This window comes from Lysinibacillus contaminans (genome assembly GCF_001278945.1).
Taxonomy (GTDB): domain Bacteria; phylum Bacillota; class Bacilli; order Bacillales_A; family Planococcaceae; genus Lysinibacillus; species Lysinibacillus contaminans.
The window spans coordinates 1,268,774-1,499,459 of sequence record NZ_LGRV01000003.1 but is presented as its reverse complement, the minus strand read 5'-3'; the positions used below and the strand labels follow the sequence as shown (position 1 = coordinate 1,499,459).

At 36.3% G+C, this 230,686-nt stretch carries 229 protein-coding genes, 10 pseudogenes, 3 riboswitches and 1 other annotated feature (1 of these 243 only partly in view); of the genes and pseudogenes, 185 read left to right on the top strand and 54 right to left on the bottom strand.

The window, feature by feature from the left end; translation table 11 throughout:
• The first annotated feature begins 237 nt into the window (after window positions 1-237).
• Entirely contained in the window at window positions 238-675 is a 438-nt protein-coding gene (locus tag AEA09_RS09505; protein ID WP_053583601.1) for a hypothetical protein, read from the top strand.
• 26 nt (window positions 676-701) lie between these two features.
• Here the strand turns inward: AEA09_RS09505 and AEA09_RS09500 are convergent, their stop codons facing one another.
• Window positions 702-1,520, bottom strand: coding sequence for a purine-nucleoside phosphorylase (locus AEA09_RS09500; RefSeq protein ID WP_053583600.1), 819 nt, complete (start codon window positions 1,518-1,520; stop codon window positions 702-704).
• A gap of 361 nt (window positions 1,521-1,881) precedes the next feature.
• Window positions 1,882-2,580, bottom strand: a pseudogene (locus AEA09_RS09495) (polysaccharide deacetylase family protein).
• A 606-nt stretch (window positions 2,581-3,186) separates the two neighbouring features.
• Between AEA09_RS09495 and AEA09_RS09490 the strand changes: the two are divergent.
• Window positions 3,187-3,462: a hypothetical protein gene (locus AEA09_RS09490; RefSeq protein WP_156312122.1), complete on the top strand. Its 276-nt coding sequence runs from the start codon at window positions 3,187-3,189 to the stop codon at window positions 3,460-3,462.
• A gap of 203 nt (window positions 3,463-3,665) precedes the next feature.
• Here the strand turns inward: AEA09_RS09490 and AEA09_RS20625 are convergent, their stop codons facing one another.
• A complete protein-coding gene (locus tag AEA09_RS20625; RefSeq protein ID WP_156312119.1) occupies window positions 3,666-3,830 on the bottom strand; it encodes a P-loop NTPase family protein in 165 nt (54 codons plus the stop codon).
• Between the two features lie 149 nt (window positions 3,831-3,979).
• Between AEA09_RS20625 and AEA09_RS09485 the strand changes: the two genes are divergently transcribed.
• The 5 genes from AEA09_RS09485 (at window position 3,980) to AEA09_RS09465 (ending at window position 6,279) form a co-directional block, all read left to right on the top strand.
• The gene (locus tag AEA09_RS09485) at window positions 3,980-4,618 is read left to right on the top strand and encodes a DUF2975 domain-containing protein (RefSeq protein ID WP_053583598.1); all 639 of its coding nucleotides are present in this window, start codon (window positions 3,980-3,982) and stop codon (window positions 4,616-4,618) included.
• 11 nt (window positions 4,619-4,629) lie between these two features.
• Complete coding sequence (locus tag AEA09_RS09480) at window positions 4,630-4,836, top strand: helix-turn-helix domain-containing protein (RefSeq protein WP_053583597.1); 207 nt, start codon at window positions 4,630-4,632, stop codon at window positions 4,834-4,836.
• Window positions 4,837-5,060: 224 nt separating this feature from the next.
• A complete protein-coding gene (locus AEA09_RS09475) occupies window positions 5,061-5,600 on the top strand; it encodes a TetR/AcrR family transcriptional regulator (protein ID WP_053583596.1) in 540 nt (179 codons plus the stop codon).
• A complete protein-coding gene (locus AEA09_RS09470) occupies window positions 5,597-5,923 on the top strand; it encodes a DMT family transporter (RefSeq protein WP_053583595.1) in 327 nt (108 codons plus the stop codon). Before AEA09_RS09475 ends, AEA09_RS09470 begins: the two co-directional genes overlap by 4 nt.
• A gap of 14 nt (window positions 5,924-5,937) precedes the next feature.
• Window positions 5,938-6,279, top strand: coding sequence for a DMT family transporter (locus tag AEA09_RS09465; protein WP_053583594.1), 342 nt, complete (start codon window positions 5,938-5,940; stop codon window positions 6,277-6,279).
• Window positions 6,280-6,450: 171 nt separating this feature from the next.
• On the opposite strand, the gene AEA09_RS09460 is transcribed toward AEA09_RS09465, so the two are convergent.
• Window positions 6,451-6,630: a hypothetical protein gene (locus AEA09_RS09460; protein WP_053583593.1), complete on the bottom strand. Its 180-nt coding sequence runs from the start codon at window positions 6,628-6,630 to the stop codon at window positions 6,451-6,453.
• Between the two features lie 212 nt (window positions 6,631-6,842).
• On the opposite strand from AEA09_RS09460, the gene AEA09_RS09455 reads away from it, so the two are divergent.
• Together AEA09_RS09455 and AEA09_RS19595 are read left to right on the top strand one after the other, a co-directional pair.
• Complete coding sequence (locus AEA09_RS09455; protein ID WP_053583592.1) at window positions 6,843-7,274, top strand: CotY/CotZ family spore coat protein; 432 nt, start codon at window positions 6,843-6,845, stop codon at window positions 7,272-7,274.
• Window positions 7,275-7,388: 114 nt separating this feature from the next.
• Window positions 7,389-9,557, top strand: coding sequence for a YheC/YheD family protein (locus AEA09_RS19595; protein ID WP_082332617.1), 2,169 nt, complete (start codon window positions 7,389-7,391; stop codon window positions 9,555-9,557).
• 137 nt (window positions 9,558-9,694) lie between these two features.
• On the opposite strand, the gene AEA09_RS09445 is transcribed toward AEA09_RS19595, so the two are convergent.
• On the bottom strand, window positions 9,695-10,900 hold the full coding sequence (locus tag AEA09_RS09445; protein ID WP_053583591.1) for an ATP-grasp domain-containing protein: 1,206 nt from the start codon (window positions 10,898-10,900) through the stop codon (window positions 9,695-9,697).
• A gap of 151 nt (window positions 10,901-11,051) precedes the next feature.
• Here AEA09_RS09445 and AEA09_RS09440 point away from each other — a divergent pair, with 151 nt between their 5' ends.
• The 4 genes from AEA09_RS09440 (at window position 11,052) to AEA09_RS09425 (ending at window position 15,821) form a co-directional block, all read left to right on the top strand.
• Window positions 11,052-12,446: a Mur ligase family protein gene (locus AEA09_RS09440; RefSeq protein ID WP_053583590.1), complete on the top strand. Its 1,395-nt coding sequence runs from the start codon at window positions 11,052-11,054 to the stop codon at window positions 12,444-12,446.
• A gap of 124 nt (window positions 12,447-12,570) precedes the next feature.
• Window positions 12,571-13,011, top strand: a complete 441-nt coding sequence (locus AEA09_RS09435) for a hypothetical protein (protein WP_053583589.1) — start codon at window positions 12,571-12,573, stop codon at window positions 13,009-13,011.
• Between the two features lie 63 nt (window positions 13,012-13,074).
• Complete coding sequence (locus AEA09_RS09430; protein WP_053583588.1) at window positions 13,075-14,367, top strand: YheC/YheD family protein; 1,293 nt, start codon at window positions 13,075-13,077, stop codon at window positions 14,365-14,367.
• 65 nt (window positions 14,368-14,432) lie between these two features.
• A complete protein-coding gene (locus AEA09_RS09425) occupies window positions 14,433-15,821 on the top strand; it encodes a UDP-N-acetylmuramoyl-tripeptide--D-alanyl-D-alanine ligase (protein ID WP_053583587.1) in 1,389 nt (462 codons plus the stop codon).
• A gap of 58 nt (window positions 15,822-15,879) precedes the next feature.
• Here AEA09_RS09425 and AEA09_RS09420 read toward each other — a convergent pair whose 3' ends face one another.
• Window positions 15,880-17,226 (bottom strand): C40 family peptidase, encoded by a 1,347-nt coding sequence (locus AEA09_RS09420; RefSeq protein ID WP_053583586.1) that lies wholly within the window; start codon window positions 17,224-17,226, stop codon window positions 15,880-15,882.
• Window positions 17,227-17,820: 594 nt separating this feature from the next.
• On the opposite strand from AEA09_RS09420, the gene AEA09_RS09415 reads away from it, so the two are divergent.
• Both AEA09_RS09415 and AEA09_RS09410 read left to right on the top strand, forming a co-directional pair.
• Entirely contained in the window at window positions 17,821-19,512 is a 1,692-nt protein-coding gene (locus AEA09_RS09415) for a methyl-accepting chemotaxis protein (protein WP_053583585.1), read from the top strand.
• 494 nt (window positions 19,513-20,006) lie between these two features.
• On the top strand, window positions 20,007-21,701 hold the full coding sequence (locus AEA09_RS09410; protein ID WP_053583584.1) for a methyl-accepting chemotaxis protein: 1,695 nt from the start codon (window positions 20,007-20,009) through the stop codon (window positions 21,699-21,701).
• Window positions 21,702-21,790: 89 nt separating this feature from the next.
• Here AEA09_RS09410 and AEA09_RS20475 read toward each other — a convergent pair whose 3' ends face one another.
• The 4 genes from AEA09_RS20475 to AEA09_RS09395 all read right to left on the bottom strand — a co-directional run bounded on the left by AEA09_RS20475 (window position 21,791) and on the right by AEA09_RS09395 (window position 23,641).
• Window positions 21,791-21,943: a DUF5367 family protein gene (locus tag AEA09_RS20475; protein WP_281176712.1), complete on the bottom strand. Its 153-nt coding sequence runs from the start codon at window positions 21,941-21,943 to the stop codon at window positions 21,791-21,793.
• Window positions 21,934-22,068 (bottom strand): hypothetical protein, encoded by a 135-nt coding sequence (locus AEA09_RS20470; protein ID WP_281176744.1) that lies wholly within the window; start codon window positions 22,066-22,068, stop codon window positions 21,934-21,936. The genes AEA09_RS20475 and AEA09_RS20470 overlap by 10 nt, the downstream gene beginning before the upstream one ends.
• A gap of 122 nt (window positions 22,069-22,190) precedes the next feature.
• Entirely contained in the window at window positions 22,191-22,760 is a 570-nt protein-coding gene (locus tag AEA09_RS09400; RefSeq protein ID WP_053583583.1) for a TetR/AcrR family transcriptional regulator, read from the bottom strand.
• A gap of 74 nt (window positions 22,761-22,834) precedes the next feature.
• Complete coding sequence (locus AEA09_RS09395; protein ID WP_053583582.1) at window positions 22,835-23,641, bottom strand: SDR family NAD(P)-dependent oxidoreductase; 807 nt, start codon at window positions 23,639-23,641, stop codon at window positions 22,835-22,837.
• A gap of 102 nt (window positions 23,642-23,743) precedes the next feature.
• On the opposite strand from AEA09_RS09395, the gene AEA09_RS20300 reads away from it, so the two are divergent.
• From AEA09_RS20300 to AEA09_RS09375, 5 genes are all read left to right on the top strand, one after another.
• Window positions 23,744-23,872, top strand: coding sequence for a tautomerase family protein (locus AEA09_RS20300; protein WP_245622822.1), 129 nt, complete (start codon window positions 23,744-23,746; stop codon window positions 23,870-23,872).
• Between the two features lie 89 nt (window positions 23,873-23,961).
• The gene (locus AEA09_RS09385) at window positions 23,962-24,570 is read left to right on the top strand and encodes an FMN-binding negative transcriptional regulator (RefSeq protein WP_053583581.1); all 609 of its coding nucleotides are present in this window, start codon (window positions 23,962-23,964) and stop codon (window positions 24,568-24,570) included.
• Window positions 24,571-24,666: 96 nt separating this feature from the next.
• Window positions 24,667-24,845, top strand: a riboswitch (cobalamin riboswitch).
• A 187-nt stretch (window positions 24,846-25,032) separates the two neighbouring features.
• Window positions 25,033-27,327 carry a 5-methyltetrahydropteroyltriglutamate--homocysteine S-methyltransferase gene (gene metE / locus AEA09_RS09380; protein ID WP_053583580.1) on the top strand — a complete coding sequence of 765 codons (2,295 nt, stop codon included), beginning with the start codon at window positions 25,033-25,035 and terminating at the stop codon, window positions 27,325-27,327.
• A gap of 97 nt (window positions 27,328-27,424) precedes the next feature.
• A riboswitch (cobalamin riboswitch) is annotated at window positions 27,425-27,614 on the top strand.
• A gap of 30 nt (window positions 27,615-27,644) precedes the next feature.
• The gene (locus AEA09_RS20465) at window positions 27,645-27,770 is read left to right on the top strand and encodes a hypothetical protein (protein ID WP_281176711.1); all 126 of its coding nucleotides are present in this window, start codon (window positions 27,645-27,647) and stop codon (window positions 27,768-27,770) included.
• Between the two features lie 57 nt (window positions 27,771-27,827).
• Entirely contained in the window at window positions 27,828-28,010 is a 183-nt protein-coding gene (locus AEA09_RS09375) for a hypothetical protein (RefSeq protein ID WP_053583579.1), read from the top strand.
• 255 nt (window positions 28,011-28,265) lie between these two features.
• Here AEA09_RS09375 and AEA09_RS09370 read toward each other — a convergent pair whose 3' ends face one another.
• The 7 genes from AEA09_RS09370 to AEA09_RS09340 all read right to left on the bottom strand — a co-directional run bounded on the left by AEA09_RS09370 (window position 28,266) and on the right by AEA09_RS09340 (window position 35,180).
• A complete protein-coding gene (locus AEA09_RS09370; protein ID WP_053583578.1) occupies window positions 28,266-28,871 on the bottom strand; it encodes a response regulator transcription factor in 606 nt (201 codons plus the stop codon).
• Window positions 28,868-29,986, bottom strand: coding sequence for a sensor histidine kinase (locus AEA09_RS09365; RefSeq protein WP_342667624.1), 1,119 nt, complete (start codon window positions 29,984-29,986; stop codon window positions 28,868-28,870). The genes AEA09_RS09370 and AEA09_RS09365 overlap by 4 nt, the downstream gene beginning before the upstream one ends.
• A 13-nt stretch (window positions 29,987-29,999) precedes the next feature.
• The gene (locus AEA09_RS09360; RefSeq protein ID WP_211263242.1) at window positions 30,000-31,133 is read right to left on the bottom strand and encodes a DUF418 domain-containing protein; all 1,134 of its coding nucleotides are present in this window, start codon (window positions 31,131-31,133) and stop codon (window positions 30,000-30,002) included.
• Window positions 31,134-31,688: 555 nt separating this feature from the next.
• A complete protein-coding gene (locus AEA09_RS09355; RefSeq protein ID WP_053583576.1) occupies window positions 31,689-32,879 on the bottom strand; it encodes an MFS transporter in 1,191 nt (396 codons plus the stop codon).
• A 379-nt stretch (window positions 32,880-33,258) separates the two neighbouring features.
• Window positions 33,259-33,891: a LysE family translocator gene (locus tag AEA09_RS09350; RefSeq protein ID WP_053583575.1), complete on the bottom strand. Its 633-nt coding sequence runs from the start codon at window positions 33,889-33,891 to the stop codon at window positions 33,259-33,261.
• 39 nt (window positions 33,892-33,930) lie between these two features.
• A complete protein-coding gene (locus tag AEA09_RS09345; protein ID WP_053583574.1) occupies window positions 33,931-34,353 on the bottom strand; it encodes a DUF2000 domain-containing protein in 423 nt (140 codons plus the stop codon).
• On the bottom strand, window positions 34,350-35,180 hold the full coding sequence (locus AEA09_RS09340; RefSeq protein WP_053583573.1) for an AraC family ligand binding domain-containing protein: 831 nt from the start codon (window positions 35,178-35,180) through the stop codon (window positions 34,350-34,352). The genes AEA09_RS09345 and AEA09_RS09340 overlap by 4 nt, the downstream gene beginning before the upstream one ends.
• Window positions 35,181-35,488: 308 nt before the next feature.
• Here AEA09_RS09340 and AEA09_RS09335 point away from each other — a divergent pair, with 308 nt between their 5' ends.
• Window positions 35,489-37,249 carry an ABC transporter ATP-binding protein gene (locus AEA09_RS09335; protein WP_053583572.1) on the top strand — a complete coding sequence of 587 codons (1,761 nt, stop codon included), beginning with the start codon at window positions 35,489-35,491 and terminating at the stop codon, window positions 37,247-37,249.
• A 31-nt stretch (window positions 37,250-37,280) separates the two neighbouring features.
• Window positions 37,281-39,089, top strand: coding sequence for an ABC transporter ATP-binding protein (locus AEA09_RS09330; RefSeq protein WP_245622864.1), 1,809 nt, complete (start codon window positions 37,281-37,283; stop codon window positions 39,087-39,089).
• Window positions 39,090-39,427: 338 nt separating this feature from the next.
• On the opposite strand, the gene AEA09_RS09325 is transcribed toward AEA09_RS09330, so the two are convergent.
• Window positions 39,428-40,162, bottom strand: coding sequence for a glucose 1-dehydrogenase (locus tag AEA09_RS09325; RefSeq protein ID WP_053583570.1), 735 nt, complete (start codon window positions 40,160-40,162; stop codon window positions 39,428-39,430).
• 841 nt (window positions 40,163-41,003) lie between these two features.
• Between AEA09_RS09325 and AEA09_RS09315 the strand changes: the two are divergent.
• The 3 genes and pseudogenes from AEA09_RS09315 to AEA09_RS09305 form a co-directional block, all read left to right on the top strand.
• A pseudogene (locus tag AEA09_RS09315) lies at window positions 41,004-41,354 on the top strand (WapI family immunity protein); the annotation flags it as partial.
• A gap of 164 nt (window positions 41,355-41,518) precedes the next feature.
• Entirely contained in the window at window positions 41,519-42,193 is a 675-nt protein-coding gene (locus AEA09_RS09310; RefSeq protein ID WP_082332615.1) for a peptidylprolyl isomerase, read from the top strand.
• A 264-nt stretch (window positions 42,194-42,457) separates the two neighbouring features.
• Window positions 42,458-43,075 (top strand): NUDIX hydrolase, encoded by a 618-nt coding sequence (locus AEA09_RS09305; protein ID WP_053583567.1) that lies wholly within the window; start codon window positions 42,458-42,460, stop codon window positions 43,073-43,075.
• Between the two features lie 86 nt (window positions 43,076-43,161).
• Here AEA09_RS09305 and AEA09_RS09300 read toward each other — a convergent pair whose 3' ends face one another.
• Complete coding sequence (locus AEA09_RS09300; RefSeq protein WP_082332614.1) at window positions 43,162-43,878, bottom strand: class I SAM-dependent methyltransferase; 717 nt, start codon at window positions 43,876-43,878, stop codon at window positions 43,162-43,164.
• Window positions 43,879-44,126: 248 nt separating this feature from the next.
• On the opposite strand from AEA09_RS09300, the gene AEA09_RS09295 reads away from it, so the two are divergent.
• Both AEA09_RS09295 and AEA09_RS09290 read left to right on the top strand, forming a co-directional pair.
• Complete coding sequence (locus tag AEA09_RS09295) at window positions 44,127-44,369, top strand: hypothetical protein (protein ID WP_053584671.1); 243 nt, start codon at window positions 44,127-44,129, stop codon at window positions 44,367-44,369.
• 241 nt (window positions 44,370-44,610) lie between these two features.
• Window positions 44,611-45,357, top strand: a complete 747-nt coding sequence (locus AEA09_RS09290; RefSeq protein ID WP_053583566.1) for an alpha/beta hydrolase — start codon at window positions 44,611-44,613, stop codon at window positions 45,355-45,357.
• Window positions 45,358-45,455: 98 nt separating this feature from the next.
• Here AEA09_RS09290 and AEA09_RS09285 read toward each other — a convergent pair whose 3' ends face one another.
• Window positions 45,456-47,069, bottom strand: coding sequence for a glycosyl hydrolase family 18 protein (locus tag AEA09_RS09285; protein WP_053583565.1), 1,614 nt, complete (start codon window positions 47,067-47,069; stop codon window positions 45,456-45,458).
• A 255-nt stretch (window positions 47,070-47,324) separates the two neighbouring features.
• A complete protein-coding gene (locus AEA09_RS09280) occupies window positions 47,325-48,374 on the bottom strand; it encodes an NAD(P)/FAD-dependent oxidoreductase (RefSeq protein WP_053583564.1) in 1,050 nt (349 codons plus the stop codon).
• 145 nt (window positions 48,375-48,519) lie between these two features.
• Between AEA09_RS09280 and AEA09_RS09275 the strand changes: the two genes are divergently transcribed.
• From AEA09_RS09275 to AEA09_RS19925, 10 genes are all read left to right on the top strand, one after another.
• Complete coding sequence (locus AEA09_RS09275; protein ID WP_053584670.1) at window positions 48,520-49,311, top strand: ABC transporter ATP-binding protein; 792 nt, start codon at window positions 48,520-48,522, stop codon at window positions 49,309-49,311.
• 14 nt (window positions 49,312-49,325) lie between these two features.
• Complete coding sequence (locus AEA09_RS09270) at window positions 49,326-50,252, top strand: iron-hydroxamate ABC transporter substrate-binding protein (protein ID WP_053583563.1); 927 nt, start codon at window positions 49,326-49,328, stop codon at window positions 50,250-50,252.
• Between the two features lie 24 nt (window positions 50,253-50,276).
• Window positions 50,277-51,278 carry a FecCD family ABC transporter permease gene (locus AEA09_RS09265; RefSeq protein WP_053583562.1) on the top strand — a complete coding sequence of 334 codons (1,002 nt, stop codon included), beginning with the start codon at window positions 50,277-50,279 and terminating at the stop codon, window positions 51,276-51,278.
• Window positions 51,271-52,278, top strand: a complete 1,008-nt coding sequence (locus AEA09_RS09260; RefSeq protein WP_053583561.1) for a FecCD family ABC transporter permease — start codon at window positions 51,271-51,273, stop codon at window positions 52,276-52,278. Before AEA09_RS09265 ends, AEA09_RS09260 begins: the two co-directional genes overlap by 8 nt.
• 143 nt (window positions 52,279-52,421) lie before the next feature.
• Window positions 52,422-52,841 (top strand): MarR family winged helix-turn-helix transcriptional regulator, encoded by a 420-nt coding sequence (locus AEA09_RS09255; RefSeq protein ID WP_053583560.1) that lies wholly within the window; start codon window positions 52,422-52,424, stop codon window positions 52,839-52,841.
• 12 nt (window positions 52,842-52,853) lie between these two features.
• The gene (locus AEA09_RS09250) at window positions 52,854-54,050 is read left to right on the top strand and encodes an MFS transporter (RefSeq protein ID WP_053583559.1); all 1,197 of its coding nucleotides are present in this window, start codon (window positions 52,854-52,856) and stop codon (window positions 54,048-54,050) included.
• Between the two features lie 165 nt (window positions 54,051-54,215).
• A complete protein-coding gene (efeO, locus tag AEA09_RS09245) occupies window positions 54,216-55,085 on the top strand; it encodes an iron uptake system protein EfeO (RefSeq protein WP_053583558.1) in 870 nt (289 codons plus the stop codon).
• A 6-nt stretch (window positions 55,086-55,091) separates the two neighbouring features.
• Complete coding sequence (gene efeB / locus AEA09_RS09240; RefSeq protein ID WP_053583557.1) at window positions 55,092-56,351, top strand: iron uptake transporter deferrochelatase/peroxidase subunit; 1,260 nt, start codon at window positions 55,092-55,094, stop codon at window positions 56,349-56,351.
• On the top strand, window positions 56,326-58,047 hold the full coding sequence (locus AEA09_RS09235; protein ID WP_053583556.1) for an FTR1 family protein: 1,722 nt from the start codon (window positions 56,326-56,328) through the stop codon (window positions 58,045-58,047). The genes efeB and AEA09_RS09235 overlap by 26 nt, the downstream gene beginning before the upstream one ends.
• A gap of 135 nt (window positions 58,048-58,182) precedes the next feature.
• On the top strand, window positions 58,183-58,350 hold the full coding sequence (locus AEA09_RS19925; RefSeq protein WP_156312115.1) for a hypothetical protein: 168 nt from the start codon (window positions 58,183-58,185) through the stop codon (window positions 58,348-58,350).
• 29 nt (window positions 58,351-58,379) lie between these two features.
• Here the strand turns inward: AEA09_RS19925 and AEA09_RS09225 are convergent, their stop codons facing one another.
• Window positions 58,380-58,733: a hypothetical protein gene (locus AEA09_RS09225; RefSeq protein WP_053583554.1), complete on the bottom strand. Its 354-nt coding sequence runs from the start codon at window positions 58,731-58,733 to the stop codon at window positions 58,380-58,382.
• A 308-nt stretch (window positions 58,734-59,041) separates the two neighbouring features.
• Between AEA09_RS09225 and AEA09_RS19920 the strand changes: the two genes are divergently transcribed.
• Window positions 59,042-59,200: a hypothetical protein gene (locus AEA09_RS19920; RefSeq protein ID WP_156312113.1), complete on the top strand. Its 159-nt coding sequence runs from the start codon at window positions 59,042-59,044 to the stop codon at window positions 59,198-59,200.
• 515 nt (window positions 59,201-59,715) lie between these two features.
• Window positions 59,716-60,996, top strand: a complete 1,281-nt coding sequence (locus AEA09_RS09220; RefSeq protein ID WP_211263241.1) for an ADP-ribosylglycohydrolase family protein — start codon at window positions 59,716-59,718, stop codon at window positions 60,994-60,996.
• Window positions 60,997-61,012: 16 nt separating this feature from the next.
• On the opposite strand, the gene AEA09_RS09215 is transcribed toward AEA09_RS09220, so the two are convergent.
• Complete coding sequence (locus AEA09_RS09215) at window positions 61,013-61,444, bottom strand: hypothetical protein (RefSeq protein ID WP_053583553.1); 432 nt, start codon at window positions 61,442-61,444, stop codon at window positions 61,013-61,015.
• 1,079 nt (window positions 61,445-62,523) lie between these two features.
• Here AEA09_RS09215 and AEA09_RS09210 point away from each other — a divergent pair.
• The 6 genes from AEA09_RS09210 (at window position 62,524) to AEA09_RS09185 (ending at window position 67,687) form a co-directional block, all read left to right on the top strand.
• Window positions 62,524-63,381, top strand: a complete 858-nt coding sequence (locus AEA09_RS09210; RefSeq protein WP_053583552.1) for a patatin-like phospholipase family protein — start codon at window positions 62,524-62,526, stop codon at window positions 63,379-63,381.
• A 636-nt stretch (window positions 63,382-64,017) separates the two neighbouring features.
• The gene (locus AEA09_RS09205; protein ID WP_053583551.1) at window positions 64,018-64,782 is read left to right on the top strand and encodes a hypothetical protein; all 765 of its coding nucleotides are present in this window, start codon (window positions 64,018-64,020) and stop codon (window positions 64,780-64,782) included.
• The gene (locus tag AEA09_RS09200; protein ID WP_053583550.1) at window positions 64,779-65,135 is read left to right on the top strand and encodes a GntR family transcriptional regulator; all 357 of its coding nucleotides are present in this window, start codon (window positions 64,779-64,781) and stop codon (window positions 65,133-65,135) included. The genes AEA09_RS09205 and AEA09_RS09200 overlap by 4 nt, the downstream gene beginning before the upstream one ends.
• A 10-nt stretch (window positions 65,136-65,145) precedes the next feature.
• Window positions 65,146-65,847, top strand: a complete 702-nt coding sequence (locus tag AEA09_RS09195; RefSeq protein ID WP_053583549.1) for an ATP-binding cassette domain-containing protein — start codon at window positions 65,146-65,148, stop codon at window positions 65,845-65,847.
• Window positions 65,848-66,771 carry an ABC transporter ATP-binding protein gene (locus AEA09_RS09190; protein ID WP_053583548.1) on the top strand — a complete coding sequence of 308 codons (924 nt, stop codon included), beginning with the start codon at window positions 65,848-65,850 and terminating at the stop codon, window positions 66,769-66,771.
• A complete protein-coding gene (locus tag AEA09_RS09185; protein WP_053583547.1) occupies window positions 66,749-67,687 on the top strand; it encodes an ABC transporter permease in 939 nt (312 codons plus the stop codon). Before AEA09_RS09190 ends, AEA09_RS09185 begins: the two co-directional genes overlap by 23 nt.
• Before the next feature lie 171 nt (window positions 67,688-67,858).
• Here the strand turns inward: AEA09_RS09185 and AEA09_RS09180 are convergent, their stop codons facing one another.
• The gene (locus tag AEA09_RS09180; protein WP_053583546.1) at window positions 67,859-68,626 is read right to left on the bottom strand and encodes a sporulation protein; all 768 of its coding nucleotides are present in this window, start codon (window positions 68,624-68,626) and stop codon (window positions 67,859-67,861) included.
• A gap of 113 nt (window positions 68,627-68,739) precedes the next feature.
• On the opposite strand from AEA09_RS09180, the gene AEA09_RS09175 reads away from it, so the two are divergent.
• From AEA09_RS09175 to AEA09_RS09130, 10 genes are all read left to right on the top strand, one after another.
• Complete coding sequence (locus AEA09_RS09175) at window positions 68,740-69,621, top strand: LysR family transcriptional regulator (protein WP_053583545.1); 882 nt, start codon at window positions 68,740-68,742, stop codon at window positions 69,619-69,621.
• 38 nt (window positions 69,622-69,659) lie between these two features.
• Entirely contained in the window at window positions 69,660-70,268 is a 609-nt protein-coding gene (locus AEA09_RS09170) for a transglutaminase-like domain-containing protein (RefSeq protein ID WP_053583544.1), read from the top strand.
• A 185-nt stretch (window positions 70,269-70,453) separates the two neighbouring features.
• A complete protein-coding gene (locus AEA09_RS09165) occupies window positions 70,454-70,852 on the top strand; it encodes a hypothetical protein (protein WP_053583543.1) in 399 nt (132 codons plus the stop codon).
• A 451-nt stretch (window positions 70,853-71,303) separates the two neighbouring features.
• A complete protein-coding gene (locus AEA09_RS09160; protein WP_053583542.1) occupies window positions 71,304-71,735 on the top strand; it encodes a hypothetical protein in 432 nt (143 codons plus the stop codon).
• Window positions 71,736-71,956: 221 nt separating this feature from the next.
• On the top strand, window positions 71,957-72,358 hold the full coding sequence (locus AEA09_RS09155; protein ID WP_156312111.1) for a hypothetical protein: 402 nt from the start codon (window positions 71,957-71,959) through the stop codon (window positions 72,356-72,358).
• Window positions 72,359-72,572: 214 nt separating this feature from the next.
• Entirely contained in the window at window positions 72,573-73,451 is an 879-nt protein-coding gene (locus AEA09_RS09150; RefSeq protein WP_053583540.1) for a PQQ-binding-like beta-propeller repeat protein, read from the top strand.
• A 399-nt stretch (window positions 73,452-73,850) separates the two neighbouring features.
• Window positions 73,851-74,303, top strand: coding sequence for a hypothetical protein (locus AEA09_RS09145; RefSeq protein ID WP_053583539.1), 453 nt, complete (start codon window positions 73,851-73,853; stop codon window positions 74,301-74,303).
• 8 nt (window positions 74,304-74,311) lie between these two features.
• Complete coding sequence (locus tag AEA09_RS09140) at window positions 74,312-74,530, top strand: hypothetical protein (protein WP_053583538.1); 219 nt, start codon at window positions 74,312-74,314, stop codon at window positions 74,528-74,530.
• Between the two features lie 194 nt (window positions 74,531-74,724).
• The gene (locus AEA09_RS09135; protein WP_053583537.1) at window positions 74,725-74,970 is read left to right on the top strand and encodes a hypothetical protein; all 246 of its coding nucleotides are present in this window, start codon (window positions 74,725-74,727) and stop codon (window positions 74,968-74,970) included.
• A gap of 698 nt (window positions 74,971-75,668) precedes the next feature.
• A complete protein-coding gene (locus AEA09_RS09130) occupies window positions 75,669-76,163 on the top strand; it encodes a DoxX family protein (protein WP_211263240.1) in 495 nt (164 codons plus the stop codon).
• Between the two features lie 400 nt (window positions 76,164-76,563).
• Here AEA09_RS09130 and AEA09_RS09125 read toward each other — a convergent pair whose 3' ends face one another.
• On the bottom strand, window positions 76,564-77,322 hold the full coding sequence (locus AEA09_RS09125; protein WP_053583536.1) for a class I SAM-dependent methyltransferase: 759 nt from the start codon (window positions 77,320-77,322) through the stop codon (window positions 76,564-76,566).
• 196 nt (window positions 77,323-77,518) lie between these two features.
• Between AEA09_RS09125 and AEA09_RS20460 the strand changes: the two genes are divergently transcribed.
• On the top strand, window positions 77,519-77,641 hold the full coding sequence (locus AEA09_RS20460; RefSeq protein ID WP_281176710.1) for a hypothetical protein: 123 nt from the start codon (window positions 77,519-77,521) through the stop codon (window positions 77,639-77,641).
• 48 nt (window positions 77,642-77,689) lie between these two features.
• Here the strand turns inward: AEA09_RS20460 and nhaC are convergent, their stop codons facing one another.
• Together nhaC and AEA09_RS09115 are read right to left on the bottom strand one after the other, a co-directional pair.
• The gene (nhaC, locus tag AEA09_RS09120) at window positions 77,690-79,072 is read right to left on the bottom strand and encodes a Na+/H+ antiporter NhaC (RefSeq protein WP_053583535.1); all 1,383 of its coding nucleotides are present in this window, start codon (window positions 79,070-79,072) and stop codon (window positions 77,690-77,692) included.
• Window positions 79,073-79,774: 702 nt separating this feature from the next.
• A complete protein-coding gene (locus tag AEA09_RS09115) occupies window positions 79,775-80,542 on the bottom strand; it encodes a sulfite exporter TauE/SafE family protein (protein WP_053583534.1) in 768 nt (255 codons plus the stop codon).
• A gap of 381 nt (window positions 80,543-80,923) precedes the next feature.
• Between AEA09_RS09115 and AEA09_RS09110 the strand changes: the two genes are divergently transcribed.
• The 7 genes from AEA09_RS09110 (at window position 80,924) to AEA09_RS09080 (ending at window position 88,480) form a co-directional block, all read left to right on the top strand.
• A complete protein-coding gene (locus AEA09_RS09110; protein ID WP_053583533.1) occupies window positions 80,924-81,544 on the top strand; it encodes a DUF47 domain-containing protein in 621 nt (206 codons plus the stop codon).
• 15 nt (window positions 81,545-81,559) lie between these two features.
• Entirely contained in the window at window positions 81,560-82,576 is a 1,017-nt protein-coding gene (locus tag AEA09_RS09105; protein ID WP_053583532.1) for an inorganic phosphate transporter, read from the top strand.
• 241 nt (window positions 82,577-82,817) lie between these two features.
• Window positions 82,818-83,324: a sigma-70 family RNA polymerase sigma factor gene (locus tag AEA09_RS09100; protein WP_053583531.1), complete on the top strand. Its 507-nt coding sequence runs from the start codon at window positions 82,818-82,820 to the stop codon at window positions 83,322-83,324.
• Complete coding sequence (locus AEA09_RS09095) at window positions 83,317-84,504, top strand: hypothetical protein (protein ID WP_053583530.1); 1,188 nt, start codon at window positions 83,317-83,319, stop codon at window positions 84,502-84,504. Before AEA09_RS09100 ends, AEA09_RS09095 begins: the two co-directional genes overlap by 8 nt.
• 168 nt (window positions 84,505-84,672) lie before the next feature.
• Window positions 84,673-86,124 (top strand): tetratricopeptide repeat-containing diguanylate cyclase, encoded by a 1,452-nt coding sequence (locus tag AEA09_RS09090; protein ID WP_053583529.1) that lies wholly within the window; start codon window positions 84,673-84,675, stop codon window positions 86,122-86,124.
• Window positions 86,125-86,329: 205 nt separating this feature from the next.
• The gene (locus tag AEA09_RS09085; RefSeq protein WP_053583528.1) at window positions 86,330-86,887 is read left to right on the top strand and encodes a biotin transporter BioY; all 558 of its coding nucleotides are present in this window, start codon (window positions 86,330-86,332) and stop codon (window positions 86,885-86,887) included.
• Between the two features lie 15 nt (window positions 86,888-86,902).
• Window positions 86,903-88,480, top strand: coding sequence for an amidohydrolase (locus AEA09_RS09080; protein WP_053583527.1), 1,578 nt, complete (start codon window positions 86,903-86,905; stop codon window positions 88,478-88,480).
• A 4-nt stretch (window positions 88,481-88,484) separates the two neighbouring features.
• Here the strand turns inward: AEA09_RS09080 and AEA09_RS09075 are convergent, their stop codons facing one another.
• Window positions 88,485-88,709 carry a hypothetical protein gene (locus AEA09_RS09075; protein ID WP_053583526.1) on the bottom strand — a complete coding sequence of 75 codons (225 nt, stop codon included), beginning with the start codon at window positions 88,707-88,709 and terminating at the stop codon, window positions 88,485-88,487.
• A gap of 134 nt (window positions 88,710-88,843) precedes the next feature.
• On the opposite strand from AEA09_RS09075, the gene AEA09_RS09070 reads away from it, so the two are divergent.
• Together AEA09_RS09070 and AEA09_RS09065 are read left to right on the top strand one after the other, a co-directional pair.
• A complete protein-coding gene (locus tag AEA09_RS09070) occupies window positions 88,844-90,634 on the top strand; it encodes a glycerophosphodiester phosphodiesterase (RefSeq protein WP_053583525.1) in 1,791 nt (596 codons plus the stop codon).
• Window positions 90,635-90,697: 63 nt separating this feature from the next.
• Window positions 90,698-91,645, top strand: coding sequence for a stalk domain-containing protein (locus AEA09_RS09065; RefSeq protein ID WP_053583524.1), 948 nt, complete (start codon window positions 90,698-90,700; stop codon window positions 91,643-91,645).
• Between the two features lie 135 nt (window positions 91,646-91,780).
• Here AEA09_RS09065 and fumC read toward each other — a convergent pair whose 3' ends face one another.
• Window positions 91,781-93,172, bottom strand: coding sequence for a class II fumarate hydratase (gene fumC, locus AEA09_RS09060; protein WP_053583523.1), 1,392 nt, complete (start codon window positions 93,170-93,172; stop codon window positions 91,781-91,783).
• A 321-nt stretch (window positions 93,173-93,493) separates the two neighbouring features.
• Here fumC and AEA09_RS09055 point away from each other — a divergent pair.
• A pseudogene (locus AEA09_RS09055) lies at window positions 93,494-94,203 on the top strand (cytochrome c biogenesis CcdA family protein).
• Window positions 94,204-94,387: 184 nt separating this feature from the next.
• Here AEA09_RS09055 and AEA09_RS09050 read toward each other — a convergent pair.
• From AEA09_RS09050 to AEA09_RS09040, 3 genes are all read right to left on the bottom strand, one after another.
• On the bottom strand, window positions 94,388-95,311 hold the full coding sequence (locus AEA09_RS09050; protein WP_053583522.1) for a permease prefix domain 1-containing protein: 924 nt from the start codon (window positions 95,309-95,311) through the stop codon (window positions 94,388-94,390).
• Between the two features lie 12 nt (window positions 95,312-95,323).
• Window positions 95,324-95,650: a PadR family transcriptional regulator gene (locus AEA09_RS09045; protein ID WP_053583521.1), complete on the bottom strand. Its 327-nt coding sequence runs from the start codon at window positions 95,648-95,650 to the stop codon at window positions 95,324-95,326.
• A 255-nt stretch (window positions 95,651-95,905) separates the two neighbouring features.
• Entirely contained in the window at window positions 95,906-96,124 is a 219-nt protein-coding gene (locus AEA09_RS09040; RefSeq protein ID WP_053583520.1) for a hypothetical protein, read from the bottom strand.
• 623 nt (window positions 96,125-96,747) lie between these two features.
• Between AEA09_RS09040 and AEA09_RS09035 the strand changes: the two genes are divergently transcribed.
• Window positions 96,748-97,302 carry a TVP38/TMEM64 family protein gene (locus tag AEA09_RS09035; RefSeq protein WP_053583519.1) on the top strand — a complete coding sequence of 185 codons (555 nt, stop codon included), beginning with the start codon at window positions 96,748-96,750 and terminating at the stop codon, window positions 97,300-97,302.
• A gap of 35 nt (window positions 97,303-97,337) precedes the next feature.
• On the opposite strand, the gene AEA09_RS09030 is transcribed toward AEA09_RS09035, so the two are convergent.
• Window positions 97,338-98,960 (bottom strand): ABC1 kinase family protein, encoded by a 1,623-nt coding sequence (locus tag AEA09_RS09030; RefSeq protein WP_245622821.1) that lies wholly within the window; start codon window positions 98,958-98,960, stop codon window positions 97,338-97,340.
• A gap of 255 nt (window positions 98,961-99,215) precedes the next feature.
• Between AEA09_RS09030 and AEA09_RS09025 the strand changes: the two genes are divergently transcribed.
• From AEA09_RS09025 to uxaC, 23 genes and pseudogenes are all read left to right on the top strand, one after another.
• Window positions 99,216-100,130, top strand: coding sequence for a 1,4-dihydroxy-2-naphthoate polyprenyltransferase (locus AEA09_RS09025; protein WP_053583518.1), 915 nt, complete (start codon window positions 99,216-99,218; stop codon window positions 100,128-100,130).
• 267 nt (window positions 100,131-100,397) lie between these two features.
• On the top strand, window positions 100,398-101,342 hold the full coding sequence (gene trhO, locus AEA09_RS09020) for an oxygen-dependent tRNA uridine(34) hydroxylase TrhO (protein ID WP_053583517.1): 945 nt from the start codon (window positions 100,398-100,400) through the stop codon (window positions 101,340-101,342).
• Window positions 101,343-101,546: 204 nt separating this feature from the next.
• On the top strand, window positions 101,547-102,656 hold the full coding sequence (locus AEA09_RS09015) for an NADH-dependent flavin oxidoreductase (protein WP_053583516.1): 1,110 nt from the start codon (window positions 101,547-101,549) through the stop codon (window positions 102,654-102,656).
• A gap of 438 nt (window positions 102,657-103,094) precedes the next feature.
• Window positions 103,095-104,111 carry a zinc-dependent alcohol dehydrogenase gene (locus AEA09_RS09010; protein ID WP_053583515.1) on the top strand — a complete coding sequence of 339 codons (1,017 nt, stop codon included), beginning with the start codon at window positions 103,095-103,097 and terminating at the stop codon, window positions 104,109-104,111.
• Between the two features lie 671 nt (window positions 104,112-104,782).
• Window positions 104,783-105,946, top strand: a complete 1,164-nt coding sequence (locus AEA09_RS09005; RefSeq protein ID WP_053583514.1) for an iron-containing alcohol dehydrogenase — start codon at window positions 104,783-104,785, stop codon at window positions 105,944-105,946.
• 13 nt (window positions 105,947-105,959) lie between these two features.
• Window positions 105,960-107,378 carry an APC family permease gene (locus tag AEA09_RS09000; protein WP_053583513.1) on the top strand — a complete coding sequence of 473 codons (1,419 nt, stop codon included), beginning with the start codon at window positions 105,960-105,962 and terminating at the stop codon, window positions 107,376-107,378.
• 29 nt (window positions 107,379-107,407) lie between these two features.
• Window positions 107,408-107,980, top strand: coding sequence for a DUF3156 family protein (locus AEA09_RS08995; RefSeq protein WP_053583512.1), 573 nt, complete (start codon window positions 107,408-107,410; stop codon window positions 107,978-107,980).
• Window positions 107,977-109,440, top strand: coding sequence for an aldehyde dehydrogenase family protein (locus tag AEA09_RS08990; protein WP_053583511.1), 1,464 nt, complete (start codon window positions 107,977-107,979; stop codon window positions 109,438-109,440). Before AEA09_RS08995 ends, AEA09_RS08990 begins: the two co-directional genes overlap by 4 nt.
• Before the next feature lie 631 nt (window positions 109,441-110,071).
• Entirely contained in the window at window positions 110,072-110,218 is a 147-nt protein-coding gene (locus AEA09_RS19915; RefSeq protein WP_156312109.1) for a hypothetical protein, read from the top strand.
• Between the two features lie 91 nt (window positions 110,219-110,309).
• Window positions 110,310-110,402 (top strand): annotated as a pseudogene (locus AEA09_RS20620) (IS3 family transposase); the annotation flags it as partial.
• A 277-nt stretch (window positions 110,403-110,679) separates the two neighbouring features.
• A complete protein-coding gene (locus tag AEA09_RS08985; RefSeq protein WP_053584667.1) occupies window positions 110,680-111,099 on the top strand; it encodes a MarR family transcriptional regulator in 420 nt (139 codons plus the stop codon).
• Window positions 111,100-111,165: 66 nt separating this feature from the next.
• The gene (locus AEA09_RS08980; protein WP_053583510.1) at window positions 111,166-112,665 is read left to right on the top strand and encodes a DHA2 family efflux MFS transporter permease subunit; all 1,500 of its coding nucleotides are present in this window, start codon (window positions 111,166-111,168) and stop codon (window positions 112,663-112,665) included.
• Between the two features lie 303 nt (window positions 112,666-112,968).
• The gene (locus AEA09_RS08975; protein ID WP_053583509.1) at window positions 112,969-113,385 is read left to right on the top strand and encodes a MarR family winged helix-turn-helix transcriptional regulator; all 417 of its coding nucleotides are present in this window, start codon (window positions 112,969-112,971) and stop codon (window positions 113,383-113,385) included.
• A gap of 158 nt (window positions 113,386-113,543) precedes the next feature.
• Window positions 113,544-114,221, top strand: a complete 678-nt coding sequence (locus AEA09_RS08970; RefSeq protein WP_053583508.1) for an SDR family NAD(P)-dependent oxidoreductase — start codon at window positions 113,544-113,546, stop codon at window positions 114,219-114,221.
• Between the two features lie 116 nt (window positions 114,222-114,337).
• Window positions 114,338-115,408 carry an oxidoreductase gene (locus AEA09_RS08965; RefSeq protein WP_053583507.1) on the top strand — a complete coding sequence of 357 codons (1,071 nt, stop codon included), beginning with the start codon at window positions 114,338-114,340 and terminating at the stop codon, window positions 115,406-115,408.
• A gap of 297 nt (window positions 115,409-115,705) precedes the next feature.
• A complete protein-coding gene (locus AEA09_RS08960; RefSeq protein WP_053583506.1) occupies window positions 115,706-116,050 on the top strand; it encodes a hypothetical protein in 345 nt (114 codons plus the stop codon).
• Entirely contained in the window at window positions 116,034-116,669 is a 636-nt protein-coding gene (locus tag AEA09_RS08955; protein ID WP_053583505.1) for an O-methyltransferase, read from the top strand. Before AEA09_RS08960 ends, AEA09_RS08955 begins: the two co-directional genes overlap by 17 nt.
• Window positions 116,670-116,727: 58 nt before the next feature.
• Window positions 116,728-117,060 (top strand): antibiotic biosynthesis monooxygenase family protein, encoded by a 333-nt coding sequence (locus tag AEA09_RS08950; protein WP_053583504.1) that lies wholly within the window; start codon window positions 116,728-116,730, stop codon window positions 117,058-117,060.
• A gap of 512 nt (window positions 117,061-117,572) precedes the next feature.
• Window positions 117,573-118,574, top strand: a complete 1,002-nt coding sequence (locus AEA09_RS08945; protein WP_053583503.1) for a LacI family DNA-binding transcriptional regulator — start codon at window positions 117,573-117,575, stop codon at window positions 118,572-118,574.
• 31 nt (window positions 118,575-118,605) lie between these two features.
• Entirely contained in the window at window positions 118,606-119,553 is a 948-nt protein-coding gene (locus AEA09_RS08940; RefSeq protein WP_053583502.1) for a sugar kinase, read from the top strand.
• A gap of 32 nt (window positions 119,554-119,585) precedes the next feature.
• Entirely contained in the window at window positions 119,586-120,218 is a 633-nt protein-coding gene (locus AEA09_RS08935; RefSeq protein WP_053583501.1) for a bifunctional 2-keto-4-hydroxyglutarate aldolase/2-keto-3-deoxy-6-phosphogluconate aldolase, read from the top strand.
• Window positions 120,219-120,220: 2 nt separating this feature from the next.
• Window positions 120,221-121,282, top strand: coding sequence for a mannonate dehydratase (gene uxuA / locus AEA09_RS08930; RefSeq protein WP_053583500.1), 1,062 nt, complete (start codon window positions 120,221-120,223; stop codon window positions 121,280-121,282).
• Between the two features lie 151 nt (window positions 121,283-121,433).
• Complete coding sequence (gene uxaC / locus AEA09_RS08925) at window positions 121,434-122,831, top strand: glucuronate isomerase (RefSeq protein WP_053583499.1); 1,398 nt, start codon at window positions 121,434-121,436, stop codon at window positions 122,829-122,831.
• A 124-nt stretch (window positions 122,832-122,955) separates the two neighbouring features.
• Here uxaC and AEA09_RS08920 read toward each other — a convergent pair whose 3' ends face one another.
• Window positions 122,956-124,116, bottom strand: a complete 1,161-nt coding sequence (locus AEA09_RS08920) for an ROK family transcriptional regulator (RefSeq protein ID WP_053583498.1) — start codon at window positions 124,114-124,116, stop codon at window positions 122,956-122,958.
• Window positions 124,117-124,401: 285 nt separating this feature from the next.
• Between AEA09_RS08920 and AEA09_RS08915 the strand changes: the two genes are divergently transcribed.
• The 12 genes and pseudogenes from AEA09_RS08915 to AEA09_RS19585 all read left to right on the top strand — a co-directional run bounded on the left by AEA09_RS08915 (window position 124,402) and on the right by AEA09_RS19585 (window position 136,413).
• Window positions 124,402-125,322, top strand: a complete 921-nt coding sequence (locus AEA09_RS08915; protein WP_082332612.1) for a helix-turn-helix domain-containing protein — start codon at window positions 124,402-124,404, stop codon at window positions 125,320-125,322.
• Window positions 125,322-126,485: a Gfo/Idh/MocA family protein gene (locus AEA09_RS08910; protein WP_211263239.1), complete on the top strand. Its 1,164-nt coding sequence runs from the start codon at window positions 125,322-125,324 to the stop codon at window positions 126,483-126,485. Before AEA09_RS08915 ends, AEA09_RS08910 begins: the two co-directional genes overlap by 1 nt.
• Window positions 126,486-126,545: 60 nt before the next feature.
• A complete protein-coding gene (locus AEA09_RS08905; protein WP_053583495.1) occupies window positions 126,546-127,565 on the top strand; it encodes a Gfo/Idh/MocA family protein in 1,020 nt (339 codons plus the stop codon).
• Complete coding sequence (locus AEA09_RS08900) at window positions 127,552-128,412, top strand: sugar phosphate isomerase/epimerase family protein (RefSeq protein ID WP_053583494.1); 861 nt, start codon at window positions 127,552-127,554, stop codon at window positions 128,410-128,412. The genes AEA09_RS08905 and AEA09_RS08900 overlap by 14 nt, the downstream gene beginning before the upstream one ends.
• A 32-nt stretch (window positions 128,413-128,444) precedes the next feature.
• The gene (locus AEA09_RS08895; RefSeq protein WP_245622820.1) at window positions 128,445-129,518 is read left to right on the top strand and encodes a Gfo/Idh/MocA family protein; all 1,074 of its coding nucleotides are present in this window, start codon (window positions 128,445-128,447) and stop codon (window positions 129,516-129,518) included.
• Between the two features lie 224 nt (window positions 129,519-129,742).
• Entirely contained in the window at window positions 129,743-130,513 is a 771-nt protein-coding gene (locus AEA09_RS08890; RefSeq protein ID WP_053583493.1) for an SDR family oxidoreductase, read from the top strand.
• A gap of 388 nt (window positions 130,514-130,901) precedes the next feature.
• Window positions 130,902-132,422 carry an MFS transporter gene (locus AEA09_RS08885; protein ID WP_053583492.1) on the top strand — a complete coding sequence of 507 codons (1,521 nt, stop codon included), beginning with the start codon at window positions 130,902-130,904 and terminating at the stop codon, window positions 132,420-132,422.
• Window positions 132,423-132,591: 169 nt separating this feature from the next.
• Window positions 132,592-132,785, top strand: a pseudogene (locus AEA09_RS08880) (antibiotic biosynthesis monooxygenase family protein); the annotation flags it as partial.
• 540 nt (window positions 132,786-133,325) lie between these two features.
• Complete coding sequence (locus tag AEA09_RS08875; protein ID WP_053583490.1) at window positions 133,326-133,931, top strand: class I SAM-dependent methyltransferase; 606 nt, start codon at window positions 133,326-133,328, stop codon at window positions 133,929-133,931.
• On the top strand, window positions 133,906-134,592 hold the full coding sequence (locus AEA09_RS08870; protein WP_053583489.1) for a response regulator transcription factor: 687 nt from the start codon (window positions 133,906-133,908) through the stop codon (window positions 134,590-134,592). The genes AEA09_RS08875 and AEA09_RS08870 overlap by 26 nt, the downstream gene beginning before the upstream one ends.
• Window positions 134,589-135,689, top strand: coding sequence for a sensor histidine kinase (locus tag AEA09_RS08865; protein ID WP_053583488.1), 1,101 nt, complete (start codon window positions 134,589-134,591; stop codon window positions 135,687-135,689). The genes AEA09_RS08870 and AEA09_RS08865 overlap by 4 nt, the downstream gene beginning before the upstream one ends.
• A 394-nt stretch (window positions 135,690-136,083) precedes the next feature.
• Window positions 136,084-136,413, top strand: coding sequence for a VTT domain-containing protein (locus AEA09_RS19585; protein ID WP_245622819.1), 330 nt, complete (start codon window positions 136,084-136,086; stop codon window positions 136,411-136,413).
• A 307-nt stretch (window positions 136,414-136,720) separates the two neighbouring features.
• Here the strand turns inward: AEA09_RS19585 and AEA09_RS08860 are convergent, their stop codons facing one another.
• From AEA09_RS08860 to AEA09_RS08850, 3 genes are read right to left on the bottom strand one after another with little or no spacing between them, the layout of a single operon-like run.
• The gene (locus AEA09_RS08860; protein ID WP_053584665.1) at window positions 136,721-137,752 is read right to left on the bottom strand and encodes a sensor histidine kinase; all 1,032 of its coding nucleotides are present in this window, start codon (window positions 137,750-137,752) and stop codon (window positions 136,721-136,723) included.
• Complete coding sequence (locus AEA09_RS08855) at window positions 137,752-138,426, bottom strand: response regulator transcription factor (RefSeq protein WP_053583487.1); 675 nt, start codon at window positions 138,424-138,426, stop codon at window positions 137,752-137,754. The genes AEA09_RS08860 and AEA09_RS08855 overlap by 1 nt, the downstream gene beginning before the upstream one ends.
• 23 nt (window positions 138,427-138,449) lie before the next feature.
• Window positions 138,450-140,195, bottom strand: coding sequence for an ABC transporter ATP-binding protein (locus AEA09_RS08850; protein ID WP_053583486.1), 1,746 nt, complete (start codon window positions 140,193-140,195; stop codon window positions 138,450-138,452).
• Between the two features lie 694 nt (window positions 140,196-140,889).
• On the opposite strand from AEA09_RS08850, the gene AEA09_RS08840 reads away from it, so the two are divergent.
• Both AEA09_RS08840 and AEA09_RS08835 read left to right on the top strand, forming a co-directional pair.
• A complete protein-coding gene (locus AEA09_RS08840) occupies window positions 140,890-141,198 on the top strand; it encodes a hypothetical protein (protein WP_053583484.1) in 309 nt (102 codons plus the stop codon).
• A 69-nt stretch (window positions 141,199-141,267) separates the two neighbouring features.
• Window positions 141,268-141,543, top strand: a complete 276-nt coding sequence (locus AEA09_RS08835; RefSeq protein ID WP_156312105.1) for a hypothetical protein — start codon at window positions 141,268-141,270, stop codon at window positions 141,541-141,543.
• 427 nt (window positions 141,544-141,970) lie between these two features.
• On the opposite strand, the gene AEA09_RS08830 is transcribed toward AEA09_RS08835, so the two are convergent.
• Window positions 141,971-142,963 (bottom strand): C40 family peptidase, encoded by a 993-nt coding sequence (locus AEA09_RS08830; protein WP_053583482.1) that lies wholly within the window; start codon window positions 142,961-142,963, stop codon window positions 141,971-141,973.
• A gap of 710 nt (window positions 142,964-143,673) precedes the next feature.
• Here AEA09_RS08830 and AEA09_RS20455 point away from each other — a divergent pair.
• The 10 genes from AEA09_RS20455 (at window position 143,674) to AEA09_RS08785 (ending at window position 150,817) form a co-directional block, all read left to right on the top strand.
• Window positions 143,674-144,567 carry a M23 family metallopeptidase gene (locus AEA09_RS20455; protein WP_053583481.1) on the top strand — a complete coding sequence of 298 codons (894 nt, stop codon included), beginning with the start codon at window positions 143,674-143,676 and terminating at the stop codon, window positions 144,565-144,567.
• A 143-nt stretch (window positions 144,568-144,710) separates the two neighbouring features.
• Window positions 144,711-144,913, top strand: a binding site (T-box leader).
• 88 nt (window positions 144,914-145,001) lie between these two features.
• Window positions 145,002-145,916 carry a DMT family transporter gene (locus AEA09_RS08820; RefSeq protein WP_053583480.1) on the top strand — a complete coding sequence of 305 codons (915 nt, stop codon included), beginning with the start codon at window positions 145,002-145,004 and terminating at the stop codon, window positions 145,914-145,916.
• A 44-nt stretch (window positions 145,917-145,960) separates the two neighbouring features.
• Window positions 145,961-146,680, top strand: coding sequence for an AAA family ATPase (locus tag AEA09_RS08815; protein WP_053583479.1), 720 nt, complete (start codon window positions 145,961-145,963; stop codon window positions 146,678-146,680).
• An 11-nt stretch (window positions 146,681-146,691) separates the two neighbouring features.
• Complete coding sequence (locus AEA09_RS08810; protein ID WP_053583478.1) at window positions 146,692-147,915, top strand: GNAT family N-acetyltransferase; 1,224 nt, start codon at window positions 146,692-146,694, stop codon at window positions 147,913-147,915.
• A gap of 59 nt (window positions 147,916-147,974) precedes the next feature.
• Window positions 147,975-148,289 carry a TIGR04104 family putative zinc finger protein gene (locus AEA09_RS08805; RefSeq protein WP_053583477.1) on the top strand — a complete coding sequence of 105 codons (315 nt, stop codon included), beginning with the start codon at window positions 147,975-147,977 and terminating at the stop codon, window positions 148,287-148,289.
• 380 nt (window positions 148,290-148,669) lie between these two features.
• Entirely contained in the window at window positions 148,670-149,275 is a 606-nt protein-coding gene (locus AEA09_RS08800) for a CPBP family intramembrane glutamic endopeptidase (RefSeq protein WP_053583476.1), read from the top strand.
• Between the two features lie 345 nt (window positions 149,276-149,620).
• A complete protein-coding gene (locus AEA09_RS08795; RefSeq protein WP_053583475.1) occupies window positions 149,621-149,830 on the top strand; it encodes a hypothetical protein in 210 nt (69 codons plus the stop codon).
• Entirely contained in the window at window positions 149,831-150,016 is a 186-nt protein-coding gene (locus tag AEA09_RS08790) for a helix-hairpin-helix domain-containing protein (protein ID WP_053583474.1), read from the top strand.
• Window positions 150,009-150,176 (top strand): hypothetical protein, encoded by a 168-nt coding sequence (locus tag AEA09_RS20100; RefSeq protein ID WP_169778066.1) that lies wholly within the window; start codon window positions 150,009-150,011, stop codon window positions 150,174-150,176. The genes AEA09_RS08790 and AEA09_RS20100 overlap by 8 nt, the downstream gene beginning before the upstream one ends.
• A gap of 8 nt (window positions 150,177-150,184) precedes the next feature.
• Window positions 150,185-150,817 (top strand): hypothetical protein, encoded by a 633-nt coding sequence (locus tag AEA09_RS08785; protein WP_053583473.1) that lies wholly within the window; start codon window positions 150,185-150,187, stop codon window positions 150,815-150,817.
• Between the two features lie 15 nt (window positions 150,818-150,832).
• Here the strand turns inward: AEA09_RS08785 and AEA09_RS08780 are convergent, their stop codons facing one another.
• Entirely contained in the window at window positions 150,833-151,330 is a 498-nt protein-coding gene (locus tag AEA09_RS08780) for a hypothetical protein (RefSeq protein WP_053583472.1), read from the bottom strand.
• 93 nt (window positions 151,331-151,423) lie between these two features.
• On the opposite strand from AEA09_RS08780, the gene AEA09_RS08775 reads away from it, so the two are divergent.
• The 6 genes from AEA09_RS08775 (at window position 151,424) to AEA09_RS08750 (ending at window position 157,061) form a co-directional block, all read left to right on the top strand.
• Entirely contained in the window at window positions 151,424-152,164 is a 741-nt protein-coding gene (locus AEA09_RS08775) for a sulfite exporter TauE/SafE family protein (protein WP_053583471.1), read from the top strand.
• Between the two features lie 10 nt (window positions 152,165-152,174).
• Entirely contained in the window at window positions 152,175-153,119 is a 945-nt protein-coding gene (locus AEA09_RS08770) for a PD-(D/E)XK nuclease family protein (protein ID WP_082332609.1), read from the top strand.
• A gap of 361 nt (window positions 153,120-153,480) precedes the next feature.
• Window positions 153,481-153,780, top strand: coding sequence for a hypothetical protein (locus AEA09_RS08765; RefSeq protein ID WP_053583470.1), 300 nt, complete (start codon window positions 153,481-153,483; stop codon window positions 153,778-153,780).
• 292 nt (window positions 153,781-154,072) lie between these two features.
• Window positions 154,073-155,056, top strand: a complete 984-nt coding sequence (locus AEA09_RS08760) for an MBL fold metallo-hydrolase (protein WP_053583469.1) — start codon at window positions 154,073-154,075, stop codon at window positions 155,054-155,056.
• A gap of 20 nt (window positions 155,057-155,076) precedes the next feature.
• Complete coding sequence (locus AEA09_RS08755) at window positions 155,077-155,454, top strand: hotdog domain-containing protein (protein WP_053583468.1); 378 nt, start codon at window positions 155,077-155,079, stop codon at window positions 155,452-155,454.
• Window positions 155,455-156,509: 1,055 nt separating this feature from the next.
• On the top strand, window positions 156,510-157,061 hold the full coding sequence (locus AEA09_RS08750; protein ID WP_053583467.1) for a GNAT family N-acetyltransferase: 552 nt from the start codon (window positions 156,510-156,512) through the stop codon (window positions 157,059-157,061).
• Between the two features lie 198 nt (window positions 157,062-157,259).
• On the opposite strand, the gene AEA09_RS08745 is transcribed toward AEA09_RS08750, so the two are convergent.
• Window positions 157,260-157,655, bottom strand: a complete 396-nt coding sequence (locus AEA09_RS08745) for a hypothetical protein (RefSeq protein WP_053583466.1) — start codon at window positions 157,653-157,655, stop codon at window positions 157,260-157,262.
• 139 nt (window positions 157,656-157,794) lie between these two features.
• Here AEA09_RS08745 and AEA09_RS20450 point away from each other — a divergent pair, with 139 nt between their 5' ends.
• From AEA09_RS20450 to AEA09_RS08735, 3 genes are all read left to right on the top strand, one after another.
• A complete protein-coding gene (locus tag AEA09_RS20450) occupies window positions 157,795-157,929 on the top strand; it encodes a hypothetical protein (RefSeq protein WP_281176708.1) in 135 nt (44 codons plus the stop codon).
• 318 nt (window positions 157,930-158,247) lie between these two features.
• The gene (locus AEA09_RS08740) at window positions 158,248-158,445 is read left to right on the top strand and encodes a hypothetical protein (protein ID WP_053583465.1); all 198 of its coding nucleotides are present in this window, start codon (window positions 158,248-158,250) and stop codon (window positions 158,443-158,445) included.
• Window positions 158,446-158,666: 221 nt separating this feature from the next.
• Window positions 158,667-159,008 carry a GNAT family N-acetyltransferase gene (locus AEA09_RS08735; protein WP_053584663.1) on the top strand — a complete coding sequence of 114 codons (342 nt, stop codon included), beginning with the start codon at window positions 158,667-158,669 and terminating at the stop codon, window positions 159,006-159,008.
• Window positions 159,009-159,544: 536 nt separating this feature from the next.
• On the opposite strand, the pseudogene AEA09_RS20615 reads toward AEA09_RS08735, so the two are convergent.
• Window positions 159,545-159,949, bottom strand: a pseudogene (locus AEA09_RS20615) (helix-turn-helix domain-containing protein); the annotation flags it as partial.
• A gap of 432 nt (window positions 159,950-160,381) precedes the next feature.
• Between AEA09_RS20615 and AEA09_RS08720 the strand changes: the two are divergent.
• The 22 genes and pseudogenes from AEA09_RS08720 (at window position 160,382) to AEA09_RS08620 (ending at window position 179,999) form a co-directional block, all read left to right on the top strand.
• The gene (locus tag AEA09_RS08720) at window positions 160,382-160,657 is read left to right on the top strand and encodes a hypothetical protein (RefSeq protein ID WP_053583463.1); all 276 of its coding nucleotides are present in this window, start codon (window positions 160,382-160,384) and stop codon (window positions 160,655-160,657) included.
• Window positions 160,658-161,467: 810 nt separating this feature from the next.
• Window positions 161,468-162,043, top strand: coding sequence for a YdcF family protein (locus AEA09_RS08715; protein WP_053583462.1), 576 nt, complete (start codon window positions 161,468-161,470; stop codon window positions 162,041-162,043).
• A 672-nt stretch (window positions 162,044-162,715) separates the two neighbouring features.
• Window positions 162,716-164,791: a DNA topoisomerase gene (locus tag AEA09_RS08710; protein ID WP_053583461.1), complete on the top strand. Its 2,076-nt coding sequence runs from the start codon at window positions 162,716-162,718 to the stop codon at window positions 164,789-164,791.
• A gap of 5 nt (window positions 164,792-164,796) precedes the next feature.
• Window positions 164,797-165,570 (top strand): nuclease-related domain-containing protein, encoded by a 774-nt coding sequence (locus tag AEA09_RS08705; RefSeq protein ID WP_082332606.1) that lies wholly within the window; start codon window positions 164,797-164,799, stop codon window positions 165,568-165,570.
• 314 nt (window positions 165,571-165,884) lie between these two features.
• The gene (locus AEA09_RS08700) at window positions 165,885-167,243 is read left to right on the top strand and encodes an aspartate kinase (RefSeq protein WP_053583459.1); all 1,359 of its coding nucleotides are present in this window, start codon (window positions 165,885-165,887) and stop codon (window positions 167,241-167,243) included.
• Between the two features lie 97 nt (window positions 167,244-167,340).
• Window positions 167,341-167,526, top strand: a complete 186-nt coding sequence (locus AEA09_RS08695; protein ID WP_053583458.1) for a hypothetical protein — start codon at window positions 167,341-167,343, stop codon at window positions 167,524-167,526.
• Between the two features lie 462 nt (window positions 167,527-167,988).
• Entirely contained in the window at window positions 167,989-168,672 is a 684-nt protein-coding gene (locus AEA09_RS08690; protein WP_053583457.1) for an adenosylcobinamide amidohydrolase, read from the top strand.
• On the top strand, window positions 168,669-169,625 hold the full coding sequence (gene cbiB, locus AEA09_RS08685; protein ID WP_053583456.1) for an adenosylcobinamide-phosphate synthase CbiB: 957 nt from the start codon (window positions 168,669-168,671) through the stop codon (window positions 169,623-169,625). Before AEA09_RS08690 ends, cbiB begins: the two co-directional genes overlap by 4 nt.
• A complete protein-coding gene (locus AEA09_RS08680; RefSeq protein WP_053583455.1) occupies window positions 169,612-170,691 on the top strand; it encodes a pyridoxal phosphate-dependent aminotransferase in 1,080 nt (359 codons plus the stop codon). Before cbiB ends, AEA09_RS08680 begins: the two co-directional genes overlap by 14 nt.
• 14 nt (window positions 170,692-170,705) lie before the next feature.
• Window positions 170,706-171,314, top strand: coding sequence for a histidine phosphatase family protein (locus AEA09_RS08675; protein ID WP_053583454.1), 609 nt, complete (start codon window positions 170,706-170,708; stop codon window positions 171,312-171,314).
• A gap of 13 nt (window positions 171,315-171,327) precedes the next feature.
• Entirely contained in the window at window positions 171,328-171,903 is a 576-nt protein-coding gene (locus AEA09_RS08670) for a bifunctional adenosylcobinamide kinase/adenosylcobinamide-phosphate guanylyltransferase (RefSeq protein ID WP_053583453.1), read from the top strand.
• Window positions 171,894-172,241 (top strand): hypothetical protein, encoded by a 348-nt coding sequence (locus AEA09_RS08665; protein WP_053583452.1) that lies wholly within the window; start codon window positions 171,894-171,896, stop codon window positions 172,239-172,241. Before AEA09_RS08670 ends, AEA09_RS08665 begins: the two co-directional genes overlap by 10 nt.
• Window positions 172,242-172,289: 48 nt before the next feature.
• Window positions 172,290-173,066 (top strand): adenosylcobinamide-GDP ribazoletransferase, encoded by a 777-nt coding sequence (gene cobS, locus AEA09_RS08660; RefSeq protein WP_053583451.1) that lies wholly within the window; start codon window positions 172,290-172,292, stop codon window positions 173,064-173,066.
• Complete coding sequence (locus AEA09_RS08655; protein ID WP_053583450.1) at window positions 173,039-173,635, top strand: histidine phosphatase family protein; 597 nt, start codon at window positions 173,039-173,041, stop codon at window positions 173,633-173,635. The genes cobS and AEA09_RS08655 overlap by 28 nt, the downstream gene beginning before the upstream one ends.
• On the top strand, window positions 173,587-173,979 hold the full coding sequence (locus AEA09_RS08650; protein WP_053583449.1) for a bifunctional adenosylcobinamide kinase/adenosylcobinamide-phosphate guanylyltransferase: 393 nt from the start codon (window positions 173,587-173,589) through the stop codon (window positions 173,977-173,979). The genes AEA09_RS08655 and AEA09_RS08650 overlap by 49 nt, the downstream gene beginning before the upstream one ends.
• A gap of 20 nt (window positions 173,980-173,999) precedes the next feature.
• Window positions 174,000-174,494, top strand: a complete 495-nt coding sequence (locus tag AEA09_RS08645; RefSeq protein ID WP_053583448.1) for an ECF transporter S component — start codon at window positions 174,000-174,002, stop codon at window positions 174,492-174,494.
• The gene (locus tag AEA09_RS08640) at window positions 174,491-175,174 is read left to right on the top strand and encodes a hypothetical protein (protein ID WP_053583447.1); all 684 of its coding nucleotides are present in this window, start codon (window positions 174,491-174,493) and stop codon (window positions 175,172-175,174) included. The genes AEA09_RS08645 and AEA09_RS08640 overlap by 4 nt, the downstream gene beginning before the upstream one ends.
• 110 nt (window positions 175,175-175,284) lie before the next feature.
• A riboswitch (cobalamin riboswitch) is annotated at window positions 175,285-175,473 on the top strand.
• A 160-nt stretch (window positions 175,474-175,633) separates the two neighbouring features.
• Window positions 175,634-176,935: pseudogene (locus AEA09_RS08635) on the top strand (ribonucleotide reductase N-terminal alpha domain-containing protein); the annotation flags it as partial.
• 143 nt (window positions 176,936-177,078) lie between these two features.
• The gene (locus AEA09_RS20610; protein ID WP_425411978.1) at window positions 177,079-177,309 is read left to right on the top strand and encodes a GIY-YIG nuclease family protein; all 231 of its coding nucleotides are present in this window, start codon (window positions 177,079-177,081) and stop codon (window positions 177,307-177,309) included.
• A gap of 3 nt (window positions 177,310-177,312) precedes the next feature.
• A complete protein-coding gene (locus AEA09_RS08630) occupies window positions 177,313-177,807 on the top strand; it encodes a hypothetical protein (protein WP_053583446.1) in 495 nt (164 codons plus the stop codon).
• A gap of 227 nt (window positions 177,808-178,034) precedes the next feature.
• Window positions 178,035-178,946, top strand: a pseudogene (locus tag AEA09_RS08625) (ribonucleoside-diphosphate reductase subunit alpha); the annotation flags it as partial.
• A gap of 12 nt (window positions 178,947-178,958) precedes the next feature.
• Window positions 178,959-179,999 carry a ribonucleotide-diphosphate reductase subunit beta gene (locus tag AEA09_RS08620; RefSeq protein WP_053583445.1) on the top strand — a complete coding sequence of 347 codons (1,041 nt, stop codon included), beginning with the start codon at window positions 178,959-178,961 and terminating at the stop codon, window positions 179,997-179,999.
• 322 nt (window positions 180,000-180,321) lie between these two features.
• On the opposite strand, the gene AEA09_RS08615 is transcribed toward AEA09_RS08620, so the two are convergent.
• A complete protein-coding gene (locus AEA09_RS08615; protein ID WP_053583444.1) occupies window positions 180,322-180,921 on the bottom strand; it encodes a TetR/AcrR family transcriptional regulator in 600 nt (199 codons plus the stop codon).
• Window positions 180,922-181,127: 206 nt separating this feature from the next.
• Between AEA09_RS08615 and AEA09_RS08610 the strand changes: the two genes are divergently transcribed.
• The 8 genes from AEA09_RS08610 (at window position 181,128) to AEA09_RS08575 (ending at window position 190,480) form a co-directional block, all read left to right on the top strand.
• Window positions 181,128-182,240, top strand: coding sequence for an NAD(P)-dependent alcohol dehydrogenase (locus AEA09_RS08610; protein WP_053583443.1), 1,113 nt, complete (start codon window positions 181,128-181,130; stop codon window positions 182,238-182,240).
• 19 nt (window positions 182,241-182,259) lie between these two features.
• The gene (locus AEA09_RS08605) at window positions 182,260-183,714 is read left to right on the top strand and encodes an aldehyde dehydrogenase family protein (protein ID WP_053583442.1); all 1,455 of its coding nucleotides are present in this window, start codon (window positions 182,260-182,262) and stop codon (window positions 183,712-183,714) included.
• A 316-nt stretch (window positions 183,715-184,030) separates the two neighbouring features.
• On the top strand, window positions 184,031-185,764 hold the full coding sequence (locus AEA09_RS08600) for an ABC transporter ATP-binding protein (RefSeq protein WP_053583441.1): 1,734 nt from the start codon (window positions 184,031-184,033) through the stop codon (window positions 185,762-185,764).
• The gene (locus AEA09_RS08595; RefSeq protein WP_053583440.1) at window positions 185,761-187,575 is read left to right on the top strand and encodes an ABC transporter ATP-binding protein; all 1,815 of its coding nucleotides are present in this window, start codon (window positions 185,761-185,763) and stop codon (window positions 187,573-187,575) included. The genes AEA09_RS08600 and AEA09_RS08595 overlap by 4 nt, the downstream gene beginning before the upstream one ends.
• A gap of 97 nt (window positions 187,576-187,672) precedes the next feature.
• A complete protein-coding gene (locus AEA09_RS08590; protein ID WP_425411977.1) occupies window positions 187,673-188,164 on the top strand; it encodes an SMI1/KNR4 family protein in 492 nt (163 codons plus the stop codon).
• Window positions 188,165-188,270: 106 nt separating this feature from the next.
• A complete protein-coding gene (locus AEA09_RS08585; protein ID WP_053583439.1) occupies window positions 188,271-188,810 on the top strand; it encodes a sigma-70 family RNA polymerase sigma factor in 540 nt (179 codons plus the stop codon).
• Window positions 188,801-189,187: a PadR family transcriptional regulator gene (locus tag AEA09_RS08580; RefSeq protein ID WP_053583438.1), complete on the top strand. Its 387-nt coding sequence runs from the start codon at window positions 188,801-188,803 to the stop codon at window positions 189,185-189,187. The genes AEA09_RS08585 and AEA09_RS08580 overlap by 10 nt, the downstream gene beginning before the upstream one ends.
• Window positions 189,188-189,193: 6 nt before the next feature.
• Window positions 189,194-190,480 carry an FtsW/RodA/SpoVE family cell cycle protein gene (locus AEA09_RS08575; protein ID WP_053583437.1) on the top strand — a complete coding sequence of 429 codons (1,287 nt, stop codon included), beginning with the start codon at window positions 189,194-189,196 and terminating at the stop codon, window positions 190,478-190,480.
• A gap of 82 nt (window positions 190,481-190,562) precedes the next feature.
• On the opposite strand, the gene pdxR is transcribed toward AEA09_RS08575, so the two are convergent.
• The gene (pdxR, locus tag AEA09_RS08570) at window positions 190,563-191,993 is read right to left on the bottom strand and encodes a MocR-like pyridoxine biosynthesis transcription factor PdxR (protein ID WP_053583436.1); all 1,431 of its coding nucleotides are present in this window, start codon (window positions 191,991-191,993) and stop codon (window positions 190,563-190,565) included.
• A 193-nt stretch (window positions 191,994-192,186) separates the two neighbouring features.
• On the opposite strand from pdxR, the gene AEA09_RS08565 reads away from it, so the two are divergent.
• The 7 genes from AEA09_RS08565 (at window position 192,187) to AEA09_RS08535 (ending at window position 198,948) form a co-directional block, all read left to right on the top strand.
• Window positions 192,187-192,723, top strand: a complete 537-nt coding sequence (locus AEA09_RS08565; RefSeq protein ID WP_053583435.1) for a pyridoxamine 5'-phosphate oxidase family protein — start codon at window positions 192,187-192,189, stop codon at window positions 192,721-192,723.
• A gap of 67 nt (window positions 192,724-192,790) precedes the next feature.
• A complete protein-coding gene (locus AEA09_RS08560; protein WP_082332604.1) occupies window positions 192,791-193,993 on the top strand; it encodes a benzoate/H(+) symporter BenE family transporter in 1,203 nt (400 codons plus the stop codon).
• Between the two features lie 456 nt (window positions 193,994-194,449).
• Window positions 194,450-195,460 (top strand): alpha/beta fold hydrolase, encoded by a 1,011-nt coding sequence (locus AEA09_RS08555; RefSeq protein ID WP_053583434.1) that lies wholly within the window; start codon window positions 194,450-194,452, stop codon window positions 195,458-195,460.
• The gene (locus AEA09_RS08550; RefSeq protein ID WP_053583433.1) at window positions 195,447-196,118 is read left to right on the top strand and encodes a response regulator transcription factor; all 672 of its coding nucleotides are present in this window, start codon (window positions 195,447-195,449) and stop codon (window positions 196,116-196,118) included. Before AEA09_RS08555 ends, AEA09_RS08550 begins: the two co-directional genes overlap by 14 nt.
• On the top strand, window positions 196,115-197,113 hold the full coding sequence (locus AEA09_RS08545) for a sensor histidine kinase (protein WP_053583432.1): 999 nt from the start codon (window positions 196,115-196,117) through the stop codon (window positions 197,111-197,113). Before AEA09_RS08550 ends, AEA09_RS08545 begins: the two co-directional genes overlap by 4 nt.
• A gap of 399 nt (window positions 197,114-197,512) precedes the next feature.
• Window positions 197,513-198,136: a DedA family protein gene (locus AEA09_RS08540; RefSeq protein WP_053583431.1), complete on the top strand. Its 624-nt coding sequence runs from the start codon at window positions 197,513-197,515 to the stop codon at window positions 198,134-198,136.
• A 122-nt stretch (window positions 198,137-198,258) separates the two neighbouring features.
• Window positions 198,259-198,948, top strand: coding sequence for a VOC family protein (locus AEA09_RS08535; RefSeq protein WP_053583430.1), 690 nt, complete (start codon window positions 198,259-198,261; stop codon window positions 198,946-198,948).
• A 201-nt stretch (window positions 198,949-199,149) separates the two neighbouring features.
• Here the strand turns inward: AEA09_RS08535 and AEA09_RS08530 are convergent.
• Window positions 199,150-199,800: pseudogene (locus AEA09_RS08530) on the bottom strand (HAD family hydrolase).
• 337 nt (window positions 199,801-200,137) lie between these two features.
• On the opposite strand from AEA09_RS08530, the gene AEA09_RS08525 reads away from it, so the two are divergent.
• From AEA09_RS08525 to AEA09_RS08495, 7 genes are all read left to right on the top strand, one after another.
• Window positions 200,138-200,668 carry a sigma-70 family RNA polymerase sigma factor gene (locus tag AEA09_RS08525; protein ID WP_245622861.1) on the top strand — a complete coding sequence of 177 codons (531 nt, stop codon included), beginning with the start codon at window positions 200,138-200,140 and terminating at the stop codon, window positions 200,666-200,668.
• Window positions 200,652-201,554: a hypothetical protein gene (locus tag AEA09_RS08520; RefSeq protein ID WP_053583428.1), complete on the top strand. Its 903-nt coding sequence runs from the start codon at window positions 200,652-200,654 to the stop codon at window positions 201,552-201,554. The genes AEA09_RS08525 and AEA09_RS08520 overlap by 17 nt, the downstream gene beginning before the upstream one ends.
• 176 nt (window positions 201,555-201,730) lie before the next feature.
• The gene (locus tag AEA09_RS08515; RefSeq protein ID WP_053583427.1) at window positions 201,731-202,348 is read left to right on the top strand and encodes a class I SAM-dependent methyltransferase; all 618 of its coding nucleotides are present in this window, start codon (window positions 201,731-201,733) and stop codon (window positions 202,346-202,348) included.
• A 145-nt stretch (window positions 202,349-202,493) separates the two neighbouring features.
• Window positions 202,494-203,210, top strand: a complete 717-nt coding sequence (locus tag AEA09_RS08510) for a toast rack family protein (protein WP_053583426.1) — start codon at window positions 202,494-202,496, stop codon at window positions 203,208-203,210.
• Window positions 203,211-203,396: 186 nt separating this feature from the next.
• On the top strand, window positions 203,397-203,576 hold the full coding sequence (locus tag AEA09_RS08505) for a hypothetical protein (RefSeq protein WP_053583425.1): 180 nt from the start codon (window positions 203,397-203,399) through the stop codon (window positions 203,574-203,576).
• Between the two features lie 487 nt (window positions 203,577-204,063).
• The gene (locus tag AEA09_RS08500; RefSeq protein ID WP_053583424.1) at window positions 204,064-204,810 is read left to right on the top strand and encodes a FadR/GntR family transcriptional regulator; all 747 of its coding nucleotides are present in this window, start codon (window positions 204,064-204,066) and stop codon (window positions 204,808-204,810) included.
• 104 nt (window positions 204,811-204,914) lie between these two features.
• Window positions 204,915-205,439 carry a tubby C-terminal domain-like protein gene (locus AEA09_RS08495; RefSeq protein ID WP_053583423.1) on the top strand — a complete coding sequence of 175 codons (525 nt, stop codon included), beginning with the start codon at window positions 204,915-204,917 and terminating at the stop codon, window positions 205,437-205,439.
• Between the two features lie 168 nt (window positions 205,440-205,607).
• Here AEA09_RS08495 and AEA09_RS08490 read toward each other — a convergent pair whose 3' ends face one another.
• From AEA09_RS08490 to AEA09_RS08475, 4 genes are all read right to left on the bottom strand, one after another.
• Window positions 205,608-208,115 carry an ABC transporter permease gene (locus AEA09_RS08490; protein ID WP_053583422.1) on the bottom strand — a complete coding sequence of 836 codons (2,508 nt, stop codon included), beginning with the start codon at window positions 208,113-208,115 and terminating at the stop codon, window positions 205,608-205,610.
• Window positions 208,115-208,843 (bottom strand): ABC transporter ATP-binding protein, encoded by a 729-nt coding sequence (locus AEA09_RS08485; RefSeq protein ID WP_425412001.1) that lies wholly within the window; start codon window positions 208,841-208,843, stop codon window positions 208,115-208,117. The genes AEA09_RS08490 and AEA09_RS08485 overlap by 1 nt, the downstream gene beginning before the upstream one ends.
• A gap of 52 nt (window positions 208,844-208,895) precedes the next feature.
• On the bottom strand, window positions 208,896-209,480 hold the full coding sequence (locus AEA09_RS08480) for a sigma-70 family RNA polymerase sigma factor (protein WP_053583421.1): 585 nt from the start codon (window positions 209,478-209,480) through the stop codon (window positions 208,896-208,898).
• A 101-nt stretch (window positions 209,481-209,581) separates the two neighbouring features.
• Window positions 209,582-210,130 carry a hypothetical protein gene (locus AEA09_RS08475; protein ID WP_053583420.1) on the bottom strand — a complete coding sequence of 183 codons (549 nt, stop codon included), beginning with the start codon at window positions 210,128-210,130 and terminating at the stop codon, window positions 209,582-209,584.
• 257 nt (window positions 210,131-210,387) lie between these two features.
• Between AEA09_RS08475 and AEA09_RS08470 the strand changes: the two genes are divergently transcribed.
• From AEA09_RS08470 to AEA09_RS19905, 7 genes are all read left to right on the top strand, one after another.
• Window positions 210,388-211,302, top strand: a complete 915-nt coding sequence (locus AEA09_RS08470) for a DoxX-like family protein (RefSeq protein ID WP_053583419.1) — start codon at window positions 210,388-210,390, stop codon at window positions 211,300-211,302.
• A complete protein-coding gene (locus tag AEA09_RS08465) occupies window positions 211,299-211,910 on the top strand; it encodes a DUF4166 domain-containing protein (protein ID WP_082332602.1) in 612 nt (203 codons plus the stop codon). The genes AEA09_RS08470 and AEA09_RS08465 overlap by 4 nt, the downstream gene beginning before the upstream one ends.
• Entirely contained in the window at window positions 211,879-213,435 is a 1,557-nt protein-coding gene (locus tag AEA09_RS08460) for a YndJ family protein (RefSeq protein WP_053583418.1), read from the top strand. Before AEA09_RS08465 ends, AEA09_RS08460 begins: the two co-directional genes overlap by 32 nt.
• 195 nt (window positions 213,436-213,630) lie before the next feature.
• Window positions 213,631-214,068 carry a hypothetical protein gene (locus AEA09_RS08455; RefSeq protein ID WP_053583417.1) on the top strand — a complete coding sequence of 146 codons (438 nt, stop codon included), beginning with the start codon at window positions 213,631-213,633 and terminating at the stop codon, window positions 214,066-214,068.
• Between the two features lie 242 nt (window positions 214,069-214,310).
• Window positions 214,311-216,515, top strand: a complete 2,205-nt coding sequence (locus tag AEA09_RS08450) for a carbohydrate-binding domain-containing protein (protein ID WP_053583416.1) — start codon at window positions 214,311-214,313, stop codon at window positions 216,513-216,515.
• A 223-nt stretch (window positions 216,516-216,738) separates the two neighbouring features.
• A complete protein-coding gene (locus AEA09_RS08445; protein WP_053583415.1) occupies window positions 216,739-216,954 on the top strand; it encodes a hypothetical protein in 216 nt (71 codons plus the stop codon).
• 227 nt (window positions 216,955-217,181) lie between these two features.
• Window positions 217,182-217,349, top strand: coding sequence for a hypothetical protein (locus tag AEA09_RS19905; protein WP_156312104.1), 168 nt, complete (start codon window positions 217,182-217,184; stop codon window positions 217,347-217,349).
• Between the two features lie 70 nt (window positions 217,350-217,419).
• On the opposite strand, the gene AEA09_RS08440 is transcribed toward AEA09_RS19905, so the two are convergent.
• Window positions 217,420-217,845: a HEAT repeat domain-containing protein gene (locus AEA09_RS08440; RefSeq protein WP_053583414.1), complete on the bottom strand. Its 426-nt coding sequence runs from the start codon at window positions 217,843-217,845 to the stop codon at window positions 217,420-217,422.
• 272 nt (window positions 217,846-218,117) lie between these two features.
• On the opposite strand from AEA09_RS08440, the gene AEA09_RS08435 reads away from it, so the two are divergent.
• From AEA09_RS08435 to AEA09_RS08410, 6 genes are all read left to right on the top strand, one after another.
• Entirely contained in the window at window positions 218,118-218,822 is a 705-nt protein-coding gene (locus tag AEA09_RS08435) for a lantibiotic protection ABC transporter ATP-binding protein (protein WP_053583413.1), read from the top strand.
• Between the two features lie 12 nt (window positions 218,823-218,834).
• The gene (locus tag AEA09_RS08430; RefSeq protein ID WP_053583412.1) at window positions 218,835-219,593 is read left to right on the top strand and encodes a lantibiotic immunity ABC transporter MutE/EpiE family permease subunit; all 759 of its coding nucleotides are present in this window, start codon (window positions 218,835-218,837) and stop codon (window positions 219,591-219,593) included.
• A 1-nt stretch (window position 219,594) separates the two neighbouring features.
• Window positions 219,595-220,350 (top strand): lantibiotic immunity ABC transporter MutG family permease subunit, encoded by a 756-nt coding sequence (locus AEA09_RS08425; protein ID WP_053583411.1) that lies wholly within the window; start codon window positions 219,595-219,597, stop codon window positions 220,348-220,350.
• Between the two features lie 44 nt (window positions 220,351-220,394).
• Complete coding sequence (locus AEA09_RS08420; protein ID WP_053583410.1) at window positions 220,395-221,063, top strand: response regulator transcription factor; 669 nt, start codon at window positions 220,395-220,397, stop codon at window positions 221,061-221,063.
• Window positions 221,054-222,412: a sensor histidine kinase gene (locus AEA09_RS08415; protein WP_053583409.1), complete on the top strand. Its 1,359-nt coding sequence runs from the start codon at window positions 221,054-221,056 to the stop codon at window positions 222,410-222,412. The genes AEA09_RS08420 and AEA09_RS08415 overlap by 10 nt, the downstream gene beginning before the upstream one ends.
• A gap of 391 nt (window positions 222,413-222,803) precedes the next feature.
• A complete protein-coding gene (locus AEA09_RS08410) occupies window positions 222,804-224,465 on the top strand; it encodes a right-handed parallel beta-helix repeat-containing protein (protein WP_082332600.1) in 1,662 nt (553 codons plus the stop codon).
• A gap of 344 nt (window positions 224,466-224,809) precedes the next feature.
• On the opposite strand, the gene AEA09_RS08405 is transcribed toward AEA09_RS08410, so the two are convergent.
• A complete protein-coding gene (locus AEA09_RS08405) occupies window positions 224,810-225,070 on the bottom strand; it encodes a DUF1259 domain-containing protein (RefSeq protein ID WP_169778076.1) in 261 nt (86 codons plus the stop codon).
• 411 nt (window positions 225,071-225,481) lie between these two features.
• On the opposite strand from AEA09_RS08405, the gene AEA09_RS08400 reads away from it, so the two are divergent.
• Both AEA09_RS08400 and AEA09_RS08395 read left to right on the top strand, forming a co-directional pair.
• The gene (locus AEA09_RS08400) at window positions 225,482-225,670 is read left to right on the top strand and encodes a hypothetical protein (RefSeq protein ID WP_053583407.1); all 189 of its coding nucleotides are present in this window, start codon (window positions 225,482-225,484) and stop codon (window positions 225,668-225,670) included.
• Window positions 225,671-226,177: 507 nt separating this feature from the next.
• Window positions 226,178-226,705, top strand: a pseudogene (locus tag AEA09_RS08395) (class I SAM-dependent methyltransferase); the annotation flags it as partial.
• Between the two features lie 287 nt (window positions 226,706-226,992).
• On the opposite strand, the gene AEA09_RS08390 reads toward AEA09_RS08395, so the two are convergent.
• Window positions 226,993-227,460, bottom strand: a complete 468-nt coding sequence (locus AEA09_RS08390; RefSeq protein WP_053583405.1) for a DUF3231 family protein — start codon at window positions 227,458-227,460, stop codon at window positions 226,993-226,995.
• A 142-nt stretch (window positions 227,461-227,602) separates the two neighbouring features.
• On the bottom strand, window positions 227,603-227,890 hold the full coding sequence (locus AEA09_RS08385) for a hypothetical protein (protein WP_053583404.1): 288 nt from the start codon (window positions 227,888-227,890) through the stop codon (window positions 227,603-227,605).
• 568 nt (window positions 227,891-228,458) lie between these two features.
• Between AEA09_RS08385 and AEA09_RS08380 the strand changes: the two genes are divergently transcribed.
• Window positions 228,459-228,659, top strand: coding sequence for a cold-shock protein (locus AEA09_RS08380; protein ID WP_053583403.1), 201 nt, complete (start codon window positions 228,459-228,461; stop codon window positions 228,657-228,659).
• A 197-nt stretch (window positions 228,660-228,856) separates the two neighbouring features.
• On the top strand, window positions 228,857-229,009 hold the full coding sequence (locus tag AEA09_RS20160) for a hypothetical protein (protein ID WP_211263238.1): 153 nt from the start codon (window positions 228,857-228,859) through the stop codon (window positions 229,007-229,009).
• Window positions 229,010-229,336: 327 nt separating this feature from the next.
• Here AEA09_RS20160 and AEA09_RS08370 read toward each other — a convergent pair whose 3' ends face one another.
• Complete coding sequence (locus AEA09_RS08370; RefSeq protein ID WP_053583401.1) at window positions 229,337-229,600, bottom strand: Parvovirus coat protein VP1-like protein; 264 nt, start codon at window positions 229,598-229,600, stop codon at window positions 229,337-229,339.
• A 420-nt stretch (window positions 229,601-230,020) separates the two neighbouring features.
• On the bottom strand, window positions 230,021-230,293 hold the full coding sequence (locus AEA09_RS08365) for a hypothetical protein (RefSeq protein WP_053583400.1): 273 nt from the start codon (window positions 230,291-230,293) through the stop codon (window positions 230,021-230,023).
• 173 nt (window positions 230,294-230,466) lie between these two features.
• Here AEA09_RS08365 and AEA09_RS08360 point away from each other — a divergent pair, with 173 nt between their 5' ends.
• Window positions 230,467-230,686: the beginning of a hypothetical protein gene (locus AEA09_RS08360; RefSeq protein WP_053583399.1), read on the top strand. It continues 683 nt past the right edge of the window; 220 of the gene's 903 nt are visible here — the first part of the coding sequence; its start codon is at window positions 230,467-230,469; the stop codon falls past the right edge of the window.

Genomic DNA, 230,686 nt, shown 5'->3' with positions numbered 1-230,686 from the left:
GGGGCATGTCAACTATGATTTTGGGTGATCGCGAGTGCACTAACATACGCTCTTTATGGTTTGAATTTTGCTAACAAATGCTAAAAGTAAATAAGAAACAACAGTATATAATTACCCTGCACATCTAGTGTATTACTTGAAATTTTTGTAATGTTTGTAGAATGATAGTATATAATGAATGAAAAAATAATTGCATCTAATGAAGAAGAAAGATTTTCATAGAGGGGAGAATCCTATTTGAAAAAAACTATTTTAACTTTATATCCTTTAGCTTTTATTGCTATTGGAATATGGTTATTTTATTTGAAAACTATTTATATGGGAGTATATGATATTTTTAATAGTTGGTCGATATGTATAATTGCAGGTATAGTATTAGTGATAATGGACTATAAAAAAGTAGGGAAGACTCACCGAAGTATGTTAGTAATATTCCCAATAGGTATTGCTATTATGTTGGCATTAATTATTAGCGAAATTCCTACTATCACCTATAAAGAAGCGCAGAAAATTATTGAAGAAGAAACAGGTGAATCTCTTTTAATCCCTCCCAAAAATGAAATAGTAGGTCAATTTGGTCTGTATTACATTTACACAGAACAAGGTACCTATCTTGTTAGTTCTGAAAACGGAACATTTGTAAAAAGAGATATGATAAAAAGTAAAGAGAATTAAAATTCCCTTTACTTTTTTGGACCCTATTACATTTCTTCTAAAATACCCTTAATTAATCCAACGAATTGTTCTCTAACTTTAGCTGCCACTTCAATAACCTCATCATGCGTTAATGGCTGATCTAAAATACCACTTGCCATATTTGTCATGCAGGAAATGCCAAGTACTTTCATGTTTCCATGAATAGCAACAATCGCTTCTGGGACTGTTGACATACCTGCAGCATCTGCCCCCATTGTACGCATCATACGGATTTCAGCTGGCGTTTCGTAAACTGGTCCACTCGACCAAGCGTAAACACCTTCTTTTAAACTAAAGTTTTGTTCTTTAGCTACTTTAGAAGCAAGATTACGTAATTCAAGATTGTAAACCTGAGTGGAATCAGGGAAACGAGTTCCTAATTCATCATTATTTGGTCCAATTAATGGATTTGTACCAACCAAGTTAATGTGATCAGTAATTAACATTAAATCTCCAGGGCTAAAACTTGTATTAATTGCACCGGCAGCATTCGTAACGATTAGATTTTCTACACCTAACGCCTTCATTACACGTACTGGAAAAGTTACATCAGTTAATGAAAAGCCCTCATAATAATGAAAACGACCTTTCATCGCTACTACTGTCTTTCCTTTTAATTCTCCAATTACTAATTCGTTTGCATGACCAATTGCTTCAGACTTTGCAAAGTGAGGAATCTCACTATAAGGAATTTTGACAGGGTTTTCAATTTCATCAGCGAGAGGACCTAAACCTGAGCCTAAAATCAAACCAATCGTCGGACGATAATCTGTCTTACTCATAATGAAATCTTTAGTTTCTAAAATATCTTGAATTTTGTGCATTAATAATTCCTCCTCAAATGAAATATATAATCGCTAATAAAACTAATTTGTTAACAAACAAATATTAAAGTATGAATTCTTATTGTAAGAATAATGTTTCTTAATACTTCATCAATAGTAGTTTAATGGATTTTATACCTACTGTAAAATTAGCGAAAATTGCAATATTAATACTGAATTAAGCGACTTCTAAAACTCAAAATCGAGATGACCAACCTAGTGTAGCCTATTCACTTTTTCCTTATACTACGAACGGGGGGAAGTGGTTAAAATCCAACTGCAGAAATCAAAGCCACTTTTTTCTGTAAAAATGAATGAAATTCAAGTTAAGGTTCTCGTTTTAATAAATCGAACTTACAACTTATATATCCTGAAGTTCGTTAACAGTTATAAATGTATATCCCTCTTTTGAAAGTGCTTGTAAAATCCCTTCAATTGTTTGAAGTACATTATCCTTTTCGTCATACATTGGGTGCATCAAGATAATCGAACCTGGTTTAATATTCTCCGTCACATAATTCACTTTGTCAGAAACCGTGGAGTAATAACTATCTGGTTCAATATTCCAAGTTATTGTGTCTCTACTATTTTTATTGAGGTAATAGGGTAATCCAATGAGTTTTTTTCCGTTTGGTGGCCGAACATCAATTTCACCTTTATATCCAGCGTTTTGAATTAATTGATCTGTTTTTTCAATTTCCTCTTTGTAGTAAGAAAGTGTTTTGAAAATCATTCGATTGTGAGAATAGGTGTGATTACCAATTTGATGTCCTTCTTTTGCAATTTCTTTTGCTTCCTCTGGATGCTTTTCTATTTCTTCACCAATAAGAAAAAAGGTAGCTTTTGCATTGTACTATTTTAATAGTGGTAAAATCTGATTTACATTATCCGTTGGACCATCATCAAAAGTTAAAGCGACTACCTTTTGGTTTGTCTCAACTTGGTTAGTTAGACCTCCAAATACCTGGTATGTCCTAGAATTCATTAATTTATATGTGCCTAGTAATAGAAGGAATACTAGCAGAATCCCTATCCCAATCAATAGTAATTTCTTTTTCATAAAAGGCCTCCTTTCATTCAGAAGTTTTTCAGACAATTTTTTCATTATATCAGAATACATTTATTGTTCCCAATATGAAGTAACAGCTGCGTTCTTTGAAGAATAACACTCTTTTAGAAAACAGCCTTATTAAAATTTATATTAATAGTTTGTTTTTTAAGCAAACGGGGTATTTTAGTAGAACAGGTTAGTGGAGGGAGAGGTAGAAACAGCCTATTGTATAACAGACAAGTTTGGAACATGAGGGTTAATTCATTTGAAAGGAATATTCCATATATGAATTCTCATAATTTAGACTCTGCGAAGTACTTTAGCTAGAAGGATGTGATTGTTAAATAGAGTGGTCTTAAGAAAAATCTTAACCAATTAGTAGGCATACACTTTTTCTTCGTCTACTTCCACTAATTCAAAAAATCTGTTATAGCATCTATACCTAAAGTTTCCGTAATCCTTTCGATTTATCCGAGACACCTTTTCAATGTCTAGGTATAGCAGAAAAGAAATGCGAGTTAAACGTTATCTTTTATTTTGAATGAATTCACCGAATAACGTTAGGATTACATGTTGAATTGGTAATTTGAAAATAAAATGAAAGAGGTGGATTTTATGATGCTTATAGGGCCAATATTAATTGCTCTTATTCCGGTTGTTATTATTTTAGAACTTACAAGGTGGTTAAGTAAAAAAGAATTTCCATTTTGGATAATAATAACACCTGGTATTGTATCAATAATGGTTGCCATTAATTTATTTTATAGTGGGTTTGTTAATCTAAGAGGATTTGTAGGTTTATCTTATGGTATCCTTGCCCTTTTTCTAATAATGACTGGTTTCAAATCTTTATTTATCGGAAAAAATATAGGCTACGATGGCTATATTTAAACAATAATCAAAAATATAGAAGAATATTCTGGGATTGACCCTCAAAAGTTAGAAAAGATAATTTCATCAGACAGTTAGCTCAAATTGAGTTCGGTATTGTACCGGACTTATTTTGTATTTTGTCTTCATCCGTTTCGTCTTTGCTAACTCGTTTTTATAATGCTCCATATCTTCAAATTCCTTAAAGTAGAGAAAGTTGGATTTCAAAACCGAAAGAAATTTTCCATCAGGGTGTTCTTACTAACTCCATTTGGTCCAAGTAGACTGACAATCGTTCCTTGTTGCAGGGAAAATGAAATATCTTGTAAGACGATTTGCCCTTTGAAGCTTTTCGAGATGTTTTGTATTTCTAAAATTGTATTGTTCATATTGACCTCCTCATTTGTATTATCAGGATACGCCTTACTATAAAGTCTAATTTTAAGTAAAACAATAATTTTTTAATGATAAACATTAAATAATTATTGAAAAGGATAAAATGGTGTGTATAATAAATGGTAAGAGAGGGGATGTTTTTATGGAGCAATCAATTCAAAATAAGGAATTTACATTTTTAACAAAAGGATTACGTGCAATTTTTACGTTCATTATGGTTATAACGATACTTGGAGTTGTTTTCATGGGGGGATTACTTATAGGTGCGATGATTGTGCCAGAGAAGACGGTTAACAGCATACTTGTTAAAGGGACTGTGTCAGCTTCTGTTAACTTTGAAGCTATGGAAATAGAATTAGCTGATAAAGTAGCTAATAATATTCAATATGTGAAAAAAGATGTTGTGAAACTACTAATTGTGGCAACAATCTACATGGGAATACTATTATTTATTGTGGTGCAAGTAAGAAAATTATTAGGTAGTTTAAGTCGTGGCGTTATTTTTACCATAGCTAATGGTAAAAAAATTGAGTGGATTGCCTATAGTATACTGTTGCTAAGCATGACAGTAGGTGTGTTTCGCACGTACATTTCATATACAATAGGACATCTAACGCATATAGATACACTCTTATTAAGTACTGATTGGGTAGCAGGGGTAAGCTATCATTTTAGCGGTATTAATTGGACATTATTATTTACCGGCTTAATTATTTGGACGATTGCACGTGTCTTCCGATATGGTGCTTTTTTACAAGATGAATACGATGCAACAGCTTAGGAAGTGAAGAAATGACGATAATTATTCGATTAGATCGAATGCTAGCCGATCGAAAAATGCAGTTGAGTGAGCTAGCAGAGAAGGTGGATGTATCGATAGTCAATCTATCGAATTTGAAAACAGGTAAGGTAAGGGCAGTGCGTTTTTCTACCTTAAATGCCATATGCAAGGCACTGGATTGCCAGCCAGGAGACATTTTAGAATACGCTGAAGAATAATAAAAGTCCCAAATAGTGATGGCTATTTGGGACTTTTATTATTCTTTTTGAGTTGACTTTTCAAATTGTGAAACATAAAATATAAAAAGACCGTCTAGACGGTTTTAATTGTAGATGTCGATAAATTCAGGAATGTGTCCGATAACCTATATAAACCTTCAGTTAGAAGGGTTTAAATGATATTTTTTGTTAAAAATTGAGTATGAACGTGAGGAGGTTATTTTGTGTCTACAAAAGCAAGTCAAAAACGTGATCTTATCATTCAAACAGCAATTCAATATATACAGGATAACGATTTGAATTCATTAACATTGGATGGAGTTGCGGGGAAAGCTGGTATTAGTAAAGGGGGGCTACTCTATCATTTTAAAACGAAGGACGCTCTTCAAGCGGCTATTGCTGAAACGATCATGGATGAAATCATGCAATCTTATGAAAAATTTGCTCACCAAGAATATGGAGCTGGTAGATTAACGAGAGGATTTATTTTGGTTTCTCAAAAGGACTTAGCGCAAGGCGCACGTTTAAATATTGCAATACAAATTATGCAAAATGAGCATTCATCAATTTCCGAAGAGTATGAGCGCTTACTAGATGACTTGATGCACGATGGTCTTGAGGAATCTACTGTACATTTGATTCGATTAACGATTGATGGATTGTATTATTCGAAGTTATTAAACATCGCACCTGTTTCTCGAGAAGTAGAAGAAAAGGTCTTTGAACAATTACTGCAAATGGCAAGAAAGGACAGTGTTTCATGAGTGTTTTTGGTTTTCTATTGATTTCGATTGTCTCTGAGGTTTTTGCGAGCTCGATGTTGAAACTGACAAATGGATTCAAACGATTACTACCGTCAATTGGCGTTGTTGTTGGATATGGGTCGGCTTTCTATTTCTTATCCTTAACGCTGCAATCTCTAGCTATTGGCACAGTTTATGCGATATGGGCAGGGTTAGGTACGGCATTAACAGCGATCGTCGGAGTCATCTTTTATAAAGAGAATTTCAATGTTAAAAAGTTCATAGGAATTGCCATGATTATTGGTGGCGTTATACTTCTCAATCTTGCTGGCGGAGCACATTAAGGAGGATGTTAAGAATGAAAGGCTATGTATTTTTAGCAATATCAATTGTTAGCGAAGTAATGGGGACAATGATGCTTAAGCTTTCTGAAGGTTTTACAGTGATTGGACCGTCAATTGGTGTCGTCATTGGTTATGGTATTTCGTTTTATGGCCTGTCCTTATGTTTAAAAACCTTGCCACTTAGCCTTGCTTATGCCATTTGGTCTGGGGTAGGTACAGCGTTAACGGTCGTTTTAGGTATCATCATTTGGGGCGATACGTTTAATCTTTATTCAGCTATTGGCATTTTACTTATTATTGGCGGTGTCATTTTCCTTAATCAAGGCAACCAAAATGAGGCTACACCAAGTTCATAATCTTTATGAAAATTTCACGTTTTGTCTTTTGAAAAAAGTTTGATTAAAATCGTCTCAGCTCTATCATTTATAGAGCTGAGACGATTTTTTGTTGGCTATTTATGTTTATATCGCTATGAACATTGTGAAGATATGTACTAGAATTTAGGACCGCTATGTGGAAGAAGCTACTCATTGGGTGTACCCCGGAAATTGGTGATTAACCTTATTAAAAAATTTCGGAATTCTTGTAACGAAACACGTTTCCAGCAAAATATCCTCGGCATCCTGTGTACTCTTCCCCACTTTCAGCAATGTATACTGAATGGTTTTTAATTTCTCCTGTAGTTGCTTGCCGAATGCTTCATTCATATCAACCCTCCTACCTAGATAACGATTGAACTGTAAAAAGGTAAACAAAATATTCTCCTAAGTGTTTTTTTAGATTGTTCACCTTACAAAAAATGTCGACATATTCCTTAGTCCTACATATTATAACGAGAAAGGTATCTAATTAATATCTTAGCATTTGTTCAAGTATTTACAAATTGCTTAATCGGACTAGGGAGGAGTTGGAAAGGAAGTTGTGCATTGAGAAAGGAAACAAGCATTTTTTATGCGATGCGCTAAGCGATTTAAAAGCACTCCAGGATACAATCACGGATTTTAATTCTAAATATTATGGTCAATTACTCTTGAAAATAGTTGGTAGTGATACAATTCCCTTTATTTTAATAACAAACAACGGTGTTCACTTAAAATTAATAGATAAAGCAAAGCAATTTGAAACTGAGTATTTTCGCATAGAATCTATTGATAAAGAGCGCTGTCGTGGAACTGTTTCGTTGTTACGCTCCTTTGACTTTGAAGGAAATGATACGAATTCGATAGCTGATGTTGTGAGATTAGAAAGGACATCATCTGAAAAAACCATTGAATTAGGCTTTATATCAGCCATTCAGTTATTAAGTCCTGACTTATTACAAAGAAAAATTATCATTGAGCCCAAGTGGTAATGAAAATACAGTTAAAACTACTAAAATAATTTTTAAACTAGAGCATCTGTCCATATGCAAGTTGCATTTGCTGAATTTAATAGCTAGATAATACAATGAAAGGAAGATAATTTCATGACAATCATTGGAATGTTGCATCATCGTCTAGATCCTAAAACAGTTATTAAGTCATATGCATATGCAGCAGTTGCCAGGGCAGAAGGAGCTCAGTTTTTTTACTTTACACCTAAGAGCGTTAATTTTGAAGACCGTACCATAAAAGGTAAGGTGTATGAAGAAGGGCAATGGCAGGAAAAAGTTATGCCCTTTCCAGATGTGATTTATAATGCAGGCAGTCCCGAAAAACTAGCAGTATCGAAATGGATTATTGAGAAATTGAAAAAGGAAATACCTTTTACAACGTATTCTATAGGGAATAAATGGAATGTTATGGAGCGTCTAAAGGAGGCAAAGGAATTTGCTAGTTATTTAATCCCTACAGACACGGTGAGAAATGTTGGAGCATTTCATAAGTTTATCGATACGTATGAAAAAGTAGTGTTTAAACCGATTGACGGACGTAAGGGAAAGGGAATCTATTTCATTTCGAAAAATGAAAGTGCTTTTGAGGTACGGAAGGATAGCGAAAATACTAGTTATTCTAAGTCGGAGCTAAATGAATTGTTAAGTGAGCAACTATCTACAGGCACGTTTATCATGCAACCCTATATTCAATCGATGATGAAATCGGGTCAAGTCTTTGATTTTCGTCTCCATGTACAAAAAAATGGAGAGGGCAAGTGGGTTGTGACGACTATTTATCCGCGAGTGGCCCCAAAAGGCTCAATAATACCTAATATTAACAATGGTGGGTTTACCAATTATTTAGATCCATTTTTGGAACAGGAATTTAAGGAAGAAGCGTATAATATTCGGCGCATACTGGAGCATTTTTCATTATCATTAGCACGTCATTTAGACGAAATTCAGATGTTGAAATTTGGGGAGGTTATTGACGAAATTGGCATTGATGTAGGATTAGATGAGCATCAAAAAATTTGGATATATGAAGTAAACTGGCGTCCAGGTTGCCCACCAGCATTTTATTTAGAATTAGATGTGGTTCTCCATACAATTCAATATGCAATATATATAGCAAAAAACCAAGAACATATTAAAAATGAAATTGTGGAACGCAAGAACAAGCATCTAGTTGCCAAATCAGATTTACCGATTATCGCCATTACCGGAAGCGCTGGAAAAACGACCTCAAAGGCATTCCTTGCGTCTATTTTATCAAAAAAATGGAATATTTTTGAGTCGAAAGATTATTGGAATACGACAGAGCATACAAAAAAACATGCTGAAGAGATTAATGCTTCACATGAAGCTGTTGTTCTTGAGTACGGAATGGCCTATCCAGGCATTATCACAAATCACTGTCGCATCATCCAACCAAATATCAGCGTCGTAACAAATATTGGCCTAGCACATGTTGGGAACTTTGATGGAGATATTCGAAAAGTAGCATTGGCAAAATCAGAATTAATACATGGAATGGATCAAAATGGGTTACTTGTGGTTAACAAGGATGATGAGAATTCGAAGTATTTATCGATGAAGCAATTTAAAGGAGAAATACTGACAGTCGGTATCCATTCTGAAGCGGACTATAGAGCTTATGGTATTCGATATAAAAACAATGGCATGTCCTTTAAGATGAAACTAAAAGGGAGGGTAATTTCTTTGTATATTCCCATTTTAGGCGAACATCATGTGTACAATGCGCTCAATGCCATTGCGGTTGCCGATCAATTAGGGTTTACCCCAAGGGAAATTAAGGCGGGTCTAAATTTCAAAAAGCCACCAAGAAGGCTAACCGTGTATAACTGTCGCGATCAAATTACGGTCATTGATGATACTGTTCACTCACATCCTCAGGGCGTAAAGGCTGCTATTGATGTACTCTCTAATATTGGAAAGAACAGAAAAATTGCCATAATCGGGCAAATGCGAGAATTAGGGGAATTGAGAGAAGAAGAATATCGAAAAGTGGGCGAATACGTTTCTGAACAAGGCATTGATCTTTTAATTACCTATGGATTTAGGACTGAAGAGATAGGTGCAGCAGCTAAGGCAATCGGGATGAACCAGTCAAATATTTATCATTTTATAAATAAGGAAGAATTGCATGCGCTACTAGAGAAAATCGTAAGCCGTGACGACACCATTCTAGTAAAAGGTGCGAGTAAAACGAATATGTTTGACACTGTTAAATTCCTAGATCAAACATTTAAAGCATAAATTCAAAACCCCGAATAACTGCCAACTTGATTGTGGCAATTATTCGGGGTTTTGTTTGTTGAACGAATGTCTATAGAGGAGGAGATATTTTTAATAATTAGGAGGGCATGTAAATCGCTTCTTTTGAAATATCACGTTTAGATGGGATTCAACAGAAACTTGATTTCCTTTGCAGCGGTAATGGCATTATTTGTAGCTTCAGCTAATGTAACTCCTTCTGCAATAACGTATGCATAGCGGTGGCCCATGGATAATGGTGGGGTTAAAAATGTCCCTCTTTTAGGTTTCACATATACATCTACAACACCTTCTGACCTAGTCGCTCTTGTTTTTCCTATCACTCTTTCTAAAATGCCTTTCCTCTCAACAATGACGTATTTTGTAAAGATAAACTTTCTGTGCCTTGGCTCGACATTCGGTTGTTCACCTAAAAATAATTTAAGCGTTTCTTCGACTAAACTAAATCCGAATGCAGCGAGAATCATGTTATTCATGGCCCCCCCAGAGATTCTAGGATTTATCTCGATTAGTTTCCAACCATGGTCTGTCAAACGGAGCTCTAGATGTAGTGTCCCATTTTCAATGTCAAATTCTTTGACGATAGAATGGAGCACCTCCTCAATACCTGTTTGAATATCTGTTGGAACTTCAGCGAGTACACCATAACCAGTAATGATAAAACGGTTGCCCTCTGTTATTTCTTGTTCAATAATGCCGATAATTTGAGCTTGCCGTTTATAGACGAGGGCCTCAACTAAATATTGTGGCCCTTTAATAAACTCCTCAATCATGATTGTTTCATCAGGTTTTTTGCTTTGGAGGAACCGGAGATGTTTATTTAGTTGCCTTTTATTTTTTGCCAGCAATACATCTTTAGAACCGGTTGATTTTGGGGATTTCACCATCACTGGGAATTCCATATTATTGGCAAATGATTCGTTAGGTTTGATAGGAACAAACTTCGGAGAATATGGTTGGTTCTTTAGGAAATTTCTTGTTTCTTCTTTATCTTCCATCATTTCAATGGCTTTTGATGATGAATAATTTTGACAAAATTCATCACATAAAATAGAGGCAATATGAACAAAGGGATCTACAAAACTAACAATAGTTTTAATCTCTAATCCGATACTAGACAAATTCCGAATTTCCGCTTTCATTTTCTCTATATTAGTAGTATCGATGAAAATCATCTTATGGATATCTGGATAGGCTTTTCTCTGTTGTAATTGCTTTTCATTGTTTGTGAAAAGCACCGTCAAGTAACCCAATTTCTCTGCTGCTTTAATTGCTTCGCGGCTTGATCCGGATTTATTTGTACCGATAAAAATAATTGCTTTCAATTATCTCGCTCCTTTAATAATTACTTGGATTGTTATTACACATTTTATAAATATGCTAAGAAATAGCTTTCTTCTGGTTATGTATCATGTTTTCATCCAATCAACTTTTCTTGAGGTACATATAATAGAAAAGAAAGGAGAGTGAATTGATATGAAGCCACTTTCGGTGAAGAATTTAACAGCCATTATTGCAGGTAAAGCGGTGCAAGGGTCGGATGAAGTATTGATTCAGTACGGCGCATATCGACTAAAACAAGTAAAAAAGCCAAATACCGCCCTTTTTACAAATAAACGAATAGTAAACTGGAAAAGTCTTGAACCGCTTTCCCCTCTAATCCTTGTAACAGATTGGCCTTATAGTCAAAATGAGATTCCTAAACATGTGATAGTCATAATAGTAGCGGATGCGGATGAGGCCTACTGGAAGTTTGTACATTATTACCGGAGTCAATTTAATATACCTATTGTTGCTATTACTGGTACTTCTGGGAAAACAACGACAAAGGAGATGATTAAACATATTCTTTCCGCTGATAAAAAAGTGATGGCAACTACTCTAAGCAGTAATTCCCGAACGGCTTCTTTGCAATATTTACTCGGCATTGAGGATGATACCGAAGCCGCCGTCTTTGAAACAGCTGTTGGGTCACCGGGGGATGTAAGTAATGCAGGTAAGTATTTCAAACCGACAATCGGGATTATTACCAATATAGGGGCTCATCATTTAAATTACTGCAAAACATTGGAGGGCTACATCGAAGCCAAAGGAGAAATGGTGGACATTGTTCATCCCACCGGATCATTAATTCTCAATGCGGATGATGTTAATACAAAACAAGTTGATTTGTCGAAATTTCGAGGGCATATTATGAAAATTGGTAAGGATGCATCCTGTGATTTTCGAGCAAGTCATATTCGCTACGGTCAAAATGGTATGCAATTTACGATTCATCATAAAACGACCAACCATGAAATAGTTGTACCTGGATTTGGTGAGCATCAAGTATATAATGCACTTGCTGCCATTGCAGCTGTTTTTGAAATGGGTGTATCAATACCGGCAGCGGCTAAACAATTGCGAACATATCGGCAATTGAATAAGCAACTACAACTATTTGAAGGCATTAATCACTCGATTTTATTAGATGATACTTGGAGTATCACGACCACTTCCTTAGAAGCCGCATTGAAGGTATTAAATTCGCTTGGTGATGGTAAAAAAAAGGTGGCGGTTATTGGAACAATCACAGATTTAGGGTCTTGGGGATATACAATTCATGAGCAAGCGGGTGAGTTAATCCATCGCATTGGGGTTGATGTGCTAATTACTATTGGAGAGCATGCACGCATTATGGCAGATCATGCAGTTAAATTAGGCTTTAATGCACCTGTTTATTCATTTAAAAGTAATACCCTCGTTTATCAGTTATTAGATGATATAGTGGACGAAAATACAATAGTGCTCATTAAAGGGGATATGTACAGTAAACAAATTTTCGACTTAGCGGCAGAATTGAAGATAAAGCCCTCACTCCCCTCTGAATAGGATGTCATTCAAAGGGGTTTTTTAATAGTAAGGTAACAATCTATTACTACGTGATAAATACTGTGCCACACAAGTTGGCTCGATAATATAGTGTAATAATCTACTAGAAAGGAGGGGGAAACATATGGGAGTTATATGTCCTTGTGGTGTAACTGTAGATGCGTGTGCGGAAAATAAGCCTGTTAAGTTTCATAAGGTTTGGAAAAAGGTTAAAGGTAATTTAACATACAAAGCCAATATATGTGTAACTACACTACCGTCTTCTACGCTGTCCTTAAGATTTGAAGATATAGACACACCAGATCGATTCAGCTTCTTATTTACAGCAAATTGCATCACCTCAATTACATGTAATAAGGAACGGTATCACTGTACAGTAACAGTTAAAGGTACAGGAACAGTTGGAATGATGGAATATCCTTTTGAAGCAGTCTTTTTAGATCAAGTGTCGCAATCAGCGAATGATATTGTTCAAAGTTTTGTTATTAAAGGGTTCTTTAACCAAAAATGTGCTGTCCAAGTTCCACAAGGTTCCATTGTGGCTTTAGGCTGTCAGGAAATGTAATAGTAAAGGACCTTTCAGTTGGAAATGGCTGAGAGGTTTTCTATATCGAGGAGGAAGGGAGAAATGAAAGTAAGCCGTGGCAGGTTTGCGCAATATAAAATATTAGCAGCAGACAAAAGATTACGAAAGCATCTTATCGAAACTTTCCTATTTTCAAAGAAATCGTTAGCTACCATACTGGATGCAAATAACGAGCAAATTGTCATTAAAGCGGCTTTTGGTCCAGAGGAACTTAAAGTATATCGTGAAAATAATGTTTACTATATTCAATCAAGTGACGACGATTTGACAGTACCTAATTTAGAAGCATTATATGCGGCACTGCAAAAAAAACTGGAACAGCGATACTATATACTTCAAAAATCCCCTGTAGCTAAAAAAACATTTCGATATTTTTTGACGATGCACAGAAAGACATCACAATCAAAATGGAATATAGCCTCGGAAACGAAGCAATCACGAACTATTTTAGATGCACTTGTTGCTAAAATCTATTGTAAGAAAATACAACAGGTAGTTACACTCGCAGCCGAAAAACTAGGGGAAGTATATCCTAATTGCCACACAATCGTAATCGAGGTTGGGTATGATTGGAGGGGGCGAATTTGGATTTACGATACGATTCTTCACTTACCAAACAGTAAATGGAGTCAATATTATGCTCTTAGGACTGAACGTAAACTTCGAAATTATTTGCCTCACACAGATTTGCTTACCCATACAACGTTTAACTATTTCTTAGAACGCTATAAAGTCATTATTCTAAAGCCTTGCATCGGTCAACATGGCGTAGGTGTTATTCAAATTAGTAAAAGAAGTACATCTGTTTATGAGATTCACTCCGGTATGCGGAAGATGTTGAAACCAAGCTTAGATGAGGCTTTTTACTATATAAATCAGAAATATTTATCCCGAAAATATTATATTGTGCAGCAGAGGATTCCGTTAGCTACCATCAGCGATTGTCCTATGGATGTAAGGGTCGTAACACAAAAAATTAATGGTATATGGAAAGTTACCGGTAAACTCGTGAAAGTCGCTGGAAATGACTTTGTTATTACGAACGCTGCCCAAAAATTATTAACCTTAAATCAGTCCATACAGGATGCTAAGATTTTACGTATATATTTAAAACCTTTCGACGTTCGACTAGACGGGATTTGCTTGCAGGCTTCAAAACGTCTTGATGAAAATTATGCACAGCTAGATATCATAGGCTTTGACGTGGGCATGACCAAGATTGGAGCGCTCTGGATAATTGAAGGAAATACTGTCCCAGATATTGGGATGTTTGATAGCTTAGAAGATAAAGCTATGTATAAAACGATAGTGAATGCTAGAAATGCGGAAGGATAGGACGTTGACGACCCAATCGTCCAGAAATCGCATTTCATATTATACTGAAAGGGGGCGGAATTTTCGTGCAATCTATACAAGTGAGGGATATTAAGAAATTACTGCAAGGGGAACTATTGAACGGTTCTGAGCTATGGTCTGTCAATCATGCAATCTTTTATAATCGGCATGATCTGACGCAAAGTAATTCACTCATGTTTGTTAGTCGAAACGATGAAATAAATTGGCAAGAAATCGATGATAAGGGACCATCTCTTGTCATTTCAGATAAGTCTTCAACTGAGCTAGGAAATGCGCTTGCCAATACGACTGTACTTCGAGTGAAAAGTATTATGCAAGCATATTGGAAGTTTATCAAATACTACAGGGGCCTTTTTCAAATACCTGTCGTCGCATTAACCGGTACATGTGGGAAAACAACGACGAAAGAAATGATTAAACATATAGTTAGTAAGGAATGGAATGTTCAAGCATCTATTAGTAGTAAAAATGAACCGCGTCAATCCTTACCCTATCTGACAGGTATTGATAAGACAACAAAAGCTGCTGTATTCGAACTAGGTCTGGGCAATACAGGGAATATTAAACATCAATGCATGATTTACCAGCCTACAATTGGCATCATTACGAATATCGGAGTGCATCATTTAGATGGATGTGGAAATCTTGATGGTTATATAAAGGCGAAGTCGGAAATATTAGAAGGACTAACGAAGGACGGTACTTTAATCATCAATGCTGATGATGCAAATACAAAAAAATTACCTATGCATAAGTTTAAAGGGAAAATTATTACCATTGGTGTACAGGAACAAGCAGACTACAAAGCCTCTCGTATCCAATTCATGAACAGCGGGATGAGATTTGTACTTCAAGTATCGGATGAAAAGTATCATGTTTTTGTGCCTGGATACGGCGAACACCAAGTATACAATGCACTAGCAGCTATCGCTGCTGTAAAAGAAATGGGCATGTCAATTAGAAATGCCATCTCCCGTTTAAGGATATTCAAACAGATGGCAAGGCATCTAGAGTTTTCATCCGGTCTTGGTGGAAGTACCATTATAGATGATACATGGACAAATAATCCAACATCTGTTGAAGCAGCCTTGAAGGTTTTGGATACGATAGGAAAAGAGAAAAAAGTAATTCTTGTATTAGGGGATATTAAGCGGTTGGGTAATTTTGAAGAAAAGTATCATCGTGAGATTGGCACGATGGTCGCACAAAGAAATATTCATACGCTTATTACAATTGGAACAAGGGCAGAAAATATAGCCAATCAAGCGATGAAAGATGGAACAAAGGCAGAGGTTCATATTTTTAAAGATGTAACAGGCGTTTTAGATGAACTTAAACCAAAGCTGGATCGTGATACGATTGTACTTATAAAGGGCCCTATGTCTAGTAAATCCATGATTGAATTCGCTAGTATCTTAAAAGATCTAAAATAGGGCATGAAAAAAGAAGCATCCTCTTCATGAAGATTGGATGCTTCTTTTGCTCTGTTTCCTATTTGATAACTCGGCGTGCCGAAACATAGTTTTGTTTCGCCCATGTTGAATTTATGCTTTGTTTGACTACATTATTAGATGTCATACTAATATATTGATTGCCACCAATATAAATGCCTGTTTGGGTGATTTGTTTTCCCCCATTATTAGTTGAGAATAAAAGGAGATCTCCTTTTTGCAACTGTGTTTTTTGCACAGCTGTTCCGACTAATGCCTGTCTGCTCGCTAATTTATCCTTTAAATCAATTCCGTGCTGTTTATAGACATAGTAGGTAAATCCTGCACTTGTAAATGTGAGCGATTTTTCGTCATATGAATAGCCAAATTTTGCTTTGCCCATCAAACCTGTGGCAGTCGTGACAATTTTATCGGCAGCGGCTGTTGACGAGCTGACAGGAGGAGTTGAATTTACTGAAGTAACGCGTTTTGCTGTAATATAACGCTCATTATAATAGTCAACCATTAGTACTCTTGTAATAATGCCATCTGAATTTGGCACCATGATACGATGATCTCCCATATAGATACCTACAAGAGAAGGGGTTTTAGAGCCCTTTGAACTACCAAAGAACACTAAATCTCCTTTTTTCAGATTCGCACGTGAAACCGTCGTTCCAAGATTCATTTGCTCTTTTAAGTTCGTTGTACCAAGTTGTACGCCACTCTTACGATATACATACTCTACAAAGCCAGGGGCCGTAAAACGTAAATTCTGTTCACTATTAGTAGAGCTTATTGTTACTTTGTTTTTATAAGTATAGGCGTTTTGAACAATTGTATCGCCTTTCGTGGCAGGATTAGCTGAAAGTAATGTAGGTAATACTCTTCGTGCACCTACATAATTTTGTGTATAATACGGCTTGCTACTTAAATCAGAAATGACGATGTTTTGCTTGGAGTCAGCCATGTGTATAATTTTGTTGTCACCAATATACATACCTACATGATCAGGATCAGTTCCTGTTGTTTTACTCTTAAAGAAGAGCAAATCCCCTTTTTGTAGTTGGTTTTTCGCAACAGCTGTCCCTTGTTGGATCATATAATTTTCATTATAAGTCGCAAGATCTACACCGTTTTTCTCGAAAATGTACATTAAAAATGAAGCACAAGAAAATTTGTACGGATAAGTAGGCTTGTACTCTGTATTACTATATGTCGCCTTACCTATTAAGCTTTTCCCAGTTTGAATTAGTTGCTCCGCTTTTGCAGCAACGGCTTGATCGTTATTTTGTACATTTGTTGTTGCAGCCTCTACTGTTATTGGTTGAAATGTTGCCTGAGTCATTCCCAGTGTACTAAAACCAATTGTTAGAGCTAATGTAGTTTTTAAAAGTTGTTTATTCATGTTGTATAACCTCCTGTAACTTAACTACAAGAGTAATAGTAGCATGGAAAAGTGTAGATTCTTGTAGGTAAATGTTTCCTCATACCGTTTGAAAGAGGCTTGAAAGCTTGGTATAAAAGGTTTTGTCGGTGGTATTTACAGTTTGATTACAAATGTTGCAGTTTGACTATTCATTTTTGCAATATAGTTGCAGGCAGAACGTAAGCTTACAACTGTTCATATTTTAGTTTCTATTTTTAAAAAGTAACCATAAATCTATTTATCCATATAATAGATGTGATATATTACTAATATATAGACTTTAGTTAATTTCATAAATAGTTTTTCTAGGAAAAATCACGAACATTTCAGTGGAGCGGAAGGCGGCGACTCCAGCGGGAAAAGCAAGCAAACCGAGACCCTGGACTGAGCGTAGCGAGGGAAGCGACTCGGTGGTTGCCCGCGGAAAGCGTCCGCCTGTAGCGTAACGATGCGAACGAACATATTTTTTATCTTGGCAATGTTCGTATTCCTTGATGAATATACGAATTATGAAATTGATTCACTTAAATTATTTTTGAGAAATAGTATTTAATTAAAAGGGAGGAAGGAAAGTTGCAATTATTTCGTTTTAAATCTATACGTGCTAAGATTTTGAGTGCGTTTTTAATTGTAGTAGTAATGATTGCGGTGTTTAATACAAATAATACATTTTCAAATAAAAAGATTGTGACTGCTTCGAAGGAGATTACCGAAGTGGAATTGCCGCTATTAATTGCAAGTGAGGAGCTAGCTTCGTCGATACATATTCGTACATCCGCGGCGAAAAGCTATGTGATGACTGGGGATCCACAGTATAAGGATACGTTTAATGAATACATAAAAATTGCAGATGGAAATATTAAAATTATTAAGGAAATGTCTAATTCATCAGAGTTTGAATCACTTGTAAATGAGGCAATTACGTGGCGGGAATTTATCGAAACAGATGTGTTCCAAGTGTATGACAAAGGACAGGTTGAGCAAGCAGTCACAAACATGAATAAGGCAGATATTGATGCGCTAGATATACAAAACGGGTATGGGAAATTGGCAGAGGAGCGCAAGCAAAATATTAGTGAGTTTGGTGAAGGGTTAGTATCACAAAGTCGTAAGTCTCAAATCATCGGTATGCTTTTAGGTGGATTTGTAACGTTGTTTGCATTAATTCTTGCCTTTACGACGGCTCGTAATATTTCTCTACCTGTGAAAAAGGTTATTACCTATATCACAAAAATGGCGGAGGGTGATATCTCACAAGAGCCTCTTAAGGCGAAGTTACAGGATGAAATCGGCACACTTATGACATCCACGAATCATTTGAATGAGCGACTTCAAACAATTATTGGTTCCTTACAAACTGTGTCAGAGAACGTGGCAAGTAGTAGTGAAGAATTAGCGCAGTCAGCCCTTGAAGTGAAATCCGGTTCGACACAAATTGCACTTACGATGCAGGAGTTAGCAGAAGGATCGGAATCTCAAGCAAGTAATTCCAGTGATTTAGCAGTGATGATGGATTCCTTTATCGTCAATGTGAATGAGGCAACAAAAGAGGGAGTAGATCTACAGTCCCATTCGAAAAATGTTCAGCAATTAACTGCTGCAGGGCAGGGTTTAATGAACTCTTCAACAGAGCAAATGCATGCGATCGACCGTATCGTTAAAGAGTCTGTTATAAAAGTAGAAGGGCTAAGTGAACAGTCAAAAGAAATTACAAGACTTGTCTCAGTTATTGATGGCATTGCGAACCAAACAAATTTACTGGCACTAAATGCAGCGATTGAAGCGGCCCGTGCAGGGGAGCATGGGAAAGGCTTTGCGGTTGTGGCGGATGAGGTAAGGAAACTTGCAGAACAAGTATCGTTATCCGTGATAGATATTTCAACAATCGTATCAGGCATTCAAACTGAGACAGTTGGCGTAACAACTTCTCTTCAAGCTGGTTATGAGGAAGTAAAACGCGGTACGGCGCAAATTACGTACACAGGTGAGACTTTCGAGAATATTTCTGGGGCAGTGAATAACATGTTTGCCAATATCGAAACCATTTCAGGTAACTTACATGGTATCGCTGAAACCACTACAAAAATTAACCAGGCGATTGATGAGATTGCTGCAATTTCTGAACAATCAGCAGCTGGTGTACAGGAAACGTCTGCTACTATTGAAGAAACGGCAAGCACGATGGAAGAAGTGGCAAGAAGTACAGATGTGCTCGCTGAAATGGCAGAGCAGATGAATGAGCAGGTAAGACAATTTAAATTATAAAAAGTGATGCAAAGGACAAATTTAGACCTTTGCATTTTTAATTTTTATGCCTACTTTAAAAGTATTATTTGAAGAATTCAGTGACATAGTTTTTATATTATCTATAAAGTGATGGATGTTATCTAGTTGCAATAAGTTAAATTACATATTATGGGGATAAAATAAATGAATTTTTATTTTCTGCACGTATTCGTTTTCTTGAGTAAATATATTATTGGAATAGTAATATCAAATAAAGATGAAAAAGTGATGTTATTATTTGATTATGTTACTAATCATGAATATTTAAGCATGTTATTGTCGGCTTTATTTATTGAAAATTGCGAATGAAATGTACATATAGAGTTATGTTAGGAATATGGAATAGATGCTATATTTATTTTTGGGAATGCAAATGAAACTATTCAAATAATATTGTGAGGTTAATTTTATATATTTTTTAGTAATGAATTGAGTTGATTTCACGAAGAAAAAGTAAGGAAGTGGTAAGTATTATGTTACAGAAACTTAAGTTCAAAACAATTAGGGCAAAGATATTGAGTGCATTTTTTGTTGTCGTATTTTTAATAGGATTTTTTAATTCTTATAACTATGCAGCAAATAGACAAGTGATTTCTACTAGTAAAGACATTGTGGAACAAGAATTACAGTTATTATCTGCAAATGAAAAACTTGCTTCCGCGATAAGTGTCCGGACAACTGCCGCAAAAAGTTATGTGTTAACAGGCGAAGAAAAGCATAAAGATGAATTTCATAAATACACAGAGATTGCTGAAGAAAATAATGCAATACTAAGCAAATTATCAAACAATGAAAAATTAGCAATTATAGTAGAGAAAGCAAGGGAATGGCGAGAATTTGTACAAACGGATGTATTTGATGAGTACGATAAGGGAAATGTAGAGCTGGCGATTCAAAATTTAAATTCAATGGACGATCTTGCTGCAGAGGTGAGAGAAGGTTATGAAGGGTTAGCCCAGTTAAGAGAAGATAATATTAGTGAGCTTGGGAAGGATATGATAGCCCAGACTAATATTTCTATGAAAGTTAGCATATACATGGGGACTCTAATAACTATACTTGCCATTTTAATCGCCTTTGTTTCAGCTAAATTAATTGCTAATCCAATTAAAGCTGTAATACATAAAATTTCAGCAATGGCAGAAGGTGATATTAGCCAACCGCCTCTACCTGAAAAATTGCAGGACGAGATTGGGATTCTTATGAAATCTACTAATACAATGAATAGTAAGCTTCATGAAATATTAAGTTCTATTAATGATGTTTCTGAAAACGTCGCTGCAAATAGTGAAGAGTTAGCGCAATCAGCAGTTGAAGTGAAAACGGGTGCAGAACAAATTGCCGTAACAATGCTAGAAATAGCTGATGGGTCCGAATCACAGGCAAACAATGCAAGCGACTTAGCACAAATTATCGAAAACTTTAAAGTCAATGTACAACAAGCAACGAATGAGGGCACGGATTTAGAAGGACACTCCAAAGAAGTATTACAATTAACAACAGCTGGTCAACAATTAATGAATTCATCAACGCAACAAATGTTTGCGATTGATCGCATTGTCCAAGAGGCTGTTTCGAAGGTTGAGGGCTTAAATTCACAATCACAGGAAATTTCAAAACTAGTATCCGTGATTGATAATATTGCGAACCAAACAAATCTGCTGGCACTAAATGCTGCGATTGAAGCAGCAAGAGCAGGAGAACATGGTAAAGGCTTTGCCGTTGTGGCGGATGAGGTACGCAAGCTGGCTGAGCAAGTATCGTTTTCAGTAACAGATATTTCGTCTATTGTAACTCGAATCCAAACCGAGACAGTCGGCGTTACATCTTCACTTCAAATGGGCTACGAGGAAGTTAAAAAAGGAACTGAGCAAATTACTGATACTAGCGGAACTTTCGGAGATATTGCAACAGCAGTTAATAGTATGTTTAGCAATATTCAAGGCATTACCGGAAATCTTCAAGGTATCGCGGCAACAACGGAGCAAATCAATCATGCTATTGATGAAATTGCAGCCGTTTCTGAACAATCAGCTGCAGGTGTGCAAGAGACATCAGCGACAATTGAGGAAACAGTAGGTACGATGGAAGAAATAGCGAATAGTACTGAGCAATTAGCAATAATGGCGGAAAATCTAAATCATCAAGTACAAAAATTTAAGCTATAAAAGTATTTTGTGGATGTTAATCAAATCTAATCTAAAAGTCTTCGTATCAATTAAGATACGAAGACTTTTTCTAAGAATACTCAATCTATTTACAGTAGTTTCTTTCGATCTTTGGTAAAACCCATTAGGAGAATAAGAGCATACGCCAATAAGAGCCAAGATGCAAAATAACGATCTAATTCAGCAGGCAAATTTATATAGATTTTATCGAAAAATAATAGCACTACTGCATCTATGAGCATACCGGGTAGTGCAATACAGATTGCAGCTTGAAGACGTTTTGTTCCTCCTCTAATTTTTTAAATGAAAAAATAGGGGTTGTCAATATCCAGATAAGCGGAATGACTAAAATATATGAAGAAATCATTAGCATAGGCCGTTCGAGTACAAAAAAATATTGCCCAGCAAACCTAAAGAGGGCGCTTGCGGATATCCAAACAACAAAGCCCCATAGTAAAAAGAAGCGCATCGAATTTTCTCCTTCGCAAATTATTTTCCTAATTGATAAAGGGTAAGAAGAATTTTCTCCAATTCATTGTAAAAAGAATCTTCATGGAAATCGTCACACATGACAATTTGCAAGGCTATCCCATCAATAAGCGCGTTAACAAAGGTACTCCATGTTGCTATTGATACACCTTCTATCGGGGATTTCCCCCATAACTTCGTAAGTACATTAAACAACCTTTCATTTTCATTCTCTAAAATTCGTCCTATTTGTTGTTTAATTGGTGGATTGTTAAACCCGAGTACAACCAATGTGAAAAATAACTGATAAAAATCTTTATTTTCATAACGATTTTTCGCAGATTGGAGTGCTGATTGAATTAGTTGCTGATCATCTTTTAATAGCTCATCCCAAGTATTTTCACAAATCGATTGAATGATTTCTAGTAAAATTTGCTCCTTCGTTTTGAAATGGTAGTAGATGGTTCCTTGTGTTACACCTGCTTGTTCTGCAACAGCTTTCAATGTGAATTTTTCAATGCCCTTATCCACCAAACATTGCTTGGCAGCTGCTAATAAATTGCCTTTTGCCACACCAGTAGGTTTTGCCATATCATCGCCTCTTTTCTTATTAGTTAGTTGGATAACTAACTCTTGTTAAAAAAATTAACATAAATTCTTTTCTATCAGATAACTTTGGAAGCGCCATTAGGTTGTTTTTTCAATGTAACTGCTGCAATGATCAACTGTATTATCCTTCTCGGTAATAAATTTGCCGCCAATAAGAGAAACCTATATCGTTTGCCAGGGATATTTAAAGATTTTTTCTTTGCAAGGGAATTATAAGAAATCGCAGCGACCTTTTCTGGTTGAACACCGACTAGATTTACTAGTTCACCAAGTTGTGCCATGTCACCATTCGTTGCGAAATTTGTTTTTGTAGGCCCAGGACAAATAGCTGTTACAGCAAAATCACCTTTGTTCCGGAGTTCTGTGTTTAATGCCTCTGAAAAAAATAACACATAGGCTTTCGTTGCACCGTATACTGCCATGCTTGGTGTAGCAATAAAAGAAGAAATGGAGGCAATATTCATAATACGGCCATAGCCGTTATGAATCATATCCTGTAAGCACAAGTGAGTGAGCTGTGTAAGTGTTGTAATATTCAACTGAATCATGCGAAGCTGCTCTTGTTCGGGTAATTGGTGAAAATGACCTTGCAGTCCGGCACCTGCATTATTTATGAGCACATCAATTTGTAGATTTGCTGCCTTTATTTCATGATAGAGTTGCTGAGCTGCATCAATGTGAGATAAGTCTTTCTCAATAATCATCACTTCAGTTTGTTGACCAAGTTCTGTTTGCACTTCAAGTAGCTTTTGACGATTACGTGCAACCAAAATAAGTTTATTGCCTTTTGCCGCAAAGATTTTCGCTAGTTCGTAGCCAATGCCTTCGCTAGCACCTGTTAGTAGAACTGTCCGATTTTTCATATTTGTCTCCTTTTTTCGTGTGATAAATTTAATATCGGATTATTTATCTGAATATTTATAAAAGTTAAAATGTATTATAAGAAGTAAGAGAGGGGAGGATATATGCCGATTATTACGGTGGAAATGGCGAAAGGTCGAACAATTGTGCAAAAGCAACAGTTTGTGGCAAGTGTTACGAGAGAAGTTGTACAAACATTCAATGTAAAAGAGGGGGGGCACTGTCATTTTTAATGAATATGAAAGAGAAAAGTGGGCTTCAGGTGATGAACTTCATGCTGTAAAATTTGGTGACGGCTGTAAGAAAAAGGGAGTGGGATAATATGTACATACCGAAAGCATTTAAAGAAACAGACAGAGAAAAATTGATAAATTTTATAGAGCAAAATAGTTTTGGCGTATTATTTTCGCAAATAAACGATGCGCCGTTTGCAACGCATTTGCCGTTTGTAGTTGAACAGGATTGTTTGGTGAGTCATTTCGCTAAAGCAAATCCACATTGGCAACTACTCGATGGGCAACAGGTTTTAGTGGTCTTCCATGGTCCACATGCCTATATTTCGCCCACATGGTATAAGGAAGAAAATACAGTGCCTACATGGAATTACACGGCAGTCCACGTAATAGGGAAGGTCAAAATTGTAAAAGATATTGAGCGTCTGCAAGAAATACTGGAAAAGACCACTCATTTTAATGAGCAATTTGAGCCGAATCCATGGAAGGGTAATTTTGATGTTAAAGCTATTAATGGCATGATGAACGGGATTGTTGGTGTCGAAGTACTTATTGAAACAATTGAAGGGAAATGGAAAATGAATCAGCATCACCCTGTGCAACGTCAGCAAAATGCAATTGAAGGGTTAATGCAATCACCGCAAATATATGCTAAACAAGTAGCAAATTTAATGAAAAAAAATATAGAAAATTTTTGAATGAAGAGTCAATTGAATGGTCGGAGGAACAACATTTCTATAAAAAATAATTATTTATACTTTTCTGAAAATATATGCTATAGTAATAACATAAATGAATAATGTGTAAGAGTTGGTGCCAACTATATGGTTGGCTTAAAAGGGAAGTCGGTGTGAATCCGGCGCTGTCCCGCAACTGTAAGTCGGAGCAAATCACGAAAGCCACTGGGAAACTGGGAAGGCAGTGAGGCGTGTTGATGACAAGCCAGGAGACCTGCCAATATCTAGTACACACCAAATAACCTACGAGGAAATAGGTGGTGAAATGTGACCGTATCGGCACTGTGCGAAAACGATTGAACATTACGATTTTTGAATGAATTTCGTATCTTTTCGTTATAGCTAATTTTACTATACATTGAACAGCCATTTTCCCAAAAGGAGAATGGTTTTTTTATTTTTCATACAAAGGGAGAGAAGAAAATGACGTATACAAGTACAGCAATTGGTTACCCGTATATTGGGGAAGACCGTGAATGGAAAAAAACATTAGAGGCATTTTGGAGAAATGAGCTTTCAGAAGAGGACATTTTAAAGACACTAAAAGATATTCGTATAGCACGTATGGACAAGCAACTTAGTCTCGGCTTAGACATCATAACAGTTGGGGATTTTACGTATTATGACAGAATGCTCGATACAGCAGTAATGTTTGGGCTAGTGCCAAAACGCTTTGACTGGCAGGGCGGAAAAGTGGATTTACAAACTTATTATGGAGTAGCTCGTGGTAACAACAATGCGGTCGCGAGTGAAATGACGAAATGGTTCAACACCAATTATCATTACATTGTGCCTGAATATGAAGGACAAGCACTCCAGTTGACTGAAAATAAAATTCTAGCTGATTTCCTAGAGGCAAAAGAAGTGTTTGGTATTACAGCAAAGCCAACAATAATTGGCCCGTATACCTTTTGTAAGTTGACAAAAGGTTATGACAAAATTTCACAAGTAACATTTATTTTAGCGCTATTACCACTCTATGCACAGGTCATTCAGGAGTTAGTCGATGCCGGAGCACAATGGATTCAATTAGAAGAGCCATCACTTGTCACAACATTAGACGAGGCAGAGGTGAAGCTCGTACAGGAAATATACACACAATTAACAGCTGCTGTTCCAAAGGCGAAAATTATGTTGCAAACGTATTTTGAATCATTATCTGCCTATGAAGCGTTGACAGCATTACCTGTGCAAGGAATTGGTTTAGACTTTGTACATGGCTATGACAAAAATATGGAGGCGCTTCGTCAATTCGGCTTCCCTCAAGATAAAGTATTAGCAGCAGGTGTCATTAATGGGCGAGATATTTGGCGTGCGAATTTAGCAGAAGTAAGTACGACAGTCAAAGCTATTGAACAACTAAGTGGTGCTAAGGAAATATGGATTCAGTCTTCATGTAGCCTACAGCATGTACCAATTACAACAGCACTTGAAACAAAACTAGATCCCGTATTGAAAAATGCACTCGCATTCGCAGATGAAAAATTAGTAGAAATCTCAGAAATAACGAAATATGTTCAAGAAAAGAATCATGCTACGAATAAGACAATTTCTGAAAGCATGAAGGCTATTGAAGCGTTAAAAAAACATCCAGTTCGTAATAATAAAGCCATTCAAAATGCAGTTCAAAGTGTGGTGCCAGAAGATTTTGAACGCCAAAAAGATTTTAAATCACGTCAAACGATTCAACAAGAAGCATTACAGCTACCGCTTTTCCCAACGACAACGATTGGTAGCTTCCCACAATCTGATGAAGTGAAGCGTACGCGCAGTGCATGGCGGAAAAAACAGCTGTCAGATGAAGTATATGCAACCTTTGTAGAGGAAGAGACAAAGCGCTGGATTGGCATTCAAGAAGAACTTGATATTGATGTACTCGTACACGGCGAATTTGAACGGACAGATATGGTGGAATACTTTGGTGAAAAACTCACAGGCTTTGCTTTCACAGAGAAGGCATGGGTTGTATCATACGGTTCTCGCGGTGTGAAGCCACCGATTATTTACGGAGATGTTGCGTGGGAAACACCGATGACAGTAAAAGAAACAGCATACGCACAAAACTTAACGAACCGTTATGTAAAAGGAATGCTAACTGGCCCTGTTACAATTTTAAACTGGTCTTTCGTACGTGATGATCTTTCACGCAAAGATGTGACCTATCAAATTGCACTTGCCCTCCGTAAAGAGGTTGAGGCACTTGAAGCGGCAGGGATTGCAATCATTCAAGTCGACGAGCCAGCCTTACGTGAAGGATTACCACTTCGTAAAGAGAACTGGGGTGAGTATTTGGATTGGACGGTTAAAGCATTTAAGCTTTCAACAGCTAGCGTGAAGGATGAAACACAAATCCATACACATATGTGCTATTGTGAGTTTAATGATTTTATCGAGCCGATTAGTGCGTTAGATGCAGACGTCATTTCGATTGAAACGTCTCGCAGTCACGGTGAGCTGATTTCTTCGCTTCAAAATAATCCATACGAAAAAGGCATTGGGTTAGGTGTCTATGATATCCATAGTCCACGTGTGCCAAGTGAAGAAGAAATGCTAACGATTATGCAAGATAGCTTACAGGTGTTAACGAAAAATCAGTTTTGGGTCAATCCAGACTGCGGTTTAAAAACACGTAAAGAACCAGAAACTGTTGCGGCACTTGCTCATATGGTAGCGGCTGCAAAAACACTACGTCAACAAGTACAACAATCAACTCGTTAATAAGAAAAAATTGACTTTCTTACAGAAGGTCAATTTTCTCTTTATATACCAGTATTTCTAAATTTTTAATACCAGGTACTATGCTATAATAATAAAAACGGAATAAAAAGATAAAGGTACAAACTCAGTTTTGGGTTTGTTTAAAAGGGAAGATCGGTGAAATTCCGACGCTGTCCCGCAACTGTAAATGGGAGCACTTTTCAAAAACCACTGTTACAAAAAGTAATGGGAAGGTGAAAGGTGTGATGAACATAAGCCAGGAGACCTGCCTTTATTTAGTACAACCAAAAGGCCTACGAGGATAGGAGGTGTTGAGTGTGACCGAAGAAATTCTTCTGCATGCTCATAGTACGACGATTGTTAAAAGGGTAGCTTCTATGAACAATAGAAAGCTTATTCCATCGTGGCAATCGACGTATTATGTCGTGTATTTGTCATGGTAGGCATCTTTCTAAAAAGGGAAGATGTTTTTTTATGCTAAAATTGAAGGAGTGGTACACATGAATCCACAGGTAATCGAATACTATGAAAATCTTTTCAAAAATGAAATTATGCAAAAGCAGTTTGATGGAGCTAGAAAAACATTAAAGGAACTTTTTGAACAGCTCGGTGGGCAAGATGAGGCACATCAAACTGATCTTCATACGGCATATAAAAATGTAAGAAAAGAATTAATCGGATAAAACAGAGCAAACCCAGCAATTCAGAGGGTTGCTGGGTTTTTTTTCCTAAAAGAGATTTATAGTTTACCACACGTGCTGATTAACTATTCTTGAATTAATACCAATAAGACCAAGTGTTTTAGCCAATTTCCATCATCGCTTTGAATTAGTAGCCACTCCTTTTTTTAAAATCTAGTCCTCTAATCATTTCGCTTTTCGAAATCAGAAATGCTCTTAAATCGGCAACAACTGAATAGATTATTATGTATAAGCCTATTAAATCCAGCCCTTATCACTTGCAGTATTAACAGCTTGTTGCCTGGATTCTACATGGAGCTTTTGAATAGAGGTTGATAAATAGTTTCGAATAGTTCCTTTTGTTAGAAATAATTTTTTGCTTATTTCATTTGTTGTTAAACCTTCTTTGACAAGTTCTAGAACAGCGATTTCTCGTTCGTTTAGTGGGTTTAATTCTTTCATAAATAAAGTAGCAGCCAAATCTCTACTGACAACCTTTTCTCCGTTGTTTACTTTTCGTATTGCTTCTATCAAGTAATCAATAGGTTCATCCTTCAACAAATAACCATTTACATCACAATCCATCGCTTTTTGTAAATATCCAGGTCGTGCAAAAGTAGTAACAATCATAACTTTACAAGGTAAATGAGCAACTTTGATCTTTTCAGCAAGTTCAAGTCCAGTGAGATAGGGCATTTCAATATCTAATATACAAACGTCAGGTACTTCTCTTTGTATAACTTCCCAAGCTTTTTGACCATCTGCTACTTCTGCAATTACTTGGATATCGGACTCGAATGACAATAATGATGTTAAGGCACCACGTAACATTTGTTGATCTTCAGCTAATATGACACGTATCATAAGATCTGCGCCTCCTTTCTGGAATGTTGGATAGAAAGTTTAAACGTAACAATGGTTCCACCAGTTGCTATATTCTTAATAGAAGCAGTTCCTTGAAGGGCACTCATTCTTTCCTTCATAGAAGAGATGCCATTGCCCAGACCTTGGTTTACTAGACCTACACCGTCATCAGAGATTTTTAGACAATATATATGGTCAATACAATCAATCTCAACTATACAATTTTTGGCCTGACTATGTTTGATAAGATTTGTTGTTGCTTCTCTAAGACATAAGGCGAGCATTGTTTCTTCCACGCTAGCCAATAAGGTATTGGGACACCTATGGTTCAACTTGAAAGAAATAGTAGCTGTTTGTAATAGGTTTTTACAATGGTAAAGCTCACTTTCTAACGAGATAAAATTCATATCTGACACAATTTCTCTTACTTGTTTTAGTGCAGTTCGGGTAGTTGATAATATATCATCTAACTCATCTTTAGCTCTATTTGGATCTCTGTCCATCAATTTTGTTGTCAACTCGGTTTTTATTTTAATCATTGTTAACGTATGGCCAATCGTATCATGGAGATCCCTAGCAATACGTTGCCGCTCGTCTTGTTGTACGAGTTGGGTATTAACCGCTGCTAGCTCAACTTTTAAGCTTTTTGTTTTTTCTATAAAGTAAATAAGTAAAGGGAATACTATTTGAATCATCATAATCGGTATAATCATAGGTTCTTCTATTTTAAAAAGCTCGCCAGTCTCAGCCCATAAAACAACAATAAACATAAGGGTAATTGCAATCATTGCAGAGGCAATATGCCATTTGGCTTTTGCTCTCCCGATTAAATCTGCGAACATAAATCCGAAAGTTAACATGATAGAGCCTTCGTATATACTAATAATTGTAATAAGGAAGAGGCCTGATAATGTTGCCAGATGAAGGCGCCAATCTCTATACCATAATGCAAAATAAAAAGCCGATAAGAATAAACTGAGGATAATTACTTTGACTAGTATCGGTAAATCGGATTTCGAACTTAATACAAGTGAAACTAAAAAAATTATAGACACTACGTCGATAATTAAATATTGCCTTGCTTGATCTTTTGGATAAATTTTTATATTTGTCACCAACTTTTGTCGTCTATTTATTTGCAACGGCTTGAACGGCATGTTTTCGAATCCATTCCAAAGGTCCAACATGAAAATGTTTTATACAAATATGAGCAATGAAGAGTTGGAGAAGGGAAAGGGTAACCCAAATGGCAATAACCTCAATGCTATTTAGCTTTCCACCTAATCCTAAGCCCCACCCATAGAAAATGAATGATGCCATCATATTTTGTAGGACGTAGCAACTTAAAGACATTTTGCCAACTTGCCCAAATCGCTTCCATAGCCAATCACCCTTTTTATATTCTACCAGTTTACCTAAAATTCCAATATAACCAAGTGATAGAATCGGTGCAAATAAATAACGTACAGGTAAATCAAAAGCGCCACCAGGAATAAAGATAAGAAGATTTAATGGTACTCCAATTGTCAGCCCGATAGAAAACAACTTTTTACGCGCCTGACGACCATTTTCATCTTGAGAGAATACACCGTTACGCATTAATTTTACGCCCATTAAAAATAAGAAGATATTCATCGGAATAATAAAGATAGCCTCGGTTCTAAAAAACCAAAAATTCGTTAAACGATTGTGGATTTGTTCAAACCAAGTACCATTTTGATAAATACTAACAATTGCATCGTCGGAAGGTAAGGTTACATTAGCACCTAGTAAAGCACTTACTAATATTAGTAGTATCATTAATGTATGAAATCCTCCGACTATATATAAAGTACGGTTAATGGCCTTATCTCCAGCCTTTACAATAAAGGCAACGATCAATGCCGTCACTGCGTAACTCATCAAAATATCATATTCCATTACCAAAGCGAAATGGATAAAGCCCTCTACAAACAAGAACAAAACGGTCCAAATATAGACACCTGGCCAAGTATTACCTTTTCGAATGGATTGTTGATATTTTAATTCTAGACCAACACCAAACATAATAGTTAACAATCCGAGTAACTTACCATTTACAAAAAATAAGACAAGCATTCGAAGGAAATCATTCAATGACCACCAACCAGCATAAGCACTTGTTGTAATGTAAGATAAGTCCCCAAGATATGCAAAAATCCAAATGTTTGTACCTAGCGTTCCCAATACTGCAAACCCACGTAATATATCGATTAACGGTAATCTTTGATTATGTTGTATCATTTATCTAACTCCCTCTACATTTTCTTATAATAAAATGATACAAGGGAAAAGATAAGAATCACATTCACACCCGTCAAAAGTACTTTGTGACAGGTGTCATATGTTAATTACTATTTAATGAAGGGCACTGTTGGTAATCTGTTAATCAACGAAATGAGAGAAACCCGATTAAAAGAATGGTTAGAATGTGCTCATTATGATAAATTGATTCTTAATCGATAATTGGAAGAAGATGTGTTGTTTTAAATTATTTGGGGACTATTGGTGAAGTATTTGTTTGTGCATTCAGTGGTTTTATTGGTTTAGACACAAAAAAATGACGGATTTATTGAAAAAATGAGGAAATATGATCACACTGCTATTAAAGTAAAGATTAGTCTTAAGCTAATCAATTGTTGATTTATATTTCAATCATAGTAAGCAGTATATATTAAAGAAGTATCAAGAACTATACGTTCTTGATACTTCTTTTTTCAATTTCAATTATGGCATGGAAAGATTTTGGTTCTTCTGGAGATACCATAGAAAGGATACCAAGCGTTTGTTACTTTCCTTTTATGCTGATTTCTTTTGTTTTTGATCTAAACGATAACTATAGAAAGTTAGCAGAGCTGCGCAGACTGCAACTATCCCACCGACCCATGTTACATTTATTAAATTCCCTTGATGATATACGATTCCGCCTAATGCTGAACCAAAAGCGATACCTACGTTGCTTGCCACTGGCATAAGTGAAGCAGCGAGTCCTGTTGCTTTTGGCTGATAAATTTCGGCGAGATCTATTAAATAAAGCTGAGTAGATGTTGTTAATAGAATGGCCATTAACGACATCAGGCCAATGTTTACCAGACCTAAAATGAAATGATCGGTAGTCCAAAATAGACTTGTCAGAACAACTGCCTGCACGAGAAAAACAAACCGAAGGCGACCGATTGCATTGTGGCCGGCAATTTTACCGGCAAGGATGTTGCTGAAAATCGAGATAAATCCGTACCCAAATAATACTAAACTAATTGAATGATTTGGTACTTCCATTCCCTGCAAGATAGGAACAAGGTACGTAAACACGGTATAAGTTGCGCCAAATCCGAGAGCAGGAATGAAAAAAGCCATTAAAATTCTTGGATTCGTCATTAAAGAAAATTGATCACGTATCGAACTACGTATTTGGCTGAGTCTATTAGGCAAGACAAAATAAGATGCCAAAAACGCCAATCCTCCTAGGAAAGTAGTTAACATGAAAGTGGCATTCCAGCCGTATGATTCGGCGATGACAATACCAATTGGCACTCCAACTACATTTGCAAGTGTGAAACCACCGAAAACGAATGATATAGCAAGTCCGCGTTTTTTAATCGGCATGGTTTCACTTGCCACAATCATAGCTAGAGAGATTAATACGCCTGTTACAATCGCTGTCATAATTCGAAGTGCAAGGAACATGATGTAGCTCGTCGAGATTACACACAAAGCATTCAGTACGATGAAAGATCCTATCAAAAACAACATCCATTTACGCTTTGGAAAATGACTTGTTGCTGACATGACTAAAGGTGTGGCGATGGCAAACGTAATTGCAAACGCAGAAACGAGTGTGCCAGCTTTTGCATTTGTTATATGAAGGCTCGAGGAAATATCGGTTAAGATTCCGACAATCACAAATTCGCTTGTCCCGAGAACAAATGTTAATAAAGAAAGTGTTAAGATGAGCAACCAATGTTGCTTGGATAATTTTGTGGTGTCCATAAATACCTCTATTCTAAGATGAATGTAAATGTGTCACATAGTAGATAAATGACCTAAACATCATACCATAAAATATTTTTGCGAGAAAAATACTTTTTTAAAAAATAGAGGTTAATGGATTACCAGAATCAACAATGCAACAGGAATGAGCAGAAAACTATTTAAAAAAGCACATTTCTGTTGATAATGCTGTTGGTAGAGTAGGTATTAAGAAAAAAAGTATGTAGAACCCTCATTATTAATTGATTGGAGCGGAGGGTATTTGCCCACGGAAAGTGAGCATCCAGAAGCGGAAATCATCCTATCACTTTAATAGTAGTGTGAAAATTGGTTAAACAACACACCTGGAAAGTTATAAAACTATTTTTCTTTGAACACGCTAAATGGCCGTTTTCACTCCAAAACCGATTAACATTACCCCAGTAGACTTTTGGAAAATGGTTTGGAACTTCGGATTTTTCAGCCACTTTTTCATATGGTCTATAAGATAAACCAAAATCATAAACCATCCTACTGCTATTATCGTGAGTATGAATCCTAACACGAGCAATTGTTGATTTATATTTCCATTAAGATCAATGAATTGTGGCATAAACGTGATGTAGACCAAAATTGTCTTAGGGTTAAGGATATTACTAATTGCTCCTTGTAAATAGGATTCTTTATAATGATGGTGCGCATTCTTGTCAATAGAATGCGGATTTTCTACTTGAACAGCCTCTAATGAAAATGTACTTTTCGTAAAAAATGCTCTTACACCTAAGTAAAACAAATAGGCAGCTCCCAAATACTTGATGGCATTGAAAAGAAATAGGGACTGGGCAATGACAACTGACAAACCGAAAACGGCAATAACGGTCCAAAACGTAAGACCAGTAGCCATTCCGAGTATCGTAAAGCGTCCGGCTTTTGCTCCGTGACTAAGCGTATTTTTCATGATAAGTACCGTATCTGTACCGGGCAACATTGACATCATAAGGGCCATTAAGACATATGCTAGTAAGTTATCCATGTTACTCCTCCTCGTTCTATTATAAATACTGTACCCTGCTTACCTCAAAAGAGGGAAACTTCCAGTTAACCGGTTTACTTTTTTCTTTTCTCCATAGATGCCAAGACCGAAGTATTTGAAGTCGGATTTTGATATTGCTTGCAGTTTATCTATGTATTCTTCATACGATTTACAGCCTTGAGCTGTATCAGAAAAATCTACGACAAGTATGTCAGAAAAAGGTTCTGTCATCGTTTTATCTCTTAGTTCGTGGAGTAGGGAAGTACTCCCTTTTAAAATTGGGACTGGTGTTTTCACAATGCCTAAATGTTCAATACCTGAACCGTCTGCTACATTGCTACCAACTAACTCGGGAGCATACTTTCCAAGTGTTACGCCCAAGATAGCGGCTGTGTTGGCGATCAGACCTAGAGGTAAATTCTCATCAATGACAAGGACGCATTTTGTTTCAAGATTATTCATCGTGTTTCTCCTTCATTATCGAAAATTCTCATATACTGTTTTGGTGTTAACCCAACCTGTCTTTTAAAGAATTTAGTCAAATGACTTTGATCACTAAATCCGGTTAAGAAAGTTACTTCGATGGGTTTTATACCTTGTTCCAATAGCTTTTTGGCATGATTTACTCGAATTGTTTCCAAGTAGTTATTAGGGGAGATGCCCATTTTTTTTGTGAAAGTTCTGAGTAAGTGATATTTGCTCCATCTCGTTAAGACACTTAATTCATTCAGCGTAATCGTTTTCGTATAGTTTTCCTCCAAATAGGTACACACTGTTTTAACTTCATGAGAGTGTTCAGAAGCTGTTGGAAGGATTGTTAAGTCAGAATATGTCTGGATGAGCTCTTCCAATAAGTACAAAAATAATTCTTCCTTCTTAAGCTCACTCTCATTCTGCGAAATTTTTAAATGTAGCTCTCTTAAATTGTCTACAAGCTCGCTATGGTATAAAACATTTTTGTTGAAATAGGGAAGGCATTCATTTCCATTGATTTCTAAAACCATCTTTTTCATAACTTCTGGTGTCACATTAATGCAACGATAATCCAGTGTTTTCCCATCAATCTGTTCGCAACTGTGCGTATCATATGGGTTAAATAATAATAAATCACCTGGATTAATTATGTATTCTTCACCTTTGCAAACTAAAGAGCGTTGACCTTCTTCAATGAATCCAATCACATAATATTCATGAAAGTGAGAAGGGAACTTTTGCATGATTCCTTTAAATCGATAAGCTTCGATGTTTAGATCTGAATCAAGATAAACCGTTCGAATTTCATTTAACATCCAAAGTTCCTCCTATTAATAGTAATGGTTGTTTTAAAAATATCATTTATGATAAAGTTTTTCTTGTACGATATTGCGCTTGAACACCTAATTCAAGTTTGTAGAAATTTTGATAAGTTAATTGTAAATTGAAAAATTTCTGACCATAATAGATGTTATGTGCAGTCAGAGGCCTGAGTTATATTTCTCCTCAGTGATTACTAGGAGGGAGGATTTCGCCATTAGCTTCACCAACAATTTGTTTATCTTGAGAAAAAATTCTGACAACATAGTGTATATCTTACACTATAAGATAAAGGGGAACATTCATGCTGAAAATATTTAAATATATGCAAAGAAATGAATGGCTTTTTGTTTGTATAAGTGTTTTATTTATCGTCGTACAAGTATGGCTTGATTTAAAGTTACCAGACTATATGGCAGAAATTACGACACTTATTCAAACAGAAGGCACAACGACTGCGGATTTACTGGCACCTGGTAGCTATATGGTATTATGTGCAATCGGTAGTATGATGGCTGCGATGGTGGTTGGTTATTTTGCCGCAAAGGTAGCAGCAGGACTGTCTAGGCGTTTGCGTGCGATGGTGTATGAAAAAACAATGATGTTCTCGATGGAGGAAATCAATTCTTTTTCAACATCGAGTTTAATCACACGATCGACGAATGATATAACACAAATTCAGCTTATTATTGCGATGGGCTTACAGGCGATTATTAAAGCGCCTATCTTAGCAACGTGGGCGATTGTGAAAATTTCCGGAAAGAGCTGGCAATGGTCTGTTGCGACAGGTGTTTCCGTATTTGTGTTAATCATTTTGTTAAGTATAGTGATTTTATTTGCCTTACCAAAGTTCCAGGTTGTCCAAAAGTTAACTGATAATTTAAATCGTGTGTCGAGAGAAGGTTTAACTGGCTTAAGAGTGATTCGTGCCTACAATGCCGAACAATATCAACATACGAAATTTGAAAAAGCCAATGAACAATTAACAGCTACTAATTTATTTGTAAACCGTGTGATGGCTATCATGATGCCGGGTATGACCTTTATTATGTCTGGCCTTAGCGTATCGATTTATTGGTTAGGGGCTTATATTATTAATGAAGCAAATGCGATGAATCGTATTCAGCTTTTCTCAGACATGGTGGTCTTTAGTTCTTATGCTGTTCAAGTAGTAATGGCGTTTATGATGCTAAGTATGATGTTCATCATGCTACCTCGTGCTGCTGTATCTGCAAAACGAATACTCGAAGTGTTAAATACGAAATCGAAGATAACTGATGGGTCGAAGGTTGAAGGTTTGCCTGGAATGGTTGGAGATGTGGAATTCCGCAATGTTGATTTTGCTTACCCAGACACAGAAGAACCAATACTCCAAAACATTAGCTTTACTGCAAAAAAAGGTGAAACTGTCGCATTTATTGGTTCAACAGGCAGCGGTAAAACAACTGTTGTCAACTTAATTCCTCGTTTTTATGATGCTACAAGTGGTGAGATACTCGTTGATGGTGTCAATGTAAAAGAATATACGCAAGAAGCCCTGCGCAATAAAATCGGCTATGTTTCACAAAAGGCTGTTTTATTTAGTGGGACAGTAGCTTCGAATGTGGCGTACGGTAAAAATCAAGAGGAAGTTGCACAAACGTTCTTGAAAAAAGCGATTGAAATCGCACAAGCGAAGGATTTTGTAGAAGAACGTGAGGGGCAATATGACAGCGAAATTTCTCAAGGCGGAACAAATGTATCTGGTGGTCAAAAGCAACGTTTATCTATTGCACGTGCTATTTATCATCATCCGGAGATTTATATTTTCGATGATTCTTTTTCGGCGCTGGATTATAAGACCGATCGTGTATTGCGAACAGCATTAAAAGAGCTAACGGTAGATGCCACAACCTTAATCGTGGCACAGCGTATCGGAACAATTAAAGACGCAGATCAAATTATTGTATTAGATAAAGGTCAAATTGTGGGCAAGGGTAAACACAAGGAATTATTAAAAAATTGTCCTACCTATATCGAAATCGCCCAATCACAACTTTCGAAGGAGGAGCTAGAAAATGACTAAATCGCAACCATCTAGACCAATACCTCCTAAAATGGGGAAGCCTCCAGTTGGCGGAGGTCCACCTGGAATGGGGCCAATGATTGGAGAAAAACCAAAGCAATTTAAAGCTACCATTCGTGAGCTAATCGCGTATGCAAAGCAATATATTCCATTAGTCATGATTGCACTTGTACTTGCATTAGTAGGCGCTATTTTAAATGTAGTTGGTCCAGATATTATAAGTGATATGACCAATACGATTTCATCTGGATTAGCCACATCCATTAATCTAGATGAAATAAAACGTTTAGGCATACTATTAGCCTTTATGTACGGTTTCGGCTTGTTATTTAATTATGCTCAAGGTTTTATTATGGCAACGGTGACGCAACGTATTACGAAAAAAATGCGTACAGACATTTCCGATAAAATGCCGCGTATCCCTTTAAAATATTTCGATAAAACAAGTATCGGTAACGTTTTAAGTCGCGTTACTAATGATATTGATACGATTGGTCAAACATTAAATAACAGCTTAGGTTCTCTAGTGAGTGGGCTCGCAACATTTGTAGGTGCCCTAGTGATGATGTTTTATACAAACTGGATAATGGCAATATCGGCGATATTATCAACGATTATTGGTTTTGCCTTTATGTCGATTATTATGAAAGGCTCACAAAAGTACTTTATAGCACAGCAAATGGAGCTCGGTATGATTAATGGTCATATTGAAGAAACCTATGCGGGTCATACAATCGTAAAAGCTTATAACGGTGAAGAAAACGCGAAGAAGGTTTTCCATGATATCAATGAACGACTGTATACAAATGCGTGGAAATCGCAATTTATGTCCGGCTTAATGATGCCGGTTATGACATTCGTCGGTAACTTTGGCTATGTAGTCGTTTGCGTAGTAGGTGCCATTTTAGTGAATAATGATGTCATTCAAATCGGTACAATTGTGGCATTCATGATGTACATTCGCTTATTCACACAGCCACTTGCCCAATTGGCGCAAGCTGCAACAAGTATGCAGTCAACCGCAGCAGCAAGCGAACGCGTATTTGAGTTTTTAAAGGAAGAAGAATTAGAAGATGAAAGTGAAAAAACACAAAAGCTTGCTACTGCAAAAGGTGATGTGGAGTTTAAAAACGTTCGTTTTGGCTATGACGAAGAACACACCATCATTAAAAACTTTTCTGCGAGTGTAAAGGCAGGTCAAAAAGTTGCGATTGTAGGTCCTACTGGTGCCGGTAAAACGACATTAGTCAATCTTTTAATGCGTTTTTATGAAGTAAATGGCGGGGAAATCTCAATTGATGGCATACCAATTCATTCATTAACGCGTGAAAATGTTCATGATCTGTTCTGTATGGTCCTCCAGGATACTTGGATATTTGAAGGAACAATCCGAGAGAATATCGTATTTTCTAAAGAAAATGTAACAGATGAACAAGTGGAACAAGCTTGTAGAGCAGTTGGCTTACATCACTTTATTAAAACTTTGCCTAATGGCTATGATACAGTGCTCAATGATAATGCGAACCTATCAACAGGGCAAAAACAGCTCATAACCATTGCACGTGCGATGATTGAAAATGCACCACTACTCATTTTAGATGAGGCAACAAGCTCAGTCGATACGCGGACAGAGATACTGATTCAAAAAGCAATGGATGAGTTAGCGAACGGGCGAACATCTTTCGTGATCGCACACCGATTATCCACGATTAAAAATGCAGATTTAATCATTGTTATGAAAGATGGCGATATTATTGAGACAGGTAACCATGAGGAACTTCTAGCAAATGGCGGGTTCTACGCGGAACTATACAACAGTCAATTTGAAGACGCGTCTTAATTAGTGATTTAGACACAGGGTAAATTGAATCGGCAGCTATAGATTTTAACAAAAATTTATAGCTGCCGATTTGTAAATTTAGCGAAATAGATATAAGTCTTAACTGCAAATAAGTGCTATCATGTGTCACTAAATTAAAATTATGTTGTATGCCAATTTCAACATTTTACATAAATAGCGCTTCTAATAACTACTATTAAAACATGATTGGGATATGATAGGCTGAACCTTACCACAAATAAGTGGGGTTTTTTAATTTTTAAAAACTAAGGCCGATTTTCTATAATAATAGAGAATCGGCCTTTTTAAATCATATACAGATTTTTCTTGTGCTTTTATTACTGTGCAGTTAATCCGCCATCGATAACGAATTCTGAACCTGTTGAGTAGCTTGATTCATCAGAAGCCAAGAACAATACCATCTTAGATACTTCTTCTGATTCCGCTAAACGTTTTAATGGAATACTTTTTGCGAATGCTTCTACCGCTGCTTTTGTATCTTCTTGTACGATCATTGGTGTTGCGATAACGCCTGGGTGTACAGAGTTTACGCGAATGCCCATTGGTGCAAGGTTTAGCGCAGCTGCCTTTGTCATACCGCGTACTGCAAATTTTGTATCTGTGTAACCAATAGCGCCACCAACTAAACCGTTCATTGAAGAAATATTGACGATTGAACCGCCGCCAGCTTTCATCATAGAAGATGCTACTGTTTTCATACCTAAGAATACAGATACTTGGTTAATTTCTACAATGCGACGGTATTCTTCTACTGTCACATCAAGCATGTTTTTCGCCATTGTGATACCAGCGTTGTTTACTAATACGTTAACTGGACCAAAAGCTTCTTCTGCTTTTGCAATAACTGTTGCCCAATCTTCTTCAGATGTTACGTTTTGTTTAACGAAAAGAGCATTTTCACCTAATTCAGCTGCGAATGCCTGACCTTTTTCTTCATTTAAATCTGTTAAAACAACCTTTGCACCGTTATCTACGAATAATTTTGCGTGTGCTGCACCCATACCTTGTGCTGATCCTGTAATAATTGCTACTTTACCGTCTAGTCTTTTCATCATTATTTCTCCTTTATGAATAAGTATTTATAAATGTACCTTAAAAAACTAAGATACCATTTGATAGTTATTAAGTAACTTTTAAGATTCAAGTTACTTTATGTAACTATATTATCTCGAATTCGAGATAATGTCAATACTATGAACTCACTTTACTAGTCAATTGTAGAATGATTGATCGATATAGGGGACACTTTGTCTAATAGTTAATTGAATTACATTTCACAACGAAGTTTCCAGGAGCTTCTAAGCTTTGTGGTTCATATTGGACACCGCCACAATCAATATTAGCCCCCGTTTTGCATAATAAACCGCGACTTTCTGGTTTACTTACGTAGCCGTGTGCAGAAGCAGTACTTGAAAAAGTAAACGAAAGTACTAACAGTAATAATGCTCCCAAAATGACTGATGATGTTTTCTTGCTGAAAATATGTAATTTGATGTGACCAATGCCTCCTGTTAAATAGTTTTTATATGTTGGTCAAAGAATAAAGCGAGGGCGTCTTACAGGTGCAGCCGAAGCTTTCTTCTATTGTCGGATTAGCTTCAATGAGATGTTTATCCTGTATATATTCATCTCATCACCACTATTCTTTTATTATAGTAAGAGATTCGATAATAGATAACAATAACTAAATGGATTTATTAAGAATAAGAAGTAATATATACTAATTTAATTTTATTTTTATAGGTCTTTGTATACGGTGAACCTTGTCACAAGTAAGTGAGGTTTTAATCGGCATCAATTTGGGAGCTGATTTTTGTTATTTAAAAAGAACAAAGGAGGTATAAAAATGTGCCAGTTTAAGCTTGGGAATGAACCTTTGATGATGGATATGCAGTTAGAGGGGAAGTTTCAATTCAAAGTGGAAAGTATTATGTGGAGGATGCGGAAATTTGGTTTGTGAAAGGGCAAGTGTATGGATTATATGTACAACTTCAAAAAGTATATAAACAATTAAAAGGCATATTCCATTTTTCAAATAGAGACGATTCACTAAATTTTACACTTCAATTTAATCAATATGAACAAATACAAGTCCAAGGCTATTTTCAAGAACTACCAAGTGAAGAGAATCGATTAGAATTTGAATTTCAATTTCAACTAGATCAAAGGTACTTACCAAAAACATTACCAGAACTAAAAAATAAAGTAAATTTTTATGGAGATATGAAAGGAAAGACAGATTAATTTAAACCGCATTTAGACTAGTCACGGAGAACCGTATCATAAGGAAGTGGTTTTTTAAAATTAGTAAAATCACGTTTTCATGCAATTTATCTTTAATATGTTGTCGGGAGCTATCTTATAGTTATATAATTAATAACTGATTACATAGAGGAGTTGAAAAGTATATGTTCAAGCGTAATAAAGTATTTTATTTAGTTTTTAGTCTGATGGCGATAGCTTTTGTTTTGACAGGTTGTGGAACATCAACAGAAAGTGGGCAATCAGGGGATAAGGCTGTTAAGGAATCTGATGGAAAAACGGATTATTCATCAGATGTGAAAGAAAATCCAATTGTGACAATTACTATGAAAAACGATGAAAAAATCGTCATTGAACTAGAGCCTACTATAGCTCCCAATACGGTAGCTAATTTTGTTTCCTTAGTTGAAGAAGGTTTTTATGATGGTCTTATTTTCCACCGAGTTATCCCTGGGTTTATGATTCAAGGAGGAGATCCTTCAGGAAATGGATCAGGTGGACCAGGATATGCTATTGAAGGTGAATTTTCTAATAATGGATTTGAAAATAATCTAAAACATGAACGTGGTGTCATTTCAATGGCACGGACGGGTGAACCAAACTCTGCGGGATCACAATTTTTTATTATGGTAGAAGAAGCGGTTAGTCTTAACGGAGAATATGCTGCTTTTGGGAAAGTAATTGAGGGCATGGAAACAGTAGATGCTATCGTTGCAGCTGAACGTGACGGTGCAGATAAGCCGTTAGAAGATCAGCAAATGAAAAAGGTCGAAGTGGACACGAAAGGCTTTGACTATCCTGCTCCGGTAGTACAAAAATAGTGGGTTCGACAATCCAATAACTTATTATAAGAGCTAGGCAAGGATATAATTTGATAACATCATAAGTAAGCATTTATCAATGAAACAGTCTGATTAAGTAAATAATCAGGCTGTTATTTTTATTAGGAAATAGTATTCAATATTTCCTAATAAAAATAAGCTCTCTAGTAGAAAAAATAATAATAGCGTTCTGATATTCTTTATCCATTAATCTATTAGTGATACGATAGAAAGAATATTAATTATTGAGGCGAGGGGAATTTTATGTTCCTAGATAAACTAAAGAAATATTTAAATCAAAATCAATTCCAATTTATCGGAGAAGAGACAGCTTTTCGTTCAGCCGTTTTGATTCCATTAGTTCAAGTGGATGATGAATGGCATATCCTTTTCGAAGTACGTTCATTCACTATGAGAAAACAGCCAGGTGATATAAGTTTTCCTGGAGGTCGAATCGACGCAACAGACGAGTCTCCATGGGCTGCAGCTGTACGAGAAACATCTGAAGAATTAGGTGTCGATCCAAATACGATTAATATTGTAGGGCAATTAAGTCCTTATATTACATCTTCTTCATTTGTCATTTATCCGTTTGTAGCAACCATTGATTACAATCAAATTATTCATTCTTACAACAAAGAAGAAGTTGAAGAGGTATTTACGGTACCAGTCAATTGGTTCTTGAATTATGAGCCTTATATGCATGAAGTATCCGTTGAGATAGTGCCTTCAAAAGACTTTCCTTTTGAAAAAATTGTAAACGGTGCACAGTATCAATGGAGAACACGTTCAATGGAAGAGTGGTTTTTTGATTATGAAAAGTATACAATTTGGGGTTTAACGGCGAGGGTATTAAAACATTTTATAGAAATAATAAAATAATTACAATGAATTTAGAGTAGGAGATTTGTCTATGAACAAGTCTCCTGCTCTTTTTCATTTTCTAATCAATAAAAGAACCGATACTTCTATTTAATACATGAATAAATTCTATAGTCCAGAACCCCTGGATACTTTAAGTGTATATCAAAATGCTTATCCATTATCTCGTAAAGATCAGGTTCAATATCCTCTGAGTGATGAAATTCAGGTACTGAAGAAATGGATTTGTTTTTCTGTATACGAATATTTTTAAAACCAGCTTGTTGAAGGAAATTGATCCAATCTTTTTTCATTAAGCAGGAATCAAACCCATAAAAATGTTTAATCTCCTCTTCACTTTTTGCCTCGAGCTTTTGGGTAATAGTAAACTCAATGGCAATGAAACGGCCGCCATTTTTTAATAACCGAAAAATTTCTTTAAGGGCTTTATGTTTATTGACAAAAGAAAGAACAGATTCAGAAATGATAAAATCAAACTTCTGATCCGGTAACGGAATTTTTTCGATTGAACCTTGAATTATTTTTACTGGTAAGCGGTTTTTTTTCATTCTATTTTTGGCCTTTGCTATCATTATTGAATTGATATCTAGGCCAGTTACATTTGCTTCGTATTTTTCAGCTAAATAGGCAGCAGTTTGACCTGTACCACACCCTACATCTAAAATGTGAGAAGTTTTACTGACGTTCTCAGTCTTGAATATTTCCTTTGTTAGATTAATACCACCAGGATGCGCACCCCCAACACCAAATTTGGACAAAAAATCTAGATATTTTGAATCCTGTATCAGAAACACCTTCTTCATTCGTCATGTTTGTATAATATGAAATTAAAAATAGTATGGTTCCAGTAAGAGGGAAAGTTGACAAGAAAAGAACCTTTATAGAAGAAGTAGTAGGGGAAAGTAATGCTTTTAATAGTGCCATAATATGTTTTGAGAGGCAGGTTAAATCACTAGATTCCAATATTTTCTTGTTCAACTTCTACGAAAGTCTAAGCCATAAAAAAATACAGACATATATTATTAAAAGTTTTCTGATAGGGGGTGAATTGATGCCATTTTATCCACAGAATCGTAGAAATAGACCATTTCCACCCACATATAATCAAGGTTTTGGCCCTCCTTATCAAGGTATGCAGGAGCAACCTTTCTATTATCCTAATCAACAACCGCAAACATCTAGATTTGGAAGATTACCAGATAATTTAAATACAATCATGGGCCATGCAGGAAGGATATCATATGGGGTTAATATGATAAGACAAATGGGGTCATTAATAAGTTTCTTTAGATAGTTTATCTTGATGGAAGATGAACAGTGTTGCACATCAATGGATATATTGTTGATGTGTTTTTTTTGCGTACAAAATGTCGGGAATGTTGCTGCGATCCTTTGTTCAAAAAAGGAGATCTGTTTGAAAAGAGTACAATTATCCGAATGTTGAATTTACTAGAAACGCTCAATCTGCCATAATGTAAGTAAAATGTCGTGTAATTAAAAGCGATAGAGAAGACTTTATAGAGGGAGGAATTTTTTTGGCTGAAAAATATCCAATCCTGCAAGGATCAGAACCGTTTTATGCAGAAGGCAATAATGTAGGGATTTTAGTGTCACATGGTTTTACAGGTTCACCACAAAGCATGCGCCCTCTGTATGAGGCCTATGCGGCAGCTGGTTTTACAGTCTGTGGGCCGTTATTGAAAGGACATGGCACTCACCATGAGGACATGGCACAAACAACCTATCAAGACTGGATTCATTCGATTGAAGAAGGATATCAATGGCTTCAAGAGCGTTGCGATACAATTTTTGTCACAGGTCTTTCTATGGGTGGTACGTTGACATTATATATGGCAGAGAAACATCCCGAAGTGCGAGGCATCATTCTTATTAATGCGGCAGTGGTATTGCCAGCCATGGAGTCAATTCGCCACATTACAGATGTACAGTTTTTAGATGGCATTGGCTCAGATATTAAGAAGCCTGGGGTGACGGAGCTTGCTTATGCTAAGACACCAGTACGTTCTGTAAATGAAATATTAAATTTAGTAGAAGTAGTGAGGAGACGGCTGTATAAAATTACTTGTCCTACATTAATTTTAGTTTCCGCCGAGGACCATGTAGTACCACCGTATAATTCACAGATCATTGCGGACGGAATACAGACTACGGAGAAGGAAATTTGTCGACTAGAAAATAGCTATCATGTCGCGACGTTAGATAATGATCAAGAATTAATTATTAATAAAACATTGGCATTCATAAAAAGGGTCTTAACGTGAGGCTTTGTTAAAAGATAAAATAGGGATGCAATTATTCATTACTGTAAGTTTAAACAACAACGGGATAGGTGCTGTTTGCCTATCCCATTTGAAGTTAGTTATTTTATTGTTGGATATTTTTCTAAATCTCCACTTGCACGATTGACCATAGCTGCTACTTGCGCTCTTGAAACAAAATCGTTAGGGTAAAATCCACCGTCTTCTTTACCTTTAATAATACCGTGACTACTTAGTTTTAAAATATCTGAATACGCCCAATGTCCTTTTTGTATATCATAAAAAGGTGATTTACTCGTATTATTTAATGGGTAATCTAATACTCTCGATAATATTGCTGATAATTGAGCTCTTGTAATTCGAGAATTCGGTTCGAAAATATGTGATTTTGTTCCATTAACAATATTATATTTATGTGCTAGTTCAATAGCCCGTTTTGCCCAATGGTCTTTAGGAACATCAGTGAAATTATTAGGTACAGTTTCGTTTGTTTCGTCTAATCCGATTGCGTTGACAATGATAGAAACAGCCTGTGCTCTTGTTAAATCACCATTTGGGTCAAAAGTGTATTCGGTTTTTCCGTTAATCCATCCTTTTTTATAAAGTGACATAATATCACTCTCAGCCCAATGATTTTCAGAATCTATAAAATTATGTTCTCCATTCGCCCAAGACGAATAAAAATCCCATATTCCATTATCTGCTTGATTTAAATCCCAACTTCCTGTTCCTCTTAAGTTGTATTTCTCTACTAACCTTAATTTATATTTTAAAGATGAATTATTTTCATACCATATTGTGTAATTTCCCGGTGTTAGTTTTTTACCACCAACATAAGTAGGTGTATCACTGCTTTTAACTGTGAATTTGGCATAAGCTGATTTTGAGGCATTATCAAAATAGAATTTTCCTTTATGGTTATTCACTATGCTTTTTACAGATTTATTGGCAACACCATCTCCTCCTAATTTCTCGCCATCGTTCCAGATTCGACCGTAAAAAGGGAGGCCTAAAACTATTTTTTTCGAATCAACACCTTGATTTAATAAAGATTTAATGGAATTTTCGACAAAAGGTAAGCTAGCAACAGGACCTACAGGACCACCTTTCCAACTTTCATCATATGTCATGACCATTAAGTAATCGCTATATTCACTTAGTTTTAAATAATCATAAGAACCATGCCATCCGGTTGTCCATCCATATGGATTTGCAGCAACTGCTATTGATATTGTTTTATCATTAGGCATTTTTTCATGTAATAATCGAATGAAATCTGTAAAATCTTCCTTATCTGTATAGTTTAAATTCTCAATATCTATATCTATTCCATCTAAATTATTTTTTACGATAGATTCTACAAGTTGAGTAGATAAACTATCTCTATTTTTCATCGCTATTTGACCTAATTTTCGATCGAAATTATTGGTAATAAATGGAATTACTTTTAATCCTCTATTGTGTAACCCTTGTATTAAATTTTTATCAATTGAAGATTTTAAACTACCGTCAGCGTTTAATTCATAGAATCCAGGAGTAGCCGTATTTATCGCTCCTAATGTCATATCTATATTTTTTAAATTGGTGCTAGAAGTTCCGCCATATAAATAAGTCATATGTACGTCATTTACTGAGGCATCAGCACTAAATGGAGAGGCAAATAATGTAGTTATCAGAGCGGGTATTAGAAAATATTTTTTTAATATTTTATTCATTACTTTCTTCCTAACTATAAAATAGATTTTTATCTACTTCATTATCTATTATTAGGGTCAACTATATCAATTATAAAAATATGGTTTCATTGAGTTATTTAGTAATTTTATGATATCTGTCGCTTATTAAAAGTTAGTTATCATAAAAGCCAAAACCAGCAGGAGAAAATCACTGCTGGCTTTGTAATGATGATATTCAGCTTAATTGTAATAAGTTAGAATGAAAAATTTTGAAAGAGAAGGGGTTTTTCGTGTTTATTTAACTCGCATCAGTTGTTTTTCAATAATAGAGCGATTCTTCTCTTTGAATGCTTCGTTATGGGAAGAAACCATGGCATTGCGATATGCTGTTGGTTCTAAGTATGTTTTAATCGAATTGACAGCGTTGGCTGCATCTTGGAAAGTACCTAGTAGCAAATGGATTTTTCCTTCGAACGTTAAAATGTCGCCAGCAGCAAAAATACCTGGCTGGGCAGTTTCTCCGGTTGCTTTTCCTTCAAAATAATAATTTTCTTTCTTAGGTAAAGTTATGGATGGTTCAAATACTAATGAAGCCTCTTTGTTATAACCATGACTGACAATGACCTCGTCGATCTGGCGTGTATAGCTTTGTTTTGTTAGTGAATTTTCGCATGTGACTAGTTGAATCGCTGTTTTATCTGTATTGGCAGTCAACTTCGTAATGGATGTATTACATTCAATTTTCACTCCAGCATCAATTGCTTCTTGGATGGTTGCCTCATGTGCAGATAGCGTTTCGTTGCGATAGACGACTGTAACACTATGTGCAATTGCTTTTAGTTCAACAGCCCAGTCGATTGCGGCATTCCCGCCACCAGAAATGATGATGTCTTTGCCTACAAAACGCTGATAGGACTGAACCGTATAATGTAAATTCGACATTTCATACTTTTCGGCGCCTTCAAGTGTTAGTTTTTGAGGATTAATAATACCGCCACCAACCGCTAATAATATCGTTTTAGAATAATGAATCTCTCCTTGAGCTGTATGTAAAGCAAAAACATCATTTTCACGTTCAACGAAGTCTACCTTTGTCCCAGTTAAAATCGTAGGCTCAAATGTATTAGCTTGGGCAATTAATTGCTTAACAAATTGCTCACCTAACACTGGAGGGTGGCCACCAATATCCCAAATCAATTTTTCAGGATAAAGTAAAACCTTACCACCAAGCTGTTCTTGGCTCTCAATTAGCTTCGTTTTTAAGCCTCGTAAACCACTATAAAAAGCACTATAGAGTCCCGCAGGCCCACCACCAATAATGGTTACATCATAAATATCTTTCATTTTTATATTCACACCTTCTAAAATGATAAAAAATTATTTGACAAATTCACTTCTGGTAACTAGAATGACGATAGTGATAATGATTATCAATTCGTTCGTTGGTGATATCATAGCACGTGTATTAGTAAAAAGAAAGAGAGGATACATTTTGCGTTTACAAATAGAATCGATTCGTGTTGGTTACGAGGATAAAACAATTGTGCATGATTTGTCGCTACAAATTCCTGACGGTAAAATTACGACTATTATTGGCTCGAATGGTTGTGGTAAATCTACGCTGTTAAAAGCGATTACTAGAATTCTAAAGCATGAGAGTGGACAGGTTATTTTGGATGGTCAAAATATTTCAGAGATGAATACGAAGGCGTTAGCAAAAGAGCTAGCAATCCTGCCACAAAGTCCAGAAAGCGCACATGGTTTAACTGTGGAAGAACTCGTATCCTATGGTCGATTTCCATATCAAAAGGGCTTTGGCAATTTATCGCAAAAAGATAAGGATGTCATTGACTGGGCTTTAAAGGTAACAAAAACGGACGCATACCGAACACAAACGGTCGATGCATTATCCGGTGGGCAACGTCAACGTGTGTGGATTGCGATGGCTTTGGCACAGGAAACCGACATTATTTTTCTAGATGAACCAACGACCTATTTGGACATGGCGCATCAATTAGAGGTTTTAGAATTACTCCGCGAGCTCAACGAGAAGGAAGGTCGCACAATTGTCATGGTGCTACATGATTTAAACCAGGCAGCACGTTTTTCGGATTACATTGTGGCCCTTTCACAAGGAGAGCTTGTTAAATTCGGGACAGCAGAGGAAGTCGTTGTGCCGGAAGTTTTACAGGAAGTGTTTCATATTGATGCAGTGATCGGCAAGGATCCTCGAACAAATAAGCCGATGTGCATTACATATAATTTATTACAAACAACATAAAGGGGTTATTCGACATGAAAAAATGGCTTTTACCAATGTTTATGATGGTCGTATTAGTGCTAGCATCATGCGGCAATAGTGAAAAGAGTGAAGAAAAAACAGACGAGGATGCAGGAAAAGCATCTTCAGCAGAAACAATTACGTATGAATCTGAAACAGGACCTATTGAAGTGCCAGCAAATCCAGAACGTGTTGTCGTATTGTCTTCATATGTAGGCGATTTATTGAAACTTGGTGTGAATATGGTAGGAGTGGATTCTTGGTCTGCATTGAATTCAAATTTTGCAGAAGGCATTAAGGATGCTGAAATTGTTGAGAGTACAGATATCGAAAAAATCTTAGAACTAGAGCCTGATCTAATCATTGGTTTAAACAATATCGAAAATGCTGATAAACTAGCGGAAATTGCACCTACTGTATTATTTACGTATGGCAAATATGACTACCTACAACAACATATCGAAATTGGTAAAGTAGTGAACAAAGAAGCCGAAGCGACGAAATGGGTAGAAGATTTTAAAACGCGTGCAGCAGAATTAGGAACAAAGATTAAAGAAAAAATCGGTGAAGATGCGACAGTTACTGTTGTTGAAAACTACGAAAAGCAATTCTATTTATTCGGCGATAACTGGGGCCGTGGTACAGAAATTTTATATCAAGAAATGGGCTTAAAGATGCCTAAGAAAGTAGAAGAAGTTGCTTTAGAGCCTGGTTACTTTGCCATCTCTCAAGAGGTTTTAGGTGAATATACTGGTGACTACGTGATTTTAAGTTTAACGAAAGATCAAGATACTTCTTTTTTAAATGCCGATTGGTATAACGAAATTGAAGCGGTGAAAAATGGTCACTTATTTGAAGCGGATGCAAGAGTGTTTTTCTTTAATGATGCGATGACGCTTGATTACCAACTAGATTTCTTTGAAGAGAAGTTTTTAAAATAATAGATGTAGAAGGAAGCAAAGGTAATGACTAAGTTTCGACAAATCCCATTTTGGCTTCAGGTGTTGCTTGTATTTATCCTATTAGTTGTGACAGCTATTGTTTCATTATGTTTTGGAGCAGCAAATACATCTATACAGGATGTCTATGAAGCGATGCTCGGCCAAAGTGGTGGAAAGCATTATTCTATTTTACGCGAAATTCGATTCCCACGTATTATTGCGGCAATCTTTGTCGGTAGTGCTTTAGCGGTAGCTGGGGCCATAATGCAGGGGGTTACAAGAAATCCATTAGCTGATCCTGGACTTCTAGGACTTACGGCAGGTGCGAATGCGGCACTTGCCCTCACAATGGCTTTTGTTCCAAATACATCTTATCTCATGCTTATTTTTTCATGCTTCGTTGGCGCAGGGATAGGGATGGTCATTGTGTATGGTATTGGCGCTTCTACTAAGAGTGGCTTCTCTCCGTTAAAACTAGTTTTAGCGGGGGCAGCTGTTTCTGCTCTATTACAAGCAATTGCAGATGGGACCGGAATTTTATTTAATATCTCAAAAGATGTATCAATGTGGACAAGTGGGGGATTGATCGGTACCACGTGGCAGGCGCTCATTATTGTGCCATTTATCGTAATTGGGTTGGTTGTAGCATTTGTGTTTAGCCGTCAGTTAACGATATTAAGTTTAAACGAAGAGGTAGCGGTAGGATTAGGACAAAATACGACGATGATTAAAGTCGTAATGATGGTAGTGGTCGTTGTGTTAGCAGGTGCTGCAGTGGCGCTTGTTGGGAATCTAGCATTTGTCGGCTTAATGATACCGCATATTGTACGTGCCTTTGTTGGAACAGATTATCGTTTTGTATTGCCTATGAGTGCGTTAGTTGGTGGTTGGTTTATGCTGACAGCTGATTTTGTCAGTCGTATGATCAATGCACCATTTGAAACGCCAGTAGTGGCAATTATTTCTATTATTGGCCTTCCATTCTTCTTACTACTTGTACGTAAGGGAGGTCGTCAATTTGCTTAAAGAAGCGCGGAAAAAACAGTGTAAATGGCTTGTTGTTTGGATCTTGTTAACCATTGCTATTTTCGTGATGGGTATTTCACTTGGCGCATCGTCTGTGTCTATTAATAGGATTCTTCCGATATTGTTTGGTGATGGTAGTTTTAAAGAATCGTTCGTGCTGTTTTCGATACGGTTACCGCGATTATTTGTGTTAGCGGCTGCGGGGATGGCATTAGCGCTTGCTGGTGCTGTGTTACAAGGCGTGACACGTAATGATTTAGCCGATCCAGGGATTATTGGGATTAATGCTGGTGCAGGTGTCGGGATTACACTGTTTTACTTATTTGTAAAGGGAGATTTACCGCATTTTGCGTATGTTTTACCGGTTGTCGGCTTTGTCAGTGCAATGCTGACGGCGTTATGTATCTACTTCTTTTCTTATAAGAGAAATCAAGGTGTGCAGCCGGTGATTTTAATCTTGGTTGGTGTTGGAGTAGCGTCTGCATTATCGGGTGTGATGATGCTGTTGATATCTTCTGCCGAGCGAAGTGATGTACAGTTTATTGCGCAGTGGCTTGCGGGTAGTGTTTGGGGCACGGATTGGCCGTTTTTATGGGCGCTGTTACCATGGTTAGTCGTATGTATACCGTATATATTCTATAAGGCGAATGTTTTGAATGTGCTAGCCATGAGTGAACAAACAGCGATTGGATTAGGGATGAACATTCAGCGAGAACGACTACAATTATTAGTGGTCGCAGTTGCTCTCGCAGCAGCTGCAGTATCGGTTACAGGTGGTATTGCCTTTATCGGTTTAATGGCACCACATATCGCGAAACAGCTCGTTGGACCACGCTATCAATTATTTTTACCATTAACATTGTGTATCGGTGCGAGCTTGTTAATGTTCGCTGATACGATTGGCCGAGTGGCGATTTCCACGGCGACTGTGCCTGCTGGGATTGTTGTGGCATGTATCGGTGCTCCGTACTTTTTATATTTACTACGTAAAAACGACTGAATGGATTTTTTCCGTTTAGTCGTTTTTTGTTGAGGGACGGATAAAACAGCAATTCAGTCAGCTAAACTCAAGAAACAGCACTAGACAATGAACGAAGAAAAGAATATAGTTACCTTAGCTAACCATTTTGGGAGGAATCAATTTTGACGAATGAACAAGAATTTTTTAATGAGTATCGATTGATGTATCGTCCGTTTACGAATCAAATTAATTTGCAGCTGGAGAAGTATCAGTTGTATAGCTCGCAATGGGGGGTTCTTCGATTATTGACGGATAGGGGTCCACATTCGCTTGTGGAGATTGCAAACTTTATGTACATTGAAAAGCCGAGTGTTACGAGACTTGTACAAAAGCTTGTGGAGATCGGCTATGTCGAAACAGTGGCAGGAAAAGATAAGCGAGAAAAGTTAGTACAGTTAACGGAGCAAGGTGAACATATCGTCCAAGAGATTCAGGCATATTTAAAGCCATTTTTAGAGAATGCGCTGGAGGGTGTGACTGAGCAGGACATTGACATTGCTACACAAGTTTTAGCAAAAATCCGTGCGAATATTAAAAAGTAGGAGAGAACAGAAGTGGAAGAAACAAAACCGAAATTATGGACAAAGGATTTTTTAATTATATCTCTTATTAACTTTACAATTACATTAATTTTCTTTTTATTAATGGTGACTATTGCAGGCTATGCAGTGGATAAATTTAATGCTTCTACCAGTACAGCAGGGCTTGTGTCGAGTATTTTTATTATCGGGACGCTATTAGGCCGTCTTGGTGGTGGACGTATGATTGGCGATTGGGGTAGCAAAAAAACATTATTTTATGGGTTATTATTTTTTGCGGTTACGACTATGTTGTATTTTGCAGCGGTAAATCTACCGTTATTAATGATAAATCGTCTATTCCAAGGAGTAGCACTTGGTTTAGCAAGTACAGCAACAGGCACGATTATTGCACAGATATTACCACCAACGCGACGTGGTGAAGGTATTGGTTATTATAGCTTGAGTGCGATTTTAGCAACCGCAATCGGACCGTTTGTGGGGATTTTATTGACGCAAACCTTTTCTGATTTCCGTATGGTTTTTGTGGTAGATTCGGTATTGGCCGTAATTTGTTTTATGTTATATTTTATTGTCACAGTGCCAGATGCACCAAAAAAGACAAAAGACAAATCGATCAAGGCTGGTTTTAAACTATCGAATTTCATTGAAATGCGAGCGGTGCCGATTTCTCTTGTAGCACTTATGATTGGCTTTGCATATTCGGGGGTCATGTCTTTTATGACGTTTTATGCAAAAGAACTAGACTTAGTTACGGCAGGAAGCTACTTCTTTATCGTTTATGCTATTGTAATATTATTGACGCGTCCTTTTACTGGTAAGTTACTTGATGCAAGAGGGGCAAATATTGTAGTCTATCCTTGCCTTGTGATTTTTACGGTTGGGATGTACGCGTTTAGTTCGGCAACGAATAGTATTGTATTTTTAGTGGCGGCTGCTTGCATCGGGATTGGCTACGGAAACTTTAATTCGGTAGCACAAGCCATTGCCATTAAAGTTACGCCGAATGAGCGCTTAGGACTTGCGACATCCACTTATTTCATCTTGTATGATTTTGGATTAGGCGTTGGGCCATTTTTCTTAGGGTTTTTCGTCCCATCAAGGGGTTACAGTGCGATTTTCTTCTCCATGGTATTTGTAATTTTACTTTCTATCGTGCTGTATTATTACATGTATGGAAAACAAGAAAATTCGAAACAAGCAACAATTTAGTAGATTATAATCATTATATTGTAGAAAAAACGTCATTTCGCTAGTTGGTAATAACTTTCAACTGCGAAATGACGTTTTTTTCTATAAATAAAAATACATATTGCAATCAGATTTGATAATGATTATCATTTACAATATATACTAATTCGAAAGTAGGTACATAGCATGAAACATAAATCATTATTATCAGTTTTAGTCGCAGGTGGAATTTTAATGGCGGGCTGTGGTGACACAGAGAAGGCAGATCAAGATACAACGCCTTCAACACAGCAAGAAGCACCAGCTGCTGAAGAAGTGGATTTAACAGCTGAATTAACGGCTTATAAAGAGTTCGCTTTAGAGCAAATGGATCAATTCCTGCTGGAAACAGAGAACTTTGTCAATCTTTTCAAAGCGGGTGACATGGAGGGCGCAAAAGCAGCTTATGCACCAGCACGTATGTATTTCGAGCGTTCTGAGCCAATCGCTGAAAGTTTCGGGGATCTTGACCCACGTATTGATGGTCGTTTAGCGGATATTCAAGAAGAAGGTAAAGGCGAGGAAGAGTGGACAGGTTACCATAAGCTTGAGTATGCACTTTGGGAAGAAAACACAACGGCTGGTTACGAAGCGATTGCTGACCAACTGTTAGCAGATGCGAAAGAATTACATGCACTTGTACAAACAGTAGAAGTCACACCAGATTTAATGATTACGGGTGCTGTGGACCTATTAAATGAAGTATCAACATCAAAAATCACTGGTGAAGAAGAAATTTACTCACATACAGACCTATATGACTTCAAAGCGAATATTGAAGGAGCAGAAAAAATCTTTGAAATCCTTCGTTCTAAATTAGAAGCAAAGGATAAAGAGCTAGTCGCGACATTGGATGAAAAATTCAAAGCAGTAGATGATTTACTAGCACAACACGTAACAGCTAACGGCGGCTATATTTCTTACGAAGAATTAACAGAAGAAAACACAAAAGCACTTGCAACAGCAGTCAACCAACTTGGTGAGCCATTAAGTCAAATGGGAATTATTTTGGAGTGATAATAAATGACAACGTCAAATGATGAAAAATGGATCAATAAAAAAATTTCTCGTCGTGACATGTTGAAACTGACAAGCATCGGGGCAGCTGGTGTTGCCATCGGTGCTTCCGGTTTCGGTGGCGTCATGAAGGCAATGGGCTACGATGTATTCGAGCCGGTTGCCGATAGTAAAACGACTATCAATAAAATTGATTTTTATGGCAGGCATCAATCTGGCATTATCACTCCAGTCCAAACGCATATTTATTTTGCTTCTTTGAATGTCTTAGTAACATCGAAGCAAGAATTACAAGAGTTGTTCAAAAAATGGACACCTCTTGTTGTGCGTTTAATGAATGGTGAATTAATGGTAGATTTAACAACAAATACGAGAGTGCCAACAGGAGATACAGGAGAAGCGGAGGGCTTAGATGCTTCTAATCTTTCTATTACCTTTGGGGTTGGTCCATCACTCTTTGAAAAATTAGGCATGTCACACTTGAAACCTAAGGAGCTTGAAGATCTACCCCATTTCCCGAAAGATCAGTTGCAAGAGGCTTTTACTGGTGGTGATCTTTGTATTCAAGCATGTGCAGATGACCCGCAAGTGGCTTTCCATGCAGTGCGTAATTTAGTGCGCGCTGCTTCAGGAAAAGTAGAGATCAAATGGTCGCAGGCTGGTTTTAACTCGTTCCCTGCGACGGGGGGGACACCACGTAATTTATTTGCCTTTAAGGATGGTACTGTAAATCCTTCCATTACAGATGCGAAAGATTTGAACGAAGTAGTTTGGGTCGATAAAGGCTGGCTGAAGGGCGGCTCATATTTAGTGGCACGTGAAATTCAAATGCATCTTGAAACATGGGATCGTACGTCTTTAAAAGACCAGGAGGCAACATTCGGCCGTTACAGAGATAGTGGTGCGGCATTTGGTAAGACAAAGGAATTCGATGATTTTGAAGTGGAAGCAAAAGATGAAAAAGGTGAGTACATTATGCCTGATATATCCCATGTGCATTTAGCACGGAAATCAGGTGCTCGTATGCTGCGTCGTTCCTATTCATATGCTTCAGGTGTGATGACGAATACGGGTGCGCATGATGCAGGGCTATTATTTGTATCTTTCCAAAAAGATCCGGCTCAATTTACGGCCGTGCAAAACAGCTTAGGACGAATGGATAAAATGAATGAATATGTTACCCATCGAGGCAGTGCGGTGTTTGCTTGCTTCCCTGGCGTACAAAAGGGGAGTTATTTAGGTGAAGCACTTTTTAACGCGCTGTAGTGTAATTGTTTGCTTGCTATTAGCACTGGCAGTCGTGCCGGTGCAGGCAGCGCAGTCATATAGTCATTTATACATATCCATTAGTGATGCACTCATGAATACCAAGCAGGATAAAGAAGCGGAGGCAGAGCAGGCCCTAGAACAGTTTACAGCAGACTGGGCTTTAGTAACGTCAGAGGAAACGAAAGCGAAAGAAAAGGTTGATGAAGTGCTTGCGCAAGCGAAAGAAGCAATTTCTAAGGAAGAACGTCTAACAGCGTTGTCGGCATTATCCAATGCACTACGTTCTTTAGAAAAGCTTGAAAATCCAGTCGATGAAGCGGCACAACGCGCGGAATTTGGCACTAAATTTAAGCCGGTAATGGCAGAATTCGAGGAAGCGCTAGCAAGTGGTGACGTTGAAGCCATTGATGCAGCTTATAAAGAATTCAATATTAAATGGAATAAAAATGAACGTCCAGTTCGTGAGCAAAGTATTCCAATGTACGGGCAAATTGAAACGCAAATGGCCTTCCTGCGTATCACAATTTCAGCAGAGGCGCCTGATTTAGCGTTAATGCAAGCACAGTATGATGAATTGAAGCAAACGATTGAGGATTTCGTTGCTGGTGAAGAAACGGCTGAAGTCGTGGAGGGCGAATATTCATTATCGACATTGATTGCCTATATTAATGAGGCGAATGATTTTATCGATGAAGGAGATTACAAGGCAGCATCCGATAAAATACGTGAATTTATTACGATTTGGCCGAGTGTAGAGCTAGAAATTTCGACGCGAAATAATAGTCTCTATACGAAAATTGAAAGTGATATGCCAATCATCGTTAGTGGATTATTGAAGGCGGATGTTGATGCAGAGGGCATAAAAAGTAAGTTGAACAACTTTAAAACAGAGATCGAGCTCATTCAAGGAGATACCGATTATACGTTTTGGGACTCTGCACTTATTTTACTGCGTGAGGGCTTAGAGGCACTGCTTATTATTTTGGCGCTAGTATCGTTTTTAGAGAAGTCTGGTCAAAAATCAATGCGTAAGTGGATTTTTGTCGGTGCAGCCGTCGGAATTTTATTGTCAGCTGTAGCAGCAGTGCTAATGTCGACAATCTTTAACTCAGCGACAATTGATACAAACCGTGAAGTGATGGAAGGCTACGTCGGCTTACTTGCCGCTGCGATGATGATCGGGGTCGGCATTTGGCTCCACAGTAAATCGAGTGTGGCAAGTTGGAATCGTTATATTTCAAAGCAAATGGGCACAGCAATTTCTAGTGGCTCTGTAGTAGCAATGGCATCGGTTAGCTTCTTATCCGTTTTCCGTGAAGGGGCAGAAACACTAGTGTTTTATGCAGGAATTGCACCAAAAATGGAAACATCACAATTCGTGTTAGGGATTGTTGTGGCATTTGTGCTGTTAGCTGTATTTGCAGTCTTATTATTTAAAGCGAGCGGGAAAATTCCAATTCATAAGTTTTTCGCTGTGGCAACAGTATTAATTTATGTGTTGGCGTTTAAAATTATTGGTGTCAGCTTGCATACATTGCAATTAACGGACAAAATTTCTACAACAATCGTGGATGGTTTACCAGTTATCAGCTCAATTGGCTTCTACCCAACAGTAGAAACGATCGTTGGACAAGGGATTTTACCGATTCTAGTTGTCGTAACAGTTTTATATAAGAAGAAACAAGAAAAATAGTTCGGGGGCTGTGGCATTTGCTGCAGCCTTTTTGTATATGACGTGATTAACCAAGTAAAGAGGAGCGAATGTAGACTTATTGCTAACAAATTACGAGATACAGGTCTCTCTTTGAGTGTATTGGGACTAATTGCAATGTTTATCAAAGACCCAGATGCTGCTCAATTGGCACGAGTTACACAGGCATGTGCAGATGAGAAAGTATCGTATATCATTACAAATACGCAATATTGGATTTATAATAGTGCTAATGGTAACTCCTCTACTACGGAGATTCGAAATAAATATTCGTTCCGTAAATAATTAATAACAATAAAAACAAGCAGAAGGTATTAAGCCTTTTGCTTGTTTTTATGGTCTTTCTTACTTTCTAAATAGAAGGCGAAACTGATTCCAATACACATTGTTGCGGAAAAAATGGTTGAAAACACATCTTTAAAGTAAACTGCTGTGATGAATAAGATAAAGGCACTAATGATATTCGCTATCGTTAATGCAGCCACTATTTTCTTACTAGGATTAAAAAAGTCTCGAAGGATAAAAAGTAGATAAGCTATTCCAAAAAATACACCATACTCATAAATGAATACAGATTTAACAACGTCTGGAATGCCCGCATAAATCAGTCCGATAATCAGACATATTAACGAAACGTATTTCGCATATTTCGTATATAGTTCGTTCAAATAACCACCCTTTTTTCGCAATTTTCAAATTATTTTTCAATAAATAATAGTTTAACACGAAAAAAACCTTTATCGGGGTTATAAAAGGTTAAGTAGGTTTAAGTGTTGATGAAAATTAGAGATTAAACATAGCTTCATTCGCAGAACTTCTTGATGATAGCCAGCGTTTTAGTTAGATAAGGGCGATGATTTCGCGCTGTATTTTTGCTCTAGCTACTTTTGTTGGTGCTGTGATAAGCTCCTGTATCTTCGGTTCTACCTTATGTATTGGTGTTTATATTGTATTACTAATGGGATTCAACTTGTATATGAATTTATTTACAATACCAGAGGCTTTTTTTGAATGGTCTTTACGTGGGTTATCACGTGTCTTACTAGTGTTAGGTACGATACTGTGGATTAGTCTATTATCCAGAACAATTATTGGTTTTATCAAGGAAATAAGAATGGTAAAAGCAAACCTGTAAATAAAAATTGCCAAAGCGTGTCCAATTAAAGTGGAGACGCTTTTTATGTGCGCCTAGCATGGATGTAATCTATTGATTGAGAATCCGAGAGATAAATTAAAAAACAGATGTCTTTCCATTGGAGTATCGAATTCATTCTTAAACGGAATTAATTACTTGCTTATTTGTGTGATTACTTTGAATGTATTTAATATAAAATAACGTATTTTGCTAAAGTGATTTTAGCATAGACTAATATGATGGATACAATACTTTTAGTTAAAATTGTTTGATCTCTTGTTGATAGAAAAAAGTGGTGATTAAAAAATTTGAAATGCATATATTAGAGAATTAAATGAATGATATTGTTTTTATCAAGCTACTATCCTAAATACTATTATAGAATGATGAAATTAAGGACTTATTGGACATTTAAAGAGAATAGAAGATGCCAGTATCTTATATCTGAATGCTGAGAACGAATTTAATGGTAGGTAGGCTTTAAATACCTATACTAGAAGAATGGAGGTCTGCTATTGCTCGATAAAATTAAAGGTGGGCTTTTTGGAGTTGCTATAGGGGATGCATTAGGCGGGACAACTGAATTTATGACAAAGGAAGAAATCCAAGAGAAATATGGAAGGGTTACTGAGATTATTGGAGGAGGCATTTGGGCGTTAAAACCAGGTGAAACGACCGACGATACTGCCATAATGATAGCTGTTCTTAAAGGAATCATGGCTAACTCAAATAACCCTATAGAGGAAATAGGGAAGCAATTTTTATATTGGGAGAAAACAAATCCGAAAGATATCGGTATTACGACCCGAACGGTTTTTGAAAACTATGAGGGTGATTGGTTTAAAGCAGCAGCAGAAACGCATTATAAATTGGATGGTAGAAGTGCAGGGAATGGCAGCCTCATGAGGTGTTTGCCAGTTGTTTTAGCATACTCAGACAAAACAAAGATAGATGAGATAAGCGTTCTTCAATCAAAAATAACGCATTATGACGACTTGGCATCCGAGGCGTGTGTTATTTACAATCGCATTGCTCGACGGCTTCTAGAAGGGGAATACCTACAATCTGCTATTAAAGCTGAAATAAAAGATACTAGGTATGATTCCAACTTCGATGAAGAACCTGACTGCGCGCCGGATGGCTATGTCGTTCATACTTTGAAGTGGGTATTATTTTGGCTTATGAACTGTGAAACATTCGAAGAAGTTGTCATAGGTGCTACAAATATGGGCCATGACAGTGATACAGTTGCTGCAATTGCAGGAGGTTTAAAAGGATTAGAAGTTGGATTTAGTAACTTACCGGAAATGTATTGCGAAAAATTAGTAGAAAGACATAATCTCGAAGTACTGGCTGAAGTATTATTTGAAATTAGGGATGAAAATACTGAACTATTAAAAGAAAGATCAAAAACAAATCTTTTAGAATTAGAAACTCAAACAAATCAATTATACAAATGGATAGAACAAGAATCCCAATCCGTAGAAAAAGCAACAATCATGGATTCTATTAAGAAAAACATCTATTTATGTAGGATTACTCTTCATGAAGAAAACCCTGAATATGACAAAGAACTAAATACTTGGTGTCAGCTTGAACAAAGCTATAGACGCTCAAGACGTCTTCTTGATTTAGGCGCACCTACATTATTGATTTTACATGAATTAGATTGGCTTTTAATAATGATAGATCACATGAATAAAAGATTCCAAGGAATAGAACATTATTTTACAGATGAGCAACTGCAAGAATTGGAAAGTTTGGCTTTAGTAGATTGGATTTTTGAAAGAGAATAGAATGATAGGAAAATGTTTATTTGCCACTCCCTAATTTTCTTTTAAATAGATAGGAAGCTCCTTTATAAAATAAATATGTAAAAAGGTTTAGAGTTAATAAAACAATTAGCTGAAATACTGAGGTAATGAAGACGAATAAAAATAAATCCCAATATGCTTCACCAGGGGGGAAATCATTCCACTCTGATATATCTATATTAATATAATGAATAAAATAGAAAATGAAAATGGAACAAAAGAAACCGATGTAAGCAAAAATCCAATGCTGATAGAATTTGATTCTAAAGTTACTTAACCAAAGGATAAAATTAATAGACACAATAACTACAGGAACGAAGAAAAGATTTTTGTCTACTTCCATCAAAGCATAGAAACTTTGAGCTATACAAATGATAAAAATATTTGTCAAAAGTATAATGTAAACTGACGAACGAATGTATTTGTTCAATATTTAAATCCTCCTACTTCGAACTAATTTCATCTCAATTAACTTAAATGAAGATTTCTCAAGGGGTGACTAATATCAAAGCGTGTCCAGTTAAGATGGATACGCTTTTTAAGCTTTGTAATTTTAAACGATATTGCTATTATAAATTTATTTTCAAGTGGTGAATCTTCAATAAGAATACCTTTACTTAATCGCTTACCAATAAGCTAGAATATTTAAGAATGTTAAAGAAGCAACAGGTACGCCTGTAATAATTAAAGCTATAATCATTTGACTTGTTGTCCTTGATTTTTTGAATTTCTTTGCGTAGAGATAAGTAATGACGCATGTAAATAAAACATAGCTGTTATCGTAATGAAAAAAATCTCAGTTGAGTTAGTACTCAAAATAACGTGATTAAAAAACAATTCACCAAACTATACATACACAAAGATAATTAAAGAAATGATAATCAAATACAAATGTGTTTTTTTATTCGTCATGATTCAAGATTCCTTGCCACTTAGCTGAATATCAAGCAGTTTATTTCTAAAATACCTTAAAGTCAATATGCCATAAACCAACCAGATTAAGTAGGGTAGCATCTTGGTGAAGAATCCTTAATAGTATAAGTTCGCTATATGTGTCATGGAAATAAATATCGTTTAGGTAAAGTTTATTACTAACAAAAACCAAACCCATTTTTTAATTGCGATAGAAATAGACGTCATTTTAAAGAAAAGTTCAAATATATAGCTAACAATGAAGATAAAAAAAGCGATTATCACACTAGTAGCCACACAAAAATAGGTGATAACCCAAGCATAGCGCAACTTGGGTTATCAAAAGCTCTTAATGCATAGGCCATGTATTGCTTAAAGGATGGATGCTGCTAAATAGCACAAGCACCAAACCAACGACAAAAAATCCATAAATCTAGATACAGTGCTCTGTATTTCAAATGATAATAATAGTTAAACATTTCCACATCCCATTTGAGGTTTGAACGCTAGTAGTGGATAAAAGGTTCGTATTAATCAAGAAAATAAACAACTATTCCTGTAAAATATAAATGGAATATAAAGTGAAAGAGTGATGGTATGCTTCAGGTGAATGTAGAAAATACAAGTCTAATCTTAGAGGGAGGGACGTTTCGCACGCTGTTTACGTCAGGTGTACTAGATGCTTTTTTAGAGCAGGACATTATGATGCCATATGTTGTGGCGATTTCGGCAGGTGCCATTAATGCTTGCTCGTATGTATCACAGCAAAAGGAGCGCTCGTTACGTGTCTTGGTGGATTATCGTCATGATAAGCGTTATATGGGGGTTAAAAATTTCCTTAAGGAAAAGAGTTTGTTTGGGCTCGATTTTGCCTATAATGTAATTCCAAATCAGTTGGATATTTTTGATTGGGATACCTATCAAAAGTATGAGGGGACGTTGTTGTTTGGTGTGACCAATGCAACAACTGGGCAAGTAGAATATATGAATGCACAAGAAATGGATAGAGAGTGTATGATGTTACGTGCGACGTGTGCCATCCCAGTGTTATTTCCTGAAATCAAATTAAACGATACACCCTATTTTGACGGGGGATTAGCAGAGCCCATTCCAATTCAGCATGGAATTGAAAAAGGATTTGAGAAGCATGTGCTCGTGTTAACACGCCCGAAAGGCTACCGTAAAGAGATGGATAGACAAAGCAAGTGGGCGATGAAACTACTCTCAAAACGTTATCCTAATTTAGTGAAAAGCATGGAAAAGCGAGCAGATCATTATAATGCCTCACTTGAATATTGCGAAAAACTTGAAGCGGAAGGGAAGGCATTTATTTTTCGTCCGTCAGCAGCGTTAAACAGCTTTGAAAAGGATAAAGCACGAATGCGCTCCAATTATGAGATGGGGTATGAGCAAGCAACGCAGCAGATAGATGCACTGAAGAAATTTTTAAAATGAATGATGCGGGTAATCTATTCGGGCGACGTAAAATTGCTAAATCTCCTATAAGATGAAATCTATTGAATAGGAGATTTAGCAGAAGCTTAAAATCAGATGAAGAAGTTCGTTTTACATTGATTTTGTATAACTCGTTTTACAGAGAAACAAAAAAACAGAGTTGACGCTATAGAATGTTGTAGCACCAACTCTGTTTAAAGCTGCAGATCCACTAGATATTGATTGATATTTTTAGATAACCACAATGAATTAACCAAAAGCTTACGATAAATTAAAGTAAAAACAAACAAATCACTCTACAGTCACTAATATCAAATGTTTGGCTCGATAGAATCATAGGCAGACAATTCAGCACTTGTCTAATGGTTTGCGGTGTCTGGAGAACGATGTGGGAGCAATTAAATTACAGATTATCCGACAATGCAATCTGTAATTTAATAAATGAAAAAACAGCTAACTAAGAAGTCTACTCAAGTGGGTAGAACCCTTTTTTTGCCGTGAATGGTGCGCTAGCCTTTGTTTTTTTGAACCTTATTTTAGATTCATTAACTAATAATATAATAAACGCTAATTATTGCCAAATTAAATGTAATAGTGTACTATCTAACTAGTACACTATTACATGAGGTGGTAACATTGAAAAAATTTATAGGTTTATTGAGAAAGGAATGGGTGCTTTATCGATCATGGTGGTTGGTGGCAATAGTTGTTGGGTTGATTTTTATTTATTGTGGTGAGTATTTTTTAGATCAGCGGATTGATATAACCGATCCTCGCTTACTCTTTACAAGCTGGGTTTTGGTGCTGGGTACTTTTTTTGTAGTCATTCAATTTCTAGCAAGTCTTCATAATGGCTTAAAGACGAAAGAGATATGGCTCCATTCAACGAGTTCAATTGCTCAGTTAGTTGGGGTGAAATTCGTTTTTACACTTACTAGTAGCACGGTTTTTATTACTATTTTTTCAGTCATTGGTCTTTTTCCATCACAAGACTTCGATGAGTCATCTTTTCTGCAGCTATCATTTCTGCACTTTATGACCGTTGCAACTTTATTTATTATGCAATGCATGTTGATTCTGATTGTCTTATTATTTTTTGCTCTTAATGTCTATTTGAAAAAACGTTTTGGGCGATTTGCTTTCATCATTTCTATAGGCAGCTTTATTCTTATTATGAAATTATGGACTGAATTTAACGAAAGTAAGGTTTATGAGAACATTTTTTATCACGGAGAAATTTCTACAGAGGTACTATCTAAGTTTCTACCGCAGTCGAATGGTTCATCATACTTCATCATTATGGGATCCTTCTATGTTGTAGAAGGGCTAGCTTTTGTAATAGGCTACTTTCTGCTTTACAAGGTGGGAACAAAGTGGCTTGAGAAGGTGATTTTACGATGACATTAGATTTTTCACGTGATAAGCCAATTTATAGTCAGCTCGTCGATCGTATTTGTGGGGATATTTTAAAAGACAAGTTGTTACTGGGGGACCGACTTCCATCAGTTCGTGAGTACGCGGTAGAGACGGGTGTGAATGTGAATACAGTACAACGTGTGTATAAGGAGCTTGAAGCGATGAATATAACGGAAACGAAACGCGGTCAAGGGACATTTATTACAACGAGTGAAGCACGCATAACCGCACTACGAGAAGAGATGAAAAATCAATTAGCACAAAATTTTTTAACATCGATTGAAGCACTTGGGTTTTCAAAAGAAGAAATGCTTGTCGTTTTACAAAAGAAATCGTGAGGTGATCAAATTGTTGCAGTTATCTAATGTTTCTTTTCATTACTATAAAAAGCATATTTTACAAGATGTTTCATTTTCATTTCCGATTGGGCAAATCATTGGGCTTGTCGGAGAAAATGGTAGTGGGAAATCGACATTATTAAAGACGATGGTAGGGCTATTAAGTCCGAGGAGTGGGGAAGTACTGTTAAACGGGAAGCAAGTCACTCGCCGAAGTGCCGATACCATTGCATACTTGCCAGATACAGATTTATTTTTTGATTTTTATACGGGGGAGCAACTCTTTCAGCACTATGCCTCACAATTTACAGACTTCTCTTATGAAAAAGCCAGTACAATTGCAGCCTATTTGCAAGTTGATAAGCAAGCCAAGCTGAGGCATCTATCAAAAGGGAATCGCGGACGCATGAAAATGGCGGCGACGCTTGGCCGTGAGGTTCCTTACTATATAATGGACGAACCATTTTCGGGGCTTGACCCTATGGTACGTGAATCGCTAATAAAGGGGCTTATTCAATTTACAGATATTGAAACACAAACTATCGTATTATCGACACACGAGTTATATGAAGTTGAACCGATATTAGATCAGATTATTCTATTGAAAAATGGTTCAATTGTTGCACAAGAAGATATGGAAAATGTCCGAGATATAAACAAGCAAGATGCCGTCCAGTGGATGAAAGCGTATTACAAAGAAAGGGTGAAATAAATGAATATACAACCAATTGTCCAACTTCAAAATTTATCGAAAACGATTCGTGGGAAGCAACTAATACAGCAGTTGAATTTAGATTTATACCCTGGGCAAATCACGGGATTTTTAGGACCAAATGGGGCAGGGAAAACGACGACGATTCGTATGATGACCGGATTGATGTATCCAACAGAAGGTAAAGTCATCATTGATGGGCAGTCTTTAAAAGAGCATTATGAGGAGGCGATTAGTAAGGTTGGGGTAATCGTTGAAAATCCTGAAATGTATAAGTATTTGTCAGGCTATAAAAATTTACTGCATTTTGCACGCATGCATAAAAATGTGCCAAAAGAGCGTATTGATGAAGTTGTACAGCAAGTTGGATTAGAAAAACGTATTCATGAAAAAGTATCAACATATTCACTCGGAATGCGTCAACGCCTTGGGTTAGCACAAGCACTTTTGCATCGCCCGAAGTTTTTAATATTAGATGAGCCGACAAATGGACTTGACCCTGCTGGGATTCGTGAGTTTCGTATGTATTTACGAAAAATTGCTGATGAAGAGGGCGTATCAGTTTTCGTTTCTAGCCATATGTTATCTGAAATTGAGCTCATGTGCGACCGAGTAGCTGTCATTCAAAATGGACAATTAATCGACATCCGAGACATACATAATGAAACTACCTCACTTTATTATATCGAAGCAACGCCAAGTGAAGACGTAGCAACACATTTACAAAATTTAGACTACAGCTTTACAGTTGAAAATAATGGCGTTGTTGTCGAAGTGAATAAAGAAAATATCCCAGCATTAATCTCTCAGCTCGTGCAGGATAATATTCAACTATTTGCAGTACAACCACATCAAAAAACGTTAGAAGATCAATTCTTAGAAATGACGGGAGGTGGACAAATTGCTGAAGCTAATTCAAAATGAGTGGATGAAATTGTGGCATAAGAATGGTACTTGGATGATGCTTATCTTCCTAGTACTATTCATTATTGTTCCTGGCGGGATGATGAAATATCAAGAAACAAAGAATGCAGAAAATACTACGTGGCAAGAAGTGGTGCAACAGCAAATGAATTTTTATAAGGATATTCTTGCGAGTGAAGAACTTTCGGAAGCGGATATCAAATCATTCGAAGAGAAAATTGCTATTTTTGAATATCGTTTAGCCAATAATGTGCCGATTCAATTAGAAACAACTGTAGAAGACTTTATGTCTTTTGCAAGTAACTGGATCATGTTAGTGACACTATTTACAGTGATTTTGGCAGCGAGTATTGTATCGAGTGAATTTTCAACAGGAACCATTAAAATGTTGCTGACGCGTCCAATTTCTCGTGCGAAAGTTTTAACATCGAAATTAATAACAGTCTTTTTATTTGGCGTGTTATTACTCATTGTGAACATTGGTGTGAGCGCACTTACAGGATTTGTACTATTTGATGCAACAACTAATGCGGAGTTAGAAATGGTAGATGGTAAAATTGTAGAAAAGGCAGTATGGGGTGATTTAGCGTATTCCTATTTACTAGCATGTGGAGACTTTGTGATGTCTACGTTGTTTGCCTTTTTCATTGGCTCTGTATTCCGCTCAAGTTCACTTGCAATCGGCTTAACAATGTTTTTATCATTCATGGGCCAGATGATTGTGTCGCTTTTAAGTAAATATGAAATTGTCAAATACATTTGGATTACACATTCGAATTTAAAACAGTATGAAACGGGAAATCTCTTAGTGGAGGGGATTACTATGCCATTTTCATTAACGGTACTTGCAATCTACGCAGTTATTTTCACAGTCATTAGTTATATGTCATTTATGAAACGAGATGTCACTGCGTAGTAGGGGGAATTTGGATTTTGCATGGGGGTATGCATGATAGAATCAGTTTTCTGCAAGATAGGGTGCTAAAAGTGCACGATAAAGGACTGATTCTGTATGATATCTTGCAAAGCTATCATAAACAAAGGGTGTCTCAGAAATTCTTCTGGGACACCCTGTTTGTTTTAATTGTTAAAGATGCTTTGAAATAATCTGCTGTAACTTTGCTTGTAAATTCGGTAAGTCTTGTGTAGTGATTGTTGTACGCACAAAGCTTTCATCCATATCCAAAGCTTCTGCGAACAAGCTGCCTAAGCCTTTTACTTTGCGGTCAATTTGCATTAACAGCTCCACTGATTGCTCAGACTGTGAAAGAAAGACAACTTCAAGCTCATCTAAATGGCTACGATAGTTACCTGTCGGCGCAAACTCAAATTCCTGCATAAACGGATAGTGTCCACGGAAACGCCCGGATGCCTGTTCACACTCTGCTTGACGTAAGCGGAAGCCGAGGCCTTTGACTGCATCTAATACGCTAGCTGCCAACTTTGATGGCTTCACTTCGATAAAATCTTTATCTTCTGGGTCTACTGCATTTTTAATATCCAACTCTGTTTGCACCCAAACTTTCGTTTTTCCAGCTGTAATTGGTGTATCCAATGGTAGAGATAATGAGAACGAAAGCACTTTGTTTTCGCCTGCTTCAATTGAAAATGGCTCCGATACTTTCACCTTGTTTACAGCAGCCTTATCCGTATATTTTTTATCGTTCGCTTCACGGATAAATGTTGTGTAAACCGTTAGATAAATCGTATCAATTTGTTGAGCGACATTTCCACCACGCACCTCAATTTCACCGCGCATAATCTCTCCCGCAGTGTACGTAGATTTCTCTAATTTTGTATCGACATTTGCTGCACCAATACCAACACTTGCCAGAACCTTGTTAAAAAGGGACATGTTAAATTCCTCCTGTAATTTTCAGATGGTTATATATACGTATCATAATATAAAAGGTTTCAGCCTGCTAGAAAACTTCGTTATAATAGATGAAAACTAGAAGAGGTATCCAAATGGAAACAGAGTGGTTAAGGACCTTCATCATCGCAGCAAAAACAGAGAACTTTCGTGAGACGGCAGAAAAATACTTTATGATGCAATCGACAGTGACGAAGCATATTCAGCATCTTGAAAAAGAATTACAGACGACGTTGTTCGAGCGCACTAATAAGCAAGTGAAACTCAATAGTGTCGGTGCGCATTTCTTAATACAAGCGGAAAAAATTGTAGAAACCATCGATGAAGCATTAAACAGCACCGCATCTTTTGTAAATGGATTTACCTCGAAATTAACAATTGGCGTAGCACCACAAATTGCTAATTCCACATTGCCAGCGATTATCGAGACATTCCAACACAAAAAGCCAACGATTCAACTATCGATTGAATTGCTAAAATCCAATGAAATCGGTGAAGCCGTATATGCAGGGCAAGTAGATATCGGCTTATCGAAATTGACATCAACACGTGATCTACAGACAGACATTCTTGCACAGGAGCCACTTCAGCTAATAGTGCCGATGTCAAAAATGAATACTGAGGTCATGACATTATTACAGCAAGAGACGATATTAACACATGAATATGCCCCGTATTGGCAGGAGGTACAGCAGATTCTTCAACAATTTCCAAGCTATAAAAGCATGCATCTTAACCAAACAGAGGTTATTAAAAACTTTGTAAAGCAGGGGCTTGGTATAGCATTTTTGCCAAAGAGTGTGATTGATACGGACCGTCAACAACAACTGCTCTTTAGCTGTTCAGTAAAAGAATTTCAGCATATTGTGTCCAATACATACTTCCTAGCGAAATACATGACGGCAGATGGAGAAGCGTTTTTAGAAGTGTGCAAAAATATTTATAGTAATAATAAAACAGCTGTATGTAATATTTAAGTTTGGTATTTTAATCATTTCGAATGGAGGTCAATTCAATGCAATTCGTTATAGAATCAAAAAGTATAGCTGATTATCTGTTAGAAACAGATGAAGTGAATTTTTCACATCCGATTATTCAACATAAGATAGCAGAACTCTTTGAAAATGATTATACGGATATTCAAAAGGTAGAAATAGCTTTTAAATTTGTGCGAGATCAGATTCCCCATTCATGGGATATCCAAAGTGACATTGTGACAAGAACTGCCTCAGAAGTGTTAGAGAAGAAGACCGGTATTTGTTATGCTAAGTCCAATTTATTAGCAGCTTTGCTAAGAGGGGTTGGTATTCCATGTGGTTTTTGTTATCAAAGATTAATGATTTTTGATACACCAGAAAAAGGTTATTCACTACATGCTTTTAATGGGATTTATATTGAATCCATACGTAAATGGATTCGTTTAGATGCGAGAGGAAACAAACCTGGCGTTCAAGCAGAATTTTCTTTAGAAGAAGAAAAATTAGCTTTTTATGTGAACGAAGAGATGAATGAAAAAGATTATCAGACAATTTTTATAAAACCTAATGAAAAGACATTGGAGACCCTAAAAAGTCAGGAGAACGCAATAGAAATGTATAAATATTCTTTACCTGAAACATTGTAGTTGGTGTCTAACTCGGTTTATTGCTTTATACATTTTGACAGATGTTTTTGGATAAGGCTTGCTCAATGTCTAGCAGGTCTTTTTTGTTGTGCAATTATCATAATTGCAAGCATGAAATAAGCATATTTTCATATACAGAAGTGGCTTCTGGTTGTCTATCTTATTAAACTAAAGCGCTCCGTTCGTTGAAGTACAAGAACGCACCCGATTATAGATCTAAAAAATATAATATTGGAAGTAAAATTAATCCTAATAGAAATAGCACTGGAATTGAAGAAACAATTAAAGCAAAAATTCTTAACTTCCCCTTTTGGCTAAAAAATGCAGTTAAAAATGAAGCTATTATTAAAGAAATGACCACAATGTCCCCAATTTCCGAGGTTCCGTTCACTACAATTGGTGAAATAAAAGCAAAAATAATAAACAAAGAAAATAATAACAATGAAATAATGCTCAAATATCTTCTTAACACAATCACTCCACCTCTTCCGACCTTTTCTATAATTGACTATATTTATCAAAAAGGTTTCTTTCTTGTTCTACTAAACTGCGCTGCTAGCACGAGAAGCGATAGCTCTAATTGAACAAACGCACCCATTAGTTTAAGTATATTCCTTCACAAACTTTGTTGATTTCACATAATTAATATGCTTCTTTACAGGAATGCTGCATCGTTAGCTCAATAAAGTCATCTGTCCAAATGTATCTTTTATGTTATTGTAGGGGTCCGGTCAGATTTATGCGTGTTTACAGCGTTAAGTATAAAAAGTTCCCGAACCTCACTTTGGAAAGTATATTGTTTAACGTGTGTTCAACAATTAGGAAACGCAACCTTTTCTTGTGAAATAAGTCAGATTACACAATGAGGTATTGTGAAAGGGAGTGTTCATCTTTTGCTCTGAGCCGTTGCGCTGATAGGTCAAAAGATATTAGTGTTTTCTTTTTACTGTACGTATTAATGATTTTTACTAAAGTCGTTATCGGTCAAACGGAGCAGTTTATTTAAAACAGAAATAAAGGGATATAGGAGGAAAAATGCTACTAAAAAATATTTTAAGTTCTTATAATTTATTATTGTCTTTAGGTGCTTTTTATTTGGGCGTATCAATGTTTTTAGAAAGAGGAGTTTTCGATACATTTCCGCCAGAGTGGCTAGGCGTATTGCCATTTAATAATTGGGCGGGCTTAGCTTTATTTGGAATGATTGTTTTTGGGATCGGAAATGGCATTGCTTCAACTTACGGATTTATAAAGAAAGATAAAAAAATATTTACAATGACCTTCACTATGGGAGCTTTATTTTTCTTTTGCACTGTTATACCAACTATTTTGTTGGGAGAATGGTACTTACCAACATCAGCATTTTTTGTATTTAGCTTAATACAAATATTACTTGGTTTATTTGGTTTCCTCACTATTTATTTGAATTCGTTACTAAAAAATCATTATAGGAAAAATTCATTGTAATTTCATTAAATTATTCCTTACTTCCCTAACAGATGCTTTAGTGAAACAAGGATTTATAAAGTATACAAAATAAACCTAATAAAGGTTCCGAAATCTCGGTTTGGGTGCATTTTTTTATTCAACTAACCAGATTTCTCTGGCTGACCTTATAATACGAACGTCGCAGTTTAGTTGAATAAAGATATTAGAGAAATTATGATAAAACTAATTGATAGAGGGGTGTGAATTCTGTCAAAAAATTAATTTTAGTAACTATATTTTTGGTAGTCCTATTATTGTTTGCATGCCTAGCAAATGAGAATGACCTAATGTTTGTTGGAGAGGGTGGAAATTGGTCCTCCAAAGTAACTGTCAATCAGATTGACGGATACGAAACATATCAAATGCAGATAAACTACAAAGGGCAAAGCATACAGGATATTGAAGCTTTTAGTTACTATGTTGAAACAAAAAATAGCGGAGTAATTGATTTTAGTGCGAATAATGTTTCTTTAAATAAAGAAGCCATATATCAAAAAGATTTACCGATTTCAAATAGTCCATCTACAAGTGGAAAAGATGAATTAGTAATAAAAGTTGAATGGAATGTAAAGAGCGAAGATTTTACGTTAATTAACAAATAATTTTTACTACCGGGTGCTTTACTTCAAGAATAGGTAAAGCCTTTTTCTTATTGAACTAACGCAGCAAATTGTTTGAAGATTATATCTATATATAACTGATAGCATTTTGTTAATTTTTTCATTTTTCTTCCTTATACAAAGATAGTACAATTTTCAGTAAGGCTTATATAAACAAGAAGCGTAATAAGCTATTTTATAAACTTGTGGTGAGAAAATGTATAAAATTAGACATATTAATGTTCCAGTGGAAGGCTCGGATCTATTCGTTACAGCTGAATTCGAAAAGAAAGTTACACTTTGGTCATTGGCTTCCAAAAAGAAACTGTCAGAATTTGATACTATTTTAGATTGTGGTGAGCAAAGAATGGTGTTAATCCCTTTCCCTAGCCCAATTGTAGTTACGGCGGCGTACTACCGTAAAGGTGTTGCTGCTTACGATGGATTAACTGGAGAAAAATTATGGCATCGCAAAGATCTTACAAAAGTACAATTTGTTAATAGATTAATAATAAATGATGAAATAGTTATCGGTTTGGGACGTGACCAAGGTCCTTATACGGTATTAAATTTAAGCGATGGTTCTACTAAGGAGCAGATAAGAGGCGTTAGAAGGATTTTTACAGACAACGAAGGTTCAAAAAGATTAGTTGTAAAAGATTCTCAAGATCAACTTATTGATGTTACTAATAATAAAGTTCTGTTTAAGGATAGAATCAATCCTGTAAGAGTTGAATTCCTAGATGAACAATTTGTAGTTAACACATATAAAAAAATTGCTTGTTACGACTTTGAGGGTCAAATTGTATGGCAATATAACTGTCCTGAAAGGCATATTCTTCATAATTTAAGTAGGGATGTCAAAGAAGATGAGTGGCTGATCATTCTCCGGAATTCCCAAACTGGAGGACCTGTATCCATTTGTAGAATAAACGATTCTGGGGTAATAGTAAGTGAAAAAATTCTGGGTAATGTATTTCTATATGAATTCATAAAGGAAGGTGAAGTTGTGATCACCTCTGATGGTGAGGTGAGAAATACAGATACACTTAGTGTTGAATGGAAGTTCTGTAATAAACTAATACAAAATAGTTAGTAATATCATTTGTATTAGCCGATAGGATGAGAATGATTTTGGCCTAATTTCATTAGTACAAAATGTGAAATGTTACACTTAAACTAACGAGGGCTTTAGTGAAACAGGGATTTATAAAGTATACAAAATAAACCTAATAAACGTTTCCAAATCAAACTTTGGTGACTCTACGAGGAAATCTTTTCAAACTACGCTTTGGCTACGTTTTTACTAATAACAAAAAGTTAAACTTAAAATTGTTTTGTTCAACAAATGGATGCTTTAGTGCAGTAAAAATTTATAAAGCACATAAAATAAATCTAATAAACGTTCCAACTACGATTTTGGTAAGGGTGTAATAATATTTTTGAAAATTTTTATAATTGAATTAGCGTAAGCATAGTAATTAATTATTGCAGGATGGGGATTATTATTTTAGTTTATTATGTAGGATTAGGTATAGGTGTATTATTTATTATAGTTGCATTGATATTTTTAATTGTAATGTATGTAAAAAGAAAAGTGGAGTTTGGACTGACAATTAAAATGCTCGGTGCCTTTCTAATGGGAGCCCTAATTTTATGGATAACCATACCCAGTTTAAAATCTGTAGTTACGAAAGACTTTGAGGTTATTAATGGACAATGTACGATAGAAATAACTAAAGATGGTCGTTACACTGATTGGTCATTTAATATGATTGATACAGGGGAACAATTTTCGTTTATTGAGACGCCTGAACTTGAAGCTTATGGAAAAGCAACCCCTTATTACTGTGAGATTACAGTGACTAGAGACCATATGTGGGAAATAGGTTATAAAATTTACGACTTTAAGACAAGAAAACTTATAGACTCTAATAACGGTGGGTAATAGATTCTTTGAAAAAGAAGAATATTTATACACTTCCAGTTGAAATAACGTTCTCAAATGGAAGTTTTGGCGCACATCAAAAAGCCACAAATGATGGTTTAAATCGACGTTTCGTGCCTTTTTGTATGAACATTGTTCATGCGTTGTTTTATGCGCTTTTGTTAAAAGTCAGTCATAGCAAGGGTTTTGAAGCGTTTGAAGTAATGTTGCACCATCGTCTTAGATGAAAAAGATCATGTATAGAAATTGAAGTCTTATAGTTGTAAATCCGCATAAATCTGACGAGACCCCTATATTAAAAGGATATATTTCTTATTCCATTAACCTGCCACGTTGAAGAACAACAATCTTTTCGAAAACAGCCATAACAAAACAGTAATCATTTTTAAATTTCTATTTAACTCTTTGGATTTTTATGGCGATGGAAGTGAGTTATGAACAAGTACGCTCTATTACGATCTTTTTCTCAGGGTATATAGAAAGTGCAAAACGTGTAGAATTAAGTTTACCAGAAACAAGCTTGTGTAGTAGGGGAGAAGGTAGTTGTTGCGAACCAAAAGATAGGGGTGGTTGGATGATACGTGAATTAAAGGAAACAAATATGGATAAAGTACTTCAGATATACAGTGCAGGATGGGCAACTAAATATGCAACATTTGTAGGTTAACTAGAAGAGAAGTTTGTGAAATATTTGGATTCCTTAAAAAGGAAGGGCTGTGTTTAAACTAAAACACAGTCCTTTTTTTGATGCATGTCTCGAACTGCGAAGAAAGAAGTTGAGGCTGGCCAAGAGTGAGGGTATCCGGGTGAGATGGAATTTTAATTGATTGGGCATTCCAAATTGGAAAGCCTTCGATTGTGTAAATACTTGCAACAGGGATTAGAGAAGAACTGAAAGTCAATACTAGAGGGAGAACTCAAAAAGCCTTATTGGAAAAGCCGTGGCCCAAAAGTATGTTAGTTCGTATAGAATACTGGCCAATTACCTTAAGTGAACTACCGTATACAGATTTATGAGTACGGTGGTGTGAGCTACCCATGCATACTCGATTTTTGTTTTTCTGAAATAATATAAAATTTGATAAGTAATGAAATTATTTCAATTACTGGTAGTAGTAATGGTATCTAAAATACAGTTTCGAAAAGACCTAAGCATCATTTTTTCGTATATTTTTTGCCGAAAGGTGAGAAAAGAAATGATTTTCAACGAGATAAAAAAATGTTTAAAAAAATGTCATATTGATGTGTATAAAAATTGTCGAATAGTATTTCGATATTATTTTCGCTGTAATAGTACAGTATAATACATCTTGCAACATCTTAATTTCTAGATATTAATAATTAAAAATAAGGAGGATTTTTTGTATGATGAATTGGTTACGTACAAATGTGTATGCTTCATATTTGCTTTTATTTTTAAGATTATATATCGGATATCAGTGGGTTACTGTTGCTATTGGCAAAATTACTGGAGGATTCGATTCATCTGGTTATCTAGCAAACATTGTAGCTAATCCAGTAAAGGGAGCTGACGGTGAAGCTATTTATCCGGTTTACAATTACTTTATTGAACATTTCGCTCTACCTAATGCAGATCTCTTTAATGTACTAGTTCCATGGGGTGAGTTATTAATCGGCTTAGGTCTAATTTTTGGTACATTAACTACTGCCGCGGCATTCTTCGGGTTATTAATGAACTTCATGTTTTTCTTTGGCGGTACTGTTTCGACAAACCCATCCTTTATTTTAATTCAATTTATCATTCTTGTTGCGGGTGCAAATGCAGGACGCTTTGGTGGAGACCGTTGGGTACTTCCATGGATTAGAACAAACGTATTCAAGAAAAAAGCAACATCTTAATTTTAACAAAAGGCTTAAATAGCTTATATAAATTAGATATATATGGATAATAGAGCTGTCATGTTGATAGCTCTATTTTTCACACCTTAATTATTATATATTGCTTACGAGTTTGTAATATAAAATAACCCTAAATAGTCTTTTTATGTAAAAATTCATGGCAGAGGACGTAGCTTTGCTATAACAAAAAAAGACAAGTATTAGTGGACTAAATTAGGTCAAGTAATCTATACATTGTAGAATTCAACAAAAAATAAATGTTAATCTGCTTATGGATCTATTAGCTTTTCATTTTGATTATCTGAAGGGGCAATAGGATGACAAACTGATTGGTAGAGGACAAATAGAAAAAAGAAAGGGCTGTATTTTAACAAGCATTGTTAAAACACAGTCCTTCTTCTTATTTATAAGCGACAAATCGTAAACGACAATAATCAGCAATCCATTCATCACCGTTATAATAGGTTGGCTTTAATAGCTCTTCACATTTTGAGTAGATTTGTTCTTTCTCAACATCGGATAAATGCTGCAATATATTATGACTAAACATTTTTAGCCAATTTTTTAAGCCATCTTCGCCTTGAAGCGGTGTTGGACGTTCATATAAATAAATCGTTTCTACAGTGAAACCAGCATTTTCTAATAGTGTTTGATATTCTTCAACAGTTGGAAAATACCATGGGAAATAGTCTTCGATATACGGATAATTTAATGTAGCCATACTTTGTTGTAGTGCCCCTACAATAGAAGCAATATTGCCTTTGCCACCCATTTCTGCGACAAAGCGGCCATTGGATTTTAAAGCATTGTATATGTTGGGGATGACAATGTCTGGTTGCTTCATCCAGTGTAGTGCTGCATTTGAAAAGACAGCATCAAATTCATTGGTAAAATGCATAGCAGTTGCATCCTGTTCATTGAACTCAATCTTGGGATATTTTTGCTGTGCAGTAAGTATCATATCCTGTGAGGCATCAGTTCCATGCACTATGGCACCGCTGGACGCGATTTCATGAGCCAAATCTCCAGTGCCACAGCCTACATCTAAAATCTTTTCATTTTTCTGTGGGGCAAGGATGTCGATTAAACTTTCTCCAAATTTTGAAACAAAGTCGTGCTTTTGATCGTATAAACTAGCATTCCATTTTGTTTTCATCATACCTTCATCTCCTTTGTATGAGCATAACAAAGAGATCTAAAGAACGAAAATGCTGAAAAGTACATGTTTTGATTCCAAATTGGAATATGTTCGAAGGAATTTTCTCTAAACTTAATAAGTAATTAGAATTTTGAAACTTTTTTATAGGTGATTCGTAAATGAAATAGATTATGCAGTATCTAGGAGGAAATTAATTATGAACCAAACACAAAACAAAAGGAATCTAGGGGAAGGGAAAATGATGATTTCTATATTTTTCGGAGCCTCAATAGGAGCGGTTATTGGGCTGGTTGCTTATGTGAATAATTGGTTAGGATAAATATTAAAAATGCCTACATAGGGTTCTTCCCAAATGTAGGCATTTCGTTTATTTCTCAAGTTTTGTTAATGTTTTGCCAGACCATCCAAATGCAATCGTTAAAATCGGTCCGAGTAGACAGAAGAAGGTGAAGGGAAGGTAGGAAGTCGTTGGAATTTCAAGTACACTCGCGATGAAAATCCCACACACACTCCATGGTACAAGTGGATTGATAACTGTTCCTGCATCTTCCATAACACGTGATAAGTTTTTCGGCGCAAGTCCAACTTTTGCAAACTGTGCTTTGAAGGCTTCACCGGTTAGTAAAATTGATAAATATTGTTCACCAATCAGCGTGTTGACACCAATACCAGTGATAGCAGCCCCTGTAATGACAGAGCCAGCACTAGTGAAGAGACTTTCCACTTTGGATAAAAGGCTTTGAATAATGCCAAGAGTGAATAATAGCCCGCCCATTGTTAAGGCTAGTAATACTAATGCAATAGTAAATAACATACTATTCATGCCACCGCGTGTAAGAAGTGCATCTACTTCTGCAATGCCTGTTTCTGATTTATAGCCGTTAAATAACATATCGAATACGCTTGATAAGGCAAGTGGTTCATTCACATAAGCAAGCCCGACACCAACAATCGATACGACAGCCAGGGTAATAAGCGCTGGTGCTTTGTACAATGTCATAATAACAAGAACCACAAGTGGCAGTAATGTATACCAATGTACAAGCCCTGTTGCAAGTAAGCCTTCTTTAAAATGTTCAACAGTTTCAAATGAAGCATCTGTACCCGTTGGAGAGATAATGGCGTATAACACAAAAGAAATCACGAAAGCAGGAATTGTTGTCCAGCCCATGTTTTTAATATGTTCGAATAAATCAACACCAACTGTCGTTGATGCGAGATTCGTAGTATCTGAAAGGGGTGACATTTTATCACCGAAGAATGCACCCGATACGATGGCTCCAGCCGTGATCGCTAATGAAATATCCATTGCACTCGCAATGCCGATAAATGCAACACCAACCGTTGCAACTGTCGTAAGTGAGCTACCGACAGCAATACCAACGATGCTACACACTAAAAAGACAATGGCAAAGAAAAAGCTAGGAGACACAGTTGAAAAACCAAAGTAAACAAGTGTTGGAATCGTACCACCCATCATCCAACTAGATATTAAAATACCGATGAAGAAGAAAATAAAAACAGCGCCAAGTCCAGCGCTTGCCCCAGCAATCATGCCTTCTTCAAGATCTCGAAATGAAACTTTTTTTATAAGACCGTAAGCTATTAATAAAGAAATCACAAGGATAATTGGAATATGGGGTGTGGCATTCAAAACACTGATACTAATCCCCATTGTTATAATGATTAAAATTGTAATAATACATGCCTCAAAAAATCGAGGGTTGCTCTTAGCTGCAATACGAAACATGATGATCCTCCTAAACACTTTTGCGCTTCAATGCGTTGAAGTCTAAAAGTATTATAGCACCTTTAAAATCTATGTCAATAGACTGAAAATTGTGTAAATTAAATAGAGTTTGAGTGTTACTATTTTATATATTGAGAGAACAACAGCTCATCAGGGTATTCTATATTTGGCGTGGTTCAATTTCTTAGGAACGATTACATTTGATACAGGTAACCGTAATATACGAACATTTGAGTTGAAAGATGTTTGTATCCACTAAGTGAAATAATTACGTCAATAGCATTGGAGAAACATAATGCAAAACGAGGTTATCGGAAATATCTGTAGAAATATAATCTGTAATGATAACAAATAACTAAAGAAAAGGGTGTGAGTTTTATTATGAAAATAATACATATATTTAGTGCAATTATTATCTTTTTGTTAGGGTTAGTATTCTTAAGTATTACTGTCGATAATGAAACTCTAAAAACAGTCAAGTTTAGAATAGTGGGTGGTGTTTTTGTGACATTAGGATTTTATTATTTCAAAGGTGTTACCAAATCCAATCAGAAATAAGGGTCCTAATGTAAAGAGTTCGTTCTCAATTAATTAAATAGTATCTTCAATATGCTTTGTATTGAACTGAAATCAACAATAAAGTTTAATAGATCCTAACTAAAAGAAATAGAAGGAAGGCAAAAAGTTGCCTCCCTTTAATCCCTAATGTGCGCCGAAATAATCCCATGCATTTTTTACAATTAAAGTACATGTAACGGCAATGAAAATATAACGCATCACCGTGGCATCACGCTTTAACGCAAATTTCGAGCCTAAAATTGCCCCGAAAATCATAATAAAGCCCATAGGCAGCCCATAAAGAAAATTGACTTCACCTAAAACTAAGAACATCAAAAGTGCTGCTAAATTTGACGTAAAATTAAATGCCTTTGCATTGCCTGCAGCCTGTAAAAAATCATTGCCCATCATTAACAAGGCAAAGATGAAAAATGAGCCTGTGCCAGGACCAAAGAATCCATCGTAAAAGCCAATCGCTGAAAATGCCACTAAGAATAGTACTTTTTTGGTAGTATTCAGAACTTTCTGCTCAGTATCTTGGCCCCAGTCCTTTTTCCAAATCGTGTAACCTGCTACGAGAACAAGCATAACTAACATAAGAGGCTTTAAAATTGCTGGTGATACGAGATGTACCGTATAAGCACCAATTAAAGAGCCGAAGAAAATAAACGGAAGAATTTTTCGTATTTTTTTAAAATCCACTTTTCCCGCTCGGAAAAACGTTAGCATACTTGTCCCATTACTTATTGTATTGGCTAACTTATTGGTTGCAATTGCGGTGCTTGGTGGTAAGCCAACAGCCATGAGCGCTGGCAATGAAATTAGGCCACCACCTCCTACTATGGCATTCAAAAAGGAAGCGATAAATCCAAAAAATAATAATATTCCAAGTGAAAGTAAATCGATGTTCATATGTATCGCCTCGCATCCTTTTTATTTAGCGTACTGCGAACCGTTTTAAATAACAATACAATATGAGCATTATGTAAAATGAAGTTTACAATTCCTTAATATTTCACCCACCGAAAAAAATAATAAGAAATAATTTTTTTCAAGTATTTTTATCGAAATTAAAGAGAATGTGTTAATTATTAAAGCAAAAACAGTATTATTGCTAGCAAAATTACAACATTTTGGAAAATGACAAATAGATGGAATGTAAATGTGACGATTTTTATATTACAGCATTGTAAATTCAAGTCTTTTATGTCTAAAGTTCTATAAATTTGTGTAAAGACTTTGCTATGATTGTTGCATAAATCGACAATAACTTATTTCAACTGGAGGAACACCATGTTCAACTCAAATAAACAAGATCCATTCTTTAGTGCGTTACTGAAAATCGCGAAAAATATCAATGAAGGAATTTACTTTGCACATAACGCACGTATTCACGATATTGATGCGCTAAAAGAAATTGCTGTTACTATGAAACGATATGAAACGGATGGAGATACACTTATTCACGAATTAATCGTGATGCTGAATAAATCTTTCATGACACCAATCGAGCGTGAGGATATTTTAGCATTAGCAAATAAATTAGATGACGTAATTGATGGTATGGAAGGCTGCATCGCACATTTTGATATGTATAACTTAACAGAAGTCACTGAGCCGATGCGTCAATTCTTAACATACATTGCAAAAAGTACGGATGAAATGGTACAAGCAATGGAATTATTAAACAATAAGAAACTTGTCGAAATGCGTAAACATGCCATCCAAATTAAAGATTACGAACGTGAATGTGATGAAATTTTCCGTTCATCGATGAAACAATTATTCATTCAAGAAAAAGATCCAATGCGTCTGATCGTATTTAAAGACATATATGAACAATTTGAGGATATTGCAGACTGCTGCCAAACTGTAGCAAATACTATTGAAACGATAATTATGCGTAATGCATAAGATGGAGTACACTAAATGAATACGATTTTACTCATAACGATATTAGTCGTTATTTTCGCACTCGTGTTTGACTTTATCAATGGTTTCCATGATACGGCCAATGCGATTGCAACGTCTGTTTCCACACGTGCACTAAAGCCGCGTACAGCCATTTATATGGCAGCAATTATGAACTTCATCGGAGCGATTACGTTCGTTGGGGTAGCTAAAGCATTAACAAAGGATATTGTAGACCCATTTGCCTTAAATTCGTATGATGGGGATATAACAGGTTCAGTTGTAATTTTAGCAGCCTTACTTTCGGCAATTACGTGGAACTTATTAACTTGGTACTTCGGAATTCCATCAAGTTCTTCCCATACATTAATCGGTTCAATTGCGGGTGCTGCGGTAGCTGCAGCAGGCTTCGACGTTTTAAACTATACAGGCTTTATTAAAATTATCCAAGCACTACTATTCTCACCAATATTAGCATTTGCAGCTGGATTCTTGATGATGTCTATCTTTAAAGTCATATTTAAAGATTTGAATTTATATCGAACGAATAAAGGATTCCGTACAACGCAAATTTTTACAGCGGCATTGCAATCATTTACACATGGTACGAATGATGCACAAAAAGCAATGGGTATCATGACAATGGCATTAATCGCAGCTGGTTTACACCAAGGTGATGATATTCCGTTCTGGGTACGTTTGTCAGCGGCTCTTGCAATGGGTATTGGTACATCAGTTGGTGGTTACAAAATCATCAAAACAGTTGGTGGCAAGATTATGAAAATCCGCCCAGTTAACGGGGTAGCAGCTGATTTAGCTTCTGCTTCTATTATCTTCGGGGCGACATTAATCCACTTACCAGTATCTACAACACATGTTATTTCATCTTCGATCATGGGTGTTGGTACAGCACACCGTGTGAAAGGTGTTAAATGGGGAATGGCACGTAAAATCGTAACAACATGGGTCATTACAATGCCGATTTCAGCTGTAATGGCAGCTTCTATTTACTTTGTTTTAAGTTTATTATTTTAATAGATAGATTAAAGGAATGCACAATTGCGGCATTCCTTTTTTTGGTTAGACGGATAAATCTCAAAAATGCTCGATAAAATGGCTAGATTAACGAATAAACTCACAAACGCACTTGTTATTGATGAAAATTCCAATTATGGTAATTATAATGAAATTCTGAAGTTGAGAAAATTGTTTTTTAAAAGTAAGTTATTGTGAAACGGTCACAGTTTGGCAATCGTTAATAGTATAGGAGGGGGAGGTGAACGGCATTCTTGAAAAAATCATTGATGATCACGCGGAGCATTTATTGAGGCTAGCATATTTTTATGTGAAAGATCGGCATATGGCAGAGGATATTGTACAGGAAGTATTTATCAAGTTTTCGTCGCAAGAGTATGAGGAACGAGGTCTTTTGCGTGCTTATTTAACAACACTAACAATCAATAAAAGTAAAGATTACTTAAAAACTTGGCATTATAAAAAATTCATATTGCAGGAAAAATTATTTCCAGTGCGTGCAAAATCGCATAGAGACGCACTTATTGAGGCAGAGGAGCGTTCACAGATTGGTGCGGCGATTCTTAAGCTACCACTTCAGTCTAGAGAGGCGATTCTACTATATTATTTTGAAGAAATGAAAATTGCAGAAATAGCGAGTGTTCTTAAAATACCTGAAAACACTGTCAAAACGAGGCTTAGAAGAGCTCGTGAAGCATTAAAGCCACATTTGAAACAAGAGGAATGGGAGGTGTTGGTACATGAATAATGTCAAAAAAGAGTTACTTAAAGTGGCAGGCGATATGGCAACAAGTAAAGAACGTGTCAAGGAGCGTATTCAAGGTCAACGTAACCTTAAGCCCAAAAAGCCCATTCATTTTATCGTGATGAGTGCGGTAGTTACATTATGTATAGTTGGTTTTATCACCATACAGCTGCTTGATGGTGGAACGAAGCAATCAGCACAGCTATTTAATCATACACAGCTAGAGTATTTTGAAGACTTAGAGCGTATTATGTGGGCTACTCAAGATCCTCCTAAGGAGTTTGTCTATGGACGTTATGAACAACAACTGGCATCCTATTATTTTGCACAGTCTCTTGGCTTTGATAGTACTATGAAAGAGCAAGAGGCAGAGAAGGAAAAACGCTACAACGAGCTCCAAAATTTGCAGGAAGACCCGAAATTTAAAGAGATTTTTGGTAATCGAGGCTTAGATTCGTATTTTGAAAAGTATGTCGAACCATTACTCCCGATGTATGTTGCTGAAAAGAAACTTAATGGGTGGTATCAAGAAAAATATCCAACCTTCCCAGAATCCATGGTACATGATATAGCTGAACAAGATGCTATTCGTTATTTTAATACACATTTTACTGAAGAGGCGAAGTCCTTTCAAGAAGAACTTGGTCTGAAATACTATTCGAATATCCCAAATGGCTCGACCTATGTTGGGACAGTTGTAGAATTAGATAGCAATGCTTTTTTCTTTGTTGAAGGGGCTATTCCAGAAGATTTAGAACGGCTTTCGAAAGCGAAAATCATCGAAAAATACAAAAATGCAACGTGGTATCCGATTGAAGATGGCGCATTAGTAAAAAAGGGTGATTATGTTGAAGTTTCATCATCGAGCTCGATGTCTGAAGATACTAGCAAGGTCGAACGCTATGGCTTGCAGCAAAGTATGGCAGTCATAGATCCTACCGTGACAACCAAGCTAAAACTGCAAAACCCTGATGAAGTAGCAGTATTCCTCCAACAAGTGAACTGGCAACAAGGTGAAACTAGTATTATTAGACCACCAGATTATTCATTTATGTTAGACGGGGTACGAGTGGACGTATTGGTTACTCATGCCAAGACACTACGGTTACATGTGCTTGAATACGGTGACGTCAAGCTTAGTGAGAAAAGTTCAGAACAATTAAAAGGATTATTAGGTATTTAGAAATAATGACAAGTCTCTTAAAAGCGGCTTGTTTTTTAGTTTGAAAATTAATGACTTAGGATTATTTGCTTATTAAACTAAAATTAAAAAGGTCTAAAGTATTGTAATATTTTACAATTAAATGTAGTATAAAAGGAATAAGAGGTTTTATATAAAGGAGGATGCGGTGTGGACAAGCAGGAATTTGAAGAGCTATTTATTACATTAAATACGTTATATAGCGCGAATCGCTATATAGACTATATAGAGTTAAGTAGTGCTGCTATTGATAGTGCCTATGTTTTGGGGATGTATGATAAAGCAATGCTACTGTTACGCTATCGTTGTGCCAGCTATTTTCAAGTTGGAGATTTACAAATTGCTGTTAATGTTCTAGAACAATACCGTGAACTTACCTTTAAATACGGCACAGATATTGATGTGATTCAGTATTATTCATTGGCCTCCATTTACTGGGGAACATTTGGTCATCGAAAAAAATCCGAGGAACTCATGTTAAAGGGACTTGAAATTGCCAATCGAATTGAACACGTAGAAAGCATGGGAAAAATTTATAATAACCTGAGTGACCTAGAAATAGAACAAGGGGAATATAGTAAGGCAAAGGAATTTGCTTTTAAGAGTTTATATTATTGCAATGCATTTGAAACTAAACATGCACAACCCTATACAGGGATTACCTATCCCAAAACAAATTTAGCAATTGCTCATATTGGTTTGGAAGAATTTCAAGAAGCTAATGAGTTATTACAAGAGCTATTATCAAATATTAATACCCCACCTTATAGCAAAGCACAATTAGAGGTTTTCAATGCCTATGCCTTGTTATGTGAAAAGCAAGGGGCAATCGGAGAAGCAATCGATATGTATCAAAAATCAAAGCATTATGCACTCGAAAACAATGATTTATCACTGCTTCAGACAATTTACGATTCTTTAGTAAGGTTAATAGAGCAACAAGGTAATAAAATTGTCTTGTGTGCCGTGCAAAAGGAATATATAAATATTTTGTTGGAAATCCAAAAAGAGAATTACTCACAAGTATTATTTGATATGGAATATAATGATCAGAAGAAACAGTTTGAAAGAACATCGTATATTGATCCATTGACAAATATTTATAATCGACGCTTTTTTGATGAGCATGCGGAAAAAATGCTTGAAATTGCGGAAGTAGAAAAACAGCAATTAGCTTTACTAATGATTGACTTAGATCATTTTAAATCGATTAATGATCTAAATGGTCATTTGTGTGGCGATGATGCGCTGGTATTAACTGCGACTACGTTACAGAATTATTTTGAGCGCTACGAGGAATCAATCGTCGCACGTTTTGGTGGCGATGAATTTATTGTGTTGACCAAAATACTCGCTGGCGAACACGAACAAACGGTGACAGAAAACTTGTATGAGGAACTAAAATCCCTGGTTTTAATAGTGGATGAAGAAGTTGTGAATTTAGAATTTAGTATTGGCGTTAGTACGAATGATTATGGTAGAACTACACAAATAGAGCAATTTATTAAAAATGCGGACAGCGCACTCTATTCATCAAAACGCAACGGACGCAACCAAATTACAATCTATAATCCCTATAGCAATGTTGGAAATAGTATTTAGGGAAAACTATTAAGCAAGTTCTCGAGTTAGCTACGAGTACTTGCTTTTTTCTTTAAATATTATAATATTGGCATTGTTTTTTATTTTATATGCATCTTTTTTTAACACTATTTTTCAAAATTGATTGACAATGATTTTCATTTGTTTTATCGTTGTGTTAACTTATTTATTAATTCGGTTAACGTACTAAGGGAGGCAGTTTATTTTGAAAAAAAGCAGTACATATGAATACGTTTTAGCAGCATTTGGCGCAGCGATTATAGCGGTACTTGCACAGGTGACGATTCCGTTACCTTTTTCGCCAGTGCCAATTACAGGACAAACGTTAGCAATCGGCCTAGTCGTGACAATTTTAGGCGCAAAACTTGGCACATTATCGGTGCTATTATATATTTTACTTGGTGCAGCAGGAATGCCAGTCTTTAGCGGTATGTCAGGTGGCTTAGGTATAGTTGTTGGGCCAACTGGAGGCTACATCGTGGGCTTTCTACCAACAGCATTTATTATGGGGCTATACTTACAAAAATCGGGCTTAACAATTCCACATGCAGTGGTGGCAAATGTTATTGGGATGGTCGTAACTCTTGCCTTTGGTACAGTATGGCTGAAAATTGTGGCAGACCTTACTTGGACAGCAGCATTCATGGGCGGTGTGGCACCATTTATTATTACAGGATTAATTAAAGCTGTAGCAGCAGCGTGGCTTGGCGTCGTCGTACGCCGTCGTTTAGAAACAGCGCATCTGGTAGAAGCTACAGCATAAGTGAGGTGAAGTGCAGTGGCAATTTTATGGACAGGCGGTACGATTTACACAATGGCACGTGACGGCGAAACAGTCGAAGCTGTGCTTGAACATAACGGAAAAATTGTGGCAACAGGTGAGGTCGATCGCTTGTTGCCACAAGCTACTTCTATTCGAGATTTAAAGGGTAACGTCATGTACCCAGGTTTTGTCGATAGCCATCTACATATTATCGGCTATGGTGAAAAGTTAAAACATATTGATGTGTCGAACGTGCAAAGTAAGGACGAGCTATTAACGCTTGTTCGTACTCGAATGGAAGGGGTACATCCTGATGAGTGGGTCATTGCCATTGGACTAAATGAAACACAGTTTGCAGAGCCGGTTTTTCCAACGTTAGAGGAACTCGATTCACTTGGTGAGGCGCATCTTATCATCAAGCGAAGCTGTCATCATTTAATTTTAGCCAACTCCAAGGCACTTGAATTTGCAGGGATTACAGATGCTACACTTTCACCAGAAGGCGGCATTATTGAGAAGGTGAATGGTCGAGTGACAGGTGTATTAAAGGATACGGCCCTTTACTTGATTGTAAATCATATGCCACATATTACACCAGCTTATATTGAAGATGCACTTGATAAGGCAATTGAGTCACTTCAAACATATGGGCTCGTTGGTGGACACTCTGAGGATCTAAGCTATTATGGACCACCCCATCAGCCAATTGCTGCTTTTCGGAAAATTGTTGAAGAAAAAAAATTCTTTAAAGTTCATCTATTACAGCATCATACAGTGTTTCAGGAAGTCGATGACGCCAGATTGAACGAAGAACAGTCGCCATATTTGGAGTTTGGGGCGATGAAAATATTCGTGGACGGAGCGTTTGGAGGTAGAACAGCTGCACTCAAAGAACCATATAGTGATGACATTGAAAATAGTGGAATGCTTGTGCATACGAAAGCTAAGCTTGAAGATCTAGTTCATCTTGCAAGAGCTCATGATCAAACGGTTGCGGTACATGCGATTGGTGACTTAGCCCTTGCCACAATTCTAGACGTTTTTGAGAAATATCCTCCAGGAGAGGGTCAACTTGATCGTGTTATTCACTGTAGCTTAGTGGATGAGGAGATTCTTGCTAAGTTGGCATCATTACCAGTGGCTGTTGATATGCAGCCGCAGTTTGTGCAGGGTGAATATTCAGCAGAGATCGCTCGATTAGGTAAAAAACGTGCCAAAGGACTACATCCATTAAAATCGTTACTGGATAGAGGGCTTATTGTGGCTGGTGGTAGTGATGCACCAATAGAAGTGCCAAATCCACTACATGGAATTTATGCGGCAGTCACGAGACGGAATTTCGGAGAGACACATGATGGTTACGGGGCACAGGAGAAAATTTCTCGCTTTGAAGCGGTGCGACTTTACACGGTAGGTGCAGCTGAAATCATTGGACAACAGCACATGCGGGGACTAATTGCACCAGGTTATACAGCCGATTTTACGGTGTTTACAGAGGATTTATTTGAGGTGGCAATTGAAGCACTACCATGTGTTGATGTTGCTTATACGATAATTGATGGGCGAATAGTGTATAAGAAAAAGTCGTTGTGAGTGTTCACAGCGACTTTTTTTTCAGTTCATCCATTTGTTGTTCTAATGTGTTAATACGCATTGTTAGCTCGTACACCTGTTGAACAAGCGCCGAGTCGCTTTGTGAAGCGGGTTGTTTGGCTTTTGCAAATACCATTTTAAACACACCAATGATGACGATTATGATGATCACCATAATAAATAGAATAAATGCTGTTGAAATAATATCACCTATGTAAATATTCTCCAAAGTACACAACATCCTTTCTAGAATTCATATACTCTTATACGAAGTATTTTGAAAAAGGTTTCAATGTGCTTATTTAGCGTTACGTAAAGGCCGCTAAAAAAGGAGATATTTTATTAAGCAAGGGTGGTGTATAGATGCAAAAAGCGCGACAAATCATAAAATTAGCATTCAAAAACATTATTGTTTACCGCATTGACTATATTCATGTTTTTGCACTTTTTCGGCTATTCCAGTTTTTGTTTATAGTACCTGTGACATCACTGGCATTTAAATTCATGCTACGAGTAACGGGTTATACGCATATTACTGACCAAAATTTGTATAGCTTTTTAATGCACCCTTTTGTCATTTGCATGATGCTTTTATGGATACTCATTGTACTGCTTTTTATCTATTATGAGATGGGCTTTTTATTTGTAATGGCGTTCAATCAGCAGCGTGGCACTCGTTATAGATTCCTAGCAATTTGGCAGCAACTAAATCGTAAGGCTGTGTATTTTTTTAGCTTTCAAACAATATATTTAGCCATCTATATTGCGCTTCTATTGCCCCTTGCTTCCTTTATACTTCCGTTCACATTAACGCAGGAGATTACGATTCCACATTTTATAATGGATGAACTGATGCAAACTAAGACTGGAAGACTGTTCTATGCTGGTGTAGCAAGTATGCTGGTGATTTTTGGTGTGCGTAGTATACTGACCTTGCCGATTTTTACGATTCATCCGAAGTTATCAATCCGACAGTCCCTTATGCAGAGCTGGCGATTTTCTAAACGACGTTTGTTTAAGTTGCTTGTATTATTAGCGATGCTTTTAACAGGACATTTACTTTTATTACTTGGGATAACCGTTATCAGTACGTTGCCGTTATATTACTTAGAGCGCCATTGGCCTAGTACGGCGCTCGTTACTGCTGGGGTGACATTAGCGTTTTTAGAAATCGTTTTTGTCGTACTCTTTAGTTTACTTCAAGCAATGTTTTCTCAGGTTATGGTAGCAATTACGTATAATACATTACGTTTATCGAAACAAAAAATTGCTCCAAACCTTTTGAAAAAGCGTTATAAGCAAATATTCTTACTAGGCGGCATTGTATTTGGCGTCATGAGTGTCATTAATATAGATTCGTTGGAAAAAAGCATTTACGCACCAGATACGAAAATCATTGCTCACAGAGGCTATAATGAGGTAGGCGTCGAAAATACAATTAGTGGACTTGTCAATGCTGCAAACCTAGGTGCTGATTTAATCGAGTTGGATATTCAACAAACGGCAGACGGGGAATTTGTAGTCTTTCATGATCGCACATTACGGCGATTAGCTGGGAAAAACAATACGGTAGCGAATATGACACTTAGTGAGTTAACGGCTGTAACGATCCATGCGAATGGTTTTAGTGATAAAATTACGTCACTCGATGACTTTATTGAAATGGCAAAAGCGTTGGATGTCGCGTTACTTATTGAACTAAAAATTCATGGCAAAGAAACAGAAGATATTCTGTTGCGGCTTGTTGAAAAGCTTAGAGTGCATAAGGTGCTTGATACGTACTATGTACAGTCTTCAAACACGGAAATGATTACCCAACTGAAGAATATTACACCTAATTTACGCGTAGGTATTGTTTATGCGCTCAATATTGGCTTAATTGATGATACAAAGGTAGATTTTATTGCACTTGAAGAATCATCTGTTTCCGACCGTTTAATCGAAGAATTACAACAGCAGGATATTGATTTATTCGTCTGGACGTTAAATAACGATCGTTCGTTGCAAGAGTTCATTGGGAAAAATGTAGGTGGTATAATTACTGATCACCCGACTGTTGCGCTAGAGATTCGGTCACAACAGAGCGAGCATGAATATTTTTTACAACGCGTTTTAAACAGATTGCATTTTATTTTTTTGAAAATATCATGGTAAAACTGTAACTTTTTTCATTTAATTACGACTACTTCTATGAAACACAACAAGGGAGCGATTTAGATGAAGATGAAAAAAGTTATTCCATTCGCAATGACAGCATTATTATTCGGTAGCGTAGCCGTAACACCGACAGCTTTAGCAAACGGAGGAGAGGTAGTTGTGACAAGCGGTGCACAAAATGACGAAGCACAGGTACAGCCTATTTTTATTAAAATCGCAGGTACGGTAGAAAATGTAGAAGTACGTGACAACGCTACATACTACACAACTAAAGAAGGCGAAAACACAAATGTATTTGCCGTGAACAAAGACACGCTAGTTTTCGATAATACAGGTAAAGAAGTAAAACTTAAAAAAGGCGACAAAGTAACGGCGTACAATTATGCAAACAAGCCGATGCTAGCGATCTATCCACCGCAGTACAACCCAGAAGTGATTATTGTTGAAACAGAAGCAATGGGCAGTGTAGCTGTTGGCTCTTTCGATAAAGACTTATTGAGTGAAGAATACTCATTAAAATTGAATGTTAGTGAAGAAACGAAAGTATCAAGTACATCTGGCAAAGATGTAACAGTTGCTGATTTACAAGAACAAAATTTGCTTGTTTTCTATGCAATTACGACAATGAGTATCCCAGCACAAACACCACCTACAAAAGTAATTATCTTAGACAATGAAGCGCAAGAAGAAGCTGAAGTGGATACTGCAGAACTAGATCCTGTAGAAGCGGCTGTACAAGCAATCATTGAGACTGATTTTCATGAAGTTGAAGGCGCAAAAATGGTGCCATTACGCTTAATCGCTGAAGAACTTGGTTACAAAGTACAATCGACGGGTACTGGTGCTATCGTATCAAAAGGTGCATTATCATTTACGATTACACGTGGTGAAAAAATGTATGGCTTCAACAAAGCACTTGGTCAATTTGATGTAGCTCCGGCTTTACTTGAGCCAACAAAAACATATGTGCCTGTTACATTTGTTGAAGAATTATTAAAATCTAAGTAAATAAGCGAACCTCTATGGCATTATGCTGTGGAGGTTTTCTTACAGGTTGTGTGAACCATTTTTTTTGAGTTATCCCAAAGAATTTATAAAACCCAGTTAAGCGAGGAGGTGCTTAGCTGGGTTTTTGCATATATACTATTTTGCGTTCGGATAAATCATTGTAGCAGGGTCTACGTATTCATCGAATTGTTCTTCGGTTAATAACCCACTTGCAATAGCAGCTTCTTTTAATGTAGTGCCGTCTTTATGGGCTTGTTTCGCAATTTTTGCTGCGTTTTCGTAGCCAATATAAGGATTGAGTGCTGTTACGAGCATTAGTGAATTTTGTAAGTTGTGGTCAAGTACTTCTTTATTTGGCTCGATGCCGACTGCACAGTGATCATTGAATGATTTCATCGTATCGGCAAGAAGGCGAGTCGATTGTAGGAAATTATAAATAATTACTGGCTTAAATACGTTTAGCTCGAAGTTCCCTTGTGAAGCTGCAAAGGCAATTGTTGCGTCATTGCCGACAACTTGTGTGACTACCATTGTCATGGCTTCACTTTGAGTAGGGTTTACTTTACCAGGCATAATAGATGACCCAGGTTCATTTTCAGGAATTGTAATCTCGCCAATACCAGAACGTGGGCCACTTGCAAGCCAGCGTACGTCGTTAGCAATTTTCATTAAGTCTGCTGCGAGTGCTTTTAAAGCACCATGTGCCACAACGGCTTCATCATGACTTGTTAAGGCATGGAATTTGTTCGCAGCAGATGTGAAGTTTTTACCTGTGAATTCGCTGATTTCAGCCGCTACACGATCGCCAAATTCAGGATGTGCGTTAATGCCCGTACCAACAGCTGTTCCACCGATTGCTAGTTCTTTCATGAATTCGATGTTTAACTTAATCATTTGCTCTGATTTTGCAAGCATTGCAGACCATCCACTGATTTCTTGTCCTAATGTCAGTGGTGTAGCATCTTGTAAATGCGTACGTCCGATTTTAATAATATCTTTAAAGTTCTCGGCCTTTTCGTCCAAGGTTGATTTTAATTGACGAAGACGAGGGATCAGGTAATCTTCTACTTTTAGTACGGCAGCAATATGCAAAGCCGTCGGGAACGTGTCATTTGAGCTTTGTGATTTGTTGACATCATCGTTTGGATGAACACGGTCAGCTTCACCAGCATCCGTTAAAATTTGGTTGGCACGATGCGCAATTACTTCGTTCACATTCATATTAGACTGCGTACCACTACCTGTTTGCCACACGACAAGTGGGAATTGGTCGTCCCATTGTCCGTTTAAAATTTCATCTGCCGCTTGAACAATCGCAGTTGTTTTCACATCTGATAACTTACCAAGCTTATTGTTTGCGATTGCTGCACTTTTCTTTAAAATCGCCATCGCTTGAATCAACTCGATTGGCATTTGTTCGGTACCAATGCGGAAGTTTTCTTTACTACGCTGCGTTTGAGCACCCCAAATTTTGTCGGCAGGTACTTTGATTTCACCCATTGTGTCTTTTTCAATACGATAATCCATTAATAACAGCTCCTTTAAATTTATTCAAGTGGATGCAAATACGCCAAGGCATATTTGATTATGTAATAAAAAAAACGGATAATCTTAGTCTGATGTAAGAAAATCCGTTTGAAACATACTTATTCAAAAAAGAGGGGGATTTTAAATAAGCATTTGGAGAAAAGAAATAATCTAATGATAATGATAATTGTTATCAATTGAAAAGTCAACGGATTTACACAAGAAAAATGGAAGATAAGTGAGAATGGTTCTTAAGTATTGTATGGATACCTTTTCCCTAAATGTTGCGTTTGTAAACATAATGAAAGGGGAAGTCTATTTATGCAAACAGATGTAAATTTAGTACTCGCATTTGGTGCGAGTCTGCTAAGCTTTTTGTCACCATGCGTGTTGCCATTGTATCCGGCATTTCTTTCATACATAACAGGTTTGACCTTTAGTGAAATTAAAGAGGAGCGAATGTCTACACGCAAAACAGCGATGCTCCATACGTTAAGTTTTTTAATAGGGTTCTCACTTATCTATCTTATTTTAGGTTTCAGTGCTTCAATGCAAAGGGATTTTTCCTGAATTATGGAGAGTTATTTAGACAATTTGGGGCAATTTTCATGGTGCTCTTTGGAATTATGACACTAAGCATTTGGAAACCAACGTATTTAATGAAAGAACATAAAGTCACTATTCAACATCGACCAGCTGGCTACCTTGGTTCAGGTTGTGATAGGTTTTGCTTTTGCGGCGGGGTGGATACCCTGTACTGGTCCGATTCTAGGTGCAATTTTACTTATGGTATCGCAAAATCCAGAACAGGGCATGGGATATATGGTAGCCTATATTTTAGGTTTTAGTATCCCATTTTCCCGCTATCCTTTTTCGTTTCGAAACTAGCGATTGTTCGAAAGTATAGCCAAGCACTCATGAAAATTGGAGGCGTCATTATGAGTGTGGTAGGGTTGCTGTTATTCTTTGATCAAATGGTTATTTTTAATCGCTTATTGGAGCCGATTTTTGGAGCCGTTGTTGGTTTTTGAATTGTTGGTAATGCATAGAGCTATAACAATTACGAGGAAACTACGTTAAAAGTGCAAATTTATGTGAGATAAAAAAATTGCAAAAAAGGGCATCCTAAATTCTTAGGACGCCACAGAACTTTTGTTAACTTTGTTCTAAAAAATATAATTTTGAACGCATTTTTGGTTCAGAATTGATTAAGTATTAAATACTTATGTGAGATTTTTTATTTGAATAGTAAGCTTCTAATAAAACTTGGAATCCAATTGTGAAAATAAACACGATCCAAGATAATTTCCATGTCCACAATAATCCAAGTACGATAAAAATACCGAGAGAGAAAACCCAAAGTGCCCCTGCTAATTTACCATATACCATCATTTCTTTTGAATTTGCATGGTGAACAGTTCTATAATACTCTGTTAATACATTTGGCTTTCGGCGATCCTTTTCTGTTAGTCCTAAATAAACGAATAAACAAATGGCTGGTATTACAAATGGAATTAATACGGATACCGCCATAAACAATGGCCCATTATGAAATGCTATTATTTCTTGCAATGACTCAATTCTTCCTTTTAAGCCCATTCTTTCAAGGTAAACGATAATCGATATAAAAATGCCACCTATTAAAAGTGCAGTTGCTATCGCGTAAAGTAATGCTCGTAATTTCTTCATACCATATTCGTAAACTGTTTCTTGTACTAAACCTAAATATACAAATGCTGCTATAGATATTGTGGCAAAAGGAAATAGTGATGAAATAGCTAAAAATAAACTGCCCATTTGGAAATATACAATAAGCCCAGTGATGATGCCAAACAATAATACGCCTGTTGCCACAGTAAAACCTAGTGCTGTTTTTTTATCTAACGGATTTCTATTAAACATTTCATCGATTACTTCATATTTCTTATTTAAGCTAATCTCTTCAGCAATTTCACTAATATCTCCTAGTTCTTTAATTGCCATTTGAAAAGCTTCCTTCTCAGTCTTGCCATTTGCGATTGACTCTTCAATTCTAGCTAATAAATTTGCAGTAATTTCTTCTTTTAAATCATTTAATTGTTGAGACTCTTGATATCCCTCAAATATGTTATGAACATAAGATTGAACTTTTTCAATCATGTTCCGCACCTCCTATAATAACTTGTTAATAATATTCTTTGTAAATTCCCAATCAGCTTTATTTCTTTCATATAGCGTTTCACCTGCAGAAGTTATTTTATAATATTTTCTTCTTCCACCTTGCGTTTCATCACCCCAATAGGATGAAATACATCCTTCTTTTTCAAGGCGTCGAAAACTTGAATAGAGAGTTGCTTCTTTTAGTTCATACTCGCCTTCACTTTTTTCAATGATTTTTTTATATATTTCATATCCGTAGCTGTCAGTAGTCCTTAAGATTCCTAAAACAATAGTATCTGTGTTCCCTCTAATTAAATCCGAGGATATTTTGCCTTTCATCTGACTCCACCTCCGAAATACAATATACAGCAAAGTACTTTGTCTGTCAAAGTACTATTACTGGTAATGTTTTCTTGTGGTAATTATAGATACTCTTCTTTTCAAATCAAAAAGGCTTCCCAAAGTTTCAGGGAAGCCTTTTTCTATTAACGAGAACAAATAGTGCATTTTATGAAAGAACGTATAATAAAGCAATTAAGATGCACGAACAGAGCATTATTAGACTGACTATTAAAAGTAGAGTAAGAGAGGCAGTTATCTCTTTTTCTTCCCAAGTTCTTTTGTTAATGGCTGCTTTTTCACTATTTTTTCATAAATCACGTGTACATGATATTTTTTTTCATCAATTTGATTTACTTGCACAACTTTCGCTTTACGGCCCTTTACACGGATATCTTCGTCAACAGTGGGTATGCGTACGACAAACTGATTTAGTACTTCAGTTCTATTTTCATAAATATGAATGACCATCATCTTTTACGATCCCCTTATTATTCAATTTTAATAACATTTGAACGAACATGAGACAATTTATGTTGACCGTATAGAAGATAGAACATTTGAAATAAATGATCGGCAGCATATAAATGCATACCCAAAGGAAAGTGAAAATCACGTATGCTGTTTGAGAAGGGGAGAAGGTAAAATTTACGATATGAAAATCAAATCAAAAAATACTATCGGAAAAATAATTAGCAGGGTAATCAGAATTGTTCAAAATGACAGACAACATAATTGTGAATAAGTGTTATCTCCAACATAAAACCATATTTCTTCACTTATTTACCGATATGTCGTATAGTAAATCCGCTGATTTCACGAATTGCTTCGGTAATTATTTTAAATAAATTTTCCATACTTTGTTCTGACTAAGTGATGTAGATTCGTATGTTCAATTTAATTAGCAAGTATTCTGTTACAATTAGCTTACAAAGTACTTTACATAATCTGCTTCACTGTTCAGGCTATTTTTTTCAATGACATTTTAACGAGTAAAGTCGTTGAACGTAAAGCAAGAACATGATGAACCTCATTTGAGTTGGGGAAGATTCACGATATGTAAAAGATATTAATCCACAAAAAGGACAACTAAGAAAATGAATAATTTATTAGATTGGCTGCAACATGATACATGGCTAACAAGGGTCAGTAGCTTCTTTATTATGGCAATGTTAGCATTTGTGCCTGCAGTTCCAATACCATTAGTAGCTGGAATAATCGGCACAACGTATCCATTTCCTGTAGCGTTGTTCATTAGCCTAGGAGGTACTGTTTTTGGTTCAATCTGCATGTTTTTTCTATGTCGATATGCATTTCAAAGGATCGCGCTGAAACAAGTACAGAAATGGCAACGACTCGATGGATTTTTTCAATTACTTGAACGTAACGGTTTTTTAGCCGTACTCATCGGACGGTTAATTCCAATTATGCCTTCCGCTGCAATCAATGCGATAGCGGGCGTTACAGAGGTTCGTTTCCGTTCGTTCCTACTTGCAACGACAATCGGAAAGTTTCCAACGATGATGGCTTTCACGCTAGCGGGTGCTCAATTTGAAGAGAACCAGTATTTAACTGGGATGATGATTGTGCTCTATGTCTTAGTCATATTTCTACTTGGGCTGAAATTGAAAAATAAATGGGCAAGAGGATGATCCAAAGGTAATTTTGGTCATCCTCTTTCTAAATGTCAGTACTTCGTTTTTCTGTCCATGATCTTTAACCATTTTCTTTGTCTCCAGCTACTCACGATATAAATAAGAGAAGAAATCCCGATTAGCCCACCTGAAGCTTTTGATAGGATTGGATACTGCAAATATATTCCTGAGAAAATTCCCACAATCCCTAATGCGAACAAAATAAATGTCTGCTTTTTTTGATTTTCATAAATTGAAAAGTAAAATTCCCTTTGTTGTAACGCTTCTTTTTGAACCAGTAATTGCCCAGGTGTCTCTATTAATTCTTGGAAAGAGTGAAATACTTTGAAAATAGGTAGGGCGTTCATCCATTTTAAAAGCAACTTCCATTTATTTGAATCACCTTGTGTTAACCAATCTGTAAAAGCAGGTTTTATGATGTCTAGAATTTCTTTGTTTGGATTAATGGTTTGGAGCATGCCTTCAATCGTTACGAAGGAGCGCCCTAAAAAGATGAATCGTGTAGGTACTTGTATGGGAAGTGATTTTAACATGTCATTCATTTCTTTTTTGACAGCAAATAAATCCATCTCTTTCAACTGATTTAAATCCATTGTTAATACATCTTTAAGGAGATTTTCAATGATTTTGAGATTAGCTCCTGGAAGCAAGAACCCCAGATCCCTTAATATTTCGGCTGCTTGTACATAATTTTTTAGTAGAATGGCTTGCATTAAATTCTGGAAATTGTTCGCATCTTTTCTCGAAATTTCACCGACCATGCCAAAATCAAGAAGTACAATCGTTCCGTCTGCTTTGACTAGTACATTTCCTGCATGAGGATCGGCATGAAAAACGCCAGCTTCTAACCATTGTGGAAGAAAAATTCGGATTAATCGTTGCGCTAATTCCTCTCGATCGATTTGAGCAGTATCTAAAAAATCTACATCTGTTATTCTAACTCCTTCGATCCATTCCATCACCAATACTTGAGAGGTGCTGAAATCCGGATAAATATTAGGTATCGTTAACTTAGGATAGGGTTCAAAGCGTTGGCGGAAATGCTTAATGGTTTCTAACTCTTTGTTGAAATCGAGTTCTCTTTCGATTACGTATTTTAGTTCCTTGAATAGCATTTTAAAGTTGATAAAACCTTTTGGAACGGGGGCAAAGTGTTGAGCAAACCAAATAATAATCCCTAGTGAACGAAAATCAATTCGCATTAGGGAAGGGATGGATGGTCGTTGAACTTTAATCGCAACGTCGGTTCCATCCTTTAATTTCCCACGATAAACCTCTCCGATTGATGCTGAAGCCACTGCTTTTGTTTCAACTGAAAGTAGTACGTTTTCAATCGAGTTTCCCCATTCTTTTTCTAAGACATTTTTAATTTCTTCCCATGGGGAGGAGGGGACCCGATCCACAAGATCTTGTATTTGAGTGATAAAACTACTAGGAAGCAAATCTTTACGAATACTTATAAATTGCCCGACTTTAATGAGCACGCCCTCTAGTTCAAAAAGTGTCTGGCGGAATTGTCGCCCTAGCTTTTCCCATAATGCGTCCCATTCCATTTCAGATTTTTTCCGAATACGAAACCAATAGACTTGAATAAACATGGAAAATGCAAAGGACAATATCTTCCACATTCTGTACCAACTTTTCCTGTTTTTCAAAACGATACCTCCCGTCTAATCTAGTATTTTGTTTGAAAGTCAGTAGGTGATTAGATTTTTTTCTTAATTATACATAATAAAAGGGAAAAGTTGTTAATAACCGAAAGCCGATTTTGTGTACACCAACCGAAAAAGGGGAGAATTGATGGTGAAAAATATATTTCCATTGAAATTGAAGCTGTAAAAGCGGCATAATAAGAGCTGTCGGAAAAAAAGATAGACAAAGAAACTTAAATGGTAGAGGTGCAAATTTAGATGGAATTAGGAAATGAAAGCATGAGTCCTATGAAATTAATGTGGAAAATGACAAGGCCCCATACGTTAACGGCAACATTTGTCCCAGTTATTCTAGGTACCGTGATGGCGATGTATGAACATGACATTAATTGGCTGTTGTTTATCGGCATGATGCTTGCTTGTTTATGTTTACAAATCGCTACAAATTTATTTAACGAGTATTACGATTTTAAACGTGGTTTAGATACGGCGGATTCAGTAGGTATTGGCGGAGGGATCGTACGTCATGGACTGAAGCCAAAAAACGTGCTGACAGTCGCTGTTATTTTATATGTACTTGCTGCTATTATTGGTGTGTACATTTGCATGAATAGTAGCTGGTGGCTAGTTGCAATTGGACTATTTGGGATGGCTGTTGGTTATTTATATACAGGCGGTCCGTTGCCGATTGCGTATACACCATTTGGAGAACTTTTTTCAGGGGTCTTAATGGGCGCTGGCTTTGTTCTCATTGCCTACTTTATTCAAACAAATGAGATTACTATGACTTCTGTTCTCATTTCGACACCGATTGCCATTTTAGTAGGTGCTATTAATATGTCGAATAATATTCGAGATATTGAGGAGGATACTATTGGCGGTCGTAAAACACTTGTCATTTTACTAGGGAAAGTAAAGGCGATTCAAGCACTAGCTGTTGCTTTTGCTGTGTCCTATGTATGGATACTTGTATTGATTCTTACAGGTTTAATTAGCCCATGGGCAATCCTAATTTTATTGAGTGTCAAAAAACCGATTGAAGCTATTCGCAGCTTTAAACGTGGGGAAGAAAGTCCGAAGTTTTTAGGGACAGCGATGAAGTCAACCGCGTTGACAAATACATTATTTGGTATGTGGTTAGCAGTTGGTTTATTCATTAATTATGTCATCTAAGGTGTGATAGGTTAATGAAATAGTTGTTTGAAATATAGAAAATATAGAAAATCAGACTTTTAGCTGAGGTATTACCCTCAAACTTACTTTATTATTTAGATATACTTTAGATTGAAAAGTAGGTATTATTACAGCATCTGGTACGCATAGCCAACCCTGTTTTTACTTTACTATTAGTAAATCGGTATAGGTTATGCAGTACTGGATGTTTTTTTATTGCCGCTATCAGGTTGTATCCTGTAAATATGAATGATAGGTGGAAAAGAAATGGATTATCAAGTATTACTGTATTATTTTTACACACAAATTAATGACCCAGAGCAATTTGCTGCAGAACATTTAGCGGATTGTAAGGCGCTCGAATTAAAGGGAAGAATATTAGTAGCCAAAGAGGGTATTAACGGTACACTTTCTGGTACAAAGGATCAAACGAGAGCTTATATGACAATGATGGAAAATCATCCATTATTCAAAGGGATTGTCTTTAAAATAGATGAGGCAGAGCATCATGCGTTTAAAAAAATGCATGTTCGTGCTAAAAATGAACTTGTACATTTAAGTTTAGAGGATGATATTAATCCACTTGAATTAACAGGTCGTTATGTGGAGCCAAAAGATTTTTACGAGCAAATGCAACAAGAAGACACGATCGTTATTGATGCGCGTAATACGTATGAATATGATGTCGGCCATTTCGAAGGGGCGATTCGTCCAGATGTTGAAGCATTCCGCGATTTACCAGAGTGGATTCGAGAAAACAAGGATGCACTAGAAGGTAAACGTATTTTAACCTACTGTACAGGTGGCATCCGCTGTGAAAAGTTTTCTGGCTGGCTTGTACGTGAAGGCTATGAAGATGTCGGTCAATTACACGGTGGTATTGTTACTTATGGGAAAGACCCTGTTGCAAAAGGTCAGCTTTGGAATGGACAATGCTACGTATTTGATGAAAGACTAGTTGTACCTATTAACCAAGTTGCGCCAACGATCGTTGGTAAAGACCATTTTGACGGCACACCTTGTGAGCGTAACATTAACTGTGCAAACCCTGAATGTAACAAGAAGATCATAGCATCAGAAGAAAATGAAGCGAAGCATTTAGGCGGCTGTACAATCGAATGTTCAAAACATGAACGCAACCGCTATATTGCGATTCATCAATTAACAGCTGAGCAGATACAAGAACGTTTAGCCCAGCTAGAAGCAATTTAAAATTAACGACAATTATCAACGGTTTGTTTTATTCTATCATGCACTTAAAGACAACATAATTGAAGCGTTAAAAAACACGTTGGAATATACGGCATCAACTTTAGGCGGTCAGTATGTTGTATCAAATGGAATAAAATGATGGCACGCCGTTTACTGGAAGTTTAATTGAAATAAAAAAATTATTAATAGAGGGGTTTCAATCTCATGAAGCTAACACAACCATTTACATTTCCGTCAGGAGTCACATTAAAAAATCGCGTGCTTATGGCGCCGATGACCATTTCATCATCTTTACCCAATGGGGATGTGTCAGAAGAAGAAATTGCATACTATAGCCGTCGTGCGAAAAGTGGGATTGGTGCAATCATTACGGCATGCGCGTATGTTGAACCACTAGGGATAGGATTTGCCAATTCAATTGGTGTAGAGGATGACGCACGTATTCCAGGTCTTCAAACACTAGCAACAGCAATTCAAGAAAACGGTGCTAAAGCGATTTTGCAAATTTTCCACGCCGGTCGCATGTCGAATACGAATCTATTAAAAGGTGAACAACCAGTATCTGCCAGTGGTGTTCCAGCACTTCGCCCTGGGTCAGAAACGCCACGTGAAATGACGAACGATGAAATCGAAGCGACAATTAAAGCATTTGGTGAAGCTACTCGCCGTGCAATTGAAGCCGGATTTGATGGGGTTGAGATTCACGGAGCAAATACGTATTTAATTCAACAATTCTTTTCACCCCATTCAAATCTTCGTACAGATAAATGGGGTGGGGATGTGCAAGCACGTATGGCATTCCCGTTGGCCGTAACAGCTGCCGTTCAAGCAGCGGTGAAAGAGCATGCGAAAAAACCGTTTGTTGTCGGCTATCGTATAAGTCCAGAGGAACGTGAAGAACCAGGTATTACAATGGAAGATACAATCCAATTTGTAGAAGCATTAGCTTCAAATTCAATTGATTATATTCATGCTTCGGTTGGTAACTTCTTTGCAGGGTCCATTCGTGATGAGTCGGACAAAGTATCTCGTGTCCAACTAATTCAGGACGCAGTAGGTTCATCTGTACCTGTCATTGGTGTAGGCGGTCTACAAACACCAGCACAAGTTGAACAAGCTTTAGATGTAACGCCACTTGTCTCACTTGGCCATTCACTTATTATGGATCCAGAATGGTATGGAAAGGCAACAACAGCCAAAGAAGAAGAAATTTATCCGGCGTTATATCGAAGTAAGGAACATGATTTAACAATTCCAGCTCCATTATGGAATATGGTGACAGGTGTACCTGGTTGGTTTAATGTACAAGATTAATTGTGAAACTTTTTTGAGATAAAGAGTAGATAATTTAAAAATAGGGACGATTCAAGAAGGGCATAGCCTCCTTGAATCGTTTTTTTCATGGGATTTGATGTTACACTGCTCCTTGAAAAATATTCTAAAAAAATTTGCTGTTCAGTATTTGCTTGTGAAAAACGAATGCGACCACACGATTTTGAGCTACAAAAATTCATGCTAATGTTTTAAGGACAGATCTTGTGTAGATCCAATTAATTTACGCTTTTCATGAATTTTGCTGATTGCTTAATAGATTAAAACCTACTAACATTAAGGTGATCTCATATATATTTAGCGAGAGTCGAAAAAATTGCTGATATAAGATAAAGCCAATAGCGGATGTCACATATATTTTGTGCGCGAATGCAGCAACAATTACGCTGAGGCTTGATAAAACAATAGGGAGTGTTGAAGATGAAGGTTGGTATTTATCATGGTCAAAATCATGTTGGGGTAGAAGAGCGTCCTATGCCGAAAGTAGGACCAACAGATGCATTGGTTCGCGTTTTAACGGGTGGTATTTGTGGAACAGATATTAATATTGTGAAAGCAGGATCTGAAATGGGGATTCGCTTTGGCTCAGAATTTGGACATGAGATGTTTGGGGAAATCGTTGAAGTGGGCTCTGACGTAGAAAAAGATTTAAAAGTAGGCATGCGAGTAGGAGTAAATCCAATTACGGCAAAACGCGCTGGTCGTCGTTATTCATTAGAGGTTGGAGCTTTTTCACAATACGTCTTAATTGAAGATGCAGCGTTAAATACTAATTTATTTGCCTTTGCTGATTCTGTTACAGCTGAAGAAGCGGTATTAATGGAACCTATGAGTGTGGGTTTCCATGGTGCTTTTAGTGTAGAGCCGAAGCCTGGTGAAAAAATGGTTGTGCTTGGTGCAGGGCCAATTGGTTTATCAGCTGCAGCAGGTTTAATTGGAGAGGGCATAAAAGACGTTTGTGTGGTAGATGTAGACGACTGGCGTTTAGCGAAGGCAAAAGAACTAGGTGCTTTAACGGTCAATACGATGACAGAATCATTAGCTGAAGGTTTAGCGAAACATTTTGGCGATGTTAATGTGTATGGTGTCAATGTTCCAGATGTCGATGCGTTTGTGGATGCTGCGGGCGCACCTGTATTATTTGAGCAAGTGATGAAAATTGTAAAGCCTAATGCACGTATTGCCATTATTGCGGTTTACAAAAATGAAGTACCTGTTAGCCTAAGCCAAGTGATGAGTAAAGAAGTGAAAATTATTGGGGCAAGTGGCTATACAAATGACGATATTTTAAAAGTTATTGACCATATCAATCAGAAGAAAACAAATATCTCTACAATGGTGACGCATACGTATAAATTAGATGATATTCAAGAAGCATTTGATACAGCAATTGCAGCAAAAGAAACGATTAAAGTGATTGTGGATTTAACTGAATAATAAAAAGTATATAGGTTTGGTGTTTGGAAGGGGAGTTCATGTTGAGATGTTTCTTGATGTGGGCTTTTTTTATTTTGTTTTAAACATTGTAAAACTTTAACATATTAATGTTTTGAGAACATTTTGCTATGATGGTTTCGAACAGGCTCTTATCTTTGGTTAAATTATCCGTTGTAGAAACTCTAGTTAAACAGAATTTAAATGAGTTGAATAGGTACTATTAAATAAAGTTTTACGAGACGAAAATCATTTCAGTAAATTCAAATTTGTACATAAAAATTCTGTAGACAAAAGAGTAAATAGTTGGCCTATATTACTCATGTTTTATTTTTAGTATTATCTATAAAAAAGAATGATGAAGTGGTACTAGAATCTTATGTGGAAAACGGATACGAATCTGTATATCCCAACGGAATACAGGAAAAAGAATAGAGTCAATCCTACTAACTGAACGGCACCTCAATTGTTAGCAAAAATCTAACAATTGGAGTGCCGTTCACCTATAGGTATTTTTACGCCATATCTAGTTATTACACATGATATTCGTACTTGATTTTTACAAACAGTTAAAATGAAAAATCATTTATTTTACTGTTTGTCCAATATATAAGATTCTTTTGAAGAATATATTAAGTAAATCGCCAAAATAGAAATTTAAGGAGGTTCAATGAATGTTAGAAACATTTCAGTTTAAATTGTCAACTAGAATTGAATTTGGAAATGGTCAAATTAATAATTTAGGTACTTATGTAAGAGAATTGAATGGAAGTAAAGTGATGATTTTAACTGATAAAGGGATCCAATCAACAGGTATTGTCGACAAAGTTACGAATCTTTTAGAACAGAATGAAATTCAATATATTATTTACGATCATATTAAACCGAATCCAAGAGACAAAGACTGTAATGATGCTTATCTTCTAGCAAATAAAGAGAATGTTGATCTACTGATTGGTCTTGGAGGAGGTAGTTCAATGGATACAGCAAAAGCTGTTGGTGTACTGCTGACTCATGGGGGTGAAATCAAAGAATGGTATGGACTGAATGCGTTAAAACATAAAATTACTCCATTAATTTGTATTCCTACTACTGCGGGTACTGGAAGCGAAATTACTTTCTTTTCAGTAATCACTGATACCTCCACTAAATTGAAAATGAATATTCTTGATAATAAAGTTGCTCCGGAAATTGCCATCCTTGATCCAGAACTTACGTTAACATTACCTCCATCCATCACGGCTTCAACAGGAATGGATGCACTCACGCATGCAATCGAAGCTTATACTTGTAATCTATCTGAACCTATTACTGATGCTTTAGCACTTTATGCGATTGATCTAATCGTTAAAAACTTACCAAAGACTGTGATAAATGGAAGTGATATTGAGGCGAGACGAAATATGCTTGTTGGAAGTCTGATTGCTGGGATTGCTTTTGGAAATTCAGATGTAGGTGGCGTACACTGCATGGCAGAAGCTTTGGGCGGATTGTATGATACCCCACATGGCATTGCCAATTCGATGCTTTTACCTTATGTATTTGAATATAATATTCACTCCGATATTGAAAAACATGCAAATGTAGCGAAATTATTAGGGGTACTTGCTGAAGGAAAAACAAATGAAGAAATTGCTTATGAAGGCGTATTGAAATTAAAAGAACATGCATACGAAGTCAATATTCCTAAGATGAGAGATTTAGAGAATATTAATGTAAAAGATTTTGAGTATTTAGCAGAAGGGGCTACTCAAAATGTTTCTGCATCTAGTAATCCAAGAAAAGCAACGAAAGAAGATTATTATAATCTGTTTATGAGAGCGTATTATGAAAACTAAAGGAGGTGGATAAATGGAAGATTTAAAATTAAAAAGATCACTCGGATTTTGGGCAGCTTACTCAGCTTCAGTTGGACTAGTTGTTTCCGGAACTGCTATGGTTGTTCTTGGGAATGGCTATGGAATCGGTGGACCTGCATTTAGTATCATCGCATTAATTTCATTGTTTATCATATTAAGTGTTGCTTTATCCTACTCTGAAATGGCTGCCATGATTCCAGGAGCTGGAATGGTCGGAGAATATACGCTGCCAGCTTTAGGGAAACTTCCTGCAATTTTTGCGGTATTAGCAGGTTATATTGTTCTTGTGGGAACAGATGGTGGAACGAACATGATTGTAGGGGGCCAATCATTCGAAACGCTTACCGGAGTACCATGGTATATTGCTGTCATTGTCATTTTATTATTTTTAACAGTCATCAATTTATTAGGTGTTTCTGTCTTTGGTAAAGTCCAGTCCATTCTTGCAATTAGTATGATGCTCCTACTTGGATTAGTTGGATTATTAGGCTTACTAGGAATCGGGACGCAGGAACAATTAGCGGTAGCCCCACCATTTTCGCCTATTTCTTGGCAAGAACAGTTGGGAACGTTAGGGATAGCTATTTGGCTATATATCGGTATGGAATTTGTTGCGCCACTTGCGGAAGAAATAAAGAATCCCGGTAGAAATATCCCTCTAGCTATGCTATTTGGGTGTTTTACAATTTGGTTAGTTGATTTACTTTTCGGTTTAGGAGTAACGAAGTATATCAGCTTAGACGAATTAGCCCAATCGACAATTCCTCATGTTGATGGTGCTGCAGCCATGTTGGGTGAAACGGGATTAATTTTAATGGGCGTTGTATCGATTGTTGCTGCAATCACGACATGTGATACTTATCTTGCTGCTGTTCCTCGTATGCTATATGGACTTTCTAAAGAGGGGCTTTTACCCAAGGCTTTTTCTTATCTTCATCCAAAAACAAGAACGCCTTGGGTTGGAATTTTTGCAGTAATTGGCTTAACGTTAATCGTGTTAATTTATGCATTTATGAATAATGCTAATATTGATTTTGTGACAACGATGATTTCAGTCGCTTGTAGTACCTGGTTAATGTCTTACATTATTACACAAGTAGATGTTCTAGTTTTACGTAAGAAATATCCAAATGCACACCGTCCTTTTAAAACACCATTATATCCACTTCCGCAAATTATTGGGATTACGGCATGTGTCTATATGATTTATACGCTGTACGTAGATTTAGCTGTATTAAAAATCTCAGTGATTGTGATTACGATTATCATCATTGTAAGTGTTGCGTATCTAAAAGGAACGGGTCAAAAACTATTCCAACCGGTCCCACTTGAAAAAGTATTTGAAGGAATTCAGAAACGAAGTGAGTTAGATACTGCCTATACAGCTGATATTGAGCAAAAAGATCAATAACCATCGATTAATGAAGCAGGAGGTTATACATGGGGATATATTCTATTATCGACAATAGGGCTTGGAATTCTTTAGGGATTGTTACAGATGAATTTAAAACATACACTGCAGTGACGAGAAAAGAGATTAATCGGATTGAACTAGATGTAGAGAATTTGGGCATAAAAAGTATGTATTCTTCTTACAAAGTAATGAATAAATGGATGGGAAGAATATATCTTTTTAAATGGAGTTGTATGATTGAAGATTACAAAACGGCTAGTAATCTTACAATTAAATTGCGGTATAATGGAAAACTCTCGAGTACTAAAGAACCTGAATTTTCTTCTTCATCAAGTAATTCTTTAGTCTCGCTATTAAATAATGATCAAGAGTTAATTGAAATTTGTAGAGCTATTGATTTTGAAAAACTAGAACTAATCTATTCAAAAAAAGATAATGCTTGGAACATCGAAATTTGGCCGAATTATGGTGATTTTATATGGATGTTAATCCCTCCTGTACGCTACTTCAGAAAACCGAATGCTGAAGAAATTGGTCAAACAATTCGATTAATTCAACGGATCCGTCAGGTACTAAATAAAGGAGACATTGCTCAATGAATGTGAAAAAAATGTATATCAATAATCAATGGCAATTGAGTCATAGTGGTGAAACAAGAGAAATTATCAATCCTGCTACTGAGGAAGTAATTGCTGTAATTACTGAAGGAGCGATTAGTGATACAAAAAATGCCATCGAAGCAGCTCATGAGGCTTTTTACACAAAAGGGTGGGGAGAAACACACGCAAGAGAACGGGCTGCATTATTATTTAAACTGGCAGACAAACTAGAAAGAGATATTGAATCGTTTGCACTGCTGGAAACTTTAAATAATGGAAAACCATTAAGAGAATCAAGTTATGATATTGAAGATGCTGTCAATCAATTCAGGTATTATGCAGGTTTAGCAACGAAACCGGCTGGGCAAGTATATGATGTGCCGGATAATATTCAAGCTTTTGTTGTAAAAGAACCTGTTGGTGTTGCTGGGCTCATTGTTCCATGGAACTACCCTTTAGTCATGGCTGTTCAAAAATTGGCTCCTGCTCTCGCTGCTGGCTGTACAGTTGTGATCAAACCAGCAGAACAGACGCCTCTTAGTTTAATTAAGTTATTTGAACTGGTAAATGAAGTGGGGTTCCCTCCAGGCGTAGTGAATTTAGTCCTTGGTGCAGGAGAAACAGTAGGTGCAGAATTAGCTAGAAATCCACTAGTCGACAAAATTGCATTTACTGGAGGCACAGTAACCGGTAAGAAAATCATGAAAAGTGCTGCAGATACACTGAAAAATATCTCGCTAGAACTAGGTGGGAAATCACCAAATATTGTTTTTGAAGATGCCGATTTTGAAACAGCAGTTGACTATGCACTATATGCTATTTTTGCCAACCAAGGTCAAGTATGTTCAGCGGGTTCAAGATTATTAATTCAACAATCATTATACGAAAAATTCATTCTTGAATTAGTTAGAAGAGCGAATGCAATACAAGTAGGGGAGGGGACTGATCCCAAAACGGAAATGGGTCCTCTCATTTCAAAACAGCATATGGAAAAGGTTTTAGAGTATATTGAACAAGGAAAAGAAGAAGGCGCAGAAATTGTTTGCGGTGGTAATCAATTATTTAACAAAGGCTATTTTGTTGCTCCTACAATTTTCACCAATACCCATGCTGATATGACCATTGTGAAAGAGGAAATTTTCGGACCTGTATTAGTCGTTCAAACTTTTGTGAATGAGGAAGAGGCAATTAAATTAGCAAATGATTCGGACTACGGACTTGCAGGAGCTGTATTTACATCTGATGGAGCGAAAGCACTTAGAGTGATTCGTAAACTAAGAGCCGGAATTACATGGGTTAACACCTATCATCCGACGTTTAACGAAGCACCATGGGGAGGCTACAAACAAAGTGGCATCGGTAGAGAACTAGGCACATTCGGATTAGAAGCCTTCCAAGAAGTAAAACAGGTGAATATTAGTTTAGAAGTTCAGCCTAGTGGATGGTTTAAGAATAAATAGGTAGCTTTTAAAGTAGTTTGATTTAGAGAAAAGAGAAGTAGAAGTATATGTAAAGCAGTGTTCACGGCCTGTACTCCAATTGTTAGACGGCAATTAACAATTGGAGATAGAGGTTGGAACAATGTAGTTCATGCAACTACATTAAGCGCAAGGACGTTAAGTTTTACGGACGTTTATGGAAACAAAAGTTTTAGCATTTTTTTAATTCCTTGATGGAAAAGCACAAATGATTTACATGTGTGGAAATACGTAATAATGATGGGGAGTAGTAATGAATATAGTTTGTCTAACAGAGAGATGATAGCTGTTGAAAATCATCACAAATGATTCGTGAACTCGTCCAGGAGTTTTGGTGCTGAATACAGTAAGTAAAAAAGTCAGCTACCGTTATAGCTTGAGTGAGCTCACATGCTAAACAGCTTGATATCGCGAAATCCTTAACAGATTTGCCAGTGATTAAAGATCACTGTTACTGACGTGGCGACAAATGCGCTACAACAAATACAGGATACACTATATATTTGAAAAATTCCGTACATTCAAATTAAGTGAAGTGGGGTAGAGGAGGATGACGGAAAAAACCAAATAGACAAAAAGGATAATCTTTGGAAGTCATCGTGCCTATAAAAAAATGAGGATATTACATATCAATCAAAAGAAAACGAATATCTCTACAATGGTAACGCAGACATATAAATTGGATGATATTCAAACCGCATTTGATACAGCAATTGCAGGTAAAGAAACGATTAAAGTGATTGTGGATTTGACTGAGTAATAAATTTTAATAGATAAGATTTTGGGTCAAATCCAATTAAAGATTTGGCTCTTTTTGTGCTTTTAAAAACCCTCAAAACTTTAAGGTATTCAAAACAGATTTCGCTAACGGAGCTTATTGCTCTTCTCTTGAACAACACGCTCTTGGGATTGATGATTATGTTCATTGGTTCAATAGCATTTGAATTCTCGGAACACTAGGCTATTTAAAACTGGTGGAATTCAAGCAACAGACCTTATAATTTTTGTCCAGTATATTGTTGACATTTCAGTTTGAAGAATGAGCTTTCATCTGACAGAAATAGGAACGTTTGTGTAGTAATGTAGATGGATAATAGCTCAAGGGTGAGTAGCTATTGAAAGAAGTCTGAATTTCCGTTGACAAGGTTATTCAAAATAAGGTAATATAAGGAAATGCAAGGTTAAGTTAGCAGGCTAAGTAATTTGCAAAGGATTGAGACTATGATGGAAGAAGAAATTCGGATCTTGTTTGCGAAAACGTCTGCGAAAATGAGAAAGGATTACGCGGACTCGTTAAGAGAGGTTAATATCTACGTTGGGCAAGACCATCTGCTTTGGCAATTGTGGAGGAAAGATGGAGCTACCCAAACCGAGTTGAGTGAACTAATGGGCTGTGAACCACCGACCTTAACAAACATGGTAAAAAAACTAGAAGCGTATGGGCTCGTGACTAGAAAGAAAGATGCTTCGGATGCACGTGTAACAAGAGTTTTTTTAACGGAGAAAGGAAGTGCACTTGAATACCCAATTGAGGAGATATGGAGAAATCATCAAAAAAAAATGTTGAATGGGATTAGTGAAGAGGATCGGTTAACGCTGAAACGTCTCCTTCTACAAATCGATAACAATTTAAAGATATGATTTTTTTTAAACATTTACTTAGCCTGCTAAATAAAAAATATACATATGAAAAAGGAGCTTGTTTAATTGATAAATCAAGAAACAAATAAGTTTAAAACCGGACCGATTTTAACAGTACTGTTAATTGGGGCGATTGCGGCAATTTTAAATCAAACGGTACTAAACGTTGCATTACCAACATTATCAGAGGAATTTAAAGTGTCTACTGCAACTACGCAATGGCTGATTACATTGTATATGTTGGTAAATGGTATTTTCATTCCGATAACGGCATTTTTAATGGCTCGTTTTTCAACACGTCAACTCTTTTTCGCATCGATGATTGTTTTTTCAATTGGTACTTTAATTTGTGGGGTTGCACCAAGCTTTGCTATTCTTTTATCTGGACGCGTTGTACAAGCAATTGGGGCAGGCATTGTAATGCCATTATTAATTAGTGTTGTGTTCAGACTTTTCCCAATAGATAAGCGCGGTGCTGCAATGGGGATTGTTGGGGTTGCGATTATGTTTGCGCCAGCAGTAGGTCCAACGCTTTCAGGTCTATTAATTACTACTCTATCATGGCGCTTTATCTTTTTTGCAATTTTACCATTTTCTCTTACTGCCTTAATTGCTGCATTCTTTGTGCTGAAAAATGTATCAGAGCCACAGCCAGCTAAACTAGATATCTTGGGAGTTATTGCTTCAACTTTCGGTTTCGGGGGGATTTTATACGGATTCGGTAGCGCAGGAAAAGAAGGTTGGGACAGTTTAATTGTCATACTCTCTATAACTGTAGGGGTTATCTCGCTCATATTATTTGTCATTCGACAACTGACTACAGAAAAACCGCTCATTGATTTGAAAATATTTAAATCAGTTGAATTCACATTTTCTATCATCATTAGTTTCTTCGTAAATGGAGTTACGTATGCAGCAATGATATTAATCCCGATTTATTTACAAAGTAATCGTGGAATGACTGCATTAGAATCAGGTTTGTTTCTTTTACCAGGAAGCATTGCCATGGCGATTATGTCACCGATTGCTGGAAAAATGTTTGATCGATACGGCATCAAGTGGATGGGGCTTTTCGGCACAGTTGTACTTGTAGGAACGACCTTGGTATACACTAATTTGACTTATACGACTGGAATCGTATTTCTATCATTTATTTATATTGTTCGGTCAATTGGACTCACTTTCTTAACGATGCCTATTGCGACTGTTGGCTTAAATGCATTACCAGGTAAACTACACGGACATGGTTCAGCTATGCAAAATACGATGCTGGCCATTTCAGGAGCAATTGGAGCGGCAGTCATGACGACCATTATGGCGACCCAAACGAAGTTATTCGTGTCACAAGAAGTTAAAAACACGGCAGGAGGAAATCCCACACCCGAGCAGTTAAGTGTTATTTCGGGTGATGGATTACTACACGGTATTAATTTTGCCTTCTTAGCAGCTTCGACATTTGCAGTTATTAGTCTAATTGCCATGATTTTGCTAGCAATTTCGATTACGAAGAAAAAAAATAAAAAGTTGTTGGTAGAGGTAAACCGTAATATCCCTGTGCAACAATAAATAACGAACAATTCACTCAGACGAAAATGAAAGTAAAAGAGTCATAACTACTGTTATGACTCTTTTACTATATACAGTTGCAATTTATAATCTTAACATTACAGTGCACAGGTATCCAAAACTAAACTGCACTAGTTGAAAACAGGAAAGTTGGTGTCTTCAAAGTATCTTTGAGACACCCTTTACTAAATATAACGACCTAGATGACGGATGATTGTGAAATATTAGACTATTTATTTTGACGTTGAAGCACTAATTTGCTAAGATTAGCTTGCTAATGATTTTCGTGGAGGTAAGGAATATATGGTTGAAGACGATGTTCAAGAACAGCTAGTGAAAATAGGGGCAAAAATGAGAAAAGATTACTCTGATGCACTACGAGATATTAATATCCATGTTGGTCAGGATCGCGCATTATGCCAGCTTTGGAAAGAAGATGGTATTACTCAGGTTCAATTAAGTGAGCGGATAAGCTGTGAGCCCCCAACTGTGAGCAATATGGTTAAAAAACTAGAAGACTATGGTTTAGTTCAACGAAGTCGGGACAAACATGATGCCCGAATTAGTAGAGTATATTTGACTGAAAGAGGTCGTGAAATTCAAGCTCCTGTTTCTGAAATTTGGAACAAGCAGCAAGAAAAATTGTTGCAGGGGATTCAACAGGATGAATTATTCTTAGTAAGACGTATTTTGCAACAGATGCTCCAAAATCTCACTTAATCATATCTTAGTCTCGAACTCATTATCGATATATCATTAGTATGCTAATTATCTATGGGAAGATGGTTTACATATTTACTGCTTTAATGGCTCCGAAAAAGGTGAAAGACTGGTGCTTATTTTTTTTCGTATAAAACGTTTAAAGGGGAGAATGACGTATGGGGAAATTAACTAATCGTGTAGCGCTTGTTACGGGTGCTGGAACAGGATTGGGGCGTGCAATTGCAATTGCTTTTGCAAAAGAAGGTGCGACTGTTGTGCTTAATGGGAGAAGAGAGGAAAAGCTACGTGAAGTCGAGAGAGAAATTGGCGAAGGGAAAGCGATTGTCATTCCCGCTGATTTGACAGACGAGACAGCAGTTAATGCTCTTCGCGACAAGTTACTTAACAGTACTGATGGGAAGTTGGATATTCTTGTGAATAATGCAGGTGGGGTATCCGCGATGAATTCAATAAGTGAACTAACTATAGAGCAATGGAAGCAAATGATGGATCTAAATCTTACAAGTCAGTTTTTAGCTACAAAGGCTTTTTTACCAGCGTTACGTAAAAGTGGAAATGGTAAAGTTCTATCAGTAACTTCTGGTATGGCTAATTTTTATATGAATGGATTTGGTGCTTATTCTGCAAGTAAAGCGGGAGTAGAGGCGCTAATGAAAACCGTAGCAGCCGAAGAAAAAGACAATGGGATACAAGTGAATTTATTTGATCCTATTAATGTTATTTCAGAAGGAAATCCGAGTGGAGAAAAAGATCCTGCTGAAATTGTAGCTACTTTAATTGAGTTGGCAGCTGCCTCTTCAATGGAAAAAAGCGGTGAAGTAGTAAAACCGTAATGACAAGTAGGTAAGCCTATTAAAGTTCACCTACAATCCAAAATAGACGATGATTGTTTGTCGTCTATTTTTTTCTAACCAGTACTTGAGAATAGAGTTTATAGGAGATGACTACAATGGTACAGTTTCAAAACTTATTTACAAACTTTCATCTGAACAGCCTACGATTAAATAATCGTATCGTCTTATCGCCAATGACAAGAATGATTGCAAGTGAAGATGGACTCGCTACAGAGATAATGAATCGCTATTATGCTAACTTTGCTAAGGGGAAATTCGGCTTACTTATTACAGAAGGAACATACATAGATGAGTCATACAGCCAAGCATACTTAAATCAGCCTGGAATAGTGAATGAGGATCAAGTTCAAGCATGGAATAAGGTGACAAACGCTGTCCATCTGCATGGAAGTAAAATCATTTGCCAGCTGCTGCATTCTGGTGCGTTATCCCAAGGAAATCGCTATGTAAATGAAACGATTGCGCCTTCAGCTATTAAACCTATAACAAATACTGATTTGGCTTCCTATGGGGGAACGGGTGAATTTCCTGTTCCTAAAGAAATGAGCAAAGAAGAAATGAATGAGGTGGTTAAAAGCTTTGCCAACTCCGCTCTACGTGCAAAGCAAGCAGGATTCGACGGTGTGGAAATTCATGGGGCGAATGGATATCTACTTGACCAGTTTTTAACGGATTATACAAATCAACGAACAGATGAATATGGCGGTTCGGTTGAGAGGAGATTACGTTTTCCAATCGAAGTGATTCAAGCTATTCGTGATGTTGTTGGTTCGGACTTTGTTGTCGGGATTCGTCTCTCCCAATCAAAAGGGAATAATTATTATCACAAATGGATGAATGGTGAAAAAGATGCTGAAGTTATTTTCAGTAGTATTGGTAAGGCGGGTGTAGACTATATCCACCTTAATGAGTATGACGCAACTCTGCCTGCTTTCAACAATGTTGGGCCTACACTCGCTTCATTGGCTAAAAAATATTCAGGGATACCTGTGATAGCTTGTGGGAAATTGGAAGACCCTAAAAAAGGGGAAACCTTATTGTTGAATGAAGAAGCGGATTTAATAGCCCTTGGCAAAGGGGCTTTAGCGAATCCAGATTGGCCAAAGCGAGTGGTAGAAGGTAATGAACTTAAACCGTTTATCGGTGATTTTTCTATTTTGGTTTAATCACATGTAAAGGACATTTTTAAAAAAATCTGAGGTAACTTAAAGATGGTGCTGTCTGTATTTTGCAGTCAGCATCTTTTTGTATTGTTTAAAACTCTACAAAATATTACTACATTAAAGTTTCGAAGATTTCTTGAAGTGTATTTCTATATTTCGAAAAATTTACTTGCATCGTTTGTGAGCACGGTGCCCATGAAAGTTTTATACAATAAATTTCCAAGCATTTCATTGACAGTGTGTATGCATTTGTATACAATGATAAAAACGTATACGAATGTATACATAAGGGGTGCTAATATGAGAAGTGAATCAGAACATCGAGGAAGACATGGTCATCGTGACGAACATCATCGTGGTGGACGTCGAAGAGGTGAAAATGAAGAAAAAAGACATGGTGCAAAAACATTTCGACGAGGAAGAGCGCTTGCTTTTTATGAAATGATGAATACGAAGTCTAACTCATTAAAGAAACAGTTAGAAACACCTGAATTACAATCCATTAATCCCATTTTAGTGGGGGAATTAAAGGCGGTTGAAGCGCTTATGGATGAGTTTGCAAATTTATTTGAACTATTTGAAGTAGAAGAAACGGTGCAAGAAGTCGTTCGTGATGAGGGTTCAAACGATGCAGAAACTAAATAATTATATTGATGAATTATTTGATCAAGAGGATCTACTTTTAGAGGGGGTACTACACTCTATAAGAGATCATGGAATGCCTACTTTTTCAGTTTCCCCTTCATCTGGGAAATTACTAACGATGCTAGTATCGATTGCAAAAGCCAAAAATGTTTTAGAGATTGGTGCGCTTGGTGGGTATAGTGGTATTTGTTTAGCAAGAGGATTTGGTGAAATTGGTACATTAACTTCACTTGAATTAGAAGAAAGTTATGCGACATTAGCGAAAGAGAATGTGACAAAAGCGGGATTTGGCGAGCAAGTTTCTTATATGATAGGTCCAGCAATTGATAATCTTCAAAAACTAGTAGTGCAGGGGAAAACATTTGATTTCTTCTTTATCGATGCTGATAAAGGAAGCTATGAAAGCTACTTAGATTATTGTATTCAGTTGGCGGTACCAGGAGCGCTCATTGTTTCAGATAATGTACTTGCGGATGGTACTGTCGTTGATGACACGATGAAACCCAAACGTTACACTGAAATCATGAAGCAATATAATGCTATCGTTGCGAAGCATCCTCGATTAGATTCGATGCTACTTCCACTTGGCGATGGCATGACAGTTTCAAAAGTAAAATAGCGAAAAACGTTTTGAGAAAAAGAGAGTATAGAGATTAACTTTAAATGGAGGAATGAAAATGTTCGTACAAATTCGTAAATGGACAGTAACTGAAGGAAATGCTGATAAAATTATTGAGCGTTTTAAGAAGAAGCCAGATCAGGGGCCCTCTTTAATCGAGCAACGTGAAGGTTTCATTGGACGTGAATTACTACAGAAAAATGTTCGTCGTGGTGAAGAAGAAGTAGTGATGATTGTTCGTTGGGAATCAGAAGAGGCATGGAAAGCATGGGAAAAGAGCCCAGAGCATATCGCGGGTCATAAAAATAAGATTAAAGAACACGGTGGCAAACCACCAAAGCCTGACTATGTAATTGCTATGGAGCATGGTAGTTATACGGTTGTTGAATAAAGTTTACTGAGAGTATAGAGCATACGGATTACTCTAGATTTAAGATAAATACAATCTGAAAGTGAATATTCCTATTACGTAAAAAGAGTTAAATCATTAATAGATTTAACTCTTTTTATATTGTCTGAGAATATATAAAACCTTAATACATCAATGTCTTTAGAACTGTTTGTTATTATGGTCTCGAAACAATGAGTACCTTATACTTTTTTACAAGAATTAATTTAGTAAACGTGGATAAGTTCTTAGCGAAAGGTATGCGCAAAACGAATTTTTCATACATATGTAAATTTGAACAGGCACCTTTTAAAGTTAGCTTTGACCTAAATTTAAAATTCAGTTCAGAAGCTCTTCTCAGTAAAAAAAGTGTCATTTAAAATACTTAACTATTATTACGTTATTTACTCTTTATTTAAAATTTTCTAAAAACTTATTGATGTTTGTAAAACTGTACTATATAATTTTACTAAACCGGTTTAGTAAAAGGGTTTTTAAAATAGGAGTGTTAATGCGTGAAGGCAGTTACAATGTCAGATGTTGCTAAAAAAGCAAATGTTTCAAAGAGTACAGTTTCTCAGTATATCAATAAACGCTACGAATTTATGGGTGCCGACACAAAAGATAGAATTAGAGAAGCAATTGAAGAATTAAATTATAAGCCAAATGTAGTAGCAAGAAGTTTAAAGCAAAAAAAGACATCCACTGTTGGTGTTATAGTTGCTAATATTTTACATTCCTTTTCAACTCAGGTTATTAGAGCAATAGAAGATGAATGCAACAGATCGAATTTAAGTGTCATTGTTTGCAATGCTGATGATGATCCGCAAAAGGAACGTAATTACATTGAGATGCTTAGAGCAAAACAGGTAGATGGTTTAATCATTTTTCCGACCGCTGGAAATGCAGAGCTCTATAAAGAAATGGTTAATGAAAACTATCCGCTAGTTTTCGTTGACCGAATAATAAAGGATTCAGGTGTTAGTACAATTTTGTTAGACAATGAAAAAGCTTCTGAAATGTTGGTTGAGCATCTATATGAGAAAAAATACAAAAGATTAGCATTCATTACTTCTTCTTTAGAAATGAAAATTACTCCACGAATTGAGCGTCTTAATGGTTTTATTAAAGGTCTGGAAAAATTTTCATTGCCCGTTATTGATGGATTTTACGTGGGAGTCAGAATGGGGAATGTACAAGATGTGCTCGAAGTAATGTTTTCGCAACCAGAACGACCAGACGCTCTGATTTGTGGAAATGATTTAACTTTATTGGAAACATTGAAATTTATCAATAAAAAAGGGTGGAATATTCCAACTGAAATTGCACTTGCTAGTATTGATGAAGTTCCATATTCAGAGATTTTTCAACCACCATTAACAATCGTTGCGCAACCGGCCTTTGCAATAGGAACAAATGCAGCAAATTTGCTACTGGAAAAGATAGATGGTGTTGGGGAATCTATCAAAGAAATCATGCTTTATTCGCCTGAATTAATCGTGCGGAAATCGACATGAAAAATTTAAATAACAGAATGGAGAGAATATTTTGGATGTTATAACAATTGGTGATGCTCTTATTACAATGAATCCCCAAACAAGTGGTCCACTTCGTTTTGTAAATACATTTGAACGAAAAATCGGAGGAGCAGAGCTCAATGTAGCGATAGGCTGTTCAAGGCTTGGGCTCAAGACGGGGTGGATTAGTAGATTGGGAAATGATGAGTTCGGGAGGTATATTTCGAGTTATGCACGTGGAGAAGGAATTGATACATCCAAAGTAGAGCTTGTAAATGGTTTTCCGACATCTGTATATTTTAAAGAAATATTAAATGAAGAAAGAATTAATTCCTACTATTATCGCCACAATTCTCCTACAAATGTATTTAAAGTAGAGGACATTGATGAGGAATACGTTAAAAATTCAAAAGTAGTACATATAAGTGGAGTATTCCCGGCTATAAATGACACGAACAAGGATATAGTTCTTCAACTAGTGAAGTTAGCTAAAAAGAATAATGTAATCGTAACTTTTGATCCAAATATTCGGTTGAAACTTTGGTCTGGTGAAAAGGCAAAGGCAGTTCTACAATCTTTTCTACCCTTTGTAGATGTTTTAATAACAGGGGAAGAAGAAGCTGAACTTCTTTTAGGGTCTACGAATATTGAGGAACTTATAGAACTTGGAAAGCATTACGACATATCACATATTGTCCTAAAGCGTGGTGAAAAAGGTGCAATCGGTTATAAAGGGGGTGAACTAATTGATGCATCTCCAGTTATTTCTTCAAAGATAGTTGATACGATTGGGGCTGGAGATGGATTTGCTACCGGCTATATATACAGTTTGATCAATGATTGGTCCCTTGAAAGGTCATTGCGCTTCGCAAACGCAGTCGCTTGTTATGTAATTGGAGTTCCTGGAGATAATGAGGGATTACCTTATTTAGAAGATATGGCAGTGATTTTAGGAGAAAAAGAACAGATAACACGGTAATCGAGGTTTGGATTTGATATAGGAGGAAGAGTATGATTCCAAAATATAATGTTTTACAACAACTAATAGATGAAAAAGTCGTTGCTGTTATCAGAGGTGCCACTGCTGAGGAAGCAGTTCAAGTTGCAAAGGCAGCTATTCAAGGTGGAATTCGAGCGATAGAACTTACTTATACGACACCACAAGTTCATCAAGTGTTAAATCAATTGGCCAATGAAGAGGTAATTGTAGGAGCGGGTACTGTATTGGATTCAGAAACAGCTCGTCATGCGATTTTGCATGGAGCAAAGTTTATCGTAAGTCCAAACTTTCAAAAATCGATTGCAGCTTTATGTAATAGATACGCGGTTCCATATTTGCCTGGCTGTATGACAATATCTGAGATGGTTCAAGCGATAGAATCTGGTTGTGACATCATTAAGCTATTCCCAGCAAATCAATTTGAGCCAAGCTTTATATCTTCGGTTCAAGGACCGCTTCCGTATGTTCGGATTATGCCTACAGGCGGTATTAGTTTGAAAAATATTAATGAGTGGCTTGATGCAGGCGCAGTAGCTGTAGGAATTGGAAGTGATTTAACAAAAGCTTTTCGAGCAGGTGGAGAGCTAGAGGTTAAACAACTGGCTGCCGAATATGTCACGAGTATAAAAAAGGAAGGTAATTGACAATGAATATAACTTTTCGATGGTATGGAAGAGAAAATGACACGGTTACTTTAGAACAAATAAAACAGATTCCAGGTACGAAAGGAATTGTCTGGGCTTTACATGACAAACCAGTTGGTGAAATATGGAGCACTGAAGAAATTGAATCAGAGGTAAATTATATCCAGTCTTATGGATTTCATGCAGAGGTTGTGGAAAGTGTCAATGTTCATGAATCTATCAAGCTCGGGTTACCTGAACGAGAACAGTTAATTGAAAACTATAAACAAACAATTCGTAACCTGGCGAAATCAGGAGTTAAAGTAATATGCTATAATTTTATGCCGATTTTTGATTGGACTCGCACGGATTTATATCATCCGTTACCAGATGGTTCTACAGCTCTGTTTTATGAAAAAGCTAAGGTGGAGTCTTTAGATCCTGCTGAGCTAGTGAAAACAGTAGCTGAAGCGTCAGAACTGACGTTACCTGGTTGGGAACCGGAAAAGATGGACAGAATCGAAGAACTATTTGTGGCTTATAAAGATATTGATGAGGAAAAACTATGGGGAAATCTTGCTTATTTCTTGAATGCAATTTTGCCTATAGCTGAAGAGTGTGGAGTGGTTATGGCTATACATCCAGACGATCCACCATATTCGATTTTTGGCTTACCACGTATTATGACAGGTGAAGAGAGTTTGAAACGACTATTAGAAGTATCTTCTTCACCATCTAATAGACTTACGTTTTGTACGGGTTCATTAGGCGCAAGTCCATCGAATGACATGGTTTACTTGGCAGGAAAGTATGCTCAGTTTTCACCGTTTGCCCATATCCGCAATGTGAAGATATTTGAAAATGGAGATTTCATTGAGACATCTCATTATACTTCTGATGGTTCAATCGACGTGACAAATGTTGTAAGGAAACTATCAGAAATTAGTTACACAGGCTATGTAAGGCCTGATCATGGTCGCCATTTATGGAACGAAAAGTGCCGTCCTGGATATGGCTTGTATGATCGTGCATTAGGTATCATGTACTTACTAGGTTCTTGGGATGCATTCCAAGCGCAAAAATAATAGGGGTTTTCTTTTTACTACTTCATGAAAAATCTCTTAAAAACTCAATCAAATGAGGTACAAAGAGATTACATTTAGAAATATTAAGTTTGTTTAATATCCAAACTAAATAAAAGCTATGTACTAAAAATGGAAGGAATGTTGTTATTAGATGAAAACCTTTATTACAGATGATTTCTTACTATATAACGATACAGCTAAGGAACTTTATCATAATACTGCCAAGCATTTACCGATAATAGATTATCATAATCACTTGAACCAAGTAGACATTTTACAGGACAGAAAATATCATAATTTGTCCGAGATTTGGCTTGCAGGGGACCATTATAAATGGAGAGCAATGCGAGCAAATGGAATTGATGAAGCATATGTGACAGGTGAGAAAAACGATTATGAAAAATTTTTAGCATGGGCTAAAACTGTGCCAAATACGTTTGGAAACCCTTTATACCATTGGACACATTTGGAACTAGTGCGATATTTTGATATTGATGAAATATTAAATGAAAGTTCAGCACCAGCTATATGGGAGGAAGCGAAGAGAAAGTTAGCTACTCCTCAACTTTCAGTTAGATCTTTATTAAAAAAAGAAAATGTTGAATTTGTAGGGACAACAGATGACCCAACTGATGATTTGGTAAGTCATATTGAATTGAAAAACGATTCTTTCGGAACAACTGTGTCCCCATCATTCCGACCAGATAAAGCATTAAGTATTGAGATGGAAGAATTTCTACCATGGGTAAAGAAGTTGGAGCAGGCGACAAATTCAACTATTGAAGACTATGAATCTTTCTTATCAGCATTAGCTAATCGAGTGGATTATTTTGATGAGAATGGTTGCCGAAGTTCTGACCATGGTATTAGTGTAATGTTCTTTGAAAAAGGAACAAAGGCGGAAGTGGCAGCAATATTCCAGAAAAGATTCCAAGGAGAAGAGCTGTCGTTAAAGGAAATCGATCAATTTAAAACATATACTTTACTTACTTTAGGTGAACTTTATTCGATTAAAGGATGGGTTATGCAACTGCATTTAGGTGCACTGCGTAATAACAATACAAGAATGTTTAAATTATTGGGGCCGGATAGCGGTTTTGATTCAATTGGAGATCACTTAATCGCAGACAAGTTGGCTAGATTATTAGACTCTTTAGAAGATAGAAATCATCTTCCCAAAACTGTTTTGTACAGCCTGAATAGTAAGGATTATCATGTACTTGCAGCAATGGCAGGTAATTACCAAACTTCTGGAATCCCTGGTAAAGTCCAGTTTGGAACTGCATGGTGGTTTAATGACACAATCGATGGCATGGAAGATCAAATGAAAATTCTAGCAAATACCGGATTGATTAGTAATTTTATAGGAATGTTAACAGATTCAAGAAGCTTTCTGTCAATCGCACGACATGAATATTTTAGAAGAATTTTATGTAACTTGCTAGGAACATGGGTTCAACAAGGGAAAGTTCCAAAGGATATGAATCTATTAGAAATATACGTCCGCAATATTTGCTATGAAAATGCGAAGACCTACTTTGAGTTATAGCAGCTTAAAGGTTAAAAAAATCTCCAAAAAAAGACGCCCCTTTCAAATTTAGAACAAGGGGCGTTTCATATAGGTAAGGCTGATAAATCATCTTAGTTGCTAGATTCTAACTTTCAATTGTAAATCAATATATTAGCTCAGGAACTTCTAAAAAGCGCTGAATAGCCAATGCACATGCACCCATAACACATGCTCTAGAACCGAGTTCAGATATAGTTAATTCGTGATAATTACTCATCGAAGAAGTTAGATTATTTTGTATTTTTTTTATGGCATATGGATACAGTCGTAACAGTTCACTATTTAATATTAATGATTCAGGGTTGTATAGGTTAATGATATTATTTAAACCGATAGAGAGATATTTTATAAACTGGTCCATATGATCTTCAATGATAGGATTTTGTTTTACTATCATTGTTAGAACATCTTTATGTGTTAAATCTGGTTTATTTAGTTGCTTTGATAGTTGAGAAACGAGTGTTGGTTCAGAAGCGTAAAGCTCCCAACACCCTTGATTACCACAACTACAAAAATATCCATTAGGAACGATTATCATATGTCCCATTTCTCCAGCATAGCCGTGGTAACCTTTGTGGAGTTTGCCATCAATCATGATTCCAGCACCAATACCTGAAGTTAAAATAATGGTCAGTAAATTATTACTATGATGATAGTGATAAACTCGCTCGGCATAGGATGATAGGTTTGCATTGTTTTCTATATATATATCGATTTTTTCAAATTCCTTTTCAAGATCTACTTTTAAGTTTTTATGATGCCAATTGTATTTAGGAACAAAAAGTATACTTTCGTCATTATTTACAGTTCCATGTATACCAATTACTGCACTGATCATGCCAAAATGGCAATTTGAATACTTTTTTTCGTATTCTTTTATATGATTAATCAGTAACTGTACAATTTCATCATAATCATCGGTTTGAAGAAGCAATGTATCACCTTGAACTTTCCTACCAGTCAAATCACATACATTAAATTGAATTTGTTGATGGTCAACATCAATACCTAATACATAACCAGCTTTTCCATTAATGGCAAGCATAATAGGTCTTCTACCAATAGAAAAATGCTCTTGCTGTGTTTCATAAATTAAATTTTCTTCCAACAAATCTGCTACTTGAACAGAAATAGTTGCTTTATTTAAGCCAATTGTTTTAGATAAATCAGCTCGTGAAATCATTCCATGTTCTATGATATTTTTTAAGATTAAACCTCTATTTAACTTTCTAATATAACTTGCATCACCTGTATGTATGTTCATCTATTTTCCTCCTGGTTCGTCATACGAGTATTTTATTTGTTGATTAATCAATCAAATGAAGAAGTGCAAGAAAAAAATCATTATATTTATCTAGAAATATCCGTTAATACTTTAATGTAATTACAGTATAACAAAATAATTAATAATCAGAGAGTAAATGTATATTATTTAATTATTTTCCTAAATTAAGAAATGTGGTACTTTTAAAATGTAAGAATTATCTAAGAGTGTTTTTATTAAAGCGCTTTCAGATAAGTTTACAGAAAAAACAAACATTTTAAGATAATGATTTTCATTATTCAGTATTATATGATAATTACAATTCCTCTGGAAGGAAAGATCAATTTGAATGAGTATTTAAGTGTATTCTATCGCGTTTCAGAAAGATGGCCACAGATGGACTACCATTCACATCAAGAATATGAGATCTACTTTTTTCACTCAGGATCCTGTAGGTACTTGATTCACAATCAAATTTACGATTTAGAGCCTGGTGATATTTTAGTAATGGATGGTATGGCACTTCACAAAGCTAATATTCCAAATAATGGTGAATACGTTCGCAGTATCCTCCATTTTTCACCACATTGGATTAAAGGTGTTTTGAAAGAATTGGGGGGGATGTATCTATTAAATGTCTTTGATACATTGCATCATTGTCTAATTCGTACAAAGGAAAATGATGAATCGAAGGAATTGGAGAAATTACTTCTTCGATTGGAAGATATTAGTAGATCGCAATATTTAGGAAACAAGTATGCAGAAACAGAACAGAAAATTTTACTACTGCAAATACTTGTTATCGTAAATCGACTTGGTCAATTAGATTCGATACAGCCTCCTAATAATAAGGTTGAAAAAACGTGCCATGCTGAGAAAATAGCAACTTATATTCAAGAGAACTATATGTCTAAATTGACAATAGATTCGATAGCTAAAACGCTTAGTCTAAGTAAATCCTACGTTTCTCATGTGTTTAAAGAAATGACTGGATTTACTGTAATGGAATATGTAATGGGTTGTCGTTTAACGCAAGTAAAATATTTACTTGAGATGGAGCCGGATAAATCATTAAAAGAGATTGCTTTTGAATGCGGTTTTGAAAGCGTTTCCCATTTTAGTAGGTATTTTAAAGAAAAAGTAGGTGTGACAGCGAGGGAGTTTCGCCAAAAGCGCCTAAAAATATATAGTGGGGAGAATGGATAATGAAAAAAGTGAGATTAGGGATTATTGGTTTAGGTGCACAAGGTGGAGCATATGCAAGTTTTATCACAGAAGGAAAAGTAAATAACATGGTGATTGGAGCAATTTGTGATATTGATCCAGCAAAAAAAGCAATGGCTCAAGAAAAATATCCTGATGTTCCTTTCTATGATAATTATATTGATATGCTAGAAAGTGGAGATGTGGATGGCATAGTTACTTGTGTACCTCACTATTTACACCCGGAAATGGGTATTGAGGCATTAAAACGAGACGTTCATGCTTTATTAGAAAAACCGGCTGGTGTTTATACAAAACAGGTCAAAGAATTAAATGATTTTGCTGCAACTAAACCAGAACTAACTTTTGGCATCATGTTCAATCAACGAACGAACGAACTGTACCGAAAAGTGAAAGAAATTATTGATAACGGTGAAATTGGTGCTATTCGTCGTACAAACTGGATTATTACTACTTGGTGGAGACCTCAAGGGTACTATGATCAAAGTGCATGGAGAGCAACTTGGGAAGGTGAAGGTGGGGGCGTCCTTGTAAACCAAGCACCACATCAACTAGATCTGTTGCAATGGATTTGTGGAATGCCTAAAAAAGTTTACTCAAATGTGAAATATGGCTATCAAAGAAATATCGCTGTAGAAGATGAAGTAACTACATTGCTTGATTATGGAAACGGAGCAACAGGTGTTTTCATTACATGTACACACGACATTATCGGAACAGACCGCTTCGAAATTTTAGGAGACAAAGGGAAAATTGTTGTGGATGATAGCAAGAAAGTAACGATTAAGAGATTACACAAAGCGGAATCTGAAATGAGCGATTCAATGAGTATGCAAGATGTTATGCGTATTTTCATGGGTGGCGGTGCAACTGAAATATTTGCTGAAGAGGTAATTGAATTTGAAAGTGTTTGGGGCGGTCAGCATTCTGCAGTGCTTGAAAACTTTGCAGCGAACATTTTAGACGGAACTCCTTTATTAGCTCCGGGAAGTGATGGTATTCATGGTGTTGCATTGGCTAACGCTATTCATCTATCAAGCTGGTTAGGCAAAGAAGTGGAGCTTCCTATAGACGAAGATCTTTATTTTGCCGAATTAAATAAAAAAATAGAAGAAGAAAAAAGTAGTGCAATTCTAATCAAATAAAAATGAAACTAACTCACTTCCAATTTGATAGTGAGTTAGTTTTATAAAAGGAGTAGGCTTATGCTTAAGATTGCCGTAATTGGACTTGGGGATATTTCGAAGATTCATATACCTGCTATACAAGCTAACGAGGGTGCAGAGTTGGTGGCCGTATGTGACAATGAAGAGTCATTAAAAGATAGTGTAGAAAATGTTAACTTTTATACTAATTATCTAGAGATGTTAGAAAAAGAAACATTGGATTGTGTTCATATTTGTTTACCTCATCATCTTCATTATCCTGCTACTAAGGCTTGTGTAGAAAAAGGTGTCCATGTATTTCAAGAAAAGCCATTAGCACGAAATGCAGAAGAGGGACTAGCTTTAGTTAAATTGGAGGAAGAAAACAAAACGATTAAAATAGGGGTTTCTTTCCAGAATCGTGTGAATGAGACAGTGGAAAAACTTCGTGAAATCATTTATAGCGGAGAATATGGGAAAGTAATAGGCATCAAAGGGCTAGTCACTTGGCATAGACCAAAAGCTTATTATGATGTGAAACCATGGAGAGGTAAAATGGAATACGCTGGTGGTGGTGTAATGATCAATCAATCCATTCACACCTTGGATTTAATGCAGCTTATGGGTGGAGAAATTAGTACGATTAGGGGTTCTATAGATAACTTGGTTGATCATGGATATGAGGTAGAGGATACAGCTTCAGCAAGTATTCAATTTGCCAATGGTGCTACAGGCTTGTTCTTTGCAACGAATGCAAATGCAATAAATTCAAGTGTAGAATTCCAAGTTGTTTTAGAAAAAGGTAAATTTACGATTAAAGATAGTATTTTAACGTCTGCTGATGAAAGTGGAAAAAAGGTAGAGTTAATGGAAGATATGAAACTACCTGGATCGAAGTTCTATTACGGGGCAAGCCACGCAAAGTTGATCAATCAATTTTATACATGCATCGAAAAAGATTTACAGGATTATATCCATGTGAAAGATGCACAAGTATCGATGGAAATGATACATGCAATATGCAGATCTTCAGAAACAAAAAAAGAAGTTATATGGGGGTATAGCAATGAACAAAGGTAAAATTGGCGTACAGATGATGATGCTTAAAAATAAGGTAGAAGAACTTGGTGCATACGAAACGATGAGACAGTTGCGTGAACTAGGATTTGGTGCTGTCGAAGTATCACAAATTCCAATGACAGAAGAAAATGTATCTGAATTAAAAAGAGCAAGTGAAGATTTTGAAATAGAAATTGCAGCAATTTCTGCTAGTTTAGAACCAATGTTACCAGGTGCTCCTGGGGAAACTTTAAGTAATGATTTTGATAAAATTGTAAGTGATTGCAAGACGCTGAATTGTAAATTTATCCGTATTGGTATGCTTCCATTTACAGTAATTGGCGATAAAGAAAGAATCCTAGAGTTTACTACAAGAGCAGAAGCAATGGCTGAGCGTTTGGCTGAACATGATATAGAACTATACTATCATACGCACCATATTGAATTTCAAAAGTATGATGGAGAATTTTTACTAGATATGATTAAAAATAATACTTCCAAACTTGGTTTTGAACTAGATGTTCACTGGATTCAAAGAGCAGGAGTAAACCCTGTGGAGTTTATTAAACAATATACAGGGCGTATATCGCTATTACATTTAAAGGATTATCGTATTGGGCAATTTACTGTAGACCAATCGGATTTAAAAGACATGGGTAAATTCTTTGAAAAGTTCGCTAATCTTATTGAATTTGCTGAAGTCGGAGAAGGGAATCTAGATATGAAGGGTGTTATTGACGCTGGTTTAGAGAGCGGTGCACAGTACTTTTTAATCGAGCAAGACGATACGTATGGACGAGATCCATTTGATTGCTTGAAAATATCTGCAGATAACCTACGGAAATTAGGGTATTCAGACTGGTTCTAATTTTAAAAAGTGGGCTATAGGAGTGGTTAATTTTGAGTAAAGATGGAATGACATACGCACCAAAAGGGAAACCCAATCCGGTTGTCAAGGAAGGTGAATTTCAAATTGCGGTAGCGGCGCTAGATCATGGCCATATTTATGGTATGTGCAATGGATTAGAGGAAGCTGGTGCAACAATTAAATGGGTCTATGATTCGGATTCTAAAAAAGTAGACGAATTTTTGGAAAAGTTTCCGAGCGTACTAGTAGCAGAGAATTTACAGGAAATTTTAGATGATAAAGCGATTAAACTAGTAGCTGGAGCAGCTATTCCGTCAGAACGAAGTAAGCTTGGCAATAAAGTAATGAGAGCAGGGAAAGACTATTTTACAGATAAAACCCCATTTACAACGCTTGCTCAATTAGAGGAAACAAAACATGTTGTGGAACAGACTGGACAGAAGTATATGGTGTATTTCAGTGAACGCCTCCATGTAGAAAGTGCCGTGTTCGCAGGTGATTTAATTAATGATGGTGCTATTGGACGGGTAATACAGGTAACCGGTTTTGGCCCTCATCGATTAAATGCATCAAGCCGTCCGAGATGGTTCTTCAACAAGGATCAGTATGGCGGTATTCTTTGCGATATTGGTAGCCACCAAATTGAACAATTCTTGTATTACGCAGGCTGTGAAGATGCGAAAATTCTGCATAGTAAAGTAGGTAATTACAACAACTCTAATTATCCTGAATTAGAAGATTATGGCGATGCTACATTACTTGGAGATAATGGCGCAACGCAAATCTTCAAAGTAGATTGGTTTACACCGGATGGACTTAGTACATGGGGAGATGGCCGTACTTTCATTACAGGTACAGAAGGAACGATAGAGATTCGTAAATACGTTGATGTGGCGCGTGCAGAAACAGGCGATCACTTGTTTTTAGTTAATATAGATGGAGAAAAACATTTCGAGCTATCAGGGAAAGTAGGATTTCCATTCTTTGGAGAACTTATTAAGGACTGTATTGATCGCACTGAAAACGCAATGACGCAAGCTCATGTATTTAAAGCCGCAGAATTATGTTTACAAGCACAAGAGCAAGCGATTGTTGTGTCCAAATAGTAGGAGAACTACTGCCTCGAAACGTAGTTTATGATCGATTTTGGGGCAGTATTTATATTGTGCTCTTATTGGAAAAGAATTTAATCTGAATTCTCCGTAACTCAGTGTAATTATTGGTCCAATAGAAATTATTTAGTGCCAACTGAACCCTTTTTGTAGTAAAAAAATTCAAAAAATTCGTAACTTGGTTAACTATATTTTAATATTTGTCAGGAGGAATATTAGTGAGTAATTTATTTGATTTAACAGGAAAAACCGCAGTAGCTATTGGTGGTAACAGCGTATTGGGGGGAGCAATTGCAAAAGGGCTTGCTGCACAAGGAGCAAGACTTGCAATTGTTGGACGCAACATGGACAAGGCGGAAGAAGTAACTAAAGAGATAGAAGCAAATGGGGGTGTCGCGAAGTCATTTCAAGGTGACGTGAGCGACCTTCAATCGATTGAGAGAGTAGCAAGGGAAATTGAAGCTTGGTCAGGGGGATGGGATATCGTCCTAAATGCACCTGGAAAAAATAGTTCAACTCCATTTTTAGAATTAGATCCTGCAGAATGGGATGATATTATGGATGTTAATCTAAAAGGACTTGTCTTTTCGACACAAATATTTGCCAAGCGTATGATAGAACAAAAGAGAAAGGGAAGTATTATAAATATTTCTTCTGTTTCATCTACAACACCATTATCAAAAGTATTTACGTATTCTGCTTCAAAAGCAGGAGTTAATAGCGTTACACAGTTTTTGGCAAAAGAGTTTGCTCCACATGGAATTCGAGTGAATGCTATTATTCCAGGTTTTTTCCCTGCAGAGCAAAATCGTAAAATCCTTAGTGAAGATCGAATTGATTCGATTATGAAGCATACACCAATGAATCGCTTTGGTGAACCTGAAGAATTACAAGGTGCAGCTATCTATCTTGCATCAAATAAAGCATCTGGATTTGTGACTGGTTCATTAATACGTGTTGACGGTGGCTTTGGGAGTATGACTATTTAGAATGCTCCAAGTTAATTAAAAATGAGAAAATTGTAAGCGACGAAGAGTTTTCTGAAATAATATAAAAAGAGAATAGATACTTTGTGGCATTTAAAAACTTCAAAAGTCTTTTTGAAAGAATGAAATATATCTAGAAAGCATGAGCATTTTAGTTACTAACTAAGTGAAAATTTTATATAAAATTCAGAATATTCTATTGATTTTTAAAGCGCTTACATTTATTATAAGAGTAATTAGTTTGTATGGAAGTCAAACAAACTATTAATACAGTTATAATTCAAAAAGATTACAAAAATGAAGTGGAGTGTGGAAACTTTTTTGTGAAGTTTTTGTGATTCATTTGTAAAAGACAGTAAAAATAAGGGGTTTTACAAATTGGGGGAGAATCATGTCGAGTACAACAATGGGGACTAATAATCAATATAATTCGGCTAAGTTATGGCAAATAGGTTTTTTTGCTCTAAATAACACCGCAACAAATTTGTATATGTTCGCTTTAGGATTTGTTTCATACTATGCTACTGGAATTGGGGGGTTGTCGGTTGTCGTAATTAGTACGATTTTAACGGCAATGCGCGTATTTGATGGCATTACAGATCCGATTATAGGATTTGTGATTGACAAAACAGAAACTAAATTCGGAAAGTTTAGACCATCGATGATATTGGGGAATGTTATTATGGCGATTTCGATATTAGTTATGTACAGCTTTACACACCAAATACCAAAGTCATTTCAGTTCATTTTCTTTGTTGCAGTTTACGCAGTGTATGTCATAGGTTATACGTTTCAATCAGCTGTTACAAAAGCTGCTCAAACGGTATTGACGAATAACCCAAAGCAACGACCACTATTTTCAGTCTTTGACTCAGCATATACAATTGCAATCTTTACTGGTGGTCAAATGTTTGTCGCATCTTATCTTGTAGCTAAGCACGGCGGTTTTACAATGTCACTATTCACGGAACTAAATACGTATGCATTAATTCTTTCAGGAATATGTACTGTATTAGCTGTAATCGGAATCAAGGACAAAGATCGTAAAGAATACTTTGGTCTAGCTGATGGAACGGAAGAAACAAAGTTCCGTGACTACTGGCCAATTTTAAAAAATAACAGACCGTTACAAATGCTAATAATTGCTGCATCGACCGATAAGCTAGCTGGTCAACTTGTTAGACAGCCTGCAATAGTGGTTTTGTTCTTTGGAGTTATTCTAGGGAACTATGCGTTAAGTGGTACTATTGGATTAATTACAATAATACCGAGTTTGTTAATAACATTCTACGGTATCAACAAAGCAAGAAAAATTGGTTTGAAAAGAGCTTTTGTAATGGGAACTTGGGCAGTGCTGATTTTATTTGCGTTTTTATTGGTCTTTTTCTTAATAATTGATCCTACAAAAATATCGTTACAAAACATAGGGATAACAACAAGCGTTTTCTTAGTTGTATACTCTCTTGCAATGGCGTTCCAAAGTCTAACAAGTGGTATTGTCATCCCAATGATTGCCGATGTTTCGGATTATGAGACATTTACAACAGGGCGTTTTGTTCCGGGGATGATAGGAACAGTTTTCTCATTTATAGATAAATTAATTTCATCATTAGCACCAGCTATAGTTGGTTTTTGTTTAGCAATAATAGGCTTTAAAGATTCACTCCCACAAATGGATGAAAAATTGACACCTATTTTACTTTTGTTAACATTAGGGTTGAAATTCGGGGCTCCTATTCTTGGATTTATAGCTTCACTTATAGCTATGAAATTCTATGTATTGGATGATAATAAAATGGAAGAAATTCAGACAGCAATTGCAGCTATAAAAACACAGGCTGGAGTTGAAAAAACTCAAGAACCTGTTACAGTTATCAGTGAAGAAACTAGAAAAGAAATGCCAGCACTATAAAATTCTATAGTAGTTTTACAACTTTAGTGCTGTCTCATTATATATGAAACAGCACTTTATATTTTTCGGAAAATATTTAAAATAGGGGACGGCATGACTGTTTTAAAAGTAAAATAGAAAACCTTTTTTGAAAAAAGCAAGTATCGAAATTATCATTAAATGGAGGAATGAAAATGTTCGTCGTGGTGAAGAAGAAGTAGTGATGATTGTTCGTTGGGAATCAGAAGAGGCGTGGAAAGCATGGGGAAAGAGCCCTGAGCATATTGCGGCCATAAAAATAAGATTAAAGAGCACGGTGGCAAACCTCCAAAGCCTGACTATGTTATTGCTATGGAGCACTCTAGTTATACGGTTGTTGAATAAAGTACCGGCAGCTAGAGAGCGAATGGATTGCTTTAGATTTTAGAAAAATAAAATCTAAAGTGGGTACTCCTTACAGGTGAATACAGTGAAATTTTTGAAAGTAAAATATCATCTGCTAAGAAGGTAGTAGAAGTAATAATAATAATTGTTTTGAGCGACTTAAGACCTATATTTCATAGATCTTAAGTCGTTTATTTTGTTATCGTTTATTATCAATACTCCACTTACACATGACACACGTGGTGTCTATTGTGATTTTAAAATAAAATTTGATAAGAACCCATGTAAGTTAGGATTTCGTAATTCACAAACGGGACAGAATAGCATAATAAATACTTTGTTCAATATTAGGGATACTAAATTTAGTACCTATGATAAGAAGAAAGGTAAAGTATGGGTCATTATTTAATGGATAGACGAAATAAAAGTGCTGTTTTAAACTCAAGAAATCTTAAGGATTCTTAAGAATTTTCGGCACTCCCTCTTAAGGTTTGAATTTTAAAGTATGATTATCAATTCAAACCAATGAGGAGAATTAATGTGAAAAAATTTAATTTCTTATATCAATTTATAATGAACCCAAAAACAGTAGGTGCTATTCTTCCAAGTTCAAGTTTTCTTGGTGATAGAATGATTGAAAAAATCGATTTTAAGGATGAAAAATATATTGTTGAATATGGCCCTGGAACAGGTGTGTTCACAGAAAAATTGATTAAAAAAAGAGATCCTAAGACAGTAATATTATTAGTGGAAAATAATAAAGAATTTTATTCATTGCTGAAAGAAAAATATAAAGATGAAGATTATATATTCATTGAATATGGATCTGCCGAAAAAATTGAACGATATTTGAAGAAGTATCGTATCCCTTATGTAGATTATGTTATTTCTGGTCTCCCTTTTGCGAGTTTACCAAAAAACGTTTCAAATGAAATTCTATTAAATACCACTAAAATCTTGAAAGAGAACGGGCAATTCATTACTTTCCAATACACAAAAATAAAAAAGGCATTCTTTAATCAATTTTTCACCAAAATAGATGTGAAAAGAGAATATAGAAATTTTCCGCCTGCCTACATCTTTAACTGCACTATATTAAAAAAACATACGGAGGAATATTATGATATCAAGAATATTAATTGTTGATGACGATAAAGAAATTAGAAATCTTATTTCAGTGTATTTGGAAAATGAAGGTATGCAAACTCAAAAGGCAGAAGATGCTATTGAAGCAATGAAATTGTTAGAAGAAAATGCGTTTGACCTTATTATTTTAGACATTATGATGCCGAAAATGGATGGAATTCAAGCGTGCATGAAGATTAGGGAAGAACGCAGTATGCCTATCATTATGCTTTCTGCAAAATCAGAAGATCTGGATAAAATAAAAGGTCTTGCTTCTGGTGCAGATGATTATTTATCTAAACCATTTAACCCATTGGAGTTAACTGCTAGGGTGAAATCTCAATTAAGAAGATATAAAAAGTACAATACTGATTCATCTTTCGACAAAAGTGTTATTGAGATAGGTGATTTAACGATAAATACAGATTCACGTCAGGTTTGGGTACAAAGGAAAGAAATTAGGTTAACTCCGAAAGAATTTGATATTTTAGAACTTCTTGCTCGAAACAAAGGGAGTGTGTTAAGTATTGCAAAAATTTATGAGGCAGTTTGGAAGGATGACTTTTTTAAATCTGATAATACAGTGATGGTACACATTACAAAAATTAGAAACAAAATAGAGGAGGATCCCAAACAGCCAATATATATTAAAACGATTTGGGGAGTAGGATATAAAATATGAGGAATATTAAACTCAGGAATAAATTAACTGTAAAACTACTTGGAACCATTGCAATTAGTTTTTTTGTTACATTTTTTTTATTCGTTATTATTTCCCAATTAGTTTTTCATTTGGTCGGTATAAATTATTTTATAGATATTAGTGAAGAAAAGGCCCGTTTGATGGCGTATTTAGTACTTTCTCTTATTATCTTAAATTTTATTGTTGTTTTTTTGTTATTGGTACGAAAAAAATTTATATATTTGAGACATATTTCGGAAAGTGTTAACCAAATTGCTAATGGAAATTTAGGTTTAACAATTGAGATTGAAGGTAAAGACGAATTAAGCCAGCTAGCTCAGAACATTAATTACATGTCAAAAGAGTTAGAAAATAAATTCATACATGAAAGGCAATTAGAAAAGGCAAAAAATGAACTTATTACAAACGTATCTCATGATTTAAGGACGCCATTGACTTCAATTATTGGCTATTTGGATTTAATAAAAAACGAGCAATATGAAAATAAAGATCAATTTTATGATTACTTTGAAACCATCTATTCAAAATCACATAGACTAAAACACCTAATTGATGAACTGTTTGAATTTACTCGTTTATCAAGTCCTGATGTGATGTTAAATCTGAATAAAGTTGAGTTGGCGAGTTTATTGCAGCAAATAGTTGGAGAATATATTCCAATATTTGAGGAAGAACAATTAAGTGTTCGCAATTCGATAACAGATGAAGACATCCCAGTTTTAATAGATGTAGAAAAAATGGTTCGAGTTTATGAAAACCTCTTTATGAATGCGATAAAATACAGCATTAAACCTTCTGATATACAAATATCTTTTAAATCTAAAGGTAATACTGCAGTTTTACAAGTATCAAACAGAGTGGAAAAACCTCCAGTAGAAGATGTAAATAAAATGTTTGAACGGTTTTTTAGGGGAGATCAGGCAAGAATGGATGCACAAGGGACTGGTCTTGGACTTTCGATTTCCAAAAGAATCGTTGAGCTTCATAATGGGGTTATTCGTGCTAAATACAAGGATGGTTGGATAATCTTTATTGTGGAACTTCCTATATATAATGAACAACTTAAGAATTCTTAATGATTTTAAAGTGAATTGCTTAATTTTCATTTCCTACGATGTGTATATCTAAAGCATTGGGGGAGTGGAGAAATTGAAAAAATTTATCAATATTGCTATTTGGATATTATTTGTTTATATATGAATCAATTTCATAATTCGTATTTCCATCAAGAAATACAAACATTGCAAAGATAAAAATTATGATCGTTCGCATCGTTACGCTACAGGCGGACGCTTTCCGCGGGCAAGCACCGAGCCGCTTCCCTCGCTACGCTCAGTCCAGGGTCTCGGTTCGTTTGCTTTTCCCGCTGGAGTCGCCGCCTTCCGCTCCACTGAAATGTTCGTGATTTTCCCTAGTGAAACTAGGACTATGGATCGTTAGGCTTTTATTTTTTTTCCAGGCACAACTCTTATGATTTTGGGAGGAGTGTACTTCGGCTCAATCGAAGGTTCATTATTATCAACAGTGGGTATCGTATTGAGTGAAACTTTGGTTTATATATTTTCAAGGAGTTTTGCGGGTAATAAGATGAAAACATTTTTGGAGAATCGACATCCAGAGTTGAACGATTTATTTAAAACTTACAATTATAAGTTTCTAGCACTAGGAATTATTTGTCCGATAGCTCTAGCGGATGTAATTTGTTTCTTATCAGCTTCTATAGGTAAAATATTCAACCTACATGTTAACAATAATCATTGCAAATACCCCACTAATTATTATCTAGAACCATCAGTTTGAATTTTATTGAATTCGATTTTTCAGACAAAAAATGCCCCCTTAAGGGAACAGATTTTTAAAGTCTGTCTACCTAAGGGGAGAATACCACATTGAAAGATTAATTCTTTTTATACTTTTGAAAATTCTATATAACTTTAATAAATCAATATTTTGAGACCTGTTTGTTTTACTAAAGACTTGCACCGTAAATTTTCACATAATCGAATAAGATTTATTTTCCCTGGAGGAATAGAATACTATTATTGTGCCAGATAAAGACTGCTGTTAGAAATTCTTATTCGGTAATGCTAGAACGAACGGAAGATTGTTAATTTATTGGTAAATTAATCACGAATGTCGTTCCTTTGTCAATCTCACTTTGAACCGTAATCGTCCCATTATGCATATCAATAATTTTTTTCACTATGGATAGACCTAAACCACTTCCGTTATTTGAACGCACTCTTGCCTGATCTGCTTTATAAAAACGTTCGAAAATGTGTAGCTGATCAGCTTCCGAAATACCGATACCAGTATCTGAAATTGTAACAATAGCTTGATGCTCCTTTTTTTCCAAATGAATAGTTATCTTACCATGATCAGGCGTGAATTTAATGCAATTATGAATGAGGTTTGTCCATACTTGGCTCATTAAATCTTCATCAGCTAATAAGGTGACTTTGTCTAAATGAACGTCGAATTCTAATTTTTTTATAGTCCAGTTCGGTTCACACGCTAAAATAATTGTGCGCAATTGTTGATCAAGAGGATAATTCTTTTTTTCAAATGAGTGATTTTCAGATTCAAGCGTTGTCAGCTTCATTAAATTTTCACTTAGTTTCGATAATCGGCGGCTTTCTGTTTCGATTATATTCAAATAATGCTGATGTTGTTCTTCTGAGAGCTGCTTGTGTTGCAATGCTTGTGTGAAACCAATAATTGAAGTTAATGGCGATTGAATTTCATGAGAAACGTTTGAAATGAATTCCTGACGCATATCCTCCATTTGTTGTAATTGCTTTGCCATATGATTGAATTGATCGACAAGTTCTGTAATTTCATTTCGTTCATCCATTTTAAAATCTAAATAGACGTTAAAATCACCACTTGCAATTTTGCGTAATGCTGAAACGACTTCAAGATAGATATTTTTGCGCTTATTAGGCATGAACAAATGCATAATAACTCCAAATAACATCATGAATAAATAACCTGTGATGATTGTAAAGATAAAGCGAAAGTAGCTTGAAGTTGGAATAGGGATACGTTCTATTAAAAAGTGAGCAGCTGAAAAACTACTAACATTAAACAGTATGAAAAACAATGCGCCTAGTATTGGCTTTGCAATAGGTCTCTTCATCATTCAATCAGCTCCAACCGGTAGCCTAAACCCCATATCGTTTTAATACGAAATGAAAATTCATCTTCTGGGAATTTTTCACGCAATCTTTTTATATGAACATCAACGGTACGTTCATCGCCTTCGTAGTCATAACCCCAAATATCTTCAATTAATTGTTCACGAGAAAAAGTTTTGCCAGGGTAATTACCAAGTTTAAATAACAATTCAAATTCTTTTAGTGGAATCGTATAGTCTGTATCGTTAAAGACAATCTCGTGCGTTTTACGATTCATTTTTAGTTCACCGATGTTAAGTGTTTGAGAGAGGGCGATGTTGTAGCGTTTTAATAATGCTTTCACACGCATTACCAATTCGATGGGTTCAAATGGTTTAACAAGATAATCATCTGCACCAAGGCTGAAGCCTTTTACTTTTTGAGAAGTCTCTCCTTTAGCTGTCAGCATTAAAATTGGAATATCACTGTAATCTCGAATTTCCTGACATAGCTGCCATCCATCCATATTGGGCATCATAATATCGATAATTGCTAAGTCTACTTTCACCTTTTCCAGTAAAGTCATTGCTTCGACACCATCAGATGCTTCATAAAGGTCAAAGCCTTCCTGTTGCAAAAAGAGGTGTAGTAGCTCTCGAATATGTGCATCATCATCGACAATTAATAGTTTTGTCATGCAAATTCATTCCTTTCTATGAATTAGGCTATTGCAATTGTGTGTAATTGCTGATCTGCAAATTCATGATATAACGCATGTGATTTGTAGAGTTCTGAATGACTTCCAATACCAGTAATCGATCCTTTTTCAAGAAAAATAATTTGATCTGAATCAATTATTGTGGATAAACGATGAGCAATGACAATCGTAGTGCGGCCTTTCATTAAATCATTTAACGCTTGTTGGACGACTTTTTCGGATTTGCTATCAAGACTAGAAGTTGCTTCATCTAACATTAGAATTTTAGGGTTTCTTAAAAAGGCGCGTGCAATCGCAATACGTTGTCTTTGGCCTCCTGAGAGTTTCATGCCTCTTTCACCGACTTCTGTATTATAACCATTTGGAAGGTCAGCAATAAACTGATCTGCATAAGCCATTTTTGCAACGGTATTTAATTCTTCATCTGTTACAGCTCGCTCTAAACCATACGTAATGTTATCTCGAATTGTGCCTGAAACGATTGGGCTTTCTTGTGATACATAGCCAATTTGACTTCGCCATGATTGTAGAGAGAACTCATGAATGGCTTTACCACCAATTGAAATCGTGCCGTCATTAGGCGTATAGAATCGTTCGAATAGAGAGAAGAGCGTTGTTTTCCCGCTACCACTTGGTCCAACAATTGCCGTTACTTTACCGGGTTCTACATTAAATGTAATGTCTTTTAATATTTGATCTTTATGATTGTAGCTGTAATTTACATGTTCCACTTTGATGAGATCATTCATATTTTGTACTTCATCAGTTGCATCTTGCTCTTCGGCAGCTTCTAAAATGGTAATGATACGTTCTGTTGCACCAGTTGCTTTTTGGAAATGGGTAAAGAAAGTAGCCATTTGCGCCATTGGCATTATGATTTGGAACAAGTACATAATGAAAGCGACTAATGCACCTGTAGTTAAAGCACCTGAAGAAACGCGCATACCGCCATAACCTAGTAATAGAACAAGCAGAGTCATCATGACTAAGCTGATGATTGGTCCAAGCACTGATTGGACTTTTGCTTCTTTTAAGCCGAAGTGAAACAAGTTGTTAATTTTTTGTTGCCCATTTTGGTATTCAATTTGTTCAGCATTTGAAGATTTCATAAGACGAATTTCGGATAATACTTGTTGAAGTACTGCAGTGAATGTAGCTGTTTCATCTTGCAAGCCTTTAGAAATTTTATACATTGTTTTACCAAGAGGTATTAGAATTAAAGCAGCAATAGGAAAAGCAACAAACATAATGGATGTCATTTTCCAATCAAGAACGAATAGGACAATGATGGAGCCAACAATGGAAATCGTTCCAGAAATGAAGTTTGCTAAATGCTCAGAGATTAACTCTTTTACGACGGATGTATCATTAGTCATACGACTTACGGTTTCACCCGAAGGATGTTCGTCAAAATAACTAACAGGTAATACAAGTAACTTTTTCCATAGCTTTTCACGAATACTGGCAACTACATATTGACCGATTCGATTTAACAAATAGATAGAGAATCCGCTTGCTAAGGCTTGTGCAAGAATCGCTAAAACTAAGATAGTGATATTACTTGAACTTAATGAGCTAATCGAAAAATCATTGACAAGATTTGAGGTGAATAGCGGCACTAATAATCCAACACCTGTTGTTGTTAAGCTAAGTAGCAATGCTATACTAATCATTATTTTAGAAGGTTTCGTTTCTACAATCAATTTTAGAAACTGACCAATTCCTTTTTGTTTTTTATCTTTTTTCATGTTAATACTTCCTTTCAATTCGTGTTTACAAAAGGAGTATATAAAGAAGTTGTGAACTGAATATGAACGAATACAAAGAAATATAAAAAGTAGGATAGTAAAAACTGAAAATGAAGAAAGTATTTAATATGGTCAAAGCTAAATTGGAGATTACGTAGGGGGTTTTAAGGCAGCGCTGATGATGAGGAACCTTGGTTCAAGAAAAACAGATATTACAAAAGAGAATTTAGGATTAGCCTGCAAAAATACAGACGTGTTGATTAACCAATTTTCACTATTGCTATTAATGTGGGAAGTTGATTTCTGCTACGGGATGCTCGGTTCGCTTGTATTTCTTCAGGAAGCTTTTCTCTGGGACTATGCTACAATCAACTGAAAATATAGTATCATGCGTTAGTATTAAATTAGGATATTACTAATTATTTGGGAATTAACAACCTAATATTTCCCTAATTAACACATCTGATTTGAAATATCTTTATGATAGTTCATTACTGGTGATAATTTTTTAAAAAAAGTCAGACAAAACGGCTGCCAACTAAAATCACAATATGTTTTAATTTACCATTTTTAGTGCGATATAAATCATAGTATTAAATTTCTTGTTGAACAAACGCAGGGGTTTCATAGAAAGGAAATAATGATTGTTTTCGGTTAAACAATCATTTATAGATCATAAAGAGGGAATGGTATTGTGAAAGAGAATCGAATTCAAAAAGGCAAAATTAACATCATTGCATTATTGGGTCTATTAACTAGTGCTATATTAATAGGGTGCGAAAATGATGGTGATTTACAGCAATCGAAAAGTACGATAGATGAAGTTGAAATTGATACAAATAAAGAGCAGCAAAGCATTTCAGAATACACAAATGAAATAGAAGCATTACAAATTCAAACAGAATATCTGAATAAGGAAAAACTATATTTAGTGACGGTCATAAAAGAAATAATAGAGGATTTTTCAGATGAAGAAATGTTGGAATTTTCTCGAAATCAGTAAATTTATGAGTTAAAAGTTAATGGAGAAAATATTCCTGAAAATGGAAAGGTGACTATTCCAGAAGGGGATGTGGAAATTTTATTATCGGAAAGAAGTATGAGCTTTGATTTTTTACCATCTGAATGGATAGAGAAAGGGAGAATTAGTGAGAACTATATTGACCAAATATTAAATTTTGATACTACAAATTGGACACCATTGATGACTGATGGCACAGTTGTTACAGGACAAGGTTTTCAAGCAACAAATATGAAAGAAGGAGAACTGTTCTCCTTTAATATTACTGATGAATTGAAAGAACGATTAAACCTTGATACAAATAGAATACAGATTGAAGTTAACTAAGTTCTGAAAAAATTATCAAACGTTGATAAAAATTTGATAATGAGAAGATTAGTCTTCGATATTAATGTGACGAAGGTCCGTTTTCACAACATCCATGTTGAGTGCTTTTGGCTAAATTAATCTACTTTAGCTGAGTAAATTAAGTATAAGCATTTTGATTAGATAGTGATCTGTTACATTCTGTATAAAAAGTGTTTTATATTAAACAATTTGATAGGGATAAAGAATTTTTAATTTCCCCTTGGTCTTATCTAGGCATACATCTAACTTATTCTGAGTGTAGGTGGCTTTTTCGAAGTGTTTATATATTAGAAGAAATAAACAATAAACTATATCATCCCAGCGATTTATTAAAAATAAACAAGAGGCTGTCCCATGAGTCATTCATTATAACTCATGGGATAGCCCCTTTTGTTTGTGATAGTAATTAGTTTAAACGACCATAACCTGTGAAGTGATCTTCCCAATATGCTCCGTCGATATTACTAATTTGAACGTAATAACCACTTGCAGAAATCATTTGGTTACCGCCAATATATATACCGACATGTGAAACACCGGATTTATATGTATTGCTAAAGAATACTAAGTCGCCAATTTGTGGTGTAGATACAGGTGTTGATGCGTTATAGTAACCAGCTGCAGATAAACGAGATGTTGAAATACCTGCTTTATTATAAACATAAGAAATAAAACCTGAGCAGTCAAAGCCACTTGGTGATGAACCACCGAAAACATATTTTACGCCTTTATATTGTTTTGCAATTGAAACAATAGTATTACCTACTGAAGAATTAGGTGAATCTGGCTTTACTGTTGGCTTTGATGTTGTTGAGCCACTAACAATTAATTTTTGCCCAACTGAGATTTTTGTAGAAGTTAAATTATTTAATTTCATTATTGTTTGATACGAAATGCCATATTTACTACCAATTTTAGATAATGTATCGCCTGATTTTACTATATAAGTAGATGTATTACTTGAACTAGATGTATTCGACGGTGGATTTGTTGTTGAAGTCGTAGAACCTTTAACTACTAGCTTCTGTCCAATATGGATTAGAGTTGAAGACAATTTATTCCATTCCATTAATGTTTGATATGAAACACCATACTGACTACCGATTTTAGATAATGTATCCCCAGATTTTACTGTATATGAAGTCGTAGAACTTGGAGCTGGAGTATTAGATGTTTGGTTTTTTCCGATAATTAATTGTTGTCCAGGGAAAATTAAAGTAGATGTTAGATTGTTTGTCTTCATAATTGTTTCATATGAAATATTATATTCTTTTGCTATTTTAGATAATGAATCGCCTGATTTTACTGTATATGAAGCTGCTGAAGCTTGTCCAACAGATGTTAATAAGACCGTTGTTCCTACTGTTATTGCTGCTATCTTTGAAGTCCATTTATTCATGATGTTATATTCCCCTTAAATACTATTTACTTGCAGGTAATATAATACCATTCTAATATAACAATATGGTATCAAAAATATAACAAAAATGATATTTTTGTAATATTTATTGATTTAGTTCAATAAGTAGCTAAAATTGTACGAAATATAGTAAAATAATAAAAAAATGATTTATTATGAGTTGTAAGTATTAAAATATTGAATATTTTTGATATTTTTTTGACTCATTATATTTCTTTTTTCTGTGTTCTCACAATGACCTGAGTAGTATTTCTATATCATAGTTAATTTAGTAACAAAAGAACAGTTTAGAAGAAAAAATATTGAAAGTAGAAGGTTTTATCGCAAATCTAACTAAAAGTAAAAACTAGGGGTGAGCGTAGATAGCGAAGCGAAAGTCCACTAACATCTATGTGTTGTCAAATTCATTAAACACATTTGTTATGTAGCGGCGAGATTGGAATTGTATAACGAAAAAATCCGAGAATCTTCATGGTTCTCGGATTTTTTCGTTGGTAGGATTAAACATGTTTCATAAAACCCTTTACTGAAAAATTCGATGCTAGGATTAGTACTCTGGCATATGGATCCTAAAACGAAAATGGGAGGTATTATGTTTGGATAAAAAATACTGGTAAAATGAAACTTTTTGACATAAAAATAGTAAATGAAGTGAGTATTAAAAAATTTTAAATGTTGAGGTGTTTTAAATGGAAGAAAAACAGAAGGAATATATCAATCCTGACAACTTTGGGAACAAATTTATAAATCGTGAGTTTCAAGTGATTTATGGACAAACATCTGAAGAATTTCAAGAGCTCGTTACTCTTGACCAATTCACTGATATGGCAGCATCCTTTAATAGTGGGATTGAGTACTATAGCTTAGAATGTCGTACCTCTTTAAATAATTATGTAACACAATATTTATGGTTGGATGATAAGAGAGAAAAAGAACTCCGTGTTTCTTTTGATAATAGCAATACAATCCTAGGTATATACCTAGGAGCGTTTTTTTCGTATCCAGAAAGTGATAGAAATTATACGAAAAATACATATATTATGCCAATAACAGATAAATGGCTTGTAACTTGGGGAGGTGCTATTGAATTTTTAAACTATCATTATATCTATGAAAATCAAAGATATGCGTATGATTTAGTCATTATGAAAAATGGTCATTCTTACAAGGACTCAATAAACGAAAATGAAAATTATTATGCTTTTAATCGAAATATTGTAGCACCAGAAGATGGTAAGGTCGTGAAAGTGTTAGAGGGAATTAAAGATAATGTACCTTGCGAAATGAATTCAAGTCAACCTGAAGGCAATTGCGTAATTATTGAGCACAAAAATAATGAATATAGCATGCTTGCACATTTAAAACAAAATTCCATTGTTGTAAATGAAGGAGAAGTCGTAAAACAAGGACAATTAATTGGCTTATGTGGAAATTCAGGAAATTCATCGGAAGCGCATTTACATTTTCAAGTAATGAATTCCTCTGATTACTTGAATGGACAATCTATTCGTATCCGCTTTTTGGATGAGCTTGAACCCATACAAGGAGATTTTGTAAGTCCATCAAAAACAGCATCTAGTTAATACTCTACTTTAAGAGGCATAGCCTGATTAATAAGCGTTAATATACCTTTGTTCAACTTCCTTCTTGTTCAACCAAATTGTAGTATTTGCACTACTTAAAAGGTATTGACGTGAAGGGATAATTGATTTAGTGTATAAAGAAATATTTAACAATGATTGGAAGTAGTAATGAATATTGTTTGACTCGCAGAGAGATGATGGCAGGTGAAAATCATCGCAAACGATTCATGAACTCGTCCAGGAGTTTTTGTGCTGAAATTAGTAAGCATGAACGGCAGCTACCGTTATAGCCTAAGTGAGCTTACATGCTAAACAGAGTGGTACCGCGGATAACTTCGTCTCTATATTTATTAGAGACGAAGTTTTTTGTTGGGGAAATATCGTTCGCTCTGCTGGTGAAATGATCAGTTTTTATGAAAAAGGGGGAGACTGTAATGGAAATCATGAAAAAACGAGCAGCGACAATGGGGTTGATGGCACTTGTGTTATCGGCACTGCTAACTGCTATGAGTCAGGTGTTTTATGCGAAGCAAGTGCAACAGGTGCCGACATTTTTATTTACGGGCATTAGTTTTTTCATTACTGCTGTATATTTCTCATTTTTTGCACGTAAACATAAGCGGGAAGACCAGTGGCGGGGAAATATCGGATATATCGTTAAATTGAATATCGCATCGGTTTTGGCGTTTATGGGCTTTTATTTCGCTTTAAAATATGTAGAATCAGCCATTGTAAGTGCACTTGAAATGGGAATCGGTCCACTTTTCGTTTTATTGCTCGCTGTTTTTGCGAAAGAATACATTCCAAGAGTGCAATGGATGATAGCAATTGGTACATTATTTGCATGTATAATTTTAATATTGGCTGTTTTGAGTGGGAATTCTGCCGTGCAAATGGATGTGACATTACCAGTCATTATTAGCTTAATAGCAAGTGTTGGCTGCGGGATTGGGGCAGTACTATGTACAAGGTATTCAAAGAAATTAAGCGAGGCCGGATGGACGTCATCTATGATTTTGACGCATCGTTATTATGGCATAATTTTATTATCTTTTCTGGTAACTTATGATATTTTCTTCTATTATTTCTCAGGAAATATTTTGTGGATAATCGTTGTGACAGTGGTAGGTGTCATGCTTCCGATGTACTTATTGCAACTAGGTATTCAGCATTGTACAACCTTGATGGTAATGATGAGTTTATGCTTTGTGCCAGTCTTTACATTCATCTTTCAACTATTCGATCCAAGGCTATCTTGGTCGCCTTTTTCGTTCATCGGCATTCTTCTCTTATTTATTTTGGGTGTTTGGAGTTTATTAGTTGAAAAAAGAGCTGTTCTCGTGGAATGATATAGTTGTAATAGAGAATGCTGTTGGTGAAGGAGATGCACAGGGTGTATTTGAAATCATGTAAGGTGTTACAAGAAGAAATCGAGGATAAGCGTGCATATCCGTTTGATATTCCGAGTTTGCGGGATTTACAGGAGTTAGAGTTTCCGACTAATGTGACGTTCTTCGTGGGTGAAAATGGCTCTGGAAAATCTACTTTGCTAGAAGCCATTGCAGATCGCTGTGATTTTAATACAGCGGGTGGTGGCAGACAAAATACTTACGATGTACATAAAGCGGAATCTGCACTAGGAGAATATATTCGCTTATCTTGGTTGCCAAAAGTATCGAGTGGCTTTTTCCTACGTGCAGAGACGTTTTATCAGTTTGCCAGCCATATTGACGAGATGGCGATGTGGGAGAGGAATAAATATGCAGCATATGGTGGCAAGTCTTTGCATCATCAATCACACGGCGAATCGTTTTTATCACTGTTTATGAATCGTTTCAAAGACAAAGCAATTTATCTACTGGATGAGCCTGAAGCGGCATTGTCGCCAACAAGGCAGCTGAGTTTACTGAAAATCATGAAGGGTTTAGAGCATGAGGCACAGTTTATTATTGCGACGCATTCACCGATATTACTTGGTTATCCAAATGCGACGATTTATAGTTTTGATGAAGGAAATATTGAATCGATTCGTTATGAGGACACGATACATTATATCGTAACGAAACGATTTTTAAATGCACCAGAAACAATTTTCACAGAGTTATTTGACTAGGAGAGAGAACGATGAATCAGCGAAAAGGATTAGTTATGCGTGATATTAAGCAAGAAGAAATGGCGCAATCAATCGACTTACTTAATTATGTTTTTCAAATATCCTTATCTATGAATAAGGACAGGCACTTTGTCAATTCCAAAAGTAGACAATTTGATGTGGGGCACGCGATTGGATGGTTTGATGGCAATCAGCTCGTGTCACAGATTTTAAATTTACCATTTCAAGTGAATGTCCATGGAAAGGTGTATGAAATGGGCGGCATTACCGCAGTCGGCACGTACCCAGAGTATTCAGGGTTTGGCTTAATGGAAAGCCTTATTATAGAGTGCTTGCAGCGGATGCGCGATGAGAAGCGCTATATTTCGTATTTGTTCCCATATTCCATTCCATATTACCGTAAAAAGGGATGGGAAATTATGAGCGATATTGTAGAGTTCCAAGTGAAGGATACACAGCTACCTCATTATAAAGGCTTAAATGGTAAAATACGTCGTGTTGCTCCGAAGCACGATGATGTAGTAGATATTTATGCGCGCTACGCAAAAAAAACACATGGTGTGATGGTGAGAAATAGTATTGCATGGAATGAAAAATTCCAAGAAGACTTCTGGGAAGAAAAGTTCATTGATAGTGATGTCAACTTACAGGCTGCAATTTATTACGATGAAAATGATGTGCCACAGGGATATTTATTTTACCGCATAATGGAAGAGAATTATTATATTGATGAAATTGTGTATTTACAAGAAGAGGCACGTAAAGGTCTATGGAATTTCGTATCTGCTCATAGGTCGATGGTATACAATGTGTACGGCAAAACAACGGGGAATGAAGCTGTCGCGTTTTTACTCGAAGATAGTGAAATTATTCAAAAAGTGTCACCGTATTTCATGGCACGTATAGTGGATGTGAAAGAATTTTTACTTCGTTATCCATTTGCAAAAAATACTTTTAATATTCGCTTAGCGGTAAGTGATCGCATTGTGGCATGGAATCATGGCACGTTTGATATTTCTGTATTAGACGGACAAGTCGTTGTCGAAAAAATCAGCGAGGAATTAGAAGATAACGCTGTGCAATTGACGGTGCAGACGCTTGCAACAATGCTTTTAGGCTATAAACGACCAAGCTATTTAGAGAAGATTGAACGTTTGCAAGGAGATCCATTACAGATCGGTTTACTAGAAGACATACTTCCAGTAGGCATTCCAACATTTATTGATTACTTTTAAGAAAAAGGCAGTGACCCTTCGCTATAATGTATGGCATACTTTATAGCGGAGGGGATTTTATGCCAAAATGTATTGAATGCAAGGAGAAGTGGACGTGGAAGCAGTCGATGCGATCAATCGTGTCTTTATCGCGTTTTCACGCATGTCCACACTGCCAGCAAAAACAAATGTTAACTTCAATGACACGTATTTCAATTTTACTACTAGTGTTTGTGCCATACGTAGCTATGCCATACGTAGTCGATGATGAAATTAAAAGTTCAGCGTTAACGATTGGCGTGGCAATTTACTTATTTGCGCTACTTATGATGATGCCGTTTTTAATGGATTTTCGGGTAATACCAAAGCATTTGCAAAAATACGCACAGAAGTAATACATATGAAGGCTTTCACTGATTTATGGTGGAAGCTTTTTTGTTGTTTTGGGCACAGCCTACCAAAGACCTCACGCACTAGGAGAAATAAAAAGAAGGCTCTGAGGTGAAGTCGGTAGAGTTAAGCTTTAGATTAAACGACGAGTAGGTAGCAGTATGCAGGATTATTAAATTCAACATTAAATGCATGAGGCGTTCGGTGTGTGTGCGTATCGGTTGCTTATTTCTTATATCTGCAAGTATGAAGGGTATAAATAATTCAGAAAAATAATTATAAACGATATTTATTTAATGTTTATCATTAAATATAATTTGCTTTTATAATTTCTATGCTCTATATTTGAATTGCAAATGACATTACAATGTAATGGAGGGATTAGATGATTGGAAATCTTATTAGTGCAGTTTTTCAAGTACTATTATTCTCAGTAATACCTTTTTTATGGTGGTTGGTATTTGCAAGAAAAGAACAGTCATTTTTTGCTTGGCTCGGTTTAAAAAAACCTATTATCGTAAATAAAAAAAGATTTATAGGGATAACCATTTTAAGCATAATCATATTAGTCGTACCCACTAATTTGCTTATCTACTATTTTGTGGATAGCTCGCTTTTAGCAACAAAGCGTTTTGCTGGACGTGGCTTTTCTGCAATAATACCCATCCTCATTTATGCAATTCTTCAGACAGGACTGTCCGAAGAGATCTTTTTTAGAGGTTTTTTAACAAAAAGGTTGATTCATACGTATGGTTTTAACAGAGGGAACTTAATTCAAAGTTTAGTATTTGGTGGCATTCATGGATTAATGCTTGTTACATATGTTCATTTTATAGGCGTTATATTAATTGTAATCGCTACTTCTTTTGCTGGATATTTAATGGGGTGGATAAATGAAAAGAAATCAAATGGTTCTATCATCTCTAGTTGGATTATTCATAGTGTAGTCAATATAATTGCTGCACTGCTAGCAATGTTTAATGTGCTTTAATTTGATTTCACTAGCCTTGTTCTTGATTTTTAAGAGAGAGGCTATTTTTATGAGGTCACTGAAAAACTCTAAAGTTGAAATTTTTTATAGTAATTATTTGCAGTAGCATTGCATTTTTGATAAGGATTTAGCGCGGCGGTGTGAGGCTCGTCGCTCGCCTGCGGAAAGCGAACACCAGAGCGCTAAATCCTAATGCTTGATTTTTATTAGAGTTTTATTGAGATAACCACTTTTTCAGTGCACTCATTTTTAAACACTCGCATTTTTGTATAAAGGGTACTTTGATGAGCACCATTTGCATTTAATTGTACTCCCTTGCATAATAAAGTGCAGAGGTGTTTACGAGTGAGCAGTATAGATAAGGTTTTTAGAGGCTTCTTGATTCTTGGTCTAGTGATGCTAGGAGGACGTATTGTAACGGCAATTTGTCGCTATTTTGAAATTGAATTTACGTCATTTTTTACAGATTATCATTTGGTGTCACTACTTATTTTAGTAATTGGCATTATTGGAATTGAGAGTAGAAACTATCAAAGAAAGAAGGGGAGAAAGTAAATGACAGAGTGGCCGAAAGGTGTAGCAAAGCCGGCGATCCGTGCCCTGAATGCGGCTGGTTTTACAGAATTAAAACAATTAGCCCATGTGGATTTATCGACGTTAAAAAATTTGCATGGTATGGGGCCAAAAGCACTCGCTGCGATTGAAACGGCATTAAAAGAAGGTAGGAAGTCAGTTGAATAAGTACAAAATATTTTTACTTGCAATGATGGTGTATTATATCATTGTCGTTGTGGCAATTAGTAAATTGTTTGTCATTCCTGTGATGAAATTTATGGCACTCCTTTTCTTTATTGGGGCAGGCTATCTTTATTCAAGAAGAATGACTAAGAAATTGCAATAGGAGGATTTATGCGAATACTTAAGCTAACCTTTTTTTATTTGATGATCATGCTCCTTGCCATGGCATTATCACTTGCAGGCGTACGTATGTCTGTGGCACTCGGCATTTTTGCGTTTATTGTGGTAGCAGTAATCTATCGTCATGTACATATTTTATATCGAACGAATAATATGCAACAGGTTGATAAATTTGTGAAGAATCAGAAGAAGCAGCCTTTTTTTGCTTATGTTTATGCGATTGCACATAGCACGAAAGCGGAGCAACTCCAAGTGCTTGATGAAGTGATTGTAAAAATCAAACAGCCTGCGATTAAGAATAATTATTTGTTTAACAAGGCGATCTTGGAGCAGGATATTACGGCAGCTAAGGAAGCGGCTGAAAAGATACAAAAAGAACCACTTACAAGCTATGCGCTATGCTATATTGCCGCACTTGAAGGGCGAACAACAGACATGCGTAGTGAAAAGCTTACTCAACATTGGATGCAGCCTGCGATTGAAGCTGTATTTGCCCACCAAATGAAGGATGAGACAGCATTCGATCGATTTACTAAAGAAAGTATTGACGCTGCACGAGGTATACAAAAGTATTCTTTAATACATAGCTTTAAACAAATGAAAAATGAGGTGAAAAAAAGCTAGTGCACAGAAGTGCTACTAGCTTTTTTTACTTAGTAAAAAACCTCGGATGATACCAGCCGAAAAAATAAGAGATAAGACGAACAGGAATAGATAGGCATGCCAATGTTGTAAAATACGATCACGCTCTAATGCCACAGCAAGGTCGTTCCATAAAGAATATGTAAAATAGAGCAAAATCGCATTTTTGATGAAGCAAAATGTCATCATCGCATTTTGCCGCTGTGCATGTGAAAGTGTCTCTTTATTTCTGCGTGGCAATGGATAGCCTGCTTTTATCTCTAAATAGTGCAGCAGTAAAAAAAGCATAAGTGCGACAAAGGGTAAATAAAATATCGCGATTTTTGGACCAAACTGCGCATGATCGCTATTAAAGCTTTGTAAAACAGGAATTAAAGCGGGTAACTTACTATACTGGATCACAGTTGCTGTAATTGCCGCAACAAAAATCGTTGCTACAATCATTGTTAGTCGCTTGCAAAAGAGGGGCATTGGTGTTTTTTGTAGTGCGTTCATCGATTCACCTCGTATTTAAACTCTATTAAAATGACATTCTGTTATACTTTAACATAAGAATTAGCGATTGCGTTGTAAAGAAAGAAGGATTAGATGGAATACTTATTGTTTTTATTTATAGGATTTGTAGGAAATATCATCGGTACATTAGTCGGTGGAGGCGGTTTGATAACGTTACCGACAATGATGCTTATTGGCGTACCTGTACATTCGGCCATTGGTGCCAACAAGGTATCAAATATGGTGAGTGCATTTTCAAGCTTTTATTCGATTTTTAGAAGAAAGGAATTGTCTTTGCAAGAGTTACGCCCTGTATTACTCATATCTGTAATCGGTGGGACATTGGGCGGATTGATTGCCTCGTTTATGAGTAGCCAAACGTTAACATTTATTGCGATACTTTTACTAGGTTTTGCGCTTGTAATGTCCTTTATCGGTGGTGGGGATTTTGGCGACAAGTCAACCTTTACGATGAACCGAAAAAATGGTTCGATCTTGCTCGGTATTGGTATTTATGATGGCATGTTCGGACCAGGAAGTAGTACGCTCGCTCTTTATACATATGCCTATGAAAAAATTTCATATATCAAAGCGGTCGGCTTATCACGAGTTGGTGTGTTTGCCATGTGCTCGGGGGCTGCTGTAACGTATATTGCAACAGGGAAAATTGAGTGGCCGATGACGCTTGCATTAATGGCTGGTTCGATTTTAGGTGCGCAAGTAGGCATTATACTCGCTCGAAAAGTAAAGGCGAGCCAAGTGAAGGTACTGTTGCGAGCTATCACAATTTTGTTGATGCTACAATTGGTCTATGATTTCATCTCACAACTTTAGGAGGGGTTAAATGTTTGAAATAACACCATATCCAGCATTTTCTTGGTCTTTTTCGCGCCATAAAACATTAGCGGGCTGTGCGAAAAAATATGGCTATGATTATTATTTTTCGCATAATGGCTGGCTTAGCTATAATGCGGACCCTTTACACCAACATGTGTATCGTTTAAAAAAGCTTCAATCGATGCCTATTTTATTCGGACAAATTGTCCATCATATCATTGAACAAACGATTGTCCATTATTTGCAAACAGGAGAAGTGCCGACTGTAGCAGAACTGGTGAACAGAGCCCGTGGGCAACTCAATGCTGCATTTATCGATTCCACACGTAATCGGGATTTATGGATACAAAAGCCCAATAAATTTTATATGATGCAAGAGGTTTATTATGACGGTAAGTTGGAGCCAGCCATTGTGGCAGATTACAAGGAACGAATGCATACAATTTTTGAAAACTTTCTGCATAGTGAAACCTTTCAGCAAATTACTGCTAGTAAAGGGTCATTACGAATTGGTGAACCAGAGCAGTTTCGCACGATGAAAATAGACGATACGCAAGTATTTGTCGTGATGGATTTTCATTATTTCGATGAAGTTGCTGACAAGTGGATCATTATTGACTGGAAAACGGGCGGAGAGTCTGACGATGACCGACAACAATTAGCACTATATGCGTATTATGTGCAAGAGAAATACCGTGTACCTCTTGAGAATATTGAGGTCTACAATGAATATTTGAAAACAGGCCAGCGGAAAAAATACTTGCTAACCCATTTTGACATTGAAAACACTTTGCATACATTTCAGAGAAGTGTACTGGAAATGAAGAAATACCAAGCAGATATATTCACTAATGAGCCGATTGACTTTGAAGATTTTGAGCAAACATCTGAGGAATGGCAGTGTTTGCGCTGTAATTATAAAGAATTATGTGTACATGGAAAAGGTAAATAATAAAACCAAGCAGACTGTATCCAAACTCGAATAATTTCAAGTTTGGATACAGTCTTTTTTCTTTTACAATAAATATGGATGAATACTACCGTTGGAGTCTCCGCCCTCCCCTCTAATAAACTAAATATGTAAATATTACAGTCTACTATAAAAAAAATTTTTGAAGTGATGGAAGATGATGACGAAGAAACAAATCAATGAACGAGAACAGTAAGAAGCGCTGACAATTGATCTGTTGGTGCCACAAGACCATTTAGTTCGAAAACTAGAGGCTGTAATCGTTCTTTTCGTTTATCTATCTATTAATTAAAGGTAAACCCATTGTATTGTCGAATATTGTAGATAAAGGGGATGAGTATTCGTGCAAACCAAAATTAGAAAAGTAAAGTTTGAGAGAGAAAGAAAAAATCCTTTGTATAATGTTATTATGGAGTGTCCTGAAGGAAAAGAATTGTATGTTAAATTTGATTATACTTATGCTACAGGTAATTATTGGCCACTAGAAGTCAATTATAATAAAAAGAATTATGGTGCAAAACTTGCTTGGTATACGAGAGAAGTTGAAAATATGACCGTCAAATTATTTTTAGAGACCATTGCAAACAAAATTAACAAAAAATACAACTTTGAATTAAAAGTAAATCAGAATTACGTAGAATAAGATATTTTAAGCCTGCCACAGATAATTGTGGCAGGCTGTTTTAGAATGTGGGAATATAAGGTATTATTGAAATGATGGGAGGGGAGAAATTCGAGATTAACGATAAGGCTATTTTCTAAAAGTTTGTTGCTTTTCAACTAGTTGAATTAAAAGGTGAATTTCAGAAAGACATATAAGGTTTTTAGTAAGAATTTCTTAACTAAAGATAAATTACTCTGCACATGCATGAAATTTAACTGATTGAACGCTCAATCATAATTGTTTAGTTCATTAAATTTAGGAGGAATAGCTTATGAAAAAATCCAGTATTATTTTCTTCGAAAGAAAATTCCCAAGTGCAAACATGATTCTTATTAAGGATCAGCTACCAATTCTAGTTGATACTGGTTTTGGGAGTGATGTGAAAGAGACAGAAGAATTAATTAAAGAAGTAGGTGTTTCACCAGAAGAATTACACCTTATTGTGAACACGCACTATCATAGTGATCATGTAGGAGGTAATTTTCATCTTCAAAAAAATTATGGTGTACCAATTGCTGCTCATAAATGGGACGCCGATTTAATTAATTCTTGTGACCCTGAAACTGGTAGTGCAGAATGGTTAGATCAGCCTGTAGAACCTTATCGAGTCGATACAAAGCTCTCAGATAATGACGAGATTCATACGGGAAGTAGGATTTTTAGAGTCTTGCACACACCGGGACATACGTTAGGGCATATTTCTCTATATGAACCAGAAGAAGAGATATTAATTTGTGGGGATCTCTTTCACAAAAATGACATCGGTTGGTCAAATATTTTTCGAGAGGGTGTCTCAGCCATCCAACGATCACTGGAAAGTTTGGATGGGTTGTCAAAGCTCCGAATTCAACAGGCATATTCAGGACATGGACCCCAAATGGAGAATCCCATGGCTGCCATTGATGCAGCAAGGGGACGGTTTGAAAAGTGGCTCACTATGCCAGAAAAAGTTGCATGGCATGCCTGCAAGAGGATTTTTTCATTCACATTAATTATTAAAAATGGATTAGCAAAAGAAGAAATCGATAACTACTTACTAAAGTGCGGTTGGTTTCAAGATTTTGCACGCTACTCTTTTCAGCTTCAGCCAGAAGAATTTATTCAAGTACTGCTCGATGAAATGATTCGCTCTGGTGCAGCAAGCTGGCATAATAATCATTTAATCGCTACCGCTCCATACAATGCACCTGAGAAGACATGGATGAATAAGAACATAAAGCCGAAAGAATGGAAAGTTCAAGAATTTCTAAAATAATTAAAAAGGGGAGAATGTATATGCCATTAAAAGTAGGAGATATCATTGCGTTTGAACGGACTTTCACAGTAAGGGATGTTGAATTATTTACAGAGATATCAGGTGATGAAGGAATTCATCATAAAACCCCAGATGAACAAGGAAGACTAGTAATTCAAGGGTTATTAACGGCAACTCTACCAACAAAAGTAGGGGGAGATTATAGCGTAATGGCCCGTAATATGAATTTTGAATTTTTAAGACCTGTGTTTACGGGGGATACCATCATTTGTGAAGTGAAAATCGAAAAATACGAAAAACAAGATAATAATAGAACAGCTATTAGTACAACCTTTTTATGTAAAAATCAGAATGAAAAAGAAGTAGTAAAAGGGGATTTTTCAGGTGTAATACTTTAAGTTCTTAAAGCGTTCTTTATTAAACAGAGGTTTCGTGTTCAATTCAATAAGATTTAAAAAAATGCATTGGATCGCATTTAACCAATGTGTTTTTTTATGTTAATTTGTAGAAAATCTATATAGTCCTGCAATACTTACTTAGTCTAGTGACATGATGTTCGTTATTATTTTGTCAGTGCTAGGATAAACTTGTCGTGATTAGTTTCCTCTTGCATACACTTTGAATGAGCATTACGCCATATGTCACTTTTGTCATATCATGGTCTCCTGGAAATTGAACATTTATTTTTGCTTCTTCATTATTGATTGGTCAAACGCTTTGGAGTTTAACAGTATGTTGACCTTTTTGTGTTTCAAAGTTTACCCAATATGGATTTTTTATAAAATTGAAGAGAAGTAGAAAGTTGATTAATCGAATTTAATATAGGATATTATTAAAATAATAGATAATTTACACAATAATCATATTCGGTGAAATTAAGAAGAATAGAGGGTTTTTGCAGTGAAAGAAAAAATTAATTTATGGTCATTTGTCTCTTCGATAATTAGTGTTGTATTATTTTTTAGCTATTCTTTTGTGCCTAGTGTAGGCAAAACCAATAGTTCTTATGTTTTTTTGCATCCTTTAGCTATAATTTTATACATGACATTGATAACCTTTTATTTTGGATTACTTGGCTTCTCTAGAGTTAAAGGATGGAAAGGTATGGTAAGGAGTGTGTGGACGATAGTTAGTACATTGGGATTATTAGTGATTTTGTCTTTCATTCTATTTTTTGGAAGTTTATTAAGCTAACCTTGGTAGGGTTGCAGAAATCAGTATTATACATAACAAACTATTTTGTGATTGGTTTTCTCTCGAAAGAAATAATTGACTATATGTTGAAATGGATTATATTCAAGGACAACTAATGACCAACTATAATATTCTAACTTCAATAAATAATACTTCTAGCAATCACATTATAAATTACAACTTTCATTGGAAATTGATTTTAAGGAAAAAGATCGTTTTAGGAAAAGGTTAAAAGGAGAATTAAAAGGGAGAGAACAAGATGTTTCCAATATTAGAGACAGATAGGCTGCTATTAAGAGAAATAACACTTGATGATTCAGAAAGCATTTTTAATTGTTTTTCTAACGACGAAGTAACACGCTATTATGGACAAGATACTTTTGAGAATATAGAACAAGCAGAAAAAATAGTTGAATTCTTTTTAATAAATTTTAAAGAAAAAAGAGGGATACGGTGGGGGATTGAAAGAAAGGGAACAAAGGGCATAATTGGAACAATTGGCTTTAATGCTTGGTCACCTAATCACAAACGAGCAGAAATTGGTTATGAAATTCATCCCGAGCAATGGAGAAACGGATATACTTTGGAAGCACTATCTAAAGTGGTTTCGTATGGTTTTGAAACTATGGGGCTAACTCGTATAGGGGCTGTTGTTTTTATTGAAAACGAAGCATCTAATAAGTTGCTTACCAAAATTGGATTTAAAAAAGAAGGGGTTCTTAGGGATTATATGTATCAAAATTCTATAGCGCACGATACAAATGTATATTCAATTCTTAAAAGGGATAAGGCGGAAGTTTCATTCAAGTAATAGAATATTATTGGAATAGACCCCTCCGAAATTTGAAATGGTCTCATAAAAAAGTGGCTACCTGAATGATACTTAGTGACATTCAGGTAGCCAACTATAAAACTGTAATTGAAATAAATAGAAATTATAGCAACGGCTATTAAAAAACATCATCTCACAGACAAAACTCATTTTGTCTCGTGACATGATGCTTTTGTTTTATTTTACTAGTGCTAAGATAAACTCGTCGCGATTAGCTTCCTCTTGCATGACACTGTCTACGAGCATTGCGCCATTTCTCACATTCGTCATGTCTCGATCAACTAAAAATTGAACATTAACCTTTTCATTTTTATTGTTGACTGGGCATTCACCTTCGAATTCCACTACATCCTGGCCTTTTTGTGTTTCGAAGTATATCCATTTTGGATTTTTACATGTCAAATCAAATGCTTTTTCTAATGACTGACTACTATTTTCTACAGAATAGTTTTTTACATATGTTATGTATTCATTATCGGTAATATCTTTTTGTGGTCCGTAAAAATACCAAAATATACCCAATATGCCAATTGGTATAATCCAAAGTATATTACGTTTACTTAATTTCCCCATGTAATCATCTCCCTTTATAGTTGTATTTTATCATCTTGATACGCATTTTAGCTAGCTTAATATAATAATTTCTAGTTAAATCTTTTATTTCGTTGTATGTGGAATGGTCTAGACGTTTGTTCTGCGGAGGGGAAGGAAGTTGCGAGCATTATTAATTGCTGAGAAGCCATCTTTAATGCGTGATATAGAGAGAGTAGCGAAGAAAATGTGCATACCCTTTACGATTGATTTGACGTCATTTGTTGGGCATGTAGAAAATACAAGGTTTTTTTAGAACAATAAAATTTGGATACTCTTATAGTCTTTAAATGGTTTAGAAATAGGATAGAGTTATAGAAAACTTCTTTATAACAATAACAGACATTTTTGATTTGTTTAATCACGGGAAATCATTTTCATAAATCGATTTCCTGTGATTAAACACGAATGTTATTGTCTTTTTTAAGATTTATTTTGATTTAAAGACGATTATTATTTTTTATTTAAGGCAGTTTTCTCAAGTCTGATTTTCCAAACATGTAAAATAAAGATCTCCCAGCAACTAACGGCGCATTTAGTGAAATAGTAAATCTAAGAGGAGGCGCGTTTTATTATGAGGAAATTATTTGGTGTTGGGATTGGGACATTATTAACAGGTTTTATTTTATGTAGTAATTCGGCGAGTTTTTTTAGTTCTGGTGCACCTGGAATCGAAAGTTCCTATCTAGGTTTTATAGGTTTCACAATCTTGTATTTAGCAAGCGTAATGGCAGTTTGTACATATATGATTATCAAATATAAAAGTAAGTAGATAAAATTGTACTTTTACTTATTGTACTAATGTGGGCAAGAGTTTAAAATCAAGCTGAAGAATTCAAAGGCAGCTTTTCTAATTGAGCTACCGCGCAGGTTAGTTGAATAAGCTCAACTTAAAAGAGTGAGTGTATTAAAAAAGTAAATCTTAATGGGGGTTAGATTTTGACTGTAGAGATTTTGAGTTATATCAAAAGACCTATTAAAGCTAACGAACTTATGAAACTTTATTGCTATGTAGGTTGGTGGGAAGAAAGAAAAGAACAGGATATTGATAAAATGTTAAAACAAGAAGTTTCGGTTGGTGCTTGGAAAGGCGATGAACTTATAGGTTTTGCAAGAGCTGTTTCAGATGGTAAATTCAGGGCTTATATTGAAGACGTTGTAATACATAAAGAATTTCAAAAGTTAGGTATAGGTACAAAACTTGTGTCCGTTCTTTTAGAAGAATTATCACACATTGATGTGATTAGCTTGTTTTGTGAAGAACATTTAATTCCTTTTTACGAGAAAATAGACTTTAGAAATAGTAAATCTCAATTTATAATGCACAAAAAATGAAACATACGTTATAGAACTAAAGACAGCAATCGCTGTCTCTTTTTACTACTTAAATGTTTCAAAATAAGCTGTAACTCATTTATTTTAGTTTTCTGAAATATACTGTTCAGCAAGAATCAGTCTTGATGTTTCCGCCTCCTGAAACGACTTTCCTACACGATAATTGCCAATAGTCACCTCTATCACTTCCGAATTGTCACCCCATTGAAAACCCTTTTACCTTGATAGTTGCTATACTCGTCCAACCAATTATAGAAGGGAATAAGGTTGTTCAAATAGCTATTAATCGTACTTTTGGCATTCCTCCCTATACAATCGTGGTAATAGTTTGTTAAAGGTAGAAAAGGTTCGTTTTTATGACAAACCAATAATTAATAATTAGTAATTAACCATCTTACTTTATGAATTTAATCTAATTTCAGCTCGTTATTAACAGGGATAGCAGGTTCTCGATTGTTATTTATAACGGGGTTTTCAAACATTTTCGTGATAGGTCATACTCTGGTTTGCCTGATGTCTTCGATAGGAGTTTAAATCGGACTTAAATTTTCACGGATTGCATTTTTGATGAAACCATCAGGATCCTTCACTTTAGATGGTGCCTGCTGCATTATCAATAATATTTCCAAGGTCCGTTTTTTCCCTCCGACGGATAGGATTGATAACATATCAACAGTAGGGGAAGTAAGAGTAACTGCTTGATACGCCTGTTTCACTAACTCTGTTTCATCGACTTTTGGTTTTATACTACCTTTTTGTTAAACCTCACTAACTGGTCTCATTTTATTAAGTTTCAATAGATCAGATTCAATTACTCTCCAGCCTTCTTTATCGCCATTTCTATAAGCGTTAGGGAATTTACCTGACCTTATCCAACGTTTAATAGTTTCTTCGTGTTTACCTAATAATTCAGCCACTTCTTTTACTTTATATTTTTTCAAGCTATTGTCTTAAAACAGAATGTATGTTTCGGGAGTGTACGTTCTATTTTACCGCGATGTTTAATCGCGGTATATATTTACTTGTATAGGTTAGTTAGTGTATTAAATGTGGTCGTTTAGAGGCCTAACAAACAAAAAAAGCACACCACTATATATAAGTGATGTACAAATTATTTAATTTAATGTGTGCCATTAAAGAGTCGGCATGCGCTTTTTCTCCGTCTACTTCCGCTATGTCATTTGTTCCTATCGTCTCCGCAAGGTCTTTGGTGTGTCATAGACAATCACTATACCTGTTAAAAGAATCGAAAAGAGATACGAAACGAACGTAATTTTTTACACTAGATAAAAAAAATGTGAAAATTTTGTGAACAAATTCAGAATTTTATGTTAGAATAAAATTGTAAGAATTAACTGGAAGAGGTGGATTTTATGATGCTTTTAGGACCTTTATTGCTTTCTTTTATACCGGTAGTTATAATTTTGGCACTTACAAGATGGTTTAGAAATAAAGAATTTCCATTTTTAATAAAAATGCTTCCAGGCATTGTATCAATTGTTTTTGCCATTACTTTATTTTATAGTGGAGTTGTTAATGTAAGAGGATTTTTAGGTTTATCCTATGGTATCCTTTCCCTTGCTCTAATAGCAGGTGGTTTTATATCTTTATTTATCGGTAAAAACATAAGCCACAAAAGTTATATTTAAACAATAAATTAGAAAGCAGAAGAACATGCTAACCCTTCTGCTTTTTTTGTGAGCCAACGCCTAGTTTTTTCGGATTTGATGAAGGCAGTTTTCATATAGATTGTTGCGGTCTTGAAAATACTGATCATGGCTGAATATAATGCAGTTTCAGAAGGTGTTCAATAATGTTAAAATATGGGTATGGAGCAGTCGGAGAATTTTAAAAAAGTAGATCAACTAGCCTTATTTAAGTCAATTAAACAAGTCCTATATCCAAAAGGAGGAAATGAATGGAAAAAGTACTTCCTAAGATTAAGGAGTCTCGCTTTTCCTCTGGCTTAGGTTGTCTTCGTTGTGAAAGTACTGCTGTAAAACGTAATGGTAATTATTGTTTTAGATAAAGGTACTTATGTGAGGGTTGTGTAAAAACATTTAATGATATGAGAAATAGGCCTTTTTTAGGTTCGCATGATCCAGATAAATGGATAAAATACAGTAAAATGATGATGGACGGAGTTACACTACTTTTTAGCATCTTCTAGCTTCTCAATTTGGCGCTCTTGTCGCATGATCTTCTCGTAGTTTGAAAAACAGAAACTCAAAGTACACACACTGAATATAATCGTTAATAGAAATATCATTACCACCACCTCACTTTTGAAATGATCTTATTTCATCAAGTTCATTCCACCTTTGTAAATTAAATCCCTGATATTCCTCTAATTTCTAATAAACTAATTAAATACTTCACATACTCTACATTTTACATATTGATATTTACCATCGATTATTTATATAATGACAATCATTACTGCTTATAAGGGAGGAACAATGAAAAAGCTACTGAAACCCATCATTGTTTTGCTGTCGTTAATTACAGCCTTTTTCCTTTGCCTACACTTACTTATCGTATTTGAGGGCAAAGATACTGCAATCGATAATGCGGATTATCTCATTGTCTTAGGTACACGCCTAGACGGAGACAAGCCCTCAAGTTTATTATTTGAGCGCATTAAGACGGCAGCTACATACTTGAAAGAAAACCCAGATACAATAGCGATTGCTTCTGGTGGCCAAGGGGTGGACGAGATTGTTCCAGAAGCCTCAGTGATCAAAGAATCTCTAATGCAATTAGGCATTGATGAGCAACGTATTATAACCGAATCCAAATCCACTCGTACTATTGAAAACTTCAAGTATTCAATGGATTATATAGACGAAGATTCCACAGTTGTAGTTGTAACAAATCGATTCCATCTATATCGCTCCAAAGCCATAGGTGAAGATTTAGGTCTTAATGTTTCCGGTTTACCGGCCGCAACACCTTCTGAATTTCGTGTAAAGTATTACTTCAGAGAATATTTAGCTATCGTAAAGTATTACCTAGAAAAGTTTCATATCATCTAACAGCATAGGAGGCTCACACCAGGACAATGACACTAACATCTACACAAAAATAAACTATTCAATCATTTCCCCGAAGGATCTAACTCATCTCGAGCGTACTTTAAGTGATTACACCGACACAAAGATAGGCGGACCAGCTGATGTAGTTTTTTTTTGAACAGGTACAGCCAAACCGTAGAAGTTGTGAACTATTATGGTAACGAAGAGATTCCATTAACAATTTTGGGGGAACTGTTCTAATCTAATCGTTAAGGAAGGCGGCATACGGGGGGGATTTTTATTCCTTAAGAATCTACCAGATATCGATAGAGAAGGAAACGCGATCATAGCGCAATCCGGTGCAACTATTATCGAGGTATCAGAATTTGCACAAACAAACTCTTTAACAGGATTTGGATTTGCCTGTGGTATTTCTGGTTCAGTAGGAGGTGCTAAGAGATTCAAACAAAAGAAAGGGGAAAAATATATCATAGAAAATTAATAGAACATATATATTAAAGCCCCCAACTTAAGCTGCTGGGGGCTTTAATATCGTTCAAGTGCTTGATTTCCCACATCTTTTTTTTTCGAGTCTCTCTTGTATTTTTGGCATTTTATCTTTTTATACATAGAATACTGAAGTAGTTTAAGCTATAATAAATGAAACGTTTGTTCTGTAAAGGAGGGAAAGGTTTGCGAGCCTTATTAATTGCAGAAAAGCCATCGCTCATGCGTGATATTGAACGAGTGGCAAAAAAAATGAGCCTACCCTTTACGATTGATTTTGCGTCATTTGTTGGACATGTAGTTGAGCTAAAGGAACCACATGAATATAAAGCCGAATGGAAGAAGTGGGATTTGGCGTTATTGCCGATGGTGCCACAGCGTTTTGAGTTTCGGGTGAAAAAAACGGCATATAAGGTGTATGAGGATATTGCAAGTAAATTAAAGAATAATCACTACGATTTTGTCATTAATGCGTGTGATGCTGGAATGGAAGGAGAAAACATTTTTTATTCGTTTTATAAAAAAGTAGGTTGCCAACTTCCAGTGAAGCGGTTTTGGACGTCACAAACGACTGATTCGGGTATTCGTCAAGCATTAGAGCATTTACTTGATGAACGGGATCCGCTTATCCGAAATTTACGTAATGCAGCGATGTATCGGACGATTTTTGATTGGTTGATTGGGCTCAACTTAACGAGGGCAGCGACGGTAAAAGGTGGCCGTACAGTAAAAGTTGGGCGTGTAATGACGCCGACACTAGCGATTGTTGTGCAGCGAGAGCTAGAAATTCGAAACTTTGTGCCGCAACCATATTTTCAAATTGCAGGCCATTTTAACGGCTTTTCGGCACTGTGGGTAGATCGTACGCGTAAGGTGAACCGAGTGGAGACAAAGGAGCAGGCGGAAGGTATTTGGCAGAAGCTTGGTCCACTAGCGATTGTGGAGGACTTAAACACAGAACGTAAGACGATTTTTGCTCCATCGTTACACTCTTTACTGGAATTACAAAAAGAAGCGAATAAGTTTTATGGTATAACGTCTGCTAACACGTTAAAAATTGCGCAAAGCTTATACGAGAAGAAGCTGATAACCTATCCACGTACGGAATCAAAGCATTTACCGACAGATTTTGCATTGGGCATTGATAAACATTTACAAGCACTTTCCGCATTACCTGAATATACAAATGTCGTAGAGGGGTTGCGTGCGAATTCAACACATATTCAAAAAGTCATGCATTCAAAACGCTATGTGGATGATAAAAAGTTAACCGACCACCACGCAATTACGGTGACGGATACAGTGCCAAAGCTGGAAAAACTAAATCCACTTGAGCAAAAAGTCTATCATTTAATAGCAAAAAGGTTGCTTGCTATTTTTATGCCACCGTATGTACTTGATAAAACTGTGATGTTTTTATCATCAAATGGAGAGTTCTTGAAGGCTAGTGGCAATATGGTCATTGATAAGGGATTTTCGGTATTGTACGAGACACATCGTAAAAAAGAGGAAATGCCGTTACCGTTGCTAACAAAAGGGCAGGAAGTACCACTTCTAGGCAAGGAAATACTATCGAAAATGACAGAGCCACCTGCTCGCTATACGGATAGCACATTACTCGATGCAATGTTTCATGCAGGTCGTTTTGTTGAGGACAAAAATTTGCAGGCCAGTTTAAAGGACGCAGAAGGTATTGGCACATCTGCAACACGTGCTGAAATTTTAGAGAAGTTAATTACAATTGGAATGATGGCACGTGAGAAAAAATCCTTTGTTGCGACGCAATTTGGCATTGATGTGATTGCTAGTTTGCAGGGACATGATGTTGTGTCGCCGGTACTAACTGCCATATGGAGTAAAAAACTCAAGGACATAGTCGATGGTAAGCTATCTTCAGCAGCATTTTATCAGGAAATGCTTACTTTTATTGATGAAACGACAGCAAGTATGAAGGCATTAGAGATGGAAGTAGCTGAAAAAGAAATAGTAAAGGTTGGCCGTTGTGTTGAGTGTGGCAGTGATGTAGTCGAAGGCTTTAAAGGTTATAGCTGTACGAATAAAGCGTGTAAATTTTTCATTGCGAAAGTCATTATGAAGGGAAAAATTACACCGACAGACGCGAGAAAGTTACTGCTCGGCAAAGATACCCGTGAAATACGTTTTACATGGAAAAGTGGGAAAAAGGGTAAGGCAAAACTAAAACTAGAAAATGCGAAATTGGCATTTGTCTTTGCAAATACAGAACAAAATGGAAAGGGTTAAAAAGATTGATTACTTTGCTAATCAATCTTTTTTTAAATGGTAGAATGGCAAAAATTTATCAGCACGAACGACAACTAGAAAGAGATATCAAAAATTTAACAATGAGACGCTATTTGCACCGGATAGTATCGGTCATAGGTGTTCTACTCGTCGTGTTCATTCAGTGGCATTGGGACCAAGTGATTTGGACAATTATTTCTGCGGCACTTGTTGCTTTGTATATATGTCGCCAATCAATGTTAAAAAATCAGCTTGGTAAAGTGACAGCTGGTCTTGCAGGTGAAGACAAGGCACTCTATCTACTCTCGGAGCTGCCAAATACATACTCGGTTTTTCCGGATGTGAGAGTGGTGATTGGAAATAAGGAAAGTCAATTAGACACTATTGTTGTCGGACCAAGTGGTGTATTCGTAGTTGAGGTAAAAAATCTCTCAGGTGTTATTGAAGGCGATGCAACTGACCAGAGACTACGACAAACTAAACATCGTTCAGGTGAGACTACCTTTTATAATCCTGTCAAACAGGTGACAACACATGCCTATCGATTACATGAATTTTTACGTCTAAATCAACTGGACATCTGGGTGCAGGGAACCGTATATTTTGCAAATGAATCGACACAGATTAATGTTGAAAATAGCACAAACACCCCGATTTTTTCAGCGTATACTAATGAAAGTAAGCGTTTACTTTATTATATAGAAGAAAGACAGGGGATAGAGCTTTCAAGACGTGAGCAAAAAAGGATTGAAAAGCTGTTACAAAGCATTTTGGTGTAGAAACCAAGTGATATTCGCTTGCTTTTTTACAAGTAGCCTTAAAAGTATCTAATTCCATAGATATTTTAAGCTAGCTCAAGTAAATATTTTTCTAAATAGGTGAGCTGAATGAAAAAATTATAAAAAAACCTTAACTATTTCACTTGAAATCCGTATAATAAACCAAATGGTGCGAAAATTGCCCATATTTCAAAATTAAATTGCGTGAATTTTTGAAATTGTATTGACGTGGAGAATGATAGTTTGTACACTGTGTACATTCAATTGTTTTTTGGGAAGGTACACTCATTTTAAAAAGTTAGGATTTGATAGTTATGATCGTATGTAAATTCGGTGGAACATCAGTAGCGAGCGCTGAACAAATTCAAAAAGTGGCAGGCATTGTGAAAGCAAATCCGTCACGTAAAATCGTAGCCGTATCAGCACCTGGGAAACGCTCAGGCGACGATATTAAAGTAACAGATTTACTCATTGATTTAGCAGATGCAGCGCTGAACAATACCGATATAGAGACAAAAATACAAACAGTAGTGAGTCGCTATAAGGCGATTGCTGATGGTTTAAATTTAAATAATACAATTTGTGAAGTGATTGCAAATGATCTACGAGAACGCCTACAAGGGGACAAATCCAATACAGAATTATTCGTAGATAGTCTAAAAGCGTCAGGAGAAGACAATAACGCGAAGCTAATCGCTACGTACTTTAATTCGATCGGTATGCCTGCACGTTACGTAAGTCCAAAAGAAGGCTTAGTTGTAAATGACCTACCAGAGCGTACATTTGCACTACCTGAAGCATATGAAAATCTAGCTTCTCTTAAAAATACAGAGGAAATTATTGTTTTCCCTGGCTTCTTTGGCTATACAAAAGCAGGTGTATTACGCACATTTGATCGTGGGGGATCGGATATTACTGGATCAATTTTAGCAGCAGCTGTTGAAGCTGAGCTATATGAAAACTTTACGGATGTAGACTGTGTATTCTCTGCAAATCCAAAAGTTGTCAATGACCCAGTGGAGATTAAAGAAATCACATATCGCGAAATGCGCGAATTATCCTATGCAGGTTTTTCTGTCTTCCATGATGAAGCATTAATGCCTGTGTACAAGATTGGGGTGCCGGTTAACATTAAAAACACGAATAATCCTTCTGCTCCTGGTACACGTATCGTGCCTACTCGAAAAGCAACAGGTCGTCCAGTCACAGGAATTTCAGCTGATAGTGGTTTTTCGACGTTATATGTTTCAAAATATTTGATGAACCGCGAAATTGGCTTTGGTCGAAAGCTATTGCATATTTTAGAAGATGAGAACATTTCATACGAACATACACCATCAGGGCTTGATGATATTTCGGTGATTATGCGTTCGAATCAGCTAACACCAGAAATTGAAGAGCGTATTATGTCTCGTGTGAAAACTGAATTATTTGCTGATGATGTACAAATGTGTCATGGCTTCTCTATGATTGTTATTGTAGGAGAAGGTATGCGAAATAACACGGGTCTGGCAGCACGTGCTGCAACGGCTATTTCAAAAACAGGTGCTAATATCGAAATGATCAATCAAGGATCATCAGAGGTTAGCTTAGTATTTGGTGTATTAGAGGAATTTGAAAACCAAATTTTACAAGCTCTTTATGGAGAGTTTTTTTCACCAGTAAAAGCGTAGTCACATGACACTAATTCAGCCATCGCGGCTTGGATTAGTGTTTTCTTTTTCGCTAGAATAAGGTAGAATCGATGGCAGAGAGATAGGGGGAACAAAAGTGAATAAACTAGTATTTGGCATGGGTCTTTCAGTGATCGGTATATTAATTGTTTGTTTAACAATTCTAGATATACTGCCAGCATCTACGAAATCTATGAAGTTTGTCTGTATTGGCATCGGCTGGGTATTTATCATCGCAGGCTCAATTGTTCGTTTTAAAAACTTAAAATCGAAGCAACAATAGCAATAGGGAGGTGTCTTCAGAAAAAAGATATCTCCTATATTTATATTGAATTAAAGATTTGAACTATTATCTAACACCGCGGACATTCGCGACTAGCAATTTTCTTTTGCTACGAAAGCGCAGTGACAGAAGCATGCCGTATGATTGTATAGGTAATAGTTTGCAAGATACTAAAGTTTAACTTATATATTTACACACTTTTAATGACAGTGAAAATATTCCTAAGTAAATGATATGTGCTTAGTCTAAACGTAGGAATTTTCAGCTAAATGGCATTGTTTTTTATGTTATTATTATGATACAATTTCGATTAAATGAATATTGAAAAAATGTCGATTCTTATATTGCTTAAAAGAGAATTTACTAGGTTCAAGTTAGCCATGTGCGTACATATTTAATTAAATGAACGAGACAAATTCTGATGAACGGGAATTTGTTTTTTTGTTTTAGGAGGGCGAAATAATGGTTTTGCTTCAAAAAGAACATGTCAAAATTACTGACCAATATGTAGCCTTACAAATGGATAAGCCATTAAAAGTGGTCTCATCAGCAATGCATAACCCAGGTTTTGGTTATTATGCGAATTTTGTTAATCGGACAGTGCCTTATAAATATGATGAGCGTCATCCTCATGAAGAGCTGAAGCGATTTATAGAGAGTGAAGGTTTTACAGCGTCAAATACGGTTGCGATGATGACTGCTGTCTATGCGCGCTACGCAACAGTGCGTGAGTTCGACTACGAAGGGATTCGAATTGTTGTCATGATTACAGCAGGGCTTGGGAATGCTGTTGATATTACACGCGCGTTTCAAAGACAGGAGCAATACCATGCAGGCACCATTAATACATGGGTGCTGATTAATGGAAAGTTATCGGACGAGGCATTATTTCAAGCAATGATTTCGACGACTGAGGCGAAGGTCAAAGCACTTTTCGATGAAGAAATAGTAGATCCAACCACGGGAACGTTAGCAACAGGTACATCAACAGATAGCCTTCTCATTGCGTCAACGGAAGAGGGAGACTATCACCAATACGCGGGTCCGATTACGATGCTCGGCAAAGTCATTGGACATGGTGTCTACGAGACAATGCGAGAAGCGATCCGAAAATATAAAAAAGATAAAGAGGAGAATCCAATATGATTGCGCTGATGATCGCCTGTATCATCGGGCTAGTATTCGATTTAGTTGTAGGAGATCCACCGAAAATACCACATCCAGTGCGCTGGGTAGGGAAACTAATTCAGTCGCAAACCGAGCTATGGAATAAGGGGGAAATGCGTAAATTACGTGGCATGATTATGGCGCTTGCAGTCGTGGGTACGACGATGTTTGTTGTAACGGCAATTATACTTGTTAGCTATAATGTTAGTGTGATGTTTGGAATTGTTGTGGAAGGACTATTAATAGGTATAGGTTTAGCACAACGTAGTTTGAAAGAGGCAGCCATGGCGGTGTATGAGCCACTTGTAAAAGGTGATATTGCAGAGGCCCGTGTGAAGCTATCGTGGATTGTTGGGCGCGATACAGAAAAGCTCAACGAGGATGAAATTGTTCGTGGCGTCGTTGAAACAGTGTCAGAAAATACGAGCGATGGAGTAACAGCGCCGTTGTTTTACGCGTTTTTATTTGGCGCTATCGGTTTATGGGGTTATAAAGCGGTTAATACGTTAGACTCGATGATTGGCTATAAAAATGAAACATACCAAGACTTTGGTATGTTTGCGGCGAAGCTTGATGATGTGTTGAATTTTGTACCAAGTCGTATAACGGGGCTATTAATGGTACTTGGCACGAAAAATGAAACGAATGTGTCACTTGGTAAACGTTTGAAACGTTGGTTGCGAGACGCTAAAAAGCATCCAAGTCCGAATAGTGGTTATTTAGAAGCCGCGACAGCTGTGCAATTAGGCGTACAGCTTGGCGGTAAAAATACGTATCAAGGAATTGAATCTTTTCGAGCGACAATGGGGGAGAAATTAGTCCCTTTGACGAAGGAGCATATTGTAACAGCCGTCATTCATATGCGCGTGGCGACTTTACTCTTTACGCTCGTGATAATAGCAGTGGAGGTGCTTATTCTTGCAATTGCCTAATCACGGAGCAAATCCGCACAATGTGTATGGCCAGCTTGGGCTCGCTATGCCAACAGAAGTTTATGATTTTAGTGAAAATGTTAATGCCGCGGGTCCTCCGCCATTTGTTGAGGCACGTTGGCGTACATTTTTTCCGTTAATTCAGCGTTATCCTGATCCAGATGGGGAACCATTTTTATCGAAGGTAACGGCTTTTCATGGACTGCCAAAAGAAACAGTATTACTTGGAAATGGCGCATCTGAGTTATTTAGCGTTCTAGCCAGACGCTATGAAAAAAAACGAGTGATTGTCATTCATCCGACTTTTGCCGAGTACGAACGGACGTTAAAAGCAGCACATGCGGAAGTTATATCAGTTATCGTTGAAGATGTTATTCAATACGCACTGCCGATGGACCGTTTATTTGAGGAAATGATGGTAGCAGATGCATTAATCATTTGTACGCCAAACAATCCAACTGGGGTACTTCCTAAAAAGAATGAACTGGAGCAATTAATCGTACACGGGGCAAAAGTTCAATGTGAAATTATTTTCGATGAAGCATTTATCGACTGGGTAAGCGAAGATTTTTCTCTGATTGATTGTGTGGCGGAAAATCCACATGTCATTGTTGTGCGTTCAATGACAAAAATGTATGCTATACCTGGACTACGCCTTGGCTATTTAGTAGCCAGTCCAGGCATTGTGGCAACACTTAAGGAAATGTTACCGCATTGGAATATCAATGCTTTTGCACTTGTGATAGGTGCAGGCTGTTTAGACGAGAAAGACTATTGCCATAATGCTATACAACATGCGGCTACACAACGACAATGGTTGCATGAATTTTTAATAGCGCATGGCTGTCAAGTAACGAACAGTGTAACGAATTATGTGTGCTTTTCGTTACCGAAGTCAAATGATGCAGATGTGTTTTTTTCGTACTGTTTGGCGAAAGGTATCGTATTACGGCATACGAAAAATTTTAAAGGTCTTAACGGAAAATGGTTTCGCGTGGGGATGAAGGATATTACAGCAATGTCACATTTACATGGCTGTTTAGAGGAATGGTTTAAAACAATATAGCAAGGGTGAGATAAATGACAATGTTTTATCTTGTTAGACATGGGGAAACTGTTTGGAATAAAGAACATAGGTTGCAGGGGTGGCTAGACTCACCTTTATCGTCTGATGGTATTTTGCGTGCGAAAAAACTAGGTGAACAATTAAAGAACGTACCGTTTGCAGCGGCATACTGTAGTTCAAGTGAACGTACAAAGGAAACGCTTCACTATTTAGTGCACGATAAAAATATACCTATTTTTTATGAAGATGATTTGCGTGAAATTAATTTAGGGAACTGGCAGGGCATGACCATCGACGAAATTCGTGAGTTCGATCGTTTCGCTTATGAAGTATATACTGATTACCCAGCTCAATTTATTGCGACTCATACAGAAAGCTTTGGCGCTGTAACTGAGCGTGCGATGTATGCCTTGAAAAGTATTGCTAAGCAATATCCGGATGATACGATTTTAATCGTGTCGCACGGGGTGACGATTAAATGTATCGTAAATGCTATTTTAGGAAGAGGTATTGGACAAATATGGGCACTGCCTACGATTGAAGACACAAGTGTCACAATCGTGGATGCAGTGAATGATCAATGGGAAGTAAAAGAAATCGGTAGTACGTCGCATTTACAGTAAGGAGGCGTGAAAAATGCCACTTATTTTCATAACAGGTGGGGTACGCAGTGGCAAATCTCATTTTGCTGAACAGACTGCAGTAGCTCAATATCAAAACGAGTCGTTACGAGAAAAACGGCTCGTTTATATTGCTTCTGGCGTGGCAACGGACAAAGAAATGGAAAAACGTATTTTACGGCATAGAGGGGACCGACAAGCACAGGGTGTGACATGGCATACAATTGAATCGCCCTATAATGTGAATGTTGCTTTTAGTGAGCTAGTAGAAGGAGACGTAGTACTATGGGACTGTGTTACAACTTGGTTGACGAATGCTTTTTATGAAGGCTTCGATAGAGGGACACCATGTGTAGAAAAGCCCGGTTGCCTAGAGGAGAAGCTACGACTGATGAAAGAAGCGTTAGTGACGTTACTTGAAAAAAAGGTGACGCTTTTTGTTGTGTCCAATGAAATATTCGATGAGCCACCTTATACGAGTGAAGAAGTCGAATTGTATCGACAAATGCTCGGGAAATTACATCAATGGTTCGTTTCTGTCGCTAACGAGGCATATGAAATGAATTATGGTATCGTAAAGAAATGGAAATAAACGAATCATCATTCCGTCTTTGGGGGAGGTCGCTTAACCTCGATGGAAAGTCGCTCAACCTTGGGGCCAAGTCGCTCAACATTGGAGCTAAGTCGCTCAACCTTGGGGCCAAGTCGCTCAACATTGGAGCTAAGTCGCTCAACCTTGGGGCCAAGTCGCTCAACCTGGGAAGTAAGTCGCTCAACCTTGGGGCCAAGTCGCTCAACCTGGGGAGTAAGTCGCTCAACCTTGGGGCCAAGTCGCTCAACCTGGGAAGTAAGTCGCTCAACCTCGGGACCAAGTCGCTCAACCTTGGAGCCAAGTCGCCCAACCTCGGAGCCAAATCGCTCAATCTATGACAAATCCATTAATGTTTGAAATCAATAAACAAGAAAGAAGGCAAAGAGTTGAAAAATATATGGCATAGCGTATTACTCGCATTTCAGTTTTTTACAGTTTTGCCTGTACATAAAGAAATTCCGCTGACGAAAACTACGATTACCGGAATGTTTGCCTTTTTACCGTGGGTGGGTGCTATTATGGGGGGCCTAGTGGCAGCTAGTATTTACGGCTTAACGGAATGGACGGCAAGTAGTGAAATACTTCTAGCTTTTGTAGTGATAGTTTTATTTGCGCTCTTTACGGGTGGTCTCCATTTGGACGGCTTTATCGATATGGGGGATGCGTATTTTTCGTATCGTGACCGAGAGAAGCGGCTAGAAATATTAGATGACCCGCGCGTCGGGGCGTTTGGTGTCATGTCGGTGCTATTCTTAGTGCTCGGAAAATTTGTGGTGCTTCATGAATTATTCGCGCAGGATAAGTTAGCGTTGTGGATGCTGCTTTTTATTCCACTCGTGACAAGAGTTGGGATGAGTTTTTACTTTATGTCGTTGAAATGTTCGAAGGAGAAGGGTCTTGCGTACTTTTTTAGAACGCATATACAACCGGGAATGCTTGTAAGTTGGATGATTGGTACACTTATTATTGCTGTTAGCGGCGCCGTATATGTGACGGGTGCTTTATTTGTGCAGTTTGTGTTGCTAGCTGTTTTAGCCGTCGCACTTTTTGTATTTCGTCAGTTTACATTACGTAATTTTGGTGGTGTGTCTGGGGATTTACTCGGTGCATCGATTGAAGGAATGGAGGTCGTGTTATGGGTGACGTTGTTACTGTGCGTCTGATGCGACATGCGCCGACGAGAGAAAATATCGAAAAGCGTTATCTAGGCTGGACGAATGCACCTTTGTTAGATGATTCAGTATTACCAGAAGTGGACTTAAATGTGACCAAAGTGTATGGCAGTGATTTAATGCGCTGTCAACAAACAGCTGCTCGTTATTTTCCACTAGCAAACTACGTGCCAGAAACGCGTTTTCGGGAATCTAATTTTGGCGACTTTGAAGGAAAAACTTACGACGAATTAAAGTCAGATGATCGGTACTGTGAATGGCTAGATAATCCGGTGGAGAACATCCCACCAAACGGGGAGGGCTTTGATACGTTTTGTGCCCGAGTTATTGATGGTTTTTTAGCGTTACCAAAAGAAGAACAAGACTACGTACTTGTTGTACATGGTGGTGTAATTCGTACGTTATTAGTTCACTTTGCGCCAGAGGAAAAGCCTTTTTGGTCATACGATGTGCCGCATCATGTGATGTTCACGTTAATCTTTTCACAAAAGGCTTGGAAGGAGGGGGCGAGATGCATGTCTTTATCGGTGGTGCCTATAATGGGAAAACCAACTATGTAATGCAAGAGCTTCATGGGCAAGACGTATTTATTGCAGATGGCTTCTTTCCTGAAAAAGTCCCGCCATGTGAAGCGTTAGTGGTAAAAAATTTAGAAAAATGGCTCATAACACAAAATTTAGAAGAAGATGAGGCCATTGTCGCGCATATTTTAACACGACTAAAGGTTCTTGAAGAAAATTGTGCACTGTATATAATTGTGACGGATATGGGGCGTGGCGTGGTGCCAATGGAAAAACAAGCACGATTGCTGCGTGATACGTGTGGTCGTTTGTACCAGGCGTTATTTGCTGAAGCCGAACAAGTTATACGTATTTGGTATGGTATCGGCGAGACGATAAAATAAAAAGAAAAGAGGAAATGGACATGGATCGACAAAAATTAATGAACTTGACGCTAACAGCAATGGTTGCAGCTATTTGTGCAATTGGTGCAGTCATTAAAGTTCCATCGTTTGTATCAACGGCGGCACTAGACTCTGCACCTGCATTTTTAAGTGTAGTATTTTTATCCCCGATGTTAGCTGGAGTAGCGGGTATGATTGGATATTTTATTACAGCACTAACATCAGGTTTCCCACTTGGGCCACTACATATTATTATCGCATTAGAAATGTTTGTAGTAGTATGGATATTTGGTTTTATGCATAAAAAAGGGTTGAACCTCTTGAAATGGCCAGTAGCACTTATTTTAAATGGCATTGTTGCACCACTACCGTTCTATTTTATCATAAGTCCTGCATTTTTCTGGGGGTCATTGCCTAGTCTGTTCATGGCAACACTCATTAACCTAGTGATTGTCGCTGTAGCGATGCCAGTCATTTCGAAAGTATTTGTGCGAAAAGAAGGGCGAACACATTGAGAAATGCTGTAAGAATTGGCGGATTAATTGCAACGACAGATAATGCCGCGGCCATTGGTGAAAAACCACAAGATGTTGTGGCTGCACCTGACAAATTGACAGCATATTTAACAGCACGGGTCACATTTCTAGAGCAACTTGCTGCTAATGCAATTCCTACGCATATTTTACTTGCTAATTTTTCAGGGGACGATGCATGGAGTCGCTACGTAGCAGGAATTGAACAGGTATTTGATGAAATCGGTCTCGTGCGCCCACGTGTAGCTGGATCCTCTGAGTCAAATATGCCAACATTGCAATCTGGTTTATCCATTACAATGATTGGTGAGATACAAAAACGTGCTGTGTTTGAGCGTAGTGAACTAATTTGGTACACATACGGACTGCCGCTTGTTGGCAATGAGGTGCTCGAGCAACCTGAAAATGTAGCTCAATTGCAACCAATTTTTGATGCGTGGCAAGAAGAAATAGTACAGCAAGTTTGGCCAGTTGGATCTAAAGGGCTTCAAGTAGAATTTTCACGATTATTTGGTGATGAAAAAGTAGAAAGCTCACTAGATGTTGGAAAAACAGCGGGACCTTGTGCAGTCATTATTCTCGGTGTACATCCTGAAAAAGAGCTGCAAGCACAAAATATTTTCACTAGAAATTTTGAGAAATTGTGTATAACTACAGGTTAATCGGGCTTGCTTCGAGAAAAATTAGAGGCTTTGCAATTTCAAAGTGCAAAACACCTATTGAAACATCAAACACAATATGTTAGATTGGTTTAGGAGTTAAAACACAATATATAGTATTTTGGACAAACGGTACCATTATGGTTTAATAGGGAATTCGGAAATAGAGTGATCTAATGCCGAAGCTGTCCCCGCAACTGTGAGTGCTGACAAATGATCATAAAGCCACTGTGAAAAACGGGAAGGCGATCATTTGGCTAAAAGGCACGAGCCAGGAGACCTGCCGTTACGTTCAAGACAGCAACACATTCTTCGGGGATTGAGAAGTGGAGGCGAGAGATCTGTCCACTTCGATGTGTACATGTCCTTCATTTCCATTTCCGATTATTATGCGACCACGCAACCGATACATGTTGTGTGGTCGCTTTTTGTGTTGTCTGGTGAGAGAAAGGGAGAGAGTACATGACGATTCAAATAGAACAGCAAATTGCTAAGTTAAAGAAAAAGTACACGGAGGATGAACTTGAGAGTTTTGTAAGGTTATCGGATCGTTGGTTACGAAAAAATGAGGACGCTACGTTTGATGAGTGGGCAGATGCGTTGATTTTACAAACACTTAGCCTAATCGACGAGGAAGAGCCATACTGGACATTTGTCGCAGCGCATGTGTATTTAGAAAAATTATATAACCAATTTGCAATACGTCGTGATGTCAATGTGGAAGATGTTTATAAGTCATTCCCAGAGCAGCTAGCGCGTTATACAGAAGCAGGTCTGTACCATGAAAACCTAACGACAAAGTATAGCATGGAAGAATTAACAGAGCTGGCTTCTTATTTAGAACCAAGCCGGGATGAACTGTTTACGTATATCGGCCTGAAAACATTAATGGACCGTTATGTGGTGCGTGACTATACAAAAATGCCAGTCGAATTACCGCAAGAGCGCTGGATGGTCATTGCGATGACACTTATGCAAGATGAAACAGAAAATCGCTTAGAGAAGGTGCGCGAATCGTACTGGGCGATGAGTAATTTATATATGACTGTTGCTACACCTACATTATCGAATGCTGGGAAAACACACGGACAATTATCTAGCTGCTTTATCGATACAGTCGACGATAGCCTGCAAAGTATTTATGATACGAATACTGATGTGGCGACATTATCAAAAAATGGTGGGGGCATTGGCGTTTATATGGGCAAAATCCGTAGCCGTGGTTCATCGATTAAAGGTTTTAAAGGTGCATCGAGTGGAGTATTACCATGGATCAAACAGTTAAATAATACAGCTGTTTCAGTCGATCAACTCGGGCAGCGTCAAGGAGCAATTGCGGTCTATCTAGATATTTGGCATAAGGACATCTTTACGTTTTTAGATTTGCGCCTAAATAATGGAGACGAACGTTTACGTGCCCATGATATTTTTACAGGGCTTTGCTTGCCAGATTTATTCATGGAAGCAGTTGAGGCACGAGAAGATTGGCATTTATTTGATCCACATGAAGTACGTGAGATAATGGGCTTCTCTCTTGAGGACTTTTATGATGAGAAGAAAGGTGACGGTTCTTTCCGCGAGAAATACAATGCATGTATCGCGAATCCGTTACTAAGTCGTGAAGTTGTACAGGCCATTGATATTATGAAGCGTATTATGCGCTCGCAACTAGAAACCGGCGTACCGTTTATGTTTTACCGTGATGAAGTAAATCGTATGAACCCGAATAAGCATGAGGGAATGATTTATTCAAGCAATTTGTGTTAATTTTAGCACCTTCAATTAGAAATGATTGTCGAAAACTCCGTTAAACGGGGAAAGTCACATATGTGATAACCTACCGTGCTAAATCTTTTGATTAAGTGATTTAAGTTTCATATAATAGAACGAACATTCTGTATTTAGGGGTGAGGGCTATTTCTAATGCATATGGATTCATATATGAAACTATAAATAAAATAAATGGTAAGAAATATATTGGTAAGTGTATTTATGACCGAATAAATAACTGGGAAAATTATTTAGGGTCAGGAGTATATTTGAAAAGAGCCATTAAAAAATATGGTAAAGAAAATTTTGAGAAAAAAATAATTTGTATTGCCTACTCTGATGACGAACTAAACCAATTGGAAGAATAATATTTGAATTATTATGATGTAGTAAATTCGACAGAATACTACAATATTAAATTGACTTCTATTGGTGGAGATATCTTTACACATCATCCAAAAAAAGAAGAAATTAGAAAACAAAGAGTAAAGCAAATGTCTGGTGAAGGAAATCATCAATTTGGTAAAGCCAAAACGAAGAAAATGATTGATTCAGTAAAAAAGGCAAACTCCAAATGTATTGTCATTGACGAAGTACAATTTGAATCAGTTACTATTGCTTCTACAACATTAGGCATTGGAATTAGTACTATTAATTACCGATTGAATTCAACTACCTTTCCGACATACCAGCGTTTAATGCCGAAAAGGGAAACTAAAATCAATGGTTATAAATGTAAAGTTGGCAAACAAACATTTGATTCAATTGCAGACGCTGCAAAATTTCATTGCATTTCAACTCATGCAATGAGGAATCGTATGTATTCTCAAAATTTTCCTGATCATATAATACTTAATCAAAAGTAAAAGCCTAACGACTATCGAAAGCATAGCTCATTGAAAAACATGAGTGAAGAAGCGAGTAGAGTACCCCTCAAGCGAGGCCCGATTAAATACGGGATAATTCAAAAAGGGAAAAGCGGAGCATCCTACAGGTTGAGCTGAGGATGATGATATAGTCTCCTCTGTATAGTGATATACAGCAGTTCGTAAGAGAACGGATTAGGTTTAGCGAACCTAGTTGAAGAAGAAGGACAGAAATTTTTCAAAATATGTCACCTACAGAATTTGAATCGATCACACTTGAAGATGATGTCATTGTGACACGTCGTAAGCCAGGGGACTTTGTTGTATGTAACCTATCATCAGTCAATTTAGGAAAAGCTGTTCCGGCGGATGTGTTACCACGACTTATTCCGATTCAAGTACGTATGTTAGATAATGTTATTGCGTTAAATACAATTCCAGTGAAGCAAGCAGAACGTACAAATGCACGCTACCGTGGCATTGGACTTGGCACATTTGGCTGGCATCATTTACTGGCTCTAAAGGCAATTCAATGGGAATCGGATGCGGCGGTTGACTATGCGGACAAGTTGTACGAAGAAATTGCTTATTTAACAATTCAAGCATCCAATGCATTGGCGAAAGAAAAGGGTGCGTACCCACTATTTGATGGCTCGGATTGGCAAACAGGTGCGTACTTTGACAAACGTGGTTACGACACTGAGAAGTGGAATGCATTACGTGCTGAAATAGCAGAAAATGGCATGAGAAATGGCTACGTGATGGCCATTGCACCGAACTCATCGACGTCTATTTTAGCAGGTAGTACGGCAACGATTGATCCGATTTTCCAGAAGAGCTACTCAGAGGAGAAAAAGGATTACAAAATTCCAGTAACGGTTCCGGATTTATCGCCGGAGACTGTATGGTTCTATAAGTCTGCGTACTTCATTGACCAAAACTGGACGATTAAGCAAAATGCTGCACGTGCTCGTCATATTGACCAAGGCATTTCACTGAATTTATATGTGCAAAATACGATTAAGGCGAAAGATTTACTAGCACTGCATTTAAATGCTTGGGCAAGTGGTGTGAAAACGACTTATTATGTGCGTTCGACTTCAGTGGAATTAATCGAATGTGAGTCTTGTGCTAGCTAGGAGGAACAACTAATGACAACTATTATAAAACGACAAATTATGGATAAAGAGGCGCCGAACCGTTCGACAGCGATTGTCAACGGGCGCTCTTCAAACATTTTAAACTGGGACGACGTACGTTTTAACTGGGCGTACCCAAAATATAAAAAAATGCTCGGCAACTTTTGGACACCGTTTGAAATTAATATGAGTAATGATATCAAACAATTTTCAGAGCTTACAAAAGATGAGCAGGAATCATTCTTGAAAATTATCGGTTTGCTGGCACTATTAGATAGTGTGCAAACGGATTTTGCGGGCAAGGTAGCAGACTATTTAACAGATTCGAGTTTGAATGCACTGATGATTATTTTAGCACAGCAAGAGGTTATTCATAATCACTCGTATTCGTATGTGCTATCTAGTATTGTGAATAAAGATGTGCAGGATCGTACGTTTGACTTTTGGCGCACAGAGCCAGTTCTTGAGCGACGCAACGACTTTGTTATTAGAGGCTATCATGCATTTTCTGAAGAAGCGACAGTTGAAAATATGCTAGAAGCGATTGTTTATGACGTCATTTTAGAAGGGTTATTCTTCTACTCTGGTTTTGCGTTCTTCTATCATTTAGCACGCAATCAAAAAATGGTTGCTACTTCGACGATGATTAACTACATTAATCGCGATGAACAGCTCCATGTGGATTTATTCGTGAAAATTTACCGTGAGCTTTTAGAAGAATATCCTGAGTACGATACGCCAGAGCGAGAAGCGCGTGTACAAGAGATTTTCCGTGAAGCGGTGCAGCTAGAAGTAGATTGGGCAAATGAGGTTATCGGTGACAAGGTAGAAGGCTTAGATGTAGAGGATGTCCATGATTATGTCCATTTTTATGCCAATGTCCGATGCAATCAATTAGGCTATGAACGTCCATTTGATGGCTACCGCAAAAACCCATTAAAATGGGTGAAAGCATATGAGGATGTCGATCAAGGTAAAACAGACTTCTTCGAGCAACGTTCACGCCAATATGTGAAGGTTAATGTAGAAGATAACGGCTTTGACGATTTATAATATGGGACCACGTGAGCAAAAGCTTGCGTGGTTTTTTTGATTCTTTAAAGATTTACCAGAAAAGAGGAAGTGATACGAGAATAGGGAAGGCACTCAAGTTTCTCGAGAAATCGAGAAGAAATACCTCTTTGAATATGATTATCTTAAGTAGTTTTTTATGCCCAAAAGAACAAAAATATCTAGAGTTGAAAAATGAATGAAAGAGGGTCGTGGCTCAAGGTTTAGTTTTTTTATCACAAATGCTTGCCGTTCCTTAGCTTCCATAAAAAATAGCAACCAACATATTAATGTTGATTGCTATTTTTTGTTGTATTACAGATGATTAATTTTCCCTTGTTACCTGCATCATTAAAGAAGATTGAATATGTAATAAATTAATAATGCGACGAGCCATCTCGGAAGGGGAAGCGTCATAGTCGTTACGAATCCATTCGAGAATAAAACCGTAAATGCCATAGGAGCGATATTGAATAAAATAGTCGTCATTAATTTCAACATACTTGTCGCTGACAAACGACATTCTCTCTTGGAATATATATTGCAATTTGGAAAGTAGAGATTCTCGAATATTAGGAATACGGTCTTCCATAACGACTAAGTCATAGTAGTCACGATTGTCAACGATATATTGAAATACATCTGTACCATTTGGTTTCATACGTGTTAAATCGAGTAGTGGATTATCGCGCGTCGGTTTACAAAATTCGTACTCAAAGTCAATCATTTCAAGGCGAATTAAATCTTTTGCGAGTTCCTCCTTGCCATCATAATGCACGTAAAATGTCGTGCGATTGTAATTAGCTTCCTCCACGATATCCTTCACTTTCACATGCGAATATCCTTTTTCTTTAACGAGTTTTTTAAACGTTTGACGTAGTGTTTCTTTCGTGCGCTCAACACGGCGATCTTCTTTTTTTATCATTTACGCTCTCCCTTTTTAGACATTATAAAAAAAATGTTGAATAGAGATACAAAAATACTTTTGTGTTGAAAACCAATACAAAATAGATTTTTTGGTGATTGAACCAAAGACTTTGTAGTTATACACTCTACTTGAGTCAGTAATAAATGACTTTCATGTTCAGCATGAGAATAACATACAACACAACTAAAGTGAGGGCACAAAATATGGAAATTCAAGCAATGGTAACAACTCCTGAAAAAGACTTCGAAAAACAAACATTATTATTAGACGATCCAAAAGCAGATGAAGTGCTTGTTAAAATTGTCGCTTCTGGTGTATGCCACACTGATGCAACTGTATTAGATGGTACGCTACCTGTACCACGTCCAGCGGTATTAGGACATGAAGGTTCAGGAATCGTTGTAAAAGTTGGTTCAAACGTTTCAACGGTTCAAGAAGGAGACCACGTTGTACTTGGGTTCGCATATTGCGGTCACTGTGATAACTGCTTGGGTGGTAACGCAGGCGGATGCGAAAATATGATTCCATTAAACTTCTCTGGTCGTAATAAACATAATTTAACACCAATTCACACACATGACCACCAAGATGTATCGCAATTCTTCGGTCAATCATCATTTGGTACGTATGCAACAGTTGATGAGAAAAACGTTGTAAAAGTTGATAAAGATGCAGATTTACGTTACTTGGGCCCGTTCGGATGCGGTTTAATGACTGGTAGTGGTACTGTGTTAAACTCACTTGCTCCAGAACCTGGCTCAAGCATTGTGGTATTCGGTACAGGTGCTGTAGGTTTAAGTGGCTTAATGGCTGCTAAAATCGCAGGTTGCGATCCAATTATCGCCGTTGATATTCACGATAGCCGTCTTGAACTTGCAAAAGAGTTAGGTGCAACACATATTATCAATAGTACAAAAGAAAACCCAGCTGAAAAAATAAAAGAAATTACCAATGGCAAAGGTGCACACTACTCATTAGAAACAACGGGTGTACCAGAAGTAACGCTTGCTGCGATTCGTTGCTTACGCGTAAAAGGTGTTTGCGCAACAGTTGCAGTAGGTAAACGCGACTTAACATTCAACGTAACAAACGAATTATTGTTAAACGCTATTACATTACAAGGTGTTATCGAAGGCGATGCTGTGCCACAATTATTCATTCCAAAACTAGTTAAGTTCTTTAAAAACGGTCAATTCCCAATGGAGAAACTAGTTAAATTCTACGACTTAGAAGAAGTGGAACAAGCGTTTGAAGATTCTAAAAACGGTATTACAATTAAACCAATTTTAATTTTAGATAAAGAATATAAAGCGTAATTAATGAGGAGCAATAGGCATGTTTGATTATAAAGAATTAACGAAAAACTATATTAACGGCGAATGGGTTAGCGGTAATAGTGATAAACAATTTACGTTAACAAATCCATACGACGACTCAGCGTTATCAACATTCCCAATTGCGACAAAGGAACAAGTTCAATATGCTTATGAAATAGCAGATAAAGCGTATGTTGCATGGGCAAATGATGCTGCAAAACGTCGAGAGGTACTAGAGAAATTACTTGCTTTCTTTACAGATAACGAAGAAGAAATTGTTCGCGTTTTAGCAGAGGAATCTGGCTCAACATACATTAAAGGGAAAGTGGAAGTAAGCTTAACAATTGCCTGCATTCAAGAAGCATTCAACTATGTTGATTCCTTAGGTGGTCGTGACTTGCCAGAAGTAATGCCAGGTAAAATCAACAAAGCTTATCGTAAACCATTAGGTGTTATTTCATCAATTTCACCATTCAATTTCCCACTTTATTTATCAATGCGTACAATTGTCCCAGCGGTTATGCTTGGTAACAGCGTAGTGCATAAAGGCGATATTCAAACTGCGTTATCAGGTGGTACACTCATGGCGATAGCGTTTGAAGAAGCAGGTATTCCGGCAGGTGTATTCAACGTTATTTTAACAAATCCAAATGAAATTGGCGATTTAATGATTGAGCATCCATCTGCAAAATTAATTAGCTTTACTGGTTCAACAGGAGTGGGTCGTCATATCGGTCAAGTGGCTGGTGGGTTATTAAAAGGCGTAGCATTAGAGCTTGGAGGCAACGCAGCATTTGTTGTATTAGAGGATGCGGATGTTGACCAAGCTGTAAAAGCAGCGATTTTTGGTAAATTCCTACATCAGGGTCAAATTTGTATGATGATTAACCGTATAATCGTTCATGAATCTCTTTACGATGAATTCGTTGAAAAGTTCCTAGCGCATGCAAAAGATTTACCATACGGTAACCCAAGTGATAAGTCTGTAGTGATTGGTCCACTTATCAACCATACTCAGCTTGAAAAAGCACTTGGCTTTATTGAAGAAGCGAAAAAAGAGGGTATCGAAGTAATATTAGAAGGCGAACGTATTGGCAACATTTTAACACCAACAATCTTCGGTAACGTACCACCTAATAGCACGCTTGCTCAGACAGAATTGTTCTCACCAATCGCTTCTATTATTAAAGTATCTTCTGATGAAGAAGCAATTGAAATTGCGAACAATTCAATATATGGTTTAAGCTCTGCTATCTTCACTTCTGACTTAGCAAAAGGTGAAGAACTGGCTGCAAATCTTGAATTCGGTATGACACATGTCAATGACCAAACAGTAAATGCACTTGAAAGCTCACCATTCGGTGGGGTGAAAAACTCAGGTATGGGTCGCTTCGGTAACCCATGGGTAATAGATGAATTTACAGAAACAAAGTGGGTATCTATACAAACAATAGACCGCGAATTCCCATTTTAAGATTGACTAGCTGAAAATGCGAGCTGTCATTTATAATAACAATATGAAACCTATCTATATAATTAGTAGTGGGGGAAGAAGAGCTAACTTCTTCCCCTATTTTTTTTATCAAAATCTACTCCAAATCAACAGCTTAATAAATCCTCCGAATTACTGAACCTTCCAGTAAAGTCTAAGCTCCTGAATATTTCTTTGAAGTCTCATCTAATAGAGTAATTTCAATATATTACGTGACACGAAAAACTTTTTACCAAATGAGAATACTTTTCAGTTATAATAAAGAGTAGATTTTATTAATAGAAACGGAGACGAATGAATGCAAGCGATTAAACAATTAGGGCAATTTTTAGCGCCTTATAAATTTTTCACCATCATTGCGCCACTTCTGATGGTAATAGAAGTCACAATGGATTTAATTCAACCAACAATCATGCAGCATATGATTGATACTGGTATAGCAAACAGTGACAATGCGTATGTGCTGACAATGTTTGGATGGATGCTAGGGAGTGCGGTGCTTGGTCTAGTCGGAGGTATTGGCTGTTCTTACTTTAGCTCAAAGGCAGCGATTCACTTTGCATCGGATGTGCGAGAAGCATTATTTGAGAAGATGATGACGTATTCTGCAAAGGAACGAGATGCATTTACGACAGGAAAGCTTATTACGATTTTGACGAGTGATGTAGAAAGTATTCAGCGCGCGTTCATGATGACGATGCGTATTTTTGTGCGTGGACCGTTATTATTTATTGGAGCAGTAGTCATTGTTTTTGTGACAGCGCGTGAATTATTTTCCATTTTACTGGTGATCGTGCCAATTCTAATTATCGCGATGTACTTTTTCACGAGGTACTCAGGTGTTTTGTATCGTCGCGTGCAAGAAGCGATTGATGGTGTCAATACAAAGTTACAAGAGAATTTAGCAGGGATTCGAGTGGTTAAGGCATTTCGTCGTGAACAGCAACAAGTAGATCAGTTTGGAGAGCTTAATGAAACACTTACTAAACGTTTTATTTCGGCAGAGCAAATTGTTGGTTTACTTGTACCGATTACGATGTTTGTAGTGAACCTCGGCATTGTGGCGGCATTATGGCTCGGGGTCATTAAAGTTGAAGCGGGTACATTACAAGTTGGGGTTATTCTTGCTTTCATTAACTATTTGACAATTATTTTAAACGGGCTCATGTCATCGAGTATGGTGCTTATGCAAATTGCGCGTGCCATTCCTTCAGGAGAACGAATTATAGATGTACTTAATAAAGAGGTAGCAGTGAGAGAAGCAGAAAATGCTGTATCGACTAAAATTCAAGGTGCAGTTGACTTCTGCAATGTCAGTTATCGCTATTATAATACAGCCGAAGATGTGTTGAAAAATGTGACGTTCTCTGTGAAAGCGGGGCAAACAGTTGGCATTATCGGTAAAACTGGTAGTGGGAAGTCAACGTTAGTGAAACTATTTCCACGTCTATTTGATCCAACAAGCGGTGAGATACTACTGGACGGTAAGCCATTAAAAGACTTTGCACTTCCGACATTACGTGAGCATATTGGTTTTACCTCCCAAAAAGCCTTACTGTTTTCAGGAACAATTGAAAAAAACATTCGTATAGGTAAGGATGAAACAACAATCGAGCAATTACATCATGCACTTGATGCAGCCTGTGCATCTGAATTTGTGGAGAAGCTTGAAGATGGCATGGCGCATGAGTTATCACAAGGGGCAACGAATTTATCTGGTGGGCAAAAGCAGCGCTTAGCGTTAACCCGTGCATTCGTGAGACAACCTGCAATATTAGTACTAGATGATACAACATCAGCCTTAGATAGTGCGTCTGAGAAGCATGTACAACAGGCAGTTACTTCGAACTTCACTGATACGACTACCTTTATTGTGGCATCTAAAATTGCTTCGATTCAGCAGGCAGACCATATTTTAGTAATGGAAGACGGTGAAATTGTCGGGCAAGGTACACATCAACAATTACTGAAAGACAACGAGGCCTATCAAGCTATTTACGCATCGCAACAAAAGGCTGGTGAACAACTATGAGTCAAAATCAACCAAAACAAATGAATTTTGGGCGCGGACCTAATATGGGTGGGCCTGTTGAAAAGGCAACAAACCAAAAAGCAACAATTCTTCGTGTTTGGCACTATTTAAAACAACAAAAAGTAGGTCTATATTTCTCGATTTTCTTCGTGATTGCCTCGACGTTTCTTAGCCTTGCCGGACCATATATGATCGGGCATATTGTTGATGAATACATTATGAAACAGGATATTGATGGCACAATTCGTCTTGGACTTGTGTTAGCAGTGATTTTTACTGTGGCATCCATTTTCACATGGCTACAAACCTATGTCATGATTCATGTGTCCATGAAGACAATCCGTACACTACGTTTAGAGCTATTTAAAAAACTTCAAACGTTAACGCTTAAATTTTTCGACCAACGTGCCCTCGGTGATTTAATGAGTCGCGTGACAAATGATATCGATAATTTAAATACCGCTTTGGCGCAAAGTGTCACGCAAATCGTATCGTCTATTTTAACGGTTATCGGTGTCAGTATTGCGATGTTCTCACTAAGCTGGCAACTAGCCATTGTCACGCTTATTATTATTCCACTTATTGTTTTCACAACAAAACAAATTGTGAAGAGAAGCAGTAAAAACTATGCGGCACGTCAGCGCGATCTAGGGAAATTGAATGGTTACGTTGAAGAAATGATTACTGGTGCGGAAGTTGTGACCCTTTTTGGGAAAGAACAACAAACTATTGAAACATTTCATAAACAAAATGAAAACCTCCGTAACTCGGCACAGCGCGCGGAAATTACGTCAGGTTTACTTGGACCGATTAATAATTTTATGAATAATTTAGGGCTTGCAGTCGTAATTGGTACAGGGGCATTTCTAGCGGTGAAAGGGCATGTTACTATCGGTGTCATTGCGGCATTCGTGACTTATACACGCCAGTTTTTCCGTCCTCTCAATCAGCTGTCGAACTTACTCAATACGTTACAGTCTGCCATTGCAGGAGCTGAGCGTGTGTTTGAGATATTAGATGAACCGTCAGAAGTGGCAGATAAAAAAGGTGCCCGTGATTGCGAGCGTCTTATAGGGGATGTTAAGTTCCACGACGTATCGTTTAGCTATGTAGAAGATAAGCCTGTGTTAAGAAATATTAGCTTCCACGCAAAAGCGGGTGAAACAATTGCACTTGTTGGGCCAACTGGGTCGGGGAAAACGACAATTATTAACTTGCTGACACGTTTTTATGATGTGGATGCCGGTGAAATTCTGATTGACGGACACAATATCCAAGATTACAAAATGGCAACGATTCGTGAGCGAGTGGGCGTGGTACTGCAGGATACGTATTTATTTTCGGGAACGATCCGAGAAAATATACGTTTCGGGAAGCTAGACGCCACGGATGCTGAAGTAGAGGAAGCGGCGGAAATTGCCAATGCGCATAACTTTATTAAATATTTACCAGGGCAATATGATACACCCGTCCAAGCAGGTGGGACGAATTTAAGTCAAGGCCAACGTCAGTTACTTTCGATTGCACGTGCCATTTTAGAAAATGCAGATATTTTAATTTTGGATGAGGCAACGTCAAGTGTTGATACCCAAACAGAGGTTGATATTCAAAAAGGCTTGCAGCGCTTGATGCAGGGAAGAACAAGTTTTGTCATTGCGCATCGTTTGAAAACGATTGAAAATGCCAATCAAATTCTTGTCATTCAGCAAGGTGAGATTGTTGAGCAAGGCAATCACCAACAGCTGATGGAACGACAAGGAATATATAGTAACCTACAGCAGAAATTACTTTTAGAAAAGTATGAGTCATAATTTTGAAATAAAGCTTGATAAGAATATTTCATATCAAGCTTTATTTTTACTCGGATTTCAAAATGAAACTATGTATACTATATTAGAAGAGGATATTGTGAATTTTGAGAATATTACCTTAGATTCTAAAGAAAGTTTGAGATGTATACTGATGGATTGGAAAAGTTATGTGGATTCTTTTACATTAGATGTTCATTACACAGAACCAACAACCACTGAACAATTAGATGAAGCAGAGAAGAAATTAAATGTTAAATTACCAACCAAACTTTCAAATTTATTGAAACAGACGAACGGCATATATGATCAATTCAATTGTCCCTATGTTTGGTCGACCAATAAAATTATTGAGGATAATTTATTTTTTAGAAATTTTGAGGATTACAAAAATCTCTATATGCCTTTCGACCACCTTCTATTTTTTTCAGACTCAGGATGCGGCGATTTATTTGGCTTTTCGATTTTAAATGGACAAGTTCAAACAGATGCAATTTTTGTGTGGAATCACGAAACGGACAGTCGAAATTGGATTGCCTCCTCGCTGGAAGCATTTTTAAAAGGTTGGATTACAGGCGGAATTTCAATATAAAGAATTTAGAAGAACAATCATTTATCGAAGCAAGATGGATGATTGTTTTTTTATGCAAACTTATTTAAGTCGGTACTCGTCTAATTGTTGGAAAGGAGGAGCGAACGTGGATGAATTAACAATACAGTTTGAAAAAACACATGTACATCTTATGGATGATATTATGCAGGAGTATGGGCAAGATCTCCTTCAACTTGTCTATGCATATGTGAAGAACCAGGCGATAGCTGAAGATTTAACGCAGGAAATTTTTGTGAAGTGTTATCAGGGACTACCTACATATAAAGGTAAATCGACAATGAAAACTTGGCTCTGGCGTATTGCCATAAACCACAGTAAAGATTACTTAAAAAGCTGGTACAACAAAAATGTACTTACGACTGAAGTAAAGCTATTTAGCCTTCAAGAGAGTAATGAAAATGTCGAGCAAACCGTGATTCAACAAGATGAAGACGCTCGGCTTGAAGAAAATGTAATGCAACTACCAGTCTTGTACCGTGAAGTGATTTATCTATTTTATTTTGAAATGCTTACAATAAAAGATATTGCACAAGTACTTGAAGTCAATAGCAATACCGTGAAAACAAGACTACGAAAAGGAAAGGCATTATTAAAAGAACAATTGGAGGGCCAGGGATGGACTTAAATAATCTACGTAAATCGATGAAAAAGACGACGTTTAAGGAGCTTGAATTTACAGATCAACACCGCCAAGCAGTTCAAGAAAAAATAGAGCAACTTTCCTTAGTAGAAGATTTGCAATTAGTTGTGCTACATCTCCTAACACAGCAAAAAACAGGATTTGATTTAACGCAAATACTTCATGCAAGAGGAATGAAAGGGCTTGAAAGCAATGAAGGGGCACTTTATGTCTTGCTCCATCAGTTAGAGCAAGAGGGACAGATTTGCGCACATTGGTCGGATGATGGGGAGAAGTACTATGTGCTTAGTGATAAAGGGAAAAAATCACTTGCACAGTCTTCACCAAAAAAGTTCGCATGGAAAAGTTTACTACAGGGGTGAGGTCTCATGAAATTAGTAGATACATATTTGCAACGTGTCACAAGCTATATCAAATCAAAAGAAGCACGTACATTTGTGATGACAGAGTTGAAGCAGCATATTAAACAGACCCAACAAGCATGGATGAGTAAAGGGTTAACAGAAGATGATGCCTTACAAAAAGCGATTGCGGAAATGGGGAGTCCTTCAACTTTAGGTGAGTCGATGAATAAAATCCATAAACCAAAAGTGGACTGGTTTCTAATAGGCTTGCTAGTTTCAATACTGGTGTTAAGCTTTTTACCCCTTATGTCACAGACCATGTATAGTTTTACTTTACTTGGAAAGAGAAAAGCGATCTTTGTTGTCCTTGGTATCATTCTTGCAATCAGTATGATGTATTTAGATTACCGTAAATTGCAAAAGTATGGCTATGTGTTTTTCGGTATTGGGACAGCTATTTTACTATTGCTTTCATTATTTCCGACAGCATTTATCCATGGTCAACCTGTGTTCATGATTGGTCCATTAAGAATTGAAAGTATGATGGCAATGCCGTTTTATGTGATTGCATGGGCATCTTTGTTTCATAACCGTACAAATCTGTTCGTGTGTATAGCTCTATTTACCATATCATCACTCTTATTTGTTATGAACTTTCAAATAACGATTTTATTTGTATATATCGCACTTGTTGCAGTGCTTTTTTTGTACAGTCCGTTTTCAAAGAAGATTAAATTAATCGCTACAGGGATTGGCGTTTCGTTAGGAATTGGTATTGTGTTATGGAATGTAATTCTCTTACAATCTGGGGCGATAAAACCCTACCAAATTGAACGCATTACCGCTTTCTTTAATCCAGAGAAGTATGCTAACGGAATGGGTTATATATATATGGGAATTCGAAATACGATTTCGCAGGCAAAATGGGTTGGTGCTAGTGATAGGATGCATCTATCAGAAGCACATACTAATTATGTTTTAGCAAATGTCATTCAGTCGTATGGTTATTTTCTCGCTATTTTAATATTACTGTTATTTGCTGTATGTATTATTCGCTTATTACTGATATCACTTCGTGTTCGTGACCCTTATGCACGCTTACTTCTTGTTGGCGGTGTGACGGTTTTGGTGGCACAGGTTGTTTATCATGTAGGTATGACTTTTGGCTTTTTACCGATTATAGCCATGCCAATGCCATTAATAAGCTATGGGTTGATGCCAACAATGCTCGGTTCGTTTATTATGGGCATCGCACTAAGTGTGTGGCGTAGAAAAAGTTTATACGTAGACTTTAACGGTCCTGTACGCTGAATTCTCCAATTGTGAAATAAAGTAGCCGGCATTTATTTCGATGTCGGCTTTTTCAGTTTATTACCAAATCTTTATAATCCAATTATGTAATAATACTAGACAATTGACCAATACCACGCATAATCGTTTCTTCATCTACTTTGGAGTATCCCAATACCCATCCCTTTCGCTTGCTTTCGAGACAGTAAGGGCTGAGAGGATAGACACGTACCCCGTTCTCCAATGCTTTCTTCGTCATTTCTTCTTCATTAAAATCTTCATCTGCTTCTAGTAACATATGCAGACCCGTCTCCACCCCTTTGACTGAAAATACTTCACCTAATTTGCTTGAAGAAATCGCTTTTATCAGGGCATCATGCCTGCGCCTGTAGACATTTCTGACTCTTCTCATATGTCGCATAAAATGACCGTGCTCAATAAAATGAGTAAGAGTTAACTGCTCCATGATGGGTAGTTGGCGAGAAGTGAGTTTATGCACGCGAGCTATTTGGTCTATTGCTTCAACTGGTCCAATAATGGCCGAAATACGAATTCCTGGAGCAATCATTTTGGAAAAGCTCATAAGGTACAGTGTACACTCAGGCTCTTGGCTAAATAATGTCGGAAGTGGCTCACCACTATGGCGAAATTCGCTATCATAGTCGTCTTCTATAATCCAGGATTGGTTGCGAATGGCCAGTTCAAATAATTGTCTTCTCCGCTTAACAGACATGATCACACCGGTTGCAGACTGATGGGAAGGTGTAACAAAGACAAGTTTAGATTGTTTAGGAATACAATCGACAACTATACCTTGTTCATCGACTGGCACAGGCATAACATTCATTTTCCGGTACATCATTGTCAGCCAAGCGGGTGGAAACCCAGGATCCTCGACAGCTACTGTGTCCCCCTCTAAGAGAAGAGCTTGTGAAATTAAGTCTATACTTTGCTGAGCACCGGATGTTAGTAAGATCTGTTCAATCTCAACATGGATTCCTCTTTCAACAGATAAATAATGTTGGATTTGGCTTCGTAAAGGTTCGTAACCGTAAGAGTTTCCGTACGTCCAGCAGGACAAGTCAGCTTTGGCCGACGCGTGGAGAAATGATTGCCTCCATTTTTTCTGAAATAGTGGATCTAGATAAGGCTCATGGGGAGAAAAATCAATTTCGGTAGCGTTCTCCCTTTTCTCTCCGGACCAATCATGTAAGCGGTCTACTGCTTCTTCTAAAACAGGAAGGTATGGTGGAGTCAGGCGGTGAGCTGATCTTTCTTCTTTTGAGATCAAGGGCTGGTTCCAGTCGCTTACTCGTGTTCCTCCACGCCGTGAGGTAACAGTATAACCTCTACTAAATAGTTCTTCATACATTGCCTGTACCGTTGAACGAGCCACTCCTAATTGTTGGGAAAGTTCGCGAGTCGGGGGCAACCGATAACCAGCTTTCCATTTTCCGCTAGTGATATTTTGTATAGCTTGATCAAGCAGCTGCTTCCAGATTGGTTTATTATCGTGGCGATCTATTTTCAGCATTACGTATCACACTCCATTATGGACTGAATAAAATCTAAAACTTTGGATATATCATACCATTCCAATTACCACTAAACTACAAGTAAGTGGAAAAACATGTTCATACTTCCACAGTCACGCATAAGCGAAAGATTAGCGTAATGTATGTCCATAAAGGATAACAGTAGGAAAAACTGAAAGGAGTGGATTCGATTTGAATTCAGTACGTTATAAGATGCGAGAGTGTAAGGATCAGAAAAAAATTGAGGATTTTCTACGGAATTCGAGGGTAGGTCACCTTGGTCTATCAGACAGGAAATATCCATATGTAGTACCTTTAAATTATGTGTGGTTGAATGACAAGATCTATTTTCATGGCGCAGAGGGGGGAAGAAGGAACCAAATCATGAAGGATAATGCTGAAGTCTGTTTCACAGTATGTGTGGAATATGGCACCATTACTGACCCTGTTCCAGCAAAGACAGATACAGCTTATATGAGTGTCATGCTTTTCGGGGAAGCGGAGGTTGTCACGGATTTAGAAGAATCGACAAGTATGTTGCAGGAGATGATGGACAAATACGTCCCAGGTTACTATAGTCGTCAACTTCCTAAACAACATGTTGATAAGTATAGGTCATCTGTTTATGGATCGGCAGTCCAAGTTTATAGAATCGAACCGCATCATCTAACAGCAAAAGAGAGTCCAATTGAAGAGGGAAAGATGTTTAAGCCCAGCTCAGTTTTATAGCAACTTTTCATACGATTGACTGTGTGTGTCCGAAGCGCTTTCCAAAACTTTAAGAGGTGATAACTAGATGACAACCAAAACAAATGTGATACGTGTAGATGATCTTTTTTTTCCATCAATAGCTGCTTTGGTATCCGTTCTTATTAATTATGGAGGAACTTTTGCGATTGTATTCCAAGCCGCAAAAGTGGCTAATTTAAGTCCCGAATTAACTGCTTCATGGGTTTTCTCCCTTTCTTTAGGTGTGGGGATAACAGGAGTATGGTTAAGTTACAAATATAAAGAGCCTATTATTACAGCTTGGTCGACTCCGGGTGTAGCATTTTTAGCATCGGCATTATTGTTTACTTCATATAATGAAGCAATCGGCGCTTATATCATTTCTGCAATAGGATTCATAATATTAGGAATGAATGGAAAGTTCGATCGTCTCATTAGATACATTCCTTCCGGCATTGCAGCTGGTTTATTGGCTGGTATATTACTGCAGTTTGGGGTAGCGGCATTTGGCGAAGCCCAAGTGGAACCTGCCTTCGTTATTATGTTATTTTTCACGTATATCCTTTTAAAACGTTTTGTTTCACGATTTGCAGTAGTAGGAATTTTAGTTGTTGGGCTATTATACCTTATCCTATTTAATAAAGTTAGTTTCCAGGGTATTGGGCTGGATTTAGCGCTACCAGTGTTAACAATGCCAGAGTTTTCTATATCATCTTTACTAGGTGTAGCTTTACCATTATTTATAATCACTTTAACCGGTCAATATATCCCGGGTATGTTGATATTAAGGAGAGATGGATTTAAAACCAGCGCGAACCCCATATTGACTGTAACAGGCTTAGGTTCATTAATTATGGCTCCCTTTGGCTCACATGCTTTCAATATCGCAGCCATATCTTCCGCTATTTGTACAAGCCCAGATGCCCATAAAGATAAATCAAAACGTTATATTGCTGGTATAATATGTGGCAGTATGTACATAATTGTTGGTATTTTTGGGGTTACACTCGTAAAACTATTTTTAATACTTCCTCCAACCTTCATAGCAACACTAGCAGGATTGGCATTGTTGGGGACGATTGGGAGTAGCCTATCGGATGCATTGGGTGACCCAAATAATCGTGAAACAGCACTTATCACTTTCTTAGCTGCTGCTGCAAATGTGACTCTCTTAGGAGTAGGTGGTGCATTTTGGGGTTTGGTGGCAGGTATGTTAGCACATCTAGTGATGAATTTCCGTTCATTCAGGAAAACTAAGTTACCAGGATAAAAAATGAGGACTAAACAACAGGTGAAAATGAAGTTTAAACTATATGTAAGCCAAACTTTACTAATGTGGTATAGTCACTGATAATCTATTTTTTCCTGCTATGTTTCATCCTAGAGTTAATAAAAGAGTGCTAGCAGTTTGAGGTAGCCGATTCCAGACAGCTTTTCCAATCAATAATGAGAAATGGATGTCTGACTGACTTGCATCACGTAGGTCAAGCCACACTTCAAAATCTGAACACTATTACATCGAATCCTATGGTAACTTTGACGCTCCTATTATGTTGAAGTATCTACTCAGGAATCAAAGCAACCGATATCATTTCGATATCGGCTTTTTTCATTTCACATATATGTCACTGCATAGATATGTGGTTTTTTTATGGAATATATAAAAATTAATTAGAAATTTATTTTTATATATTATCCTTTCATTATGAACTGAAAGGAGAAGTCTATGAAAAAAGCATTTAGAGCATTAAAGAAAATAATCCAGTTGTTTTTCGTCGTTATTTTGCTTGGGTTAGCAACGATTTTTATTTACCATAACTATCAATTAAATAAGGAAACAACGCTCATTAAAAGTGAGAGAACAATCATCGAGGTAAATAATGTGAAAATAAATATATATAATGAAGGTAGCGGTGAAGATACGTTTGTATTTATGTCTGGCTCTGGGGTAGCATCTCCAGTTTATGAAATGAAGGGTCTATATAGCAAGTTTTCACAAGAAAATAAGATTGCCGTCGTTGAAAGGGCGGGGTATGGCTTTAGTGAGGTATCTAATGATGGGCGAGATATTGATAAAATTCTAGAACAAACTAGAAATGCGCTTATTCAAAGTGGAAATAGACCTCCGTATATTCTCCTACCACACTCGTTATCAGGATTAGAAGCTATTTACTGGGCACAAAAATATCCAGATGAAGTGAAGAGTATTATTGCTTTAGATATTGGTTTGCCACATCAGTATGTAACACATAAAATGAACCTTTTTGACTCATTCACAGTCAGAGGTATGAATGTATTAACAAAAATTGGTGTTCACAGACTTTTTCCTTCTGCTACGTATAATCCTGAAGTGATTAAGCAATCTTTTCTAACAGATCAAGAAAAAGAAATTTATAAAGCACTATCCTATAAACAAATTTTTAATAATGATATGGAGCAAGAGCTATTAAAAAGTTATGATAACAGTAAGAAATCAGTCAATCTCCCGTTACCAAAAGAGACACCGATTTTATTTTTAGATGCATTTACTGATCAACATAAAAACTCGAAGTATGCAAAGCAAAAAACTAAAGATTATGAAGGATTTGCAAGTCAACTAAAAATAGCAGATGTCAAAAAAATCAAAGGTACGCACAGTATTTATTTATACGCAACTGATGAGATCTATAATCTCACCATGGAATTTATCCATGAAAAAGTCGAAAAAACGAAAGGCCAACGTGATGAAGAAATATAATATTCTAATTGTTGAAGACGATGAAATGATTGGCGATTTATTGCAAAAAATACTGCTACGTGAAGGATATAATGTATGTTGGGAAACTGATGGAAGAGAAGTGTTGGACATCATCCAGAAGATAGATTTTGTCATAATGGATGTGATGTTACCAGGAGAAGATGGCTATCAAATAACAAAAAAAATAAAAAAACTCGGATTAAATATTCCCATTATTTTTCTATCCGCACGAAATGATATGGAGAGCAAACTTCAAGGTTTGACAATCGGTGAGGATTATATGAGTAAGCCTTTTGATCCTAGAGAACTCCTACTGAGAATGAAGAAAATGTTAGAGACTCAATATGGGACTTTTACGCAAATCAGGCATTTATACATTGACGCTGAACATGGAAAGGTATTCAATAATAGCCTCCATAATGAGGTTTCTTTTACTGCCATTGAACGTAAAATATTTTTCTATTTATATGAAAATAGGGATAGAATTTTAACAAAAGATCATTTCTTTGAGTATCTATGGAAGCTCGAAGATAGAAACCAAAATATCGTGAACGTTCATATAAAAAAAATCAGAATGAAAATCGATGATAACTTGGGTGAGATACTTCAAAATATATATGGAGAAGGGTATAGATTAAATACCTACATGAAGAAATGAATCTAAAAAAGAAATACCAACTGTTATTATTCTTGGCCATTATTAGTGTACCAGTGCTATTACTCGTGATTAGTATTCTTATGTCAATCATTTATGAAAGTGCCTTTAAAATGAAAAACGAAGGCATTCCTTTTCATGATTCATTTGCTTATCCCACAATGTTAGTCGTGTTCTTTCTATCTCTACTATTGTTAGCTTTTTTATTTTCAAAATCGATTAACTCACTTCTAAATAAAATAAACATATTGAATAAAACGATTCGAAATCTAGCAAGTGATGAAAAGATTCCAAATACATTAGAAGTAACAAAAAACGATGAAATAGGAGAACTCATCAAGTCGGTAAACCTATTAATCGAAAGAACAACGTATCGAGAATTAGAACTTAAGCAACAAAAGGAAGTACAAAAAGAACTGTTGAATAAATTAAGGCACGATATCAATACACCGTTAACAGCTGTTAGATTACAATTATTTTATCTAGAAGGTCAATATAGTGATCAAGCACCCATATTAGATTCACTATATCGACAAATACAATATATTGCTGATTTAACAAATGAATTTAATATACAAAACACGAATACATTAGAGAATTCGTATATTATAAATGATGAAGTGAACTTAAATGATTTAGTAGAAACCATGCTTAAAAAGTGGGGGTATTTGTATAGCACTCACGATATCGAATTAATATACGAGTCTAAAAATAAAGGTTTGATATGGTTGAGTAACGATTTATGGATTCAAAGGTTATTTGATAACATTTTCCAAAACACTTTGAAACATGCAAAAGCTACAAAACTCGAAATAAGCATTGAAAATGATGTTGTTTCAATCCGTGATAATGGCAATGGTTTTGATGTTCATAGTACAAGTGAGGGGTTAGGACTGAAGATAATTGAGGATATCGCAAGAATTCTCAACATAACATATACTTTGGATTCGAATGAAAACGGGACTGTATATTGTTTTAAATCAAACAAACCAGATTGAAATCTTAAACGCATGATTCATTTTTGCTAATTATATATAATAAACTTAAGATTCCGGCAAGTAAGTAACACTGTGGACATTCGTGCCTAGTAAATGTTTTTTGCGACGAAAGCGAAGCGGCAGGAGCATGCAGGATTCTTAAGTTTTATTTATAGAGAATTTTTCTTAGTTTAATGTAAGGTAGATGTCGATATAATTTGGAATAGTGTCCGATAACATGTTATAAGTATTAAAATGAAGCCTTATGAGCAGTTAATTTGCAACTAGCTACAATAAATAAGCTAGTTGATGAAAACAGTAATGTTCACCGAAAATGAACAATAAAATAATGACAGGCAGATTTTATTTCATTAGTAGGTAAAGGCCAATTTTACTCACGGGGGGCATCTATAAAAAGAAATGGAAAATTGGATCGTCAATATAATGGAGCAATATGGCTACATAGGGATTTTCTTTTTAATTACTATTGAAAACATTTTCCCGCCTATTCCTTCAGAAATCATCTTGACGTTTGGCGGATTTATGACGACCCATAGTGACCTAGAAATTACGGGCGTCATTGTGGCATCTACATTGGGTTCATTAGTTGGTGCACTTGTTTTATATGGTGTTGGGCGGTTAGTAGACATTAACAGGATCGAAAGAATGGTGGGTAAGTGGGGCTATTTATTGCGGTTAAAAAAGGGGGACATCCATAAAGCCAATAGTTGGTTTTTGTCTCATGGAGTGGCAGCAGTATTCTTTTGCAGATTTGTCCCACTGATTCGCAGTTTGATATCTCTACCAGCTGGAATGGCGCGCATGCCATTGGGATTATTTCTTTTCCTGACGACCCTTGGCACGATGACATGGAATGTGATATTGGTGAAAATAGGTGCAGCAGTAGGTGACTCTTGGGAACAGATTGTTCATTATTTAGATGTTTACTCTGATATTGTGTCTGGAATACTGGTTGTTCTTTTCCTATTGATGATGATTCGTTACGTTTGTAAAAGATGGATATTTAGGAAGGCAAATAGATAAGTGTATAGCAGTCCCACCCTTGAAATGATCTTGTTCAAGGGTGGTTTTTTATTTAGATTAGACAATTGGCTGAGGCAAGACAATCTATGGTTGCTTACAATAATAAAAAAGGGAGGCATAAAATGTATATTAATAAAGCCACTTTAATCACAAAAAAAATAAATGAGATGCAAGAATTTTATAGTGAAATATTGGGTTTCTCATTGATTTCGAGTTCAGATACATCCTTTGAAGTGCAAATAGGTACAAGTAGTTTATCGTTTAGACAATCTGAAAACATGGAAGAGACACAATATCACTTTGCTTTTAATATCCCAAGTAATCAATTTAAAGAAGCAAAAAAATGGGTGCGAACAAAAGTAGAATTGTTAAAAGAGGACGGAGCTGATGAAGTATTTTTCGAAAGGAGTAATGCACATTCTGTCTATTTTTTAGATCCATGTGAAAATGTAGTGGAGTTTATTGCTCATCATGATGTGGCGCCTTTAAGCGATGAGGAGTATTTCACTTCAGATTTGATAGTAAATATTAGTGAAATGAACGTAACGACTGATGATGTGTTACATGTTGGTGAAACACTGAAGCAATTAGGAATTCCAGTTCGCCATAATGAGCAACTTGCTGAAAATACTTTGAATTTTATTGGAGACCATGAAGATGGCACCTTTATATTGTTAGGACCGAGCGACCGAATTTGGTATTTTTCTTCAAAGAAGGCGATCGTCAGTCCGGTTACGCTCGAACTTAGTAATCATTTGAGGCTAATAATTGATGGCGAAGGTCAATTAACAGTTGAAAAGATAGATCGCTAACAAATTTTCAGCCTATTAGCTCTTCAGTTACTTTCTTTGCTGTCGAAGCATTTTGTTTTTTTATTAAGCGAGAAATATGTATAAAGCCAAATATCACTAATCCTGTGAAAGACCAACTGATTAATTGGGAAACACTAGCCCTTTATCAAATGCCAAGTGAATAGTGGAATTACAATGAAAATTAACTTCAAAGCGAAAATGCTATTTTTCGAGTACTGATAAAATATCTGTTACTTTCTCTACAATATATGTTGTATCTGATTGTTGGATTTCTTCTAAGCTACCGTAACCATATAGAACACCTATGCTTTGAATTCCTTCTTTCTGTGCACCAAGTATGTCATGTTTGCGGTCACCAATCATAATAATTGATTCCGTAGTCAATACATTTAATTGAGAAAGTACTTCGTGAATTACTTCATTTTTCGCATTACGAGTTCCATCTAAATTACTTCCGACAATTACATCGAAATATTATGCCAACTGGAAGTGATGCAAAATTTTTTCTGCAAAAACAGTAGGCTTTGAAGTAGCGACTGCTAATGTTTTTCCAGATTTCTTCAAGCTGCTTAATAACTCTGGAATACCAGCATAAACGGAATTTTCATAGAGTCCTTTAATAGCAAAGCGTTCTCTGTAATAACCTACTGCTTCAATTGCTTGGTTCTCTGTGAACTCGCAAATCTCTTGAAATGATTGAAGAAGCGGTGGTCCGATAAATGTAACTAATGTTTGCGCATCAAGGGCAGGTGCCTCCATTTTTTCTAAAGCATACGCTATGCTCTTTGAAATTCCGGGATAAGGATCTGTTAAAGTACCATCCAAATCGAATAAGATTGTTTGATAGGCCATGAATTTTCCTGCTTTCTGTATATGTATTATTTAAATTGTACCATTTTTCAGTTGGTATAATATGACTTTCGAGTCGCGTTTTATGTAATTTATAAAAAATTGTGTCGTGAATTATTCGAGCCTAGTACACCGCTTAAATGTATAGTCAAAAGTATGTAGGATTCTTAAGTTCAATTTATAGAATATATTTTTGTAAAGAAACGATACATAAATTTGCTTCAATTGTGGTGAGTACGATGCTGATTATAGGGTGTTTAAAATAAATTAATTCGATTATGAAACTTTTTCATTGTTCATCAGTCTAACTACAAATGATTTTTAGGGGGCGAGCCAGTTGATGAAAGAGCAGAAGGATGCTCGCTTATTAAAGGCCATGACCGATAATGGGGATTATTTAGTCCGATTATGTTACACATACGTTCAAGACTGGGTAATTGCGGAAGATTTGGTTCAAGAGACATTCGTAAAATTCTATGAAAAAATGGAGCAATTTCGTGAAGAAGCATCCGTCAAAACGTATTTATATCGTATTGCTATCAATAACTGTCATAGCCATCTTGCAAGTTGGCGTTACAAGAAGCTACAAGTGATTGAATCTTGGAGCAAATTAATGGGCGAATCAGTTGATCCAGAAAATAATGTGCTTGCTAATGAATCTGATGCCTTACTAGTTGCAGCGATTGAAAAGCTCCCAACGAAATACAAGGATGTGCTACTACTATTTCATTTTGCTGAGTTGTCACTAAAGGAAGTTTCAGAAACGTTAAAGATGCCAGAAAATACGGTCAAGACAAGGTTAAGGCGAGCGCGTAAAATGGTTGGTTTAACACTGGTAGAGGAGGGCTTTGAGTATGGATCAGATACGTAATGCTATCAATAATATCTATAAAGAAGGCAAGTTTTCAGATGAAAAACAAGCAAAGACCTTTCAGCGAGTTCAACCAAAAAAGAGGCTGTTCTTCACACCTCTTCTTCTCACCGTATTCGTAACGGGGTGTCTTCTTATTGGCCTGAATATGCTTCTATCTCAACATAACTTCGAGAGTAATTTTCAATATAGCTCTACTACGAGTATAGAAATCTTTCCTGAATATTCCGGGAAAGTGAAGGACTATAGAGTACTAAAACAACCATGGATGGTAGCAGGGATGGTAGGTATAATCATTTCATTTTTCTTCGCACTATTTGCATTGAAGAAGAAGTGGTTGTGGCGGGTGTTGCTTAGTGTAATTATCATTATTGCAATTTTAGGCAATATGTCTGAACGAATTGGTTATCGATATTATGTAAAGGATGATGCGGATATTTTGAATACGTTACAATCGGGTGTTTTCGCAATAGGAAACGCTGAAGATGCCCAGCTCTACGATACAATAACAATCAATCAATACAGATTTAGTTATTTTTCAACAAATGTAATTCGAGGCATTGTATTTTTTAAGCATGATGGAAGAGGATATGCTCTCGATTTTGGTTTTCTAGGCACAGAAGATCTAATGAGTTCTATTCATGTACCCGATATTCGACATATTTTCATTCCGCTACTTGAGGGGCACTCCATAGAAAAATTGATGATACAGATAAATACTAAGCGTACTGAAGTAGTGGTCGATTCAAATCGTGCACAATTAGTTGCAGTACCATATGAAACAGAAGTGAGTTCTTCAGAAATTACCATTCAAGCTTATGATCATGAAGGAAATGTCCTCGATCTTTACAAACCTTCAGACATTTTCACATATCCAGTTAATTGACATCATTGCTTTCCCTTAGCCTCGAATCATCATCGCGTCGATTCGGGGTTCCGTTTTATTTACTAATAACTCATATTGGGTAAATGAAACTTTTCAATCTCTAAAAACGTATCATCACTACGAACACTAATAGTTTGACTTGACCTTTATTGATAAAGATTAGGGAGTGAAGGAATTTGAATAATTTTTGGAATAAATGTATCTATAAAATGGCTTCTCCGATCTATGATAAGTTTTTTAATTCAGGTATGTTTTTAAATGCCAGAAAACAAATATTCCGAGAAATACCATTCGATAAGAAACAGAAAATCCTATTTGTCGGTGTAGGGACGGGTGCTGATTTAGAGTTAATCAATCATGCTGATTTAGATATAACGGCGATAGATTATTCACCTGATATGCTCGGAAAAGCAAAAAAGAAGTTTGAGAACTCTACTATAAATTTTTTAGAAATGGATGCTCAACAAATGGAATTTAATCATGAAACGTTCGATTATGTAGTAGCCAGTCTAATTCTTTCGGTAGTACCAGATGCCAATAAATGTTTGCAAGAAATGGTGAGGGTTTTAAAGCCTGAAGGGAAAATAATACTATTTGATAAATTTGTCCCGAAAAATAAGAAACTTTCCGTACCAAAAATGTTTTTAAGACCAATCATAAGTGTATTAGGAACAGATATTGGTCGTAGTTTTGAAGAAATATTACTTTCAATTAATAATGTGAAAGTGGAAGAAGATGAACCAATCATGCTGGATGGGATGTATAGGAAAATAATAATTAGGAAAATAAATTGATTTTCTGTAAAGAATACATACGTATTGTATAGCGGGCCTCCTACGGCTTAGGTCTTAGTTGAAATTAAAGCTTGGGGTCGTTCTTATTATTGTTTTTATCTATAAAATGGATTTATAGGGATTTTTATAGAGGGAGGAAATAATAATGAAGAAATCGCTTTTTACCGGTTTGATTATCGGTGCTGCGTTACTTGTACTGTCTGGTTGTAATACGGCTATTACTGGGGAATTAAATGAAGATTCTATCATCGTTGAAAAGGATAAAGCAAACGAATTGGATGTAGAACTAAATTTAGGTGTAGGTGAAATAACGGTTCAAAAAGGGGCAAAAGAGTGGGTTGAGGGAAATGTTAAATATAACGTAAAGGACTTGGAACCCAAAGTTAAATATGATCTTCGTCGCAAAAAAGGCGACATTGTAATCGAACATAAAAATCTAAAAAAGTTTAGAATTTCTGAAATAAAAAATGAGTGGGATTTTAAACTAACTGATAAAATACCTATAAATCTTTCCGTTAACACAGGTGCATCAATGGCAAACCTTGATTTACAAGGATTGAAGATTGAAAATTTAGATATTGAAACTGGTGTAGGAGATCTTACTGTTGATTTGCGTGGTGATTGGAAAAAGAGCTTTGAAACGAATATCGAAACGGGCGTGGGGCAAACTACTGTAATTTTACCCTCAAAGGTAGGAGTGAAAATCAAAGCTGAGAAAGGAATTGGCACGATTAACGTAGTAGGGTTTATTTCTAAAGGAAATGACGTTTATGTAAATGAGGCATATGAAGATGCCGACGTAATTTTAACAGTCGACGCGGAGGTCGGTGTTGGGGAAGTTACATTCAAAACAGATAAATAAGGGAGTATGTTTAATGGACTAATTTTAAATAGTAGTCCATTTTTTTGTGTCTTAAAAGTAGTATGTGTAGTTAACTCGGGAAAATCCTATCGTATTCAAAATGCTTATTTCAACAACATTAACCATTCGTTATCACAAGTATAAATCACGCCAAAATGGTTAGTTTAATGATTGGAGGTGATCATTATGACAAAAGAAAAGCGAAACAAAAGTGGATTAGATCGAGAAGAGTTTGGAGCTGGGTTCGACCTTAGTCCTGACGATTTAGATGTTCGCGGAGAAAATACTCAAGCGAAAAAAGAAAATAATATGGACAACAAAGTAAAGCAAAAAAATAAAAATAACCCTTCAACACCTAATAAATAAAAATAAGCACTACGGATAAAAACATCCGTAGTGCTGTTTTTGTACATCGGAATGCCTTGTTAAGTGGTTGAGCTACCTTGCGTTGTAGAAACCATATAAAGAAAATAACTACAGCTGCATACAGTACTAATCAAATATTTAGTAAACCAGTTGCAAGTACATAATAACTAAATGACAACTAGGCTGTGCGGATAATCAGAGCTTCTTTATACGATATTGTGTAATCTGCAGCACTCTAACCAAGCGATTAAAATGGCTTGTACACGTTGGCCCATGAAATCTTAGTAAAGCTATTGCGCGATTTGCTGGTCAGTTAAGAATACCAATATAGAAAAATATAGACAGGGTTGGTAGCGGTGAGATAATTAATAAAATCTATAAATTTATTTTTTATCTTTCTCATTAGATAATCATTATTTCTGAATTATTTATAAATTTTAATAAAACTTTTAATTTTTGTTATAATAGAATTGAGGTGTATAGAGAATTGAATTATAAAAAAATAACTCGCAAAAAGATATATGAAGAAGTAGCAGATATTATATTAGAAATGATTAAAACGGGTCAGTTAAAGCCTGGTGATCAATTAGATTCTGTACAAGAATTGGCGAATAATTTCCAAGTTGGACGTTCGGCAGTACGCGAAGCACTAACATCATTACGTGCCATGGGTTTAATTGAATTGCGACAAGGTGAGGGTACATTCGTTAAAAGATTCTCTGCAAACAACCTAACTTATCCAATTCAAAGTGCTATGCTCATGACGAAAAAAAATATCGAAGAATTATTAGAAGTACGCTTAATTTTAGAAGCTGCTATCGTTTCAAATGCAGCACAAAAAAGAACAAGTGAAGATTTAGACGAAATGCGACTGCATCTAGAAGAGATGACGGCCCATACTAAAAACTCAGAGCTAGGGGAGAGATCCGACTTAGCTTTTCATTTAGCCATTGCAAAAGCAGCGGACAATTCATTATTGAGTAAGTTAATGCAACATGTCTCTGATTTAATGACCGAGGCGATGCGTGAGACGCGAAGGATTTGTTTGTATGACGAGAAGCAAACTCTAGTACAGTTAAACGAACAGCATCATTTGATTTATCGTCAGATTGAAGCGCAAGATGCAGATGCAGCTGAACAGTCAATGAAGGCACATTTGCTATTTGTAGAGGATGTATTGGCGAAACATATGGAGGAAATTGATCCTCAGTTAAGTATCATAGATAACAACTAACACTATGGATAAAAACATCCATAGTATTTTTTATGTGTTTGCGTGGAAAAAGGAGAGCACATTTTGTTAGAATAGAAACAACTGTAGTTGAAGGAGCGAATTGATTGAAAACTTTTACATACAAGCAACCAGCAGCAATTGAATCAACAGAAAAAGTAGAGGTTTTTAACGAAGAAGGCAATGTATCGTCAATTGTTCAACGTGTCTATACAAATAGATTAAAAAAGGCCTTCGATCGTTCGATGGATTATCGTTATTTTGTACGTTTTGACGTAGCTTCGATTGATGGACGCACACTTTTTACGTGTAAAAAGGTGTCTCGTCGTGGCCGTGTGCATTTTAAAGGGAAAGATTTAGTTACTGGGAAAGATTATATGATTGCCTATGACGGCTGGAAAATCATGATTCCTGATCTAATTATTATGGATGGTGAGCGTAAAATCATGCTGAATAAAGAGATGGAGGATTGGTCTGTTTTTAATATAGATGAGCAGCCAATTGCACGCTGGAAGGCGATTTTCCGTGATACCCATTTTGACATTGAACTACAAATTGAGGAAACCAGCCCCATTCAACATGAAGCATTTTTTATAGCCATTGGACAAGCTGTGTTATTTGTCGGAGTATGATACTAGAGCCTCTCTCTTTATTAGGGGGATGCTTTTTTGTTGGCTGTAAGATTCATGTTGATAAATTTGGGAATGTGACCGATAAATTTAAAAAGTAGGTCGATAAAACTGAAAGGATGTCCTATAAACGAAAAAAGACCCCCAACGTAGAGGGTCTAACTGATAATTTTACATATCGACAATTTCATTTGCTAGTTTTTTTCGACTGATCCAGTATCCTTGTAATGCGAAAACAACGAGCGTTGCCACTAAAAACACAAGACTAGTGATACCTAAAGTGAAAAAATCATAGAATATAGGTGCACCCTCGTCAATAAAGCCAAGCATTCTTGTTAAAAGGAGTCCAAGGAAAGTACCAACAGTCAGTCCATAAAGTACAAATGACAACACTTGAGTCAAAATGAGTTTCATTAATCCATTTGGAGAAAGACCAATTAGACGCTGGATTGCATAATCACCACGTTTTGCGTAAACCGAGTGAAGTAGTGTTTGTAATACGCCAAGGCAAGTTGCAGCAATTAGTATGACAAACACACCTACAAATAGACTCCAACGTTGGAATGTCAATTCATTGGACTGTTCAATAATTGTTTCTTTATCCGTGAATTTTAGAGCTGGCCATCGATCTTCTAAGTATTTCAATTCAGCTAAAGCCTGCTGAGTATTTGTTGCTTCTACCATAAAATCTGTAATAACAGGTGGATTTAAAGCTACTACGAATGATGACCAATCCATATAAAAATCAATATAAAAATAATGATTAGGTGCGATACCAATAACTTGTACTTCACCTATCGGCACTGTTTGTTGAAGTGGTACATCATATGTACCGGCCTTTAATGTATCTCCAATAGACAATTGATGTTCCTTTGCAAAGCGTTCGGTGATGATTAGCCCATTTTCTAAGTTACCGTTAACAGCATCTATCTTATTTAACGCGACAAATTTTTGGACATCAATTGCTTCAAAGTTATTGCCTTCCCATCTATTGTTAATTTTAAGCTCTAACAAAGGTGAGTTGCTTTGTGCGTAGGCATAGGACACACTTGGCAAAGATTCAATTTCTTCTATTAAATCAAGAGTAATCGTTGGATCATATAATTCATTTGTAATTTTCATAGATGTTTCATATTGAGAATTAATATAATTTTGTTCGGTTGACTGTATCGTTTTAAATAATGAGCTACTAAATATCAAAATTATCATTAATCCAATAATACTTAGCACAATCGGCATATTTTTGCGTACTTGTGGCATCAGCTGCTGACACGCTAAAAATGCCTCTTTTCCGAGTGCAGAGCGAATTGGTTTCAATGAAATATTTAATAGTGTTGTAAATAGATATGGCATCATATAGAGTAATATCCCGCTAACAAGTAATGTGCCAATTAAAATCATTAGTGCACCCTCTCCACTACTCTTTCCTATGAGTTGGGAATTCGAAAATAAAAGTAGAGCTATGACTGCAACGCCACTCACAACTAGCGTTTTCCATTTTGCCCATTGCAGGCTCAAGTTTTCATTATCACTTGCAATTTGCAAAGGCAGAAGACGTGAGCTTTTTCGTACTTGCCATTGCGTAATGAATTGAAGCAGTATAAAACTCGATGCCGCTATGATAATGACGAACACAAGCGGAAGGTCGGTTCTAGCACTCGGCAATTTCATCATGCTAATAAGTTGTGGGAGCCATAATTTAATGACCAATAAACTGACTGATGTACCTAGTAGCACACCAAAACTAACAATAAGTGATAATTGTGATTGTACAATACGGCTTACTTGTTTTGTTGTGGCGCCAAGTGCTCGCAACACCATAAGCTGTTCTTTAATTTTGTAGAATAGTAGCTGAAATGTTGACATTAATAATACACTTGAGATTAATAGAATAAAAACTGAAAGAACAATCATGAAAATCAATAATGCTTGTAAATTTTCCTTGATGAAATCATAGTCACTCGCCACATCCACACGCAATGTTTCATCTAACTGTTTAATTTCCATGCCAACAGAAGTCGCGATATTATCCTCTGTTTTAATGAGCGTATACATACCAGCTGTTTGCTCATCACTATTATTCATCCATGTTTTCAACACATCGTTTTGGAGAAGAATTAAACTAAAGCTTTCAGTTCCTTTAATTGGTGGAAGAATTTCTTGTATGATAAATTCACCTATATCAGCTTCAAGTGAACCGTCGACGGATTTATTGAATGTTATTTGCAGGCTATCACCAACATCTTTATTGAAAAGGCGAGCAATATTTTCGGAAATCACGACATCGTTTGGCGTTAGATCCACTGTAAAATGATAACGACTTTTCACAAGATTATCGTTTTCAACACCAGCTGTATAAAATGTAGTATTGAATTCATTTTCAACAATTGTATGCGCTAGTGATACACTAGAAACTTTTGTTACACCATAGATAGACTCAAAATTAGAGATTTGTTCATTTGTCAGTACCTTGTGTTGCTCTGGATTATAGCCAACCATCAAATCCATTTCACCAAATAACGCCTGAATTTCTTCCTTCATCTGTGTATTGGCATTATATATGTAGACACTCATTGTCATGACTAGGCAAATGGAGATGGTAATAATGCTAATACTTGTGAGCACATTTGTCCAAGCTGCACGAAAGAGCTTGAGTGCTATGGTACGCATTGAAAACATTAGCAATCACCCCTAGTAATCAACTTGAACTTCGTTAATATACAATCTAAATCCTCAGACGTTTTATTATTTTGATAAGAATCCACAATCGCTCCATCATGGAAGAACAATACACGATTTGCATAGGTAGCCACATAAGGGTCATGCGTAACGAGTAATATCGTTTGATTCCTATTTTTTTGTAGCTGTACGAGAAGGTGTAAAATCTCATCTGTCGTATTGACGTCCAAAGCACCAGTTGGCTCATCGGCTAGCAAAATCGGTGGGTTCGCAATAATGGCACGTGCGATGGCAACACGTTGCTGTTGTCCGCCAGAAAGCTCACTTGGCCGATGCTTACGCCAAGCCGCAATATTCAATTGTTCCATGATTTGCTCTACACGGACTTTGATTTCTTTACTCGGCACGTCATTTAAAATCAACGGTAGAGCGATATTGTCTTCCACGGATAAATCCTTTAACAGATGAAAAGATTGAAAAACAAAGCCGATATTTTCTTTTCGGAATTTCGACGCATTTGGCTCCTTATAAACGTCATGTGCCCGTTTGCCAAATAAAAATAACGCTCCTTCCGTTGGTTCATCAATGGCACTAATCATATTCAATAACGTACTTTTTCCGGAACCACTTGTCCCCATAATAGCGACCATTTCACCTTGATAAATCGTACAATGAATATTTTTTAAAGCATTTACCGTATGATGTTTTTGCTGGAATACTTTCGACATGCCCTCTACTCGTAAAACCTCAGTCAGTCGTCTTTCTGGAATAGGAATCGTATCAATGACTTCCTTCAGCGGATTGAACCCATTCATCTAGATATGCCCCCTTTAATTGTTGTCGTAAAGTTTGTAAGCCTCTCCGAATATGTGTTTTCACCGTTCCTTCTGGACATTGCAAAATCGAAGCAATTTGCTTTACAGAGCAGTCCTGATAAAAGCGTAATAATAACACCGTCTTATATTTTTCTTCTAATTGGCAAAGTGCCTGCCATAAATCAAGCTCTTCTTCGATATAAGAAGATGATGTACTCTTGACATCTTCAAGCGTGTGAGGTTCTACAAGATGTACAATATTACTTTTCGCTATGTATGTTTTACAGCAGTTAATAATGATTCGTGTGAGCCATGTAGAAAAATAGTGAGGCTCTTTTAATTGAGGTAAACCTTCGTATGCGCGAATGATTGTCTGCTGAAACACCTCAACAGCGTCATTTTCGTTTTGCACATACACATAAGCCATGCGATACAGTTTATGCTGCTCTTGTTCAATTAGCTGATAAAATGCATCTTCATCACCATTTTGAGCTAACTCAACAAGTGTGATTTGTTTAGTTGTAATGAAAAACGCCTCCCATCTGACCATTAGACTCCGCAAACGATTATTTCGATTCAAGTTTTTACATATTATTTTGTTTTATAGAAAAAGAGGTTTGGATGACTAATTAAATCCAAACCAAAGGTATCCTATTTTTTTGGTTCAGTTGAATAATTTATAGAGTTTGCGATGTTAACCAAAGTTTCAGGGGATACCTTATCTGAAACTCGTTGATCAATCCATAACATATATTGCCAATCATTGCTCTCGAAAGCAAGAACATTGAAATCTGAAACCGTCATATAGCTAGAAGTATTACCATTTTTTAAAGTAAATGTGTTTAAGATATCTTCCTTTTTTAATGGGATTTTATATTTAATTGGTCGAATATCAATTTTAAAATGATGTTCGGGTATTTGATCACTGATGAACTTCACTTCAAAGTAGTCATTCATTTCTCCATCTAAATCATTAAACCTACCAAAATGATGTGTAAAGCTAATTGGTGGTACACGAAGTGGGAGTATTAGTTTTTGTTGAAAGTGTTGTTCAAAATCATCAGCTGCTGCTTCCACGGTTTTATAGCCTATTTCAGAGTATATTTCTTCAAAAGGCCTAGGCTCATCGTTAGCCATTGCATAGACCGTCAAGAACAACCAGCCAAATGTAACCAAGATAATAGAATTCGTTTTGTTCATATTTAATACCTCCAAATATATTTGGAAGTATTTTTCCCATCTACATTTAAATTATCCAATAAATAATATAAAATGAATGATTTCGTAACGAATTTAGAGCGTGATCAGCAGGATATATAATTATTTGTGATGGTGTAATTTAATAAGTCATGTAATATAGAGTTGATAGATATTTCACAATAATGTGTAGGTATTGAATAAATAGGGAAGTAAGGTATGAAAATGATTCATCTATCATCGGTTAGGAGGAATTTTATTTGAAGAAGAAATCCATTTATGTAGAAATCGATATACAAGCGCCAATAGATGAAGCTTGGGCGTATACACAAAACCCAAAACTCCATGAGCAGTGGGATTTGCGCTTCACGTCCATTACATATATTGAAAAGAAGTCGCCGGAAGATGCGCAACAATTTACATATGAAACAAAGGTTATGCCTGGGCTGAAGGTGAGTGGTTGGGGTGAAAGTAAGGGGACACATCACAAAGAAAACGGTACAAAAACATCTTCTCTCCATTTTGGCACCCCGCAAAAAATATCACCAATAGCGGAAGGGAAAGGATACTGGCAGTACATTCCTCATGATAGCGGACTGACGTTTTTAACGCAGTATGACTATGACGTACGCTACGGAAAACTTGGTGACGTTCTCGACAATGTCTTTCGTCCGGCGATGGGGTGGGCAACAGCGCTAAGTTTTGATGTTTTGAAGCGGTGGCTAGAAAAAGGGGAAAATCCATACTCACAATATCGCCGTTTCTTTTTAACGATGCTTATTAGTATGCTGTTTTGTTTCGTGTGGTTTTATCATGGGCTTGTTCCGAAAGTCCTCATGCAACATCCAGACGAGGTGGCGATGTTAACAGCGTTGGGTGGATTTCATGCGAGTACCGCAACAAAAGCGGTGTTTTGGATAGGGATTTGTGAAATCATATTCGCCTTGTGCTGGCTATTGCCGCGGAGAAAACGCTTACTTTTTGGCTTGCAAATTATGCTGTTTCCGCTGTTGACGGTTAGTGCAGTAGTGTCTGATGCCAGTATCTCAACAGCGCCTTTCAATCCAGTAACATTGAATGTTGCCTTATGGGTACTAGCGATTGTTGGTTTCATCCTCAGTAAAGATTTGCCGAGTGCAAAAAGTTGTAAACGTAAGCGAGGTGCGAGTATTTGACGATTTATCAAACATTATTAGGTGAAGATTTCAACAGCCTACATCCTATGCTACAACAGCGTTATGCTTTACCGATTGATCAGCCATTTATTGCAACGGGTTTAATGCAAAAGATTGATTCAGGTGCAGCTTGGATGCGTCCTTTTTATGCCGTAGCTGCACGAACGAAGTTTTTATTTCCTGAATCGGGTGAAAATGTGCCGTTTTCGATTCGTAATACATGTAAAGTACTACCAAGTGGAGAATTAGAAGTATTATGGGAAAGAAGCTTTAATTTTGAGAAAAAAACGAGGCATTTTAATGCAAGAATGACGATTGATCCTGTGAGAAAAGTGGTAAAGGATTATTTAGGTTCACCATCACTTTTTTATTCTGATTTGCATTTTACTGTGACGACAGATGGAAGATTGCTTATCCGTTCAGGTATACAGCGTTTTATCTTGCCGAAAGTGGAGTTGCCGATCCCAAAGGTTTTAGAGGGGCGCGTAATAGTTGAGGAAGGGTTTGATGATAAGCGACAAGTATACACAATTCATGTGTCGATTCATAATCCATTGTTTGGGAGGCTGATGATGTATGCTGGTGAATTTACGCAACAATCTATTTAGCCCCGTCCTGCTTTTAGGAATGGTACTGACTGTTGTTTGTTATTTATTTAGCAAGCAACCAGACTATATGATGCTTTTAACGATAGCTCAACTACTATTTGTACCGGCCATGTTAAAAATGGTGGTTCCATTGAGAAAAGGTGAAGATGCCATTCTCGTTGTTATGATGATTGCTGTAACAATGCTGCATTGGTGGTCTGATGGTGGAATAGCCATTGTACTCGCACTGGTCTATCTATGCTATACGGCATTTGTTGCACTCCAAGGTGTGAAGCGATTTTTACAGCGTGGCTTTACAAATATTGCTGAAATCGCCATTGATGTAGGGCTAGTTTACTTATTTGTCGGTGGACTATGGTTTTTCGCGTTTACAGCGCAAATTGATACTGGTTTTACACCACTTATTACATGGTTAACGGGGATACACTTTCACTATTCGGCTTGTTTATTAGCGATTTCAGTGGGGTTATTCGGAAGATTGCATCAAAGCAAGTGGTACAATGCTCTGGTGGTTATTCTATTAGCTGGACCAATGCTGGTGGCAATTGGTATTACGTTTTCTACCATTGTAGAAGTCGTGTCAGTCGTGCTTTATATAGTTGCTATTTATTGGTTGTTTATTTTGGCAATGAAAACTAGATTTCCAGGAGGGCAGCGATTGTTTTTATGTATTTCCTACGGTGCAGTATGTGTGACGATTCTATGGTCTCTTCTTTATGCATTTGGTAATTTAATAGGAACATCTATTGTTGGTATTCCAGATATGCTAAAATTCCATGGCTTCTTTAACTGTGTATTATTTGGTGGTGTTGGAGTTTTCGCTTGGGCGTTGGTCGTTCCAAAATCAGCGCAATCAGTTTACACATTTCCAGTAAGTAAAATTCGCGGGAAATTAGCTGAAACAGGAGTAGAACATCCTGGTCTAGTTGACGATTTAAGTGATTATGTGGATACATCGAAGCTGCCACTGGCTATTTCACATTTTTATGAACAAACACATAAGTATAAGCTGACTGCTTCGGTGCAATGGAGCACGTGGTTTAAGCCCTTTGCTTTTATATTTCAAGGGATAAGTCGTTGGATGCAGCAACTGAATCTTCCTTTTTCTAGCCAACCGATTGAGATGACAGGTGCCATTGTCCAAGTAGACGAGCAGTTAGATGGACGCAAATCCCCACGCGCATGGATTCGTAAAATGGAGGGGCAAACAATCTTTGTAGCCATTTATTCACAGCATACAACTGCGCAAACAACCTATATGAATATTGCCTTACCACTACCTTTTTCTACGATGATCGGTGTTTTGTACTTATTTGAAGAGAATGGCGAATTGCATTTAACGAGTAAGCACACTGAAGATGCTGGCATTTATTTAGCTATACGTGATTTCCTATTCAAACTACCATTGCATGAGCATTTCACTATTACTGCTACTAGGGAAACGTCTATGACAGCGATTCATACGATGCGCATTTTTGGACTGCCATTTTTACGGATTGACTATGAAATCGAGCGGGCTGTGTAATGCACATAAAACGAATAGATTATTTAATAACGTTTTTCTCATAGGATGTCACCTCCTTTATAGTAAAAAGTATTCGATTACAACGATAAAATTCCATTTCCTCGATTATTTATGCATTTCAATGAATTGATTGAATTGACAGGGATATAAAGGGGTATAAATGAAATGTAAACAAATGGATAAAGGGGTGGTTGAATGCGATTAACGAAAGGGATTTCTGGTTTTGATTCAGAGCATTTAATTGAACAAGATATGCAATCGTTTCAGTCAATGGTCTATCATCTTGTAACAAGTGAGCCACGGGCAAAAGCTTTACAATTTGGTGATGATCCTTCAAATGTGTATATGAGAGCAATGATTCAGCTTGATGAAGAACAATTTACGATTCTTCATCACCGACTCATGCCCTATGTTGCGTTTGCCGAAAAAGAGGAGAATCTGATTTTAAACTTTTTAACAAAGTCAAAGCTACACAAATATTTTCCAATGCGTAAATGTTTAGAAGCAGCAGTGCTAGATACGTCACTAGAACAGGATAAACATCTGCATAGTTTATCAGAAATGGAATGGAAATATGTAAAGCGTTTTCGTAGCGAAACAGTAGGAGAAGTTATGTTTAATTATTGGGATTAGAGGACTTGTAATATAACGCTAGCACATTTCATCGTATGTTTAACTTCTATATGTTGGTTAACGTTTTGATTAAGCAACCGTTTTTTGGAGAGTAGAAGTACAAAAAATTCATACGATATAATGGCATCCATAATATACTCACTAGCTGAAATGCTAGTGTTTTTTTCGTTTTAACATCTTCCTGACACATTTCTTGTGTATTGTAAGCACATAGAAGTTCATAAAAAGGAAGGGACATGAAGATGCAAACATATAAATATTTAGCACCAGTCATTATAGGATCGGCATTGGTATTAGGTGGCTGTAACGAGGAGAAAACAACAACATCAGTGGATACAGAAGCCATTGTTAGTAGCTATGTCAATTATATGGACGAGGATTTTTACACCGCTTGGCAAAGTAAAAACTTTACAAAAGTAATGTTGAATGACACATCAGTGGATGTAGATGGGGGTGATGGCGTTTTAGTCGATGGACAAGTCATTACCATTAAAACATCAGGTACTTATGTGTTAGAAGGAAACTTGTCTGATGGTAATATTATTATAGATACCGAAGATACAGGCGTGGTTCGCCTTGTACTAAACGGGGCCAATATTACCTCGAAAACAACGGCGCCTATCTATGTGAAACAGTCTGATAAAACGGTTATATCACTAGAGGATGGAACGGAAAATGTTCTGACGGATGCCACGCAATATGTGTATGAGGATAATACAGATGATCCTGGTGCAGCCATTTTTAGTAAGGACGATTTAACCATTAACGGACCAGGTGCCCTGACAGTCAATGCTAATTACAAAGACGGCATTACTGGACGTGACCAACTTCTTGTGACAGGAGGGAACATCACAATTCACGCAACAGATGATGGTATTGTGGGGCGTGACGTGTTTGCGATGCGTGACGCGAATATCACGATTGAAGCGGCTGGTGATGGCGTTAAAGCCTCAAACGATGAAGATGCCGATAAAGGAAATATCGTGTTAGAAAGTGGCACGCTGACGGTTACAGCAGAGGGCGACGGTATTCAAGCGGAAAAAGTAGTCTCTGTGCTGGACGGAACTTATTCGATTACATCAGGTGGCGGTAGCCCAGAAAAAATCATTTCGCAGGAAATGGGTGGTGGCATGATGCAAGGTGGCCAGAGACCAGAAATGCCAACTGGTGAGGACGGTGAGTTTGATCCTACTCAAATACCACAGGGTGGTGAAGGTGGAACAAGACCAGAAATGCCAACTGGTGAAGACGGTGAGTTTGATCCTACTCAAATGCCACAGAATGGTGAAGGTGGAACAAGACCAGAAATGCCAACTGATGAAAATGGTGATATTGATCCGAGTCAAATGGCGCAGAGTGCTGGCAATCAACAACAAGCCCAGAATGAGCAAAATCAAACCGATTCAAGTTTAGATGGGGAACAAGTTTCTGAGCAACAAACAACGACTACTGAAGAAGAAGATGTGAGTGGCAAAGGTATAAAAGCGGGTACAAACATGCAAATTATGGGTGGTACAATTGCTATTGATGCGCTTGATGATGCACTGCATAGTAATGGTGATTTAACAATTCAAGGTGGGGATATCACAGTGTCAACAGGAGATGATGGCGTGCATGCAGATACAGATGTTCTCATTACTGGTGGTGCAGTGAACATTGAAAAAAGCTATGAAGGTATTGAAGGAGTCAATGTGACGTTATCGGATGGTAATGTACGTGTTATAGCCGCAGATGATGGCATAAACATTAATGGTGGTAGTTCAGACCTTGGCATGCCGGGGGAAACGCAAAGTACGACTACTACGACAAGTGATAGCCTGTTATTAATAGAAGGAGGCTACTTGTATGTCAATGCGGATGGTGACGGACTTGATTCCAATTCATCCATCAAGATGACTGCAGGTACAGTAGTTGTTTATGGACCTACGAATAATGGCAACGCTCCACTCGATTATGATGGCACTTTCACAATTGAAGGTGGCACACTTATTGCATCTGGTAGTAGCGGAATGGCGTTAGGCCTATCGGATTCTTCCACACAAGCGGCTATTATGATGACATTCGATGAGACGCAGCAAGCCGCAACAACTGTCAATATAGCGAATGGTGATGGTAAATCGATCTTCACTATAGCGCCTGAAAAACAATTCCAGTCTATCGTAATTAGTACACCTGATTTAAAGCAAGGTGAGACGTATACGTTAAGCTCAGATGGGACAGTAACCGGGGACAGTCAAGATGGTCTTTACGAAAATGCGACGTACACAAATGGCTCGCAATCTGTGGAATTTAAGCAGGCTTCAGTTATGACGTACATCAATAAAGACGGTATCGCTGAACAGCAAAGTAGTGGTATGATGGATGGTCCAGGCGGTGGAGGCAATATGCCTGCACGTGGTGAGCGTCCAACTAATGATACAAATACGAATGAAACAAATACGAATTAATAAATAATAAGTCTTATACGTAAGTCTCAAATATCGCTTACGTATAAGACTTGTTTTTATTTTAGTAAGTTTGTTGCAATGATAGATTATCTATTGGATACAATGAGTTAAAAACAATTCAACCTGGGTCAATAAAGAAAAAATTGGTAGTTTATTACTTAAGCGAATTTCATACTTTCAATAGTTTAGTATGTATACTACATTATTGAAAAGTGGAATATTTTTGAAAAGATATATACAAATGAGTACACTACTTATCGCTCCGGTGGCTCATGCACATACAGCAGATAAAGGCATGCTCTTTACAGATGTACCCGCATCAACGCCGAATTTACAAGAAATCATGGTGTTACACAGCCTTGGTCTTCTTGGTTATAATGGTGTGGATATGGTGTTAAACGGTACAGAAAATTTATCGCGCAAGGATTTTGCTGGTTGAGTAGGAGGCTTCTTTGGTCTAGAAGGAACGACAGTTGACGAATATGCACAATCAGCACTTAAGGAAGAATATCTCTCGTCTTTGGATGGAGATATTACCTATAAAGAAATTAATACTGCACTATTTCATGGTAAGCTAGATCTGGAACAACCAGATGCAACGCTTACGAAGAAGATTATATTTCCATTTTATCAGCGAACCTAGAACCTGATATGGGTGAGCATTCATTGCTTCAAATGGGTGGATTTTCATATGGTCCAACTAGCACTATCGATGATGCTGTAACTGGTGATAACACGGATCATATCGATGATGGTAACCCTTATTGGCTAATCGGTAGTATCATTATCCTTAGCGCGCTCCTTGGAATTTTGATGTGGAAACGCAAAAAATAATAATCAATAAGCAACAAAAAACGCGTTACGAAAAACTTTCATTTTTCGTAACGCGTTTTTATGTTGGCATTTAGATTGATTGCCATTTTGTTTCTAGCCAAGAAAGGAAATTCTCGCCATGGTGGCCTTCATAGGCATCATATACATCTAGACGCATACGTTTAAGCTTTTCAGCGAAATCTGTGATTGTATGATCAGCAGGTAAGCTTTTCTTCACGCGTATGAACACTTTATCAGCGCCTTTAATTAGCTCGAATTTACGACGAACAGGTGGTTTAACATCTTCGCCAAAGGCTGTTAGCGCCTCAAAAGCAGCTTGTTGCACTGTGAAAACAGTATCAGCTTTAACACGGTTGTTTAGTAAATCAATCACTTTTTCATGCTTGTAGACACTTAGTGCTTTTACAGCATCTAAACGATTACGCCAGCTAGATGTATAATTGGCAGCTTTTTTCAAGTCTGCATAGTTTTCAGGTAACTCAGTTTTAAATTTCATTTGAACACTCCTTAGTTGCGATGGAGATGATTACTTCGACGAAATGTCTGTGGAATTTGTCTCTTCTTCATTGCTAATTATATAGAAATCGCACGAGAATGCAATAATTAATGACGTTTCTGTGGAAGGAAATAAAAGTAGTGTTTGGATTGAACGGAATCATTTGAAACAAATATTTTTATTTTTGTACAACTTTAATCGTTAAATATTGATAAAATCTTGATTTTTAGTAGGTACAATAATTTTCAACTGCTAGAAAGGAGTGTTTATAAATGGAAAAAGAATATATTTTGCAAACAATAAATTTAACACGGAAACATAGGAAAGAAACGGTTTTAAATAACTTAACTATCCAGGTACGCAAAAATACTATCTATGGTTTACTGGGTCCCAATGGCGCTGGGAAGTCTACTACCCTTAAGATAATTTCTGGTTTACTTAAACCAACCTCCGGAGAAGTGATTTTTGATGGTCATAATTGGAGTAGAGCAGACTTAATCCATATTGGCTCTCTAATAGAATCTGCACCTTTATACGGAAACCTATCAGCCAAAGAAAATTTAAGTGTCTTAACAACTATCCTGGGTTTACCTAAAGAACGAATTCAAGAAGTCCTTGAAATTGTTGGTCTAACAAATACGGGAAATAAAAGTGTGCGGAATTTTTCAATGGGGATGAAGCAACGTTTGGGCATTGCCTTGGCAATATTAAATAATCCAAAATTATTAATTTTAGATGAACCAACAAATGGATTAGATCCTATTGGTATTCAGGAATTAAGACAACTTATCAGTTCTTTTCCAGAGCAAGGGATTACAGTGCTTTTATCCAGTCACATGTTATCTGAGGTGGAGCATTTAGCGGATGATATTGCCATTATCAGCAATGGAAATTTAGGATATGAAGGGAAATACAATTCGAATGAAGATCTAGAAACACTCTTCACAGATATTGTAAGAAAACATAGCATGCAGTAGGGGGTGTATTGAATGAATGTGTATTTGAAATCAGAAATTTTAAAAATGAAACGAACAAATATATGGAAAATGACGTTAGTGATTCCTTTACTATGTTCTTCTCTTGCAGTTGCTTTTGGATTTCTAGGAGGTCCTGAAATTTTAAAGTTTTCTATAGAAACAATTATCAATCACTGGGGTGTTTTGTGGCTGTCAGTGTTGATTGCGCTAACTGCCGGGCTATTAAATAATCTTGAAAAAAAATCTACGGCATTTAAAACGATTGTTGGTTTACCAATAGATTTAAAAAGAAAAGAAATTAGTAGGATTTTATTAATAGCATGGTTGGCAATTCTAGCTTCTGTTTGTTTAATAGCTGTAATGCTTGTAACAAGCTTAATTATAAAGACAAGCCCTTATTTAGTATCATTAATTGATTGTGTTTTAGCAATATTAGTGACGTTAATAACTACATTGTGGCAGATACCGCTCTGCCTGTGGCTTTCACGTAAAACCAATCTGTTTACCACCCTCCTTATTAATTGCTTGCTTAACTTAAATTTAGGAACATTCTATGCGGCAACCGAACATTGGTGGTCAGTTCCTTGGGCTTGGTCTCAAAGAGTACAGATGCCATTAAACCATCTGCATTCAAATGGTATTCCTTTATCACCAGAGAGTGAATTGTTGAGCAGTTCTGTCATACCTATTGCAATCTTTTTTAGTATTTTATTATTTTTCCTTATTACATTTTTAACTACAACATCTTTCGCAAAACAAGAGGTGAGGTAAATTGATTCAACATTATAGATGTCTGTTAGCAGAATTTAAAAAAAGGAAGAGAAGTTTGTTTTTGTTGCTGCATCTATTTACTCCTTTAACAATATCGGGGATTTTGGTGATGTATATAGCTGTGAGAAAAGATTTTATAAATCCACAGGCTCTTTATGGTCTTTTCTTTGAATTACTAGGAATCGGGACACCACTAATAATCGCCATTATTTGCGGCGTTGTTTCTGATTCTGAAGAAGAAGCGGGACACTTTCAAAATATGCTTCGGTTAACTAAACGCAAAGCTATAACTTTTAGCAGCCAAATAAGTATGATGATTGTTTCATATGGCTTTGCTATACTTTTAGCTATATCGCTTTATACGTTTGCTTTGGCATATTTAGTTAGAGTGGCTGAAATAAATATTGCTCACTATTATTTGACGGGTATGGTATTTATTATTTGCGGTGTTTTTCAGTATTTTCTCTATTTAATGATTGGTTATAAATACGGTATTGGGATGTGCAGTATAGCTGGATTTGCAGGATTGATCATAGCAGCCTTGTCACAAACTTCAGTAGTAGATAAGGTTTGGATATTTTTACCTTGGTCTTGGCCAAATCGTTTCAGCACACACTTATTTAGCCAATCAATCTTAGTAGATAAATATACAAGTGTATTAAAAGGAAGTGTAACTGCATTTATTATTACGCTTAGTGTAATCGTAATAAGTATTTTGTGGTTCAAAAATTGGGACGGGAGAAAAGCTAGTTATTAAAGAAGGGACAAGTAGAATATTTCATATTGAAAAGGTGTTTTGTTATGGCGAATATCTTAACTATTGATGATGATGTTACGATTTTAAGATTAGTGAAAAAAGCGTTAGAATTGAAGAAACACGAAGTGACAACTCTTGAAAGTATAAATGAAATTACGTTAGAGGGAATTAATAAATTTGATATTATCTTATTGGATGTCATGATGCCAGGAGAAGACGGCTTTCAAATATGTGAAAAGTTAAGGCCTTTAATTGATATACCTATCATATTTATGACCGCAAAAAGTGATGAAAATTCCATTGTAAAAGGTTTATCTATTGGAGGGGACGACTATATTCTAAAGCCATTTAGCATCCATGAAATGAATGCTCGAATTGAGGCTCATTTGCGAAGGGAAAATAGACCGAAGAAGAATTTAAATCGTACTTTTATTGATGGGAATATCTTAATTGATATAGAAGCGAAAAGGGTTATGGTTCAAGGAAAAGAAGTGAGTTTTACAAAGACGCAGTATAAAATATGTGAACTTTTAGCTTTAAACAAAGGTAAGACTTTCTCAAAAGAACACATTTATGACTCGATTTATTCCATCGAAAGTGAATCTCAAATTTCAACGATTATTGAGCATATTCGGGTAATTCGAAAAAAATTTACAGATTACAATGTAACTCCTATAAATACTATTTGGGGAGTAGGCTACAAATGGGATTAAAGAATACGTTATCTATTTATTTTTTAAAATGGATCTTGAAAATCGTTTTTTTGGGATTATTGATAGTTTTGGCGAATATCTACATTTTTATATGGGGGTTTAATAATGATTTTTTGCTTCCAGCAAATGACCCGATAAAAAAATCTGAAAAAATAAAAGATTCCATCGAACATTCAATCGATATTGATCTTAATTTGATTCCTCCTGAACTTGATTTTGTGATTTTCAATAATGCCACAAATGAAATTGTTAAAAGTAATTTGAGTTTTAGAATGGTTGAAAAAGCAGTAAAAACTTTTCAAAATGAAGAGAATGATGAAACAGTTTCTTTTTTAAAATATGAAAGTAAAAATCAAACAATTTTGATTTACTATAATCTGAAAGTTCAATTTGCGGATCCAGTATTAAGAAAAATTATACCGAACGTTGGAGTAGTAATATTAGTTACTTCTATAATTTTATATTGCTTTATTATATTCTTTTACATCAGAAAATTCAGGAAAATCATTCTTCAAGAAAATCAAAAACTTATAAATATAGCTGAGAAAATAAAACAAAGAGACCTTAATATTGAGTTTCCAAAAGTTAAGTTTATTGAGTATAAAGATGTAATGGGAGCAATGGAAAGTTTATCTGATGCTTTAATAAAATCGATACAAAATGAGATTGAGAGTAAAAACTCGAAAACGGAGCAAATTAGTTACCTAATACATGATATAAAGATTCCATTAACAATTATTAAAGGGAATATTGAACTACTAGAATTAGCAATGGATGACGAATTAGAAGAAAGTTTTATGGATATTATGAATGCTATCAAACAAATTGAATTATATATACAAAAAGTAATTGAAATTAACCTCAATGAAAAAGAAATAATGCTTAATAAAGAAATAGTATCGGTAAATCAGTTACTAAGTTTACTCGAGAAAGAAGTTGGTGATTTCAGGAATAATAATGTGATAATAGAAAATCTAACAATGAAAGAGATACATCTTTTTATAGATATTCATTTGGTGATTAGAGCTATAAGTAATGTACTGTTAAATGGAATGGAAAGAACGCCTGAAAACAAAATTGTAAAATTAATAGTTAAACAAGAACAAGAAATCGTTCAATTTGTTGTCATTGATGGCGGACCAGGTTTTTCAGAAGAAGCACTACAAAAAGCAACACAATTATTTTATACAGAAAATTATGGGCGCACACAGAATGGACATTATGGACTAGGCTTAGCATTTACAGAGAAAGTGATTAAGCAGCATCAAGGGAGTGTGTGTGTTGGAAATAATGAAAACCATTTTGGGGAAGTCCACATAGAATTACTGCTGTTGAAGACCATGTTATAGATGAAAACAAAAACTAACAAGGATTTAATTCTAGTCCAGACTAGGTTTGTACTACTTGTTGATAAAAGTAATTATCTAGGTATAAGAGATATGCAGTAGTACAAAACGTGCAGGGGATTTCTGAATCTGTATAGATTAAGTAAGTGTGGAGCTATTGAACATCGAATTTATGCAACCACATACCTTTAATAACCGCAAAGAGAGCGCAAGGATTAAATTCCTTTGCGCTCTCTTCTTTTATGTACGTAACTTTAGTGCTAATCAAGAATAAGCCCTTCAATTATTGAATAACATATAGTTCATGGGGTATATACTGATTAGTAGAATATTGGAAAAAAATAAGGTGTGTTTGAATGAAATACAATGCTTATAAGACAGGAAGGACGTGTGTATGAAGACAATAATCGTGAAAAAAAGTCTTATGTACCGCTATCAGACCATTGGGCAAGCGGTTCAAGATGCTGAAGCTGGTGACCAGATAGAAATTAACGGTGGTATTTATGAAGAAATCGTTGACGTTTCGAAACGCCTTAAGCTTTATGGAAAAGGGGATGTCACGATTAAAGGGAGTGTCTTCATTCGCTACAATGTGAACGCTGAAATGTGTAATATTCGCTTTAGTCAGGGGCGAGGCTTGTATATTAAAGGGAATCTACATTTAGAAAACTGTGTTGTGGAAAAGCAAACAGGCAGTGCACAAGTAACGGTTAACTTTGGTAGCTTAGCGATGAAAAATGTAGACATCTTAGGTAGCCCGGCAATTCCATACGGTTTACGAATTGATAATGGATCTAGTGTGATGCTGGAAACCTCTACGATTCAACATCATCCAAAAGCGCAAATTATTGTGCAAAATAGCGAACTTACGATGCTACGCAGTAAATTATTAGAGGGGCAAGCAAACGGGATTTTTGCACTACAAAATGTAAAAATGGATTTGGTCGATTGTGAGATACATGGGCATGACAAAGCACAAATAGTTACAGCCAATAGTACATTGTCGGTAAAAAACACGCTGATTCACCAAGGGCAGGGTTCAGGTATTCAAGCGTTGGAAGGCTCAAAAGTAATCATGGATAATTGTGTTGTAAAACAGCATGTAAGTACGGATGTTATTGTGTATAAAAGTGAGTTGAGAGCTGTGAACTCAGTCTTTGCTGATGGACAAGGTAAGGGTATTTACGTTGGGGAACTGTCGAAGGCTATAATTTATGATTGTGATGTATATGGTCATGCGAAGCCGCAGATTTTTATTGAAAATAGTAGAGCAGAAATACGTAAATGTTGTGTGAAGAACGGAAGTACAACGGGGATTCATCTTGTCAATGAAGCCGATGTTATTGTGACGGATAGCGAAGTCACAAACCATAAACTGTTTCATGTAATTGTCGATGCAAGTGGCTTGGAAATGGATAATACAGTTATTCAGATTGGACAGTCTGGTGGTATTTTTGGGAATGATCATGCGAAAATTATGCTAAAGGATACGACGATACGCGAACTTGGGAGTCATCTGGTGTATTTAAATAATTGCCGATTATTCACGGATAATTGTACGTTTTCACATATGGAAGGCAACGGGATTTCTTGTATTGATTCTATTTTTGAGATTGCGAACAGTCAGTTTGTCGATTGTGTCGAGGGGCCGTATTCTATTCTATGGTCAGATAAATCGATTGGACGTGTGGAGAATAGTCAAGTAGATGAAACAGAGCGCACGTTTTTTGCGATTACCAATGGTTCGCTAATCGAGATAATAAATACAAATTTATCCAATGTGAAACTGGGAGCAGTCGTTCAGGAAAATAGCAATGTATATATTCAAGGACATGTAGATGAGGTGAACTGGCAACGTGATGCCTCATCGAGAATTGTCAATACTTCCACGATGCCTCCTATCGCAGACGAAAAGATACAACGGATTGTGAAAATTATAAGTGGACCAGAAGCCGTCGATGTAGAAGAATTATCAAAAGAATTTCAATTTCCAGATGAACTATTAGTAGAAGTACAGACCATGATTCAAAATGAAACTATAAAAAAAACCACATAGCGTACCGATAAATAATATGTGAGAGTCGAGTTGTTTCAACTTGAGATTGGAAGCAACTCGTTTTTTGTCCATTATAAATAGAGGCCACTGTATATAAAATGGCAAACGATTTTCTTTTATTACATAAAACAATGGTGTTTGGCTGATTCAACTGATTTTATTTTGCTAATGACATAAATAAATTAAGACTAAATGGTTTGATTCTCAGGTAAAACGGGTAATGCAAGAAAGCAAAGTCTATGATTTTGAACCCGAACATCAAATATTTTTAAAAAATTTGCGATGGATATTAGTGAAATTTACTACGCAAGGTTCATGAAATACAAAAACCAAATTGCATGATTTTACTCATCAACAGGGGCATGCTCAAATACATTTTTTATGAATGTGTCGTGTGCTTTTCGAGCAACTTCATGGTAAAAGTCAACTGTTTCTTGTGCGAATGTGAGAAGTTGCTCTACCGATTGAAAATGGACATACAAAAGAGTCGGGTTCGTAAAAATCCAATGATTATGAATCGCACTTATAATGACATGATTTTTCGCTAATGCTTCGATAAATAAAGGCAGTTCTTCCTGCAATAATCCCACTTCACCGAGATTTATAGGCCGTCATTGTTAAGTAAATCAAATGTTATACGGTCCTCCAGCACGCTTTAATACACACGTCTATGAATAGTGTTTGGGAAATTCCGTCCAATATGAACTTACCAAGTGTCATTTGCATATTGCTGAAAAGGATTTTGAAAATTAAACATTTAAAAACGCCTTATTTTTTCTACAGCTTATGAAATTGAGGGAGTAAATTACAACGAATATGTCAAATGAATTGTTATATTTAAAGGTCTGTTGAAAATGAAGTAAGTCAAAAATAGGGAAAATAATGGTTAAAAAACATGATTTATGTTGCTTAATAGTTCTATTTTACCCTATAATTAGAGGGGATATATTGTTATTTATAGTTCTAACATCAGGGGTTTTATTATGGATTTCGAATGAAATGAGAGGTGAAAATAAATGCTAGGGTTTTCGAAAAAAGAAATAATGGAACTATTAGAAAAAGTTAAAATTAGTGAAAGTCAAAAAGGTGCAATTGCTGACATTATTTATCGTAATAATCAGCGTATTGAACAAGAGTTAGAATATATCATAGATCAAATTTTAGATGAACGAGAACGCCGTTTAATTAATGATCCGATTCATTAATAATAATGAATGGTTTGTTAAGCGTGCTACATAACCCTACATTTTTGACTACGTACTATACAATCCTCGATATTGATAGTCTCCACTAAAATAGAATAAATCCCATAATTATGAGATTTACCTACATAATTATGGGATTTAATTTCTTTTAAAGATGAAATTTACATTTTTATGTATACTTATATTAGCTTTAATGGTTATATAAATGAGTTAACTACGAAATGGACATCTCAAAGCTGAAGTATGAAAAAAATTGGATTAAGAAAAAAGACAAAATGATGAAAGAAAAAATTTCCGAAGAGTTTTGAATAAGCAAACACTATTATAAAAGTGTGACAGCAGTTGAGCGCTCAAACAAGATGAGAGCAACCGGTCTTACTTACTTTTATTATGTAATTCCAGACATTCCATATAGTAAGTTTGCATCTAATAGGGTTACAATCATAGATTCACATGAAGCGGAAAAAGTTGTAGGAAGTTTATATAAGATGAGGGAGGGGATTTCAATTGTCATTACTGCAAAGATTAATTGAACAAGCTAAGAATCCAAAAGGTTTTGTAGGTTCAACAATGTTAAGCATTATGAATGCTGCTCATAGCGGAATGAATAAATGGGTTATCGAAAGTGGAGCCATAAAAAACGGGGATATTGTATTAGATATTGGTTGCGGAGGCGGGAAAACCATTCAGTCACTATCTAAAATTAATAAGAACGGTAAAATCTATGGAATTGACTTCTCAGAGCAAGCTGTAAAAGATACCACAAAAGCAAATAAGGAAGATGTAGCGAGAGGCAAAGTAATCGTAAGGCAAGCAAGTGTTTCAAATATTCCATATCCAGAGGAGTTTTTTGATAAAATAACTGCTTTCCAAACTCACTATTTTTGGCCAAATCTAGCAACTGACGTAAAAGAAGTATTTCGAGTATTAAAACAAGGTGGAGAATTTATGATTATTTCTGAAATCTACAAAATCAATTATCATATGAAATCTTATAAAACCAAAACAGAGATCAAGCAGTTATTTGAAAGCATATGATTTCAGACGGTGAGCATAAAAGAAGATACAAAAAAAGGCTGGCTTTGTATTATAGGAATTAGATAGTTCACTCAAATAGTAAAGTTCTCATTTTAAACATAATCCTCGAGTGCTTTTTGGAAAATGTCTCTATTTGCGATTTTTACATTCTTAATGGAACACCACCACAATGAATGAAAAAATAATTCACTTACATCTCTAACTTCGTAGTGCGTGGCTGTTTTATTTGAATACTAATAGCATAGAATTGTTCGATTTAATAAGAGAACCTCTAAGTTAAAGCGTTAACAGATATTTAAAGGTGTAGTAGGTGTAATAACAAGCCAGCGTTTATCTTTACTTAGTTGTAATAACTTAGCACCTAGTACTGCTTTTTTCATATGAAAATGCCCATACATCAAAAATGGAAATTCACTTGTTGACTTGCCGAGAGCTATACTGGTCGTAACTAAACTAGTAGCGATATTCATCGAAAGAGCTGCACTGATCACCGTATCAGTACGATATTCTCCATCTTCAAGTTGTACATCAGAATTAACAGCAAGTGAAGGCGAAAGTGTGATGCCCTTTCCTCTTAAAAGCCTTTCTAAGTGCTTATTTTCCTCCTTTAAACAATCCGTAAAGTCTTTGATCATTTTTTTTAACTCTATATCTTCAGTGTGATTGCAAAAGGAGTGATTCGTAGCAATAAATCCGTTATTTGAACAAAGATGAGTCCATATTGTAAATACTTCAACGTTTTGTGTTTTCATAAATGCACTTCCTAACTCGTTAATAGTTTTTCCATTAGAGATTAGGATGGGCAAATAAAATAAATTTATTCATTTTTTCCTTTAAAAGTAAAATGTGTTAAGGGTAGAGTATATAAAAATTGTGAAGCATTGGTTTAGCGTATTATTTTTCATCCATCGTAAGAATCATCAATCTGTAAATGGTGAATACGCCAAGATAAGCACCTGTTACCAAGAAGAGAGGATTAAGGAAAATGGCGTGAATAGTAGTCATAAATACTGCGTCGTCTTTTATGATCTGATAAATAGAAGTAGATGCAATAATTCCAAAGATAATGGTCGATACAACCGAGAGAAAATTAAAAATCAATCGGAAACTATTGTTTTTAATTTTTAGATAAAACATACCAATTGGAACAGCAATGCTGGAAATGATTAATAAAACCTTCATAGTGCCACACCTTTCATCATATGCAATACTATTTTTAGCTAATTATTACCTTTAATGTAGGTAAATAAACGAAAGCTAAAAAGCTATAGGTTGCATAAGTAATTAAATGGCTTTTGAAGTAGATATATACCCAAAACGGATAAATGCATTTGAATCTCTGATTAAAGCTGTGCATATGTATAAAGTTTTGGAAAGAGTTCGTTCTATATGTAGGCATTTCCGATGCAAGGTTTAAAAGAAAACATCGTAAAATAAGGGTATTGTACAGATGCTTCCTTTGTAGCTTACAATGGATATATGAAAGGTGAGAAAACGTGATAAACAGCCAATAACCGAGGGAATTGTGTTACAAGCAATCTTACATAAATGAGTATTAAATCTTCATTTGAATAATCACTGGACAAATGGATTGAGTTGTTATACACTTATGATAATAAATTATATTCCTTCATAGGAACATTGAATTCGCCTATTACAAAGAGTAATCGCGTTCGTTCGGTACTTTTTGTAATATGTGAATTTTTTTTTGAAGAAATTATATATTAATAATTTTTTGGAGGTTTTTTAAATGAAACAAGGTACAGTAAAATGGTTTAACGCAGAAAAAGGTTTTGGTTTTATCGAAGTAGAAGGTGAAGCAGACGTATTCGCTCACTTCTCAGCGATCCAAAGCGAAGGTTTCAAATCACTTGACGAAGGTCAAAAAGTTGAATTTGAAGTTGAAGATGGTAACCGTGGACCACAAGCTAAAAACATTATCAAACTTTAATAGTTTCTAGTGTTCTAGCACGTCTAGTTACTAAAAGAGGTACTCTATATGAGTACCTCTTTTTTGCATCCATTGTATAGTAGCTATATAGAAAGGTGCAACATCCTAATTTGGTTTAAATATAATTAACAACACGCCTGATAGAGAATAATATTGACAACGAATTGTGAATACTTTGGGAAAAAGGTGATTTTAAGATGAAAAATAAAACAGTAGTGAAAAATGGGATTGGATTTGGTGCTGCATTAGCAATCACAATATCATGGAGTGTAAATCACTCAATATTATGGGCTATCATACATGGTTGTTTCAGTTGGTTGTATGTTATTTATTTCGCTTTAACAAGATGAAGTTACTGTATAACTAATTAAGCCTAAATGGAAAAATGTCGTTGTTCCTTGAGATTTATGGATTACGAAGGCAAATTGATACGCGTCGTGACCAGTTTGACAAACGTTTCATCGGAAGAGATTGAAAACATTTTATTGAATTTTTTGCACTAGAAGGTCATGAGAAAAAGGTCTTAAACCCTTGCTATTATTGGGTTTCACATGCATGATTCTTTGTACTACCTGTTTTGAATGGGACTTGTGCAACAACGGGATTTTGGTGTTCTACCGAAAGTTTTACGAAGAAAAGACTGGTTGATTTTAGTTAAATAATAAGCGTAATTTAGTTTATAAGAAGGTATTACGCAATTTGAAATAATTGTAGAATAATTTTGCGTCTCTTCCCATTTTGTTACGAGAGTTGATTTTTGGTGACAAACAATTTTGTAACATATCATCACAATACTTTGTTCTACCGTATTTTGAATAACATTCGTCATGTAACTTACAACAAGCATCAACAGGATTAGTTGGTTCACCAGGACCAGAACAACCAGGACCACAGTACTTGTACCCAGGATAACAAAAACCTCGTCTTCTATGTCTGTTCATCATGTTCCTCCTTTTCTAAAATGTTCTAGATGCTATAAAATATGTAGTTTAAGCTTTAGAGAAAGGGATAAAAAACTAGCAAAATTGTAATATAAAATCACAAGTCCGATTGTGTAACCTACAATCTCATGTCGTGCCAGTACGTTTTTCGTTGACGCGTATAATTCCAGAATAACGCTAGCCAAGCGACATATCTGCACTTAACTCAAAGGATGTACAAAGAGAGAGTGATTCTATGCATTGACAGTGTAGATAGCTTTTCCACTGAAAGTCGCGTAAGTTAGTAATAATGTAAATAAAAATAATACCGATACTATGAGTATGGTATGTTAAGTTTTGATACATTTTTCAAGCCTACAAAAATCAAAATCAATAAAGTGCCACAGATAGCAAGCGCCCAAATTGTTAAAATAACAAGGCCTAATAAGATTCTCGACATGCTGTGTGCCTGTTACGATTATGACGGAAGCCCCAACCAACAAGCTGCAGCATGTTTAAAATAGTTAAAACATAAGAAAATTTTGATCCAAAGGAAATGCGTGTTGCTTCCCATGCCTTCAAGCGACTATTTGCGCTAATCCAAGTAGCTAATTGTAAAATGATAGCGTCAATAAAATGCCAAATCAGAATTGCTTGCACTCCCTTTGTCATACCAAGAGGTGCAATAAGTGAACCAGTCACGATTGCTGCCAATGAAATCAATGCACCGAACCAAAGGAAAACTGTCGTAGTGTTATAAGTAGTTTGCTATAGCTAATCTTCAAGAGAAGTATAGATACTATACTATTCTAATAGAATTTCTGATTTTTTAGAAATGTACAATAATAGAAGGTTTTGCAAGGTCAGTTTTGGGAGGAGAGAAAGTTATGACGAAAAAAATAATTACATTGTTATTGATTATTGGAGGAAGTATAGTCGTGTTTTCATCTTTAGTGACGAACAGACCAACGCTAGAAGTAATTGATAAGTCTGAATTTGAAGAGATGAAATCATTTTATAGAGAGTTTCATACATATTACTTTACGGAAGATGAAATCAGCTATCTAAGTTTTAATGATTTAGTACAGGAGCAGGCAATAAGACATT

Coding starts and splice junctions, on each gene's coding strand:
- AEA09_RS08380 (WP_053583403.1), top strand. CDS start 228,459: ATGAAACAAGGTACAGTAAAATGGTTTAACGCAGAAAAAGGTTTTGGT.
- AEA09_RS09130 (WP_211263240.1), top strand. CDS start 75,669: ATGATGAATTGGTTACGTACAAATGTGTATGCTTCATATTTGCTTTTA.
- AEA09_RS08545 (WP_053583432.1), top strand. CDS start 196,115: ATGAATCTAAAAAAGAAATACCAACTGTTATTATTCTTGGCCATTATT.
- AEA09_RS08665 (WP_053583452.1), top strand. CDS start 171,894: ATGGAAATAAACGAATCATCATTCCGTCTTTGGGGGAGGTCGCTTAAC.
- AEA09_RS09010 (WP_053583515.1), top strand. CDS start 103,095: ATGAAGGTTGGTATTTATCATGGTCAAAATCATGTTGGGGTAGAAGAG.
- AEA09_RS08505 (WP_053583425.1), top strand. CDS start 203,397: ATGACAAAAGAAAAGCGAAACAAAAGTGGATTAGATCGAGAAGAGTTT.
- pdxR (WP_053583436.1), bottom strand. CDS start 191,993: ATGCTGAAAATAGATCGCCACGATAATAAACCAATCTGGAAGCAGCTG.
- AEA09_RS09200 (WP_053583550.1), top strand. CDS start 64,779: ATGACATTAGATTTTTCACGTGATAAGCCAATTTATAGTCAGCTCGTC.
- AEA09_RS09340 (WP_053583573.1), bottom strand. CDS start 35,180: ATGTTAAATGAAATTCGAACGGTTTATCTTGATTCAGATCTAAACATC.
- uxuA (WP_053583500.1), top strand. CDS start 120,221: ATGAATATAACTTTTCGATGGTATGGAAGAGAAAATGACACGGTTACT.
- AEA09_RS09135 (WP_053583537.1), top strand. CDS start 74,725: ATGGAAGTGAGTTATGAACAAGTACGCTCTATTACGATCTTTTTCTCA.
- AEA09_RS08770 (WP_082332609.1), top strand. CDS start 152,175: ATGTTTGAAATAACACCATATCCAGCATTTTCTTGGTCTTTTTCGCGC.
- AEA09_RS09170 (WP_053583544.1), top strand. CDS start 69,660: ATGCAATTCGTTATAGAATCAAAAAGTATAGCTGATTATCTGTTAGAA.
- AEA09_RS08950 (WP_053583504.1), top strand. CDS start 116,728: ATGTTCGTACAAATTCGTAAATGGACAGTAACTGAAGGAAATGCTGAT.
- AEA09_RS08760 (WP_053583469.1), top strand. CDS start 154,073: ATGAAAAAATCCAGTATTATTTTCTTCGAAAGAAAATTCCCAAGTGCA.
- AEA09_RS09470 (WP_053583595.1), top strand. CDS start 5,597: ATGAGTGTTTTTGGTTTTCTATTGATTTCGATTGTCTCTGAGGTTTTT.
- AEA09_RS09325 (WP_053583570.1), bottom strand. CDS start 40,162: ATGAAAAGACTAGACGGTAAAGTAGCAATTATTACAGGATCAGCACAA.
- AEA09_RS08870 (WP_053583489.1), top strand. CDS start 133,906: ATGATATCAAGAATATTAATTGTTGATGACGATAAAGAAATTAGAAAT.
- AEA09_RS08965 (WP_053583507.1), top strand. CDS start 114,338: ATGGTACAGTTTCAAAACTTATTTACAAACTTTCATCTGAACAGCCTA.
- AEA09_RS08750 (WP_053583467.1), top strand. CDS start 156,510: ATGTTTCCAATATTAGAGACAGATAGGCTGCTATTAAGAGAAATAACA.
- cbiB (WP_053583456.1), top strand. CDS start 168,669: ATGATTGCGCTGATGATCGCCTGTATCATCGGGCTAGTATTCGATTTA.
- AEA09_RS09440 (WP_053583590.1), top strand. CDS start 11,052: ATGAAGCCACTTTCGGTGAAGAATTTAACAGCCATTATTGCAGGTAAA.
- AEA09_RS19585 (WP_245622819.1), top strand. CDS start 136,084: ATGATTTTGGGAGGAGTGTACTTCGGCTCAATCGAAGGTTCATTATTA.
- AEA09_RS08415 (WP_053583409.1), top strand. CDS start 221,054: ATGGGATTAAAGAATACGTTATCTATTTATTTTTTAAAATGGATCTTG.
- AEA09_RS09310 (WP_082332615.1), top strand. CDS start 41,519: ATGTTCAAGCGTAATAAAGTATTTTATTTAGTTTTTAGTCTGATGGCG.
- AEA09_RS09070 (WP_053583525.1), top strand. CDS start 88,844: ATGCAAAAAGCGCGACAAATCATAAAATTAGCATTCAAAAACATTATT.
- AEA09_RS09480 (WP_053583597.1), top strand. CDS start 4,630: ATGACGATAATTATTCGATTAGATCGAATGCTAGCCGATCGAAAAATG.
- AEA09_RS08535 (WP_053583430.1), top strand. CDS start 198,259: ATGTATATTAATAAAGCCACTTTAATCACAAAAAAAATAAATGAGATG.
- AEA09_RS08560 (WP_082332604.1), top strand. CDS start 192,791: ATGACAACCAAAACAAATGTGATACGTGTAGATGATCTTTTTTTTCCA.
- AEA09_RS09160 (WP_053583542.1), top strand. CDS start 71,304: ATGCTACTAAAAAATATTTTAAGTTCTTATAATTTATTATTGTCTTTA.
- AEA09_RS09490 (WP_156312122.1), top strand. CDS start 3,187: ATGATGCTTATAGGGCCAATATTAATTGCTCTTATTCCGGTTGTTATT.
- AEA09_RS08520 (WP_053583428.1), top strand. CDS start 200,652: ATGGATCAGATACGTAATGCTATCAATAATATCTATAAAGAAGGCAAG.
- AEA09_RS08970 (WP_053583508.1), top strand. CDS start 113,544: ATGGGGAAATTAACTAATCGTGTAGCGCTTGTTACGGGTGCTGGAACA.
- AEA09_RS09465 (WP_053583594.1), top strand. CDS start 5,938: ATGAAAGGCTATGTATTTTTAGCAATATCAATTGTTAGCGAAGTAATG.
- AEA09_RS08855 (WP_053583487.1), bottom strand. CDS start 138,426: ATGACAAAACTATTAATTGTCGATGATGATGCACATATTCGAGAGCTA.
- AEA09_RS20460 (WP_281176710.1), top strand. CDS start 77,519: ATGAACCAAACACAAAACAAAAGGAATCTAGGGGAAGGGAAAATGATG.
- efeO (WP_053583558.1), top strand. CDS start 54,216: ATGAAACATAAATCATTATTATCAGTTTTAGTCGCAGGTGGAATTTTA.
- AEA09_RS08440 (WP_053583414.1), bottom strand. CDS start 217,845: ATGAAATTTAAAACTGAGTTACCTGAAAACTATGCAGACTTGAAAAAA.
- AEA09_RS09125 (WP_053583536.1), bottom strand. CDS start 77,322: ATGATGAAAACAAAATGGAATGCTAGTTTATACGATCAAAAGCACGAC.
- AEA09_RS08805 (WP_053583477.1), top strand. CDS start 147,975: ATGCCAAAATGTATTGAATGCAAGGAGAAGTGGACGTGGAAGCAGTCG.
- AEA09_RS09050 (WP_053583522.1), bottom strand. CDS start 95,311: ATGATTGAAAAAGTTCAATCTTATGTTCATAACATATTTGAGGGATAT.
- AEA09_RS08605 (WP_053583442.1), top strand. CDS start 182,260: ATGTTTGATTATAAAGAATTAACGAAAAACTATATTAACGGCGAATGG.
- AEA09_RS08850 (WP_053583486.1), bottom strand. CDS start 140,195: ATGAAAAAAGATAAAAAACAAAAAGGAATTGGTCAGTTTCTAAAATTG.
- AEA09_RS08810 (WP_053583478.1), top strand. CDS start 146,692: ATGAATCAGCGAAAAGGATTAGTTATGCGTGATATTAAGCAAGAAGAA.
- AEA09_RS08675 (WP_053583454.1), top strand. CDS start 170,706: ATGACAATGTTTTATCTTGTTAGACATGGGGAAACTGTTTGGAATAAA.
- metE (WP_053583580.1), top strand. CDS start 25,033: ATGACGTATACAAGTACAGCAATTGGTTACCCGTATATTGGGGAAGAC.
- AEA09_RS09150 (WP_053583540.1), top strand. CDS start 72,573: ATGTATAAAATTAGACATATTAATGTTCCAGTGGAAGGCTCGGATCTA.
- AEA09_RS08435 (WP_053583413.1), top strand. CDS start 218,118: ATGGAAAAAGAATATATTTTGCAAACAATAAATTTAACACGGAAACAT.
- AEA09_RS09025 (WP_053583518.1), top strand. CDS start 99,216: ATGGAATTAGGAAATGAAAGCATGAGTCCTATGAAATTAATGTGGAAA.
- AEA09_RS19595 (WP_082332617.1), top strand. CDS start 7,389: ATGACAATCATTGGAATGTTGCATCATCGTCTAGATCCTAAAACAGTT.
- AEA09_RS09145 (WP_053583539.1), top strand. CDS start 73,851: ATGGGGATTATTATTTTAGTTTATTATGTAGGATTAGGTATAGGTGTA.
- AEA09_RS09285 (WP_053583565.1), bottom strand. CDS start 47,069: ATGAATAAAATATTAAAAAAATATTTTCTAATACCCGCTCTGATAACT.
- AEA09_RS08990 (WP_053583511.1), top strand. CDS start 107,977: ATGAATGTGAAAAAAATGTATATCAATAATCAATGGCAATTGAGTCAT.
- AEA09_RS09095 (WP_053583530.1), top strand. CDS start 83,317: ATGAATAATGTCAAAAAAGAGTTACTTAAAGTGGCAGGCGATATGGCA.
- AEA09_RS08860 (WP_053584665.1), bottom strand. CDS start 137,752: ATGAAGAGACCTATTGCAAAGCCAATACTAGGCGCATTGTTTTTCATA.
- AEA09_RS09045 (WP_053583521.1), bottom strand. CDS start 95,650: ATGAAAGGCAAAATATCCTCGGATTTAATTAGAGGGAACACAGATACT.
- uxaC (WP_053583499.1), top strand. CDS start 121,434: ATGAAAACCTTTATTACAGATGATTTCTTACTATATAACGATACAGCT.
- AEA09_RS08700 (WP_053583459.1), top strand. CDS start 165,885: ATGATCGTATGTAAATTCGGTGGAACATCAGTAGCGAGCGCTGAACAA.
- AEA09_RS08575 (WP_053583437.1), top strand. CDS start 189,194: ATGAAATTAGTAGATACATATTTGCAACGTGTCACAAGCTATATCAAA.
- AEA09_RS09015 (WP_053583516.1), top strand. CDS start 101,547: ATGAAGCTAACACAACCATTTACATTTCCGTCAGGAGTCACATTAAAA.
- AEA09_RS08610 (WP_053583443.1), top strand. CDS start 181,128: ATGGAAATTCAAGCAATGGTAACAACTCCTGAAAAAGACTTCGAAAAA.
- AEA09_RS08800 (WP_053583476.1), top strand. CDS start 148,670: ATGATTGGAAATCTTATTAGTGCAGTTTTTCAAGTACTATTATTCTCA.
- AEA09_RS08670 (WP_053583453.1), top strand. CDS start 171,328: ATGCCACTTATTTTCATAACAGGTGGGGTACGCAGTGGCAAATCTCAT.
- AEA09_RS09330 (WP_245622864.1), top strand. CDS start 37,281: ATGGGGAAGCCTCCAGTTGGCGGAGGTCCACCTGGAATGGGGCCAATG.
- AEA09_RS09005 (WP_053583514.1), top strand. CDS start 104,783: ATGTTAGAAACATTTCAGTTTAAATTGTCAACTAGAATTGAATTTGGA.
- AEA09_RS09430 (WP_053583588.1), top strand. CDS start 13,075: ATGAAAGTAAGCCGTGGCAGGTTTGCGCAATATAAAATATTAGCAGCA.
- AEA09_RS08645 (WP_053583448.1), top strand. CDS start 174,000: ATGGATCGACAAAAATTAATGAACTTGACGCTAACAGCAATGGTTGCA.
- AEA09_RS20300 (WP_245622822.1), top strand. CDS start 23,744: ATGCCGATTATTACGGTGGAAATGGCGAAAGGTCGAACAATTGTGCAA.
- AEA09_RS08400 (WP_053583407.1), top strand. CDS start 225,482: ATGCTAGGGTTTTCGAAAAAAGAAATAATGGAACTATTAGAAAAAGTT.
- AEA09_RS08780 (WP_053583472.1), bottom strand. CDS start 151,330: ATGAACGCACTACAAAAAACACCAATGCCCCTCTTTTGCAAGCGACTA.
- AEA09_RS09110 (WP_053583533.1), top strand. CDS start 80,924: ATGTTCAACTCAAATAAACAAGATCCATTCTTTAGTGCGTTACTGAAA.
- AEA09_RS09065 (WP_053583524.1), top strand. CDS start 90,698: ATGAAGATGAAAAAAGTTATTCCATTCGCAATGACAGCATTATTATTC.
- trhO (WP_053583517.1), top strand. CDS start 100,398: ATGGATTATCAAGTATTACTGTATTATTTTTACACACAAATTAATGAC.
- AEA09_RS20625 (WP_156312119.1), bottom strand. CDS start 3,830: ATGAACAATACAATTTTAGAAATACAAAACATCTCGAAAAGCTTCAAA.
- AEA09_RS09115 (WP_053583534.1), bottom strand. CDS start 80,542: ATGAACATCGATTTACTTTCACTTGGAATATTATTATTTTTTGGATTT.
- AEA09_RS08740 (WP_053583465.1), top strand. CDS start 158,248: ATGAGGAAATTATTTGGTGTTGGGATTGGGACATTATTAACAGGTTTT.
- AEA09_RS08985 (WP_053584667.1), top strand. CDS start 110,680: ATGATGGAAGAAGAAATTCGGATCTTGTTTGCGAAAACGTCTGCGAAA.
- AEA09_RS09355 (WP_053583576.1), bottom strand. CDS start 32,879: ATGGACACCACAAAATTATCCAAGCAACATTGGTTGCTCATCTTAACA.
- nhaC (WP_053583535.1), bottom strand. CDS start 79,072: ATGTTTCGTATTGCAGCTAAGAGCAACCCTCGATTTTTTGAGGCATGT.
- AEA09_RS08885 (WP_053583492.1), top strand. CDS start 130,902: ATGTCGAGTACAACAATGGGGACTAATAATCAATATAATTCGGCTAAG.
- AEA09_RS08540 (WP_053583431.1), top strand. CDS start 197,513: ATGGAAAATTGGATCGTCAATATAATGGAGCAATATGGCTACATAGGG.
- AEA09_RS08620 (WP_053583445.1), top strand. CDS start 178,959: ATGACAACTATTATAAAACGACAAATTATGGATAAAGAGGCGCCGAAC.
- AEA09_RS20475 (WP_281176712.1), bottom strand. CDS start 21,943: ATGCTCATAGATGCAGTAGTGCTATTATTTTTCGATAAAATCTATATA.
- AEA09_RS09420 (WP_053583586.1), bottom strand. CDS start 17,226: ATGAATAAACAACTTTTAAAAACTACATTAGCTCTAACAATTGGTTTT.
- AEA09_RS08920 (WP_053583498.1), bottom strand. CDS start 124,116: ATGAACATACATACAGGTGATGCAAGTTATATTAGAAAGTTAAATAGA.
- AEA09_RS08955 (WP_053583505.1), top strand. CDS start 116,034: ATGCAGAAACTAAATAATTATATTGATGAATTATTTGATCAAGAGGAT.
- AEA09_RS09395 (WP_053583582.1), bottom strand. CDS start 23,641: ATGAAAAATCGGACAGTTCTACTAACAGGTGCTAGCGAAGGCATTGGC.
- AEA09_RS08830 (WP_053583482.1), bottom strand. CDS start 142,963: ATGAATAAATGGACTTCAAAGATAGCAGCAATAACAGTAGGAACAACG.
- AEA09_RS08995 (WP_053583512.1), top strand. CDS start 107,408: ATGGGGATATATTCTATTATCGACAATAGGGCTTGGAATTCTTTAGGG.
- AEA09_RS09500 (WP_053583600.1), bottom strand. CDS start 1,520: ATGCACAAAATTCAAGATATTTTAGAAACTAAAGATTTCATTATGAGT.
- AEA09_RS09300 (WP_082332614.1), bottom strand. CDS start 43,878: ATGAAGAAGGTGTTTCTGATACAGGATTCAAAATATCTAGATTTTTTG.
- AEA09_RS08900 (WP_053583494.1), top strand. CDS start 127,552: ATGAACAAAGGTAAAATTGGCGTACAGATGATGATGCTTAAAAATAAG.
- AEA09_RS09375 (WP_053583579.1), top strand. CDS start 27,828: ATGAATCCACAGGTAATCGAATACTATGAAAATCTTTTCAAAAATGAA.
- AEA09_RS09460 (WP_053583593.1), bottom strand. CDS start 6,630: ATGAATGAAGCATTCGGCAAGCAACTACAGGAGAAATTAAAAACCATT.
- AEA09_RS08475 (WP_053583420.1), bottom strand. CDS start 210,130: ATGAACAAAACGAATTCTATTATCTTGGTTACATTTGGCTGGTTGTTC.
- AEA09_RS20160 (WP_211263238.1), top strand. CDS start 228,857: ATGAAAAATAAAACAGTAGTGAAAAATGGGATTGGATTTGGTGCTGCA.
- AEA09_RS09265 (WP_053583562.1), top strand. CDS start 50,277: ATGACTAAGTTTCGACAAATCCCATTTTGGCTTCAGGTGTTGCTTGTA.
- AEA09_RS08510 (WP_053583426.1), top strand. CDS start 202,494: ATGAAGAAATCGCTTTTTACCGGTTTGATTATCGGTGCTGCGTTACTT.
- AEA09_RS19920 (WP_156312113.1), top strand. CDS start 59,042: ATGAATTTATTTACAATACCAGAGGCTTTTTTTGAATGGTCTTTACGT.
- AEA09_RS09190 (WP_053583548.1), top strand. CDS start 65,848: ATGAATATACAACCAATTGTCCAACTTCAAAATTTATCGAAAACGATT.
- AEA09_RS08785 (WP_053583473.1), top strand. CDS start 150,185: ATGCGAATACTTAAGCTAACCTTTTTTTATTTGATGATCATGCTCCTT.
- AEA09_RS08615 (WP_053583444.1), bottom strand. CDS start 180,921: ATGATAAAAAAAGAAGATCGCCGTGTTGAGCGCACGAAAGAAACACTA.
- AEA09_RS09485 (WP_053583598.1), top strand. CDS start 3,980: ATGGAGCAATCAATTCAAAATAAGGAATTTACATTTTTAACAAAAGGA.
- AEA09_RS09295 (WP_053584671.1), top strand. CDS start 44,127: ATGCCATTTTATCCACAGAATCGTAGAAATAGACCATTTCCACCCACA.
- AEA09_RS08650 (WP_053583449.1), top strand. CDS start 173,587: ATGCATGTCTTTATCGGTGGTGCCTATAATGGGAAAACCAACTATGTA.
- AEA09_RS08370 (WP_053583401.1), bottom strand. CDS start 229,600: ATGAACAGACATAGAAGACGAGGTTTTTGTTATCCTGGGTACAAGTAC.
- AEA09_RS08745 (WP_053583466.1), bottom strand. CDS start 157,655: ATGGGGAAATTAAGTAAACGTAATATACTTTGGATTATACCAATTGGC.
- AEA09_RS09345 (WP_053583574.1), bottom strand. CDS start 34,353: ATGAATAATCTTGAAACAAAATGCGTCCTTGTCATTGATGAGAATTTA.
- AEA09_RS08905 (WP_053583495.1), top strand. CDS start 126,546: ATGCTTAAGATTGCCGTAATTGGACTTGGGGATATTTCGAAGATTCAT.
- AEA09_RS08820 (WP_053583480.1), top strand. CDS start 145,002: ATGGAAATCATGAAAAAACGAGCAGCGACAATGGGGTTGATGGCACTT.
- AEA09_RS09360 (WP_211263242.1), bottom strand. CDS start 31,133: ATGATACAACATAATCAAAGATTACCGTTAATCGATATATTACGTGGG.
- AEA09_RS09305 (WP_053583567.1), top strand. CDS start 42,458: ATGTTCCTAGATAAACTAAAGAAATATTTAAATCAAAATCAATTCCAA.
- AEA09_RS08485 (WP_425412001.1), bottom strand. CDS start 208,843: ATGTCGAAAGTATTCCAGCAAAAACATCATACGGTAAATGCTTTAAAA.
- AEA09_RS08490 (WP_053583422.1), bottom strand. CDS start 208,115: ATGTTTTCAATGCGTACCATAGCACTCAAGCTCTTTCGTGCAGCTTGG.
- AEA09_RS09335 (WP_053583572.1), top strand. CDS start 35,489: ATGCTGAAAATATTTAAATATATGCAAAGAAATGAATGGCTTTTTGTT.
- AEA09_RS08420 (WP_053583410.1), top strand. CDS start 220,395: ATGGCGAATATCTTAACTATTGATGATGATGTTACGATTTTAAGATTA.
- AEA09_RS09210 (WP_053583552.1), top strand. CDS start 62,524: ATGCTTCAGGTGAATGTAGAAAATACAAGTCTAATCTTAGAGGGAGGG.
- AEA09_RS09180 (WP_053583546.1), bottom strand. CDS start 68,626: ATGTCCCTTTTTAACAAGGTTCTGGCAAGTGTTGGTATTGGTGCAGCA.
- AEA09_RS09270 (WP_053583563.1), top strand. CDS start 49,326: ATGAAAAAATGGCTTTTACCAATGTTTATGATGGTCGTATTAGTGCTA.
- AEA09_RS20455 (WP_053583481.1), top strand. CDS start 143,674: ATGGAAGAAAAACAGAAGGAATATATCAATCCTGACAACTTTGGGAAC.
- AEA09_RS08690 (WP_053583457.1), top strand. CDS start 167,989: ATGGTTTTGCTTCAAAAAGAACATGTCAAAATTACTGACCAATATGTA.
- AEA09_RS08580 (WP_053583438.1), top strand. CDS start 188,801: ATGGACTTAAATAATCTACGTAAATCGATGAAAAAGACGACGTTTAAG.
- AEA09_RS09000 (WP_053583513.1), top strand. CDS start 105,960: ATGGAAGATTTAAAATTAAAAAGATCACTCGGATTTTGGGCAGCTTAC.
- AEA09_RS08735 (WP_053584663.1), top strand. CDS start 158,667: ATGAAACTTTATTGCTATGTAGGTTGGTGGGAAGAAAGAAAAGAACAG.
- AEA09_RS09400 (WP_053583583.1), bottom strand. CDS start 22,760: ATGGCAAAACCTACTGGTGTGGCAAAAGGCAATTTATTAGCAGCTGCC.
- AEA09_RS08525 (WP_245622861.1), top strand. CDS start 200,138: ATGAAAGAGCAGAAGGATGCTCGCTTATTAAAGGCCATGACCGATAAT.
- AEA09_RS08775 (WP_053583471.1), top strand. CDS start 151,424: ATGGAATACTTATTGTTTTTATTTATAGGATTTGTAGGAAATATCATC.
- AEA09_RS09105 (WP_053583532.1), top strand. CDS start 81,560: ATGAATACGATTTTACTCATAACGATATTAGTCGTTATTTTCGCACTC.
- AEA09_RS08960 (WP_053583506.1), top strand. CDS start 115,706: ATGAGAAGTGAATCAGAACATCGAGGAAGACATGGTCATCGTGACGAA.
- AEA09_RS08755 (WP_053583468.1), top strand. CDS start 155,077: ATGCCATTAAAAGTAGGAGATATCATTGCGTTTGAACGGACTTTCACA.
- AEA09_RS09435 (WP_053583589.1), top strand. CDS start 12,571: ATGGGAGTTATATGTCCTTGTGGTGTAACTGTAGATGCGTGTGCGGAA.
- AEA09_RS08595 (WP_053583440.1), top strand. CDS start 185,761: ATGAGTCAAAATCAACCAAAACAAATGAATTTTGGGCGCGGACCTAAT.
- AEA09_RS08455 (WP_053583417.1), top strand. CDS start 213,631: ATGCGATTAACGAAAGGGATTTCTGGTTTTGATTCAGAGCATTTAATT.
- AEA09_RS08390 (WP_053583405.1), bottom strand. CDS start 227,460: ATGAAAACACAAAACGTTGAAGTATTTACAATATGGACTCATCTTTGT.
- AEA09_RS08430 (WP_053583412.1), top strand. CDS start 218,835: ATGAATGTGTATTTGAAATCAGAAATTTTAAAAATGAAACGAACAAAT.
- AEA09_RS08480 (WP_053583421.1), bottom strand. CDS start 209,480: ATGGTCAGATGGGAGGCGTTTTTCATTACAACTAAACAAATCACACTT.
- AEA09_RS08715 (WP_053583462.1), top strand. CDS start 161,468: ATGAAAAAGCTACTGAAACCCATCATTGTTTTGCTGTCGTTAATTACA.
- AEA09_RS19925 (WP_156312115.1), top strand. CDS start 58,183: ATGTTTATCAAAGACCCAGATGCTGCTCAATTGGCACGAGTTACACAG.
- AEA09_RS09280 (WP_053583564.1), bottom strand. CDS start 48,374: ATGAAAGATATTTATGATGTAACCATTATTGGTGGTGGGCCTGCGGGA.
- AEA09_RS08935 (WP_053583501.1), top strand. CDS start 119,586: ATGATTCCAAAATATAATGTTTTACAACAACTAATAGATGAAAAAGTC.
- AEA09_RS08865 (WP_053583488.1), top strand. CDS start 134,589: ATGAGGAATATTAAACTCAGGAATAAATTAACTGTAAAACTACTTGGA.
- AEA09_RS08915 (WP_082332612.1), top strand. CDS start 124,402: ATGATTTTCATTATTCAGTATTATATGATAATTACAATTCCTCTGGAA.
- AEA09_RS09385 (WP_053583581.1), top strand. CDS start 23,962: ATGTACATACCGAAAGCATTTAAAGAAACAGACAGAGAAAAATTGATA.
- AEA09_RS08600 (WP_053583441.1), top strand. CDS start 184,031: ATGCAAGCGATTAAACAATTAGGGCAATTTTTAGCGCCTTATAAATTT.
- efeB (WP_053583557.1), top strand. CDS start 55,092: ATGACAACGTCAAATGATGAAAAATGGATCAATAAAAAAATTTCTCGT.
- AEA09_RS08460 (WP_053583418.1), top strand. CDS start 211,879: ATGCTGGTGAATTTACGCAACAATCTATTTAGCCCCGTCCTGCTTTTA.
- AEA09_RS08410 (WP_082332600.1), top strand. CDS start 222,804: ATGAAGACAATAATCGTGAAAAAAAGTCTTATGTACCGCTATCAGACC.
- AEA09_RS20470 (WP_281176744.1), bottom strand. CDS start 22,068: ATGATTTCTTCATATATTTTAGTCATTCCGCTTATCTGGATATTGACA.
- AEA09_RS09035 (WP_053583519.1), top strand. CDS start 96,748: ATGAATAATTTATTAGATTGGCTGCAACATGATACATGGCTAACAAGG.
- AEA09_RS09040 (WP_053583520.1), bottom strand. CDS start 96,124: ATGATGGTCATTCATATTTATGAAAATAGAACTGAAGTACTAAATCAG.
- AEA09_RS08550 (WP_053583433.1), top strand. CDS start 195,447: ATGAAGAAATATAATATTCTAATTGTTGAAGACGATGAAATGATTGGC.
- AEA09_RS09370 (WP_053583578.1), bottom strand. CDS start 28,871: ATGATACGTGTCATATTAGCTGAAGATCAACAAATGTTACGTGGTGCC.
- AEA09_RS08555 (WP_053583434.1), top strand. CDS start 194,450: ATGAAAAAAGCATTTAGAGCATTAAAGAAAATAATCCAGTTGTTTTTC.
- AEA09_RS08450 (WP_053583416.1), top strand. CDS start 214,311: ATGCAAACATATAAATATTTAGCACCAGTCATTATAGGATCGGCATTG.
- AEA09_RS09175 (WP_053583545.1), top strand. CDS start 68,740: ATGGAAACAGAGTGGTTAAGGACCTTCATCATCGCAGCAAAAACAGAG.
- fumC (WP_053583523.1), bottom strand. CDS start 93,172: ATGGATTATCGTATTGAAAAAGACACAATGGGTGAAATCAAAGTACCT.
- AEA09_RS08720 (WP_053583463.1), top strand. CDS start 160,382: ATGATGCTTTTAGGACCTTTATTGCTTTCTTTTATACCGGTAGTTATA.
- AEA09_RS19915 (WP_156312109.1), top strand. CDS start 110,072: ATGAGGATATTACATATCAATCAAAAGAAAACGAATATCTCTACAATG.
- AEA09_RS08655 (WP_053583450.1), top strand. CDS start 173,039: ATGGGTGACGTTGTTACTGTGCGTCTGATGCGACATGCGCCGACGAGA.
- AEA09_RS08385 (WP_053583404.1), bottom strand. CDS start 227,890: ATGAAGGTTTTATTAATCATTTCCAGCATTGCTGTTCCAATTGGTATG.
- AEA09_RS09350 (WP_053583575.1), bottom strand. CDS start 33,891: ATGGATAACTTACTAGCATATGTCTTAATGGCCCTTATGATGTCAATG.
- AEA09_RS09410 (WP_053583584.1), top strand. CDS start 20,007: ATGTTACAGAAACTTAAGTTCAAAACAATTAGGGCAAAGATATTGAGT.
- AEA09_RS08975 (WP_053583509.1), top strand. CDS start 112,969: ATGGTTGAAGACGATGTTCAAGAACAGCTAGTGAAAATAGGGGCAAAA.
- AEA09_RS08790 (WP_053583474.1), top strand. CDS start 149,831: ATGACAGAGTGGCCGAAAGGTGTAGCAAAGCCGGCGATCCGTGCCCTG.
- AEA09_RS08910 (WP_211263239.1), top strand. CDS start 125,322: ATGAAAAAAGTGAGATTAGGGATTATTGGTTTAGGTGCACAAGGTGGA.